The sequence below is a fragment of the Acinetobacter higginsii genome, assembly GCF_000369525.1.
GTDB lineage: Bacteria > Pseudomonadota > Gammaproteobacteria > Pseudomonadales > Moraxellaceae > Acinetobacter > Acinetobacter higginsii.
Genome location: NZ_KB850072.1, coordinates 1816625 through 2047310, shown reverse-complemented (window position 1 = coordinate 2047310; position 230686 = coordinate 1816625). Strand labels below are relative to the sequence as shown.

The following is a 230686-nucleotide window of genomic DNA, read 5'->3' as shown; positions in this document are numbered from 1 at the left end:
TCCTCAAGTTATGTGGGATAGTGACAACCAAAGCAACACGACTAAGTTTTTTACTCGCTCAGTTGTACAAGGTGGTGGCTTGTCGGTTCTAGGGGATATTGTTGCGGCTGGTGTAGACCCAACTGGAAAAGGTGTGGCTAATTTTCTGACTGGCCCAGCTGGCGGTGATGCACAAACCGCCTTAGGCTTGACTGTGGGAAATCTAAATCAGTGGTATGACGGTAAAGACACAAATGCAGCAAACGAAGCTTTCAAGGTGATTAAGAATAAAGTTCCAGCACAAAATTTATGGTACACAAAAGCCGCTGTAAACAAGTTATTCTTTGACGAAATCCAAGATAGTATCGCACCGGGTTACAGAGAGAAACTTTTAAGAAAAGCACAACGACAACAAGGGCGCACCCAATGGTGGGGAGATGATATTGACGATATCCAAGCGCCAGATTTTGAAAGGGTTGTTCAATAATAAATAACACTCAACCCACCAATACCTAAGCCTTTGCATTATTAAAAATTATGCGAGGGCTTTTTTATGCGTGATGATCAAGCGGAACGAATTAAGAAACTATCCGAAAAAATAGCGGACGACATGATTGGAACCGCAGGCGTAGCCTTAAAAATCGGCACAGAAAGTAAAGTAGAGCGTGGCGATAAAGGGTTTATGTACAAGATTGTGAAAGACCAAGCCGCTGTAATGGCAGCACTTGAGCGCATTATCGCAATCAAGGAGGGTAAGACTTTACCAATCAGCGCTACACCAGAAACCCAAGAAAAACACGAACAGAATTTAATTAGAAAGGCCGAAGAAGAAGCCGCGAAACTGGCAGCTAAATACAGTTAATGACTAAACCAAAGATAAGCTTTTTAGCATTTTTTATTCTTTGGGCAGAACTGCAAGGCTGGAAAGTACCAGGCTTTCACGTTCAAGTTTGTATCTTCCTAGAGAAATTCTATTTGAATGGGCGCACAGCATTGCTCATGATGCCGCGTGGACATTCTAAATCCACAATTCTGGATGTGTTTAATGCTTGGGTGATTTATTGCTGGCCTAGTACTCAAATCTTACATCAAGGCACAACCGATGCAGATGCATACAAAAGCAGTAAAGGAACCCGTGATGTTTTGCTTCGTCATCCATTGTGTGCAAATAACCATGCAGTTGCGATCAAACAAGGAGAGGTTGAGCGCTGGTTTGTAAATGGAACAAAGGACGTGCGTTACGGCACAATGTTGGCGAAAGGCATCTTGTCGGGTGTAACAGGCCACCGTGCACACCTTATTGAAAACGACGATGTAGAGACACCGCAAACAACATCAAATCCAGAGCAACGCGAGAAGCTTCCGAAGAAGCTTAGCGAACAAACACACATTGCAATACCGGGTGGCAGAAAGCTATGGATTGGTACACCTCATACATACGACTCCCTTTATGAAAAAATCAAAAAAGAAAGGGGTGTGGTTAAGTTTATTTTAAAAATGTTTGAGCATGAGCGCCGCATAGAGAACGGTGTAGCTGGTCAAATTGTTAATTTAGATTTTGAACCGATTCATTCATTTTGCGGAATTGGAATTGGATCCAAGTACCTTGAAAAAGGCGTCCATTATTTATGTAAAAAGATTGGTGATCAATGGCAAGTTACGTTGCTTGAAGATCACTACATCACAGACTTTTATTCAGAAGGTATTTGGTCTGAACGTTTCACAAAAGAGGAAATGGAGTTTAGGCGCGGAGAGTGTAAAACCCTAAATGAATGGGATTCACAGTATCAAATGCATGCTAAACCTGTTGGGGATGTGCGTTTAGACCCTGACAAAATTATCCCTTATGACTGTGAACCAGTGCTGAAACGAGCAAACAAAGAATATGTTTTAACTCTTGGCGACCGCCGACTTGTAGGCGCATCGTTCCGATGGGACCCATCTTCAGGCAAGCTCAAATCCGACATATCATCCACGGCGCTTATTTTCCATGATGAATATGGCAATAAGTACTGGCATAGAGCAATTCCGCTTACTGGCCCTGTAACAGTTACCAATGAAGGTGGGGAGATTGTAGGTGGTCAAGTTTGGCAGCTTTGCGACATTATCGAAGAATTTAAACTACCAAAAGTTGTTATCGAGACAAACGGGATCGGCGGCTTTGCGCCTGATTCGCTGAAAGGAGCATTGAAGAAACGCCGTATTAGATGTGTGGTAGAAGAAAAACACAGCACAGAGAATAAGAATAAGCGAATTTTAGAGGGTATCGAGTCGCCTTTGTTATCGGGCATGTTGTGGGCACATGTATCTGTTCTTTGGGTTGAGAAAGAAGGTGGGGAGACAGAGGACACGGCGCAAGTAAAACAGATGCGTGAATGGAATCCAGCTATATCGAGTCAACCAGATGACTATTTGGACTCGCTTTCTGGTGCAATTGTATCCGCACCTGAGCGCGTAGGTAAGATACACAACGGAATAGAATCTATTGAGTCACCTAATTGGAGGCCAGACAGTGGCGTTTTTGAAGCCACTTTGGATTTTAATTAGGAGTGGCCCAATGTCAGTGCCAGAACAGATACCGTTCAAGGAATATATAGCTAATGGAACTACCACTGTATTTCCATTGAATTTTTTGTGTGAAAAACAAAGTGATTTATTGGTAACTGTGAATGATGATTCGCTATACGGCTCATGGTCGCTTGTAGATAATTCAGTGGTCTTTTTGGTCGCACCATTAAATAATTACGTGGTAAGAATTTTAAGAAACACCAAGACAGAAAGAACTACTGAATATCAAACATTTAATAATAGTTTTAAGCCAGATGCAGTAAATAATGATTTTGATAATATTTGGTTAAAACTTCAAGAACTTGGGGTGACTGATTGGCTTGCTGATCTAAAAATCACAAAAGAGATTTTAGAAAGAATTGCTGCTGATTTGTATTTTGATCATTTAAGTCAAGCTAGAGATGATGCATTACGCGCATATATAGAAGCTCTTGTGCGCCGCAATAATGACGGTAAGTTCTATTTAAGTGACCAATACATCACTATTAAAGAATTTCTAAGCTCAACAGTAACAACGCTCAAAGATGCATTAATCGCCGGACTTTTAACGAATAAGATTATTGAGATTCGTGAACCTACAGCAATCAGCCTTGTTAGCAATTCAGAAGTACAAACATTTTTAGCAAAAATGGAAAATCTAATTGTTAGTGCGCCCACGACAATAAACATCCCGACATCGACATATACTTTTAATTCAGATTACATTGCTAAATACACAAAAGACCATGCTTTATTAACTGTCAAAGGTGCAGACCCGATTCAAGCGACTATCAATAGTGTTGTTAGTGCTAATGGAGGGGATGGAGTGTGGAATGTGACCTATGCATTAGCTGATGCAAGTAATGTAAGCGTTGGCGATTATCTTAAAATAGATAAAGTTATATGCGGAGCTACTTGGTTTGAAGCCCTTCCAATTCGTAAAGCACAATTGGGGGAGTTAGCAGTTGGCTTTAATAAGATGGGTAATGCTTCTGTTTCAGGCACAACTATTACATTAAGCGGTACAAGCGATAATGCACGTCCAAGTAATTGGTTGGATATTGGCGATTTAATTCACTACAAAGGTCAAACTAGAGCAGTAGTATCAGTTGACGACACACTAAGAACCATCACAATTGCTTCTGCATTTGAATCAGGGTCGGGTAGCGATGATTTCGATGCCGACGCTAATCGATACCAATGGTGGTATTTCACCAAGGCAAGCTCGGGCAGTATTAGTATTTCAAATGGTGTTGTAACAGGCATAGGTACAGTATTTTTAAGCGATGTGAATTTAGGGGATGTGTTGCTTTTTAATGGTTGTATGGCTCAAGTAACCGCAATAAACAGTGATACATCTCTAACAATCGATGTAACAACACATAATCTTTCAAATCTAAAATATACAGCTTTAAAAGTCTCAATGATTCAACATGAAGGGACTTGGAAAGTATTAGCTAAAGCAGGGAATAACGTCACAGTACGTCTTAAAAATTGGAATATGTATCAAGCAGAGGTTCGGGATTCTTTAGGGAACATCACTACTCCATATTTCAAAGGATATGCACCACCAATTAAGGGTTGGTTGGGTGCTACTGTAAAAGTAATGAAAACCGTATTGAAGCAGAACAATCCGTCAGGCAGCGGTTTGATTGGCGAGCAAGATGGAAATATCAAACTACTAGACAACCTTGTAATTGAAGGTGGTTCGGGCGGAACGGGCTTATTGCTAAAAGGTACTAATGCAGGATACGAAGCAATACAGTCTAGATTAATTTGCGGTCAGAACTTTTCAGTGACCGGTTTTAATAATTGTGCTTGGGGTTTTAATGGCTCACATCTACATGCACCTTATGCACACTTCATTGGTTCTACTTCACACGCATTAAACTTTGGCGACGGTGGTTCCGGGTATCTTCGAGGCTCAATTGTTGCTGGATCAAATGGCATTGGACTTATGCTGTCAGGTAATTATTGCAGATTATCTGAAGTACGCTTGATTGGTAATAGACTTCAGGGAATGCGTACTGATTCGGGGGCCGGGTTTTATTGTGATTCTGGTTTTGCTTATGGTAACGCAAGTCATGGTTTGATGATTGTTAACAACTCTGGTGGGCAATTCGCTGACGGCTTCACAATTTCTAATGGTGGAAATGGCATTAATACTCAAAATGGTGGTAGTGGCCGTTATTCTCGAAATTTAACAGCTTGTAATAAAAACCACCAAATGTCATTTACTGGCTCAATGGTTGAAGCAGGTCAGGCTTGGGCAACTGGAGCAAAAGCGGGGCGTTCTGGAATTGTGGTAAGTGCATCACAGGCTTATTTATTCGCAGCCTGTACTACAGGTAATTCCGTAATTGGACTTTATGCTTTAGATAATGCACACATTTCTACACGAAATTGCTATGCATCCAAGAATGGAACAAATGGTGTAAATATTCAAAACCTCTCAACTGTTGTAGCAAACGGCTCTTACACTGAAGGTAACTATGGACCGAATAACGTAGTCATTGCAACTGGCAGTTCGGGTAATGGTTTCGGATCCGGGCAATCAGCTCAAGTAAATGGCGCAATTGCAACAACATATACAACTCTTGCGAACGGTGGGGTAATCACATATCAAAAGAATGCGGCTTACGGTTATGTATTCGGTGAAATAGAGGTTTTTGGCTCTTCAGTAAATGCAATTGCAGGCAAGGCTTATTTGCGAGCGGGCTCAAGCGCGAGCACTTCTAAAATAAGTGGGCATGCAAATTTTTCAGTGACTACAGGGGTGCTAGATGGATCAAACGGAACCCCAGGTAATTTAATTGTATCAACGCATACAGATGGCAATATCTATGTTGCAAATCAAACAGGCGGCGCTGTAACTATCTCAACATTACTGAAGGGGAACATCCTGTGAAGTACGAAGATTTTACTATCCTTTCTGAATATATTCAGGATTTAGGCACAAGAAAACAGAAGATCTGTTGGATCACTGACGGCCTTGCGGAATACCAAGTGATATGCGGATTAGATGAAGACCCTATTTTGATCTATATTGAAGCCAATCAATAATACCCAATCAACCCGAACTAACCCTGATTTTTAATAGAGTCAGGGTTTTTTATTACTATTAAATTGAGGTTGTTATGCAAGAGAACGCTATCCCGTGGGTGTTAAAGATTTTTCCAGCAGTTATTGGGGCAATATTGGCGCTGGTATTAAGTGGCGATATTGATAAGAACGGTAAGATTCAGGTTTCGGCTGGGGTAATTACAAAGTTTGTGTGTAGTGTCACAGTGAGCTTGTATGGTGGATCGGCTTTTATAGAGCATCAAGGCTATTTGAGCACATCAACAATGTTTCAAGGCTTCATCATGCTGATGTTTGCAGTGTTCGGCTTGTTGTTCATTGGTATTGCTTATCAGTCTATTGCTTTATTGAAAGGGAAAACACTATCTGAAGTTATTGCAGAGGTTAAATCTGCATTTGTTGCCATTATCAGCGGAAAAGGTGGAAACCATGAATCGTAAACCATTTTTTGATGCTGCTCGCGTATTGGCTGGCGGTAAACTTACACAAGCTCAAGTTGACCAGTTAAACAAGGCCGCAGATGATCTTGTGACTAGATCAAGCATGACAACCAGCCAAATAGGTATTAACCTAATTACCAGTTTTGAAGATTTAAGATTGAATGCCTATGACGATGGGGTTGGTGTTTGGACCATTGGCAAAGGTACAACAGTTTATCCAAACGGCGTCAAAGTCAAAAAGGGCGATGTGTGCACTATGGAACAAGCTAAGACATTTTTTGCACATGATTTAAAGCGCTTTGAAAATGCCGTTAACAGTGCTTTAACTGTTGTGGTGAATCAAAACCAGTTTGATGCTCTTGTATCACTGGCCTATAACATCGGCGAGAAAGCTTTTAAAACTTCAACATTGGTTAAAAAGCTGAATGCTGGTGATTATTCGGGAGCCGCTGATCAGTTTAAAGTTTGGAATATTGGTGGAGGCAGGGTTTTAAAAGGCTTGGTTCACCGCCGTGCAGCGGAGGCTGAATTATTTCTAAAAAAGTAACATTCAATTGTAAGCGCTCATTATCTACTTTGATTCTGAGCGTTTTTATTGCTTGTGTTTTGCCCAGCTGCGCAGCCCACACCATTAAAACAAATGTCAGTATCTCGGTTTGCTTGCAGTGTGTACAGCATTAGCAAGCTCACTCCCTCACAACCTCAACGCCTTTCAGCTTTCTTCCAAGCGTCACTAAAAATCTATTGGCTTCTCTTTTTTCTAAAAACTTTTTTGCATCATCTTTGGTATCTAAAAAGACATACTGCTGAGTTACCATTGCATTGATATCTGAATAGTCTTGATAATCTTCAAAAAGTGATTGCTGTATATGCAAATATTGCTTGCCTTTCTTTATGTAGAAGTAGCGCATTTTAGAATCTCCAAAAAGTAGAAGCCCAATGAGGGCTTTTATCTACCGTGTACATAAGTGTGTACATATTTGGATTTCAGTATGTTTTAATTTTTTATAAAGCATTGATATTTAATCCATAAACATCTAAACACTAGGGGTTTTAGCATAAATATTGGCCTGAATCCATAGGTTACCGCGAATATATTGTCCAATGTTAAAGTTTTTATACAATTCATTCTTGGTTGCAATACGAATCAAGATTGCAGGTAAATCATCTTCTAATACCAGTGTCACATCATAAAGGGTATATTGTTCTTGCATAAACTGCATAGAAGTTTTGCCGACAATATTACCTTGGAACCAAGCCTCATCTTCTTGACCTAATGTTTCACCAAATAAGTAAGCTACCATTTTAGAAAAGTCGACAGTGACAGGTTCTTGATCTTCTGGTGTTTTTGGTTGCCAGTCATTAATCAATTCTTGTAAATTATCTGGGGCAATTCCATTATGCTCTGTCAAAATCGCATTTAATGCGCGGTGATGCTTAATTGAAGCAGGGTCATCAACAATGATTTTCTCATCAGCCGAAACCGTTTCTAATTCATATGCCCAAGCATTAAATTGAACTTGATAGGTTTGATTCTTGTCATATTGACAGCTATTTACACTGAATAAATTATCGAATGCATAAATAATGGTATTTTTATTTAAGTTCAAACGTAATACTGCCTGAGTTGAAGAATCGCAGGTAATAATTCGCTCGATTTGTGCATCATATTTATATGGGCTATCAAAACTTGGAAATGCTGTTTTCAATGCACGAGGTTTTTGATCTTCAACCGCAATAATTTGATTAATCGAAACAGCTTCGCCACTCGGACCCTGAATCAACCAGAATGATTGATCCATCTCATGCTCGTCCTGACAGAGGCCCATCGGCATTACTGGTGCATCAAGAGCCAATCCTAACCATTTGGGAACATCTGTTTCGGGAGTATCTGTCAGTAAGTTCCAATGCTCGACATGATTACCGAAATTTTGATCTTGAATTTTAATGATTTCTGGACTGTTTTGATTTTTCATAAAGCGTAATGCTAAAAAGATTGAACTTACTCTATTAAATCGAGGGTAACTGTCATATTTCAAGTCTGAATCTGTAATTCTCTACAATTAATTTAATTTTTAGCTCGAAATATCAATATGCTGCTTCAGTGTGTCGGCCCAGAATTAGCGATGTGAATAGTTAGATGATCTTAATTCTACTTTTCCAGTAATCTGTTACACTATATTTTTTTACTTTGATGAGCTTTTGCCAACGTGCTGCCATTCAAATTGTGGGTAGATGCTGATGCTTTGCCTAAAATTTTACGTGAAGTGATTCTACGTGCATCTGATCGTTATCAACTTGAGGTTGTTTTTGTTGCCAATCAAAATGTTGGGATTACGCCGTCACTGCGGATTAAATCCATTCAAGTGATGAGTGGCGCCGATAAGGCCGACCAAGAGATTGTAGATCGGATGCAAGAAAATGACATTGTCATTACACAGGACATACCTCTTGCAGCACAAGTGATTGAAAAGGGTGGGATTGCGATTCATCCACGTGGTGAAATCTATACCACAGCCAATGTGAAAGCGCGTCTGCATTTGCGAGATTTTATGGATACTTTACGTGGTGCAGGAGTTCAAACCGGTGGGCCACCTCCGATCTCAGAACGAGACAAGCGAGAGTTCTCAAGTTCACTGGATCAGACCATTTTAAAACAGAAACGTAAGACAGCTTCTTGAGTCGGTTATGCCATCACGTATTAACCTCATGCTTACTTATGGGCTATTAGTCTTTATTTGGGCAACTACACCTTTAGCGATTGTATGGAGCGTCTCCGACCTACATCCGATGTGGGCATTGGTGATCCGCTTTTTTATTGCCTTACCCTTGGCTGTCACCTTTGTTCTGCTTTTAAAGGTTGAGTTTCCGACGCATAAAACAGCTTGGTTGAGTTATAGTGCCGGAGCATTGAGTCTGATTGGTTCACAGATCTTTACCTATGCCGCAACGGCATATTTGAGTTCAGGTTTGATTGCCTTGATGTTTGGTTTGGCACCGATTATGGCGGGATTGATTGGGTGTTTTGGCTTTCAGCAAAAACTGGCGGGATTGCAGTGGTTGGGCATGGCAACGTCAATTGTGGGCTTAGCCATGATTTGCTTAAGTGGCAGTCAGCAACATGTGCAGCCGATTGGTATTATTTTAATGCTGATCAGTGTTTTTTCTTATTCATTGTCAATTTTTCTAGTGAAGAAGATTAATGCAGATTTGCCTGTCATGGCACAGGCAACGGGTTCAATTCTGGTTTCAACAATATTGGCAACCATGTTAATCCCGTGGATCTGGCAATATGTCCCAACACATTTCCCATCAGCCAAATCGTTATTGGCATTGGCTTATACGGTGATTATGGCATCGTTGATCGCCATGTTCTGCTACTTTAAATTGGTGCAAAATCTAAAAGCAACCACATTGTCATTAACAACGGTGATGACACCAATGTTGGCGATCTTGATCGGGGCATACCTGAATCACGAACAATTGTCTGCTCAGGTCTTTATTGGAGCGAGTATTATTCTATTTGGGCTACTCCTGTATTTCTTTAAAGATTTAAGAGCATATCGCCGTTTAAAAATCTAAAAAATGTGGGAATTAATTACTTTCCGTTTGTTGTGTTTGTTGAATACTGGCCGCTAATTTAGCGCGATCTTGTGGATTTAAAGTAATGAAATACGCGCCTATACGGAACTTGCCTTGTTCGTCTGCTGTGCTATGTGCCACTTGTGCTGTTGCCGCAATATGGAAGAAATTTTCTGGGTGGCTCAGGGTGATATGGATATATGTGCCTTCAATAATATCTTGCGAACTATAAAAACTTAAACCATTCTCCGAAAAATTTACTTGTTCAGGAACGGGCAATAAGGATTGCACGATATTGTCATAAAAAGAGCCTGTAATCAGATTCAATTTTTGGTTAAAAAGGGATAAGATGCGAGCAATTTGTTGATCTTTTTCATTTAATTGTTCTAATTCGTAGCGAAACGCATGATCAAATTGATCTAATTCTGCAAGTAGTAGAAAATAGCGTGGCAAAACGAAATGGGAATCATACGGGTCATTCAACGCAACATCATCTGGAATGATTTGATAGTTGATTCTCAACACAGCATCAATACGAGACATCACTCGACGTTCAGTGTTGTCGTCAACAAGATGATGTTGTGAATTTTCCATAATAAATCACCTCGGACTAGATGGTATGTTTAAGCCAATTTCGCTGTATATAGGGTTGAGATACACTCGTGCTCAGCGGAGTAATCATTTTATTTCTTTTGTCGCTTTAGTTTCCATGATCGGCTTGACGCTTGGTGTCGCTGTCCTCATTACAGTGCTATCTGTTATGAATGGTTTCGATCGTGAATTAAAAAATCGTGTCCTTGGAATGGTTCCACAAGCCACTGTTTCTTCTACTCAAATTCTAACAGATTGGCCTGAGCTTGTAAAAAAAGTTGAGAAGCATCCGCATGTCACTGGTGCTGCACCTTTTACTCAATTGCAAGGGATGTTAACTGGGCAAGGTCAAGTTGCAGGCATTATGGTGACGGGGATTGATCCTGAATATGAAAAGAAGGTTTCGATTATCCAGAACCACATGGTTTCAGGTGATTTAAATGCATTAAAAAAAGGCGAGTTTGGGATTGTCCTCGGCAAGGATATGACCGATGCACTCGGCCTTGGCTTAAATGACAGTGTGACTTTGGTGTTGCCTGAAGCGACACCGTCACCCGCAGGTGTGGTACCTCGTTTTAAACGTTTTAAAATCGTGGGGATTTTTAGTGTCGGTGCAGAAGTAGATTCAATGGTCGGTTATATCGCCTTGAATGATGCTTCTACTTTATTGCGTTTACCTGATGGTGCACAAGGTGTACGCCTTAAAGTGGATGATATTTTTGCTGCTCCCGAAGTAGTTAACCAGATTGTTAAACAATTACCTGATAATTTTTATGCAACAAGCTGGAAGGAAACGCATGGGAGTTTATTCAGCGCAGTAAAAATGGAAAAGAACCTAGTCGGTTTGCTGTTATTTCTGATTATTGTGGTGGCAGCATTTAATATCGTATCTTCATTGGTGATGGTGGTCACCGATAAAAAGGCGGATATCGCAATTCTGCGTACTTTAGGCGCCTCTCCAAGATTTATCACGTCTGTTTTTATTGTACAGGGCACCATCATTGGTGTTGTGGGTACTGTGATCGGGGTGATTTTAGGTAGCAGTTTTGCATTAACCATCAGCGATTTGGTGAGCTGGTTAAATCATACCTTTGGACTGAATTTATTTAGTGGTTATGTGATTGGCTATTTGCCTTCCTATTTACGCTGGCAAGATGTACTGATTGTTGTGACAGCATCTTTATCTATCAGTTTTTTAGCAACAATTTACCCCGCTATTCGTGCAGCGAAAACGCAACCAGCTGAGGCATTACGTTATGAGTAAGATCGTTCTAGAATCAAAAAATATCTTTAAGCATTTCGATGATGGCAAAAGTAAAGTTGAAGTGATCAAAGGCTTATCTCTTCAAGTCAATGCGGGCGAGTTTGTTTCAATTGTGGGTTCAAGTGGTTCAGGTAAAAGTACCTTATTGCATGTGTTAGGTGGCTTGGAGCAACCTTCACAAGGACAAGTATTTTTACAAGGCCAACGCTTTGATAATTTAGGCGAGGCGGAGCGTGGCTACAAGCGTAATCAATACCTTGGTTTCGTTTATCAGTTCCATCATTTACTCCCTGAATTTTCAGCTCTAGAAAATGTGGCTATGCCATTAATGTTGCGCAGAGAAAGCAACTTTAAGGACGTGAAAAAGCAGGCTGAATATTTACTGGATCGAGTAGGTCTATCCCATCGTATGGATCATAAACCAGGCGAATTGTCGGGTGGTGAACGCCAACGTGTGGCGTTGGCTCGTGCATTGGTGACCAAGCCCGCTGTGGTGTTGGCAGATGAACCAACAGGAAATCTGGATCGTAAAACAGCACTCAATATTTTTGAATTGCTCACCGATTTGAAAAAAGAGCTCAACATGGCGATGTTGATCGTGACCCATGATGAGCAATTGGCACAGTCAGCAGATTCAATTTTGCATATGCAAGATGGTATATGGGTGGGTGAGCATGTTTAAACCCATTTCATTTTATATTGGGCTGAAATATACACAAGCGAGAAAAAAAAGCCGTCTGGTGTCTTTTATTTCGTTGATGACCATGATTGGTCTCACTTTGGGTGTGGCGGTACTGATTACAGTTTTATCTGTGATTAATGGTTTTGACCGGGAATTAAAAAACCGTATTTTAGGCATTGTGCCACAAGCGACCATTGCCTCAACACAAATTATGACCAATTGGGATGGTCTGGCGAAAGATATCGCTAAACAGCCTCATGTTGTTGCAGTTGCGCCTTATACCCAGTTACAAGGGATGCTAACTGCACATGGTCAAGTGACTGGGATTTCGATCTCGGGGATTGAGCCAGCATATGAAAAACAAGTCTCTATTGTTCATGACTATATGAAAGCAGGCAGTCTAGATGCGCTGAAAAAAGGGAAATATGGAATCGTATTGGGACAAGATTTAGCAGATAGTTTGGGACTTAAACTTAACGATCCTGTGACCCTGGTTTTACCAGAGGCGACCAGTTCATCGGCAGGGGTTGTGCCGCGATTTAAACGTTTTGAAGTGGTTGGAATATTCAAAATCGGGACTCAAGTCGATTCGATGGTGGGATATATCGCACTCAATGATGCATCAACTTTATTACGCTTACCAGATGGTGCGCAGGGCATACGTTTAAAGCTGGATGATATTTTTGCCGCACCAGAAATTTCTGAGAGCATTATCAAAAAATTACCAAGTAATTTTTATGCTTCCAATTGGACATATACCCAAGGTAATTTATTTAGCGCCATTCAAATGGCAAAAAATATGGTGGGATTATTGCTTTTACTGATTATTATCGTGGCGACTTTTAATATCATTTCATCTTTGATGATGCTGGTCACGGATAAAAAGTCAGATATCGCAATCTTACGTACTTTAGGGGCGTCCCCCTTATTGATTACCCAAATTTTTATGGTGCAGGGTACGATTATTGGTGTGATTGGAACGGGTTTAGGGACTGTTTTAGGCATTATTTTATCTTTAAGCATTGGTAATATTGTGTCATGGATCAATACCACCTTTGGCTTGAATCTACTCGATGCGTATTTTGTGCATTATCTGCCTTCCTATTTACGCTGGCAAGATGTCTTACTTGTTGTGAGTGTCTCACTCCTGTTAAGCCTACTCGCTACAATTTATCCGGCATTACGTGCAGCTAAAGTTCAACCTGCGGAAGCATTACGTTATGAATAGTGCATAAATATTGAATTAGACCTCTTGTTAAAGCCCTGAAAACGGGCTTTAATTTTGTCTTTAGAAAAACTAAATCTAATTTTAAGAAATGTTGAAAATTGTTTTAATCAGCTGGATTGCTGGTATTGCCCTGATGGGACATGATTTTAGCTTTGCCGCACAAACTTGGTGGATTTGGCTAACATTAGCAGCCGTGATATTTGGTCTGGGTCTATATAAAAGAACGTTATATTCTGAATCTCTTGCCTATAGGTTGTTACTCTTATGTAGTGTCAGTTGGGCCTTGTTCTGTACAGGTTTTTATTATGCAGATTCAGCCTTGCAGCAACGGCTAAAACTCAAAGAAATTGAAGTGCAGCCTTTTGAAGCCATTATATATATCAAAAAGATTGACGAGTTAAGCGACGATGGGCAGAAACAAATCGCAGAAGTACTTAATCGGCACACACAGCCCGTTGATTGGGTACTTTATATAAAACAACAAAATAATCTAATTGTTCAGCAGCAAGAGTTGCAATTAGGTCATTATTATCGTCTATCTGGGAGGATAAAACCTGCACATAGCTATGCTGTCGCAGGTGCATTTGATCAGGAAAAATGGTTTTTACAACAAAATATCATGTCTGCTTATCAGGTCAGCGACATCCAGTCTTTAAGTCAGGATCAGATCTATCGTTTGGGCTACCACCAGCATCTTAAGCAACAACAGACCCTACAAGAAAAATTTTTGCTCAATGTTGAAATACTGCGCTTGTCATTCCGTGAAATGTTACAAGCGAGTACGCTACAGCACAAAGGGTTGTTATTGGCTTTGCTGACTGGTGACGAAAGCTTGTTATCAAATCGTTTAAAGCAACAATTCCAACAATTAGGTCTTTCACATTTATTGGCAATCTCTGGGCCACATGTCTTGGTTTTTGCGCTGATGCTGACTTGGGTATTAAAGTGCATGGTTCAGCGTTATGCGCCAAAATTATATTTATGGCAACCACGACAGGTGTTAGTACTGTTGCCTTTTGGATTCAGTGTACTGTTGTATGTGGCCTTTGTCGGTTTTGAAATTCCTGCATTGCGAACTTTATTAACCGTAATTATTGCCAGCATTTTTCTAAGGTTTAGACAGTCGATTCAACCATTTGCATTATTGATTTATAGCGCAAGTTTATTGCTGATCTTTGATCCATTCAGTATTTTGTCTGCTGCATTTTGGTTGTCCTATGGGGCGTGCTTTATTCTGCTGCGCATCTATCAAACGATTAGGGATGTACCTCAAGAACAAGTCATCACAACGACTCAAAAACTACTTCTAGCGGTGAAGCTTCTGATTGAGTCGCAATGGAAAATCTTCATTGCATTACTGCCTTTGGTACTTATTTTCTTTCAGCAGATTTCATGGCTTGTGCCGATCAGTAATTTGATTGCCATCCCATTGCTTAGTGGCGTAGTGGTGCCTTTAGGGATTATCGCAGCATGTATTTGGTTGTTGATTCCTACGCTTGGGCAACTACTATTTCAGTTGAGTGATGGATTACTGGCTATTTTGTTATGGCTACTCAATAGCCTACAGCGCATTTCACCTGAGTTATATGGTGTCAGTTACACTCCCTTGATGATGTTGGGTTTTATTATTGGTATCGTCATTCTATTTCTGCCAAGAGGCACAGTCCCCAAGATCTGGTCGCTGGTGTGCTTTTTACCGATTTTTCTTGGGATAAAAGTCCAATCAACGGTATTTACTATTCTTGATGTCGGACAGGGACAGGCCATATTTTTACAGCATCCAGAACTGAGTCTAATGATTGATACGGGTGGGTCATATGATGAAACTAGGTTTAGTTTGGGCGAGCGCGTCATCATTCCTTTTTTAAGGCAGCAAGGGATACGGGCATTGGATCATGTGATTTTGTCTCATCTGGATCAAGATCATAGCGGTGCATTTACAGCAATTCAAAATGCTTTTGCAATCACTCAAGTGCAGTCCAATGACCGCAATGAAAAAATGCCATTTAAAAATAATTTCTCATTGTGCCAACAAGGTCAGACTTGGTCATATTCAAATCTAAAAATAGAAATTTTATCACCCGATCAAGAGGGCTTGGCTGTTGCCACATACCAGCAAAATGAGCAGTCTTGTGTCGTTTATTTACAATTCCTGAATGCACAACCGTATCAAAATTTTCTGATTATGGGGGATGCGGGGTGGGAAACCGAATATAAGCTATTGCAGCACTATCCTGATTTAAAAGTAGATGTTCTAGTTTTAGGGCATCATGGCAGTAAGCATAGCTCTGCCTATGATTTTTTAGCGACATTAAACCCTAAATTAGCGATTGCCTCAGCTGGGTTCGATAATCGTTATGGCCATCCAAGCCAAGAATTACAAAGTCGTCTTCAATCCTTAAATATTCCTTTGCTGAATACAGCACAGTCAGGCAGTTTAAGTTTTATATTTAATAATGGTGTTACTGAATTAAAGCAACAAAGACAGCAATGGAAGTGGCTACAGCGAGAATAGTCTAAGCTTCTTTATTTTGCTGCGTTTGTTGACGAACTTCAGCCACTTTTAGCAACGCTTCAGTTTCATCAATATCGTAGATTTTTTTTAAAGCGGGATTAGCGCGAAAACGTTTGTAGCTCCAGTGATAATGTTCTGGATAACGTCGAATCAGTTGTTCTAAAGTTTGATGGATAATTAACGTGCCATCTTCGGCATTACCTTCATAGATTTGAGGATTGATCGGTTCGACATACATATCAAAGCCATCTTGATCATTTCTTTTTGTATAGATGAGGAGGGCCTTGGCCTTGGTTTTTTGAATCAGTTTGGCACTGAGGCTACTGGAGGCAAGCGGAATACCAAAATAGTTGATCATGTCCCCGCCGTGATCAGGGGTGTGGTCAGGTAAAATCGCTGTAGTTCCGCCTTGTTTCAAGGCCTTAAAAATCTGTCTGACGCCACTTTCATCGGTAGGAACTAAATGGGCTTGTTCACGACTACGTGCATCACGGACAAACTGGTCAGCATCGGGATTTTTAACTGGTTTATAGAGGATCGTCATTTGGGTGTATTGTGATAACCATGCGTTCATGACTTCCCATGTACCAAAATGAGGAACGACTAATACCAACCCTTTCTTTTCTGCAACAGCTTCATGGAAATAATGTTCACCCTGAATGCGATGGATGCTCTTGATATTTTTTTCATTTGTTGAACCCCAAATACTCAAAAACTCGAAATAAGAGGTCAGTTCGTTTTGTATTGCTTGTTTGGTGAGTTTTTGTCTTTGTTGTTGTTCCATTTCAGGAAAAGCAATTTGTATATTCAAGCTGATAATTTTTGAAAGCTTAGACAGCGGGAATGTATTGACTAAGGCTGCAACCAAGCGTGCAAAAAACCGTCCCAATTGGAGTGGCTGATGACTAACAAGCTTGATAAGACGATAACTTGAATTGTTTGATTTGGGCTGGGTCATGTATTCAAAATTAGAAAAATTACAAAGGAAAGTATAAAGCAAAAAATAATTATAAGTTAAGACAAGTTATTTAAACAGTTTTACTCAAATCCGCGTATATAATAAAGTCACTTTTTAAAATATATTGGATTGGAATCTTATGTCCGATTGGCCACCAAAACCACAAAATGAATCTACAAATAGTAATAATGTGACAGGCAAAGAATGGCAAATTTTAGAAAAAGCTGTTCTTGCTTCTGTGGAAGAACAACGTCGTAGCCGCCGTTGGAGCATCTTTTTTAAATGCTTGGGTTTTGCATATTTGCTGATTGTATTATTGGCAATGACCAAGAGCTGTACCTCGTCATCAGATAAAGCAACCACCAGTATCAGCAGCAATCACTTGGCTGTTGTTGATATTGTGGGAACCATCGATTCATCTGCTGGCCAGTCTACTGTGAATAGTGAGGATACCAACAAAGCATTAAAACGTGCATTTGAGGCGAGTGGAAGTAAGGCCATTGCTTTGAATATTAATTCACCTGGTGGTTCACCAGTACAGTCTGATGAAATTTGGCAAGAAATCCGTTACTTGAAAAAACAGCATCCAGATAAAAAAGTTTATGCGGTGATTGGTGATATGGGTGCATCAGGTGCATATTATATTGCCTCAGCAGCAGATGAAATCATTGTCAATCCATCTAGCTTAGTGGGTTCGATCGGTGTGATTATGCCGAATTATGGTTTGAGTGGATTGGCGCAGAAGTTAGGCATCGAAGACCGTACTCTGACTGCGGGTAGTAATAAAGATATTTTAAGTATGACCAAGCCACTTGATCCAGCACAGAAACAGCATGTGCAGTCGGTGCTTGATAATGTGCATACTCACTTTATCAATGCAGTGAAAGAAGGGCGTGGTAAACGTTTGAAGTCAAATGATCCAGCTATTTTCTCTGGATTGTTCTGGACAGGTGAACAGGCTGTTGCTTTAGGTGTTGCTGACCGTAGTGGTAGTTTGACGACATTGATGCGTGATCTGAAGATTGAGCAAAAAGTGGATTATACGGTACAACGTAATCCGTTAGAATCAATTCTAGGGCGTATGGGGGCACAGCTTGGTGCAGGCATTAGTAGTTCTCTTGCGGCACAGCTAGAAACTCAGCAAAACGCGAAAATACAATAATAGTTGATAGGCTTTGATCAAAGCGCTATGTTGATTTTAAGGAGGCTGTGTATACCACAGCCTTTTTTATGCTAAAAATAACTGGACAGTTATCCTTTTAATTTGCAATACATATGTAGAGCAGGATAATTGACCAATCAGTGAAAATAAAAGACAAGCTTATGAAACCTTTGATTCATTTTGCCCATGCTAATGGTGTTCCATCTAAAGTTTATCAAAAGCTGTTTGATCAATTAAAAGATCAATACGACATTATTTATGTTGCCGAGATAGGAAATGACAAGCGCTATCCAATTACCCATGGCTGGACACACTTGGTCGATCAGATTATTGATAGCATTGTACAGCAAGCGCAAGGGCGTAAAGTGATTGGCTTGGGACATTCCTTGGGTTCAGTTTTGACACTGATGGCTGCTTATCGTCGTCCAGAGTTGTTTTCACAAGTCATCATGCTTGATCCACCACTCATTATTGGTAAGGCCTCTTTTGTTTTTCATCTTGCTAAAATCTTTAAACCTAAATTAGTGGATAAAATCACCCCAGCTGGTTTGTCTGTGCGTCGTCGTGATCATTGGGAGTCGCGTGAGCAAGCAGCGGAGTTGCTAGGTTCGAGAGGTTTTTATCAGCACTTTGATCCAGATTGCTTTCAAGCTTATATCGACTATGCCCTGACCGATGATCCACAAAATGGTGGTGTCACATTGACTATTGCGAAAGAGGATGAAGTGGCAATGTTTAGGACTACGCCATCCATGTGGTGGTTACCGATGCCAAAACCTCCTGTACCTGTACATTTGGTTGTGGGGCAAGACAGTATTTTCTTAAAAGAAAAGTTTCCGCAAGTGGCGAAAAAGAAATTGGGTATTCCTTTTTCTGTTGTCGATGGTGGACATATGTTCCCATTAGAGCATCCGATGGAAACAGTAGAGAAAATTAAAAGTTTAGTGGTTTAAATCAATAAAAACGCATCCTAGGATGCGTTTTTGTTTTTTTTAGAATTGTGCAAACTGAATTGGCCGTTCTAAAGGTTTCTGATTGAAATAGGCTTGACCATTTTGCCAGGTCAGTTGACCTGTACAGAACCATTGTGCAACTTGAGGATAGATAAAATGCTCAAGTTCATGCACACGTTGCGCCAAGCTTGTTACCGAATCCTGCAAACCAACTTGAATTGCCGATTGCGCAATACTTTGTCCAGCATCTAGTTCGGCTGTGACAAAATGGACGGTACAACCATGCAAACGATCACCTGTATTTAATACACGTTGATGTGTATTCACACCTTTGTAGAAAGGCAGCAGAGAAGGATGGATATTTAACATTTTGCCTTGCCATTTGCTAACAAAACTTGGTGTTAAAATCCGCATAAAACCAGCAAGGATCACGAGGTCAACTTGCCATGCCAACAATTGCTGATGCATGGCGTCATCGAAGCTTTCGCGATTTGGATAATCTTTATGTGAAATAACAGCGGTCGCAATATTGGCATCTTTGGCACGTTGTAATGCATAAGCATCAGCTTTGTTGGATAAGACACCAATGATTTGCCCTGAAAGATTTGCATCGATCAGGGCCTGTAAGTTGCTACCGTTGCCAGAGACAAGGACAGCAATTCTCATTATGCAAAGATCACGCGAATTTTTTCGTCTGCGCCTTCAACTGATTCAGCATTTTCTTGGATATAACCAATTTTCCATGCTTTTTCGCCTTGAGCATTTAAGAGATCAATGGCTTTGTCCGCCTCGCTTGCATCAACTGCAATCACCATACCTACGCCACAGTTAAATGTGCGGTACATTTCAAAGCGTTCTACGTTGCCTTCACGTTGTAACAACTGGAATAATTCAGACCATTCCCAGCTTGATTCATCAATGACAGCTTGAGCACCATTTGGAAGTACACGTGGTAAGTTACCCGGTAAGCCACCGCCAGTGATATGTGCCATTGCATGAACATCAACTTGTTTGCAAAGTTCAAGTACTGGTTTTACATAGATGCGTGTTGGTTCCATTGCTACGTCGGCAAGTGGACGACCATCGACGATTTGAGTTAAGTCTACATTCTTAACATCTAAAATTTTACGCAATAATGAGTAACCATTTGAGTGTGCACCACTAGATGCTACACCAAGAAGTACGTCACCAGATTTCACTTTAGTTCCATCGATAATTTTGCTGTGCTCAACCACACCAACAGCAAAACCAGCAAGATCGTAATCTTCACCTTCATACATACCTGGCATTTCAGCAGTTTCACCACCGACCAATGCACAACCAGCAAGTTCGCAACCTTTACCAATACCTGTTACGACATCTGCTGCAACATCAACATTTAAATGACCAGTCGCATAGTAGTCGAGGAAGAATAATGGCTCAGCACCACAAACAAGTAAGTCGTTTACACACATTGCAACGAGATCTTGACCAATCGTGTCATGACGGTTGAGGTTTAGTGCTAAACGTAATTTAGTCCCTACACCATCTGTTCCTGATACTAAAACAGGTTCTTCATAACCTTTTGGAATTTTGCATAGGGCACCGAAACCACCAAGACCGCCCATTACTTCAGGACGAGTGGTGCGTTTAGCGACAGATTTGATACGATCGACCAATGCGTCTCCCGCTTCAATGTCGACGCCAGCATCTTTATAGCTTAAACCAGTATTTGGGGTAGAAGTTGAGTTGCTCATAGTGAAGTCTCCGCAGTGGCGGCAGATTATAACCTGAATATACGAAACTCTTATGTTATTTATGCTCGAAAATGCTATCTTTAATTAAAATTTTTTTCCATTTATAACGATTACACGAAAAAAGGCTAGATTTTATGCAAGATCAGGTACTACGTCGTATCTTTATCCTCGTTGGGCTCGCATTACTCCTTTGGGTGCTCTATCTATTAAAGCCCATTGTGATTCCTTTTGTAGGTGCTTTTTTCATTGCCTACTTGTTTAGCCCGCTTGTGGATGTTCTTGTCAAAATTAAATTGCCCCGTTGGCTCGCAATCAGCATCGTATTTATTGGTATTGGTGTGACTTTGACCATGGTTTTATGGTTCCTAGTACCATTGATTTGGAAGCAATTGATGTATGCGCGGGATAGTATTCCTGCGGGAATTCATTGGATTAATGCGACCTTCTTACCTTGGGTATCACATACTTTTAATGTGGTGCCGATGGAAATTGATACTGAGCAGATTACTAAAGCTTTTATGGATTATATCCAGACCAACTACAGTGCTGACAGTATTCAAACCATGGCATTAAGAGTTGCCCAATCTGGATTGAACTTTATTCAGTTGGGTGGTGTGGTGATTTTAATTCCCATTATCTCATTCTACTTTTTGCTTGATTGGGAAAGAATGCTGCAAAGCTTTAGACGTTTAATTCCACGTCCTTATGAAGCTTCCACGTTAACCATCGTTCGTGAATGTCATAGTGTATTAGGTGCTTTTGTCAAAGGCCAATTCCTTGTCATGCTTCTGTTAGGCATTGTTTATGCTGTTGGGCTACAACTGATTGGTCTTGAGGTTGGCTTGATTATTGGAATGATTGCTGGTTTAGCAAGCATTATTCCTTATTTAGGCTTTGGTGTCGGGATTATTGCTGCCGTAATCGCAACACTGTTTCAGTTTGGTTTGGACTGGACGCAGTTACTTCTAGTTGGTGTTGTGTTTATGATTGGACAGATGGTCGAAGGCTATATTCTTCAGCCATTCTTGTTGGGAGATAAAATTGGTTTATCTCCTGTAGCCGTTGTTTTTGCTGTATTGGCTGGTGCACAACTGGGTGGTTTTCTTGGAATGTTAATTGCCTTACCTGTGGCTGCTGTCATCGTTGTGCTGTTAAAACATGCCCGTGATAATTATGAAAAAAGCCGCTTATATGGATTACCAACAGAAGTTGTGTTGGTAGAAGGCGAAACTCAACATATAAATATTGAATCAGGTGATGTAGAGCTTGATATTCAAATTAAAAACTCTCAAGATACAGAGACTTCAAACTCGAATGACTTAAAGTAATTGAGGAACAAATTAAGTATATGCGTCAACTACAACTGGATATAGAACCTCAACTCGATGCTCGAATCAGTGATTTTTCGGGGCCGGGTTGGGGACCTGTGGTTGATGCGGTTCGACAGCTACATGCTGGGTTGGTGAACCGCTTTTATGTTTATGGCGGTGCTGGAACAGGTAAGAGCCATTTGCTTTCTGCGATCTGTGATTCATATTTAGAGTTAGGTCGACCTGCAATAAAAGTTTCATTATTAGAATTATTAGATGCACCGATTGAAGCAATCACGTCTTTAGAATTTTATGACTTAGTTGCATTAGATGATATTGATTCGATTAGTGGCGTTCCGCATTGGCAGAAAGCCGTTTTTCATTTAATGAATAATCATGAAGGGCAGTTGGTTTTTTCTTCTCGTGTTGCGCCAATTGAGCTAAAGCTTGAATTACCAGATTTACAGTCAAGGTTGACTCAGGCTGTCAGTGTAAAAGTGCCGAATGGCAGTTCCTATATTGATCGGCATGCTTTACTACAATCGGTTATGACCCGACGAGGTATTCATTTTGATCAACAGATCGTAGATTACTTGTTAAGCAATGGTCCGCATCAGGCATCAATTTTATTACAAACACTGGCTCAGCTGGAAAAAATGCTAAAGGGCGAAAAAACTAAGCTTTCAAATACAACACTTAAGCAGATTTATGCTTTGATTGATGAATATCGCCAATAGCATAAAATTTCTTGAGTAATTTCGAGAGCTATGACAAAGTACGCACAAAGGAATGTGGTTGCAAACACTAAGTTTGTAATACGAAGAAAAATGAAAAAATAGAAGGAGATTGGTATGCTCAAACGGACGCTTGCCTGCGCTTTATTTGCGATTACTGGACATGCATATTCTGCCGATATTCAAGTCACAACATTAGTTGATGAAGATAAGGATGATGGCGTTTGTTCATTACGAGAAGCCGTCGAGTTTTTAAATAAAAGAAGTCAAAAAGAATTTGAAAATGGTTACCACGGGTGTGGTAATAAAGATGCAACCAGTAATATCATTTTACAACGTGATCAGACTTATAATCTTAATTCAGCGTTAAATATCAAAGCAGCAACCACAATTCGAAGTGCAAATAGTGATGAATTTAATGACACTAAAAAAGGCTTAAATAACGCTACGATTAAAATGCTTGGCTCAGATCGTCTTTTGGTAATTGATGATGGTAGTGTTGAGAATGCTTTAATTTCTGTAAGCTTAGTAGAGTTAAATTTGCAAGGCGCTTCAGCTAAAATAAATGATGGTGGGCTAATTTTAAATCGCGAAGCTTTAACAATACAATATTCTCGTTTAGCGGGTGGATTGGCGAGTAAAGGTGGGGCAATTTATAATGCTGGTTTAATTTCTAATAATCAGCAAACAGCGAGTGCGGTGACGATTAATAATAGTATTTTGCAAAATAATAAAGCTGACCAAGGAGCTGTTATTTATACTGAGATGCCATTATACAACATTACACAATCTGTTATTCGTGATAATGAAGGCATGGCTGGTGAAACTGGTGCATTGTTTTATGTTCAAACTGGCTTCCAAGATCCAACAATTGGTTCAAATATCTTGAAAAGTGGTATTGCTGGGATTAAGAATAGTACAATTTTTCATAATAAAGGTGGCTATGTAGCAAATATTCGCGAAGGGATGTTTTTTAATAATGTAACGATGATCAAAAATGCTGCTGGATTATATTTACAATCTCCTAAATGGAAGTCAACAACGACTAGTAATGGTGAGACAACAACAACTGAGGCGGCAAGTTCTTATATTTCAAATAGTATTATTGTTGCGAATGGGAAAAATAATTGTAGTGCTGCTACAAATGATGAAACTGTCGTACAAAGTAATTTAACAGAAACTGAATGTGATCGGAATGCGAAAGATTCACTACCTAACTTCATGTTAGGAAATAATAAATTAATAGCTGGTGATGTAGATGAGAAGCAGACCTGTGATATTCCATCTGTAGAAGGCTTATTGTGTCCTTACTATACACCAAAAGATCAAATGTTAGGCTTTTTTAAACCCCGTTTATTGATGTCCTATAATAAACTATCTGATTCTTTGATTGTAAACAAAGGGCGAATTTATAGTGATGGCTCAACGTTTAGTTCAGCAAGTTGTGAGTCTGCTGATCAACGAGGAAAGAGCCGGAGTGGCTATGATGAGTTGTGTGATTTAGGGGCATTGGAGCTCATGGTAGATCGCAGTGATATTCAAATTGTAGGTCAGGATATTCTATACGGACAAGTTGCAAAGTTTAGTATTGCTAATAATTTACAGGATGGGGAGTTGTTAGATCCTGAATCTTGTAAACTTATTTTTAAAAGAGAAACAAATTCAAAAGGGCAACCATGGCAGTCAGGTTGTTTGGAAGTAGTCCAAACTCAGACACCATCAAAAGGTAAGTTAACCATTGATCAGGACGGCAATGTAACTTACGTACCAGATAGCGATTGGCATGGTGCTGACAAATTTAATCTTCGAATAATGACGACAACAACTCGCTTCAACGATGAATCTAATTATTATATTGATATTCCTGCTACCGTTGTACAAGATCCACCAAACAACTTCCAAAGCAAAACAGTTAATGTAAGTGGTGGAGCCTTTGGTGTAGGATCAATTTTTGTATTATTGGGTTTAATTAGATTGCGTCGTTTTAAATCATAATCAGGGATGATGAGATGAAAAATTATAAAAAAACATTATTGGCAACAATGGTCATGGCGACAATGCCATTACTTGCTGCAACGAGCAGTACACCGATTAAGGTTACAACGTTTGCTGATGAAGATAATGAAAATATGAATGCTTGTTCGCTACGAGAAGCTTTAGTAACTGCAGAAACCCGTAAATCTTATGGTGGATGTATTGTTACAGATACTCTATCAACAACACAAAAAGTTATTCAATTGGAGGCAGGTGTTTATAATCTGAAAAGAGAGTTAACACCTAATGTGAATGTCTCTATTTTAGGAGCAAATCCAGTAAATTGGCAGGAAAAGAATGTTTTAACAAATGATATTGTGAATCAATATCCTGCACAGACAGCATTAAAAACGACAATTAAAGCGGAAAACTCTCGTATTTTTAATACGACTTTGGGAGCAAAGAACTTATCTTTGAATAGTTTGATTTTGTCTGGCGGAAACACTGCAGAACGCGGTGGAGCAATTTATGCTGGGGCGAATTTATTATTACAGAATGCACAGATATTAGGCTCAAAAGCAAAAGAAGGTGGCGCAATTTTCTTGGCTGGACCTTCCGCATCATTGACATTAACCAATAGTTTGATTCAAGGAAACCAAGCAGAAATTGGTAGTGTACTATCAATGAGTTGTAAGAATGATTTAGGTTATTCTAAACGCGAGATAAATATTACAGCGAACAGTCTTATTGGTAACGGTTCTGATGGCTCAAGAAGTATGCTGGAGTTCTGTGGAGAGCCTGATGTTACTATGAGTGCAAATACCATTGCTAAGAATAGTGCCAATATGGCTATCGGTAATTTAATTAAGTTTTCTGGTGATACTAGAGCGGGTACTGAGTCTAATATTGATTCAAGTATTTTAAGTAATTTAAGTAGTCTGATATTAACTAGCAATACAATTGTTGAAAATCAATCATTTACCACTTTTTTGTATGATAAAATAGGCACTAAAAGATTAAATTTTAATATTCTTGCATATAATGGTGATAATAATTCTTATGCTTGTCGTTATTTGTTAGGTGATGCAGAAAAGCAGGAAAAGGTTAAGTTAACTATCCAAAATAATGCTATTTCGCGAACAGGTAGTAATAAATGTGATTTACCTGAGGAGTCATTAAAGGAAAATACTACTAATATTGATGTGGGAGGGGTTTCTTTTAGTACTTTATTAGGTCCGCTTCAGGCCCCATCAGCATATACAGTTTTTTTACCAATATATTATCCTAAAGATAATCGCACAAAGACAGATTTAGTAGATATAGACAAAACAGGGTGTACTTCTACAGATCAGCGTGGTTTGGCTAGAATTACAGATGGAACGCTCTATTACGATCCTGATGCGCGCAATAGCTGTGATATTGGCTCTATAGAGTTAATGAAATTTACAGCGGGTGACATAGAAGATTTGACTAACACTTCTCTTAGTAAATTGATTTCAGGTTATCAAGCACAATATGATTTCTTTAATGATCTAGTAAAAAATCCTAATGATCCTGATTTTTTAACTTACTATCAATCTCGTTTAGCCCAATATAAGAGGTTGTTGGATGGGACTAAAGGAAATTTAAAGTATCGTGCTATTTATGTTGATCTAAGCAACTATAAATTACCATTACCAGAAGAAATAGAGCAAGCTGATGGATCTCATATATTAAAGTTCTTTAATCAAGATGATTATATTATTAAGGTGGAGGCTTTGGGAACTGGACAAATTAGTGATTCAGTGGAGAATATTCAACAAGATGAAGGTCTAGTATGTAATTGGAATTCAGATCTGCAACAGATCCTTATTTATCGCAAAGATGATGAGATTACACAGGCGGGTGATAAAAACTTCTGTAAATACACAATTACTTCTAAAGTGAATTCTAATGTTACGTCATCGGGTTTATTGAAAGCAGCTTTTGCAAATATTGCACCAGTTGCAGCAGATACATCCTTGACTTTTAAATATAAAGAAAAGCAAAAACTCAGCCTGAATTTATTAAACTTTGCCAATGACAATGGTGATATGGGTGAAGGTGGTGCTGGACCAGAAAAGAATCCAAATAAATCTCAGTTTTGGAAAAATGAAGAAGGGGTTGAGTTACCAATTCGTTTGACGAATGTTCCGACCAAAGATTTAAGTATTACCGCTGATCGTAAAGGTGCTTGCCCTGCGCCAGATGAAAAAGAGACTTGCTACGGTGGGAATATTTACGTTCAGGAAGTCAATGCATTTAACCCATTTAACTTCTCATTTAACTATCAAGTTTATGATGCTGATGGTATATCATCAAATTCAGCGACTGTGCGAACCATTAGTACAGCTACCACGACTGATGATACTCGTTCTGCGAGCAGTGGCGGGGGGAGCATGAGTTTCTATGCAGTATTTGGTTTATTGGGGCTATTGGCCTATCGCCGCTTTAAAAATAAGTAGACTAAAGGTAAAAATAGCGCCTAAATAGGCGCTATTTTTTTATTCTTATAAATTTAAAACTCAATGTTCGGCGTATTTACTAAGGTATTCTTCTCTGATATTTACACGCTCTTCGCTACTGGCATTTAGCATGCGTTTACGAAGAATGTTACGTTCTTGCATACTCATTTTTTGCCATACATCACGCATTTTCTGTTTTTCTTCTTCAGGTAATTGCGTGAACCACTCCATTCGTTGTTGAAGCTGTGAGCTTTGATTGGTCGGAATTTCCTTCAAAGTCTGATAACGTTTAATTAAAACACGCTGCTCCTCAGGTGATAAGTCATCCCAAGCTTCCTCAGTTACTGGTTTGTTCGGTTTGGAAAACACCCAAAAACGTTCTGAACCTGCAAAACTGGTTTGTAATAAGCCGAGCGTACACACAACAAGTGCTAATTTTTTAGCTGCCATGTGGAACTTTATCCTCGCCTAAGACCAATAACATTTCCATATCTTCAACCATTTGCGGTGAAAGTTTTGGATTCACGACAACTTGGTTTTGTGGTTGATCTGCCAATTGCAACGAGCTAGGCAGAACCACAATCCCCATGAGGGCAGCAGCAAACGCAAAACCAGTCATTTTCCAAATACTGTAATAAGAGGTTGGTTTCTTTTGTACAGTATCGAGAACATGATTCATCACCATCATTTTATTGTGGTGCTGTTCTTTCGCAAGTTGGTCGAGTTTGGAAGTCACATGTTTAGTGAACTCATCTTTTTTCATCTGATGATCCTCCCGTATGCGGGTTTAAATGCTCTAAAGCAATTCGGAGTCCCTGAATTGCACGGTGGTAATGTGTTTTCACACTGCCTTCACTGCAATCCATAATTTGTGCTGTGGTCATCGTATCAAAACCTTCCCACGCTCTTAGCATAAATGCTTGTTGTTGACGGACGGGTAGTTGATTGACTGCAGCTTGAATTTCCTCCATCGTGACTTCTTGATCAAGAAATTCAAACGGATTAGGGGTCGATTCATCCACAACATCAATGATTTCTTCGTCATCATCTAAACTAATTTTTTTAAATAATGAAAATGGACTCGCACGGCGAGCTTCTTTACGTCGCCAATCCTGAAGTTTGTTATTTAATATGGTGTAGAACAGGGGATACCATTCTTCAGTACTTTTATCTGCATATGACTTGTGCAATGAAATAAATGCTTCTTGCACCAAATCCATCGCAATGCCTTGTTGTCCTTGCGTTGCACTTTCCATCATAACCAAGGCACGACCTGTAACGTCTTGCATAAAAAAACGCAGACGTTGTTCAACGGTACTACGATCAGTACTGTTTTCAGTTCGAGCCTGTTTCGGTGCTAAATCCATAGAGATGGAAAATCCTGTCATGGATACCCACCATTAATTCCAATTCATTAATCATATAACGTTGAAAATGATGGGCGCGTTGACAACTTAAGCAATTATTTTTAGTAGTGTAATTGATTTTCTCAGTAAAAAAATCGTATTTAAAATAATTTAACGTTTTTACTGACGTTGGCGAACCATTTCAAAGAAGCATACTGAACCTGCAATGGCGACATTGAGTGACTCTTGTCCACCAGGTTGAGGGATCGCCACTGCTTGAGCATGCTCAAGCGCATAGTCACTTGCACCTTGGCCTTCGTTACCTAAAATCCAGACGCAGGCTTGAGTTAAATCTTGGCTATATAAACTGGTCGAGCGATGTGAGCTAGTCACAAAAACTGGAATTTGAAATTTTGGAAGAATATCTGTGAGCTGGAAGTTTTCAAAACATTGAAGACTAAAATGTGCGCCCATACCTGCTCGAAGCACACGTGGAGACCAAAGTGCAGCTGAGCCTTGTGTACAAATCACCTGTTTGATGTTTGCAGCGGCAGCAGAGCGGAGTAGTGTCCCTACATTTCCAGGATCTTGAACATTTTCTAGAATTAAAGTATCCGCCTTAAAATCAATCGTGGCGGCAGTTTTGGGTAAATCAACAATCGCGAGACAAGGCAGGGTTGTGCCTAAGGTACTTAAATCCTTATACAGGACTTCACTAATAACAAAGATGTGAGCTTGATGGAGTTCAATCACTTCTTGTAAATCTGGATGTTCTAAGGCTTGTTCGGTGGTAAATAAAGAAAAGATTTTTTTCTGCTGTTGCAACCAAGCCAAGCACAGATGTGTACCTTCTAGAACGGTTTGCTGATGTTTTTTTCGAGCACTGTTAAGCTCGATCAGACCACGCAAATGTTTAATTTTTGCATTGTCTTTTGATTCTAGGAAAATAACCGCCATAAGATAAACATCCAAAAGGGCATCATAATTTTATAATGCCCTGATTATAAAATTAATTAGTGGTAGCTTGTTACGCGTTCCACTTCGTTTTTAGAGCCAATAATCACAGGGACACGTTGGTGTAGTTCTGTTGGTTGGATGTCCATAATACGAACACGACCTGTCGTAGACGCACCACCAGCTTGTTCGATCAACATACTCATTGGATTTGCTTCATACATCAAACGTAAGCGACCTGCTTTTTTTGGGTCTTTTAAATCGTAAGGGTAAAGGAAAATACCGCCACGACATAAGATACGGTGAATATCACCTACCATACATGCAACCCAACGCATATTAAAATCTTTTTCACGGACTGATGTTTTACCCGCTAAAAGTTCGTCAATATAACGTTTTACAGGGTTTTCCCAGTGACGTTGATTCGACGAGTTAATTGCAAACTCTTGTGTATCTGCTGTGACTTGCACTTGTTCTGTCGTTAGCAAGAAGTTTTGTGTTGTTGGGTCAAAAGTAAAGAACGCAACACCTGCACCCACTGTAAGTGCTAACATGGTTGACGGGCCATAAAGCACATAACCTGCGGCAACTTGCGCTGTACCAGCTTGCATAAAGTCTGCAGATTGAGTGACAGAATTCTTTGCAGGAAGAATAGAGAAAATTGTACCGACACACATGTTAATGTCGATATTGCTTGAACCATCGAGTGGATCAAACAAAACTAGATATTTACCATTTTCTTGGGCAGGGGTGAAGTCATCTAGCTCTTCTGAGGCCAAACCACCCACTTGTGGGTGTGCTTTTAAAGCATCAATCAGGTAATCATTAGAAATAACATCTAATTTCTTTTGTGTTTCGCCTTGAACGTTCTCGTTGCCTGCACTGCCCAAAATACCAGCTAAAGCACCTTTTTGAAGTGCCTGATCAATGGTTTGGCATGTAGCCGCAATTGTTTCGATGACTTGTGCCAACTCTGGAGTCAAATTCCCATTTTGTTGTTCTAGGTATTGGGTCAAAGTAAGGTTTGACATATTGAATAGCTCCGATTTGGCCGTGTCAAAAATTGATAAAAAAAGAATGTGGGTATTCTAGATGAGATCGTCCGAAAATAAAAATTATCTTACTTTATTTATGTTGCTTTTATGATTACAAGTGCAGCATTACATGCTATGTTGCATAGATACTAAACAGGATGTTTGGAGGCTACCGATGTCAACCAAGAATTTTGAGGCAACGCCCACGCCGAGTGAGCCGATTAGCTTAGATACGATTTCCAAAGAAAATGTGAAGGATGCATGGAAAGAGTATGAAGCTAAGCCAGAATATAAAGAGTTTAATAAGCACGATTTGATTGAATCAATGCAAAACAAGCCTGATGCTCAATCTTCGTCTTAATAAATGAAATAAAAATGCTCACATGAAGTGAGCATTTTTATTTACAGCGAAACCACAATTATTTTAATAGTGGTGGAACTGCTTCGTAGTTAATTTCTACGCGGCGGTTTTCTTTCCATGCCGCTTCATCATGACCTGCATTCACCGGTGATTCTTTACCGTAGCTAACTGCTTCAAGTTGCTGTGGGTTTACACCGTTGGTAATCAAAAAGCTTTCAACTGCTTTTGCACGGCGTTCGCCAAGTGCCATATTGTATTCACGCGTACCACGTTCATCCGTATGGCCTGTCAGAGCAACACGAGAGTTAGCGTTAGCAACTAGGAATTGAGCATGTGCTTGTAGGGTTTGATAATCTTCATTCGATAAATCACTGCTATCAAAGTTAAAGTGCACCACGCGTTTTGCCAAGAATGCTTTATTTGCAGCAGTGACACCTTTAGAAGATGCACCAGCCAAGTTTTGCGCATTTAATGCCGCATCTTCACTTAAACCATCTGTGCTGACTGTGGTTGAGCCATTTGGATTTGTGCCAGTAGTAATTTCAGCAGCAGGCTTACGGCTTGCACAGCCTGTAAATACAAGTGTTGCAGCAATCAGTGGAAGCGTTAGATATTTAATGTTCATATGATTCTCCAATCGATTAAACTTATTTTGGTGCCCAAGCTGGTTCACGAACTTCACCTTGCTCGCTTGGTAAATTCATGCGGAAACGGCCATCAGTCGACATGACGGATAACAATCCACGACTACCTTCACGTGTTGCATAAACCACCATCTGTCCATTTGGTGAGAAGCTCGGTGATTCATCTAAACTTGTCGGTGTCAGAATATTGGTGATACCAGTATTGATATCTTGGATTGCAACTTTGTAGTTACTGCCACTTGGACGATGTACTAAAGCAATCTTTTTACCATCAGTACTCAAAGTACCGCGTGCATTAAACGCACCTTTGAAGGTCAAGCGTTTTACAGAACTATCATCAAAGCTATAGCGATAAATCTGTGGTGAACCACCACGATCAGAAGTAAAGATAAATGATTTACCATCTGGAGAATAACGTGCTTCAGTATCAATCGCAGAGTCATTGGTCATGCGCTGTACTTGACGTGTGCTTAAATCCATTTGATAAACTTCTGGGTTACCATGCATTGATGCAGTGAATAACATCGATTTTCCGTCTGGAGAGAAGCTTGGAGCGCCATTTAGACCGCGGAAGCTCGCTAAAACTTCACGTTGGCCCGTGGCTAAGTCTTGTAAGTAAATTGCAGGGCGTTTGGTTTCAAATGATACATAAGCAATTTTCTTAGCATCAGGTGTCCAAGCTGGAGATAAGATAGGATCACGTGATGACAATACTGTTTTAGGTTGCTCACCATCTGTGTCGGCGATTTGTAATGTATAGCGTTGGGCAGGTGTCGCTTGATTACGCAATACATAAGCAATACGACCACTAAAGTCACCAGCAATACCTGTTAAAGCTTGATAGATGGTATCACTGATCAGGTGGCCTGCTTGGCGTACACGTGAGCTTGGTACAGTCAGTACTTCATTGAGTAAGTATTGTTGTTTCTGTACATCATATAACTGGTAATGAATCTCAAAAGTATTGGCATCAACCGCCTTAAGTTGTCCAACGACAACATACGGCACACCGGCATTCTGCCAATCACCCGCTTGAACCTGATTAAGGCTTGCAGTAGCCGGCAAATTTTGAGATGCGCTGGTAAAACGACCTGAACGATTCAAGTCGCTTTCCACAATTGGATAGATCGCATTGTCATTTGCAAATGGGATGATCGCGATTTTAGGTGCTTGTTCAGGTGCTTTAGCAATTTCGAGGTGTAATTGTGCGAAAGTTGCTGTTGGAACAACTGTACTAATCGCAGCAAATACTGCTAAAGAGAGGAGGTGTTTACGAGTCTTGTCCATAGTTACAATTACTTGCGTTCGTATTTTTGTGGCTGTTGATTATTTAACATAGTTACATGCTTTGTGCTATTAAAAGCATGTAACGTTAACTATTCATTACTATTTTGCAGTAAAACTTGAAGTAAAGCTTCTTGCTTCACGACGGGCGGTTGGATCATCTGGCATCGGGTAAGGAGCAGCAGCTCTTACCGCAGCTTCGACACTCGCCTTAACGTCTGGGTCACTCGCTGTTACAACGACAGAAAGTACCGCACCGCTATCGCTTAAAGTCACACGAGCACTCGCACGCTGACCCGATGAGCCAGATGGCATATTCCACGCACGATAGATTTTTTGTTCGAAATCACGTTTCGCAGTTGAAGCAACACGTTTTGCATCCGCTTTTTTCTGGGCAGCTTCCTGCTCAGCTTTTTTAGCGGCTGCAGCTTTGGCATCTGCTTCAGCCTCAGCTTTACGTTTCGCATCTGCGTCAGCTTTTGCCTTCGCATCGGCCTCGGCTTTACGTTTCGCATCTGCATCAGCTTTTGCCTTGGCATCTGCATTTGCTTTACGTTTCGCATCTGCATCAGCTTTTGCCTTGGCATCTGCATTTGCTTTACGTTTCGCATCTGCGTCAGCTTTTGCCTTCGCATCGGCCTCGGCTTTACGTTTCGCATCTGCGTCAGCTTTTGCTTTGGCATCAGCATTTGCTTTGCGTTTCGCGTCGGCCTCAGCTTTAGCCTTGGCATCAGCTTCGGCTTTACGCTTCGCATCTGCGTTGGCTTTTGCTCGCGCGTCGGCCTCAGCTTTACGTTTTGCATCTGCTTCAGCACGTGCCTTGGCATCAGCTTCGGCTTTACGCTTCGTATCTGCGTTGGCTTTTGCTCTCGCGTCAGCCTCAGCTTTACGTTTTGCATCTGCTTCAGCACGCGCCTTGGCATCTGCCTCAGCTTTGCGCTTGGCATCCTGTTGCGCTTGAAGTTTTGCATTTTCAGCAGCTTTTTGCTGTCTTAATTTCGCATCTTGTTCCGCTTTTTGGCGTGCTTTGGCTTCAGCCTCGGCTTTGGCATTTTGTTCAGCTCTACGCTTCGCATCTGCTTCTGCTTTGCGTTTCGCTTCAGCGTCCGCACGTTGTTTCTGTGCTTGAGCATCTGCAAGTTTACGTTGTTCTTCAACTTGCTGTGCACGAGCAGCTTCATCTGCTTTGCGTTTTTGCTCAGCAAGTTTGGCTTGCTGTGCCTGTTCAGCTTTTTGCTTTTCAGCCGCAAGTTGTTGTGCAGTTGGTGGCGGAGGTGTTACAGGAATATTTTCAGGAAGTGTTGTATCCACGATAGGGCTTTGCACTTCTTCTGCCTGATGTTCAGCAGAGACTTGTTGTTCGGGTTGTTGTAATGACTGTGGTAAATCTTCTGGCTTCACCAAAATAGTGGTCAGTTTTTTAGGTTCTTCAGGGGGTTTACTCAAGCCTAAAAACAACAAGCCAACAATTGCGATTGCATGAACACCGAGGGTAAAACCCAGCGCAATCGCATTTTGCTTAAAAGGTGGCTCTTGAAATTTTTTCATAGCTTATTTTAACGGCTCTGTCAGTAAACCAACTTGAGTAAGACCAGCTTCTTGTAGACTTGCCATCAGTGAGACGACTTCACCATAAGGGCGCGATTTATCACCATTCACCAATACAGTCAGTTGTTTATTGTCCTGCTCGGCTTGGGTCTGAGCTTCACTTAGTACAGCTTCAAGCTGTTCTAGAGAAAGAGGATCACTGCCTTTGTGTTCTTGATATTGCAAAAAGATATTACCATCTTTACCAATGGTGACCATCGCTGGCATATCTTTTGATTCAATTGGATGATTATTGGCTTGTGGCAAATCTACTTTAATGCCGCTGGTAATCATGGGTGCAGTCACCATGAAAATGACCAAGAGCACCAACATGACGTCGATATAAGGAACCACATTCATATCGCTTTTGAGCGGTTTTTTAATCCGCTCAAAACGTCCAGATCGTTGAATCGCCATTATGCATCTTCCTGTGTCGTTCCAATCGCTTGACGCTGTAAAAGGGCAACCATTTCTTCTGCAAATAAAGCACGATCTGAATAGATTGATTCACCTTTAGCGGTAAAGTGGTTAAACGCAAGTACCGCAGGAATTGCTGCAAATAAACCAATCGCAGTTGCAATGAGGGCTTCTGCAATACCAGGTGCAACTGTTGCCAAAGTCACTTGGTCAACGGCAGCAAGGCCGATAAAGGCATTCATAATCCCCCATACCGTACCAAATAAGCCGATATAAGGTGCAACTGAACCAATACTAGCAAGTGCACCCAAGCCGACTTCTAAACCACCTTGGTCACGGCTTAAACCAACACGCAGGATACGTTCAGTTCCTTCGATGGTTTGATTGGTGTCTGCTTTACGTTTTTGCAACTTAAAGAACTCACCTAGGCCTTGGTAGAAAATATCTTCTAGACCACGACGTTTAGAGTTCAATTGTGCATTATTATAAAGCGTGTTTAATTCGGCACCTGACCAGAACATTTTTTGAAAATGCTCATCCTCTTGTCCTGCTTTTTTAAAGCCCATATATAATTTGGCAATCAGATACCAGCTATAAATTGAAGAGAGTAGCAGGATCAGCATGACCAGTTGTACAACAGGACTTGCTTGTAAAATTAGGTCAGAAATATGCAGGGAAGATTCTAAGTTAGTTGCCATAAGTTGCTGTGCCGAAAGTTTATTTTAGTCCTGTGCTAATTCTTTTTGAATCAGATCACGAATTTCATCAGGAAGTCTACGTGGCATTAACTCTTTGTTTAAACATGCCAACACAACCTCACCTGAAGCCAGCAAGATTTCACCACGATAAATATTTTGTTGCAACACAAAAGATGCGGCTTTACACGAAATAACACGTGCTGTAACGGTAATTAAATCATCCATTAATATTGGGCGTACATATTTAACAGCGATTTGATGTACAACGAAGCTGTAATCTTTTTGGTGCCAGTAGTGATCAACACCAGCTGCACGTAGCCATTCGGTACGGGCACGCTCCATAAAACGGATATGATTGGCATGGTAAACGATACCGCCTGCATCTGTATCTTCGATATAAACGCGAATGTTGAACTCAAAATGATTTGCCATGATAAAAATCCATTCTTGAAACGAGGTGTTGATGAATGTCGCAGTTTAGCATATTGATTTTTGGGGCAAATGGCACAACAGATCAAGCAAGCTATTTGCTTGAGTTTTTATCTAAGATTAAAGTCCGCGTTGCGTAATCTTCTAAATGTTCGGCAAAATAACCTGCAACAATCAAGGTTTTTAGCGGATCATCTTTTACTTTGTTGTATTGAATATAATCTTTCACGCTGTCGTATAGCATGCATAAACCTAAAAAACCAACTGCAAAAATGATAAATACTAACCATTCAGGAGCTTGGTTAAATAAGTAAAAGGAAATGCCGAGCATACACCAACTGATCAATAAAATTGCCAAGTTTTTAAAGGTCAATATAGGTTTGCGAGGTGGGCGGTGTGTCTCGACAATCTACTTTAGATCATCTTGAAAGCATAAAGAAATAAAGATTGCAGCGTTCGTAAGGTCAAAGGAAAGCGTTGTGAGTGACCAGTCCAGATGTGAAGTGATGTTGAATTGTTCAAGCTGCTCACTCGAAAGGGAAACAGCCTGTTGTTTTGAATCGATAAGTTGGTAAGAGAGTGACAATGCAGAGTGAGCTTTAATAAGCGCATCTAAACAATGTCTTTGCTCTTGGCTATATTCCGAGAACTTAATATATCGAGGTAATACTTCGATAGGCGGTAAATCAGAAATAACATCATGATACGATGCTTTGATTCTTTCTATAAGTTGTAACTCATCAGCAGTTGGATTCATTATTTATCCGACTATGACTCAGGTGGCGTCATCCCAAATTGTAAATACGCCATATTGGTTGCAATACGGCCACGTGCAGTACGCATCACATAACCTTGCTGGATTAAATAGGGTTCAATCACATCTTCAAGCGTTCCACTATCTTCAGCCATGGCTGCGGCCAAAGCTTCCACACCTGTTGGTCTGCCTTCAAAACGTTCCAATAACATACTGAGATAACGACGATCGAGTGTATCTAAACCAGCTTTATCGACATTAAGCATGTCTAAAGCACGTTGTGCCATATCTTGAGTCACTTCGCCTGTACCTTTCACTTGCGCATAATCACGCACACGACGTAATAAACGGTTGGCAATACGTGGGGTGCCGCGGGCACGACGGGCAATCTCTGTTGAGCCTTCTTTGGTAATCGGGACATCCATCAAGTTAGCTGAACGCGTCACGATATGGGTCAGGTCTTCAACTGAATAGAACTCTAAACGCTGTACAATCCCAAAACGGTCACGTAACGGAGAGGTGAGTAGACCTGCACGTGTTGTGGCAGCAACTAAAGTGAAGGCGGGTAGATCGAGCTTGATTGAACGAGCAGCAGGGCCTTCACCAATCATAATATCGAGTTGATAGTCTTCCATGGCTGGATAGAGAATCTCTTCGATCACGGGTGAAAGACGATGAATCTCGTCAATAAATAGCACATCACCTTCTTCCAGATTGGTCAGCATGGCAGCTAAATCACCAGCACGTTCTAATACAGGGCCAGAAGTTGATTTTAAATTACCGCCCATTTCTCTTGCGATAATATTCGCCAACGTGGTTTTCCCTAAACCTGGAGGGCCAAAGATCAAAGTATGATCTAGGGCTTCACCACGACCACGCGCTGCACCAATGAAGATTTCCATTTGCTCACGAACCACAGGCTGACCAATATAGTCAGCCAATGAGGTCGGACGAATGGCACGATCAAAATGATCTTCAGGTTTTTCTGTTCCGCTAATAAGACGATCTTGCATATATCTATTACTTCATCATGGATTTAAGCGCAGCACGGATAATGTCAGCAGATTCAGTATATTCTGCTTTAACTGCTGCCACTGCTTTTTGTGCTTCTGCTGGTTTATAACCTAAGGATTGCAAAGCAGCTTCAGCTTCGGCAACTGGTGAATTTGCCATAAATTGAATTTGAGCAGCAGCATTTGTCGTACTGCCAGTTGAATGTGCTAAGGCTTTGAAACGATCGCGTAATTCAATCATTAATCGTTCAGCAGTTTTTTTGCCTACACCCGGAACTTTAATTAGCGTATTAATATCATCATGTTCAATTGTGTGGATGAGCAGTTCAACACTTAATGTCGATAGAATGCCCAAAGCCATTTTGGGGCCAACGCCATTCACTTTGAGTAGGGTACGGAAAATGGTTTTTTCCTGAGCATCGCTAAAGCCATACAGTTGCTGAGCATCTTCACGAACAACCAAATGCGTCCATAAAGTGACTTTCTGTCCCTTTTGTAATTGGCAAAATGTCGAAAGTGGTGTGTCAATTTCATAGCCAACGCCATTTACATTGAGTAATACGGTTGGGGCTTCTAGGGCAAACACTTCGCCAATTAAACATCCGATCATGAGTTAAATTTCACTATTTTTAAAAACAATTTAGTTTGGGTATAAAAGGCAAGGGTGCCAACTCATCTAGTGGCTAAAAGAACCCTATCTTATTGCCTTGCAGCTCTTGCGCCAAGCTATAAGCCTGATGATCCGAAAACTTACTAATAATATCGAGAACTTGCATAATATTATTATAGTGGTTGTTTTGCAGATTTACCCCTGAATGTTGCAAAATTGACATCAACCGCTGTTCTTTGAAGCTTAAGGTCTTATGCGGCATGGTCAATGGGATAAAAGCGTCCAAAATCGTTTGTAGACTTTGATGGGCAATAATTTCTAAGCCAGATTTTTGAGGATGCTCAAAAATACGGTCTCTGGCCAGATTTTTTGCCGTTTGAATGCCTGCTTCAATATCCGGTGAGCAATATTGTAATAGGCTGCCTTTGAGCTGACCGGTTAAAATCTCATAATGATGTTTGGCAAAAGCCGTGGTCACCTCATCGACTAAGCGCTTCATCACACGACCGCGTAAAGCTGCAATTTTTTGCTGCCAAGTGGTATGTGGTAAATGGAGTTCTTCTGGATAACCATAATCGGCAATCAGATTTAGAAAAATCGGTTCAACTTCGGCATAGTTGAGCATATTGAGAATGATGCCATCTTCTAAGTCGATTAGCGCATAACAAATATCATCGGCAGCTTCTAATAAATAGGTCAGTGGATGACGGCAATAGTGATAGTCACCAAGCTGAATCAGACCGAGTTGTTCTGCCAGCTGTTTTAAAATTTCTTTTTCAGATTGATAGCAACCAAACTTTGCCCGTTGATGTGAGGGCATATCACCTTGTTCTTCGATGGTTTTAGATAACCACGGATATTTTAAGTAAGCACCGAGTGTTGCACAGGTTAAGCGCATACCACCATCATCGGGATGGTAATCAATACGGCTGAGTAGGCGAAGTCCTTGTGCATTGCCTTCAAACTGGCGTACATCGGCTGCTTCTTCAGGTGTAAGTCTGGTCAAGAAGTCACGATGCGATGCATCATCAAACCATTCACGAATCGCATATTCGCCAGCATGACCAAAAGGTGGATTACCAATATCATGTGCCAGACAGGCTGCTTGGATAATCGCACCCACATCTGCTGGGGAGATCCACATCGGTAATTCATCTTTGATTTTTTCTGCGGCCAACATGCCGAGTGAACGCCCAATACAAGACACTTCTAGCGAGTGTGTGAGGCGGGTATGAATCCCATCATGTTGAGTCAGTGGGTGAACCTGTGTTTTTCTATTTAATTGACGGAAACTTTGAGAAAATATAATTCTGTCATAATCTTTGTGGAATGGGCTTCGAGCCAATTCAGTACTACTTTTTTTACTACCTAAACGAATTGCAGAAAGCAATTCTACCCAACGCATTTGTTCCATTCATCATTATTCACTACGAGTTCAGGATCATCATGCCAAAAAAAAGATTAAAGCACTAGAGTAGGGCGACATAAGTTGTCTTGGATCAGTATGTTGTCGTTTATAGTTTTGTATTCAATCATAATTTAAGGCATTTATTTGCTCACATATATGGCTTTTAAAGGTGTTGATGGTGGGGTAAAAGAGTCACTTGCAAGCAATGAGCAATTCTTTTTTTAGTTTGGTATTTCCACAAAAGAAGAATTGCAAACAAGAAATATGATTTATACAGCAGGCTAAATGAATTGTTACGAATAAAGTAAAATAGATAAAGCTACAAGAAATTAAGCCATTTGCAGTAGAAAACTCTGATTTTTAAGATGGATATAGCTAGCTGAAATGAGCCTTTCACAGTAGAATATGCGCTCTTTCATAAGTCACATTGTGGTAGGTTCGTTAGACCCACCCGTGGAGCCAAAGTCAACATGTTTATCGTGGCCGGTGCATCAGCACATTCTTCTTTCAAGAAAGCTCAACTCTTAAACCGATTAACGTCAATGAGTTCTGTTCAATCTTTTGACAGCCAGTGGGTTTATTTGTTTGATCAAGCGCTCAACGAGCAGCAACATCAATCGGCATTACAACTTTTAAACGATGGTCAATCTTTCGAACTTCGCCAAGCTGCAAGTGATGAAATCCAGATTTTAGTGACACCGCGTGTGGGGACAATCTCGCCGTGGTCATCTAAAGCAACCGATATTTTCCAAAACTGTAATACACCTATTCACCGTTTAGAGCGTGGTCTGTTATTTACACTTAAAGGTGTGAAAGAGATTTCGAACGAAGTGAAATTGGCCTTACATGACCGGATGACAGAGAGTGTTTTTGCTCAAATTGATGATGCAAAAGCTCTATTCTCAGAAACAGCGCCGAAGCCATTGAACTCAATTGATATCTTGGGTCAAGGAAAAGAAGCACTAGTCAAAGCCAACAATGAGTTTGGCTTTGCTTTATCTGAGCAAGAAATTGATTACTTAACCGAAGCATTTACCAAGCTTGGTCGTAATCCAAACGACATCGAGTTGATGATGTTTGCACAAGCAAACTCTGAACACTGTCGTCATAAAATCTTTGGTTCTGAATGGACAATTGATGGTGAAAAACAACCATTATCATTGTTCCAAATGATCAAGAATACTTATAAAGAATCACCAACTGATGTGTTATCAGCCTATAAAGATAACGCGTCTGTGATCGTGGGTTATGACACCATGCGTTTTTATCCGAAAGCGGATGAAAATGGTCACTTCGTTTATAAATATAAGAGCCAAGCTGCTCATATTTTAATGAAGGTTGAAACACACAACCATCCAACTGCAATTGCTCCATTTGCAGGTGCTGCAACAGGTTCGGGCGGTGAAATCCGTGATGAAGGTGCAACAGGTCGTGGTGGTAAACCAAAAGCAGGTTTAACTGGCTTTACGGTTTCAAACTTAAATATTCCTGGTTTTGAACAACCTTGGGAAGATAACTACGGTAAACCTTCACGTATGGCATCGCCATTACAAATCATGATCGAAGGTCCATTGGGTGGTGCTGCGTTTAACAACGAATTCGGTCGCCCAGCATTAAATGGTTATTTCCGTACTTTCGAACAGAATGTCAATGGTGAAGTGAAAGGCTTCCATAAGCCAATCATGATCGCTGGTGGTTACGGTAACATTCGTCCTGACCATGTTGAAAAAGATGCGATTCAACCGGGTGACTTGCTGATTGTATTGGGCGGCCCTGCAATGTTGATCGGTCTTGGCGGTGGCGCAGCGTCTTCTGTAGACAGCGGTACCATGGGCGAGAGCTTGGACTTTGCTTCGGTGCAACGTGAAAACCCGGAAATGGAACGCCGTTGCCAAGAAGTCATCGATACCTGCTGGCGCTTAGAAGACTTTAACCCAATCGTGTCTGTACATGATGTGGGTGCGGGTGGTGTATCTAACGCCATGCCAGAACTTGTGAATGATCATGAGCTGGGTGCTGTGCTTAACCTGCGTAAAATTCCATCATTAGAGCCAGGTATGAGCCCGATGGAAATCTGGTCAAATGAAGCGCAAGAACGTTATGTACTTGCCATTCGCCCAGAGTCTTTAGAACAGTTTGAAGAAATTTGTGCACGTGAGCGTTGTCCGTTTGCAGTACTTGGTGAAGCGACTGAAGCGCGTCACTTAACGGTTGAAGATCCTTTGTTTGAGAACAAGCCTGTCGATATCCCAATGCAGGTGATCTTAGGCGGTACACCGCGTATGCAACGTTCGTATGAAACGATTGAGCGTACAGGTAACGACTTTGATGCTGCGAAAGTTGATTTAAAAGATGCGATTTTCCGCGTATTGAAAAATCCAACAGTTGCTTCTAAATCATTCTTGATCACCATTGGCGACCGTTCGATTACCGGTATGGTTGCACGTGATCAGATGGTGGGTCGCTGGCAGGTTCCTGTTGCAGATGCAGCAGTAACCACCACTAGCTTGCAAGGCTTCACAGGTGAAGCAATGGCAATGGGTGAACGTCCACCAGTCGCATTATTGAATCCTGCTGCATCTGCACGTTTAGCGGTTGCAGAAGCAATCACCAATATTGCTTGTGCCAACATCGAACAAATCAGTGATATCAAACTTTCTGCAAACTGGATGGCAGCGGCAGGTCAAAAAGGTGAAGACCAAGCCTTGTTTGAAGGTGTAAAAGCGATTGGTATGGAAATGTGTCCTGCATTAGGTATCGCAATTCCAGTGGGTAAAGATTCACTTTCAATGCGTACGACGTGGAATGATGGTGAAGACAAGGCCGTGACTTCGCCAATGACAGGTGTGATCACAGCATTCGCACCAGTTCTAGATGTTCGTAAAACATTAACGCCTGAATTGAAAAATTTAGCTGATTCAGTATTAGTTCGTATTGATTTGTCTAAAGGTCAGTTCCGCCTAGGTGGTTCGATCCTTGCGCAAGTGTATAAAGCCATTGGTTCAGTGACACCTGATGTGGATAGTTTTGATGACTTCAAAGCATTCTTTGCCTTGATTCAAGACTGGAACAATCGTGGTGTGATTAAGGCTTACCATGATATCGGTGATGGCGGTTTATTGGCGACTGTTGCTGAAATGATGTTTGCTTCACGCTTAGGTGTTGCATTAGAAAATCAAAAGACTGAAAGTTTATTTGCTGAAGAAATTGGTGCTGTACTGCAAATCACAGCAGCTGATTGGGCACAGTTAGAAGTTGAAGTTGCAGCATCTAGCCTGAAAGATGCAATTGCAGTCGTGGGTCGTGTTAATACAACCGATCAATTGGCTGTGAATGGTTTAACTTTAGAGCGTGCTGAATTGCAACAAGCATGGGCAGAAGTATCGCATCAGATCCAACGCTTACGTGATAACGTTGAGACTGCTGATCAAGAGTTTGCATTAATCGCAGACAAAAACCACAAAGGTTTGATTGCACAAGCAACTTATGACTTGAATGAACCTGTTGAAGCGCCGTTTATCAATACACGTCGTCCTAATATGGCCATCTTGCGTGAGCAGGGTGTTAACGGTCATGTTGAAATGGCCGCTGCTTTTGACAAAGTTGGCTTCAATACCATTGACGTACACATGAGTGACTTACTAGCAGGTCGTGTCAGCTTGAGCGACTTCGAAGGTTTAGTGGCGTGTGGTGGTTTCTCATACGGTGACGTGATGGGTGCTGGTGGTGGCTGGGCGAAATCAGTCTTGTTCAATGCGAAATTACGTGACCAGTTTGAGCAGTTCTTCCATCGTCAAAATACATTCAGCTTAGGCGTATGTAATGGTTGTCAAATGATGTCGCAACTTGCACCACTGATTCCAGGTGCAGAGCATTGGGGCCGTTTCCACCGTAACACTTCAGAAGTATTTGAAGCGCGTGCCGTGAACGTTCGTGTAGAAAAATCAGTTTCTGTATTACTTGAAGATATGCAAGGTTCGATTTTACCAATCGCTGTTGCGCATGGTGAAGGTCGTCTGGTTGCAACTGAACAGCAAATTGCTGCTTTAAATGCTGAGAACCAAGTGATCTTACGCTATGTGGATAGTTTGGGTAATCCAACTCAACACTATCCATTGAACCCGAATGGTTCACCTGAGGCGATTACAGGTTTAACCTCTAAAGATGGTCGTGCAACCGTGATGATGCCGCATCCAGAACGTAACTTCCGTGCTTTACAGCATTCTTGGAAGCCTGAAGATTGGGCAGAAGATGGTGCTTGGTTACGTATGTTCCGTAACGCACGTAAATTTATTGGTTAATTAAAGTCATGAAATAAGCCACCGTCAGGTGGCTTATTTCATTCCGTATAAAATAATCATCAATGGACAAGAAAAATGAAATCAAAAATCCATTTCCGCGAATTTGCACTGCTGATGGCATTACTGATGTCCATCGTCTCATTCTCAATTGATGCTGTTTTACCCGCACTCGGTGAAATTGGTCGTGTTTTTACTTTGCAAAATAGTAATCAGGCGCAATGGGTCATTATCAGTATTTTTTCAGGCATGACCATCGGGCAACTGATTGCAGGACCATTGTCCGATGCAATTGGACGGAAACGGATTTTATTTACAGGTATTGTCATCTACTTTTTAGGAAGCTTATTGTGCTATTCCACTCAAAGCTTTGAATGGTTCTTGGTCGGACGTTTTATTCAGGGTGTAGGTGTTTCTGGACCTTATGTCGCTTCGATTTCGATTGTGCGTGATAAATATAGCGGTGCCCAAATGGCCCGCATCATGTCTCTGATCATGATGGTGTTTATGGTCGCGCCTGCAGTTGCACCGAGCTTGGGACAGTTGATCATCCATTTCTTTGGCTGGCGCGATATTTTTGTGTTGTATATGGTCTATGCCATCGCTGTTGGAGCATGGGTTGCTTTGCGCTTGGAAGAGACCTTAGTGCCTGAGAATCGTCTGCCAATGCGAGTACAAGCTTTTAAGGATGGTTTTAAGGAAGTGGTGAGCAATAAAACTACCATGAGCTATTTGTTGTGTGCAGGCTTTTGTTTTGGTGGATTTATTGGCTATCTTGGAACGTCACAACAAATTTTTATGCAACAATTTGGTAAAACAGGGCAGGAGTTTAGTGCTTATTTTGCGCTATTAGCAGGTGTGATGGGGATTGCGTCTTTTACCAATTCTAGAATTGTCATGAAGTTTGGGATGCGTCCGATTTGTATTTATGGCTTTCTCGGCCTATGTTTAATTTCATTGCTGTTCCTCATCATTCAACTTTCTGGCGTAACAATTTCTTTTTGGATGTTTATGCTGTATGCCTGCATCTTGTTCTTATTGTTTGGAACACTATTTGGCAATCTAAATGCGATTGCAATGGAACCGATGGGGCATGTGGCCGGTATGGCTTCTGCAATTATTGGTGCATCGTCTTCGGTATTATCGCTTATTCTCGCCTCTATTATTGGTCAGTTATATAACGGAACTTTAATTCCAATGACCTGTGGTTTTGTGATTTTATGTGGTTTGGCATTTGCGCTGACCATATATGAAAAACGACAGTTAACTAAATTAGCAAGTTAAATCTTATAGTTCTATTTTTGGACTGAAATATAAAAAGCCATCATGAGATGGCTTTTTATATTTAGCTTTTGATGCAACTCATTAATGCATCACGTGCCCTGAAACCACCGCTAATAGATGATGCGTAGATTGTTTTCCCTTTCAGTAGAATTTCCATTGCACCAACATCATCCAGATTAGATGCTGTTTGTACCATAGTGACTGGGACAAGTAAGATCCCTTTCGTGTGGCTAGGAATGAGTGTTGCCTCAGTTAAAGTTTCAGATTGATCCGTACGCATCACAATGTCGAGTTGTTGATTATTGGTTGTTGTTGGTATATGAGGGCCTGTAAATACCAATGCTCCAGTACTTTTTTCTGTAGGACCGAACAGGGTGAGTTGGCTTAAATCAGAATTATAAGTAACAGCGCATCCTCCTTTTCTGCCACGATGTTTAGAAAGAAACCATATTCCATGTTCACCTTGATAAATTTGTTTCATGTTTCTTGGTGTCGAAGATGAATGATGCGGATTTGACTCCATTTGTTTAAGGTGTGCTATTTCATTTGCATAGAGAAGAGTAGATTTTGTTAACGCACTAAAAGTGAAAATTAAGGTCATCAGAGGTTTATGAGGCATATAAGTACTCTTTGCTTTGGATTCTAGTTTTTTTAAATTTTATTGATTCGCTTTAAAATCTAATTGAGCGAATCATGGGATATTTGACTGAGCGTTATATATCCTGATTGATCGGTTATATATTTTTTTAACCTTGGTTAAAAGATCATAAGATGATCAATAGTTAAAATTGTCCTATGATGTTAATTATTGAACGCTGATATGTTATAGAGGATGGTTTTTGATTCATGTTGCTTTTATTTAAAATGACAAAGTTATGAAAAAAGTTGTCCCTGTGGTTTTAAGACATAAAAATCATGGTGTAGAAATACTGGCTTTTCATCATCCGCTTGCTGGGACTCAACTAATTAAGGGAACAATCGAACAAGATGAGCAATATGAACAGGCTGCAATTCGTGAGTTGTTTGAAGAATCGGGATTGATTGCTCAGCCTAATTCTAAGTTTATGGGCAATCTCATACTTAGCTTTAATCAGCAAGATTGGTATTTCTATTTATGTGAGCTAAAGAGTGAGTTGGCTGAAACGTGGCTACATCATTGTCAGGATGATGGTGGTTTAGACTTTAGGTTCTTTTGGTATTCTTTAGATCAACAACCAGATGATCATTGGCATGAAACTTTCAGAGAGGCATTGAATTTCATAAATAATCACATTGCAGGAGAAATATAATTTAGTGAAAAAATTAAAAAATGTTGTCTATGTATTGGCCGAAAAAATCACAAATCGCCACCATGATTATGATGGGTTTTGGGGTATAGGTGTTCTTTATTCGGATTGTTTACTGTACAAGACGATGAGAGTCGAATTAGATTTACTCAATCAAACGTCTAGTTTAGAAACCAAATATTCGATTCATCTTTTGAATAATTTAATAAAAATGCTGATGTTCTATTTAGATAAAAATAATTTAAATTTAGAGCAGTTAAAGTCTGTAAAAATCATAATTGAGTATGATCTTTCGCAAAGAAATGTATTGTATGGAGATTTTTACAGTGTCGAGGTGAAGATCATGACCATTTATGATCGAATCTATAAACAAGAACGTTATGGTTATTGTTTTCCTCACTTGATGTGGGATCGCGAAAAATGTGGTTTATCTGACACGATCTCACCGAGTGCCATGCATTTTTTGAAAAATTATTTCTATAAGAATAAATAAATGATGAATAATCAGCATTTTTAAGCTTCAAGATCAATTTTCAGTGGCCCAATTCTTGCTTCTTATATTTTGAAAATGAACAAAATATGAGAAATCGGATAATGAAACATGAAAATTATTTAAGAACATTGCATACAAAAGATAAGGGTTGGTTCTGGTTTGGCTTAACTGTGTTTATCCAATTGCTTTTTATCGTCGTGAGTTATCTCATCATCAATATTTCACTTTGATTGTTCAGCTTTTATAACGTTATGATTGAAGTCTGATCTACGTGTATTTGAGCTAATTAAACGATGCTAAAACTGATTTATTACGTGCCAGAATCTCATCTGGAAGCTACCAAACAAGCGGTTTTTGAAGCAGGAGCAGGCGGTATTGGTAATTACGAACATTGTGCTTGGCAAGTCAAAGGCATTGGACAATTTAAGCCCGTAAAAGGTGCAAATCCTTTCTTAGGGCAATTAGATGAATTAGAGCAGCTCGAAGAATGGCGAGTTGAAACTATTGTCTCTGAAGAAAAGGCCAGTGCTGTGGCAAAAGCTTTAAAGGCAAGTCATCCCTATGAAGAACCTGCTTTTGAGTTTATTCAGATTTTAGATATTCAATAAACTTTATTCTTTTCTAAGCATACTGCTTTGAATCAACCGAGCGATATCTGTTGTTCGTGCGCGAATCAGTTCTGCTGCATTATGACAAGCATCTTCTAGACTGATTGGGCCTGAGGTTAATGAAAATGCAGCCGTAATGCCATGTTCATATAAAGCTTGATAGTTTTGCCCAAGTGTTCCGGCAATCACAATCACAGGGATATTGGCGGCTTGTGCAATTTTAGCGACGCCAAAAGGTGTTTTGCCGTTTAAAGTCTGTTCATCAAACTTTCCTTCACCTGTAATCACCCAATCAGCTCCTTGGATTTTGGCAGCAAGTTGATTCAGTTCTGCAATGACTTCAACTCCAGATCGAAACTCAGCCTTTAAGAATGTTTTAGCAGCAAAACCAAGTCCGCCTGCGGCTCCTGCACCAGCTTCATTACGTTGATCGACGCCAAGCGATTGTGCTGTGACATCGGCAAAATGGGCGAGGGCTTGATCTAGCTCCAATACTTGATGAGGTGAAGCGCCTTTTTGTGGTCCAAAAATATGTGAAGCACCATTTGGCCCACATAAAGGATTGGTCACATCTGCAGCTAATAGGAATTGGGTTTGTTTAATCCGTGGATCAAACTGATCTAAATTGATTTCAGCTAAGTTTTGCAGGGCAAGACCACCAGCAGGTAATATCTGATGATCTGCATCTAGAAATTTGGCACCTAATGCATTGAGTAAACCTGTACCTGCATCATTGGTTGCACTGCCGCCAATCGTTAGAATGATTTCCTTAGCACCTGCATCTAATGCAGCGAGAATCAGTTGTCCAGTACCATATGTACTGCTATGACATGCATCGCGTTGTGATGGTTGAAGCAGTTGAATACCACTGGCTTGTGCCATTTCAATGATGGCGATCTTTTTAGCATCTAACCAGCCCCATTTTGCCAGTACAGGTTCACCAAGAGGGCCTTGTACCATTTGCTCACGCCATTGCCCTGAACAAACCTCTAAGACAGCCACGATAGAGCCTTCACCACCATCTGCCATTGGGCATTGAATGATTTCTGCATCAGGAAAGACTTGTTGCCAAGCTAAAGAAATTGCTTGAGCAATATCGTGTGCAGATAGGCTATCTTTAAATGAATCAGGGGCAATCACAACTTTCATAAATTCTTTGCAATCAAATTTTAATCTAACTTGAGCTTAGTCTGTCCGATGTTGAATATCTAGATAAATGACGAAAATAAAAAAGCCACTAAGTTGAGCAACAAAGTGGCTGAGTTTAATCAACGACTATTGCATTAATTAAACTGAGAAAAATCAGGTTTACGTTTTTGCATAAAGGCTTGTACTGCTTCCATCATTTCAGGTGAGCGAACACGTTGCATAAAGATTTCAGCTTCATCATCAACACACTGAATGATTTCAGCCAAGTCTTGCTTCATTAGTGCCTTACTTTGTTTGATCGACGCCAATGGCAATGCAGCTAAATGTTGAGCTGTTTGCTGTGCGGTAGCATAGACATTTTCAACCACGTCATTTACCAGATTGGCTTTCACCGCAGTTGCTGCATCAAACTTCTTCGCAGTAAATAGCAACTCAGCTGCTTTCTGGTAGCCCGCTTGTTTGACTAATAAACGACTTGCAGCACCTTCAGGAGACAGGCCAAGGCTGACAAATGGAATTTGGAACAGGGCGGTATTATCTGCGAAAACGAGGTCAGCATGTAATAGCAGCGTTACACCAATACCAATTGCTACACCTTTGACCGCAATGATCAATGGCTTAGAAAAACGTGCAGCAGCTTTTAACAATACAAATGGAGGTTGATCGCCAGCTTTACCTTCATGTGGCTTTTGGATAAAGCCCATAAAGTCTTTCATGTCATTACCCGCGGTAAAGTCTTGTTCTGCACCACGGAAGATCACCACACGAACGTCTTTATCCGCATCTGCTTCATCCAAAGCTTTTGCGATCCAAAGATAAAGTTCGCCATAGAGTGCATTTTTTGCTTCTGAACGGTTAATGGCTAAGGTGAGTACGCCATCTTCTAAATTTGCTTGCAAATGTTGATGAGGTTGTTGAATACAGCTAAGTGTCATCGTACTATCCTTGCTTTAATCCAGATTGATTTTAAGTGCCCTCATTATGTCGCATATTTATTAGAATGGCGCAACTGATGAGTTCACAAAAAAGTGAAATTAAGCCTATGTACACATTTGACTATCTTGTTTTTATTGGACGCTTCCAGCCATTTCATTTTGCACATATGCAAACCATTGAAATTGCATTACAGCAAAGTCAAAACGTGATCTTGGCTTTGGGTTCGGCTCAATCTGAACGGAATATCAAAAATCCTTTTCTGGCGATTGAGCGTGAGCAAATGATTTTGTCGAACTTTTCTGAGCAAGATCAAAAGCGAATTCATTTTGTCCATGTGGTCGATGTCTATAACGATGAAAAATGGGTTAAACAAGTTAAAGATTTGGTCAATGCGGTCATTCAACCCAATGCGAAAGTGGGGTTGATTGGTCACTTTAAGGATGAATCTTCGTATTATTTACGCTTATTTCCTGAGTGGCAGATGGTGGAACTGGATAGTTTAAAAGATTCAATTTCAGCTACGCCAATGCGTGAAGCTTATTATCGTGGCGAGATTCAAACTGAATTTTTTCCTGAAGGTACAATCCGGTTTCTGAGTGAATTTCAAAAGTCATCGATCTACGCTGAATTACAGAAAAAATATTTGACGGATGATCGCAGTAATATTGAATAATTTAATTGACGTTTTTTAACTCGTTGATCAGGAAATCAATCAAAACACGGAGATGAAAAGATTCGTGTTTTTTAGATGGATAAACCAAAGAAAAAGGGCGGGATGCACCAGAAAATTCAGTTAATACTTCAACAAGCGTATGATTTTCGATTTCCTTTTCAACAATAAAACGATAGGTCTGTAATAAACCTGCACCATGCTTGGCCAGGGTAACCGTGCCTAAGATATCATCCAAACAACGTATTTTTGCAGTCGTTACATATTCTACAATTTGGCGATTTAGATTGAATAGCCAAGGAACATTTTTGCCTGTGCTAGGTAATACAAACTGAATACATTGATGATGCTGTAAATCCTCAAGGTATTGAGGGGTACCAAATTGCTTTAGATATTCTGGTGATGCAACTACGATCAACTCAGCTTGTTCAAGTTGACGTGCAATCAGATTCGAATCAGCGAATTGCCGGCCACGAATCGCTAAATCATACCCTTCTGCTATAAAGTCCACATTTTTATTGGTGAGTTGTACATCAATTTCAATTTTTGGATATTGTTGTGAGAATTTTGCCAGTAAAGGCAATATTCGATAATGCCCATAAGGTGTGGGAACACTGAGTCTGATGAGACCTGTCGGTTGCTGATTTTGATTCTTTAATTGTTGTTCTGCCTCAAGAATTTGATTTAATGCTTGTTTACATTCATCAAAATAGATTTTTCCTTGTGGGGTTAAACGGACTTGGCGTGTCGTTCGGATAAACAATGGAAGGGTTAAATGCTTTTCAAGGCGTGCGATTGAACGACTCACAGCCGCTGGACTAACACCTGCATGTAGCGCCGCTTTAGAAAAGCTTTCGTATTCAGCAACTAAACAAAACAGTTCGACGCTGCTAAACATCATTCGTCTAAGTTGCTGTGACATTCATTACACCATGTAAAAAATGATTTGAGTTGTATGCTATTTAAGCACATAAATGTAAATAATAAGATAGCTTCATCCCTTGTGATGGAGTGATTGTATGAAACTATTTTATTCACCAAACGCTTGTTCTTTAGCCCCGCATATTGTTTTAAGAGAGCTTGGAATTCCATTTGAATTGATCAAAGTCGATTTACAGCAGCATTTGACGGTATTAGGCGACGATTTTTATCAGCTTAATTCCAAAGGGCAAGTTCCTTTACTCCAGTTGAATGATGAATCATTTTTATCTGAAGGCAGTGTGATTAGCCAGTTTTTAGTGGATCAGGCTGGGCGAAAAGATCTATTACCAGAAATCAATACACCTCAACGTTATCAGGTACTGGCGTGGATGAATTTTATTGCCTCAGAAATTCATAAGGCATATACGCCTTTTTTTCATGACAGCTATGCTGATCAGCGTAAAGCAGTATTTAGCTCAATATTAAATAAGCATTATAGATGGATAGATCAGCAATTAGCTGAGCAGCATTACTTAACTGGACCGGATTTTACGATTGCGGATATTTATCTGTTTGTGGTGACACGCTGGGCAGCATTCATTGAATTGGATCTAACAGATTGCATACATTTGACCAAATTTATGCAGCGAGTTGCCAATCGTGAGACCGTCAAAAATGCGATTGCAGTCGAAGCCGCTTAGCGTATTGATCTCAATAAAATTATTCTAGAAGAGAAAAATCATGCCTTATATTTTGATTCAAATTACCAAAGAGAATGTTTCAGTACAGCAAAAGCAGCAATTGATTAAGGAGGCGACAGAGCTTGTAGTTCGGGTACTGGATAAGGACCCTGCAACCACATTTGTGGTGATTGATGAGGTGAATACAGATAATTGGGGAGTGGCGGGAGAGACAGTATCAATGCTGCGACGAAAGCAACTCGTCCATAATGATGAGGCGACGGGGTAATTATGGTTAACGATGTAATTTCAGCGATCCATTCGCAACTGCATCAATATTTTGATGCTTTATATTTTTGTGATGTGAACCGTTTGCAACAAGTATTTCACCCTGATGCCATTTATATCAATGCAACGGATCATCCTTTGTTAAAACTGGAGATGGCAAGCTATTTTTCTATTGTGGAGAAGCGTATTTCACCCGCTTCTCAAAATGCGCTAAGACAAGATAAAGTGGTTTCCATCAACCTGATTCATGAGCGATTGGCAATTGTGCATGTTGAATGTGCAATTCAGCCAAAATACTTTTATGACGCATTAACATTGATATATGAACATCAACAATGGAAAATTATAAGCAAAGTTTTTCAATATGAAATTCTATAGCTATAAATCCTTTAAGTCTAAACGGAAAGCTGCTTGAGTTTATATTGCTTAAGCATCTTCCCAAAAGATAATTCGATTTGAAAATGGATCGGTAATACTCAGCTCCAATGTTTCCCAATCGGTTTTCTCTACTTGAGGCTTTGCAAATTTATAGTCTTTTGCATCCAATTCTGCATGAAGTAAACTGAGATTTTCCCAATAAATGCGAATCGCACTATGCGGGCTGGCATCACCGAAATGCTCAGATAAATGAATGATACAATCATCTTTGGAAATCTGTAGATAAACAGGGAAGTTATCCCCAAAAGTATGTTGCCAGTCCAATTGGAAGCCCAAATACTCAAGATAAAATGCTTGCGCAAGTTCAATATCAAAAATACGAAAAATCGGGGTAATTGATCCAGATTGCATGCTTATTCCTCTTAGCGAACACCAAACTGTTGAGTCCAATAACTCTTTTGCTTGGCTGATGCGTCGACTGTACAGGCTAGCGCATAATCTGTAAATTTTGGATGCATTAAATTATGACAATGCACTGGACTGGCAAGCCATGTAGCCATCACATCATTTAAATTTTTTTGTCCACGTGCTACGTTTTCACCACCGCCTCGACCTTTAAATTGTGTTTGTTTTAGACGGGTTCTAAAATCTTGACCTGTGCTACTGACATGTCCAAGCACACTGTACTGCGCCATATCTTCGGCATGTGCCAAGGCACTTTGATATAAGTGATTGTTCCATCTAAGTGGTGCAACTGCGGGAAAATGCTGTCCACCACATTGACGTGGATGTTGCCGAATTTCATTAATTGCATCAAGAAGCACTTGTTGATAAGCCGGGTTTTGTAGGTCTTGGCAGCGTATTTCGATCGCTGGTTTTTGAATTTGTGCGACTAAGGAGGCAGAATCTTGAGAAGTCGTCGGTGCATTGGAGTTACATGCCGCTAGAAAAAATAACAAGGATAGGGGCAAAAAAGCATTGGGGTGAGTCATTTTAAATGTCTTTAATTTAATTCTTTTAATCTATTTATCATACGTCAATCGCAAAGCTGAGGGCAATTTGCTTGAATAAAAAAAGCGAGTCTTTAACTCGCTTTTTTGTTACTTAACATGATTATGCGGTTTGTAATACTTTTAAGTCTTCAAGCACTTGTTCTGCATGTCCAGCAGCCTTGACCTTACGATAGCTTTTGACCAATTTCTGGTTATGGAAAATAAACGTTGAGCGTTCAATGCCCATCACTTGTTTGCCATACATATTTTTTTCTTTGATCACATCGAAATGCTTGCACAGGACTTCTTCTTTGTCACTGATTAGATCAATTGTCAGTGCTTGTTTTTCAGTGAAGTTCTGATGTGCTTTAACCGAATCGCGTGATACACCAATAATTTGGCAGTTTAATGCATCAAATTGATCTTTTAAGCAAGAAAAACCTACCGCCTGAGTAGTACAACCAGGGGTTGAGTCTTTAGGATAGAAATAGAGTACCAACCATTCACTGCTAGTCTCAGCCAAATTGATTTCACCTTGTGTGGTGGGGAAAGTGTGATTCGGTAATTGAATATTCTCAGACATTGTTTATCCTTCGATAAAATTAATTTTGTTCAAGCTTAAGGGGTAAAAAAGCATATTCCTCATGATAAACAATATCGCCACGACGTACAGGAATAGCTTTGTTAAAAATTGGTCCATCAATCACGGTGGTGTGGAATTCACCACCTTCACCACATGGGTCAATGCCACGACTTTCTAATTTCTGAATATAGTCTAGGGTTAAAATTTTACCTAGATCTTCCACTTTCATACCGAGTTTAAGATTGACCGTTACAATGACACTTTTAAATCCCAGATTGATAAACTCTTCTACCACTTCTTTATGTGGGCGTAACCACAGTGGCATACCCAATTTTAATCCCACTTGTTGGGTAACACGATCATGCCAACAGCCATGTTGAGGCATATCTAGATCACCGGTCACTAGTACTTCGGCACCGTGTTGTTTGGCTTGATCGAGTAGGGCAATAAATTTACTTTCATAATCAGCCCAACTGGAAGATGCCATATACACTGGCAAACCAATGGCCTCTGCTTGTGCACGGATAATTTCGAGTGGCATTGCATGTGAACGGGAGCGTTGTCCTTGTTCTTCTAACATCATAATTAACCCGATCACTGTGCCTGTTTGCATGGCGTGATATAGGGCGAGAGAACTGTCTTTGCCACCACTAAAAGAGACGATTGATTTTCGTCGTTCGGCATTGCTTTTCCATTGATCCTGCATGATCTTATTCAATTGATTCAAAATAAATGAGATTTTAACAAACTCGATAAAAAAAGCCTGCATAAATGCAGGCTTTGTTCTGAGCAAGATAAGCTTATTTTTTCGGCGCTTGTTGCTGCTGTTGCTGAGCAGCTTTCATTGCTTCTTCAGTGAGCTTTTCTAACTTGCTCACAAGCGGTGCACCTAAGCAAGCTTGTAAATCTTTATTTTGCTGTTGTACAAAACCTAAAGTACTTGGGCTTTTCTTCGCATTGATTGCGCTTTGGATTTCCCATTTTTGTGCTTCAGTTACTTTACCTTGCGCGTCAATTTGACAACCACAGAATTTAGTTACTTCTGCTGCTGTTAATTTGCCGCCTTTCGCAGTTTGGTCTTTACATACATTGACCAACGCTGCTTTTACATTGGTACTTTTATACGCAGTTTGTAATGGATTATCAGCTGCGTGAGTTGCCGTTGCAAATAATGCTGCAGCTGACATCATTGTAGAAAGAATAAGATTTGATTTAGAAAACTTCATATAATGTACCTAATTTTTACCCTATATCGGTTATTCAGCGTAACGCGTTGGATCCGCAATACCTGCTTCGATAAAACCTTGTTGACGTAAACGACAGCTGTCGCATTTGCCACATGCACGTCCTTGAGCATCTGCCTGATAGCAGGATACCGTTTGACTATAGTCTACGCCATGTTCGATGCCTAAGCGTATAATATTCGCTTTGGATAAATGTAACAAAGGTGTTTCAATTTTAAGGGGTTTTCCTTCCACGCCAGCTTTTGTCGCCAGACGAGCCAAATTGGCAAAAGCATCAATAAATTCAGGGCGACAGTCAGGATATCCTGAATAATCAACAGCATTGATCCCAATAACGATGGCAGCAGCGTCAAAAACCTCGGCTGCAGCAAGTGCATAAGATAAGAAAATAGTGTTACGTGCTGGAACATAAGTTACAGGAATGCCTTCTTGTAATTGTTCTGGGACTTCAATGTTATGATCTGTAAGCGCAGAGCCGCCTAAATTGCCCAAATCAATATTAATGACACGGTGTTCTACGCCTGCACGTTGTGCAAGTGCTTTTGCTGCATCAAGTTCAGTCGTCGAACGTTGACCATACATAAAGCTTAGGGCGATACATTCATAATTTGCCTGTGCCCAAGCAAGACACGTTGTTGAGTCTAAGCCGCCAGACAATAATACGATGGCACGAGAACGCATATTATTTTCCATGATTCAACCTAAAAATAAATTTGAGAAAAGCCGATCTATTTTGCAGAACGGATATGGTGAGTATTTTAACGACCAGATTCATCATTCCATAACAGCTTATGCAACTGTAATTGGAAACGAACAGGGAGATGGTCTTCTAAAATCCATTGGGCTAAGTCACGCGCCAAAGCAGGCAGGGCAACAGCACCTTTTTCAACTGCAAAAGCTGGCGAGAACCATACTGTACTCACTTTATCTTGCAACTGGAATTGTTCAAGTTGTTGTTTCGACCACTCATAGTCCGCACGATTACAGATCACAAATTTAATCTGATCATGTGGCGTTAAATAGTCAAGATTGCTGTATAGGTTCCGATGATCTTCTTTAGAGGTCGGTGTTTTTAAATCCAGTACTTTGGAAACACGTGGATCAACTTTAGACACATCTAAGGCACCACTGGTTTCTAGAGATACTTCAAAACCGAGGTCACATAGGCGCTGTAATAAAATCAGGCAATTCGGCTGAGCAAGTGGCTCGCCGCCTGTGACGCAAATATAGGGTGTTTTATGTTGGCTTGCAGTTTCGATAATTTGTTCAAGCGATAAACGCTCACCACCTTCAAAGGAGTAGGTCGTATCACAATAACTACAGCGTAAAGGGCAACCTGTTAAACGAATAAAAACGGTCGGTAGACCAAAGGTATTCGCTTCGCCTTGCAAAGAGTAAAAGATCTCCGTGATGCGTAAACCCGCCGCAGGATCGGAGACAGGAATTGCAGAAGAACGTAAGGAAGCCATAAACAGTTACCACAAACAGTTGCTACACAAGCAGCATGCTACATAAAAAACAAAATCTCTACGACCATGACTGATCGTAGAGATGGGGAACGATCAAGTTCCGCAATAAATATTACAAATTAGTCTTCGCGTAATAAATCGTTCAAGCTGGTTTTAGCGCGAGTTTTCGCATCTACTTTTTTCACGATGATTGCAGCGTAAAGGCTGTAAGTACCGCATTTAGATGGAAGGCTACCCGCAACAACCACAGAACCTGCTGGTACGCGGCCATAATGAACTTCACCAGTCTCACGATCGAAGATCTTGGTTGATTGACCAATGAAAACGCCCATTGAGATGACAGAACCTTCTTCAACAATCACGCCTTCAACGATTTCAGAACGTGCACCGATGAAGCAGTTGTCTTCAATAATGGTTGGGTTTGCTTGTAATGGTTCTAAAACACCACCGATACCAACGCCACCAGATAAGTGAACATTTTTACCGATTTGCGCACATGAACCTACAGTAGCCCATGTATCAACCATCGTACCTTCGTCTACATAAGCACCGATGTTGACATATGAAGGCATCAAAATCACATTTTTCGCTTGGAAACTACCACGACGAGCTACAGCAGGCGGTACAACACGTACACCCGCAGCTTTGAACTGTTCTTCAGTCCAACCTGCGTATTTAGTATCTACTTTGTCATAGAAACGAAGATCACAAGCTTCAATTGGCTTGTTGTCATTGAGTTTGAATGACAGTAAAACTGCTTTTTTTAACCATTGGTGAACAACCCACTCACCATCGATTTTTTCCGCTACACGAAGTGTACCGTTGTCTAAAGCAGTCAATGCTTCTTCTACAGCTTGACGGATTTCTGTTGGGCAGTCCGTTGCGCTATAGTTGGCACGGTCTTCAAATGCTTGCTCAATGATTGTAGAAAGCTGAGACATGATCTTCGTTCTTCCAAAAAAATTTTGAAGATTTTACACTAATTTGCAGCAAGAATCTTTGAAAAAAGTAGTTACAATATATTGTTTTAAATTTAAGCAACAAAACTGTAATAAAAATGGAGACCATTGTTTTTTATCTATAATTTAGGAATACATAATTCATTCGAATTTGTATCAAAAAATAACAAAAAGTAATCAGTTTCTGTATAAAAAGTTAGCGATCATTCTTTTATGCTTATTCCACAAGCAACAATTATACATTTATTTAAATAAAAGCGTTTTTTTGAGGAGACTTCAATGAAAGCTTTGCGTGTTATGTTAGCAGCAGGTGCATTAACAGCGATTGCAGGTACTGCATTTGCAGCAGATGAACAAGTGGTGAAGGAATCAGTTTATGCGTTCCCTTCATACTTAGATCCGGTTTCAGTTCGTGCTGAGGTAGGTACTACAGGCTACGGTGGTGCAATTTCATATCGAGTCAATCCATACGTGAGCTTAAGCCTTGGTTATAATGGTGGTGACATTTCTTGGTCTGATGATCTTAAAGTAAATGGCTCTAAATATGACCTAGATATGGACAATAAAACAGCTTATTTAAATGCTGAGATTCGTCCTTGGGGTACAAGTGCAAATATGTTTGCAAACTCATTATACGTAGCTACTGGTGTAGGTTACTTAGATAATGATTACGCACTTGATCGCCGTGTAGGTCAAGGTCGCAACTTCAGTGTAAACAACACTGATTTTAATGCAACTTCTGACGTTCATATTGCAGGTAAAATGCGTTATAAAGACGATATCGCACCATATGTAGGTGTTGGTATTGCGCCGCAAGTGTATAAAAACATTGGTGTGTTTGGTGAGGTTGGTGCTTACTATACTGGTAATCCAACAGCAACTTTACAAAACGTAAATGGTGGTACAGCTACTAATGGTAGCGGTGCTAGCTTGAATGATGAAATTGCGAAAGAAGAACGCAATATTGAAAACAAAAGTAAATATGAGTGGATGCCAGTTGCAAAAGTGGGTGTGAGCTTCAAGTTCTAATCCATGCATTCAGCATAAAAAAACGAGCTCAATGCTCGTTTTTTTATGCGCTTTAATAAGCAAAACAAAAGGCTCATATGAGCCTTTTGTTTTTTTTGATAATTTATTCTTCTGGATAAGCTACTTTTTTCAGTGCTTTAATATCTGTTTCTGGTGAGCAGAGCGAAATAAATTCATAACCATAGCCACGGAGCAGATGCCCTTTTCGTACCGCAATCCAAGTGGTATTAACACCAAATATATCTGTTTTAATTTGTTGTAAACGATAATCACGCTCCGCATCATAAGCGACATCGTTGACAATCCCGACCCCCATATTCAGTTCAACATAGGTTTTGATGACATCGGCATCGAGGGCTGACATTACAATGTCGGCATGCAATTGTGCATCTTCAAAGGCTTTGTCAATTTTAGAACGGCCTGTAAAACCGCCATGATAGGTAATCAACGGATATTCGGCTAAGACGTCCAAGCTGATTTTATCTAGTTTCGCTAGAGGGTGGTCTTTTGGGGTGATTATGCTATGGTGCCATTCATAATAAGGTACGCTGGCTAAATTATCTTCTGTTGTTAATGATTCGGTTGCAATACCAATATCTGCTTCACCTTGTAGCAGCATTTCTGCAATTTCAACTGGGCTGGCCTGTTGTAAAACCAAATGGACTTTTGGAAATAATTTTTTAAACTGATTCACAATCGGTGGCAGCACATAACGTGCCTGAGTATGCGTGGTTGCAATGGTCAGTGTGCCTTCATCCACTTTATTAAAATCATCGGCTAGACGTTTAATATTGTCAGCATCGACCAACATGCGCTCTACAATGCTTAATAAGGATTGTCCTGGTTCGGTGAGGCCTAATAAGCGTTTACCTTTACGTACAAAAAGTTGTACACCTAATTCATCTTCTAAATCTTTAATGTGTTTACTGACACCAGATTGGGAGGTATAAAGTGCCGCAGATGCTTCAGTTAAATTAAAGTTTTGGCGAACAGTTTCTCGAATAATTCTGAGTTGTTGGAAGTTCATAAAAGTTTTTCCTCATAAGAGGATGGGGCGTGTTTTACCCCATCAATATTATTTTAAGCAACTTGCGTTGTTTGATCTGCGAATAAATGAAGTTGAGCTGCACTGATCCAAACGGTTTGATTTGGTTTGAATTGATGTAAGTTCGCTTCTTCTACACTTAATAAAATTTCGATAGTACGTCCACTACGATCTTGTAATTCCGCCACAACTCGACCTGCAATCCACACTTCACGTAAGAACGTTGCCTCAAGGGTATTGGCTTGAGGTTGGGTATGAATATGTAATTCATTTGGTCGTGCAAATGCAATGACTTTCCCTTGTGGCGCATCTAATAGAGTCGGTAGCTGAATACGGTCATCGCCGATACGGATAATACCGCCAGTATGCTCACCTTCAAAACGATTTGCTTGACCAAGGAAATCAAAAACAAATGGGGTAGCAGGTTTTTCATACACTTCACGTGGTGAACCAATCTGTTCAACGTCACCTTTGTTCATCACGATGATCTGGTCAGCCACTTCTAAAGCTTCTTCTTGATCGTGAGTCACGAAGATCGAAGTAATATGCAGCTCATCATGTAAGGTACGTAACCAACGGCGTAATTCTTTACGTACTTTGGCATCAAGTGCACCAAATGGTTCATCTAAGAGCAGAACACGTGGTTCAACTGCGAGTGCACGGGCTAAAGCAATACGTTGGCGTTGACCACCGGAAAGCTGAGCAGGGTAACGATCTGCCAAGAAACCAAGTTGCACCAGATCAAGTAAGCGTGTCACACGTTTTTTGATGTCAGCTTCCGAAGGGCGTGTTGCACGTGGGCGAACACGTAAGCCAAAGGCAATATTGTCGAAAACAGTCATGTGGCGGAACAGGGCATAGTGCTGGAAAACAAAACCGACCTGACGTTCACGCACGTGGATGTCTGTTGCATCTTCACCTTCAAGTAAAACCTGACCGCCATCTGCAGATTCTAAGCCTGCAATGATGCGTAATAAGGTAGTTTTTCCGCAGCCTGAAGGACCAAGTAGGGCAACCAATTCACCTTCAGGAAAGTCTAAAGAGATATTTTTCAGCGCATGGAATGCACCAAAGTGTTTTTCAATATTTTTAACTTGAATACTCATGTGTTTATTCCTTAGTGATTCGGCTGATGTTTATTTGCTTGCTCTTGACGTATTTCTAGCCATGTTTTCAAAATCAAAGTGATGATCGCTAAAAATGCCAGTAATGAAGACACAGCAAATGCAGCACTAAAGGTATATTCGTTATAAAGAATCTCGACGTGTAACGGTAAGGTATTGGTTTGACCGCGAATATGACCTGAAACCACAGATACCGCACCGAACTCACCCATTGCACGGGCATTACACAGAATCACGCCGTAAATCAGACCCCATTTGATATTCGGTAAAGTCACTCTCCAGAAGGTTTGCCAACCTGAAGCACCGAGTACAATCGCAGCTTCTTCTTCCTCAGTCCCTTGTGCTTCCATTAACGGAATTAACTCACGAGCAACGAATGGAACAGTAATGAAAATGGTGGCGAGTACAATCGCAGGTACGGCATACAAGATTTTGATGTCATGATCCATTAACCAACTGCCCATCCAGCCTTGTGTACCAAAAATCAGAACCAACATTAAACCTGCAATGACTGGCGATACCGAGAAAGGCATATCAATAATGGTGGTTAAGATGGCTTTGCCTCGGAACTGAAACTTTGCAACCGCCCATGCTGCTGCAACACCAAACACCACATTAATGGGTACTGCAATCGCGGCAGTGAGTAAGGTCAGTTTGACGGCTGACAACGTATCTGAATCGGTTAAGGCATTGATATAAACAGTCAGACCTTGTTTAAATGCTTCAACAAAAACCAAAATCAGCGGTAGGATTAAGCAGCTCAGGAAAAAGATCAGTGCAACACCAATCAAGGTATAGCGAACCCAAGTTGGTTCTCGGGTTGCATCTCGGGCTTGTAATTTGATTGCTAAAGCGTTGCTATTGGTATTTAAGCTCATTGTGCAACTCTCCCTGTGCGACGGCTAGCCCATGCTTGCACCAAGTTAATTAAAAATAAGATGCCGAAAGAGAGGATGAGCATAACCACAGCGATGGTGGTTGCGCCTGCGTAATCATATTCTTCTAAGCGAGAGATGATCATCAACGGTGCAATTTCTGTTTTATACGGTTGGTTGCCTGCAATGAAGATAACAGAGCCATATTCGCCAACACCGCGTGCAAAAGCTAAGGCAAAACCTGTTAGCAAAGCGGGGAATAAAATCGGCAAAATGATTTTGGTAATGGTTTGCCAACGATTCGCTCCTAATGCTGAAGCGGCTTCTTCCAATTCAGTTTCAATATCGCTGAGTACAGGTTGTACGGTACGAACCACGAATGGAAGACCAATAAAGATTAAAGCAAGTGTGATCCCAATCGGGGTATAAGCCACTTCAATCCCAAGTGGAGAAAGATATTGTCCAATCCAGCCTGTTGGGGCATATAAAGAGGTTAAGGCAATACCTGCAACAGCCGTCGGTAGGGCAAAGGGTAAATCCACCAAAGCATCGACAATGCGTTTGCCTGGGAAGTTATAACGCACAAGACACCAAGCCAATAACAAACCAAAAATAACGTTAACTAAAGCGGCAATCAGTGCGGCACTAAAGCTAAGCTGTAAGGATTTTAAAATTCGTTCTGAGGTTAAGATTTCCCATAAGCCATCCCACCCAATCCCTAAAGATTTGATAAATACAGCAGATAAAGGAATAAGCACAATCAAAGACACGTAAGCGAGGGTGAAGCCTAATGAGAGACCAAACCCAGGCAGCACTCGGGAACGCTGCGACATGATATTTCCTCAAAGAGAAATGTTTGCTAAAACAAGCAAATAAATAATGCGAATACTAGAATTACGGAAAGCTGGGGTTAGGCAAATTTCAAATTAAAATTTGCCTGACTCATTCGGACGATAGGCTGCATCTTTTTTTCAGGTAGCAGGTAGTTCAGGATCTCAGGGAAAGGACCAAATCCAGAAGCAACATTGATATGACCAACTTGACCTAAATTGATTGGTGTTAATTTCCATGCTTGCGCGAGTTGCAGTGCATCGACATAACCTAACCAAGGGTCATTTTCACTAATCAATAATGTGGTTGGTACTTCGATTTTCAGCTGTTGAAAATACTGCTTATAGTCAGTCAAGCTATGACGCGCAAAACCTGCTTCACCAAATCGTGCCGGGTTCGCAGGTGCAACCAAAATCAGATTTTTAACTTTTGCTCTGAGTTCTGGGTGTTCAGCCAGCGCAGCAACACTGGTTAAACAGCCAAAGCTATGTGCAACGATTTGAACAGGCGCTGGAGCGGCTGAAACAGTTTTAACAAATTGAGCAACCCATTCACTTAATACAGGTCGATCCCAATGTTGCTGTTGAACGCGAGAGCTAGACATGAGTTGCTGTTGTAACCAAGATTGCCAATGCTGCGCTTCGCTACCACCTACACCTGGAACAATTACGGTATGAATCATGTCCGCTCTCCCTATTTACCCGTTGAGTAAATTATTTCGTTGTGCTGTTGATCTTGACGATTTGGTCAAAGATACCGCCGTTATCAAAGTGTGTTTTTTGTACCTTGGTCCAGCCACCAAATTCTTGATCAATCGTCACTAATTTAAGTGGTTTAAATACGTTGCTGTATTTCTTTAATACGGCCGCATTACGTGGACGGTAAAAGTTACGTGCAGCAATTTCTTGACCTGCTGGTGAATACAGGTAGTTCAAGTAACCACGAGCGATTTGCAAATTGCCTTTTTTCTCAGCATTCTTTTCTACAACAGCCACTGGTGGTTCAGCGAGAATCGATAGAGAAGGGGTAACGATTTCGAATTTGCCTGGTTGTTCACGTACGGCTAGGTAGGCTTCATTTTCCCAAGCTAGCAATACATCACCGATACCGCGTTCAGCAAAGGTTGTGGTTGCACCACGTGCACCTGAATCTAGCACTTTAGTTTGTTTATAAATTTGACGAACAAATTCTTGAGCTTTGGCATCATTACCGCCTTTCTGGTGTTTCGCCCAAGCCCAAGCACCTAAGTAGTTCCAACGTGCACCACCCGATGTTTTTGGGTTTGGTGTAATGATTTCTACACCTGGCTTAACCAGATCACCCCAATCTTTGATTTGTTTTGGGTTGCCTTTACGAACAAGGAATACAATTGTTGAGGTATATGGCGTAGAGTTGTTCGGTAATTTCTTTTGCCAGTCTGCTGGAAGGAGTTTTGCATTTTCAGCGATCTCATCGATATCTGCTGCAAGTGCAAGTGTGACTACATCGGCATTTAAGCCATCAATCACGGCGCGGGCTTGTTTACCTGAACCGCCGTGTGATTGTTTAAAGTCGATGTCCTGACCTGTACGTTGTTTCCAGAACGTACCGAATTGTTTATTGAAATCTGTATACAGCTCACGCGTTGGGTCATAAGAAACGTTTAAGAATTCTTGTGCCGCGAATGAAGAAACTGAGAGTAATGCGGCAATGACGCCGACTTTAACTTGAGAAAAACGCATGGAAAACCCCTTAAAATCTAAATCACTGTTTGGAATATGTACGCAGCATAACGCCAGTTTTTTTGCAAAAAAAATAATTAAAATCGAATTTGTTATGAAAAAAATAGAAATAGATAAAACAGATAAGCTTTGCTGAATTATTGATATATAAGTGATTTTTAATTTTAGGCTTTAATTGTTATACTTATTTAAAATCAATAGCTTATTGGTTTTGGTGATGCTGGCTTATAAAGTGGAAAGGTATCTAGATTATGCAGTGTTATAAAAATGGACAATTAATTGATTCCATCCCTTTATTAGACCGAGCTTTTCATTATGGCGATGGCTGCTTTACCACAGCACGTATTTTTCACGGAATTTTTGAACTAAAAGAACTACACTTTGCACGTTTAAAATTGGCATGTCAGTCATTACAGCTGGATGCAGATTTATCTTGTGTAGAAAAGTCACTTGTACAATTACAGCAGCAATATTCAAATCTCAATGGCACATTAAAAGTCGTGATTAGCCGTGGTGAAGGCGATCGTGGTTATAGTCTGCCATTACATGCGGCTGATGTGTATGTCTGGTATTACCCAAGAGTGACACAGGCTTTTCAGCCTGAGTGGATTGAAAGTGGCATGTTAAATCATGCTTTGGGTTTGAATATGCCGCATTTAGTAGGTTTAAAAACGCTGAATAGATTAGAACAGGTCTTACTCAAGCAAGAAGCTGATCAGCGTGGTTGGTTAGAAGCCCTTGTTAGTGATGTACAAGGTTATATTGTTGAAGGGGTGAGCAGTAATTGTTTTATTCGTATAAATGATCGATGGATTACGCCTGAACTTCGTTATAATGGCGTCCACGGTGTGATGAGAGCCAAAATCTTGTCGAGAATGCAGCAATATCAGATTGAATGTGAGCAGCGGTGTATCGATATGAATGAGATTGGCCATATCCAAAGTTTATTTTTTTGCAATGCGTTACATCCAATGAAAGCGGTTGTTCGATTTAATGATCAGGCCTTAGCGCAGCAACCCTATCTTGATTTATTTGAAACTTTAAAACTTAGCCAGATTGATTAATATGCCAAAGCCGCCAAATTCCAGCAAAAGTAAGAAAAAGCCCAAAGCGAAACCGAAATCTAGATTTTCTTTTTTTAAAGCCTTTTTGATCGCCATTGTTATTTTTGTATTGGCGATCTTTGGCGTTATATGGTCGAGTTTATTTAAAAATTACCCTGTAGACAGTAAAAAACAGCTTTTGGTGATTTCTTCTGGTGATACCTATTCACGCTTTATTGATCGTTTAGCCAAAGAAAATAAGGTGAATTTTCCAATAGTTTTAAAGCTGTATCAGAAGTTTATGATTCATGACACCATGAAAGCGGGCGTTTATGAAATTATAGAAGGCATGAGTATTCGTCAGGTGATGGATATGTTGTCTGATGCAGATAATGCACAGATGAACCGTATTCTAGTGATTGAAGGAACAACTTTTTCACAGTTGATTCAGAGTCTAAGAAAAGACCCAAATGTCACCAATACTTTGCTTGATCTTCCGCACAGTGAATTATTAAAACAATTAAATATCTCATATACGCATCCAGAAGGCCTATTTGCGCCTGATACTTACTTCTTTGCCAAAGGCGAGACCGATAAAAAAATCTTAACCGATTTGTATCGCCGTCAAATGAAATCTTTGGATGAGGCTTGGGCCAAGAAAGCACCGAACTTACCGTATAAAGATAAGTATGAAGCGTTGATCATGGCTTCGATTATTGAGAAAGAAACTAGCCTTGATAGCGAGTTAGAACAAGTTTCAGGTGTATTTGTCCGTCGTTTGAAAATGGGTATGCGCTTACAAACAGATCCAACTGTGATTTATGGTATGGGCGATAACTATAAAGGCAATATCACCCGTAATGACCTGCGTACGCCAACGGCTTATAACACCTATACCATTAATGGTTTGCCACCAACGCCAATTGCTTTGCCAAGTAAGAAAGCAATTGAAGCAGCGATGCATCCTGATGATGCCAAAAATATTTACTTCGTTGCCACGGGCAATGGTGGGCATAAATTTACCGCGTCTTTAGAAGACCATAATCGTGCAGTGCAAGAATATTTAACTGTGCTACGTTCAAAGAAAAAGCAGGGCGAATAATGTTTATTAGTTTTGAAGGGACGGAAGGTGTAGGAAAAACTACGCTGATTCGTAAAATTCATCAGTACTTTGAACAGCAAGGTAAAGAAGTGGTGTTGACCCGTGAACCAGGTGGAACACCATTGGCGGAACAGATTCGCTCCTTATTATTGGCGGTGAATCATGAAGAGCAAATGAGTCATGATACCGAGCTGTTATTAATTTATGCAGCGCGTGCACAGCATTTACAGCAAGTGATTTTACCCGCCTTAGAGGCTGGTAAAATTGTGCTGAGTGATCGTTTTACCGATGCTAGCTTTGCTTATCAGTGTTCTGGACGTGGTTTAAGTCAGGATAAGTTGCAACTGTTAAATCAAACTTTTGTGGCGAGAATGCCGAATATTACCTTTTGGTTAGATGCACCGATTGAATTGGGCATGACCCGTGCGCGAGAGCGTGGTGCATTGGATCGTTTTGAGCAAGAGAAATTAAGTTTCTTTGCTAAGGTGCGTGCGGGTTATGAGACCTTATGGCAAGCGGAACCTGAACGGATGAAGCGTTTGGATGCAACACAGAATGCAGATGTTGTGTTTGAAGATGCTTTGCAATATTTAAAATAAAGATTTTTATTCTAAATTTGCATTGCCTCATAGTTTTTTGGGGCAGTGCATTAGGTCATATTGTTCTTGTCTTTTTTCTAAGGTGAGAGGTAATAAGTGAATATGCGCTGCCATAAATAAGATTTAAACCTAATTGTAGTTCACAGACTTTTATATATTTAACTTGGAATTTTAATAAGAAGTTTTTTAATTTAAATGAATGTTGCGAAGTATTTGACTCTTTGTTAATTTACAGCGACAAATAGTAAAGGGTCGATATTAATGAAAAAAATATTTTTTTTAAGTTTTGCTGTTGCTTTAGTTGGTTGTTCAACGGTACCTGTAACGACTGATTCAGCTAAAAATCTTCCAATGGATCGAATTTATAATCCTGAATATTTTTCAAAACAATCACAAGATCAAGCAAAAGTAACCTTTTTAAGAGATAAGGGGTTTACTGGTGGTGGTTGTTCTCATGATATTTATGTAAATAATACTAAAGTATTCTCCATTCGTCCTAACGAAAAGGGCGTTATTTATCTGAAACCAGATTATTACATTTTTAGATTAGAAACTGGTGGTGGCATATGCCCAAATATTGCTACTTCGCAAGAGACGACATTAAAGCCAAATGCGGAAGCAGAATATCGAATCTTATTACCGTCTGATATGAACTTGAGATTAACTAGAATTAAATAATAAAAAGCTAATATTTAAAAGAGTTTGATGCCCCAATTGAATTGGGGCATGACCCGTGCGCGAAAGCGTGGTGCATTGGACCATTTTGAGCAAGAGAAATTAAGTTTCTTCGCTAAAGTACGTGCGGGTTATGAGACCTTATGGCAAGCAGAGCCTGAACGGATGAAGCGTTTAGATGCGACACAGAATGCGGATGTAGTGTTTGAAGAGGCGCTGCAATATTTGAAATAAAAGCAGCTATATACTCAATCTGCATCATCTAAAAAGTTTGTGTGATGCTTTGGTTTTATTTCTTATGCCTTACTTTTCAGGGATGAAAAGTAACAAAAATCCTTTGTTGAGCTGACGGTACATCCTTGATACCGCAGCTCAACGGGCGACATCCCTGTCGCCTACCGCGATAGTAGATATTAACTAAGAGTCTTCTTTAAAGTATCACTCATTCACTAACGGTTGTTCCACTTTAAAATTCGGTGGCGTGAGCACCGTCTTGCGAATTTCATTGGAGAGTTCTGGATAATCCAGTGTGTAATGCAAACCACGCGATTCTTTACGCTCCATCGCACAACGTACAATCATTTCCGAAACTAAAACCAGGTTACGCAATTCAATCAGATTCTTACTGACACGATAATCCTGATAATACTCAGTGATTTCACGTTTCAACATTTCAATACGGTGCAAGGCACGTTGTAAGCGTTTGGTGGTACGGACAATACCCACATAGTTCCACATGGTAGAACGAAGCTCATCCCAGTTTTGTAGGATCACGACATCTTCATCTGCATCTGTAACTTGCGTTTCATCCCATGTTGGAACATCAGGGAATTGAAACTCAGCATCAAATTTCTGTTCGATATCTTCTGCTGCACTCATGCCATAAACGAAACATTCAAGTAGTGAGTTACTCGCCATACGATTAGCGCCGTGTAGACCTGTATAAGAGGTCTCACCAATGGCATATAAACCGTCTAAATCAGTTTGGCTATGTTCATCTACCACCACACCGCCGCAGGTGTAATGTGCTGCTGGAACAACAGGAATCATATCTTTAGTGATATCAATGCCGAGTTCAAGTAAGCGCGCATATAGTGTCGGGAAGTGTTCGGTAATAAATTCGGGTGATTTATGGGTGATGTCTAACCAGACATGACGAATACCTAAACGTTTGATTTCGTGGTCGATGGTACGTGCCACAATGTCACGTGGAGCAAGTTCAGCACGTTCATCAAAACGCAGCATAAAACGTTCGCCGTCTGGTAGGCGTAAATAAGCACCTTCACCACGCATCGCTTCGGTGATCAAGAACGAACGCGCTTTCGGATGATATAAACAGGTCGGATGGAATTGGTTAAATTCCATATTGGCTACACGACAACCTGCACGATAGGCCATGGCAATACCATCACCTGTGGCAATATCAGGGTTTGAAGTATATAGATACGCTTTCATTGCACCGCCACAAGCCAGTGCAGTAAATGGCGCGAGGAAAGTATGCACCTGTTCATTAGCTTCATCTAAAGCATAAAGACCAATTGAACGATTGGTTTGATTTAGATGCCCAAGCTTGTGTAGGGTAATCAGATCAATTGCAATATAATTTTCAAAAATCGTAATGTTATTTCGTTCTTTAGCACGTTCAACCAAGGTGGTTGAAATGGCTTTGCCGGTTGCATCGGCAGAGTGAATGATACGACGTTGTGAATGGCCACCTTCACGGGTGAGGTGCAATTGTTCATCATCATCTAGCGTAAATTGCACGCCTTGCTTGAGCAGGAAATCAACGGAAGGTTTACCACCTTCGACGGTGTGTTTGACAGCATCTAATTCACAAAGATGACCGCCTGCAATCATCGTGTCATTAATATGTTGTTGAATAGAATCTGTTTCGTCTAATACTGCAGCAACACCGCCTTGCGCATAGAAGGTACTGGCTTCCGTCAGCGCCGCCTTGGCTAAAATTGCAATGTTGTAATGACTTGGTAAAGAGAGTGCAAGACTTAAACCTGCACCGCCACTGCCCACAATAATCACATCAAAATGGTGAATTGTTTTTAAATCAGGCATGTCAATCTGCTTCAGTTTTAAACGTTTGCTAATGACACCGCTTTTTTATCAAAAAGGCAAGGGCTAATCTGCCTAGAATTGAGTGAATTTTTAGCGAATGCGATTTATTGCCGATTATTTTTTGCCTGATCTATATGAATGAGAAAATGATTACGTTTCAGTACATTGTTTTAATCTATCGTTAAGCTCTCCAAGATAAAACCATTTCTATCGGGTAAATTATGGTGTGTTTCTCCATAGTTTATTCACATTTCATCATTCTAGATCGTTGTATGCATTGAAAATATAAACATATTTTTACGAAAAGAATGATGGGTGTGTGCTAGAAATATAGACCTAAATTTCATTTTAATTATCAGTATGTAGGTTCTTGCTTCATGAAAAGTCGCTATTTACAACAAGGAATGTATGCTGCGGTATTTACGATAGCAGCATCTCAAGTCAATGCTGCATCGCCAGTAGATTTTTCAAATCTCGTTGAGCAGGTCAGTCCTGCGGTCGTGAGTGTCAATGTTGTTAAGAAAATGACTCAGGAAGAGTTATTACAGCAACAAGTCCCTGAAATTCTACGTCGTTTTTTTGGTAACCAAGTGATTATCCCTCAACAGCAGGGACCTCAAGAAAAAACGGCATATGGTAGTGCCTTCTTTATCGGGAAAGATGGCTACTTACTCACGAACCGTCATGTAATTGCAGATGCTTCACGTATCAGTATTACCTTAAATGATCGTCGTGAATTGGATGCGACACTTGTAGGAAGTGATGAGCGTACCGATATTGCATTGCTTAAAGTGAATGGCAATAATTTTCCAGAATTAAGAATTGGTAATGTAGACCAACTCCGAGTAGGCGAACCTGTACTCGCAATTGGTTCGCCATTTGGTTTTGATTATTCGGCTTCGGCAGGGATCGTCAGTGCAAAATCAAGAAATATGAGTGGAGAAACTTCGGTTCCATTTATTCAAACTGATGCGGCTTTAAACCCAGGTAACTCAGGTGGTCCATTGTTTAACCAGCGTGGTGAAGTAGTGGGAGTCAACTCACGTATCTTTAGTGGTACGGGTGGTTATATGGGCTTATCATTCTCGATCCCAATTGATGTGGCGATGGATGTCGTACAACAATTGAAAACAACTGGTAAAGTCACCCGTTCTTATCTTGGTATTATGATGCAGGATATTGATCGTAACTTGGCAGAAGCCTATAAGTTACCGAAGCCAGAAGGCTCGTTGATTACTCAGGTTGCGCCAAAGTCCCCAGCTGAAAAAGCAGGTCTAAAATCTGGTGATGTGATTTTAAAAGCCAATGGTGCGCCAATTTCGCGTACTAGCGATTTGCTTTATTCACTTAACCGTATTGCGCCGAACCAAACTGTTCAACTGGAAATTCTACGTGATGATAAAACACGTACAATTTCAGCAACATTGGGCACTGCACCAGATGACACTGCTGCTGATGCTGAGAAAAATAACCCAACCAGTGGTTTAGGCATGAGTATCCGTGATCTAACGGCAGCTGAGCAAGCGCGTTTAGATGTGCGTGGTGGTATCTTGATACAAGATGTGAAGCGTGGTGGTACTGCGTCGTTATCAAATCTGGTTGCGGGTGATGTGATAGTACAGGTGAATGGTACAGCGATTACCAATAGCCAACAGTTTGCAAAAACTGTTTCTGCCTTACCAAAAAATAGTGTTGCGCGTGTAACGATTATTCGCCAAGGTCAACGTGCAATCCTTGGATTACGTTTACCTTAATGATGGCATGAAGGTTATGTTGCTAAAACCACTCTAGATTAGGGTGGTTTTTATTTTGAAATACTTTCGTGTTTAGACTAGTGTAGCTAGCGGCACATTGTTTGATGAACTATACAAAATTATGAGTACGATTTTTGATTTAAAAATACAAGTCCAGCCCAAGCATATCGATGTATTGGGTCATGTGAACAATGTGATGTACATCCAGTGGATGCAAGACGTTGCTTCAGCGCACATCGAAGCATTGGGTTTAGGTTTGGCACAATATTTAGAACTGAAACACGCTATGGTCGCGGTTGAACATCATGTTCAATACCGTAAGGCTGCACTGGAAGGTGAAGAAGTCATCTTGCGGACATGGCTAGATGATATTAATGCACTTTACTCGTTCCGTCAGTACGCCTTCTATCGTCCTAAAGATCAGAGCATCTTATTTGTTGGTAATACCAAATGGGCATGTATTGAAATTGAGACAGGTCGTCCAAAGCGAATGTCGCCGAGTTTTACCCAAGCTTATCAGCCAATTGCAACCAGTTTAAATCCAATGGACTTTAGTGTGACCTATTTTGAATAGAAAGCATTAAGTTTCGACCAGATGAGAGAGTATTTGATGCAACCATTGAAGACTTTAGCAACAGAACGTTTGATTTTAAATAGCCTACATTTAGATGATACTGCATTCGTTCTCGATATGTTTTCAAATGCTCAAGTACTCGAATTTTATGATTTAGATGCTTTCTCTGAGATTGAACAGGCGGAAGCGCTGATTCATCGAATGCATCATCGTTATTGTTCAGCATCGGGCTTTCGTTATGCGATACGTTTAAAGACCGGCGAAATGATAGGTGGTTGTGGTGTTAATCGTATTGTTGAGGAGGAGGGTGATCATCGTGCGATTATTGGTTATGACTTACATCCGAACTATTGGGGAAATGGTTATATGTTTGAGGCGATTACAGCGATGTTAAATTTGATTCGAACCGAGTTGTTGTTTGATCGAAAAATTCGCCATGTAGATGCACAAGTCATGCAGCAAAACCTTAAATCACAACGACTGTTACAGAAATTAGAATTTCATCAAATTGAACCTGTGGTCGAAATGGGGCGAACTTTCTTGCAATTCCGATTGTCGTTATTTTGATATTGAGCTATTTGAGCCTAATGCTATACCGCATAAAACGTCTAGGCATAAATTTCTTTCGTCTTCATACCGAGCTTCTGTTATAATCGCGGGCAATTTTATTAAACCATTTGGCTCACTACTTTTTGAAAGTATAGGGCGTTCTATTTTGTTAAGGTAACCCATGGCGCAAGCTAAAAAATCCGTAGATATCAAAAATATACGCAATTTCTCGATCATTGCTCATATTGACCATGGTAAGTCGACTTTGGCGGACCGTTTTATTCAAATGTGCGGCGGTTTACAAGATCGTGAGATGCAGGCTCAAGTATTAGACTCTATGGAGCTTGAGCGTGAGCGTGGGATTACCATTAAAGCTGCATCGGTAACCTTGTATTACACACATCCAAATGGTCAAGAATATCAATTGAACTTCATTGATACTCCAGGGCACGTTGACTTTTCTTATGAGGTATCGCGCTCTCTAGCTGCCTGTGAAGGTGCGCTGTTGGTGGTTGATGCTGCTCAAGGTGTAGAAGCACAGTCAGTTGCAAACTGTTATACCGCGATTGAGCAGGGCTTAGAAGTTTTACCAATCTTGAACAAGATTGATTTACCCCAAGCAGAGCCTGAGCGTGTCATTCACGAGATTGAAGAAATTATCGGGATTGAAGCGACAGATGCACCTACTTGTTCTGCCAAAACTGGTTTAGGTGTTGAAGGTGTTCTAGAGCGTCTGGTTGACGTGATTCCTGCACCAGAAGGTGATCGTGATGCACCGTTACAAGCCTTAATTATTGACTCATGGTTCGATAACTACCTTGGTGTGGTATCGCTTGTTCGTATTAAACAAGGTCGTATCCGCAAGGGCGACAAGATGTTGGTGAAATCAACCGGCCAAACACATCCTGTGACTTCAGTTGGTGTGTTCAATCCAAAGCATACAGAAACTGACATCCTCGAAGCAGGTGAAGTTGGCTTTGTAATTGCAGGGATTAAAGACATTTTTGGTGCGCCAGTCGGTGATACCATTACACTTTCGAATACACCTGATGTTGCGACTTTACCAGGATTTAAAAAGGTTAAACCACAGGTCTATGCAGGTCTGTTCCCGATTGACTCAAGTGACTTTGAACCATTCCGTGAAGCGCTGCAAAAACTACAGATCAATGACTCTGCTTTATTCTTTGAACCTGAGAGTTCAGATGCGTTAGGCTTTGGTTTTCGTTGTGGCTTCTTGGGTATGCTGCACATGGAAATCGTGCAAGAGCGTTTAGAGCGTGAGTATGATCTTGATTTGATCAGTTCTGCACCGACTGTTATTTACGAAGCATTAACCAAGAAAGGCGATATCATTTATATCGACAGCCCTTCAAAAATGCCAGATGGCTCAACAGTTGAAGATTTACGTGAACCGATTGCTGAATGTCATATCCTTGTACCGCAAGAGTATTTAGGCAATGTCATGACCTTATGTATCGAACGTCGTGGTATTCAAAAAGATATGAAATTCTTGGGTAACCAAGTATCAATCACGTTTGAAATTCCAATGGCTGAAGTGGTCATGGATTTCTTTGATAAATTAAAATCATGTTCGCGTGGTTTTGCTTCACTAGATTATAACTTCGTTCGTTTCGAGAGTTCAGCACTGGTTAAGGTTGATGTTCTAATTAATAGCGAAAAGGTTGATGCCTTGGCAATGATCTGTCACCGTCAAGATGCACGTCATCGTGGTATTGCATTGGTTGAGAAGATGAAAGATCTGATTCCTCGCCAAATGTATGATGTTGCGATTCAAGCCGCGATTGGCGCCCAAATCATTGCACGTTCTACCGTAAAAGCGATGCGTAAAAACGTATTGGCAAAATGTTATGGTGGTGACGTTTCGCGTAAGAAGAAACTTCTTTCGAAACAAAAAGAAGGTAAGAAACGTATGAAGCAAGTGGGAAGTGTTGAGATTCCACAAGAAGCGTTCTTAGCTGTATTGAAAGTTGATCGATAAAAAAGATCAGGCTGGGGAAGCATGCCGCTTTACCCAGTCGAATGACGGGCAGTGAAACTGCAAGAGAGGGTTTGTGGATTTTGATTTTAACTTGATTCTGGTACCAGCAACACTAATTTTCTTTTTAGTGTGGTTACTGGATAAGTTGGTATTGAAACAGCGTGCAACACGTGGGCGTAATCAAGAGAACTTTGTCATTACTTGGGCATATGACTTTTGGCCTGTGTTGGCTGTTGTGCTGGTGCTACGTTCTTTCTTATATGAACCATTTAATATTCCATCAGATTCTATGGTTCCGACCTTAGAAACCGGTGATTTTATTCTGGTGAATAAGTTTGATTATGGTGTTCGTTTACCGATTGTAAATTCGAAAATCATTAACGTTGGTGAACCGAAACGTGGTGAAGTGATTGTATTCCGTTATCCACCACAACCAACCATTAGCTATATTAAACGTGTCGTTGGTGTACCAGGTGACCATGTTCAATTTAGAAATGGTCAATTAATGATTAATGGCCAGCAAGTTGCAAAGGTAGAAACTCAATACTCGCGTGAGAAAGACCAGCAAGATACACCTACAGCACTTTATTTCAAGGAAACTTTGGGTGAACATCAGCACTTAATCCGTTACTTGGAAGGACGCAATCCGCTTGTTGAACAATTCCAGTTTGCGCAATTGAGAGGTGCTGAAGCTTTGGTGCCATTTGTCGCAAAAGAGAATGATGTATTTATCCAAAGTAACGGTCAAGATTGGGAAGTAACAGTGCCAAAGGGGCAATACTTCGCAATGGGTGATAACCGTGATCAAAGTGCAGATAGTCGTTTTTGGGGCTTTGTACCTGAAGCGAACCTAACAGGTCGTGCTTTTTATGTATGGATGCATAAAGAACCTGGTTTTAATCTTCCAAGTTTCAACCGAAATGGTAAGATTGACTAATAAAAATATATAGGAAATAGACAGATGCGTAAATCTCAACAAGGGACTTCGTATATTGCAATTTTATTTGGGGTGGTCTTGTTTGCAATTGCTGTGAAAGCAGCAATTGCGATCTGGCCAGCATACTGGGATGACAAACTGATTAATACTCAAATTGAGGGGCTATTAAAAGATAGTCCTGCAAATATCACACCGAGTAAGTTTGCATCTCAGATGGATCAACGTTTCGATATGAACGGGATTCGCGATCTACATTTTAAAGATATTGCGCAAGTGACTTATAAAGATGATCTTGTGGTGATGAAGAAGTATGAAATACGTAAGCCTTTCATGCTGAATATCAGTTTAGTGATGACCTTTGAGAAGACTTTTGACCAAAAATCTGCAAAACAAGCTCAATGATACACGGCTGCAAGGGCGAATAGGTCACCAGTTTAAACAGTTTGACTTGTTAAAGCTGGCTTTGACCCATCGCTCGGTTAGCCATAAACATAATTATGAACGCCTAGAATTTCTAGGCGATGCATTATTAGGGATGATCGTTGCAAATTATTTGTACAATGCCTATCCCCTAGAAAATGAAGGTCGCTTAACACGTATGCGTGCGACTTTGGTTCGACAGGAAGCGTTGGGGAAAATTGCAAATGACTTACAATTGAGTCGGTCATTAATTTTAAGCACAGGTGAGTTAAAATCGGGTGGGCATCACCGTGAATCGATTTTGGCTGATACAGTTGAAGCCATTATTGGTGCTATTTATTTAGACAGTAATGATCTCAACTTGCTCGAACGCATTGTGTTAAAATGGTATGAACCATATCTTGATCATATCGAACCGACAGATCAACTGAAAGACCCTAAATCACGTTTGCAAGAGTATTTACAAGCACGTAAAAAACCTCTCCCAGTTTACGAGGTTGTAGATATTCAGGGTGATGCCCCGAATCAACATTTCAAAGTGGAATGTGATGTAGCGGGATTGCCAAAAATTATAGGCGAGGGCTCAAGTCGTCGTTTTGCCGAACAAACGGCAGCGGCAGAGATTTTAAAATTATTGGAGCAATAACCTGATGTCTCATTCAGAAGAAAATAAGCCAGAAGCAACTGAACAGCAAGATGGCAATAATGTAGTTGATCAATTTTTTAGTTCTCAAGGAAGTACAATTCCTTCAGATTTCAAAAGCGGTTTTGTTGCAATCGTTGGCCGTCCAAATGTGGGCAAGTCAACTTTGATGAATCACATCCTCGGTCAAAAACTATCGATTACTTCACGTAAGCCACAAACCACACGTCATAAGATCGTGGGGATTGATTCACGTGAGAAATCACAGGCCGTATTCGTAGATACTCCTGGGATGCATAAAAAAGAAGTACGTGCCATCAATAAGATGATGAACCGTGCAGCACACTCAGCATTGCGCGATGTGAATCTGGTTTTATTTGTGGTTGATGCACAAAAGTGGACTCAAAACGACGAATTGGTTTTGGAAAAGCTTAAAAATGCAGATATGCCTGTGATCCTCGTGATCAATAAGCTAGATACCTTCGAAAATAAAAATGAAGCTTTACCGCTGATTCGAGAGCGTGCCAAGTTAATGAGTTTTGCTGAAATTGTTCCAGTTTCAGCGTTACGTGGTGCGAACCTAGATCATTTACGTGACACGATTGAAAAATATCTGCCGTATCAACCACCTTTGTATTCATTAGATCAGATTACCGATCGTTCTGAACGTTTCCTTGCGAGTGAAATCATTCGTGAGAAAATTATGCGTCAGTTGGGTGAAGAGCTTCCGTACGATTTAACGGTTCAGATTGAATCATTCAAAACTGAAGAAGCGGCTGTAAACGAAAAAACAGGCCGTTTAAAGCCACCTTGTACGTATATTGATGCGACCATCTTTGTGGAACGTCAAGGCCAAAAAGCCATTGTAATTGGCGACAAAGGCGCGAAGCTGAAAAGTATCGGTATGGATGCACGTGCAGACATGGAAAAGATGTTTGAACAAAAAATCATGCTGACGCTTTGGGTGAAAGTCAAAGGTGGCTGGTCTGATGATGAACGTGCACTAAAAAGCTTGGGTTATAGCGATATTTAACTGTCTTGTTGACAATGGAAACAGGTATGAAAATAACAATCCGTGTACTCGCAATCGTGACATGTGTATTCATGTTGCAGGGCTGTATTCATAAGCTTGTAACTGTACCTGTGAAAGTTGCCTATAAGACCACTAAAGGTGTTGTTAAAGGGACGGCTGCGGTTGTAGGTGCAGTCATTCCTGATGGCGATGATGAAGAAAAGGATGAGAAAAAGAAGGACTAGTATCGTTCTATGATGCGTAATGAAGTCCTGCATGGCTATTTGATTCATCATCGTAAATATCGTGAAAAAAGCCATATTGTGCATTTATTTACACAAGAATATGGTCGGGTGGATGGGATTTTAAGACAGGTCCCACCGCCACAATACCAACCTATTCGTTTGCAAGCTTCAGGTAAGTCAGAACTTAAAAATTTCACAAAATTAGAAATCCTGAATCAACCTGTGTTTTTTCATGGTGATGCATTTTTTGCCGGTTTTTATTTAAATGAAATTCTATTGCGACTGTGTCCTTTAGAAGAGATGATGCCACAAACCTTCGAACAATATCAGTTGATTCTCGCACTGTTACAGCAATTGGCTACACATGAGCAAGCGGCTTTGTTTCTTCGACAAATTTTACGTCAATTTGAGCATGTATTATTGCCTGAACTTGGTTATGCCATTGATTTTTCAGTAGATGCGAGCCAAAAAGACATTCAGGTCACTCAGCATTATCAATTTCAACTCAATGATGGCTTTTTACCAGTTTCACAAGCTTCGCGTTCAACACTTGATGGTGCATTGATTACATCCATGCAAAGTTACGAAGATGGGCAGGATTTTTCTCACGAACAATTGCAATTATTGGGTAAACTATACCGTCAAATGATTAGCTCTTTGCTGGGCGATCGGCCGCTGAAGAGTCGGCAACTTTGGATTCAAAGTACACAAAATTGATATTCCTGATGTATTGAAAATAATGATTCAGGGCTAAACCGATAGGATATTTTTATGGCTGCAATCTTGGGTGTAAACATTGATCATGTTGCGACGTTAAGACAGGCACGTGGTACAACTTACCCTGATCCAGTTCAGGCGGCTCTGGTCTGTGAACAGGCAGGTGCTGAGGGCATTACTTTGCATTTGCGTGAAGATCGCCGCCATATACAGGATGATGATGTACGTCGTATGCGTCCATTGTTAAAAACACGTATGAATCTTGAATTGGCCGTAACAGATGAAATGGTTGCATTTGCCAAAGAGATTCAGCCGCAACATGTGTGCTTTGTACCTGAGCGTCGTCAAGAAGTGACAACCGAAGGTGGCTTGGATGTGGTTGGTCATTTTGAAAAAGTCAAAGCAGCAACCCAAGCACTCAAAGCCATTGGCAGTGATGTTTCTTTATTTATCGATGCAGATTTGGCACAGATTGATGCCGCAGTGGCATGTGGTGCGCCGACCATTGAAATCCATACGGGTGCTTATGCTGATGCTGAGACAGATGAGCAGCAACAAGCTGAATTAGCTCGTATTATTAAAGGTGCTGAATATGCAGCGGCAAAAGGTTTGGTTGTGAATGCAGGGCATGGTTTGAATCTGGATAACGTTGCCGCGATTGCAGCAATTCCACAAATTCATGAATTAAACATCGGGCATTCAATTATTGCCGATAGCGTATTCGTTGGTTTGGCTCAAGCAGTAATAGATATGAAAGCAGCGATTCAGGCTGCTGCGAGATAAGTTGATGAGTAGTGTAAATTATGATGAGTTAATGCAACCTGTCATCGCATTTTTGGGTTGTACGACTCCTCAGGCGTGGTTGGATGAAGCCATTAATAATCTGGACATCTTAATGCAAGACCATGCTAACTGTGAGAAAAAAGCAGCGAGTACAGCAATGAACTTGATGTTCCGCTATAGTTTCTTTACGGACCTGCAAGTGAAATTGGCACAATTGGTGCGTGAAGAAATGCTGCATTATGAGCAGGTTTTGGAATTCATGAACAAACGTGGCCAAGAATGGAAGGGTTTGAGTGCAGGGCGTTATGCAGGCGGATTACGTAAAGAAATTCGTACTTATGAGCCTGAGGCTCTAATTGATGTGATGATTATTGGTGCATTTGTCGAAGCACGCTCGTGTGAGCGTTTCTATGCGCTAGCACCGATTGTGGACGATGAGCTGGGGCGTTACTACCGCTACTTGCTTAAGTCTGAATCTCGTCATTTTGAGGACTATCTGGCTTTAGCTTTGGATGTTGCAAAAACGGCGAAACTTAAAGATCCAGAAGAGACGATCCAGCAACGCATCGAGCATATTCGTGAAGTGGAAAAAAATCTGATTTTAAGTCCAGATGATACGTTCCGCTTTCATAGTGGCGTGCCAGCAGAAGTTGCTGCTTAGTTTAAAGTAGAAGCGAAAGGGCCTGTGTTCATCACGGGTCTTTTTTATTGGGTATTTTATTAATTACGGAATAAAAAAAGCCCTGATCATTGATCAGGGCTTTTTAGAATCTTGGCTCTCCCACCTGGGCTCGAACCAGGGACCTGCGGATTAACAGTCCGTCGCTCTACCGACTGAGCTATGGGAGATTAGTAGATTGGCTCTCCAACCTGGGCTCGAACCAGGGACCTGCGGATTAACAGTCCGTCGCTCTACCGACTGAGCTATTGGAGAATCTGATGCGCATTTTAGGCATGAAAAGCAGATGCGTCAACAACAATAGTAAATAAAATTAATCGTTTGCTTGATTAATAATCTTTTTGGCGTATAGATAAGCGAATCTGTACAAAAAAGACTTAATTTACTTAAAAATTAATCAGTTATTGTGCAACTCTTTAAACTTAGCTAGTGCTTCAATGCGATACTGAATCAGCATTTCACCAATTTCTGGACCAGTGACATGTTCAGGTAAATCTTGCGCACGAATATTTCTGACAATTTGCATCGCATCTAACATGTATTGCGCTTGTGGGTACGGGCGTTGCTCTAAGCCTAAACGACCTTTGGCATCACACTCACAGGCCTGAACAAAAGCTTCCACTTTTTCAGGTCGACGCAATACATCTAAGCGTTGTAAAAGACGCCATAAAGTGCCTGGTTTCAGATTCTTGACTTGATGGCACTTCAAATGTTCTTTACACACAATTAAAGCTAAGCTTTTTAAATGGGTGGGTACTCTTAAACGATCACACAGATCCGTTACAGGCTGAAGACCACGTTCTTCATGCATGATATGGCGTGGTAGTTCGTCCACAGGGGTGAGTGCCTTGCCAAGATCATGCACAAGCACAGCAAAACGCACATCAAGCGCATATTTTGCTAAACAGGCTTGTTTAAGCGCCATGAGGGTGTGAATACCACAATCAATCTCAGGATGGTATTCAGGACGCTGTGGTACACCAAATAACGCATCAATCTCTGGAAACAAGATTTTCAAGGCATCACACGCTTTGAGTGTTTGAAAGTAGACATCAGCATGATCTTCCAGCAATGCACGTGAAGTTTCTTTCCAGACACGTTCAGGCGTTAATGCATCAAGCTCACCAGATTTGGCAATTTCCTGCATTAATTCTAGGGTTTCGTCTGCGATTTTAAAGCCATAATTTGCATAACGAGCAGCAAAACGCGCTACACGAAGTACGCGCAGAGGATCTTCGGTAAATGCATCTGAAACATGGCGTAGAATTTTTTGATCTAAATCATCCTGCCCACCATAGGGGTCATAGATGGTACCTGCATCATCCATTGCCATTGCATTAATGGTTAAATCACGGCGGATCAGATCTTCTTCTAACTTAACCGTGGTATCGGTAAAAAATTGAAAACCGTGATAACCCACACCAGATTTACGTTCAGTACGTGCAAGTGCATATTCTTCTTTTGTTATTGGATGTAGAAATACCGGGAAATCTTTTCCCACGGGTTGATAGCCTTCGGCGAGTAATTGCTCGGGCGTTGCTCCAACCACCACATAATCTTTTTCGTGATAGGGATGGCCGAGTAAATGATCTCGAACAGCACCGCCTACTAAATAAACTTGCATGAAAAAACCTCTATTCTTCACACAATCATGCTACAGAATAGAGGTTTTCTCAAGGGTTAAGCGAAGCTTTTCAAGAAAAGCAGGGCTTAAGTGAACTTAGTTTTGACTTTGCTGAATTTCGGCAACCGTTAATGCAGTCATATTCACCAAACGACGCGTCGTTGCTGTAGGTGTCAGAATATGAACAGGTTTTGCAGCACCTAATAAAATAGGACCAATGGTCACATTATTACCTGAAGTTGCTTTTAACAAGTTGAATGAAATATTGGCTGAATCTAAGTTAGGCATAATCAACAAGTTTGCTGAACCTTTGAAGCGTGAGTTCGGGAATGCAAAATGACGAATATTTTCATCCAACGCCGCATCACCATGCATTTCCCCTTCAACTTCTAGCTCAGGTGCTTGCTCTGAAAGTAGGCGATAGACTTCACGCATTTTTTGAGCGCTTGCATCGGTTTGGTCACTACCGAAGCTTGAATGAGAAAGCAGCGCTACGCGTGGCGTAATACCAAAACGACGAACTTCTTCGGCCGCTAAAATCGTCATTTCAGCAAGTTGAGTCGCAGTTGGATTGGTATTTACATAAGTATCTGCAATAAATAAATTGCGATCTTCAAGCATCAATGCATTCAGCGTAAAGAACGTGCTGCGACCTTCTTTTAACCCAATGACGTTTTTCACGAAATCTAAATGAATGTCATAGCTTGAGTAGGTACCACATAACATACCATCGGCTTTGCCAAATTTAACCAACATTGCTGCGATGAGTGTTGAGCGGCGACGTGCTTCACGTTGCGCATATTCAACTGTTACGCCTTTGCGTTGCATGATTTGATGGTATTCTTTCCAGAAATCATCATACGAAGGATTCTTTTCCTGATCGACGATCTCAATGTTCACGCCATGCTGTAAGCGTAAACCTAATTTTCGAATATTGTCTTCAATCACAGCAGTACGACCAATTAGAATTGGTTTCGCTAAGCCTTCATCAACAACAATTTGAACAGCACGTAATACACGTTGATCTTCACCTTCAGCATACGCAATACGCTTCGGATCAGTCTTCGCTTGAGAGAAGATTGGTTTCATCAAGAATGCTGAGTTATACACAAACTCAGAAAGACGTTGACGGTATGCAGAGAAATCTTCAATTGGACGTGTCGCAACGCCAGAGTCCATTGCTGCTTTGGCAACAGCTGGTGCGATTTCCAAAATCAAGCGTTGATCGAGTGGACGAGGGATCAAATAGTCGCGGCCAAATGACGCAGATTTTTCACCATAAGTTGCAGCATCCGCTTCAACATGTGCCATGCGTGCAATTGCATGTACACAGGCAATCTTCATTTCTTCATTAATGGTGGTTGCACCAACATCGAGTGCACCACGGAAGATATAAGGGAAGCAAAGTGCGTTGTTCACTTGGTTAGGATAGTCTGAACGACCCGTTGCCATGATTGCATCTGGACGTACTTCGTGCGCATGTTCAGGTAGAATTTCAGGATCTGGGTTTGCAAGTGCAAAAATAATTGGATTTTCAGCCATTTCCTTAACCATTTCTTTGGTTAAGATACCTGCTGCTGAAAGACCCAAGAACATGTCTGCACCAGCCATTACTTCATGTAATTGTGTTGCTTGAATGTCTTGTACATAACGCTTTTTCGATTCATCTAAACCTTCACGTGATGTAGTGAGCAGACCGCGAGAATCGGCAACAACGATATTGGCTTTATTCACGCCTAAAGCGCAAAGCAAGTCTAAGCACGAAAGTGCTGCTGCACCGGCACCTGAGGCAACGATTTTAATTTCGTCAATTTTTTTATTTACCAGTTGCAAAGCATTGAGCAATGCTGAACCGACAATAATACTGGTACCATGTTGGTCATCATGGAATACAGGAATTTTCATGCGTTCGCGAAGTTTCTTCTCGATGTAGAAACATTCTGGCGCCTTGATATCTTCTAAGTTGATACCGCCAAAAGTCGGTTCTAATGCAGCAACGATATCTACGATCTTGTCTGGATCATTTTCATCAATCTCGATATCAAAGACATCAACACCAGCGAACTTTTTGAACAGAACGCCTTTACCTTCCATTACAGGTTTAGACGCGAGCGGACCAATATTTCCCAAACCAAGCACGGCTGTACCATTACTCACGACGGCAACCAGATTACCGCGCGCTGTATATTTGGCAGCGGCAGAAGGGTCACGTTCGATTTCCAAACATGGCGCAGCAACACCAGGTGAGTAGGCAAGCGCTAAATCTCGTTGGTTAACGAGCTGCTTGCTAGGTGTCACACTGATTTTTCCTGGGGTTGGAAATTCATGGTAATACAAAGCGGCTTGTTTTAAAGATTGATCGTCCATCTGAGTCTCGTTTGTTCCGATAATAATCAGACATATAGCTGTCTAATTACGATATTAAGATAAGTGCACAAGAATATAGCACTAGTTCATGCTTTCGCACAGTCAAAAAAGCTTATTTTCACTGAACTGCATACCTATTGACAGTTGCTATACCGTGAAAAATAAACAGCAAAAAAGGTTAAAATTCACGTTTAAATGGAATATCTTGCAGTTGACTGCCGCTTTTGTTTTTGCAGATATTCTGTCGCATGTGCGGCAGTAAGCGGTTGTGAAAATAAGTAACCCTGTAATATGTCGCAATTTTGTCGTTTTAAATACTCATATTGCTGTTCGGTTTCAACGCCTTCAGCCACAACTTTTAGGCCAATGGTCTTGCCCATAGCGATCATGGCATTAACGATCGCATCTTGTTTGGCATTGCCAATTTTCGAGATAAAAGCTCGATCAATTTTTAAAATGTCAATTGGATATTCGGTGAGGTAAGCAAGAGAGGAGTAGCCTGTACCGAAATCATCCAGTGCGATTGAAATCTGACGTTCTTTAATGGCGTACAACACGGTTTTGACACTGTCAGTGTTTTCAATAAAGGCCGATTCAGTAATTTCGAGTTCGAGATTTTTTCCTGAGATCTCATACGTATTTAACACAGCATCAATATCATGCAGTAGTTGGCCGCGTAAAATTTGCTGTGCCACGATATTGACTGCAATATTGATATTGTTAAAACCAAGCTTTTGCCATGTTTGCAGTTGCTTAGCCGCTTCATGTAAAACTAGCTGTCCAATATCAGAAATCAGACTGGTACTTTCCGCTAAAGGAATGAAAATGCTTGGCATGATTAGACCTTTCGTTGGATGCTTCCAACGGATTAGGGCTTCAAAACCATTAATTTGGTGATTATGTGCATTAATTTTTGGCTGATAGTACACAACCAGCTCGTTATTCTGAATGGCTTTTCTGAGATCAAGTTCTAGATCAGTGTATTTGGCTACAAAATTGGCTCTTTCATTGGAGTAGTAGCGAATGGTGTTGCCACCTAAGCGCTTGGCTTCGGTCAATGCCTGTTCTGCATGGGTATTTAAATTATCGACTTGGCGGCCATGTTCTGGATAAATGGCGACACCGATCGAGATACTGACAAAGTATTCTTGCTCTGCCAGATAAAAAGGTTTGCTAAAGGCTTCAACGATGTTGTTACACAATTGGTGAATCGGTGGATGTAGTGGTGAAATTTCATAAATAATCGCAAAGTCATCTGCACTTAAATGGGCGACTAGTAGGGCATCAATATTACTAATACGTAAGCGTTGTGCCACTTGTTTGAGGAGCTCATTACCCGCTTGATTGCTAATGATTTCATTCAAGGCACGGAAGCGGTCGATATTTAAACGGATGACAGCCAGATGCTGAATCGACGCTTCATTGATCAAATATTGATGCAACTGCTGTTGATAATAAAAGCGGTTAGGGAGATCGGTGAGCGTATCGTAATTAGTCAAATAGGATAAGCGTTGTTCTTGATGCTTACGTTCAGTCTGATCTGAAACAATACCGATATAGTTGATGACACGCTCTTGTTCATCTTTCACTGCATTGATATGAATCCACAAAAAACAAGATTTTTCAGAAATATAAGTTTCTTGAAATTCACCCTCATATTCCTGTTCTTCACGCAGTGTATCAAGAATTGATAAATGAAAATTATGATGATGCTGCTTATTTTGTTTGGTAATTTCAAATAACTGTTTACTCACGATTGCTTGTTTATCAAGGCCTGTGAGCTGTTCATATTTAGGATTGACTTCAACATAGTTAAAGTTTTCATCTAAAATGAAAATACCTTCTGAGGCCTGCTCAAATACGCTGGCAGCAAGCTTTAAACGTTCTTGATCTTTCTTTTCCTGATTAATATCACGGTGAATACCGACCATTCGTAAAGGGGTGTCATCTTTTGGATCCCTTAAAATCACCTGACCAACATCATGAATCCAGGTCCATTCACCATTGTGGCGTTTAATTCTGAAGGTTTCTTCATAACGCTTGGTTTGGCCACATAAATGATTATATAAGGTGTTTTTTACCCGCTCGATATCATCTGGATGAATGATTTTATGCAGGAGGGTGTAATGGTTTTCAGAATTGCGCGTGACTGCTTGACTATGTGCATTGGTGACTCCAACAGTATGGTTTTCAAGATTCCAGTCCCAAGGGCGAATGCCTGCGGTTTCATGGGCAAAACTTAAGTTCTGACGATGTTCTTCTAAGCTTTCATTCATTTGCGTCAAGTCGAATGTACGCTCACGCACTTTTTGTTCCAATAGGTGATTATTAAATTGCAGTTGCGCTTCAATATCTTTGGATTTATTCACTTCACGCTGTAATTGCTGACACAATTCTTCAGTCCATTGGTTGTGCTGCTCAGCGACATCAATCAGTTGTTTATTTTTATCTAAAACTAAGGCCAAGCGTTTATGAATTTTATAGGTGACTTGAGCACAGAGTACGGTTGCGAAAAATGAAGAGTAATATGCAAGGTAGAATAGGGTGTGATCATGATCTCGATGTAAAAGCTGAGATGCGATTAAAGGTGCAATACTTGGAATAAAAAATAAGAAGAAATAGCGAATATGTTGGGTTAAAAAGGTCAGTGCAATGATATGAGATGCAGTGAGTAGTAACGCAGTTAGGGTCAAAATATGTGACCCAATCAAATGAGGAATATCGACAGCCAAGTAGTGATTAATGACAATCGTATTGACTCCAATCAGTAAACCAGTAAAAAAACAGATCACTTGAAAAATGATGTTGGTCTGGTTGCTATAACGAACTGAAGAGTAGCGTTTGAGTAAAAAATGACAGATACAGGTAAAGCTAAATAAAAGGATGAGGGTAATGCTCATCCAAGTCGTGAAAATATTTGATTCAAATGAATAAAAAATACCAAATAGGGCGTAATCTAACAGACAAATGCAGAAGACACTTAATACAAATAAGCGTACATGATTTGGATAATCGATTTGATCTGTGTAGATAAACTGTGGCAAATTTTTTTCCTGAGCCCCTAACATACAAAGAATAATCCTTTTCATTTTTTATCTATATTCACAGTCTTTGTTTTTTTGTAAACACAGCAACGTTTTATTTTAAATTAACGCTAAACATAGCAGAAAGCAATGTCACGACATTACTTCTATGCAAAGTGATAATTTAAAATAGATAAAGCAACTACTGGGGCTGTTTCAGTTCTTAGAACACGGTCTCCGATACACCAATTTTTAAATTGATGTTGATTGGCAGTATTAATTTCTGCTTCACTCAGGCCACCTTCTGGACCTATCAGTAGGGCAATGTCTGGTAGGCTGTTAAGTAGGACATTCGTTTGGTCTTTGTTTGGAGCCAGCACAAAGCGTGATGACGGTAACTCCGAGTTTAGCCACTCAGTTAAGCTGATGGGTGGCAAAACTTGAGGAACTCGATTCATGCCACATTGCTCACAGGCGGCGATTGCCACAGATTGCCAATGGTCTAATTTTTTCTGGTCACGATCGTATTTTAAACGCATTTCACAGCGTTCACTGGTCAAGAGTTGAATCGTTGTAACACCAAGTTCAGTGGCTTTTTGAATCGCATAATCCATGCGATCACCTTTACTCATCACTTGACCTAAAACAACGTTGAAAGGTGCTGTACGATCGGCTGGATCAAATTGATCAACAGAAACCAAGGCATTTTTCTTATTGATTTGAGTCAGTGTTACGATATATTCGCCACCTTTTCCATTGAAAAAGATGGCTTGTTCTTGTTCTTTTGCACGTAGCACACGTACCCAGTGATGAAATACCGATTCGGTTAATTCAACGGTGTTGCCAGTATTTAATTCGGTTTCGATATAAAAACGATTCATGCTTGGGTTGTGCTCGTACAAATTAGTTTAAACCAAGATCGACAACCAGTTGTCGAGTCGGTTCAGTTTGGTTCATTGAATAAAAATGCAGCGTTGGTGCGCCACCTGCGATCAGACGTTCACAAAGTTTCACAATCACTTCGTGACCGAATGCTTTGATACTTGCACTGTCATCGCCATAAGCTGCGAGTTGTTTGCGGATCCAACGTGGAATTTCTGCACCTGTTCCGTCAGCAAAGCGGATCAGGTTGCTTGCATTGGTAATTGGCATGATACCTGGTGCAACTGGAATATTCACGCCAGCTTTGGCAATACGCTCAATAAAATAGAAATACGCATCTGGATTGAAGAAAAATTGGGTAATGCCTGCATTGGCCCCCGCATTTACTTTTTCCACAAAACGTTGAATATCACCATCAAAGGTATCAGCTTGTGGATGCATTTCAGGATAGGCGGCCACTTCAATGTGGAAATGATCGCCTGAATGTTCACGGATAAAGCGAACTAAGTCTTGGGCATAAGGGAGTTCACCTAGACCGACCTGACCTGAAGGCAAATCGCCACGTAAAGCGACAATACGATCAATCCCTTGAGATTTATATAAATCTAAGAGCTCAGCAATACGTGCTTTGTCATCACCAATACAAGAGAGGTGAGGCGCAACTGGTGTACCTTTGCCGTTAAAGTCACTAATCGCAGCTAAAGTACGTTCACGTGTAGAGCCACCCGCACCATAGGTAATCGAGAAAAACTCTGGATTTAATTGTTGTAATTCTTGATGAACAGTTTTTAATTTTTCCGCGCCTGCATCAGTTTTTGGTGGGAAAAATTCAAAAGAAATAGGAACACGTTTTGTCATTTCAAATCCTTTTTAAAATCGCTTGGAATTTTAGAAAAAAGGGCAGTCCGTAAAACGTCTGCCCTGATTTTCTTAGTATTTATAAGCGTCAGATTTGAACGGACCTTCTACAGGAACGCCAAGGTAATCTGCTTGTACTTGCGTTAATTGTGTTAACACACCACCAAAGCCAAGGACCATTGCAGCAGCAACTTCTTCATCTAATTTCTTAGGAAGAACTTCTACGCGAATCGCTGCTTGTTTTTGCTCAGCAGGTAAGTCAGCAAATTTTTCAGCAAATAAATGCATTTGACCTAACACTTGGTTAGCGAAAGAACCGTCCATCACGCGTGATGGGTGGCCTGTTGCATTACCAAGATTCACTAAACGACCTTCAGAAAGAAGGATGAGGTAGTTGTTTTCGTCTTCTGAACGATACACTTGGTGTACTTGTGGCTTAACTTCAACCCACTTGTAACCACGTAAGTATGCAGTGTCGATCTCTGTATCAAAGTGACCGATGTTACACACTACAGCACCGGCTTTTAAGCTATCTAACATTGCAGAATCACATACATGGTAGTTACCAGTTGTCGTGACAACAAGATCAGTATTGCCCAATAAGTCTTGGTTAATATCTTCTTTTTTGCCAGTTTGTACGCCATTTTTATATGGAGATACAACTTCGTATCCATCCATACATGCTTGCATTGCACAGATTGGATCAACTTCAGTGACACGAACGATCATGCCTTCTTGACGTAAAGATTGCGCAGAACCTTTACCAACATCGCCATAACCAATGACTAGTGCACGACGGCCAGAAAGTAACATGTCAGTTGCACGTTTGATGGCATCATTTAATGAATGGCGGCAACCGTATTTGTTGTCATTCTTCGATTTAGTGATCGAATCATTCACGTTGATCGCTGGTACTTTAAGCGAACCGTCTTTCCACATTTCCAACAGACGTTGTACACCTGTTGTTGTTTCTTCAGTAATACCGTGGATACGTTCTAAAAGCGCAGGGTATTTGTCATGAACAAGAGCAGTTAAGTCACCGCCATCGTCCAAGATCATGTTGGCATCCCAAGGCTGACCGTTGACATTGATTTGCTGTTCTAAGCACCACACATATTCTTCTTCAGTTTCGCCTTTCCAAGCGAACACAGGAACACCGCTTGCAGCAATTGCAGCAGCAGCATGGTCTTGAGTAGAGAAGATATTGCAAGAGGTCCAACGCACCTCTGCACCGAGTTCAACCAAAGTTTCGATTAAAACAGCGGTTTGGATTGTCATATGGATACAACCCAAGATTTTTGCGCCAGCAAGTGGTTTAGCTGCTGAATAACGTTTACGTAAACCGATCAAAGCTGGCATTTCTGCTTCAGCAAGTTTGATCTCTTTACGACCATAGTCAGCAAGGGAAATATCAGCAACTTTATAATCTGTAAATGAAGCATTCACCGCGTTCATCAGGATCTCCTAGAAAAAATAGTATGGATCATTCTGTTCGCGGATGCCGTTGTTGGTTAAAACGAGTGTCTAACCGATCGTCGAGCCTGGCAAATTGATCTTTAGTGCCGATCAATTGTCGCAGCATCCCTCGACTGGGCATAATGATACTTGGAAATTGCGTTTGTTCCAATGAAATTTTGTTTGAAATGGTTAGAAAATGAAGGATTAAATGAGTGATACGTTTTAATTATTTTTATGAGCATCAATCAAGGATTCCAAATCCCTTTGAAACCCTGATATCTAGGGAAATTTGCCATTAGGCTTTTAAATGATCTTCAAACTCTTCACCCAGTTGCATTGCTAAAGCATTGCCAGATAAATCGCCTGTGACTAAACCATATTCTTTTTTGAAGCTAAATGTGAAACCGCGGTTATCTGTCAGATTTTTAACCGAATATCCTAATTTTTCTAACCAAATACGGAAAGCCAATACGTTTTTTGCTTTAACAACTCTGTTTTTCATGACAGATCTCCTTGTGAACATGTATTTATTAATAAGGGTCAGTTAAATTTTTTTAAAGGGGGATTGCATAGATTTATTTTTCCACATGTAAGTAATGTAAATTTAGCGTAATTTTTATAGATAGAATCTTATCTGTGTTTTTGTTAGTTTGTTGAATTTACTATAAAAAATATTTTTTATAAATGTGGTGAAAATCAAGTTTTAGGGGAAATATTCTTGAAGCAAATGTAAAAAATGATTTCATTTTCTACTTTGCTGTGAAAGTAGAAAATGAATCAGTCGAAGCGATGGGATTTAATCAAAATTGATCTTTCAGACTACGAATTCGGGCAAACTCTTCTGCACTTTCAGTCCGCAGGAAGGGATTGGTTTCAAGCTCTAATTCGATCGTACTTGGAAGGGTAATTTGATCTGCTTCTCTTAGCGCTTTGACTTGTTGCATGCGCTCTTGCAGCGCGACATTATTTGGTTCAACAGTTAAAGCGAATTCAGCATTGGCAAGTGTGTATTCATGGGTGCAGTATACTTTGGTCTGAATAGGTAACGCAGCCAACCGATTCAATGAGTGATACATTTGCTCCGCTGTCCCTTCAAATAGACGACCACAGCCCATTGCAAATAAGGTGTCACCGCTAAACAGCGTCTCAATTTTTTCAATAAAATAAGTAATATGGCCAAGGGTATGACCAGGCGTCGCAATAATTTCAACTTTGAGGTCATTAAAATGAAAATGATCGTCATTTTGCAAAGGGTTAGAGATGAGTGAAATTTTACTCAATTCATCGCGTGGACCGTAGACCATTATATTCTGATCGGCGAGTAAACCTTCAACACCGCCAGTGTGATCACGGTGCCAATGCGTCAGCCAGATTTGTTTAAGTTGTAGACCATGCTGCTCACAGAAATCAGTAACTAAACCAGCTTCAGTGGGGTCAATGGCAACGACTTCTTGTGTATCTGTATCTTCCAATAACCAAATATAGTTTTTTAAGGCATTTTTTACGTCAATTGCATGAATCTTATAATGCATAGCCGAATCCTAAAGCTTTGTTTCGTGAGGTTATTACGGTTTGGGTACTCATATAAGTGCCTATTTGTAGTGTAAGTGCAAATGCAGTTCAGTGCAAAATTCCTACTGATTTATAGCGCTGAATAATGACTTTGTCGGGCAGATTTTGACAGCCACTTTCAATAGATATCTTTATCGTTGACAAGTGTTATATTTTCAATAAAGATGAGATAAAAGTTTTATAAGTTAATGATTTATCTTTAGTTGTATAAAAATATTGAAGTAAAGCTAAATAATTTCAATGATTAAATTTAAAAAGAGAAATAAAGATCTTTTACGATGGGTGAAAAGTGATAAATCTGAAGAATAAGAGGGGGCGTTATGTCTGAGCTGATCGATCATGAAGTGGTCGTTATCTTTAAAAAGTATTTATATCCGCTCTCTGCCAAACTTACAGAAATGCTGAATGAGCATTTTAGTCATCAGACTGAACGTCGGGGTTGCGGTTATACGCAGGCGACGCGTGTTATTGCAGAGTTTGTTTCTCAAGTTCGGGATCCAATCGGGTTTCAGGATTTGCGTATTTTTGAAGAATACGAGACCAAAGCTTTGCGTAATATTCTTAATCAAAGCTCATCTTATGGTTTAGAGTTAGAAACATGGCGTAATTTGGATACCAATTTAAACGTCCAACAATGCTTGCAGCGTATAAACCCACAAGAAAGTTTTGCACAGAGCTTACAGCAGGAAGTTGAGTTTCAAGCCAAACTCAGAAATATTCATCAATATGCCCAACTTGAAGAAAGCAAACTGATTTGCCAGTTACTGAGTGATATTCTTCTGCCTCAGGATGCATCAGGGCAGAGTATGATTGATTGTCAGTCCTTAGAGGAAAAGCCTAAAGTCGGTTCTTGTCCGATGGCAGAGAAATTCTTCTTACGTATCGCTCATCATCGTTTATTAAGACAGGGTGAAATCAATATTTTTGTCGATGCGCAGCAACAACCGATCATGATGGAAAAGTTAAATATGGGGGATAATCATTCCTGTATCAGTTTAGTACCTTTAATGATGAATGGCGTGCGGCTACCTGCGGGCAGTTTATTTTCAGCTAGCTATGACATTGAACAGCTGCCTAAACATAAAAATAAACAATATAAGGGCTATGTGATTCCAATCACTGAAATGAATGGTTTTTGGTTTTTACGTTTAACCACGTTGGCTGTGTCACCTGGAAATCGTGCGCGTGCCTTTGGTTATCACTTTAAACAACAGGTCGATAATGGATTATTTAGACCTGATAGCACCGAATTAAGTCAACTCATGGAGATTGCCCAAGATCAAATTTATGTAGGACATCCATGCTAAAAGCCTGTTATTCACCACGCTATTATGCGCAAACGCATACCAATAGTATGGAAAAACTCACCGCTGTCGCTGATGTGTTACGTGCCCAACGGATGGTTGAACTGATCGATCCAGGCAGTATTGATGTTGAGCTGTTAAAGAAATTGCACAATCCACAGTATGTGGAAGCTTTTTTATCGGGACAGTCAGCATTTGCCACCATACAAGGGTTTAAGCCGTGGAATGAACAACTGAGAGATGCGATTTTATCGGTTCAGGCTGGACAGTTAGTTGGAGCTGAAATTGCTTTGAATGAGGGGATTGCTGCAAATATTGCCCAAGGATTTCACCATGCCAGTTATGAATCTGGTGCAGCCTATTGTACCTTTAATGGCCTAGCGCTGGTTGCTAAGCAATATCCTGAAAAACGAATCTTTGTTTTGGATTGTGATCAACATGGTGGAGATGGCACAGCTATTTTCACTAATCGTATGACCAATCTGATTAATTTTGGAATTTTTGGCATTCGTTTTGGCTGTAAGGCTAGTGAGCGCAGTTTGACCCGTTATATTCACCCCAAACAAGGTAATTTCGATTTATATCGTGAAGCGATCTTTGAGGCATTCCAATATGCTTCGCGTTGGGATACAGATTTAATTATTTATCAAGCAGGCATGGACTGCCATCAACATGATAAATACGGCTCTAAATGGTTTAGCACTGAATTATTATTTGAACGTGACCGAATTGTCTTTGAGATGGCCAAGAAAATGAAAATTCCAATGCTGTTCGTTTTGGCAGGGGGGTATCAAGCACTGGACGATTTAGTGCCATTGCATGTCAATACCTTTAAGGCAGCGAATGAAATCTATTTTCCCTAGGTAAAATACAAGACATAAAAAAACGCTCAGCTGAGCGTTTTTTCTATTTTTTACTATCGCAGTTTTGCCAACCAATCACCGAGCATTTGTACCATTTGAACCAATAGCAACAAAACAATCACGGTTAAAATCACCACACTGGTGTCGAAACGTTGGTAACCATAAGAAATCGCCAAGTCACCAATACCACCTGCGCCTACGGCACCCGCCATCGCTGTCGCACCGATGAGCGAGATCGTACCCGTAGTTAAATTCAGAATCAGAGAGCTACGCGCTTCAGGGATAATAAATTTAAAGATAATTTGCCAAGGCGAAGCACCCATTGCCTGAGCGGATTCGACAATGCCTTCATTCACTTCAAGTAACGAAGTTTCAATTAAACGACCTAAGTATGGGCCCACATAAATAGTCAAAGGCACAATCGCTGCCCATGTTCCAATTGAAGTGCCAACCAGCATTTTAGTCAGTGGAATAACGGCAATCAGCAGAATAATGAAGGGAAGGGAACGCAGTGCATTTACAATCGGGTTCAGGAAATAATAAATCGCACGATTTTGCAAGATACCGCCTGAGCGGGTAACGACTAGCGTAATACCTTGAATCAATCCCCAAATGCAACCAAACAGCAGAGAAAAGAACACCATTTGAAAGGTTTCTTGCAGTGCTGTCACAAACTGGTCGATCGAAAGGGAACTGTGCCAAAATGGAGCAGTGACTTGTGTCAGCCATTGTACAATTAAATCTCTCATTGGGTTACCAGTCCAGATTGTTCGACTTTCACGCCTTGAAGCTCAAGGAATTTTACGGTTTCCTGTATGATCGACGGATCACCCAAAAGCTGGATAAACATTTGTCCGATCACGGTACCATTAATCTCGGTCATGTTAGCAAACAGAATATTTAAGCTGACATCAAACTGTTTAATCGCAGCCTGAATCACGGTTTCCTGTGCTGAAGTGCCGAGAAACTGCAAGCTATAGATACTATTATGATGTTGATGTTCAAGATTACTTAAAATATTTACAGGTAACTGCTGTTGCAATACCGTTTGAATAAAAGTCTTGGTGGTTGGATGCTGTGGCTGACTGAAAATATCCAGCGTCGGGCCAGTTTCAATCACATGACCTGACTCCATGACCGCTACATAATCACATACTGATTCGATGACATCCATTTCATGGGTGACCATCACAATAGTAATGTTCTGTTCTTTATTAATCTTTTTTAATAGTGCTAAAACAGATTTTGTGGTCTGTGGATCAAGGGCAGAAGTTGCTTCATCGCAGAGTAAAATCTTGGGATGATTCGCCAGCGCACGTGCGATACCAACACGTTGTTTTTGCCCCCCTGAAAGCTCATCAGGGTAGGCATCTTTTTTATGTTTAAGATCGATAAACTCAAGTAGTTCAGCCAGACGTTTTTCACGTTCAGCTTTGCTATGCCCAAGTAATTTAAGTGGCATTTCAATATTTTCAGACACGGTTTTGGTCTGAAGTAAATTGAAGTGCTGAAAGATCATGCCAATATTTGCACGTTCTTGACGAAGTGTTCGCGCATCCATAGCAGTAAAGTCTTTTTGATTGATAATGACTTGCCCCTGCGTCGGGCGCTCAAGCAAATTAATCAAACGGATAAGTGTACTTTTACCTGCACCACTATAGCCGATAATGCCAAAGATACTACCGTCAGGGATCTCTAAATTGATCTGATCCAACGCATTGATCGTTTGACCTTTCAACTGATAGTGTTTCGAAATGTTTTTAAATTGGATCATGTTCGTCAGTACTATGGCAGAAAAGAAAAAACAGGCAAAATCACTTTGCCTGTTTTATTTGGGGGTATTATATTACGAATTCGCTTCTGTGAGGTAGCTTGTTGGTTTATTTACGTCAACTTTAGTACCAGCAAAGTGTTCTTGAACATATTTCTTCACTGCTTCCGTATGATAAAGCGCGCCAACTTTTTGCAATACTGCATCATCTTTACGAGATTCAGCAGTTGCCAATACATTGACATTTAATTTGGTGCTTTGATCAACTGGTTCATAGTAGATTGCATCTTTAAGAACGTTTAAACCGCCTTCCATTGCAAGTGTATTACCCAATAGAATCGCATCAACTTCGTCTTTAACACGTACAGCTGTCGCCATTTGGATAGGTTTAATCACGATTTTCTTGCTGTTTTCGATAATGTCAGCAGGCGTGCCTTTTACAGGGTCGAAGTCAGCTTTTAATTTGATTAAGCCAGCACTTTGTAAAAGTAATAAAGCACGTGATTCATTGGCACCGTCATTTGGAATCGCAATGGTTGCGCCTTCAGCAAACTCTTCAACTTTCTTTACTTTGCTTGAGTAGATACCCATTGGTTCTAAGTAAGTGGTTGAAACAGGAGCAATCTTGTCTTTATTTGCAGCATTGAATGCGACAAGGTAAGCGTAAGATTGGAATGCATTCAAATCAACTTCTTTATTTGCGGCTGCAGTGTTCATTGCAACGTAGTCTGTGAAGTTCTTGATTTCGAGTTTAAGTCCAGCGGCTTTAGTTTCTGGTAATGTTGCGATATAACGCCAAATATCAGCGTCTGAACCTGTAGAAGCGATTACAACGGTTTGTAATGCAGCAGCATCACCTTTTTGTTCGGTAGATGCGGTATCTGGTTGTTTACTGCATGCCGCAAGTAATAACACAGATACACTTAAAAAAAGACTAATCAGCTTTTTCATGTATAAATCCTAATCGGAAAAATGTCGAGAAAATCATCATTTCTCTAGCATTAATGATTGCAATAGGTTTGTATGTTGTAAATTGACATCGCACTTAAAACAATCCCTGAATTATTCTTAAAGTTTGAACAAGTGTGATAGATCTACAACATCCGAAAAGTAGATGAATATTCATGTTCCGATTCAGTATATACAGATAGGAACCAACTGTTCATCTCATTTTCAAATCAAATTTGGATTTAGCTGCAATTTGTTTTGTTAGGTTCAATATTCTAGACATTTAAAAATAATGAAAAAGAATATACAGTTAACATAAAAACAACATCTAAAATTTCGGCAATCATAGCAACAATTTATGGGCGGTTATAGTGGAACAGCTTGTACTTTGAAGCTTAATAACCTACTTGCTAGAAGATAATTATGGTCTAAGTAAATATAAATAAATGATAGTTTTATGAATTTTTCCAAAAATATAGAGAGAGGAATCAATTGAATAATAAATATATATTTTTCTGAATTTTATATTTAAATAATGAATATAGAATTCATATTTATGCGGTTTATGGAATAAAAAAGCCTTCCGAAGAAGGCTTTTTTGCTCAACAAAGCTTATTCAGCTTTTTCTCGTGCAATGGCACGGTAACCGATGTCACTACGGTATTGCATCCCCGTAAATGTGACTTGACCACAAACTTCTAAGGCATTGATTTGCGCTTCTAGCACAGTATCACCCAGTGCAGTCACACAAAGTACGCGACCACCAGCAGTAATGACATGACCATCTGTGCTCATTGCCGTACCTGCATGGAAAATCTTGGTGTCTTCTGGAGATTGACCAAGACCTGAAATCACATCGCCTTTGCGAACCGTTTCAGGATAACCGCCAGCGGCCAGCACGATACCAATCGATTTACGTTCATCCCATTCAGCTTCGCTTGGTAAATTACCTGCAATACCTGCTTCCACTAAATCAACCAAAGATGATTTTAAACGCATCATAATTGGTTGAGTTTCAGGATCGCCGAAGCGGCAGTTGAACTCGATCACACGCGGTTGACCTTGTTCATCAATCATCAAGCCAGCATATAAGAAGCCAGTATAAACATGACCATCTGCAGCCATACCGTCAACAGTAGGGCGCATTACTTCGTTCATGACACGTTCAAACACTTCTGCCGTTACCACAGGAGCGGGAGAGTAAGCACCCATACCACCCGTATTTGGGCCTTCATCACCTTCAAAAATACGTTTGTGATCTTGTGAAGTGGCCATTGGCAAAATGTTGTTGCCATCGATCATACAAATGAAGCTTGCTTCTTCACCAGCAAGGAACTGTTCGATAACAACACGTGAACCTGCATCACCAAACTTGTTACCCGCAAGCATATCGTCAATCGCAGCAAAAGCTTCTTCGTTGGTCATTGCCACGATTACGCCTTTACCTGCAGCTAGACCGTCCGCTTTAATTACAATAGGTGCGCCATTTTTTTCAACGTATGCTTTTGCCGCATCCACTTCAGTGAAAACGTCATAAAAAGCGGTAGGAATGTTGTGGCGTTTTAAGAAATGTTTGGCAAATGCTTTAGAGCCTTCAAGCTGTGCAGCGTACTGGGTTGGGCCCCAGATTTTTAAACCTGCTTCACGTGCTGCATCTACCACACCATTGACTAATGGTGCTTCAGGACCAACAATCACCAATGCAATATCATTTGCTTTTGCAAATGCGATGATTGCTGGATTGTCTAGAATATTAAGCTCTACGTTTGTACATTTGTCTTCTGTTGCCGTGCCTGCATTACCCGGTGCAACGAAAACTTGAGTGACTTTTGCATCTTGTGCGATTTTCCATGCAAGTGCATGTTCACGGCCACCGCTACCCAAAACTAAAATATTCATTATTAAGTTATTTCCCTTTTTCAGTATCTAAGAATATACCTGTTCAGAATAAAAAAGTCCCTCTGAATCTCCCCCAGACCTCTCTTTGATAAAGAGGGGAGCATACTTTTTAATTTTAGTAAAAAAGTAAGTCCCCCTTTTTATAAAGGGGGATTTAGGGGGATTGCGTTTGAGACTCAAATCATTTAGTGACGGAAGTGACGCATGCCTGTGAACACCATGGCAATACCAGCTTCATCCGCTGCTGCAATGGTTTCTTCGTCGCGCATTGAACCACCTGGTTGGATAATACATTTAATACCAGCCTTAGCTGCATTATCAATACCATCACGGAAAGGGAAGAATGCATCAGATGCCATTACCGCACCTTCAACCACTAGACCAGCATGCTCCGCTTTAATCGCTGCAATACGTGCTGAGTTGACGCGGCTCATTTGACCAGCACCTACACCAATCGTTTGACGGTTTTTGGCATAAACGATTGCATTTGATTTCACATATTTCGCAACTTTCCAAGCAAAGATCAAATCATCAATTTCTTGCTCAGTTGGTGCACGTTTGGTCACAACTTTAAGATCATCTTTGGTGATCATGCCTAGGTCTTGGTCTTGAACCAATAAGCCGCCATTCACACGCTTATAGTCAAGTTGTGCTGCACGAGCGTCAATTGCTGGGAGCTCACCACACACCAACACACGTACATTCTTTTTCGCACCGGTGATTTCAAGTACGCCATCCGCAATGCTTGGTGCAATAATCACTTCAACGAATTGACGATCTACAATCGCTTGTGCAGTCGCAGTGTCCAATTCACGGTTGAATGCAATGATGCCACCAAATGCTGATTCAGGATCAGTTGCATAAGCAAGATCATAAGCTGCTTTGATACCATCCAATGAAACTGCAACGCCACAAGGGTTGGCATGTTTAACGATGACACAAGCAGGCTTCGCAAATGATTTCACACATTCAAGCGCTGCATCGGTATCTGCAATATTGTTATAAGAAAGTTCTTTGCCTTGTAATTGCTTCGCAGTAGAAACAGATGCTTCTTGAGCTGTTGCTTCAACATAAAAAGCCGCATTTTGATGAGGGTTTTCACCATAACGTAAATCTTGTGCTTTATTCAGTTGGGTATTGAAGGTACGCGGGAACAGATCCGCTTCGCCTTCAGTTTTGCCAACGCGCGCGCCTAAATAAGAGGCGATCATGCCATCGTATTGTGCAGTGTGCTCAAATGCTTTTACCGCTAAGTCGAAACGAGTTTCGTAAGAAAGCGCACCATTTGCTTTTAATTCAGCAACGACTGTGTCGTAGTCAGCTGCATTCACGATAATGCCTACTGAAGCATGGTTCTTCGCAGCGGCACGAACCATCGTTGGACCACCGATGTCGATATTCTCGATTGCATCTGCAAGTGAACAGTTTGGTTTTGCTACTGTGGCTGCAAATGGATACAGGTTTACAATCACTAGATCAATCGGATCGATGTTGTGTTCTTGCATCACTGCTTCGTCCAGACCACGACGCGCTAAGATGCCTCCATGAATTTTAGGATGTAATGTTTTTACACGACCATCCATCATTTCAGGAAAACCTGTATGTTCAGAAACCTCTACTACGGCGATATTGTTGTCTTTAAGCAACTTATATGTACCGCCCGTAGATAAAATTTCTACCCCTAGAGCTACAAGATTTTGAGCGAATTCAACGATTCCGGTTTTATCAGATACAGAGATTAAAGCACGTTTGATAGTCATGATTTTAGTCAACAGTTTGAAGTCTACAGATTAAAAATAAAAGGCAAAAAAAATGCCCACGAGAACGTGAGCATTTTATCAATTATTCACTCATTAAACCGTGAGCTTTTAACTTTTTGCGTAAAGTTCCGCGGTTAAGGCCTAAAATCTCAGCGGCACGTGTTTGATTACCGCGAGTATATTCTAAGACCACAGATAAAAGAGGTTTCTCCATTTCTGCTAAAACCATGTCATAAACTTGAGATGGTTGCTCACCTTGCAATTGTGCAAAATAATGACGAACTGCGCGATCTACATGGATGCGAAGAGCGACATCAGATTGAGCCGTAAAAATAGGAGATTTGCTATTCATGCGTGTTAATCCGAAATATCAAAATATCACTTGGGTAAAGTGATATAAATGTGGTCTAAATTACTGAGCCCCGTTTTAGATCCTAAAACAGTGACTCTAAAACAAAAGGACTATTAGCTTGCCACAAATCCTCGAGCTGTGTAAAAAATAAGCGTAACAATAGTTAAATATTTGTTACCGCCTACTTTTAAAAACAAAAAAACCAACAATGCGCTTATTGGGTAAAAGCACAGTTCGTTTAACGATTTTATTGTCTATAAATTACGAGGAGTAAGTAGGTCAAGCATTCGTGGCGCGTATCATACCACTGTCAGCGAAAAAGTGAGCAAATTAACTGCACTTTTTTTTGTTTTTTTGTCACTTTTTTGAGCTTTTAGGGCTGTACAAATTCTAAACTATAGTCATTGAAGCTATTTTTACTTTTTGGAAGGGTAAATTCGAAGCGAAAAGGGCTGTTGGTTGGAATGCGTTGAATCGTTTTTAAACTGTCAACTAAATAATCTTGTGGTTTGAGCATTACGTTAAAAACGGCTTCGTCGTTTTGTTTGAGCACGACTTTAATAGGAGGCAGTGCCACGCTGTTCTCATTATGATTTAGAAGCACACCTGAAAAAACAGTAGCATCTTTTTCTCCACGCTTAATTTTTACTTTTTCAAAACTAAGATATTTATATTGTTCATCACTGGTTTTGCACGAAAAAATGCCGCAAGCATAATTAAACATCTGATTCAAGGCTGGGCTTTCATGCATCAGTTTTGGGTTGAACCATAAAATCTGAAAAGCAAATACTAAAATTAAAGCAATATTACCGAGCCCCCAAAGCGTGTAATACAGCCAACCATGTTGTTTATCATTATTCTCATGGTCAATTTGTAAAGTATCTTCAGACAGATTTAAATTAGGTAAGGCAGTAACAGGCTCGGTATTGAAATAATTGAGGTTGTTGAGATAGGTCAATAAATCAATATTTGAGTTTTCAATTTTCTGATCAAAGATGCTCAAAATCTGCATTTGTTTTTCTGCAAACGAGCTGTCAGGTTGAATTGAAGAAAAAAGTGAGCGATTGACAGGTGTCGGAATCGCTTCACTATCTGTTTCTAATAAGTTGGTTAATGCATTAAAGTTAATGACACATTTCGGACAACAAACCATACCCTGTGCAACACTGAGTTGTGAAAGGGTCACTTTGTACACAGTTGAACATTTAGGGCAGCGGGTTTGTTTTTCACTCATAAGTAACAATGTTCTCAAATTGTTGTTTTACGTTTTCCTGAAATGCGACACCAGTTTTCTTCACGCTTTTCGATCTCTAATATATCAAAAAACTGTGAGTAAACACTAGAAACATCAGCAACTTGCTCTTCGATTACACCTGCAAGTGCGAACTCGCCCTCATTTTTTATTAAAGTTGAGAATTCAGGCGCAAGTGCCATTAATGGTGCCGCTAAAATATTGGCGACAAGGACATCTGCTTGTTGTGGTTTAAATTCTTGATCAAACTCTTCGGGTAATCCTACAGAAAGACGATCCAGTACACCATTTAATTCTGCATTTTGTTTGGTCGCAAGTACCGCTTGTGGATCAATATCAGTCGCATAAACTTTTTTAGCGCCGAGTAATAAAGCCGCAACACCTAAGATGCCTGAGCCACAACCATAGTCGATCACAACTTTGTCTTTAACATCAGTTTTACCTAGCCATTGTAAGCATAAGAAGGTACTTGCATGGTTTCCAGTACCGAAAGCAAGACCTGGATCTAGCTTAATATTGGTTGCATCAGCTTCAGGTGGTTCTAACCATTCTGGTACGATCCAGTATTTTTCACCAATTTGAATCGGTTCATAATAATCCATCCATGCACGTTCCCACACTTGGTTTTCCAAGTATTCATGGCGCATTGGTACATCTGGAAGTTGTGCTTTTAAGAAGGCTTCTAAAGTATCGACATCAATTGGGTCATCTTCTTCTTGTTGATAAATCCCTGTGACGATGACTTTATTCCAAAGTGGTGTTTCACCTGGCAATGGTTCAAGTAAGGCTTGGTCTTCAGCATCATCTAAAGTTACGCTCACCGCGCCTAATGACAGGAGTAATGTTTCGGTCAGTTCGACTTGGTTTTGATCAACAGTAATATGAATTTGTAGCCAGTTCACAGGAAAACCTAAATAAATGTATTTGTGCTTATTGTAATGGATTCGTGCTTGTTAAAGGGATTATAAAGTAGACAGATTACAATTTTAAGATGAAATATTTTGTCCTCATGCAATCTATTATATTGTTTTTATATAAAAGAAGGCCAAATTAGGCCTTCTTTTATGTCATTTATGCATTAAGGTGCAGTCTGTTCGACATCAGGTGCTACTGGTGGTGCAGGAGCGATAGCGGGTGATTCCATAGGTGCAGTGCTATTGTCTGCTGGTGCACTACTGACTGGGCGAGGTGCCGATTGCGTTTCTGAGAGACGACTTTGAGTCTCAACGGCAGCATTAGATGCAGGTGTTGGTGGTTGGAATGCTAACTTACCAGCTTCATTAGGCTCACATGAACCATTGAAAACAACGCCTTTAAATGCAAATGAAACTGGATCACCTTGTTTTTTGCCTTTACAGACCTGTTGATATTTCTTGGCCTGTTGGTCTTGGCTTGCTTTGGTATCTGCATGCGCAGCTACGCTAAAACATAGACTACAAATTAGAGATGAAAATAAAAGCTTTGAGTTCATATCATTGTCCTAAAGTATTTTTTATACACTTTTTAGGATAAGAAACTGGGCAGATAAAACAGTGGTGTTCAAGTTAATAGTGATGAATCGCTGTGTGCAGTCTAAGAGGAAAATGCAACATAAGGTTTCTTTTTGTATGTTCTGTAGTCAGAACAGGGGCTTGCAAGCCTCAACAATCTTGACTGTTTTTGGCAATTTAATGCAAAACTCCTGTATAATGCTCTGTCATTTTTTGAATACACATTTACCACTATGCACTATCCTAAAGTTTACGACGTTATCGTAATTGGCGGCGGTCACGCTGGTACGGAAGCAGCACTTGCTGCGGCACGTATGGGAAGACAAACATTATTGTTAACGCATAACATTGAAACTTTGGGGCAGATGAGCTGTAACCCAGCGATTGGTGGTATTGGTAAATCACATCTTGTCCGCGAGATCGATGCACTCGGTGGTGCAATGGCACTCGCAGCGGATAAAGGTGGTATTCAATTCCGTATTCTAAATTCTCGTAAAGGTGCAGCTGTGCGTGCAACACGTGCGCAAGCGGACCGTGTACGTTATAAAGCAGCGATTCGCGATACTTTAGAAAATCAAGCGAACTTGGATATTTTCCAGCAAGCTGCAGACGACTTAATTGTTGAAGGCGATACTGTTAAAGGTGTTGTGACCCAAATGGGTATCCGTTTTGATACCAAGACGGTAGTATTGACGACAGGAACTTTCTTGGGTGGGGTGATTCATGTCGGCTTACAAAATTCAAGTGGTGGTCGTGCAGGTGATCCACCATCAATTGCTTTAGCGCATCGGTTACGTGAACTTAAATTACCCGTTGGGCGTTTAAAGACAGGTACTCCGCCTCGTATTGATGCACGCACAGTTGATTTTTCTGTCATGACACCACAACCGGGTGATTTCCCATCGCCAGTGATGTCGTTTATGGGTGATGCATCTATGCACCCTGAACAAGTGAATTGCTATATCACGCATACCAGTGAAAAAACCCATGAAATTATTCGTGGCGGTTTAGATCGTTCACCAATGTATACCGGTGTGATCGAAGGTGTTGGCCCACGGTATTGCCCATCAATTGAAGATAAGATCCATCGTTTTGCCGATAAAGATTCACATCAAGTGTTCTTGGAGCCAGAAGGCTTAGATACCCATGAGCTTTATCCAAACGGCATTTCGACTTCATTGCCATTTGACGTGCAGTTCAATTTGGTTCGTTCAATTCGTGGTATGGAAAATGCGCATATCTTGCGTCCAGGCTATGCGATTGAATATGACTATTTCAATCCACAAGCATTGAAATTTACACTTGAAACCAAAGCGATTCAAAATCTGTACTTTGCGGGTCAAATCAACGGTACTACAGGTTATGAAGAAGCGGGTGCGCAAGGTTTACTCGCAGGACTCAATGCTGCACGTCGTGCTTGGGAACAAGAAGAGTGGACACCAAAACGTGATCAAGCTTATATGGGTGTTTTGGTTGATGACTTGATTACACTCGGTACCAAAGAACCGTATCGTATGTTTACTTCACGTGCGGAATACCGTTTGATGTTACGTGAAGACAATGCCGATCAGCGTTTAACATCAATTGGTCGTGAACTTGGCCTAGTTGACGATGAGCGTTGGGCTGCATATAGCGAAAAAATGGAAGCGGTTGAGCGTGAAACGTCTCGTTTACAACATTTGTGGGCGGCACCGAATAACCCAATGGGTAAAAAATTCGTTGAAATGACGGGTGCAGATCTCAGTAAAGAATGTAGTGCGATCGATTTGCTGAAACGTCCAAATATCAATTTTAGCCAAATTGCTGAATTAACAGGTTCAGAGGTGTCTGAGCATGTGGGTGAGCAGATTGAAATCGCCGTGAAATACGAAGGCTATATTAATCGTCAGCATGAAGATGTTGCTCAATTAAAACGTCTTGAAGAAACCCGCATTCCTACTGATTTTGAATATGATGGTATTTCAGGTTTGTCGCGTGAAATTACTTTGAAATTAAAAACAGTTCGCCCTGAAACCTTAGCGCAAGCAAGTCGTATTCCTGGTGTTACACCAGCAGCAGTTCAGTTGCTGATGATCACGATCCGTAAAAACAATATGGCGAAAAAGTCGGCATAATTGCCTCCTTCGTCTATTGTCGTTAATGTTAAAAACACCCTTTGTAGAAGGGTGTTTTTTTCTGCTAAGCAAATTCTGTTTAATTGAAGGCGATGAGTAAATGAACAATTGGATAATTTTATTCATTGCGATTACTGCAGAAGTGATCGCGACCTCTGCCTTAAAAAGTAGTGAAGGTTTTACCAAACCAGTTGCTTCCATCGTGGTTGTAGTGGGTTATGTGATTGCATTCTATTGCTTGTCTCTAACCTTAAAAACGATTCCTGTAGGCGTTGCTTATGCGATTTGGTCTGGTGTTGGGATCGTTTTGATTACGACCGTGGCTTGGTTTGTATTTGACCAAAAACTAGATATTTGGGGAATTATTGGGATTGTCTTGATTATGAGTGGTGTGTTGATTCTCAATTTACTGTCTAAAACCAGCTCGCATTAACTTTGTCACAATAAAACCGAGTCATGCATAACTCGGTTTGAATTAATCTTCTACTTCAACGTATTTATAACGCGACCTCAATCCCTTGGCGTAAATTCTGCTGATCAAATTGTGTATTGGCATCAATTTGGGCATAGGCTTTTGGTAAGAGGCGGCGTGCTACGAGATTCACTCTTTTTTCCAGCCATTTCGGCATGTTGATCGCCAATGGATTAGTTTCTGTGACCGATACATCAGTCATCACTCGCGTTCCCATAATGTAATCAAACCATGGTTTAGTCACACACCAATTGGCATTTTGATTGCTGGTCATGTGATGATCATAATGCCAAGGAATTCGTTTTTTAGCGAACTCTGGATCAAGGTGTGATTTGGCATGCACTTTCCAATAATTCCAAATGCTATAGTACAAACCTGCGGTAAAGAACGGTGCAACGGGTAGAAAAATGGTGGATGCAGCTGCTAGGCCGATGAGTGCCGATTTTTCATTGTACATCTCAGAATTTTTAAACATCGACTCCGCATAGCCTGCATCATGAAAGCCATTTAAGCGAGCACGTTTGTGATGTGCAATATGGGTAAAGAACGGACTGTTTCTATTTTTGCTTGGAAATTCGTGTAACCAGACTTTGTGGAAATACCACTCCATACCATTTGCGACAAAAACGCCTACTGGAAAACCGATCATGCTTGGATTACCTCGTTTAACATAGATCGGATTTTAAAAAGAGAAGAGCAAAAAGTTTTGACTGATCTGACAGTTTTAAGCTGCCTATCCAATCAATTTAAGTCTGTTTACGTTGTCGATATGCAGTAGGTGTTTCTCCAGTCCAGCGTTTAAATGCTCTGGAAAATGCTGAAGGTTCAGAAAAACCCGTCAGATAAACAATTTGGTCGATGCTTTCTTTGGTTTGAGAAAGTAAGCGACGCGCAAGGCGCTCACGATAATGGGCAATGACTTTTTCATAGCCGGTATTTAATAGTTGTAAATCCGCTCTTAAGCTCCGAGTACTACGTCCTAAATGCCTAGATATGATGTTCTGATCAAATTCACCAGACTCTAATAAACCACTGGCCAAAATTTTTTCGATTTCGTTTATAAGTTGATGTTTGTTTAATAGCTCAAGTTGTGATGCAGCATGATGTTCATGTACTTTTAACAGTTCAGGTTCATGAGCAGCAGAGGGCGTCGTTAATTGTGCTGAATCAAAGCAAATGTAGCCATTATCTTGACCGAATTTGACAGGACATCCCCATATTTCCTGATATTCCTCTTGATCTGCTCCGTTTAGATACGGCAAACCGATTTCAAGTGGTGTAAATGTTTCGTCACTAATATATTTAAAGAAGTTAAGTAAAATGCCGATGGCACATTCCAAATAGTGTCGAACAGGATGATTGAGCCCTGAAATCATCACTCTATGTTCATTTATCATTTCTAAGTTAAATGACATGGCATCGGTGAGTAAGGCCTGATATCGAATGGTTCGTTTGAGGCCTTCACCAAATGTTGCGCTACTCAAAAAAAGATATTCAATCACTTGCCCGCGAAAGGGTGGAACATTGTGTCCAACATGTAAACCAATATCGGGATCATGACTAATTTGTTCTGCTGCTTGCCAAAAGCGTTGCTGTGTGGCGTTGTCACGACGGACAAACTTATCAGGTGGCTGATCGGGTAAATGAACACGCGCAAATATGGCAGCGGCATCTAGATTCATCTTTTGCATAGTTTGATAAACCATCCATAAAAAGATGCCTGCATCACTGGTTTTTTTTGAAGTCATAAAACAGGGCAAATACGAGTTTTAAAACAATATACGCTGTTATTTTTAAGATAGAAATGGATTGCAACTAAATCAAAAGGGGAAAGGTACTTATACGCTGATAAGTACCTTAGTCAAAAGGTTTATTCAGTCACTTCAACGGTCACGCTGTAAGTATAAGATTGAGTGATGGGTGGTTTGGTGTTGTCAGTATTCGCTTCAGGATAAGCGGTGGTAATGAGGTAAATACCAGCTTCACTAAACTTCACTTCAACCTCACCTTTGGTGTTGGTTTTAACATGCGGTTGTTCACGTTTTGCATTGGGTTGATAGCTGCTGGCGCCTTTAAACACATCTACTTCTAGATTTGGAACAGGCTTACCATCCATTAAAACTTGCGCTTTAAAGGATTCACCTGCAAATAACTCATTTGGATGAGTGAGGAACTTCAATTCGAAACCTTTGTTGCTCGCAGCAGGCACAGCACTTGGTTTGCCTTTAGTGATAAAGCTTTCAGCAATATAGGTGTTGATGGTTTGAGCCGTTTTTGCATTTGCAGGAATTTGGTCTTCAGCAATAAAACGAGGTGGCTGATTTGCTGGTGTTTGAGGCGCTTTTTGCTCTGCATTATTACCTTGTGGTGGCATCGGGTTTGCATTAGCAGGGCGTTGAGGGCGAACACGTAACCAACGACCATCAATCAATGCATATTTGGTTGGGTTGCCTGTCGCATTTTGCGTACGAAGACGATAGGTGCCATCCGTGGTTAAATTGACTTCAGCGATATTGAATTTTTTTAATTCTGCGGCTGCTTTAATAGTTTCAGTTTTTCCTTCTGGCGTTGTGACCTGATAATCTGTTTTAAAGTTACGGCTTGGAACAAAGAATTTTTCTACAGTAATTCCACTTTGAAAGCTGACGTTATCTGCTTTGCTGTCAAATACTTCTGGCAATAAAAAAGGGCTTGCCGTGTGAGCAAAACTGAATGTTGGTAATGCAGAGAATAAGGCAACAGTAAGTAGATGACGCATGAAGAATTCCTTAAAAGAGAAATAAACAAAAATGCAAAAGAATTGCTACAATCTACTTGATAACGAGTATCAGTTGCAATATTATTTCGATAAATTTTTAATCGTTTTTATGCCATTGGGCAGACAAAGATTAAGAAGCTTTTTATCTCCCAAATGCGTGTCGCAAATGAATCAAATGTTTTTGATTTTATTCAGAATAAAATCATTTCATTTTCATGTTCTTTTGGCTGTAATTCATGTGAGAGGCCGAGCGATTGACTGTGCATAAAGTCAGTAGGTTGGCCGAGTTAAATCTTAGAAAATGGAAGCTTAACGATGTCATCAACGCAACAAATTTTTCGCCCCGTTCAACTCATATTTCGTTTATCTCCGTTGATGGCAGCCATTGCTGTATTTATGTCTCCAGTCACGATAGTTCAGGCCAATGAAACTACTGTAAAAGATGCTCAGACATTACAAGCACCTATTCAAACACCAAGTTATAGCTTTCATCAAGATCATATTTTAGGAACGTCTTTGGATGTGGTTGTGACCACTGCACATCAAAAAGATGCAGAAAAGGCATTACAGGCCATTCAGAATGAAGTGGCACGTTTGGATAAGATTTTATCGGTATGGCGTGATGACAGTGAAATCAGTCAACTCAATCGTGAACAACAGATCGAAGCTTCCTCTGAACTGTATGAGGTAATCGCTGCGTGTGAACAATGGCGCAGTGCGAGCTGTGGTGGTTTTGATGCACGTTTAGGCCAATTGATGCAGTTATGGGAACAAAGTCATCAGGTACATAATCTGGATGATCAAACGCAAGAAGCTTTATTAAGCCAATTAAAAACTCAAAGTATTGAGCTAAATCCAAAAACCAAACAGATTAAACTCGATTCAGCCATTAAAATCGCACCCGATGCCTATGCCAAAGGCTATGTCATTGATCGTGCCTTAATTGCAGCTAAACAAGCTGTACCACATTTACAGGGGATTTTGATCGATATTGGTGGTGATATGCGGGTGTGGGGCCAATCACCGCAACAAGCGGGCTGGAAAATTGGCATTCAGAATCCAAATGAACGCTTTGATAATACAGCACCAACACAAGTGTTAAATATTAAAGACCAAGCTGTTGCTTTTAGTGGACAAGGTTATCGTTCATTGGCCGGCCAGTCGCATTTGCTTAATCCACAGACAGGCATGCCAATTCAAACCGTAGAGCAATGTGTCGTCGTAGGACAGTGCGCTGCAGATGCGGATGCTTTGGCAACGGCTTTAACCGCAATGTCGCCTCAGGAAGGCATGCAGCTGATTGAGGAATTGGTTGGTTTTGAAGCGCAATTGGTGGCGACTGATGGCAGTCGTTATCAAAGCTCAGGTTGGTCTACACTTTTAGATGCCAATCAACCTGCGATCATGCGACATGTGGCAGCTAATGGTGCTGCAACGGCTTGGCCTAAAGGTTATCAGGCACAAGTTGAAGTGAATATTCCTAAGCTCGCTGTTGATAATTATCGCGCGCCTTATGTTTCAGTATGGGTGACGGATAGCGATAAAAAATTAGTGCGTACCCTTGCGGTTTGGGGTAAAGATGAGAAATGGATCAATTCAAACTATGTCTGGTGGCGCCGTTATGGTCGTCAAATGCCAAACTTGGATGCGGTGGCTAAGCCATCACGCCAACCAGGACAGTACCGTTTAGCTTGGGATGGTAAAGATGAAGCTGGTAAAGCTGTCGATGCAGGTAAATATTTAATCCATATTGAAACCTCTCGTGAGCATGGTGATCATTCATACCAAAGTTTTGAATTAGAAGTCGGGCCAAAAGCGGTAACAAAAACACTTCCTGCACAGGCAGAAATTGGTACGCTGAAACTAAACTTCCAACGTGGTGCTTAATTAAAAGCCCCTACTTATTGACGAGGCTTATCTCTTGTATCAACGCCGTGATTTTTACCGCCATGCACGTTATGTGCATGGTTGGTTATCTGCTTTTGCTTTCATCGTACTGATTTTTTTTGCTGCAACAGGACTATTACTGAATAATCCCGATTGGTTTAAATCATCCAACGATGAACAAATTGTAAAACTCACTTTACCCGCTGCTTTTGTCAGTGCCATCCAAAAACAAGAGAATCCAACTCCGGCGATTCTAGATTTTGTTCGAGACAAGCAGCCGTTGATTGGGCGTTATAAAAGCAGTGAGGTCATGGATGGGGAGGTGATGATTCGTTTAGAGAGTCCTGCGGGTTCAACAGATCTCTGGGTGTTGATGGATGAAGGTCAAGTCGAAATTACCCAAAAACCAGCAACGACCGTTTCATTGCTCAATGATTTACATCGCGGTAAAAATGTCGGTGCAACATGGCATTGGCTCATTGATATTAGTGCGATCATCATCATTTTATTGTCCTTGGCGGGCTATATTTTATTTTTAACCATTAAAACCCGTTTAATTACGCATTTGCTGCTCACAGCAGGCAGTTTGGCGGCAATTATTTTACTCATTTGGTTTGCCATTTAAGGTGACATCATGACTCAGGCTGTGCTGATCGTTATTGCTATATTGGCAATATTATTGAGTCTGCATCTTTTTGTGATTGTGTGGCTATATTGGCAGCAAAGAAATTCAAAATCACTGCTGCAATCGCATCCTGCTTATTTGGTGGTCTATGCCAGTCAGTCTGGACATGCCGAAATCTGGGCGAGACACACCGCTGAGCAATTACGTTTAGTTGATGATCAGATTGCGGTCAGAAATATTCAAGATCTAAGTCTCCATGATTTAAGCGAGCAACAACGGATTCTATGGGTGGTCAGTACCTATGGTGAAGGGGATGCGCCGGATAGTGCACAATCCTTTATCAATAAAGCTTTTACTCAAGGCCTAGATTTATCCCATCTATCTTTTGCAATCTTGGCATTGGGAGATCGGCGCTATGCTCACTTCTGTCAGTTTGGGCAGCGACTGGAACAATGGTTAGTTCAACAACAGGCGCAGGCTTTATTTAATACGGTTTTAGTAGATCAAATGAATAGCCTTGATTTAGAACAATGGTTGAATGGGTTAGAGCAGCTAACTTCAACGCAGTTCAGTGATTTAACCCATTCTGAACAGAGGCTGCAATTAAAATTTGCGCATCGACAGTGCTTAAATAAAGGTAGTATCGGTGAACCCATTTATAAAGTTCAATTGATTGGTGATGAGGACTTGGTTTGGTCATCAGGTGATATTTTAGAGATTCAATGCGAAAACAATTTGGATGATGTTGAGGCATTTTTGCAATCACAGCAACAGCCCATCAATGCTAAGTTGATCGCTCAATTAAGCACGCTGAATTTAAGAAAATTACCGAGCAAAGCAGAGCAGTCTTTTCAGCAATGGTTAACACAATTTGAGCGCTTACCTAAGCGTGAGTATTCGATTGCCAGCTTGGCTGAAAACGGCTTTATTGAATTGGTGGTCAGACAGCAACGTACGGCAACAGGTTTAGGCTTGGGTTCGGGCTGGTTGACACAAGGCTTGCAGCAAGACCAAATCTTACAAGCTCATATTCGTCATAATCCAAGTTTTCATTTGCCGCATGATGCACGACCTTTGATCTTGATTGGTAATGGTACGGGGATTGCGGGTTTGCTGGCACATCTACGTCAGAGAGAGCATTGGGGTTATAAACAAAACTGGCTGATTTTTGGTGAACGACAGCAGCAATTTGATCATCTTTATCAGACGGAAATTCATTATTGGCAACAGCATGGTTTTCTTGATCAAGTTGACTATGCATTTTCCCGTGATCAAGCCGAAAAAATCTATGTACAAGATTGTTTAAAAGCACAATCCACTCGATTACAGACTTGGGTTGCACAGGGCGCAGCAATTTATGTCTGTGGTAGCCTTAAGGGTATGGCGGGTGGCGTTGATCATGCCTTAAAAGAGATTTTAGGTCTTGATTTGCTGGAGCAGCTTAAACAACAACAGCGTTATCAACGCGATGTGTATTAATCGGATTCAGCTAGAACCAGTGCTTTAATCTTGCTGGCTTTTTCAAAATGATCCAGTCGATGCTCCATGATCCACCAATGTGCAGCTTCCATTTTATTGGCAAAGAATGCATAAAATGAAAGTCCGACATTGTTGCCTTTCTTGGCCATTTTTTCATCGCAGATATGAACGATCTCCGCTTTTAATTCGGTTTTCATCTTGTTTTTAAGTGGTTAATCAGAGTTAGCTGCAGATCATAGCATCCTCTACCTAAGTGATTGTCATCATTTAGTTTTAATATTTGTTTTGAAATTAAAAAAGTCAGCTTGAGCTAAGCTGACTTTCGGTACTTCAATCATTTTAAAGCGCAAGAAAATTAGAATTTTTTCTCAAGACTGAACTGTAATGATGGAATGCTTTCATTGGTTCTCGCCTGATATAAGCTGCCATCTGTTTGGTTGGTGAGGCGTTCCTTATAATGGGTACTCAAGACGTTATTCAGGTTAAGACTCGCTGCCCAGCCATGACTAAAGCGTTTGGTTGCGCTCAAATCTAAACTAAAACGTTCATTGGTGGTGCGATCATAGGGTTGACCATCTAAGGCGCGGGTAAATTCAGGCGTGTAACTGACGTTCACGCTGGTTGAGAGTTGCCATGGTTTATAGCTATAGGATAAGCCCGCACTAGTATTATAAGGTGCAACATCACTGGCTAAGCGTTCACGGTGTTGCCCATCTTCGATTTTGGCACGAACTGTTGACACTTGCCCATTGAGCATAAACGCATGTCCAGCTTCGGTTTGTTTGAGTGCATAGCGTCCAGACAACTCAACACCATAAGTGGTCGCTTGATCTTGGTTTTGTGGGCGTTCCACATAACGTGTGCCTTCAAGTGCGATGACTTTCTCGATGTAATCTTTAATTTCACGATGATAGGCCGTGACACTCACACCACCACTCGCTGAATCATAGGCGAGGGTGGATTCAGCTGCACGGATTTTTTCTGGTTTTAGGTTTGGATTGCCGCCACGATCAGGATTATTTAAGCTACCTGCATCACTATCTGTAGAGACAGTCACATTCGGAATCAGCCGATCGGTATTAGGACTCTTAAAAGCTTGGCTCAAGTTAGTTTGAATTGACCATTGCTCAGTGAGATCAAAACGATAAGCCAAAACTGGACTTAAATGTTGATCTTGATAATCAACCAAGCCTGAACGATTCAGCCATTCCTGACGCGCACCTAAAGTCACTGTTTGGCGGTCTGTAAAACGCCAGCTACCCTCACCATAAACAGCATAACGTTGCTCATCCAGACTTTTGCTGACATTGCTATCGAGTTCATTACTGCGAGTATCAAAACCAAATTTAATTTGACGGTCTTTATCTAATTTACGAACGCCATCATAGGCAAGCCCATATTCATTTACTGTTTCATCGGTATAAATTGTATTTTGTGGCGAGCGGGTGAGCTGTGTTTCTGTCTGACGTTCGACAGACAAGCGGATTTTATCACTTAGATCTTTGTCTTTACGTTCATAACGGGTGTTTAAGCGAATACTATCGTTCTTGTCATCTTGAGTTTGATTAGATGAATAACCATCCATTTTGATATTTCGGTAGAACAATTCTGCAATCAACTTTTGCTGATCATCCAGATCGTATTGCAAACGTGGGGAGAACATCTGCATGGTACGGTTGGTAGTACGAAGTTGTTCGCGTGTTCCCGTTGCTGTTTCAGTTTTAGTGATTGACGTGTTGTCCATCCACATCTGATTGGCTGAAACGCTATATGACCACTGGTTTTCACGACCGTCTGCTTGAATATTGATTTGCTTGCGTTCAGATTGTTGTTCACCGCTATCGCGTAAGCCATAGCCGAGCTTCACTGAGCCATTTAAGCGGGTATCCAGAGGTTCTTTTAAAATAATATTAATAACCGCTGAGGATGCAACAGAAGCTTGGGCAACGCTGGGTTGTTTGACCACTTCAATACGTTCAATCATTTCAGGTGTAATGGTATCAATAACTGACATACCACCACGTGGGCCACCTTGCACGGGCTCGCCATTGACCAAAAATGTGGGTGCGCCGCCACCACGGAAACGCATGCCCGAAGCGCCACCACCACCGCGTGGCCCTTGACCAAAAGCAGGGATCTGAAAACCAGCAGCGCGTCGTAAAGCATCCATAACCGACTGGTCGCCATATTGCAGCATTTCTTCTTGAGTAATGATGGTTTTAGGTACAGCACTAATATCATCATCTTTGGCTTTTTGAGGTTCTGCTGAAGCTTTGAATGAAAGGGTAGGTAGAACCTGAGTACTTGATTCAGATACCGTGGAAGCGGGAGTCTCACTTTGGGGTTCGGCAGCATAAATTGATGCACTTATACTGAGTAAAGCTGAGCTAAGCACACTGAGTTTTCCACAATAAACAGCATATTTCATTCTAGACCCCAAAAACGATCAAATTATTTTCTGTGTAGCCTAATGTAAAATTGTGTAGAAAAATGGAATTTATTCCTAAGAACTCAAAGATTTAAAAATTATTTTCAGAATTGTCTTTGAAGGTGAAAATGAAGCATAAATTTTAAATGAATAATAAATGGCCTGTTTAGTTAAAAATTAATGCAAAAAATGATGAAAATGAGAATGATTTTTATTAAAATTGTAGCGTTTTTTTTGTTTTTAATATTTTTTTAATTTTTGTCTGAGTTTTTTTGAGAAATTTTATGCGTTCTTTACCCTTAAATATGCATCACAAGCCTATTTTCAAATTTAGCTTGTTAAGCATGATGCTGTTGCAAGCACAGTATGCTTTTGCCAATGAGGCTCCAACACCAACAGCAGTGATGCCGACCATTAAGATCGAAGCAATGAGCGAGCTTGATCCGATCAAAAGTTATATCGATTATGATCAGGCAAGTGTGACCCGAAATGGTCTTAAGAAAAAAGATATTCCACAGACTATCGATACGATAGATGTGCAAAAATACAAAATCTATGGTGCAAATGACCTAAGCGTCATGCTACAGGGAACACCAGGCGTATCTACAAATTACGATACGCGTGGCGATGGTATCAGCTTGCGTGGTTTTAAAGTTGATGAAGGTGATATCTATCGTGATGGTGTTCGTGAGAGTGGGCAATTACGTCGTAGTACTGCCAATGTAGAACGTATCGAGATTTTAAAAGGACCCGCTTCTGTACTTTATGGGCGTGGTGCTGGTGGTGGTGTGATTAATATGGTGACCAAGTTTGCCAATTTTGATTCTAAAAGTTCAGTTGGAGTCTATGCTGGTTCATATGAAAATATCGGCGGCACCTTAGATTTTAATCAGGTTCTTACAGATAATTGGGCTATTCGTCTAACTGGCGAAAAAGCTGATACCAATAGCTTTCGTTCAGGTATTGGTTCACAAATTGAAATGATTTCTCCAAGTGTGACCTATCGTAGTGATGATGAGAAGTTACTTTGGACAACTCAATATACTTATGACAAATTAGATCGCACACCTGATCGTGGTCCGTCATATGAAAACTTACCAAAGGGTGTTTCTATTAAAAATGCCTTTGCGCGTAGTTCAGATTTTATTGAGGATGAATTACAAACAATTCGTACTGATGTGAAATATGAATTTGCACCAGATTGGAAGTTCCATTGGGCTGCGAGTTATCGTCAAGCGTATCAAAACTTTGATAATTTCTTTGGTGGAACCTATTGCGATAATAATTTGACTTTAGAAAGTAAGCCTGCGAAATGTGATTGGAATGGCTACCTTCGTCAAAGCTATGCTTGGCAAGAAACTATGAATAAAACTGTAATGAATACTTTTGATATTACTGGTAAATTCAAAACGGGGTCATTTGAACATAACATCATGGTGGGGAGTGATTGGACGCATGAAGACCGTGATCCAAAACTAGGCAACTATTCTAGTGGAGAATATGCAGGTAAATATTACGGATATATTAACCCATATAATCCTAATGATAATTATGCATCTCCGTTATTTAGTCAGACGACAGGCCGGACACCTATGACGTCTTATAGTCAACATAATGCAGAAAATAGAGCTATTTTTATTCAAGACTTAGTGAGTTTAACTCCAACAATTAAAATGATGCTTGGAGCTCGCTATGATCAATTTGAGTTTAAAACGCACAACATGATGACTGATAAGAAACAGTCATATGATGGTGAAACATTTAGTCCAAATATGGGATTTGTGTGGCAACCTGTAGAGAGTCAAAGTTTTTACGCTTCTTATAGTAAGAGTTTTGCACCGTATGGTGGTCGCGGAATGATCAGTATTGATCCAACTCTAAATCCAAGTGTTTACGATGCTGAACCTCAATACAATGAACAGTATGAAATTGGGGTCAAAAGTGATTGGTTAAATGACCGATTAAATACTCAATTCTCTATTTATGACATTACAAAAAACAATATTCGTTATCGACCAGACGCGACTAATTTTCCTGAAAATTGGGAAGTCGGTCAGCAGCAACGCTCAAAAGGGTTAGAACTTAGTTTTATTGGTCGTGTAATGGATAATCTATTTGTTCGTGGTGGCTATGGTTATACGGATGCTAAATGGACAAAGGATGTTCGTAGTAATGTTCCAGAAGCATCTCGTTTGAAAGACAACCAGTTGGCGAGGGTATCTGAGAATACTGGTAATTTATTTGTTCGCTATTTACCAACTGAAAAAGTTTATGGAGAGCTTGGTGCAACATATGTTGGATCTTTCTATACAAATGATGCGAACACAGCAAAAATTGAAGGTTGGACTCGTTTAGATGCCGCTATTGGTTATAAAGATGAGCGTTGGGGAGCAACTGTTGCTGTGAACAATATTACGGATAAGGAATACTGGAGAGATCCGTCTATGCCAGGTACACCACGCAACTTCTTGGTGCGTTTGAACTACCAGTTCTAATCTAAACACGTTAATGTGACTTTAAGCACTTTTGTCTAGACAAAAGTGCTTTCTTGTTTTTAGCTGCTGAAAATGAACAGTTTTTTCTGTTATAAAGATATAGTTTATATCTATCTTATTGAATTATATAAAATGTCATTGCTAAAAAAACTGGAATATTCTAATATTTGATTGAGTGAAAATTAAGCAAAAAACTTATTAGAATAACTGTATAATTGTGACGTGGTTATCATTTGTGATTTTAATATGCGTTTTTGTTCTCCTTTTCAGTCTTTTTTGTTAGCATTAAAGAAAACTTTATAATAGAGATAATAATAATGAAGATTAAGATTGCGATCGCTTTGGCTTTTTCTGTATTTATTTTGGGTTATGTCACCTATGTTGATGCCCAAACCAAGAAACGCCAAGAGCTAATGAAAATTGTTCAAGATGCCGAAAACAGCTTGAATACGATACAGCATAACCAACATACGCATTTGTCCTCTTATCAGCGTAATCAGTAGTTTTATGTGCCAATAAAGAGCATTGCTGATTCAATCGTCTGAGTTTGAGCGTGAAATACGCTTTTTTTGTATTGTGATACTCAAGTTTTGAGTAGAATCTGTTAAAATATTTACCATTAAATAAAAAGCTGCATGTTGATATGCGGCTTTTTACGTTTTGATATCGGAATCGAATTTATACATATCTTCTGTGTAACAAGCGCAAAGCTGGCATATAGATTGCTTTTAGCCTTGTATACCTTTTTGTGTACATTCAAAAAAGATTGCAAACACAAACGTATAGATTTCATATTCTACGATCTTAGATTTCAACAGGTGCTATGTTATGACAACGCCTAATGCTTCGGCTGGTTTGTTAGAACGCTTATTTAAGCTGAGCGAAAACAAAACCAACTTTAGAACGGAAGTTCTAGCAGGTGTAACTACATTCTTGACGATGTGTTACATCATCATTGTAAACCCACTCATTCTTTCTGAAACTGGCATGGATCATGGTGCTGTGTTTGTTGCAACCTGTTTGGCTGCGGCAATTGGGTGTTTGGTCATGGGGATTATTGCGAACTATCCAATCGCACTTGCACCTGGAATGGGCTTAAATGCTTATTTTACCTATTCTGTTTGTTTAGGCATGGGCGTGCCTTGGCAAACTGCTTTAGCTGCAGTTTTTGTGTCAGGGTTGGTTTTCCTTGCAATTAGCTTCTTTAAAATTCGTGAAGCAATTGTCAATGCAATTCCAATGTCTCTGAAATTTGCAATTGGTGGTGGTATTGGTTTATTCCTTGCTTTAATTGCACTGAAAAATGCAGGCATTATTGTTGATAATCCAGCGACCTTGGTTGGTCTAGGCGATATCAAACAGCCAACAGTCTTATTGGCCTTATTTGGTTTTTTAATGATTGTAGTTTTGCATCAGTTTAAAGTACGTGGTGCGATCATTCTTAGTATTCTGGTTGTGACTGCGATTGCAACTGCAATGGGCTTGAATGAGTTCAAGGGTGTTGTCGGTCAAGTTCCTTCTCTAGCACCTACCTTTATGCAAATGGACTTCGAAGGTCTATTTACCGCCAGTATGGTTGGGGTGATTTTCGTCTTCTTTATTGTCGATTTATTTGACAGTACAGGTACCTTAGTTGGTGTGTCACATCGCGCAGGCCTGCTTCAAGATGGTAAATTACCACGTTTGAAGAAGGCATTATTTGCAGATTCAACTGCAATCGTAGCGGGTGCTGCTTTAGGTACATCGTCAACTACACCTTATATTGAATCAGCTTCAGGTGTTGCGGCAGGTGGACGTACGGGTTTAACCGCAGTCGTTGTTGCATTCCTATTTATTGGTTGCTTGTTCTTGGCACCATTGGCTCAATCAGTTCCAGGTTTTGCAACAGCACCCGCATTGTTATTTATTGGTGTGTTGATGATCCAAGGGATCACACATATCGATTGGGATGATATTACTGAAGCTGTTCCTGCCTTTTTAACCATCGTATTTATGCCATTTACCTATTCAATTGCAGATGGTATCGCGATGGGCTTTATCAGCTATGCATTGGTGAAACTACTGACAGGAAAAGCAAAGACAGTTCCTTATATGGTTTGGATTATTGCGGCACTGTGGGTGTTTAAATTTGTTGCATTTGGCGGCTAAGCAAATCGTTATTATTATTTTATCATTCTCTTTGTGAGCTGTTTGAATAACAGCTCTTTCTGTGAAGAGAGCCTAAAAGGGCGTTATTTCGATAACACCCTTTTTTCTTTAGACGTGGAGTTAATATGAATCAAATCGAGCTGATTCGTGCTTTACCCAAAGCCGAATTGCATGTGCATATTGAAGGGACTTTTGAACCAGAACTGATGTTTGCAATTGCACAGCGTAATCAGATTCAGATTCCCTATCAGTCGGTTGAAGAAGTGAAGCAAGCGTATAACTTCCATAATCTTCAATCTTTCTTAGATATTTATTATGCGGGCGCAAATGTGCTGGTGCTTGAACAAGATTTTTATGATCTTGCTTGGGCATATTTCGAGAAATGTGCTGAAGATCGTGTGGTACATACCGAAATGTTCTTCGACCCACAAACGCATACTGAACGTGGGGTTGAATTTGCAACTGTGTTGGCTGGCTTAAAACGTGCCTGTACAGATGCACAAGCAAAGCTAGGAATTAGTTCTCAGTTGATCATGTGTTTCTTGCGTCATTTAAGTGAAGAAAAAGCATTTGAAACGCTTGAGCAAGCATTGCCATTCAAAGATGACATTATTGCGATCGGTTTAGACTCAAGCGAAGTTGGACATCCTCCAGCAAAATTTGAGCGTGTATTTGCTAAAGCCCGTGAAGCTGGTTTCTTGATCGTGGCACATGCGGGTGAAGAAGGCCCACCAGAATATATTTGGGAAGCTTTAGACTTGTTAAAAGTAAACCGTATTGATCATGGTGTGCGTTCTGAAGAAGATGAGCGCTTAATGGCGCGTTTAATCGCTGAGAAAATGCCTTTAACAGTTTGTCCTTTAAGTAACTTAAAGCTTTGTGTTGTAAAAGACATGGGTGAGCACAACATCCGCCGTTTATTGCAGCAGGGCGTACATGTTACTGTGAACTCAGATGATCCTTCATATTTCGGTGGTTATATGAATGATAACTTTGTGGCGATTCAGCAAGCTTTGGATTTAAGCAATGATGAATTAAAGCAACTGGCAATCAACTCTTTTGAAGCTTCATTCATTTCGGATGAAGAAAAGCAAAAGTGGATTGCAGAAGTGAAAAAGATCTAAATTAACAGGATAGGTGAACTATTACTTAAGGAAAGGTGAACTATTGCTTTTCTTCTTGAGAATAGTTCATTCATACCTAAAGATTTATTCATATTGAAGTACTCAGATCATTATTCGCTATTATAAGAGTAATCTGTAAATCCTTAACATAAGTTGGGATTAATAGTTTGTATCCAATCATATTGTTCTTTGCTATTGGAATGAGTGGATAAGTTCTACTGATGCCGAACTCGAATACCTATTAATTTTAGTGTAAATTTTTACTCTATTTTTAGACTAGATTTGATATGCTTGTATCAATTTAGTGAATCTTATCAAAGTTGATGAACAGAAAAAATGATGGTCAAATCTTACCAGAACTTGATGAGCTAACAGCATTAGAATATTTGGTTGATGATAAGATTACTAAACGTGAATTGTTTCATGATGAATATACATTCTACCAATTGTTGAAAAGTAATCCTATGCTAGAACATGACATAGATGAACGTGTATTGATTTCTATGGCAGTAGAACTAACAGACAAGCTAAAAAAATCTATAATTCCTGATTGGCAAAATAATCAGACATATAAGGCAAGAATCATTTTAATGGTACAAATTATTTTAAAAAACTATCATTACCCTGTCAGTGAAAATAATTTTATTATTGATCAAATTATAAACTTAGCGGATGTGTTTACCAATAGTTGGCAATCAAGGCTTTTTTAAAATGTCTTTATTGAATTATAAAATATTAGAAGTTTTTGAACCTAATCCATCAAGTACGACTGATTCCAGACAAGGTTCATTATCAGTATTGATCAAAAGTGATCATGAGATCGCTCAGGCACAAGTATATTCCGAAATTGTAGCAAATAGATTAGCAAATATTTTAGGGATACCTGTTGCTTTAGGCGTTCCTGCAAAACATAATTCAACCCAAGATACCATCAATTTTGTTGCTTTGATGGCTTATGAAGAGGATCGAAAGATTTATGATTTTACTTCACTAGATAATAGGAGTTATGAACAACCCAATAAATTAAAAAAAGGTATAATGGCAGATATTGATCACCTTCCAGAATTACTTAAATTAATAAAATTTTATCCAAAGCAAATTTCTTACATAGCAGTTTTTGATTATTGGATTGGGAATCAGGATAGACCATTAAACTTTAAAGCTGAATTGCAGAAAGATGGACGAGGTTTGATTTTTGCTTTAGATCAAGGTTCATCGCTACTTGCTTGTAAAAGCACCATAGATGCATCATTTGAAGCATTAAAAAATACTGAATATCCTAGTATTCATCCCTTTCAAAAGTTACTTAGTCCTCTTTTTGTTGGAGAAATGATTGAACGTATTAATGGAATCCCAGATTGGGCATTAGAGTCAGCCACAATCTTTGATGAAAACATTGGAAATGTAACAATAGCTGATCAGTATGCATTGTTTGAAAGTTTAAGGTATCGAAGAAAATTTTTGCGAGAAAAAATAAAAAATTTTATTTAAAAATATTTATTTACACCCTAAATATATAAATATTTTCAATGGTTATCCATTTTATAAGCCTATTGGAAGTGCTAACCACATTTATTTCCATGCAAAAATAGCTTGCAGCCCACTAACATGGACTGTCACACCGCCACTAGTGGCTTGACCACAGTGCTACATTTTGTTGACTCAGTTCGAGTGAAAATGTGATTTCAATAAAGAGATTATGTGTATTAGAATTTAATTCTATTGTTAAGAAACTCTGTGAGATGCAGCATGGTTAAACGTCTTAAAGACTTTATGACTGAAAATCGCAAGCCTCGTCCTCCTTCGATGAGTCAGGTTATGCCAATGCAATCTGGAGATGATGAAGCTTCAATGCGTGTAATGATGCATGCCGCTAATCGTGTAATAAGTAAGCATCTAGTTGAACTTAAAAAGCTTGCCTACAAATGACATCAACTTTTGTCGTTACTGCCCATGATGTAATCTTATACATGGCTCAGGCGGTAAAATGTACAGTCTAAAGCCTAGATAATATGTGTATTTAATAATTCTTCTTTTTCACATACTGTTCTTATTTTTATTAGTAAAAAAATTCAAAAACCTTATATTTCCTAATGCCTTTTTTATAAATATGTTAAATTTCACATCAATATATTTTTTAAATTTTAGTGTAAAAAACACTTAAAATTTTTGGAGCTTATTCAGAATGTCAGCTTTAACTAATTTACTTCAATCTATCGAAAAAATTACACTTACAAATAGAGATAAAGGCACTTCATTTGAAAATTTGATGGTTCAATATTTTTTGAATGAGCCTAAATATGCTGAACTTTACACAGAAGTTTTGTCTTATGCAGATTGGGTGGAAAAGTACGGTGAAAAATTAAATATTACGGATAAACGAGACTATGGTATTGACCTAGTTGCGGTAACGATGGATGGCGAATTTCATCCAATCCAGTGTAAAAATTACAACACTACAAAAATTCAGAAGAAAGATATTGATAGCTTTTTAGGTGGCTCTGGTAAATCCTATTTTTCATATCGTTATATCGTGGCTTCAACGGATGATTGGACTGATAACGCAAAATCATCTTTATTAGATGCACATCCCCCTGTTGCGACTATTTCCTTATTAGATTTGGAAGGCAGCTTAATTGACTGGACACAGTTTGATTTTGATCCAAATGTGAAGCCTATTTTTCGTGACAAAAAACAATTACGCAAACATCAACGTCCTGCACTTCAAGCTGTTAAACACGGCTTAGCGGCGGCTGATCGTGGCAAGCTCATTATGGCATGTGGTACGGGTAAGACTTTTACTTCTTTGCGTATTGCAGAAGAATTAGCGGGCCGTGGTAAAAATGTCTTATTCCTTGTGCCAAGCCTTGCGTTGTTGAGCCAAACACTTGATGAATGGACACAGGATACCATGATTGGTATTCGTAGCTTTGCAGTGTGTTCTGATAGTGATGTTGGTAAGAAAAAAGATGATGACAATATTGTAGTTGGGATTAGTGACTTAAAATTCCCTGCTACAACCAACCCCCAAAGTTTAGTTAAGGCATTTAAGGCAAGAGATTTATTTAAACCGAATGAAGCCAATGAGGACATGAATGTTGTGTTCTCAACCTATCATTCCATTGATGTCATTGCAGAAGCTCAAAAAGCAGGATTCCCTGAATTTGATTTAATTATTTGTGATGAAGCACACCGTACCACAGGTGCAACTTTTGAGGGAGATGATGAATCCAAGTTTGTGCGGATTCACGATAATAGCTATGTACAAGGTAAGAAGCGTCTATACATGACCGCTACACCTCGTATTTATGGAGATACCGCTAAAGAAACAGAGGGTGTGACCCTTTGCTCTATGGATGATAAATCACTGTATGGTGATGATTTATATGTCATCACATTCTCACAAGCAGTAAAAATGGACATTTTATGTGACTACAAGGTAATTGTACTTGCTGTTGAAGAAAGTCATATTAATCGTCAATTACAGAGCTTATTAAAAGCTGAAAATAACTCTCTAAAAGTTGATGATGCTGCAAAAATTGTTGGCTGTTGGAAAGCACTAGCTAAACAAGGTTTATATAATCCAGATGGTACAGTTGCAAAGCCAATGGAACGTGCAGTTGCTTTCTGTCAGGTCATTGAAAAAGAATACAAAGGTAAAAAACATAAGGTAAGTTCAAAACAAATTACTGAAATGTTTAGTGCTGTTGTTGAAGCCTACCAACAAGCAGAAATGGATCATTTGTACAGAACAGAAGAAGACCCATACATTGACCTATCATTGAAATTGAACTGCCAAGTAAAACATGTTGATGGTGGAATGAATGCAACAGAAAAGAAAGAAAAAATCACTTGGTTAAAAGAACAAGCACCTGAAAACACATGCCGTATTTTATCAAATGTACGCTGTTTATCAGAAGGTGTTGATGTTCCATCACTTGATGCAGTGCTTTTCCTTACACCTCGTAACTCTCAGGTAGATGTCGTTCAGTCTGTGGGTCGTGTCATGCGTAAAGCTCCAAACAAAGAGTTGGGCTATGTAATTTTACCTGTCGTTATCCCTGCGGGTGTAGAGCCTGAACAAGCATTAAATAATAACGAAGCCTATCGTGTAGTGTGGCAAGTATTAAATGCCCTACGAGCGCATGATGACCGCTTTGATGCCATGATTAACAAACTTGAGTTTAATGGCAAAGATGTATCTCGTATGGAAGTCATTGCGGTTGCTGATAAGGTTGTTAAAAAGGCTAAAAAAGCCAAACCCAAAGGTGATGAAGGTGAAACAAACACAACAGGTTTAAGTGAAGGTAAAAAACGAAGGGGTACAGCACAAGCCAGAGGCGGTTCGTCTATTGGAACAGCCGCAACTCCAATACCAGTTCAAGAGGAAATGGTATTTGAAGTCGGCGAGATTGAACGTGCTTTATATGCCAAGATCGTAAAAAAATGCGGTAATCGCCATCATTGGGAAGATTGGGCAAGTGATGTCGCAAAAATTGCCAAAACACATATTGACCGTATTCAAGCCATTCTTGAGAATCCTGCTAATACAAATGAAATTGCAGCATTTAATGAATTTGCTCATGAATTACGAGATGATTTGAATAACAGCGTATCTGATGCTGAAATCATTGAAATGTTGGCACAGCATTTAATTACTAAACCTGTATTTGATGCACTCTTTAAAGACCATAGCTTTGCTGAACACAACCCAATGAGCTTTGCAATGCAAAAGGTACTTGATGCCCTTAATGAGCATCACTTAGAGAAAGAAGCGGATACTCTTAATTCCTTCTATGAATCAGTCCGTATGCGAGCAGAAGGCATTAATACTGCCGAAGGTAAGCAAAGCATTATTTTAACGCTATACGATTCATTCTTTAAAAATGCTTTCCCACGCATGACTGAAAAACTAGGGATTGTTTATACCCCTGTTGAAGTCGTAGATTTTATTATTCATAGTGTGAATGACGTACTCAAAAGTGAGTTTGGTAAAACCTTTGCTGATGACAATGTACATGTACTTGATCCATTTACGGGTACAGGTACGTTTATCAACCGTTTGCTTCAATCAGGTTTAATCCCTGCTGATCGTTTAACGTATAAGTATAAGAATGAAATTCATGCCAATGAGATTGTTTTATTGGCGTATTACATTGCTTCAATCAACATTGAAACCGTATATCACGATCAGATGAAAACAGTTAATCCCGATCTTGAATATGCACCATTCGAAGGGATTTGCTTAACCGACACCTTTGAAATGTACGAAAAAGAGGATTTAGTCAGTAAGGTTTTGGTAGATAACAGTGCAAGACGTAAACGCCAAAAAGAATTGGATATTCGGGTGATAATTGGAAATCCACCATATTCAATTGGGCAATCCAGCGCAAATGATGATAATGCCAATGTAAAATATCCTTTCCTAGATAATCGTATCGAAGAAACTTACGCAAAATATTCAAAAGCAACTTTATCCAAAGGTTTATATGATTCGTATATTCGAGCATTCAGATGGGCAAGTGATCGTATTAAAGACCGTGGTGTAATCGGATTTGTAACCAATGGTGGATTTATTGAAAAATCAGCTATGGATGGTTTTAGAAAAAGTCTAATGAATGAGTTTTCTTCTCTACATATATTTAATTTGAAGGGTGATATTAGAAAAAATATGCTCAGTAAAGGGCTTGCTCAGGAAGGGCAAAATGTTTTTGGTAGTGGAAGTATGGCTGGTATAGCTATTTCAATTCTTGTAAAGAATCCAAATTCTAAGCTGCAAGGTCAAATCTATTATCACAGCATAGGTAATGATCTCACACGGAATGAAAAATTAGAAAAAATTTCCGACCTAGTTAGTATCAATGGTATCTCAACGATTGATGGTTGGGTGACCATTACACCTGATACACATAATGATTGGGTAAACCAACGTGATGATAGTTTTAATGAATTTATTGAAATTGGAAATAAGAAAGTTAAAACAGCAATTAGTTTGTTTAATAATTTTTCACTGGGTGTAGCAACCAATCGTGATGCTTGGGTTTATCAATATTCACAACAAAAATTAGAAGCTAATGTTCATAAATTAATTGAATTTTATAATGCTGAAAACAATCGTATCCAACCACTACTAAAAGCTAATCCTAATAAGGATGTAGGTGAGTTAATCAATATTGATTCAACAAAAATTAGTTGGACTAGAGCTTTAAAAAATGACCTTAAAAAAGATAAAAGATTATCTTTTGAAAGAAAGTCGATTTATAGTGCTACATATAGACCATTTATCAAATCATGGATGTATTTTAATCGTAGATTAAATGAAATGGTTTTACAGATGCCTCAAATTTTTCCAACAGCAGATGCGAATAATTTAATAATTCAACTTTCAGGAATTGGAGCTAGATCAGGATTTTCAACGATAATCAGCAATAATATCTTAAGCTTAGATACAATCGAAAAAGGTCAATGCTTCCCACTCTACCTTTATGAAGAAAACACCGTAAAAGCTAATGATTCTGACTTGTTTAGCCAAGCCGATGCTCAAAACTCAGATGGTCAATATAATCGTAAAGATGCAATTAGTGATGCAGGCTTAAAGCATTTCACAGATGCTTACCCGACTGAAACGATTAGCAAGGAAGATATTTTCTACTATGTGTATGGTTTATTGCACAGTGAAGATTATCGTAGTCGTTATGCTGACAATCTTACTAAAGAATTACCTCGTATCCCTTGTGTGAACAAAGCCGAAGATTTTTGGGCGTTTTCTAAAGCGGGGCGTGACTTAGCACATTGGCATTTAAACTACGAAACTGTTGAGCCGTACAAAGCCAAATTGGACTTGGGTAATAAATCATTGAAGCATTTAGAAGATAAAGACTTCTATGTGACTAAAATGAAATTCCCGAAAAAAGACCAAAAAGATACAGTGGTTTATAACAATGCGATCACTATTCGTGGAATCCCTGTAGAGGCGTATGACTATGTGGTTAATGGTAAGTCAGCACTCGAATGGGTTATGGAGCGTCAAGGTGTTTCTACACACAAAGACAGTGGTATTGTAAACGATGCAAATGATTGGGCAATTGAAACTATGGGTGATGCTAGATACCCATTGGATTTGTTCTTGCGTGTGATTACAGTCAGCTTGGAAACAATGAAAATTGTGAGAAGTTTACCGAAGTTGGATATTTAGAAATATAAAGCCATTTAGATTTATCTAAATGGCTTTTTTACTATTTATTACAGTTGATTGTTTATTGTATGTTGCTGATATACAAATACTCTTATATATTTCAAATATCTAAATGGTCGGTTAAAACCCTACTATTGCTCACACTGTTGTAAACCATTGGTTCGCTCGACAACACAGAAATGTGCATCAGAACAGAACCATGAGGATGGACTGGCTAGTCTTATCACCGATGAGAAGAGCTATTACCATTTGAATGGATGTAACAGTCCCCTTGCTATCATTACTTGGGGGGTACTTGGCTTTTTCAAGATGGTGGGCGTGGGGCTACGGGCGGTTTGGAGAACCGATATTCTCTATATTGTCAAGTGGTTGTTTCAGTTGGTTTTGATATTTTTGTCAAAAAATTATCAGGAAAATCAGGTGGTTATGTTGGTAATTGTGGAGTTTTTCGTGTTGATTCTTGATGTTGTTTTATGTTATACTGATAGTAGCATTTCAAGAAAAAAGATGGCAATAAATTGCTCACACTGTTGTAAACCATTGGTTCGCTCGACAACACAGAAATGTGCATCAGAACAGAACCATGAGGATGGACTGGCTAGTCTTATCACCGATGAGAAGAGCTATTACCATTTGAATGGATGTGTCCCTTTTTAACCGTTGCGAGATAGCTTTACAAGGACGCAATGGAGAAGAAAGAGTTATACAATCATGTTTTTTAAAGACTTTATTAAAGAAAATTTTGATGAAAAATTTAAAATTTTCAAACAAAAAAATATTAAAAATTATGATAAAAAATATCATACCAACTATGTTTCAATTAAAGAATTTGAGAATAATTTAAATGTTCAATTAGAGTCTTTAATAAAATTAATTGAAACTCAAAGCTACAGATTTCAAAAACTGTATCCTGTAATTATAGAGAATAAAAAGAATCCTAGTAAAAAGCCACGTTTAATTTGCATACCAACCGTTAGAGATCGTCTAGTGCAGATGATTTTAATTGATTACATTGCCCAGAACTTAAAACATGAGTTAGCTGTACTTAAATCTAACGATTTTTCTGTTTCAGGTGTAGGTATATTTCGAGCAAGACAAAAGGCAAAAGATTTAAGAAATACAAAGCCCTTTGTTTTAAAAACAGATATTGCATCGTTTTTTGATAATTTAGTTCGGGCAACTTTGCTAAAGGAAATACGAGAAAATATACCAACTGACATACTCTATTTGTTTGAATCCATAATTTGCTGCGATCCAAGTATTCCTCATGAATATGCAAAGACGCATAAAAAGCTAATTGAGTCTAAGATTGGGAAAGGTGTCAGACAAGGGATGCCTCTATCACCTTTACTGGCATCATTTTACTTAAATGATTTTGATAATTGGCTTATTAAGCAAAAATATAAACATGTCCGTTATGCGGATGATCTGATATTTTTTCTTGATTCCGAACAGCAGTGTAAAGAGGTATTTGAATTAGTTTTCCAAGAATTGAGTAACTTAGGTTTAACACTTCCTGAAATTGATGAAAAGTCAAAAACACAGATTATTTCTGAAAATGAAACAGTAAATTTTTTAGGATTAGACTTACGATATGAGAATTCAAAATATGATTGGTATATTCCACCTCATGTTATTGAAAATGTTAGAGATAATCTAAGTCATCTAACGAATATCAATAGTAATATTAAAATGAAGCTAAACTTTAGTAAAACTATAACTAGGATGGAGCAGATAGTTTCAGGCTATCAGCATTGTTATAGTGATGCTGATTCCAAAAATTTAAAAGATTTTAATAATAGACTGCAAAAAGAAAAGGAAGATGCAATTAGTTTACTATTCCAAGGGTTAGGAATAGATATTAAGAAAATACATCCCCAATATATGAAATTCTTGTTAGATAGCAACTAAGAACAATTCTAAGATTTATTCAGTGAGTTATTCAGCGTGACTCGGCTTACTCCAAAATGTTTTGCTACCTCTGTTTTAGTAATTTGAGGATCTCGTAACATAGCTTGGGCCTTTTTAATATCTTTTTCAGACATGGATGGTTTGCGCCCACCTTTACGTCCTCTTGCTCTCGCTGCATCTAAACCTGCTATGGTACGTTCACGAATTAAACTATGCTCAAACTCAGCTAATGCTCCAAAAATATGGAACACTAGCCTGCCAGTAGCAGAGGTGGTATCAATAGCCTCTGTAAGCGATTTAAAGCCTATCTCACGCTGATTTAAGTCAGTAATAATCTCGACTAAATCTTTTAATGAACGGGCAAGGCGATCAAGTTTCCAAACAATCAGAACATCACCTTTTCTTAGGGCTTTCAAGCAACTTATCAGTTCAGGACGATCCTTAGTTTTTCCTGTTATCTTTTCCTGAAAAATTTGTTCACAGTCTGCCTTTTGGAGTGCATCTAATTGTGAATCTAGATTTTGGTCATGTGTACTGACCCGAGCATATCCAATAATCATAATAAAACGTACCTAAACTTTACATAGATTTATTATCTCAATTTCTTTACATTTCATGAAAGGAAAAATGTAATTTTTAGGATGGTTTTATGAGTGTAAAGAAAATGGTCATTTAATTTACATCTACGAAATTTGATGAATTTTTATTCCATTCTTTTACAAGTAGTAGTTTTCCAATTTTAGGCATTTTTTTAACTCGTTGCTCCATGCTTAAAGCATCACTTTTTGATGAAAACGCCTTATAGGCCAATAAAGCTTTTGGTTTATTCAATTTGGTCATTAATGCACCTTTACCCTCATAGTGAAGAAATATTCTATTATTTATATCAGGTGTTACACCTGTATAAATTTTATTATTCTCACATTCTAATAAATATACATACCATATAACCTTTCCAGAAGTAATATCTATGTTTTTCTTATCGACTTCTTTAATTAAAGGCTTAGATTCATTGAATTCACCCTGAATCACTTTATTTCGATCTTTAATAATATGAGGTTGTATTGTCGAATGAAGGTCAACAGAGAATATATTTTCATACTTAGTGATAGAGGGCATAGAAACGCCAATAGATTGATGTAAAGTCACTCGATCAAGAAAGCCACTTTTCATTAAATTTATAATAGCAGTAGTTCGTAGTTCTCTGGCTTTCCCTTTTAATAGAACCTTACTTGCTCTACTAGCATCAGTAAATAGAGAATGAAAAGGTTTCAAAAAAATTAATTTTTCTTGATCATAGCTTCTCCAATCTGGAAAAGTTTGATCAAATATCTCATAAAAAAGGTCGCCTATATTCTTAGGTAATTTTAACCATACTTGATAAGGCTTAAAAATATATTTATTTTCTTTATTTAAAACAATTTGTGACATATTTAAGTTGTAAGAAAATTCCACGGTAAGCCCTAACTTGCAGACTAACCATGCAATCAAATATTCAGCATGACTATGTTTTGCATATATTTCTTCCAAAAAACTATCAATAGTTGACTCTGTATAAGTTTTTACTTTTACAGATGATTTTAAGGCAGAGCCAGATCTTTTTTTATCTAACCTAGTTTTTTTAAATGGTTTTCGATCATTATTGGCATAATTAATAAATCTTTTTAATTCTATATGAAGATTTTTTCTTGTACTTTCTAGATAACTCACAATATGTTTATCTTTTACTTGATACCAGTCTGTCATTCCAATTGAACTAAGATAACGAATTAATGATATAGATTTTGTTAGATTTCTCCTCATATATTGCGGAGTTCTATAATGATTTTTACTCATCAAAACATTATATCTTCGTATAAAAAAATGCTTATAACTTTCTAGTAATAAAATAAAGTCATCTGGTAAATCTTCAGGAATTTTTAAATCAATTAAATCTTGCTTAATAACCAAATTATACTTGTTAAATATTTCAGCCATAAGAAGTTTAATTTCACCATTTGCATATTGCATTAAAAAATGGCGTTCATTATCAGAAAGATCAATTACAAATTTTTCTAAGGAAGCTTCACCTTTCTCGGATTTTTCAACCAATGATTTAAGGAGTTCTCCAAGTTTAATAAATTTTGGAGGATGTAATCTAGAATTTTTTTTCAGCAGATCAGAGCATGACTTTTTTAGTCCATGACTATCGGCCCAACATATCTCATCGCTTTTAATTTTTCTCTTCGAAATTTTAGCTTTAGAACAATGTGTCCCTATCAAACCACTTTTTGCTTTACAAAGGATTTGATTGCACAGAACACATGATCCCATTGCTTTGTCAACCATTGTCAATCTTACCTTTATGTAGATGGCTTACATTTGGGCCAAGAACATCTTCTAAAACGGTAGTATCAACTTTATGCTTTCTTTTTTGTTGTGGTGATACCACTATTTTATTCTCATGCCCAACCTCTTTGCTAGGTAGTTTTTTCACTTGACCATAACGAAACGGTAATACTCTATTTTGTAGGTCACTTATATCTTCTTCACTAGCATCTGAAATCTCTATCTCAAATAGATCATTAGGTAGACACTGTAATTCATTACAGATGGCTGCAATAATTTCAAGTGTCAAAGGGGGGTTAGGATTTCTAAACTTTCGACTCAGAGCTGAACGAGTAATTTCCCAATTTTGGTTATTAGTCATACGTTCTGCCATTTCTTCAAATGTAGAAACACCATTATCTTTCATCAAGACTTCTAAACGGTTTCTCAACTTAACTTTCATACAATGTTCCTTTAATCATCCTCACTAGGATTCATCGCCAAATAAATCAATAGGAAGATTAGGCTGTGTAGCTGCATCTAAAACAGTAGGATGATAATACCCTAAAGTGGTAAATAGATTTTTATGTCGCATGTATTTTTGTGCTATATCTGGCGAATATAATGGTAGCATCAATGTACAGCCTGTATGACGTAACGTATGAGGTGTGGGTTTAAATCCAACATTTCCAGAAAGAAGAGCAACTTGCTCTAATCTCTTTCTAAAAGTATTTGGAGTAATCACACCACCACGTTCACTTGGAAAAACCAAATTAGAGATTAAATATTCTGTTCCCTCAAAAAGACATACCCCATCTTTTTGGTCTTTTCGTCTCATCAAAATTTTGGGACGAATATTTTCCAAATACCAAATGAGTAAATTATAAATTTCAGGTTCTCTCATTGGAACTGTACCAGTCACACTGTTTTTACCTGTGATAGTAAGTAATGCATGATTATGAAAATGTTTCATACGTTGATCATGGTGAGCTGAAAATTGTTGCTTTTGCAAGCTAACTAACTCCGATATACGCAATGCAAAATGTATTGCTATATGAAACATCACACGGTCTCTTTGCAAAGGGAGTAATGATTTACTCCTTGATTTATAAGCTTCCAAAATAAGTGCTTTAAATGTTTCATCCATTGATGAAATTTCTTCAGGAGTTAATGCCTGAGCTTTAGGACAATTGTTAGCTTTAGATCTTTTTACTGCAATACTATTCTCATCGTTAACAAACTTCGATGGACGTATATTGAACACTCTCTGAATTTCATTTGCACGTTCAGGATCACACATGTAACCCTGAAATGAACGCCATGATGAACAATAAGCTGCATATGTGCTTGGTGAAATTGATGAGCCTGTTTTTTCATCAAATTTAGATTCAAAAAAAGCGACTACATGATGAGGCTTCAACTTCCAAGGAGCAACTTGGCTAAAGTTAAATAATCGGATCAAATTATCTCTATGATTATTTATTGTATTCTGTTTCAAACCTTGAATATGTTTTACTTGAGCAATCCAATCTTTGAACAAATTAATAGCATAAGTCTGTTCATCTCCTCTTAAGTAAGAAAAGTTATAGACCTTCACTTTGGTAGAATCTACCGAATGTGAACTATTGGTCGTTCTCTGAATGCTCAATACGTTCTTCATATGCACGATTTTACTATTTAATATGTAAACGTGCAATATAGGAACGTTAAAATATTTATTAGTTCACTTGTACTATGATAGCAAGGCATCAAACTTGCTAAACGTGCAAAATTGGAACGATAATAGTTATAATAGTTCACATAAAAAAAAACCGCGTAAAGCGGTTTTTTTATATCTGAAGAATTATTTGGGCTGGCGTAGCATACTGAGCAAGACATTATCTTTATCAATCAGATGATGTTTGATGGCGGCCAAAGCATGTCCGGCAACGAGTAGGCCAGCGAACCATGAAAGATAAATATGTAGCGGTTTAACAATTGCTAGTAATTCTGGATTGTCTTGTACTAAACGTGGAATTTCGAATAAATATAAAACTGGAGCAGGGTGGCCAGCACTCCAACTAAATAAACAGCCAGTAATTGGCAACGCTAATAACATTAAATAAAGGAATAAATGTCCAACATGCGCCAACATTTTCATCAGCGGCGACATGGTGTTTGGTAGTTCAGGTACAGGGTGGGTATAGCGCCAAAAAATACGGATAACGACTAAGAAGATAATGGTGGTTGCTATATTTTTATGTAGGGTAATGACGGTTCCTTTGAAACTCCCATCGGCATCGTAGCTAAGAAAATTACCACTATAAAAACCGATAAGCCACGCAATGATAAAAATAGCAGCCATGAGCCAATGTAAAACTTGCGCAGTGCGTGTGTAATATTGTGCTGAGGTTGGCATCGCAACATCCTAGCTGTGATATGAGTTCTTTGATTTTAAATAGCGCTTTTTCCTACTCATACAGTGTAAATGTAACGGAGCGTTTTATGAGTGGAACGTTGTAGTACTTATAAATCATTTATCATTGTTATATTATGTAAAGATAGCACAGGGTCATATCATAAAACGTGTCATTTAGGCACAATACGCCTGCCAAAATTTAGATACGGAATAGAAATCATGAAAAAGTTGGTACTTATTGTAGCTCCTGCTGTTTTAGCTTTAACAGGCTGTGTTACTCCAGATGGAAATAACTCAGTGGGTACAACTTCACAACAGTTAGGCATGGCTGCATTGAAAGTTGCTGTAAATGCGAAATGTATTAATGAAATTAATACGCTGCCAGCGTGGAAAACAGCGACACGTGTAATGACCGCAGAACAACGTGAAAATATTCAAACTGAAGTTTGTGGCTGTGTTAGTGAAAAAGCACCAAATAGCGTAACAGCAGTAGAATTGGCTACCGCAGCTATTGATCCAACAGCACGCGCGACGATTGTGACTCAAGTGGTTTCTCAAACTGTAAATGCATGTGTGGCTGAAACTTTCAAGAAAGCGGGTTAATAAGATAAGGCTGAGTCATCGGCCTTTAGAGATTTTATATGAGAGTTGCTGGTGTAGATGAGGCTGGGCGAGGACCATTAGTGGGTTCTGTTGTTGCTGCCGCAGTCATTTTAGATCCGAATAATCCGATTGAGGGTTTAAATGATTCTAAAAAGTTAACCGAAAAAAAACGGGAAAAGCTGTTCTTGGAGATTCAAGAAAAAGCTTTAGCTTGGTCAATTGCTGAAGCAAGCCATGCAGAAATTGATGAATTGAATATTTTGCAAGCCACTTTTCTTGCAATGCGTCGTGCAGTAGAGGGATTAGCGGCTTCTCCTGCAAAAGTAATTGTAGATGGTAACCAGATTCCAAAAGGAATTACCATTCCGTGTGAGGCGATTGTGGGGGGGGATGCTAGCCATGCAGAAATTAGTGCGGCCAGTATTCTAGCGAAAGTGACCCGTGACCGTCAGATGCATGAGTTAGATCAGCAATATCCTGACTATGGCTTTGCTAAACACAAAGGTTATCCAACTAAAGCACATTTTGAAGCGATTGCGGCTCATGGTGTCATTGATCAACACCGCCGTAGTTATGCGCCTGTCAAGAAAGTTTTAGGGCTGTAAAAACAATTAAAGCGACTAATTTTAGTCGCTTTAATCATTCGAGAAGAATGCGGCATATTAACGATTGAAGTTATTATGTTGAGAAAAATCATTATTCTCTTCTTCATAAGAATGTTGATAATCTTGATCAAGATGTTGCAGATGCTCATGCATGGCACGTTCATGTTGGATACGTTGGTAAATTTCCTCACGATGCACAGAAACTTCTTTTGGAGCATTTACACCAATACGCACCTGATTGCCTTTTACGCCAAGCACAGTAACACTGACTTGATCCCCAATCATTAATGTTTCTCCGACACGACGGGTCAGAATCAGCATGTTTATCTCCTTGCTAAACGCTTAAACTTGCGACAGGGAATTCATTGTTTGAAAGCACAGCCTAATATACAGAAAACTCTAACAGAAATATGTAAAAAACATTTTTTTTCGTAAGTTCTGTGAGAGTCTTTTTAAAAACCTCAAGGCTAATATAACAGAGCCACTATAAGAAAAACTATAGTGGCTCTGTTTTTTTTCTTATTTACTTGCGAGTAAATATGTTTAAGCAGCTATTAATTAAGCACGTGCACTGCTTTCGCCGTGTTCACGATCTAGGCCAAAAGCTGTATGTAAACAACGAACTGCCAATTCTAAATAGTTTTCTTCGATGATCACAGAAACTTTGATTTCTGATGTAGAAATCATGAGAATATTAATGCTTTCTTCAGCTAATGCAGTAAACATTTTGCTCGCTACACCTGCGTGAGAACGCATACCAACACCTACGATTGACACTTTTACGATGTCATCACGCGTCACAACTTCACAACCTTCGATGCTGTTTGCAGTTTGTTCTAAAATTGCTTTTGCTTTCGCCAAGTCGTTACGATTCACGGTAAAAGTAAAATCTGTTGTACCGTCTTCTTCAACATTCTGGATAATCATATCCACTTCGATGTTGGCATTGCTGATCGGTGATAAGATTTTAGATGCGATACCTGGTTCGTCAGGAACACCTAAAATAGTGAGTTTTGCTTCGTCACGGTTAAATGCAATACCTGCGATGATTGGTTGTTCCATATCGTCTTCCGCCTCAGTCGTAATTAGTGTACCTACGTTTTGTTTGAAATCTTCATCAAATGCGCCATCATTGTCGTTATCAAAGCTTGATAATACACGTAATGGCACCTGATATTTGCCTGCGAATTCAACAGAGCGAATTTGTAAAACTTTCGAACCTAAAGATGCCATTTCTAGCATTTCTTCAAAAGAAATACGGTCAACTTTCTTCGCTTTAGGCGCTACACGAGGGTCAGTGGTATAAACACCATCTACATCGGTATAAATCTGACATTCATCTGCTTTTAGTGCTGCTGCAAGTGCAACGCCTGAAGTATCTGAACCACCACGACCTAAAGTTGTGATATTGCCATTGGCATCATAACCTTGGAAACCGGCAACGACGATGACACGACCAGCATCTAGATCAGCGGTCATTACATCAGTATCAATGGATTCAATACGTGCTTTGGTAAACGCGCTGTCAGTTTTGATACCAACTTGACGACCTGTATATGATTTAGCTTCTACACCAATTGAATTAAGTGCCATAGCTAACATGGAAATCGTTACTTGTTCACCCGTTGACACCATTTGATCTAATTCGCGTGGGTCAGGGGTGCTAGTAATGGCTTTGGCAAGCGCAAGTAAGCGGTTAGTTTCACCACTCATTGCTGATACAACCACGACCACCTTGTGACCATGATCATGCCAACGCTTGACACGATGAGCAACATTTAAAATGCGCTCAGGAGTACCCATAGAGGTACCGCCATATTTTTGAACGATTAAAGCCATAGTTGTTCCATATAAGCCATGACCCTGAGAGGCATCAGGGTCAGTTACACAAAAGTGAAGTCTTTATTATTGCGCAAGCCAAGCAGGTAATGCTGCGATGACTTGATCAAACTTCTCGTTAAGTGGCGCGCCACCTTGTGCTAAGTCAGGTTTACCACCACCTTTACCACCCAGCTCTTGAGCCAAGTGTTTGATGATGTCACCTGCTTTTAGAGTTGCAGCGTATTGTTTAGCGACGGAAGCGATTAAACTCACTTTATCACCTTCAACACCAGCTAAAATAATGACTGCATCTTCTAATTTTGATTTTACGCTGTCATGAAGATTGCGTAATGATTTGGCATCTAAACCTTTTACCGATGTGATAAGCGTTTGACGACCCGCAATTTCTTTCACTTGATCTAAAAGCTCAGCCGCTTGGAAGCTGGCTAATTTTTGATTCAATTGTTCGATTTGCTTTTGTAGGCTAGAAGCAGTTTCAACAATTGCTTCAACTTTCTCTACAGTTTGGTCTTTTTGCGCTTTCAACAAACCGTTAATGATTTGGATATCTGTTTCTGCTTTTTGAACCACTTCAAGCGCTTTAGTGCCAGTCACGGCTTCAATACGACGAACACCCGCAGCTACACCACCTTCAGAAGTGATTTTAAATAAACCAATATCACCTGTGCGCTTAACGTGAATACCACCACAAAGTTCGATAGAGAAGTTTTTCTCTTCAATAATAGAACCCATAGACAGTACGCGAACTTCCTCGCCATACTTCTCACCAAATAGCATCATTGCGCCTTTGGCTTTTGCTGATTCAATATCAAGTAATTCAGTCGTTACAGGACTGTTCGCAATGACTTCGGCATTGACTAAACGTTCAATCTGTTGCAATTGCTCAAACGAAACAGGTTGGTCATTGGCAAAGTCAAAACGTAAAATGTCGCTTGCAACCAAAGAACCTTTTTGCTGTACATGCTCACCAAGAATTTGACGTAAAGCAGCATGGAGAAGGTGAGTCGCTGAGTGATTACGCGCTGTTGCTGCACGAATGTCCGCTTTAACGGTAGCTTCAACATTTTGAGTGGCTTTGAGGCTACCCATGGTCACGATACCTTGATGGACAAAAGCACCACCAGACTTTTTAGTATCTTGAACTTCGAAAATACCTGTATCGTTTTTGAAGATACCTGTGTCACCGATTTGACCACCGCTTTCTGCATAGAAAGGGGTTTGGTTCAATACGATAAGCGCTTCGTCACCCTCGTTGATTTCATCAACCTGAACGCCATCTTTATAGATCGCAACGATTTGACCTTGGCCTTGAGTCGCTTCATAACCATCAAATTGAGTTTCGCCTTCAACTTTGACAATGCTGTTGTAGTCAACTGCAAACTTACCTGCATCACGTGCGCGTTGGCGTTGTGCAGCCATTTCCACTTCGAAGCCAGCTTCGTCAATGGTCAGGTCACGTTCACGTGCGATATCAGCTGTTAAATCTGTTGGGAAGCCGTAAGTATCGTATAGTTTAAATACGGTTTCACCAGCAATCACATTGCCTTTCAGTTGTGCTAATTCACCTTCTAACAACTTCAAGCCTTGCTCAAGTGTTTTCGCGAATTGCTCTTCTTCTTTAAGCAGTTGCGCTTCGATGCGTGCTTGCTGTGCTGCAAGTTCTGGATAGGCATCACCCATCACCTCAATCAGAGGTTGCAACATCTTATAGAAGAATGAACCCGTCGCACCTAACTTGTTACCATGACGAACTGCACGACGAATGATACGACGCAATACATAACCACGACCTTCATTTGAAGGGTTAACACCGTCAGCAATTAAGAATGAACATGAACGTGCATGGTCAGCAATCACTTTTAATGATGCTGGATATTCAACGGGTTTATTTTGTGCTTTTGCTTCAGCCTCAATTGCAGTGGTATCTAAACCAATGATTTCAGCAGCAGCTTTTAATAAGTGTTGGAACAGGTCAATTTCATAGTTTGAATTGACATGTTGCAGTACAGCCGAAATACGCTCCAAGCCCATACCTGTATCAACAGAAGGTGCTGGAAGAGGGTGCATGACACCATCCGCAGTACGATTGAACTGCATGAAAACGTTGTTCCAGATTTCGATGAAACGATCACCATCTTCTTCTGGAGTACCTGGTAAGCCACCCCAGATATGGTCACCATGGTCATAGAAAATTTCAGAACATGGACCACAAGGACCTGTGTCACCCATTGCCCAGAAGTTATCTGATGCGTATTGGCCACCTTTGTTATCGCCAATACGGATAATACGTTCAGCATCGATCCCGATTTCTTTATTCCAGATATCAAATGCTTCATCATCGGTATGATAAACCGTGACATATAAACGATCTTTCGGTAAGCCTAACCACTGTTCGCTGGTCAAAAATTCCCAAGCAAATTTCAGTGCATTTTGTTTGAAATAATCACCGAAAGAGAAGTTGCCTAACATTTCAAAGAATGTGTGGTGACGCGCTGTATAACCGACGTTGTCGAGGTCATTGTGTTTACCGCCGGCACGGACACATTTTTGAGATGAAACAGCACGAACATAGTCGCGCTTTTCTAAACCTAAGAAACAATCTTTAAACTGGTTCATACCAGCATTGGTAAACAGCAAAGTTGGGTCGTTGGCGGGAACGAGAGAACTCGAAGCGACACGTGTATGCCCTTGCGATTCGAAATAACGCAAAAATGCTTCACGGATTTCAGCTGATGTCATAAAGCGAGTACTCACAACCAAGACACTCCATAATTTTGAATTTGGCTATATGCAACAAGGTACGTTGTGTCTAACGTTCTACAATCGAACCCAGTGCGTGGCATAGATTTTAAAAGTGCTAAATTATAACGGAAAATACCTGCCTCACCAACGATTTTACAAGCAATATCATATAAAACTGTGTTTAAGCTAAAAATCTATATTCAACAATGCGCTTGATGTTTTACCATATAGCATAGAAAAGATGATGTTTTGATGAATAAGGACCCTACATGCAACGTATCGCTATCAATGGATTTGGTCGAATTGGTCGGAATGTATTACGTGCGTGGTTTGAGAGTCCTAAGCAATTTCAGTTTGATATTGTTGCCATTAATGACATCGCAGATGTGCAGACCTTGGTGCATTTGTTCAAATACGATACCACCCATGGTCGTTTTGCAGGTCAAGTTGAAATTCAAATTGAAAATCAACATATTTTTTTGAATATTCAGTCCAATCAACGTCAGTTAAAACTACAAGTTTTTAAGCAGGCTCAGCCAGAATTATTGCCTTGGGCCGACTTAGATATTGATGTGGTGCTTGAGTGTACAGGCTTATTTCGTTCACGTGCTGATGCCACACGTCATGTTGAGGCAGGTGCAAAGCGTGTGATTATTGGTGCTGCGCCTTTTGATTCTGTCGATGCAGCGATTGTCTATGGTGTCAATCACAATGACGTAAAGGCCACAGATCAAATCATTTCTAGTGTCTCATGTACCACACAGGCCTTAGTGCCATTGGTCAAAATTATTGATGATGCCTTTGGTATTGATACCGCATTAATGACAGAAATTCATGCGGTCACAGCAGATCAATCGGTTTTGGACCATGCCCATCGGGATTTACGTCGCGCACGAGCGTCTGGGCAAAATATTATTCCAACCACATCAAGTGCCTTGGGTGCATTGAAGCAGGTGATGCCGAAAATGGAAGATCGGATTAATGGCTATTCCATTCGTGTACCGACCATTAATGTGGCTGCCATTGATCTTAGTTTTGTTTCGCACTCACCGATTACCGTGCATAAAATCAATGAAGTTTTGAGCAAAGCGGCGCAATATGATTATGCACAGATTATGCAAGTGACAGATGAAGACCTGGTTTCAAGTGATTTTAATCATTCGCCATATTCACTGATTGTGGATTTAACCCAAACCATGGTGGTGGGGCATCAAGCAAAAGTTTTTGCGTGGTATGATAATGAATGGGGATATGCAAATCGCTTGCTGGATTTGTGTGAAACTTTTTGTGATTAATGATTTAAATAATATAAAAATTAATTCGGAGTAGTGAATGACATTGATGTTGATTTGGGGATTTATTGCTGTTTTATTGGCGGCGGTTGTGTTTTTATTCTGGCTGCAGTTTAAAAATGTAGATGTACCAAACCAAGATGTTCAAGTTATGCAACTTGAAGAAAAAGTTGTGCATTTAGAGTTGCATCTGAAAAAGAGTTTGGAAATCATGCAAGATCTGGCCAAGAAGATGCATGTGCAACAAGAGGTTCTAGATCGAACTGTGGCAAATATTGCTGCCTTAGAAAAACAAAATGTTGAAATGGTGAATTTGCTAGAAATCGTAGTAAAAGGCGGGAAAGGAACTGAATAAATAGAAGCTAATTTTTGAGAATCTTTTATAAAAATTCGGATTCGCGATAAGTTCGAGGTATTGAATGAGTCCAGACTTGGATGAATTGGTGGTTCGTCTCACCACCGAGGAGGATTGGAAAATCCTTAAAACCGTTCGTTTAGAGTCTCTACTGGATAGTCCTGATGTTTTCGCTGCTAATTATGTGACTACAGAGAAATATAGTGAGTCAGAATGGCGTGACCGTGCCTCACAACAGACTAAATTTCAATATGTTTTAGCAATTAAAGGGGGGCTGGCAATTGGGATTATTGGTGGAACTCAAAATGCTGTACGTGAATTTAATGTGATCGCGATGTGGGTTAATCCTATGTTTCGTGGCAGTGGTATAGCTGATCTGCTGATTTCCGCGATTAAGAATTTAGCCGTTTCTAAAGGCCATTCTAGGATTGTATTGAGTGTATCTCCAAAAAATGAGCGAGCAGTCTGTTTATATTCTAGGCACAATTTTGTGTTTATACCTGAATGGGAATCTTTAGCCCTGAGTTCAGGTGAAAGAAATCAAAAAATGGAATGTGTTTTTTAATATAAACTAAGAACAAGACCTTAAGGTGTTTCATTTATTTGGGGTAATCGCTGCTTAAGAGGCTCGGAATTTCGGACAGGCAGTCTTGCATGTGACTCCCAAGCAATCAATGTTGTAAAAATCAAACTTGATCAATTGCAAGCATGGCAATAGTTCAGATGTTAGGCAGTTCTTAGGGACAAGAACATGGACTTATACTCTCAGTGATTAGTTTCAATCTATTGAATCTACTCGTTAATTTTTCTTACTTAGTGAAGTTGTTTGATCAATAAACCCGAAAGATTTATTCAAATTCGAAGGTGCATCACATAAATCTTCGTGCTACACTACGCTGAATCGGGCATTCACCCGATTTTTTTATGTGGTTGCTTTTTGTGTGGATGCTTCCACATTGAACAGATTTTAGGTTTGGAACATGGCCATTTCAGAGACATGGTTGCTCCCTGACGGGGTAGCAGATGTATTGCCAGAACAAGCGCAAGTGGTTGAAACCTTGCGTCGAGAAGCGTTAGATTTCCTCGCAGTTCGAGGTTATCAATTGGTGTATACGCCATTTATTGAATACATCGAATCGCTCTCGCTACTTTCAGAATCTAATCAAGATTTAGATTTAGTTACCTTCAAAGTTATTGATCAACTGTCTGGCCGTTTACTCGGTGTGCGTGCGGATATGACGCCGCAAGTTGCGCGTATAGATGCGCATGTTCGACCAATTGAAGGTGTAGCACGTTATTGCTATGCAGGTTCAGTATTGCATACCAAACCACAGAATTTCAATGCAACCCGTGCACCTTTGCAGTTAGGTGCAGAGTTGTATGGTCATGACAGCATCGAAGCAGATGTTGAAATGATCAACGTTATGTTGGCGTTAATTGAGCATACTCATACTTTAGAGGGCGCTCATTTAGATTTAGGTCATGTTGGTTTATTCCGTAGTCTGGTTAAACGCGCTGGCTTAAATAAAAATACCGAAAGTGAACTTTCTGACTTATATCAGCGTAAAGCTTTCCCAGAGTTAGAAGAATTCACGCAAGATTTAGCGATGGGTGCGGACTTTTATGCTTTAGGGCGTTATGCAAGCGACCTTGATGCACTAGAAACGCATTTAAGCCAAGATATTTTAAATGATGCGGATTTCAAAAATGCATTAGCTGCATTGAAATCTACATTAGCGCAAATCCAGTCACGTTGGTCGAATCTGAACATTGGGATAGATGTGGTTGAGTTACGCAGCTATCACTATCATACAGGTTTGATGTATGCCATTTATGCACCGAATCGTGCCGCACCACTGGCTCAAGGTGGTCGTTATGATGGTATTGGTGAGCATTTTGGGCGTGCGCGTCCAGCAACTGGATTTAGTTGTGACTTATATGCTTTAGGCGCGACTCAGTTTGTAGAAATTGAAACTGTGGTTGCACCGAAAGGCCATGATCAAGATTTATTAAATGCAATTGCAGATGTACGTGGCAAAGGTTCACGTGTGGTGCAGTTGTTGGGTAATGATGATTTAAGCTCAGTGCCTTATGCGACCCATCAGTTGGTGTCTCAAAACGGGCAGTGGGTGATTGAAAAAATTTAATTGCCAAGTTTTAAGACTTGGTTTCCAATTTTAACAGCATGATGTAATGAGGCTATTATGGGCAAAAATGTTGTGGTACTTGGTACCCAATGGGGCGACGAAGGAAAAGGTAAAATCGTCGACCTGCTCACAGATCAAGCGGCTGCGGTAGTTCGCTACCAAGGCGGACACAACGCAGGTCATACGCTTGTGGTAGGTGGTAAGAAGACTGTATTACACCTCATTCCATCAGGTATTTTACGTGAAAACGTATTGTGCTTAATCGGGAATGGTGTTGTTCTTTCTCCTGAAGCCTTGATTAAAGAAATGGCGATTTTGGAACAAGAAGGCGTACCTGTTAAAGAGCGGTTACGTATTTCTCCAAACTGTCCACTTATTTTGCCAAACCACATCGCACTTGACCAAGCACGTGAGAAAAAACGTGGTAACGCGAAAATTGGTACAACTGGCCGCGGTATTGGCCCAGCTTACGAAGACAAAGTTGCACGTCGTGCTGTACGCGTAGCAGATTTGATTCGTGGCGGTGCTTTACTTGAAGAAAAACTCAAGGAAATGCTCGAGCTTCATAACTTTCAACTTACTCAATTCTATGGCGTTGAAGAAGTTAAGTTTGAAGATGTACTTGCACTTTGTGATGCATGGCGCGAAGTTCTTGCTCCATTAGTGATTGATGTAACGACTGTGTTACATAATTACCGCAAAGAAGGTAAGGCAATCATGTTCGAAGGTGCGCAAGGTTCATTGCTTGACATCGATCATGGTACCTATCCATTTGTAACAAGTTCGAATACAACTGCTGGTGGCGTAAGCTCTGGTTCAGGTATGGGTCCATTGCATTTAGACTATGTATTGGGTATTACCAAAGCATATACAACACGTGTAGGTGCAGGTCCGTTCCCAACTGAGTTGCATTATGATGCAGCAACAGATACAGGTGATGCGATTGGTCGTCACTTAGGTACAGTTGGTCATGAGTTTGGTGCCTCTACTGGCCGTCAACGTCGTTGTGGTTGGTTCGATGCTGAGATTTTACGTCGTTCGGTTGACGTAAACTCATTATCGGGTATCTGCCTAACTAAACTTGATGTATTAGATGGTTTAGAAGAAGTAAAAATCTGTGTGGGTTATGAAGATGTAGATTCTGGCTGTGCAGGTTCTTCTGATGCGATTTCATTCGAAAGCTTGAAACCAATCTATGAAACGATGCCGGGTTGGAGCGAGTCTACTGTCGGTTTGACTCAAATTGATCAACTTCCTGCAAATGCATTGGCCTATGTACGTCGTATTGAAACTTTAATTGGTTGCCCAATTGATATCGTTTCAACAGGTCCTGACCGTGCAGAAACAATCGTATTACGTCATCCATTTTCAGCATAAGCTGAATCGATGACAAAAAAGCTCTCATGAATTTGAGAGCTTTTTTTATGGGAAATATTTAGGGAGAGCGAGGTAAATGACCTTAAAACTGATTGCTGAAGACTATATTCAGCCAGACAAAATTGATGAGGTATTACCACTTTATCAAGCGCTGGTAGAGAAAACTAAAGCTGAGGCAGGATGCATTGCCTATGATCTTTATCATGACCATAAACAGAAAGGACATTTTGTTTTTATCGAAGAATGGGTTGATCGTGAAGCACTGGATTTACATGTACAGTCGGAGCATTTCCAGCAATTAGTGCCTCAGATTGATCAATATCAAATACAGGCTGGGCGTTTTGCGCATCTGCATCGCTTCGAAGTTTTATTATCTGATAAAAAAGAAGATGGATAAATTGATCTTGACGCACAGATCAGCGATAGCAAAAAATTAGATTTTGATTCCAATCTTTGTTATTTCACAGTCTAAAAAATCCTCGTTATAGTGATTCTACGTTCAAACAAAGAGGGTTTAACCATGACCAAAAAGAGAATCCGCTACAATGGCTATGAATTAGCGTGCCGATGTTAATTTAAATCTAAGCGCTTAAAAAGGTACAAACCAATTTTGATCAAGGCGGGGAGAGAGGTTGGTTTGAACATTTAAACAATAAAAATAATACTGAGTGTTTGATAATAAAATTTATAAAAAATCGAAGAGAACCGAAAGGTTCTCTTTTTTATTGGGCTTGTTCTTCAATCTCTTTCACTGCGTTATAAACGGCAGCGGGCTCAATATTCAGCATTTTCTTACCAAAACTTCTCAGCCACCACACCAGTTGTGAGGTAAATGGGACAGTTGCAGAGACTTCAACAATATTTTCTTCCAGATGTTGGATGATTTGATCCTTACTCAGCTGGCTTTCATAGAAACTCTTGGCCGTACTCTCGGTCATGGTCAGTTTTAAATGAATTTGTTCGGTTGGCTTGCTGTAGTCAACACGGAAACCCAATGCGCCTGATTCAATATAATTATCAATTTCAAAGTTCACAGGATGTAAGGCACGACTTTCCAATACGGTTGCTGCTTTAAAGCGGTGCAAAGCGAAGGTTTGTACTTCGGTTTTATCATTTCGGGTACAGATTAAATAAATCACTGCACCTTTTTGAACCAAAGCCAGCGGATTAAGGATGTAGGTCTTATCTTCGCCTTGATGGGTACGAGCGCGATAAATACATTCGATCTGTTTGTCTTGTAATAAACCTTCATAAATCGCTTGTTGTGCATGTTTGTCGACAACAGGCGGAATCAAGGGTTGTGTCGCCGGTACAATACGAACACGGTTGATCCATTGTCGAACATTATTTTGTGTCGATAGGCTACGTTTGGCCAAATCAAACCAAGGTGTCATTTCTTCTAATAAGCTTGGTGGAAGCAAGTGACGTAAATGCTCTTCGACCATCATAAATGTAACCGCTTGCGAGCTGGTCATGTGGGGCAAGCTTTGAATTGGTGCATCTGAACGCCAACGCCAGCCTTGTGGTACGGTTTTATTACTCTCGATTGGGAAACGCTGAGCAATTTGATTTAAATCACGCTGAATGGTACGCAGACTGATATCAATGCCTTCGCGTTCTAATATTTCTTGTAATTCGCGGGTGCCCATCCATTTCCCAGTAGAAAGGCGGGATAAGATTTGCCATTGGCGATAAAGGCTATTGGATGTTTCTTTTTCTTGTATGGATGACATAAGCGAAATACGTAATTCAATGGTCTAAAGCAGACACAATAAAAAAACTATACTTAATTATCAAGTCCATCCTATCTAGATTACGTATTTACGACTGAAATGACCCTAGTTTTGCTTAAATATTCTAAGTCTGGTTGAAAATTGATCATTTTATATAAGTGGCATTGAAATTGCTTCCTTTAGATATAAATAAATGATGAGACGAGGTTTCTATGTCAGAACAAGAACACAACCTACATATCAGCACAGATTATTACGCACCAGAACCCAATCCAGCGGCGTCCGTTGATACCTCTACATTTATTTCACAGCTCAATGTGACCACCAATTTATTTGAGCAACTTAAATCACAATTTTTTAATGAAATGTTAGATGACAAAAGTTTTAACGGTGAAGCGTCCAAAAAAATTGAGCAATGGTTGAGTATTCGTAGTCTTGATGATTTAAAAACACTAGAAGCACAAGCAAAACAGCATTTCTTATATCAAGGCATTACTTTTAATGTTTATGGTGATCAGGAGGGTGCTGAGCGTACCATTCCTTATGATTTGATACCGCGTGTGATTGAAAAGAAGCAATGGGAAAAGATCGCGACGGGCTGCGCACAACGAGTCAAAGCATTAAATTTATTTCTAGATGATATTTATCATGGACAGCATATTTTAAAAGAAGGTTTGATTCCTGCAGAACAGGTGATTGCGCACGAAGCGTTCCAGCCGCATATGCTAAAGCACCAGTTGAAAGGCAAGGTTTATTCACAAATTAGTGGTATCGATATCATCCGTGACGGGCAAGGTGATTTCTTTGTGTTGGAAGATAACCTACGCACACCATCAGGTGTGTCTTATATGTTGGAAAGTCGCAAAATTAGCCAGAAATTGATGCCAGATCTGTGTAGTAGTAATAATTTACAGGGGATTGAGCAATATCCAAGCCTGTTAAGAGCAATTCTCGAAGAAAATGCTTATGTCGATCAACCATTAATTGTGGTGCTAACACCTGGGCGTTTTAACAGTGCTTATTATGAACATTCATTTCTAGCGCGTGAAATGGATGTACCGTTGGTGACCAGCCGAGATCTGTATGTAGAAGATGATAAGGTTTTCGTCAAAACTATTCGTGGTCGGCAGCAGGTAGACGTCATCTATCGCCGTGTTGATGATGAATTCTTAGATCCTCTTAGTTTCAGACCTGACAGCACTTTGGGTGTGCCTGGACTGATGTCTGCCTATCTACAGCATAATGTTGTGATTGCCAATGCACCGGGAACAGGGGTGGCGGATGACAAGTCGATTTATCCTTATGTCGATCAGATGATTCAGTTTTATTTAGGTGAAGTACCTATTTTGAATAATGTGCCCACTTATCAATGTCGAGAAGCGGAGCAACTGGATTACGTACTTAGTAATTTAGAAAAATTAGTGGTGAAAAAAGCACAAGGCTCAGGTGGTTATGGCATGTTGATTGGTCCTCAAGCCGATCAGCAACAGATTGATTGTTTCAGACAGAAACTGATTGAGACGCCACACCTATATATTGCACAACCGACTTTGGCACTTTCCGTTGCTCCAACCATGACAGCAGAAGGCGTTGCTGAGCGACATATTGATTTAAGACCTTTTGTACTCAGCTCACCTTATCGCACTGAAATTGTGCCGGGTGGCTTAACACGTGTTGCCATGCAAGCAGGCTCTCTCGTGGTGAACTCTTCTCAAGGTGGTGGAATTAAAGATACATGGGTGGTTGAAACATTACGTTCCTGAACCATATCCACAGCCTGAAGATGATAACAACGCGGGCTGTGTGACTGAATATTAAGAAAAGGGAGGAGATTTATGCTTTTACTTAGCTCAAGCGCTCAACATATTTATTGGTTAGGACGTTATTTATTCCGTATTGGTCATGTGGCAGGACATTTACCTTTTGTTGATAATGTTCAGGCATCAGAATTTGCACAGGCACTTTGTTTGCATATTGATGATGCAGAAAACTTGAATCAATTTATGTTAGATCGTCAGCAGCCTTATTCTTTATTGAGTCAGCTTGAGATTGCGCGGGATAATATTCAGGAGTTGAGGGGATTATTAACCGCACAGGCGTATGCCGAACTCAATTATCTGATCAAAAATGTGGCAGCAGATGGATTGGCCATTCAAGATGTGGTGCAAAGCTGTTGCGACATTCTGAAAGCTGAACAAGAAGATATTTTTCTATTTTTTCATATTGGGCAATGTATTGAGCAAATTGATACCTATTTCAGATTTCAACACAATACACATGCTGTTTTTGATGCGATTGATCCAACCATTGAGCGGTTATATCATTTGGGATGGCAAGACTTACAACCGTGTTGGGAGACATTAAAAGAACAGCCATATTTAAATCAGTTTTATGCATTTACCTATAAATTGGAAAATCAATTTGAGGTATCCTCATGAAACTCATGGTGAATCACCAAACGCATTATCAATATACTGAGATTGCGCGGAACAGTGTCCAATCCATCAAAATGATGCCACAAAGTTCACGGCATCAGAGTGTAGAGAATTGGCATATTAGTGTGCCGGGACAGTATTCGTGTCAACGTGATGCGTTTAATAACCTATGGATTACCGCAACGCAACGCCATGATTATCGTTATTTGACCATCATGGCGCAGGGAGTGGTGGATTTGCATGCGACTGAGTTGGGTTATTTTGAGACAGATGTTTCAGCATTACTGTTTTTACAACGCACGGCAATGACCTGCTGTGACCTGACCATGACGGATTTTGCGCATTCGATTGTTACTGTAAAAGACCGCCACCATTTGATTGTTTTATCAGAAAAAATCTTACAACAAGTTCCATATCAACCTGAAAGCACCTCGGTTACGACCTCAGCTATTGATGCCTTTTATGCGGGTCAAGGAGTGTGCCAAGACCACGCACATATATTAATTGCCATGTGTCGTGCGTTACAATTACCTGCACGTTACGTTTCGGGCTATATCTACGATGAAAATCAGCCACACCTCGCCAGTCATGCATGGGCAGAAGTTTTTGTGGATAATGAGTGGTATTGTTTCGATGTAAGTAACCAGATATTTACACCCCAAAACCATATATACGTTGCAGTTGGACGTGATTATTTAGATGTGGCGCCTGTTCGTGGTATTCGTGAGCAAGGCGGGGTAGAAAGTATGATGTCTGTGGTGCAGGTTTTAGCGTGTTGAATGTAAAGAGAGAAAGATGACCTATTGTTGCGCATTAAGATTAGAGCAGGGTTTGGTATTGATTAGTGATACCCGAACCAATGCAGGGGTCGATCATATTTCTGTATTTCGTAAGTTGCATACCTTTGGTGTTGAAGGTGAACGTTTTATTGCTTTGCAAACAGCAGGTAATTTGGCGACGACACAAGCCGTGATCGGGCATTTGCAGAATGCTTTGGCTTTGCATCAAGAGCCGAATTTGTATAGTGCCAATACCATGTTTGAAGTGGCTGAATTGGTTGGAAAAACTCTACGCAAAGTGCTTGAAGATATTACCAGTGACACCCAAGAACAGATGAATTATTCATGTAGCATATTGGTCGGTGGGCAAATTCAAGGCGAGGAGATACAGCTTTATAATGTGTATCCACAAGGGAACTTTATTTGTGCAACGACCGATACGCCGTATTTCCAAATTGGTGAAAGCAAGTACGGAAAACCGATTCTAGATCGTGCTTTACACTATGATATGCCTTTGGATGATGCACTGCGCTGTTCGCTCATTTCTTTTGATTCGACTTTGCGCTCGAATGTTTCAGTGGGTTTGCCTTTAGATGCACTGGTTTACCATAAAGATAGTTTTAAAATTCCAGAAGGTAAGCGGATTGGTGAGGATGATCCTTATTTTACTCAGATTAGTCGACAGTGGTCTGAGACCTTGCGCCGTGGTTTACAAGAGTTACCAAAGCCAACAGCGGACTATGGTTTATAACTTCCTTAAACTCCCTCAAAAGCATAGATCTTTTTGAGGGAGAATCATCCTAAGATGTTGTTATATTTTTGCTTAGAATACGATCTAGCGACAGTATGCTTGGCCGAGATGTAATCAATATCGCCAGAATGAACATATACAATAGGTCATGGATGTAGAAGAACCAACTGAGCCAGCTTATCGGATCTAAGCCACTTGGAATCGTATGAATCCCAACCGTGTATAGTGCTGTCAGGCAGATCATAAACAAGAAAATACTACTGATCTGAGTAAATAAGCCCAAAATCAGAAATAAACCTGCAAGCATTTCAGTCGCTGAAACAAAAGTACTCATGATTGCTGGAAATGGAATACCTGCATCGATGATTGTTTCCAGCATAATCAGTTTATTTTTTTCAACGAAAAGTTTATTGAAGCCTGTGGTGAAGAAAAAAATGCCGATCGAAATTCGGATCAAAAAGAGCACGAATTGCTGGATCGGCATTTTATACAGCGGATTATCATAAATCAGTTTGAGCATTCTGGATCTGAATGGTTAAAACCTTATTAGAGATAAAACACAAAAATTGATCAAGTAATGTTTAGTTATCTAATTGACGTATTGGGCGTTGGGTGAGGCGGCAAAGTAGCTCGTAGCCGATAGTTCCGTTTGCTGCTGCAACATCATCAACCAAGCGAGATTGGCCCCAAAGCTCAACTTTTGTGCCAATTTCTGCTTTAACATTGCTGATATCAATGGCGATCATATCCATGCTGACACGGCCGACTACAGGAACAAGTTGCTGATCGATGGCAACAAAGTTTTGCTCGATATACGCGCGTGGATAGCCGTCACCATAGCCAATCGAAACAATGGCAATTTGTGACGTACATGACGCTGAGTAGGTCGAGCCATAACCGACAAACTCACCTTGTTGAATCTGATTGAGGGCAATAATTTCGGCACTAAAAGTCATTACTGGCTTTAGATCGAGTTCATGTACATTGCGATCCGCGAAGGGTGATGCGCCGTAAAGCATGATGCCCGGACGAACAAAATCAAAATGAAGTTCAGGGTATTTATAAATCGCAGCAGAATTACAGCATGATACCAAGATCGGTTCACAGGCTTGTTTTACCTGTAAGAATTGTTGCTTTTGTTGCTCATTTAAGGGGTGGTCTACGTCAGCATTGGCAAAATGCATGGCGAGTACACAGGTGAAACCTTCGGCTTTTAAACGTTGAATCACGTCTATGATTTCATGGATTTTAAAACCAAGGCGGTTCATGCCGCTATTTAGTTTGACCCAAACTTTCAAGCCTAATGCGTTGTAAGCAGTTTTATGTTGAATTAACCATTCTACTTGTTGATTGTGATGTACGATGCATTCAAGTTTCTGTTCAATGACGTGTGTCATTTCATCTTCAGCAAATACACCTTCGATCAGGGTAATGGGTTGAGTATATCCCAGTTGCCTGATCTCCAAAGCTTCTTCTAAACAGGCGACACCAAAAGCGTCCGTGGCCTCTAGGGCGGCTAAACAGTGCTTAACTCCATGTCCATAGGCATTGGCTTTGACCATACTGACGATTTTTGAATGTGGAGCAAGTTGTTTAACACGGTTTAAATTATATTGCAGTGCTGCACTGTCAATATAAACTGTTGCTTGGCGCACCCTGATTTCTCCTTTGGGTCGGCTAGGAAACGAGATAATGCAATTTGGATTGCGAAGGGCTTATTCCTCATCCTCATATTGAGCATAGAACTCAGGCGAGAGGTTACTAAAACGGGTATATTGGCCTTCGAAGGCAAGACGAACGCTACCAATTGGACCGTTACGCTGTTTACCGATGATAATCTCGGCAGTACCTGCTTCTTTAGATTCTTTGTTATAGACTTCATCACGGTAAATGAACATGATTAAGTCGGCATCCTGCTCGATCGCACCCGATTCACGCAAGTCTGACATAACCGGGCGTTTGTTTGGTCGGTTCTCCAAACTACGGTTCAGCTGCGACAGTGCAATCACAGGACATTGCATTTCTTTGGCTAAGGCTTTTAAGCTTCGTGAAATTTCCGAGATCTCACCAACACGGTTATCGCCCATACCCGGTACTTTCATCAGCTGTAAGTAGTCGACCATGATACAGCCGATTTTACCATCATGCATTTTAGCAACGCGACGCGCACGGGCACGAAGTTCGGTGGGTGGCAGGGCAGATGAGTCATCGATATAGAGATGCATTTCTTGTAATTGCAGAATGGTGCCTGTGACTTTGGTCCATTCATCTGCATCGAGATTCCCTGAACGTAAATGTCCTTGATGGACTTTACCCATTGCTGAAATCAAACGCATGGCAATCGAGTCTGCGGGCATCTCCATTGAGAATACCAAAGCAGGTAGGCGGTTATATTGCAGTACACTTTCAACTAAGTTCATGGCGAACGTGGTTTTACCCATCGATGGACGTGCTGCAACAATAATCAAATCTCCGGCTTGCATCCCCGAGGTTTTGTTATCGAGTTCCAAGAAGCCCGTGGTTAAACCGGTAATGTTGCCATCTAGTTTAGACAGTTCATCTAATTTGGTGATAACGTCAGCAGTCACAGAGCTGATTGATTTTGGCCCAGAATCTTTTTTATTGTTGTTGTGCTGTTCTGCCAAAGAGAAAATACTGGTTTCTGCTAAATCAAGAATTTCGCTGACTGGACGACCTTTGGTGTCATAGGCATTTTGTAAAATATCGCTGCTGATCTTGATCATGTTACGCAGTGTTGAAAATTCCTTGATTTTATTTGCATAAATTTCAAGGTTATAGAAACTTGATGGTGAATCTGCCATCAGTTGCATTAAATATTCTTCACCACCAATGGCATCTAACAGGTTTTGTTTGAGCAACCAATCATTGACCAAAACGGCATCATAAGGCGAGTTTTCTTGTGCCAGTTTCTCAATGGCACGATAAATATATTTGTGACGTGTTGCATAAAAATCATTTTCTTTGAGTAAGTCACTGACTTGCTCAAAAGATTCTGCAACCGTCATTAAGGCTGCCAAAACGGCTTGCTCGATGGCAAGATTGTGCGGTGGGGTACGGAATTCTTTTAGCTGACCTGAGTCACTCACTTTACTCTCTGTGTTTGGAGAATTTTTTGTAAAATTGGCATTCGCCTGTGACATAACAAGACCTAATAAAAAGATGAAACGGTACCGAATGACTATCTTAATCCAAATGGAGCTCATCGGCACAATTTAATTCAGTGAAAATTGTGTAAGTGGCGAAAAAGTGTGGTTTAGCGCTTAGAGCCGATTAGATGCGCCCCATTGGCACATCATGTCTAATAATGGAATTAAGGAAAGTCCGCGTTCAGATAAGCTGTATTCGACTTTGGGGGGAATTTGTGGATATTCCTTACGAATAATTAATTGGTCTCGTTCCATTTCTTTCAAGGTCAGACTCAAGGTTTTAAAAGAAATATTAGCAATGGAGCGTTTTAACTCATTGAATCGCATGATGGATTTATGCTGATAAAGCCAATACATGATAATCATTTTGTATTTGCCATTGATCAGGGAAAGTGTATATCCAAAATCGGTTTGCTCTAAGTCAATTTGGGGCGGGGCACAGGTTTCCATAATTTTTCCGACACTCACTTTTGGTCTAGTATATAACCATAATGACCGTACTTATATTATCTCCAGCATACTTTTATAATCATTTTATATTGATTGCGGAAAGACTCAGATGTCTGACGGGATGCTTTGAAATGAAGAAAACACTCGTGATTGTTGCTCACCCAGATATTGATAACGCTGTTATTAATAAACGTTGGATTGAGGAGTTGAGCCAATATCCTGATGAATTCACGATCCATCAACTTTATCAACACTACCCAGATGGTGTTATTGATGTCACAAGAGAACAAGCTTTGGTAGAAGCACATCAAAATCTGGTCTTTCAATTCCCGATCTATTGGTTTAACTGCCCACCGTTATTAAAGCAATGGTTAGATGATGTGCTGACTTATGGTTGGGCCTATGGTTCAGCAGGAAATCAATTAAGAGACAAGAAAATTACGCTTGCGGTCTCGGCGGGGATCAAAGAGAAAGACTATTCAACTGATGGACGATATCAATTTAGTTTAAAAGAATTGTGTTTACCATTTGAATTGACAGCCCGTTATGTAAAGGCAGATTACCAACCAATGTATGCTTTTTATGGAATGGATACCAATCCAGAACAAGGAGAGGCTCAACCTACGGGGAATGAAATCAATCAGAGTGCAGTGAATTATGTGAAATATTTATTAGAGATGCGCTAACTGCATTTTCAATGAATAGGAGTATTTAAGAAAACAAAAACAATAGACATAAAAAAAGAGCATGTAAAACATGCTCTTTTTCTTTGCAGAAATTACTCAGATACGATAGTAACGAGAACTTCAGCAACAACATCATGGTGCAATTGGATTGCGATGTTGAATTCACCAGTGTGACGAAGCGCACCGTTTGGTAAACGAACTTCTGCACGGTCTACAACAAGACCAGCATTAGTTAAAGCATCAGCGATGTCACGAGTACCGATAGAACCGAATAGTTTACCTTCGTCACCAGCTTTCGCAGTGATTACGATGTTAACTTCGTTCAATTGTTCAGCACGTGCATTCGCAGCAGCTAATACTTCAGCTTCTTGCTTCTCAAGTTCAGCACGACGAGCTTCAAAAGCAGCAGTGTTTGCTTCTGTTGCAGCTACAGCTTTACCTTGAGGGATCAAGAAGTTACGACCGTAACCAGCTTTAACTGATACTTTGTCGCCTAATTTACCAAGGTTTTTAATGCGTTGTAATAAGATAACGTCCACAGCTCACCTCACTTACTTATGGTTGTCAGTGTACGGAATCAAAGACAAATAGCGAGCTTGTTTAATAGCTAACGCTAATTGACGTTGATAACGAGCTTTAGTACCTGTAATACGGCTAGGAACAATCTTGCCGTTTTCAGTGATGTACTGTTTTAATGTGTCGATATCTTTGTAGTCGATGTACGCAACATTCTCAGCTGTAAAGCGGCAGAACTTGCGACGACGGTAAAAACGTGCCATTGATGTTCTCCTTATTCAGCTTCTGGAACTGCTTGTTGTGCTTCTTCACGTTGAGCTTTACGCGCACGTTTTTCTTCAGCACTTTTAGCAAGCAAAGATTCTTCAGTAATTGCGTTTTCACGACGGATAATGATGTTACGAATAATTGCATCGTTATAACGGAACAATTCTTCTAACTCATCAAGAGTCGTTTGACCACATTCAACATTCATAAGAATGTAGTGTGCTTTGTGAATTTTGTTAATCGGGTAAGCCAATTGGCGGCGGCCCCAATCTTCTAAACGGTGAATTTGACCTTCAGCTTCTTTGATCTGAGAGATATAGCGTTCAACCATACCTACAACTTGATCGCTTTGGTCTGGATGTACCAATAGTACGATTTCGTAGTGACGCATTGTCAGCTCCTTACGGTTTAAGCAGCCCCTAATTAAAAAATTAGAAGCAAGGAGTCATAACTAAAAAGTTATGTCGCAAATTGCGAAGCGGGGATTATATGCAAATTGACGCTATAAAGCAAATTTGCCATAGTCTTTGTGATATATTTTTTAAATAAAAATAGGCAATAAAAATGGAACCACAATTTATAAAGACAGTCGCCCTACTTGAGTCGATTTTGCAGTTGAATACTGAGGAGGCATATTTAGATGCTTTTGAGCAATACCAAGGTAACATTTACCAAATCTTGATGATTGTCGATTGGCGTGAAGAGGACGAGGCGATTATTGAGTATTGCGAAAATATTTTACAAACGGGGAGTTTGCGGGCTGAGATACAAAATGCGGATAACCTGCAAGGATTTACCATTACTGTTTATTATCAGAATCAAACTTTGATTATTCCTTATCAAGGTGAGGGTGCAGATCGAGATACCACCTTAAAAGCACTCAATCAAATTTTGCAGCCTGATTATGAAATCCGTTTTTGTGTGGCTTCCGATGGGTCCGATACCTTGGAGTTCATTCCGTTACCTCAAGAGGTATGGCAAAAATTAGATCAAAAATATCCCCATAATATTAATCAATTTTTTAGACGTTTTGAGCCAGACAGTGAGTTTTTTGGCTAGAGTCGTGTTGCAGGTTAATCTTTAAAGGTTGTATGTAACGACTGGTTTGGAATTTAGTCTAGGCTTGTTTCATTTAGGCAATAAAGAACGAAATGTTTTTATTGCACGAAATGATAAAAATTGGGAGAGCATAAAAAGATAGAGCATTCTCTATCTTTTTAAAAAATAGGAAAGAATGGTGCAGGGCTTTTAAAGGTGAAGCTGAAGCTTAAACTGATAACAGTAATGAGGATTACTGAGAAAAGGAAAAAGCGTTTGGCCCAAAGCTGATCATCTTCGGCCTTGAATCCTAAAATAGCAATGTAGAACCAGTAAATGCAAAGTATATTACAGATGACCAAGAACACGATATTGGTGTATCCATATACATATAATGCATTCATCGCTAGAGTAAATAAAACCACATAAATCAGTGATTCGATTTTTGTTCTAAGGATTGAACGGGCTACAGGTAAAATAGGAACGCCTGCATTTTTATAGTCGTCAAAACGATAAATTGCGATCGCCCATGAATGCGGCATTTGCCATAAAGCATATGCAACAAAGATCAATAGGGCCGCTATATCGAACTGATGACTTACAGCCACATAACCAATAACAGGTGGACTCGCTCCAGAAATACTACCGATCACGGTTTGATGGATTGTGGTGCGTTTGCTCCACAAACTATAAAAACCGACATAGACGACAAAACCAATGACAGCGAATAAAAAAGCATAAGCATTAACATAAAACCAGAGCATGCTAAAGCCAATCACACCTAAAACCAGCGCATAGCACATGGCAACAGTAGGGGAAATGGTTTTGGTCACAAGTGCACGGTTCATGGTGCGTTGCATTTTCTGATCGATGTCTTGATCAATTACGTTATTAACTACACAACCAGAAGCAACCACTAATGTTGTTCCGAGAAGAGTAAGTAATAATAAGAGGCAGTCTATAGAGCCTTGGGCGGCTAAGAAGAAGCCGCCCAAGGTGGTAATAAAATTACCGAAGAGAATTCCTGGTTTAGTCAGGAATAAGTACTTTTTCCACATGACGATCAGTTTAGATCATCATGTTGTAGTGTAGGTAATTCATAATCCACACAGAGCCGACTAAAAGTACAGCGATACATAAGATTGTGTAGATAAATGCAATAAGGTTCCAACGTTGGTCAGATGATGTATTCATGTGCAAGAAATACACAAGTTGTACAAGTACCTGAGCAACAGCAGTGATTGCAATTACTGTAACTAAAATGCCACGACTAAAACCGCCAGCCATCACCATCCCGAAAGGGATGATGGTAAGGATGACAGAAAGGATAAATCCAATCGTGTATTGTTTAAAGTTACCGTGTGACGCACCTGCCGCATTATGGTCATGACTACTCATTAGAGAACTCCCAGTAAGTAAACGACGCTGAATACACAGATCCAAACGATGTCAAGGAAGTGCCAGAACAAGCTTAAGCAAGCAAGACGACGTGTATTCGGTAAAGTCAAACCATTCTTTTTAATTTGGTAGATTAATACCAGCATCCACACTAAACCAGAAGTTACGTGGATACCGTGTGTACCAACCAAAGTAAAGAATGCAGATAAGAATGCACTGTGAGTTGGACCATGGCCTTCGTGTACAAGGTGATGGAACTCATAGATTTCCATACCAATGAACGATGCACCAAAAAGGAATGTAACAAACAACCAAGTGATCACTTGATTTACATTCTTTTTATAAGATGCAAGTACAGCAAAACCAAATGTTACCGATGAAATCAATAAGGCAAATGTTTCAGTTAACACGAAGCCTAATGAATCATGGAATAGGTCATATGCACTTGGGGTTCCTGGCGGGATATGACTGCTTAATACAGCGAACGCAATGAAGAGTGATCCGAAAAGAATCAAGTCACTCATCAAGTATGTCCAGAAACCAAAGACCGTTAAGTCAGTATCATCATGTTCATGATGACCATCGTGGCCGTGGTTGTCGTGATGAAGTACTTCAGCCATTTCCTTAGTCCTTCTTCAAGTGTTTTTCAAGTAAAGCATAGCGTTCGTTTTCAATACGCTCAACTTCAGCAGCAGGAACGTAGTAATCAACATTCTTCGTGAATGAGCTTACGATCAAGCTAACAATAGCTGAAACGAATGAAACAACAGCGAGCCACCAAATATGCCAGATGAGTGCAAAGCCAAGAATTGTAATGAACATTGCAATGACAAAACCAGCAGCACGATCAGTCGGCATGTGGATGTCTTCATATTTAGTGTTACGTGCGTATGCTACACCATTTTCTTTGTCAGTCCAGAAACGGTCTACACCGCTAGCATCTGGTTCATGCGCAAAGTTATAGAACGGAGCAGGAGATGACGTTGCCCATTCAAGGGTACGGCTATCCCATGGATCGCCTGTATGGTCCATGTTGTCCTTACGTTGTAAGAAACCAACGATGATTTGCATTAAGAAACATGCAATACCGATCGCGATAAGAACAGCACCAAACAATGCAATTGCTAAGTATGGATCCCACTCAGGGTTGTCATATGTATTCAAACGACGCGTCATACCCATGAAACCAAGGATATAAAGTGGCATGAATGCAAAATAGAAACCAATGAACCAGAACCAGAACGCAGCTTTACCCCATGCTTCGTTGAGCTTCCAACCAAACATTTTCGGCCAGTAGAAGATGATGCCGGCAAACATACCAAACACCACACCACCGATAATTACGTTATGGAAGTGAGCGATCAAGAATAATGAGTTGTGTACAAGGAAGTCCGCAGGTGGAACAGCCATAAGTACACCAGTTAAACCACCGATACCGAATGTTACAAGGAAGCCAAGCGTCCATAACATAGGAGTAGTATAGGTGATGCGACCTTTATACATTGTGAATAACCAAGAGAAGATTTTCACACCTGTAGGAATCGCAATAACCATGGTCATGATACCGAAGAACGCGTTAACGTTCGCACCAGCACCCATGGTGAAGAAGTGGTGAAGCCATACAACGAACGCAAGTACAGTAATCGCAATCGTCGCATACACCATAGACTTATAACCGAACAACGCTTTACGAGAGAAGGTTGCAACGATTTCTGAGTATAAACCAAATGCTGGTAATACTAAGATATATACTTCAGGGTGACCCCATGTCCAAATCAAGTTCACATAAAGCATTGGGCTACCGCCAAGCTCATTTGTGAAGAAATGGAAGCCGAAGTAACGGTCAAGCGTCAGCATTGCAAGCGTACCTGTTAATACAGGGAATGATGCAATGATTAATACAGCCGTACAAAGTGAAGTCCACGTGAAAATAGGCATGTCCATTAATTTCATGCCAGGTGCACGCATTTTGATGATGGTAACAAAGAAGTTAACACCAGATAAAAGCGTACCTAGACCAGAAACTTGAAGTGCCCAGATATAGTAGTCAACACCAACACCAGGAGAATATTGAATGCCAGATAGAGGAGGGTAAGCCATCCAACCAGTCGCAGCAAATTCACCTAATACAAGTGAAAGCATCATTAAACCAGCAGCACCAGCGAATAACCAGAAGCTTAAAGAGTTCAATAATGGGAAGGCAACGTCACGAGCACCAATCTGTAAAGGTACAGAGATGTTCATCATACCAACAACGAGACCCATTGCTACGAAGAAGATCATGATTACACCGTGTGCGGTGAAGATCTGGTCGTAGTGGTCAGGATGTAAGTAACCTTCGCCGCCGCCTTTCGCGAGGAAAAGTTGTAGACGCATCATGATTGCATCGGCGAAGCCACGCAACAGCATGACTACAGATACGATGATATACATGATACCAATCTTTTTATGGTCTACAGTGATAAACCATTCGTTCCACAAATATCCCCATTTCTTGAAATAGGTAATACCACCTAATACAGCAATTGCACCAAGTGCCATAAAGACCATGGTGACAAGTACAAGGGGTTCAGTCGGGATAGAATCCCACCCCAATTTACCAAAAATCATATCCATGTCTTATTCCCCTTGAGCAGCGTGTTCTGCTGCAGCATGAGTTTCTGCTGTTGCATCATGTCCAGCAGAATGGTCAGCACCGTGATAGTTACTCATGTAGTGGTTGATGATTGTTTCAAACAATTTTGGCTCAACTGATGAGTAATAAGTCACTGGGTGTGGCTTAGTCGGGAACGGTTTCATCGCTTCAGCTTTTGCAAGTGCTTCTTCATCACCAGCAGCTTTAGCACGATTCACTAAATGCTCGATCTGATGCTTAGAACGATCGCCATCTTTAAGCGTTGCTAACTCAGCTTGGTCAAGTGTGCCTTTTTGAATTGCTTCAGGGTTAATACTTGTACCATTACCAGCTTTAACTGCTTCTACCCATTGTGCAAATTCTGGCTCAGTCACGCTATGTGCTTTAAAGCGCATTTGTGAGAAACCGTAACCTGAATAATTTGCTGAGAAACCACGGAAGATACCTGGTTCGTCGGCTAATAGGTGAAGGTGAGTTTGCATACCAGCCATTGCGTAAATCTGACCGCCTAACTGTGGGATGAAGAACGAGTTCATCGTGAAGTTAGAAGTGATCTTAAAGCTTACTGGTGTTTGTTCTGGGAAGCGTACTTCGTTTACCGTTGCAATGTTTTGCTCAGGATAGATAAAAATCCACTTGAACTGTTCAGCGACAGCTTGAATAGTCAATGGTGCTTTATCTGATTCTAACGGACGGTAAGGGTCGTACTTGTGGGAACCCCACCAAGTTAACCAAGCTAAAATACCAATAATAATGACAGGTACACCCCATACAACGATCTCAATTGTCGTTGAGTGTGCCCAAGTAGGTTTATAGTCTGCATCTTTATTCGATGCGCGATATTTCCAACCAAACCATAATGCCATAATGATTGATGGAATCACCACCAATAGCATTAAATAGATCGCAGTCATCATCAGGTTACTTTGACCTTGACCAACTGGACCTTTATTGTTTAGAAGTACCATATCACCGCCGCACCCAGTCAAGAGCGCAGCCATCGTTGATAAAGACAATACAGCTAAAATCGTTTGTCTCATTTTACAACCTCGGTGAAGAGTCCCATTCCCTAATTAAAATTATGGGATAGCGATTAAAGTGTCGCGTGATTGATAAGGATTGGTTAAAAAATGCTTAGCAATCACGCGACACCGCAACGTTGTTGGGCATTATGCCTTATATTGAAAAACTAAGCTACTCATAAAGTCGTGTGAAATACTTGTTTTAAAACCCGATTTATTTTGTAGGGATTGTTATTTGCATCTGTGTTTTTTATATAGATATCAGCTTAATACATAAAAAAAGAGGAATAAATCCTCTTTTGTTTATCGATTTGTGATTACTGCTTAATGACCTTAGTTTTTGCCATTTTATCGTGCAAAGTTTGACGATTTTTGGTAAATGCGAATAAAGCATAATCAATCACGGTAATGATTGGCACAAGGATCAAATTGAGAATAATAAAGAACACGCTTCTCAACCAAAAGGCCCGAATTGTGCTGACTTTTTCTGATGTTTCGATATCCACAATTTTAATCTTGGCGATTTTTTTACCAATACTCTGGCCTGATTTTGCAATAAAGAATGCCTGAATCATGAGCATGACAATGAGGTAAGCAAAGATCATTATCCATGCTTCATTTGGAATTAGCTGCATCAATTGATGCTGTAATTCTACTGCTTTATCAGATGCAATTTGGGTGGCTTGCATCTGTTTTTGAATTTCAAACAACTCTTGGTATTGGCTTTCATTAAAAAAGAAAGATGGGATAGAAGCCATCGGTAGCCAAAGGATGAGATCAAAAACTTTCGCTAGCGCACGTGAATGAAAAGGTGCGAGTTCAGGTACTTTTTGTTCGACTTTGATTTTGTAAGTTGGTTCGTTCGTTTCAGTTTTAATTTGAGCACTAAAAGGAGAGTAACCTACAGGTTCGTAGACAAGCTTACCTTGTGTCAGTTCACCAAGTGTTTTCCATTCAGCCATACCTTCATGCCAAGCTAAATCGGTCAATAAAACTTGTTGACTGGCAAGCATTTGGTTCACTTGTTCTAAACTGTAAGGTCCTGCTTGTTGATTGTTACGAGCCAAGTAAATTTGCATAATTTTAAAATCTCAATTACGAAAGATGAAAAAAGACCCTACGAAAGAGGGCCTTTTTCTAAAAAAGACTAGGCTTTCTTGATTTGTTCTTCAGCAAGGAAGAACCAAGTATCAAGTACTGAGTCAGGGTTAAGTGACACAGATTCAATACCTTGTTCCATGAGCCACTTCGCAAGGTCAGGGTGATCCGAAGGACCTTGACCACAAATACCAACGTATTTTCCTGCTTTGCGGCAAGCATGAATTGCCATAGAAAGGAGCGCTTTAACTGCTGGATCACGCTCATCGAATAAGTGAGATACGATACCAGAATCACGGTCAAGACCGAGTGTTAATTGTGTTAAGTCGTTTGAACCGATAGAGAAACCATCGAAGTGTTCAAGGAATTGCTCAGCCAATAGGGCATTGGTTGGTAATTCACACATCATGATGACTTTGAGGCCATTCTCACCACGTTTCAAACCGTTTTGAGCAAGTAGTTCAATCACACGTTTTGCTTCAGAAACAGTACGAACGAATGGAATCATGATTTGGATATTGGTTAAACCCATTTCATCACGTGCTTTTTTCAAGGCACGACATTCAAGTTCAAAACAATCACGGAAGTTATCAGATACATAACGACTCGCACCACGGAAGCCCAGCATTGGGTTTTCTTCTTCCGGCTCGTAGAGCTTACCGCCGATCAAGTTTGCATATTCATTCGATTTAAAATCAGACATACGTACGATGACTGGTTTTTCTGCAAATGCAGCAGCAAGTGTCGAAATACCTTCAACTAACTTCTCGACATAAAATTCGATTGGAGAAGAGTAGCCTGAAGTACGTGCCATAACAGCCGCACGAGTTTCACGTGGCAAACTATCAATGTTTAATAATGCTTTTGGATGCACACCGATCATACGGTTAATGATGAACTCAAGACGTGCAAGGCCAATCCCTTCATTCGGGATTTGAGCGAAGTCAAATGCACGGTCAGGGTTACCAACGTTCATCATGATTTTGAATGGTAATGAAGGCATTGAATTAATCGAATTACGTTGTACTTCGAAATCTAATGCACCTTCGTAGATGAAGCCAGTATCACCTTCAGCACATGAAACTGTTACTTCTTGACCATCAGTCAGTACTTCTGTTGCATTACCACAACCCACGATTGCTGGAACACCTAATTCACGTGCAATAATTGCTGCGTGACAAGTACGACCACCACGGTTGGTAACGATTGCAGCAGCACGCTTCATCACTGGTTCCCAATCTGGGTCAGTCATGTCAGATACAAGTACGTCACCGTCCTGAACCTTATCCATTTCTTTAATAGATGTTACAACACGCACTTTACCTGAACCAATGCGTTGACCGATTGAACGACCTTCACAGATGACAGTACCGCGTTGTTTTAACAAATAACGTTCCATGGTACCGACATTTTGACGGCTTTTTACTGTTTCAGGACGTGCTTGAACGATATAGATTTGACCATCATCGCCATCTTTTGCCCATTCGATATCCATCGGCGAGCCGTAGTGTTGTTCGATGATTAAAGCTTGCTTTGCTAATTCGTGTAATTCGTGATCATTTAATGCGAATTGTTGGCGTTCTGGTTTTTCAACGTCAACCACAACCACTGATTTACCCGCAGAACCTTCTTCACCATAAATCATTTTCTGGTGTTTAGAACCGAGGTTACGACGTAAAACAGAGTGTTTACCTGCATTTAAAAGCGGTTTAGATAAATAGAATTCATCTGGGTTTACAGCACCTTGAACGACCATTTCGCCTAAACCGTAAGATGCAGTAATAAAGACCACATCACGGAAACCTGATTCTGTATCAAGCGTAAACATAACGCCCGCAGCACCAGTTTCAGAGCGAACCATACGTTGTACACCAGCAGAAAGGGCAACAACACTATGTTCAAAGCCTTGGTGTACACGGTAAGCAATCGCACGGTCATTATAAAGTGATGCAAAAACTTCTTTAATCGCGATAAGAATATTATCAATACCGCGAATGTTGAGGAATGTTTCTTGTTGACCTGCGAAAGACGCATCAGGTAAGTCTTCAGCCGTTGCAGAAGAACGTACCGCAACAGCAATGTCTGGGTTGCCGTTTGAAAGTGCAGCAAAAGCTTCACGAATTTCTTGTTCTAATGTCGCAGTAAGCGGAGTTTCAACAATCCAGTTACGGATTTTTGCACCAGTTTCAGCAAGTGCATTTACATCTTCTACATTTAGCTGAACAAGTTCAGCCTGAATACGAGCGTTTAAGCCGCTTTGATCCAAGAACTCACGATAGGCAGCAGCAGTAGTTGCAAAGCCACCAGGTACCGATACACCAGCATTGGATAAATGGCTGATCATTTCACCCAAAGATGAGTTTTTCCCACCTACGAGTTCGACATCGTGTTTTCCTAATTTTTCCAGACCGATTACGCGCGCTTCCAAAGTATTTACTCCACTTTTTTTGCAGTATGAATGACCATCATTGGTATGAAATTATACAAAAGTGCTTAGATTTAGTGTTTTACTAAGCGACAGTCATGTTAGATGAGTTTACTATAAAGATTATAGAGCACTAAGACAAATGTTTAAGGAGAATTTTGATGCCCGTAAGTAAAGAAATTAAACGGAGCGTTTTTTTTATTTCAGATGGTACCGCAATTACCGCAGAAACCCTTGGACATTCACTACTTGCGCAATTTCCAAACGTTGATTTTGACATCCATATTATACCGTATATTACGACTGAAGAGGCGGCTATGAATGTCGCTGTAGAGATCAATGCATGTCAAAGTCGTGATGGTTCTTTGCCGCTAGTTTTTGATACTTTAGTTGACCCGCATGTCCGTGAAATTATCAATACTGCTAAGGCAGTCAACTTAGACGTTTTTGAAGGCTTGATTAGTAAATTAGAACAAGAACTAGGTACGCCACCGACCACTTTGGTTGGACAAACTCATGCGGTGACTGATTCTGAATATTATAAAGCACGTATCGATGCGGTACATTTCGCACTGGACAATGATGATGGGGCGAGAACACGCCATTATGACAAAGCCGACATTATTTTAATTGGCGTATCACGTTCAGGAAAAACCCCGACCTCAATTTATTTGTCATTACAATTTGGTATTCGTGTAGCGAATTATCCATTGACTGAAGAAGATTTGGATGACAATCGTTTGCCAAAAGTACTGCGCGAACATAAAAACAAGCTATTTGGTTTGATGATTGATGCCGAACGTTTGGTGGCAATCCGTAACGAACGTAAAGCGAATAGCCGCTATTCAAGTTTCAGCCAGTGTCAGATGGAATTACGTGCGATTGAAGGGATTTATATTTCTGAAGGGATTAAATATTTAAATGTCACGGAAATGTCGATTGAGGAAATCTCAACACGTGTCTTACAAATGACGGGTTTAAAACGTCGTATTGGCTAATCATGCCTGACTACCTCAGTCCTCAAGATGAGGTAGTCTGTAATTTTTTAGATCATTTTCTTAAAGAAAGTTTGACAAATATCGTGAATTTAAAATAAATAATTGATATTAAATAATAAAGTAAATCTAACTGATCGGTCTGCAATTGGTGATAATTTTATTGCATTTCTGCTACAATACTGTGATTTAAATCTCACTTTTTATTGTTGGTGGTCTATGGCTTTTATTGCAACTGAATATCTTGATAGAGAGAGTTCTGTTTGGAACAGAAGTCTGTGAACTTGGCTATTCCTTTTCACTCTAACCATCAACTGAGTGAGGCCCAACAAAATATTTTTAACCGTATTCCGAGTCTGGTCTGGCTACTCTCTGAGTCCGGAGATGCGTATTTTTTTAATAGTTTAGGTCAAGAGTATATTGGTTTTAATGACCTAGAACATTTTGCAAAAGACTGGGTCGATTTAATCCATTCTGAGGATAGAGCAATCTTCCAAAATGAGTGGCAGCAGGCATTTACCGATAAATCCTCATTTCAAATTGAATGCCGATTAAAACATCAGTCTGGTGCATATCGCTGGTTTTTATTGTCAGCAAAATTTATAGCGGCGAATTCAGAAGAAAAAGCACATTGGTTTATCAATAGCGTTGATATCCATGAAACCAAGCAGTATCAACAAAACTTAGTTCAGTGTATTAATGCCCAAACCAACATGCTGGATAATAGTATTGATTGCATAAAATTATTAGAAGCAGATGGCTCTTTACTGCATGTCAATAAAACGGGATGTATCGCACTTAATCTTCCTCAAAGCCAAAATAGCTTTGGCATGAAGTGGGCCGAGCTGTTACCTGTGGAAATAAGAACCAAGGCAAGTTATGCCTTAAAAACGGCACTTAAAGGGAAGGCTGCGCGTTTCCGTGGGATGAGTGGAGAAGGGACTGAAAGACAATATTGGGATAATTTACTCACGCCGATATTAAATGATAAGGGCCAGATCGTGCAGGTTTTGTGTCTGTCTCGCGATGTGACCACACAACGACAAACTGAAATCCAATTACAGCTTTCAAGTGAGTTAGACGATTTAACAGGATTATATAACCGTCGTTTCTTCAAATTACAACTTAAGCGTGCATTACATCGACATAAAAAAGGCAAGAAGTTACTCGGCTTGATGTTGCTGGATTTAGATTACTTTAAACATGTCAATGATACGCTTGGCCATGCAGCTGGAGATCATCTACTCCGTGTTCTGTCTAAGCGAATAGAAAACATTTTGCCTGAAAACACTTTTGTCGCTCGTTTAGGCGGTGATGAGTTTGCTATTGTCGTCAATGGAATTGAGACACAAGTAGAGCTTGAAAAAATAGCTGTGGATGTGAGTCGACAGTTAGAAGCCCCGATTACTTATGCTGGCAATTTGATTAATGGCAGTATGAGTATCGGTTGTGCGATTTATCCACGAGATGCAAAAGACTCAGCTAATTTAATGAAATGCGCAGATACTGCGCTCAATGATTTGAAAGCGACGGGACGTGGTGGTTTTCGTATGTTTAACCAGCAGATGCAAGTTGCGGCTCAAAACATTGCAATTCAATTAAATGATGCGCGCCATATTATTCGTGATGATCTTATCGTCCCATTTTACCAGCCGAAAGTGCGTTTAGCAGATGCGAAGGTGGTTGGTTTCGAGGCGTTATTGCGTTGGCAGACGGAAGATCAGCATATACATTCACCTTGTAATATTGAACAAGCATTTCAAGACTATATTCTGGCGACAAAAATTAGCGATGCAATGCAGAATAAAGTTTTTAAAAATATTGCAGCGTGGATAGCGCAAGGGTTGGATGTTGTTCCTGTTTCAATCAATGCAGCACCAGTCGAGTTTCTAAAAGACAATTATGCTGAGCGTTTACTTCACCGTTTAAACGCTTACAACATTCCACATCATTTAGTAGAAATAGAAATTACTGAACATATCTTGGATGATCGTGGTTCTGACTATGTGATTCGAGCATTAAATTTATTGAAACAACAAGGCGTTAAAATATCATTGGATGACTTCGGTACAGGACATTCCTCTTTAACCCGTTTACGGGATTATCCAGTAGATTGTTTAAAAATTGACTGTGATTTTATTCGTCAAATGAATGATGATGAGGCGATTTTAGCCATTGTACAGGCGATCATCGCTTTGGGACCAAAACTATCATTGGATATTGTTGCAGAAGGTATTGAGAACACCGAACAATTAGAACTCTTAAAATCTTCTGGATGCTCAATCGGACAGGGCTATTTATTTAGCCGAGCTGTGAATGTAGAACAAGCAACAGAGATGCTCCAAGCTGGAATTTAAATGGATGGTGAATCTACAAGGCTGATTGGGAAATGAACCTTGTAGACTTAAGCCAAAGATTTAGCTGTTTTTAATATCCATCAATAAACTAAAATTATCTAAGCGTTTTTGCGTATCGTAGATATCACAAGTAAAGATGAATTCATCGACATCATATTGCGCTGCAATTTTATTTAATCCAGCTTTAACAGTTTCTTGAGAACCAATTTGTGCCATGGCATAAAAATTCTGAATTGCCACTTGTTCAGCGCTAGATGCAAGACCTTCAGTTGAATCAATCGGTGGTTTAAGCTTTAAGCTATGACCGCGGATCAGATTCAAAATACGTTGATATGAACTGGTCGCCAGATATTGAGCTTCCTCATCTGTTGCAGCAACGACTGTTGGGACACCCATTGAAACATAAGGTTTATCGAGGTATTCCGAAGCTTGGAAGTTATCACGATAGATCTCAATAGCTTGACCTAACATTCTTGGTGCAAAATGAGACGCAAAAGAATAAGGCAGTCCAAGTTTTGCGGCCAATTGTGCGCTAAATAAACTTGAGCCGAGTAACCAAACAGGCACATGGGTATTTTGACCTGGTGTGGCGATAATTCTCTGATTCGGTTGCGGTGCTTTAAAGTATTGCAGAATCTCCATCACATCTTGAGGGAATTGGTCTTCAGTTTCCTGACGGCCACGACGTAAGGCGCGCATGGTCATTTGATCTGTGCCTGGTGCACGACCCAAGCCGAGTTCAAAACGGTCTGGATAGAGTGTGGCTAGTGTTCCAAACTGCTCTGCAACCACCAATGGTGCATGGTTTGGCAGCATGATACCGCCAGAGCCCAAACGGATGTGCTGCGTATTTGCGGCAATAAATCCTAATAAAACTGCTGTTGCTGAACTGGCAATCCCGTCCATATTATGATGTTCAGCCAACCAAAAACGCTCATAACCTAATTTTTCCGCATGTTGCGCGAGTTCTAATGCATGACGGAGAGAAAACTCGATACTCTTGTCATCTCGAACAGGAGCGAGTTCTAGGATAGAGAATTTTATATCTTGTAGTGATTTCATCATGGTGTCTCAAAACTATATATCGAAATAATACGATATAAGTTTGGTTTTGTATATCGTTTTAGATCGATATATAGTTTTGATCAAACAAAAAAAGCGCCCGAGGGCGCTAAAGGGGTAAAACGTTTTGATCTGATTAACGGTGTTTGTACCAGCCACGATGGCGGCCATTGTCATGACGGTAGCTTTCACGAGAATTGTAATAGCGACGGTCATCGTAAGAACGACGGTTATCATAACGGCGGTCATAGCGACGATCATCATAACGTCGATCAGCATCGCGGTCCTGACCCACTTTTTGACCTAAAGCTGCACCACCAGCTGCACCGAGTGCCGCACCAATATAACCACCATTGCTTCCGCCCATATTACGGCCAACGGTATAACCACCCACACCACCTAAACCACCACCAATAGCAGCTTCAGTACGGTCACGTCGATTACTCGATGCAGCTGCACCGCCAGCACCACCGATTGCAGAGCCAATCATTGCACCAGTATCACCACCAAGTTGTTTTCCTAAGGCGGTACCAACTACACTTCCTAGGGCAGAGGTTGCGGCAACACGAGTGGTATTATCTGCATGTGCAACGGTCATCATTGAAGATGCTGCTAAGATAACGCTACATAACCACATATTCGATTTCATGGTGAAACTCCTTATCCATTCTTTTGGACAATATTCTTTTTGCTTGTGACAAATGTAACAAAACTTGTGGCTGAAAATATGGAGCGCAATATCTAGATTGAGAGTGTTTGACGAGGGTTTTGTATGGGTTGTATTACAAGTGAAGAGATTGTGAATAAATTATAAAAATAAAGAATGAATAGGCAACGAGCAACAGCTAGCGTTGTAATCGAGTACAATGGCCGTAGTTTAGCTTAGGATTTATTTATGCTGCTGGAAAAAATTTTGCAATCACAAGGCTTTGGTTCACGTAAGTATTGTCAGCAGTTAATTAAAAATGGTTCTGTTCAGATTGATAATCAGGTCTGTGATAACCCGAAACAGAATTTCAATACCGATCAACTGGTCTTTCAGGTATTTGGTGAAGAATACCAATATCGAGAGCATGTCTATATTGTTTTAAATAAACCGCAAGGCTATGAATGTTCGCATCAGGCGACACATCACAAAAGTGTATTTAGTCTTTTTCCTGAAATTTTGCTGCATCGTGGGATTCAATGCGTGGGCCGTCTAGACCAAGATACTACAGGCCTATTATTGCTGACCGATGATGGGCAATATCTACAGGCATTAACACATCCCCGTAAACATGTACCCAAAGTTTATCATGTGACCACAGCAGATCCAGTTACAGCTGAACAGCAATACGGCTTAGAGCAAGGTGTCGAACTGCGTAATGAAAAAGGCATCTATGCCGCCACCGATGTGCGATTATTCTCAGAACATCAAATTGCAATGACCATTCACCAAGGTGTTTACCATCAAGTCAAACGTATGCTGGCAGCTGTTGGAAATAAAGTTGAGGTCTTACATCGACATCAAGTGGGTTTACTCGAACTTCCTGAGCTGGAGGAAGGTGAATGGGTCTATTTAACTCCTTCGCAAAAACAGTTAAGTCAGAACGTCGCCTTAGAGGAATAATTACTTTAAAAAACAATGGAAGGTTTTGAACTCGCTGTCTTGGATAAAGCCCATTTGTTCGTAAAGACGGTGAGATTGATAATTATTTTTTTGCGTTTCTAGGCTGATACGTTGTGCATTTTCATGCCGTGCGAATAAGATCGCTGTATCAATCAGTTGTTTAGCGGAACCTTGTTTTCGATAAGAGGGAGTGACATAGACATCATCGAGAATATAGTAGGTTTCGCAAGCCACCGAAGAAAAAGCAAGGTAGAGTAGTACAAAGCCTGTAAATACGTCATCTTTAACATGAATGAAAATGACACTGTCTTTGTTGTCAAAGCGATGTTTTAAAAATTGATAAGATTGATCAATATTTGATGATGCACCGTAGAACTGACGGTATTCGTCAAACAAGACAGCAAGTTGATGAAGATCTTCCTTTGTTGCTCGCTTAACTATCATTCCTGCCCATCCTTACACTTATAATTTTATTAGGACTGTCAGAATAGCGAAAAAAATTCAGCTTAAAAAATAAAAACTTGTTTATAAATGCAACATTGTTAAGTTTTGTCACTTTCACCAAGAAGGGCGTTCAACTCTTCAAATAAGTCTTCATGATCATCTTCAATTTCGACAGAAGATGGGTTTTCAGTATTGGCTGCTGCTTTTGATTTACGCAGTTTTAATAACTGTTCCATGTTGATGTTCTGGTTTTCAATTGCAAATGGAATCGACTTGGTGAGTACCACTTGTTTAAAGAAAAGGCGAACGGCTTGAGCAGGGGAGATACCCAACTGTTTAAACACGGCAAAAGCTTGCTTCTTTTCCTGTGAATCGAGGCGAACCTGATAAACTTCTGTTTTTCGCATGAAGAATGAGACCAAATATTTTTAGTTATCGTCATGTATTTTAAACCATTGCAATGTAATTTCAATATTTTTGAAGTGAAAAAATAGAATTTTTGTCATTACGGTGTATTTACAATGTGAGTTCAAGCTTAGAGCTAAACTGCATTTCTTGATTTAGAATCGGATCAATAAACCAAATTTCTTTGGCAAGTAGCTGCAATGGCTGACTAAAATCATCCTCTGCTTTATGCTCAATATGAGGGTAAAAAGAATCGTTAAGTATCGGAATATTCAGATAATTTAAATGCACGCGTAATTGGTGCTGTTTTCCTGTTTTAGGACTGAGTTTATATTTGGCATGCTGCTGATCATGCATTAACAGTTCAATTAAAGTCTCAGTATTATTCGGTTTTTCAGGATTAATTTGCATCGTATAAAAAGGCTGACCTTTTTCTAAATGTAGTTGCAAAATTTGCGGAAAATCCAGTTCAGGTCGATATTTTGCAATGGCATGATAGGTTTTTTGCACTTTTCGTTCGGCAAAAAGCTGCTGATACGCACCTCTTGAGGTGGCTTTTTTACAGAATAAAACCACACCGGCTGTTTCTCGATCAAGTCGATGGATGGGGGTGAGATCTTCGTAGCCTGTTTGTTTTTTCAGTCTGACCAAGAGGGTTTCTTGTACATATTGCCCCGTTGGTGTCATGGTCAAAAAGTGTGGTTTATCGACGACAAGCAGATCATCATTTTCAAATAAAATTTCATGCTGAAACGGAACATGCACTTCATGCGCAAGGAAACGATAATAAAAAATATGGGTATTGGGTGTATAGGGGCTATCCAATGTGAGTTTGCTGCCATCTGCTGCATAAATCAGCTCATCGGCAAAACGCTGTTGCCATTCGCTGATCTGAATATGTGGGAAGTGTTGGCAGAGATAATCAAAAATAGTAAGTGCAGAAACATCGTGAGGTAAAAAGACTTTACTGGCACTGACACCATTTATGAGTGGAGGAGTAAAATCTTTATTTGAGAATTGATTCATAGAGATAAATGATGCCACTAAAATTAAGGTCCGGCATTTTAAGAACAAATGAGATTAAGTATCTCGTTGATGTTTTTGCTTAGATTAACATAATCCGAGTTGATGAATTGCCTGTGCCCATCAATTCCTCTATGAATGATTGCATGCGTGGTCGGATGAAGCTCTTTATCACTTGCAACTTCAATGAGATGTTCTACAAAATCTTGTGCTTGTTGAGGTGCATATTTAAATTCTGCAGTAAAAATAAAAATTGCAAGTTTATGAATCTCTAAAGCAGGGAGTTGGTTTAAAAAACATTGGGCATGAATTGTACCAAAACTAAAACTTGCAAGAATTTGCCGTTCTAGCTCAGTTGTTGTCTCAAAAGGTTTTTCGATGGATAAAAAAAGCTGATGCGTAAATTTCGAAATGAGTTTCCGATGTTCGTCCACAACAGTTTCCTCAGAAAATAATTTAGGAGTTGTTTTAAAAAGAATCAACTTCTTTCTATGGATTAGGCTTTAAAGCAGGGCAATGTTATCATAGCCACCATCCCAATTTTGTTTTATTTGCCATGTCATCTTCAGTGAAATTTACTTTAAATCATGAACAAGACACTCAGCGTTTTGCACATATCCTTTCTGAACAGGTGCGCTCTGGCATTATTTATTTAATTGGTGATTTGGGTGCAGGAAAAACCACGTTTACCCGTTACTTTCTACAAAAGTTAGGGCATCAAGGTTCGGTCAAAAGTCCGACTTATACCTTGGTTGAACCTTATACTATTCAAGGTAAAGAGATCTTCCATTTTGACCTGTATCGTTTGAATGATCCCTATGAACTTGAGTTAATGGGCATCCGTGATTATTTAGAAACGCCTGATGCTTTATTTTTGTTTGAATGGCCATCGAAAGGTGGTGATGAAATTCCGAAACCTGATGTGGTGATTGATATTCAAAAATCGGATGATGAGTTGACACGGTTTGTCACCTTGACCACTGAATCCGAATCTTTATCTCAAATTTTGCAGGAACAATTGAATGGCGCATGATTCAACTCGTCGTATTCATACCCTTGATGCTGCCTTAGCTAACCAGATTGCGGCGGGTGAAGTAATTGAACGCCCATCATCTGTGGTCAAAGAACTATTAGAAAACTCAATTGATGCGGGTGCAACGGAGCTAATTATCCGTGTTGCGCAAGGTGGTTCAACGCTGATTGAAATCATTGATAACGGTAATGGTATTCATTCAGAAGATTTACCTTTAGCGGTGATGCGTCATGCCACCAGCAAAATCCAAACTGCTGATGACTTACATGCGATTGTGAGTCTGGGATTCCGAGGAGAGGCTTTAGCGTCAATTGCAGCCGTATCGCGCTTAACTCTGACCAGTAGTCAAGATGAGCAAGGTGTGGGCTATCAAGTTGAAGTGAATGGTACGGCTTTTGATCATCAACAAATTCAAGCGGTCGCTGCACAAAAAGGCACACACATTCGTGTACAGGATTTATTTTTTAATGTACCTGCACGTCGTAAATTCTTAAAAAAACCAACCACTGAATTTAATCATATTGAAGAAATTGTTCGCCGTCTGGCTTTAACCCATTTCGATATTCGTTTTGTACTAGAACATAACGATAATATTCGTTTAAACCTACCTGTCGCTGACAGTGGTGAATTACGCTATCAGCGCGTGCAACAGTTATTGGGTCAGCAATTTATCCAAAATGCGTACTGGATTGATTCAGACAGTATCAATATGCGCTTATCTGGCTGGTTGGGACATCCTTCGGATGCACGTGCACAAGCTGACATGCAATATGTGTATGTGAATGGTCGTATTGTTAAAGATAAAACCATTTCACACGCGTTGCGTATGGCCTATGACGGAATTTTGCATGGTCATCAACATTCATCCTATTTGTTATTTTTAGAAGTTGATCCTGAAAATATTGATGTGAATGTGCATCCGACCAAGCATGAAATCCGCTTTTTAAACCAGCGTGAAGTGCATGAATTTGTACGTCACTATGCCAAAGCAACCTTGTCTCAATTTCAGACTGCAAGTGCAGATTTAGCACAGGCAATGAAAACAGATGCGGCGGATGATCATTTTAATTATCAACCACAGCCAAAATACCAAGAACAATTCAATTTACATCGTGCGACGGTAGAAGCAGAACCTCAAGTCAATCAGCAAGTGGCTGTGTCGACTGATTTATTGACTGAGTTTAATCAAAGTCGTCCACAAGCAGTGCACTACAATTCAACACCACAAGAACCACGTTATAACGGTTCTGCACAGTTGAATAATGCACTTAAAAGTTATTTGGCGCCTTTACGTGAAGATGCAGAAGATGGAAATGATCAAGCTCCATCACGTGTAGATGAGTTTCCTTTAGGGATTGCAATCGCACAACTGCATGGGATTTATATTCTGGCGCAAAATACTGAAGGCCTGATTATTGTCGATATGCATGCGGCACATGAGCGTATCTTGCTGCAGCAAATGAAGTCAGCATGGGATAAACCTGAGTTTTGGACGTCTCAGCAGTTATTGATCCCAAAAATTGTATCTATCACACGCATGCAAGCGACACGTATCGAAGATTTACAATCACAATTGCAACGGCTCGGCTTAGAAGTCGATCAATATGGTGATGATCAAGTGATTGTGCGTGGTGTCCCTGCGATTTTGCATAAGGCTGATTTTGGCAATCTTATTCCAGAACTACTGAATGATCTTGATCCAAATGATGAAGCGAGAGGTTTATTGCAAAAACGTGATGAATTGCTCGCTGGGATGGCTTGCCACGGTGCTGTGCGTGCGCATCGTCAGTTAAGTTTATCGGAAATGAATGCTTTATTGCGTCAAATGGAACAAACCGAGTTTGCCAGCCAATGTAATCATGGGCGTCCAACTTGGCGTGCGTTTCCACTCCATCAATTAGATAAATTATTTGCTCGAGGAGAGTAGTTTTACATGTCAAATCAATTGCCCGTCATCAATTTAATGGGGCCTACCGCAAGCGGTAAAACAGCATTGGCATGTGAACTTTATGAGCGTGGAAATTGCGAACTGATTTCAGTCGATTCAGCTTTAGTTTATAAAGATATGGATATCGGCACAGCGAAACCAACCAAAGCAGAACAAGAGCAATATCCACATCATTTGATTGATATTATTACACCTTTAGAGGTGTATTCGGCAGCACAATTTGTTGAAGATGTTTGCCCATTGATTGATGATATGCATGCCCGTGGCAAAACCCCAATCTTGGTGGGCGGAACCATGTTGTACTTTAAAGCCTTGCTTGAAGGTCTGGCAAGTAATTTACCCAATGCGGATCAAACGATACGTGATGCCATTCTCCAGAAAGCTGAACAACAGGGGTGGCAATCTGTCTACGAAGAGTTGGTTGAGGTAGATCCTGTTGCAGGAGAAAAGTTTAAAGTATCGGATAAGCAGCGCATCATTCGTGCGCTTGAAGTGTTTCGAATCACGGGTGAACCGATAACAAAACTACAAGCTGAACAACCTAAAAATCAACCATATCGTTACATATTTCATAACTACGCATTAATGCCAGATCGTTTAGAATTACATCAACGCATTGAGCAAAGATTGAGCAAAATGTGGAATATTGGTTTTTTGAATGAAGTAGAGGACTTGATTAAAAAATACGATTTAAATGATGATTTACCGTCTATGCGGTCTGTTGGTTATCGTCAAGCTTTAGATTTTTTACTAAAAAGTGACTTAAGTCTCAAAAATAAAGTAGAAATGGAGAACAAAGCCCTTTTTGCGACGAGGCAATTAGCTAAACGTCAATACACATGGTTACGTTCTTTGCAAGAAATACACGATTTTAAAACTTACGTGACGATAAAGCAGGCGAAAGAAGACTTGCGAAACTTCTTTGGATAAAGCAAAATTCGCAGGCTGTCTTTTTATAATTTTTAGTTGAAAAATAAAGATAGTTTTTTTGCGCTGATTTAAAAATTTTTTGGAGTTAAAAATGTCTAAAGGTCAAACTTTACAAGATCCGTTCTTAAATTCTCTCCGTAAAGAACGTATTCCAGTTTCTATTTTCCTTGTAAACGGTATCAAATTGCAGGGTCATATTGAGTCATTTGACCAATATGTTGTTTTGTTGAAAAACACTGTAAGTCAAATGGTTTATAAACACGCGATTTCTACAGTTGTTCCTGCGCGTAACCCACGTCCTGCTGGTGCTCAAGGTACTGCTGGTGGCTTCCCTGCACAAGGCGCTACTGGTGGCTTCGGTGGTCAAGGCGCTGCTGGTGGCTTCGGTGGTCAAGGTGGCGGCTTCGGCGGTCAAGGCGGCTTCGGTGGTCAAGGTGGTGGCTTCGGCGGTCAAGGCGGCTTCGGCGGTCAAGGCGGCGGCTTCGGTGGTCAAGGTGGCTTCGGTGGTCAAGGTGGCTTCGGTGGTCAAGGTGGCTTTGGTCATCAAGGTGGCTTCGATGGCGAAACTAAATTCGAAGATGGTCAAGAAGACGAAAACAATCGTTAATTGATTGAAGATCTTTAAGAAAATGCCAGTCTCACGCTAGACTGGCATTTTTTTGTCTATTAAAAAGCTAGAATAAATACTATGGAAATGATTGTTGCTGCGGCATGTTGTAGTGTATTGGTCTCAATTTTGCTGAAATACTTAAAGGCAAAGGGATTTGATGTTTTTCAAATGATTGCGTGGAATTATTTGAGCGCAAGCCTTTTATGTTTTTATTGGTTTAAAACCGATATTACGCATATCTCTTTGAATCATACCCCTTGGTGGTTAATTCTTATTTTAGCTGTGTTATTACCCAGCATATTTTTATGTTTGGCGAAGTCTTTGCAATTTGCAGGTATCCTGAAAACGGAAATTGCTCAGCGGCTTGCAGTCATACTGTCGTTATTAGCTGCCTATTTTATTTTTGGGGAGCAGTTTAGCCAATTAAAATTAATTGGTGTCGTACTGGGCATCATTGCGATTTTAGCGATTATTATCGGACAGGCCACAGAGCAGGCTAGTAAAGGCATGAATTTAAAATCAGCCTTGTTTTTGTTTAGTGTTTGGGCGGGTTATGCTGCTGTCGATATATTACTTAAATATAGTAGTAGTTTAGGTTTACAGTTTGCAGTCACACTGAATTTAACGTTTATTGCAGCCTTTATTTTATCCATCGCTTATATCGCAATTACTCAACCCAATTGGCAGCCTAAAAATATTTTTACAGGTTTATTTTTAGGTGTACTCAATTTTGCCAATATTGCCTTATATGTCAAAGCACATATGATTTTCAAAGAAACCCCTGCCATTGTTTTTGCTGGGATGAATATTCTTGTCGTGGTACTTGGTGTTCTTAGTGGCGTCGTATTATTTAAAGAACGGTTAAAAGCTTATACCTGGATTGGATTGATCTGTGGTGTGGTTGCAGTTCTGTGTTTAGCCAAAGCAATGATGTAAAGCGATTTGGTTAAATTTGATGGAAGTAAAATTATGACTGGTAAGAGACTAAGTAAGGAAGAGCGCAGACAACAATTGTTGCAGGTGGCCCGTTCAATTATTCGAACTCAGGGTGTAGAAGCCCTAACTCTGGGATATTTAGCAGAGCAAGCTGGTATTACTAAACCAATTGCTTATCGACATTTTATTGACCGCGAAGGGTTACTGATTTCGATTTATCAGGAGTTTGATGATAAACAGACTGCAGAGCTTAATCGGTCTTTAGCTGCTGAAGCAAAAACCTTACAGCAAACCATCCATATTTTTTGCGACGCTTATTTAAGTTGTTTTATCTCAACGGGTCCAGAGGTTGGATTGGTGATTGCTGCTTTGTCTGGTAGTGATATCTTGCAAAACTATTTTCAGCAATGTCAGCAAAAATTCACAGAAATTTTTAAACAAAGCATCCATCCATTTATTCAATTGGATGGAAAAGAGGGTGAGGCGATCGCGATCGCGATCATGGGCTTGATTGAAACGGTATCGACAGCAGCAAGTAAAAATCAAATTGATGCACTGACTGCACAGCAGGTGATGGAAAATTCACTTTTAGTTATTTTACAAGATTATTCAGCGACCTAATTACAGGCATCATAAACCGAGTTGACAGCATAAGTTACTATTGGTAACTTGTGTAGATCATCTATTCGGAATGGATCTATGTCTAATTCAAATAAATTCCAGCATGCTTTGATTGTTATAACGCATCCAGATACCCAATCACTTTCTCATCAGATTGCACAGCATATTTCTCATGATTTAACTGGAAAGGGTGTTTCAGTAGAAATTGCCGATTTATATAAGGAAGGTTTTCAAGCTGTGATGACGCTTTCTGATATTGAAGCTTATCGTGGTCGTCAAGCTTTGGATGCAGAGGTCCAATTTGAACAAGCGCGCTTTGATCGTGCGGATATTGTTTATTTTATTTTTCCTGTGTATTGGTGGTCGGTTCCAGCTTTCTTAAAGGGCTGGTTTGAACGTGTATTTAGTCAGGACTGGGCCTACAAATACGATGAACAGGGGAATCTATTGGGTACTCTAAAAAATATTCCAGTCAAACTGATTGGGACTGCAACAGGGACGCAATCTGGGTATGATCGGCACGGTTATACACAAGCGATTCACAAACAAATCGTGGAAGGTATTTTTGCCTATTGTGGGATTGATGATGTCCAAACCTCAATGCTATTTAAAGCAGATTTTATTCAGGCTGATGATCTGAAGGTCTTCTTTGAAGAATTAGACCAGACGGTTTTAAGTCAATCTCAAATCAATACGAATGCGTAATGCTAAGCCCTAATAATAAGGTTTAACTAGTTATTATTAGGGCGTTCATTCAATAAGTGCTGTTATAGGCGAGTAAAAACCACTTCATCTGGTAGTCGTGATTTTGGCAGTTTGGCATTGAAATCACTGTCGCTGCGATAACCGAGTGCAACAATTACAGAGGCTTTGAAGCCTTTTTCAGCCAAACCAAATTCTTTATTTATGAGTTCTCTATCAAACCCTTCCATAGGTGTTGCGTCGATTCCTTCTAGACCCGCAGCAAAAAGCAGTTGCCCAAGTGCAAGGTAGGTCTGGTTTTCCATCCATGCCGGAAGATTTTTCAGTTCATTACGATAGAATTCAACATAACCAGAACGGGTGGCACGTTGTCCTTGTTTGGCAGTTTCGTCTTTAAAGCGACCACTGACATCATCTTGCTGTAATAATTGTTCTAAGTATTCAGCAGAAATATCGGTACGCGTGCAAAATACTAAGGTATGTGAAGAATTGAGAACTTTGGCCGCGTTATACACATAATTGCCAGTCAATGCCGATGCAATACGCTGCTTTGCTTGATCAGATTCAGCAACCAAAAAGTGCCAAGGTTGAATATTTACCGAAGAAGGGCTGAAACGTAAAATTTCGAGTAGTTTTTCAAATTGTGCTTGAGGAATTTTTTTCTCTGCATCATAAGCTTTTGTGGCGTAACGTGTTTTTGCTGTAGCTAAAGTATCCATCCGTCATTCACTCGATTTTAAAATTTAATTTATTTTACTTGATCTAAATTTCACGAAAAGTAGCTAAATGTGATTTCTATATAGATTTAAGTCGTATATGAGTGGGTTAGAGCGATTAAAGTTCTGATCAAGCGTAAGGAGATGACCGATTGAAGGTTTAGCAAAGTGCAAGATGCTTAAAGTGACTAAAGTTCTTATCCAAGTGTAAGGCAATAATTTATTAATGAATGGCTGAGATAAAAATATGAAGAGATAAAAGAAGTCGTTAAGATCAGTTAAAGAGTGATTAACTAATAGAACCACTGTTTAAAATCTAATTGATAATTTTCTTGCTCATTGAGCTCTAAAATCCAAGCTGAATCTGCTCGCCAATCTCCTAACACAATACGTTGTTTGTTAAGGACATGGTGAATCTCTGGACGATGGGTATGGCCGTGAATTAAATAATCAACGTGTTCAATCACGGATTCTACTGCTTGAGCATTAACATCCATAATGTCATAACTTTTCAGTTGTTTGGTTTCGCTACTTTTTTTACGGAAACCATTGGCAAGCTTTTGTCTAAAGCTAAGTGGCAAGCTTTTCAGAAAGCCCAGTAATAAAGGGTTTCGAATCACTTTACGAAAACGTTGGTAAGCAACATCATCAGTACAGAGCGCATCGCCGTGTTCTAAACGGAAGGTATGCTGCTGAATATTTAAGGTATATATGTCAGGGAGCAAAATCCCATTAAATTGTTTTAAGAACTTTTGACCTAAAGCAAAATCACGATTACCGACTTGGAAATAAATTTGGTTGTTCGCTGCGGTGAATTTTTGCAGAGCACTGACAATTTCATCTAACCATGGGGCAGTGTAATCATCACCAATCCAAGCATTAAACCAATCACCCAAAATATAGAGTTGCGTGTTTTTATCCTGATATTGTTTCAATAAAGCTAAAAACCCTCGAACGAGTCGAGGGTGATCAGGTGACAAATGTAGATCTGAGATAAACAGGTAGGTCACACTTTTATCCTATTTTATAATCCCTCCCAGCCTCCCTTTGTAAAGGGAGGAGTTTCCCCTCTTTTAAAAGAGGGGTTAGGGGAGATTCTTATTCAGAAATAATTTTAGCAGATTCAATTACAACGTTCTCTAAAGGAACGTCTGCGTGATAACCACGGTTACCTGTACGTACGCCTTTGATCGCTTCTACGATATCAAGACCTTCAACGACTTTACCAAATACTGCATAACCCCAGCCTTGTGCTGTTTTACCAGTGTGGTTTAAGAAAGAGTTGTTTTTAACATTGATAAAGAATTGAGCAGATGCAGAGTGCGGAGCTTGAGTACGCGCCATTGCAATTGTGCCTTCATCGTTGCTTAAGCCGTTGTCAGCTTCGTTTTCGATTGAGTCACGTGTTGCTTTTTCTTTGAAGTTTTCATCCATGCCACCGCCTTGGATCATAAAACCATCAATCACGCGGTGGAAAATTACGCCGTCATAGAAACCGTCACGTACATATTCTAAGAAATTTGCAACCGTTTTTGGTGCTTTTTCAGCGTTAAGCTCAAGAACAATACGACCTTTGTTGGTGTTTAATTCGACTTGAGGAAAACTCATTACATTAATCTCCTAAACATGGGCAAATTGACCATGGGTTTTTGGTTGAGAGAAGCATAAGCAAACTGTAAACTACAAGGCAAGTAAAAAACGTTAAAATCTTTCATAAATAGCAAAGATTGCGTTTTTATTTCCCATTTTTAACTGTAAGAAGTGATTTACACCCTATGAAGCCAAATGATGTTGTTTCTGAACTGCCAAAGACCCCGACGCCGAATACCCATGCCTCTGTCGATGCCGCGCAGCAAGAACAACAGGCAGGCTTAGACTTTGTACGTCAAGTCATTACCGATGATTTAAAAGAAGGTCGTACCCAAAAAGTTGTAACTCGTTTCCCGCCTGAGCCAAATGGTTACCTACACATTGGTCATGTCAAAGCAATTTGTTTGAATTTTGGTATTGCCGAAGAATTTGAAGGTTTATGTAATTTACGTTTTGACGATACTAACCCAGATGCCGAAGAACAAGAATATGTTGATGGTATTGCCAATGATGTGAAATGGTTAGGTTTTAACTGGAATGGCGAGCCTCGCTATGCTTCTGGTTATTTTGACCAACTTTATGCATGGGCTGTTCAGTTGATTGAACAAGGTGATGCTTATGTTGATCTACAAACCCCAGAAGAAATTAAGTTGAACCGTGGTAATTTCGTTGAGCCAGGTAAAAACTCACCTTATCGTGATGCGACTGTTGCAGAAAATCTTGCGCGTTTTGAACAAATGCGTAATGGTGAAATTCAAGAGGGCGGTGCTGTACTTCGTGCCAAAATCGACATGGCAAGCCCGAATGTGCATATGCGTGATCCGATTCTTTATCGTGTACTGCATTCAGAACATCATCAAACTGGTGATAAATGGAAAATGTACCCAATGTATGACTACGCTCATCCATTGTCTGATGCGATTGAAGGTATTACCCATTCACTCTGTACTTTAGAATTCCAAGATCATCGTCCATTCTATGACTGGATTGTAGAAAAAGTTCACTCGCAAGCTGTACCACGTCAGTACGAGTCTTCACGCTTAAATATCGATTACACCATTACCTCTAAACGTAAATTACGTAAATTGGTTGAAGGTCAGCATGTACAGGGCTGGGACGATCCACGTATGCCAACAGTCGTTGGGATGCGTCGCCGTGGTTTTACCGCAGAAGGTTTACGCGATTTCTGTAAGCGTGTTGGTGTATCGAAAACGGACGGTATTGTTGATGTGGCAATGCTTGAGTTCTGTATTCGCCAGTCTTTGGAAAATACCGCAGCACGCGGTATGGCAGTACTCAATCCATTGAAAGTGACATTGACCAATTTACCTGAAGAATTGGATCTCACTCATGCACGTCATCCAAACGTGGATATGGGCGAACGTATTATTCCGTTAACACGTGAACTTTATATTGATCGTAAAGATTTTGAAGAAGTACCACCGAAAGGCTTTAAACGTCTGATTCCTGATGGTGAAGTGCGTTTACGTCATGCTTATGTGATTAAGTGTGATGAAGTAATTAAAGATGCCAATGGTGAAGTGATCGAACTTAAATGTTCAATTGACCCTGAAACTTTAGGTAAAAACCCTGAAGGCCGCAAGGTGAAAGGGGTTGTTCATTGGGTCTCTGCGACCAAAGGTGTACCTGCGGAAGTGCGTATTTACGATCGTTTGTTTAACGAAGCAGCACCAGATGCAGATGATGATTTCCTTGCACATTTAAACCCAGAATCATTGCAAGTGGTTCAAGCGGTGATTGAGCCAGCTTTAGCACAAGCAAAACCTGAAGATCGTTTCCAGTTTGAACGTGAAGGTTATTTTGTTGCGGATCAACATGATCATCAAGCTGAAAAGCCAGTGTTTAACCGTATTCTGGATCTGAAAGATAGCTTTAAAGCTGACAAGAAATAAGTTTTGAATTTATTGTCTTGATCTTAAAAAGCCGATTTGTTTTCAAATCGGCTTTTTATTTCTGCTGCTAATGGGTTTTTTAAGCATTTTATTTTAAATCGGTGTATCGCATTGTGCGATTGTTGGTCGGTCGGTTTGTTACTGATCTTGGTGATGCCTTGCTTGTTGGATGTGGGCAGCAATCGCATCGATGATGAATTGATAGAGATCTGTTGGCAAATCATGTCCCATACCCTCAATTTTTAATAGCTTTGCACCAGAAATAGACTTTGCGCTATCTTGGCCGCATGCAATCGGGATTAATAAATCCTCTGTGCCATGAATCACCAGTGCCGGGGCAACGATGCGGGCGAGGTATGAGCGAATATCACCGGTTGCAGCAATTGCAGCAATTTGCCTTTTTAGCCCATCTGGATCGTAATTGCGGTCATATTCCTGTGAAATAAGTTTTAAATACGCATTTTCGTCAAAACTAAATCGAGGGCTCGAAATATATTTTGCAAAATGCAGTTTATGCAGAAAAAAATCAGTTTTATTCAAATGTGGATCTGGACTGGGGCGGGTGAGCAGCGCCATAACATCAGCTTGGGCACTTGGAAGCGCTGGGTTTCCTGTACTCGACATAATGGATATCAAGCTCTTGACTCTTTTAGGGTAAGTACTTGCCATCAGTTGGGCAATCATCCCACCCATAGAGCGTCCAATAATGTGGACTTGATCAATTGCTAAAGCATCAAGTAATCCCACTGTATCTTCAACCATATCGTGAAGCGTATAAGCAATCTTGATGTTCTCGCCATTTTGGCTAGCATGGATCAGATCATTCAATTCTGGAGCGGGTTGATCATGCAAATGTGTTGACAAACCAACATCTCGATTATCAAACCGAATGACTCGAAAGCCTCTTTGAGCAAGCATTTGACAGAATAAATCACGCCAATGAATCATCTGAGTACCTAATCCTGAAATTAATAGAATGGTATTTTCATGCTCAGCGCCAAAGATATCGTAGTGGAGATAGAGATTGTTTGTAGAGACCTCATTCATGCTTCATCTCAAAAAAGTAAGATACAATGCTTGCAATATACTTGAGTTATCAATTATATTGCAAGCATTGTATCTGCATTGAAATTGGTTATGAATAAGCTTGAATTATTACTGGATCAACACCTTGTTGGTTCTTTATTGAGTAAAAAACTTGATCTGGCGCTTAGCGTACACGGAATTAATCTGACGGAATTCATACTAATGTATCACCTTGGTCTGGTGCCTGAGGTGGGATTAAATCGAATCTCATTGGCCCATAAAGTTGCACTAACGGCTTCTGGTGTCACCAGAGTGTTGCAACCTATGGAAAAAACTGGACTGATCGTAAAGACGGTCCATCCACGTGATGCGAGACAAAGCTTTGTTGTACTGAGTGCAAGTGGTCAAGAACTTCTTAGCAATGCGATCACGACGGTCGAGCATACGGTTGATTCTATCTTTGCATTATTCAATCAAGAGGAAATCAAGACGTTACAGCTTTTGTTAAATAAATTAAAAGTTTAAAGGGGAGGAAAAATGAAAGACGCGTATATTTTCCCAACACAAGAGGATGGAATTCGTTTATTTAAGCGACATCTTCAAGGGGAGGTCGTCATGTTGAACTTACTTCGATTGAAGCAAGTGGCGGATTATTCAGATTATCCAGATTTAGCACCAGCAACCCCAATTACAGGACGAGAGGCTTTTCAGCGCTATATCGACCATACACGTCCATTTCTACAGCAAACGGGTGGCGATATCTTACTGCTTGCCAATGCGGGTGAATTTTTTATCGGCCCCTCTGATGAGTATTGGGACATAGTGATGTTGGTAAAACAAACATCCATTGACAGCTTTATGTCGTTTGCACAGAATCCAGAATGCATGAAGGGAAATGGACATCGTATTGCAGCAATTCAAGATTCTCGATTACTGCCAATGCAGGCAACAACACAGCTTTAACATTGGTGCAACAGAGCTTATGGATGAACCATCGAAAAAGCCCAGCGATTTAATGTTGGGCTTTTTTTACAGTTCTAAAATAGCAAGCTTTAAACATTCAGATGGTCTAAGAACGTTTGAATGACCAGTCGGCACTGTTGTTCCAACTGTGCTGCATAAGCCTGATTATCTTGGCGTAATTGAGGAATGGATAAACCCGCATGACGTATTTCACAGGTATGGCCAATGAGCCATTTTTCAAAGTTTTCTTCAGCGATTTCAAGATGGAACTGCAAGGCCAAGATGTTATTGCCGACAGAAAAAGCTTGATTTGGATAGATCGCCGAACTTGCCAATAAGCTACTATGTTCAGGTAAATCAAAAGTGTCGCCGTGCCAGTGCAGCACTTCGACATTTTCTAATGCGGCTAAGGGATTCGTCTCAAGAACTTTAATGTCTAATTTGCTCCAACCAATCTCTTTTTGATGTCCAGCATAGACTTTTGCCCCCAGTGCATGTGCAATCAGCTGTGCGCCCAAACAAATGCCAATGGTGGGTTTATTGGCTTTTAAGCGTTGTTTTAAACCCTCAATTTCATCCACTAAAAACGGATAGTCCTCGGTTTCATAGACGCCGATTGGGCCACCGAGAATTATCGTTAAGCCCTCATAATTAAGTGCGGGACTCAGATTATCCACACCCGCTTCAAAATAACGGACGCGAAAACCCAATTGATAAAAAATATCTTCTAATGAACCAAGGTCTTCAAAAGCAAGATGCTGAATGGCGTAAACGGTTTTTAGGTGAGAAGCGAGGGGCATGACCGAGTACCAATGAATAAAAATTATGTTGTATCTTAAATCATTTTTAAGACCGATGTGTTGACCTTATGCGTGTTGGACAGCGCTGGAAAATAGGGCTGTCCAATTGCGCAGTTAAAAAAGCAATCTGCGTTGATGATGTTCTTCAACAGTTGGAACCACATGTTCATCCTTTAAATCGACACCAGATAAGCCCAGTCGTTTGGAGTTATGCATTAAAGCCAATAAGCGTTGTGTGGCAATCGGCGTACTTAATCCTGCAGGACGAATATTGGAAATACAGTTACGTTGTGAATCTAGGCAACCACTTTGCGCTTTCCATGTGTAGTAGAGTCCCATACTGTCAGGTGAACTGAGTCCGGGACGTTCACCGATCAGCATAATCAACATACGAGCCTGAAAAATTTCAGCAATTTCGTCGCCCAAAGCAACCCGGCTGCCTGTGGCAATCACTACAGGAGCTAAGGACCACTGTTGTTCTGCAAAAGGCTGGATCAGTGCCTGTATAAAAGGCAGTGCATTTTCTTCAATGGCACGAGCTGATAAACCATCACCAATCACAATACAGACATCACAACCCTGCGAATCTTTTTGCATCTGCTGAAGCAGTTGCGTCGAATCGGTTGAAAGTAAACGCCCTAAATCAGGTCGCTTCAAATACAGCTCTTTATGTTCAGCCTGACTTTGTACATGGATCGGGTTTAGACCTAGTTTCTGTAGCTGTTCTTGCAGATGCGTGACATTCAGTGATTGAAAAACCGCATCTTTGGCTTGGGCATGGCTGAGTTGGAAATCAAGTAATGCATGGGTTGGAATGCTGCACCCTGCACGTCCAATGGCAATACGGGCATCGGTAAACTGTTTTAGTGTTTCCCACTGGTCTTGATGCGCCTGTGCAGGAAATTGAATGTCCTTGGAAAGCTTCATGAGATTCTCCTTAATGCATCAATAATCTGGAGAATTGAGCGGGCATTTGTTCTGCCCAATGAATCTGTTGCTGCTGTTGTTTTAAAATGCCTTGTTGTTCCAACCAGAGTGAAAACTCAGGGGCAGGTTGTAACCCAAGTAGTTGTCTGAGATACAGTGCATCATGAAAAGAGGTGGTTTGATAATTCAACATCACATCATCCGAACCTGGAATGCCCATAATAAAATTAATGCCTGCTGTACCAAATAAGGTCAGAAGTACATCCATATCGTTCTGATCGGCATCTGCATGATTGGTATAGCAAATATCACAGCCCATTGGCAGACCAAGCAATTTGCCACAGAAATGATCTTCTAAACCTGCGCGAATAATTTGTTTTCCGTCGTAGAGATATTCAGGGCCAATAAAGCCGACCACGGTATTGACCAATAAAGGCTTGTATTTGCGCGCCACAGCATAGGCACGTGCTTCGATGGTTTGCTGATCAACGCCGTGATGTGCATTGCTGGACAGGGCACTACCTTGACCCGTTTCAAAGTACATTACATTGTTTCCAAGCGTACCTCGATTTAACGCCAGTGTCGCTTCATAACCTTCCTGCAACATGGCAAGTGAAATACCAAAACCTTCATTGGCTTTTTGTGTACCTGCGATAGATTGAAACATCAGGTCAATCGGAACATTTTTTTCTGCCAGTTGAATGCCTGAACTAATATGGGTCAGAACACAAGACTGGGTCGGGATTTGATATTCTTGAATGACATGGTCGATCAGCTTTAACAGCTCAGAGAGATTATGCAGATTGTCTGTTGCTGGATTAATCCCAATCACTGCATCGCCATTGCCATACATCAGACCATCTAAAATACTGGCGGAAATACCGAGTACATCATCGGTCGGATGATTGGGTTGTAAACGCGTGGATAAATGTCCTTTTAAGCCGATGGTATTGCGAAATTGGGTAATGACCTCACATTTGCTTGCGACATAAATCAGATCTTGATTACGCATGATTTTACTCACAGCGGCAACCATTTCTGGGGTTAAACCCGCTGTAAGCTGTTGTAGCTTCTCTGTTGTGGCATCTTCGCTGAGTAACCAGTTACGAAAATCGCCCACAGTAAAATGCGCAATCGGTGCAAACAGATCAGCGCGATGTTCATCAATAATCAGACGGGTAATTTCATCGGTCTCGTAATCCACTACGGTTTCATTTAAAAAGTTTTTTAAAGGCACATCTGCAAGCGTAATTTGTGCAGCAACACGTTCAGTAGCATCCTGCGCAGCAACACCCGCCAGTTGATCGCCAGAACGTAAAGGGGTGGCTTTTGCCATCAATGTTTTAAGATCGGCAAATTGATAGTGTTGTTGTGCCACGATTTGACGGTAACGCATGCGGTTCTCCTTAATCTTTCTGATTATTGCTTTTCATCTGCCGTGATCTGTGCAAATTCTTCTTCTGGCGTCCCTTGTATGAGTTGGTGACGACTATAAAAGATAAAATAGGCAATAAAGACCATATAAATACCTGCTGCAATACACCACACTTTAGGGTTGACCAGAAAGCCTGCAACAACTGCGATGGCAGCCAAAATTAAGGCAATGCTAGAGGTGAAGATACCACCTGGTGTTTTATAGGGGCGGTACATCAAGGGACGAGATACTCGCAGCTTAATATGTGAAAGCATCATCAAGACATAAGAAATGGTTGCCCCGAAGACTGCAATTAAAATAAGCAAATCGCCTTCTTTGCTTAAGGACAAGAAGAAGCCAATGATGCCAGGAATAATAATGGCTAAATAAGGGGCGTGATTTTTATTGGTCAATGACAGCGATGTAGGTAAATAGCCCGCACGAGAGAGTGCAAAAATCTGGCGTGAATAGGCATAGATAATTGAAAAGAAACTGGCGATGAGCCCCGCAAGACCGACAAAATTGACAAAGTTCGCCAGCCATGTACCTTGACCATAGACTTTGACGAGCGCATCGACCAAGGGCGCACTGGAGTTTTGTAAGGTACTGGCACCGGCTGCACCTGCGCCTAAAAATAGAATCAGTAGGGCAAAGGCGGTTAAAATTAACATCGCACCAATCAATCCGCGTGGCAGTGATTTGGCAGGGTCTTTGGCTTCTTCAGCAGCTAAGGGCACACCTTCAACCGCCAAGAAAAACCAAATTGCATAGGGAACCGCTGCCCAAATGCCTAAATAGCCATAGGGTAAAAAGCTGCTTGCGCCAAATTGTTGCCCTGCAGGAATATCAAACAGGTTCTGTGAATTAAAATGAGGCAACATCGCAACGATAAAAACAGCCAGTGCAATCGCCGCAACCAATGTGATGGCAAACATAATTTTAAGGGCTTCGCCAGCACCTTTTAGGTGAATCCCCATAAAAATGAGATAACAAGCTAAATAAACTTGCCAGCCGCCAATACCAAATAACGATTCACAATAGGCCCCAATAAAGACCGCAATGGCGGCAGGGGCAATCGCGTATTCAATCAGAATCGCGGTACCTGTTAAATAACCACCGAGTGGACCAAATGCGATACGCGCAAAACTATAGCCACCACCTGCTGTTGGTAGCATGGTCGCCATTTCAGACATGGCAAGACATAGGCAGAGATACATCACGGCAACGACTGCGGTGGCAACAAACATACCGCCCCAACCCCCTTGAGCGATACCAAAATTCCAGCCAGCGAAATCACCTGAAATGACATAGGCGACCCCTAAGCCGATCAGTAATAACCAGCCCACGGCACCTTGCTTGAGTTTTCTTTGGGCAAAATAATCTTCAGAAGAGGTTGCAGATGCTGAAAGTGCAGAAATAGGTTCTTGATTGTTCATACAAAGCTCCGTGTATGGGTCTCATCAGCAAGATGCAAAAGCAATGCCGATGTTGCACACCTTGTGCCAAAATTAATTTTTTATTTGATTGCTTGATCCAGTTTGATTGAGAAAATACGGTGTTTATTGAGTCATCAACACATTAGGGTTTAAGGCTGTATAAGCCTATGTCGCAAGGCTTATACATTATTTGATTCTTCTATAGACTTAGAAAAAGCCCATGGCTTTGGTTGAATAGCTCACCAACAAGTTTTTGGTTTGTTGATAATGATCGAGCATCATTTTATGGTTTTCACGACCGACACCTGACTTTTTATAGCCTCCAAATGCAGCATGAGCAGGGTAGATGTGGTAACAATTGGTCCAAACACGACCCGCTTCAATGGCACGACCTGCACGATAGGCGGTATGGGTTGAACGTGACCAGACCCCAGCACCTAAGCCATACATGGTGTCATTGGCAATCTGAATGGCTTCATCAAAGTCCTTGAATGTGGTTACCGACAGCACAGGGCCAAAGATTTCTTCCTGAAACACTTGCATGTTGTTATGACCTTTAAAGATGGTCGGTTCGATGTAGTATCCATTGCCGACCTCTTGGCGACCATGCCCACCCAATAGCACTTCAGCACCTTCTTGTCGGCCTGTATCAATACAACGCAGGATTTTCTCTTGTTGTTCTAAAGATGCTTGCGCACCGACCATGGTGTCAGTATCGAGGGGATGTCCGAGTTTAATTCGCTTGACCCGTTCAATGGCTTTTTCCATAAACTGATCAGCAATACTTTCCTGAATCAAGGCACGCGATGGGCAGGTGCAGACTTCACCTTGATTCAGCGCAAACATGGCAAAACCTTCAAGGGTTTTATCCAGAAAATCATCGTCATGATCCATCACATCGGCAAAGAACACATTTGGTGATTTCCCGCCGAGCTCCAAAGTCACTGGAATGATGTTTTCGGTGGCATATTGCATGATCAATTGCCCAACTTGGGTTGAACCGGTAAACGCAATTTTGGCAATACGTGGACTGGTTGCCAGTGGGCGGCCAACTTCGGCACCGTAACCATTGACGATATTGAGTACACCCGCAGGTAATAGGTCCTGTATCAGTTCAGCCACCAATAAGATCCCAACAGGTGTTTGCTCCGCAGGTTTGATCACGACGCAGTTGCCCGCTGCCAATACCGGTGCCAGTTTCCATGCCGCCATCAAAATCGGGAAGTTCCAAGGGATGATTTGTCCAACCACGCCGAGTGGTTCATGAAAATGATAGGCAATGGTATCTTCGTCTATCTCAGAAATACCACCTTCCTGTGCGCGAATACAGCCTGCAAAATAACGGAAATGATCTATGGCCAAAGGGATATCCGCCGCTAGCGTTTCACGGACCGGTTTACCATTATCCCAAGTTTCAGCAACCGCCAACATTTCCAAATTGGCTTCCATACGGTCAGCAATTTTAAGTAATAAATTAGATCGTGTGGTTGGAGACGATTTATTCCATTCTTTCTTGGCTTTGTGGGCGGCATCTAGCGCCAATTCAATATCTTCTGCACTCGAGCGTGGAATACGAGTAAAACTTTTGCCATCGACAGGAGAAATATTGTCGAAGTAGACTCCTTTAACAGGGGCAACCCACTGTCCACCAATAAAGTTTTCATATTGGTCTTTAAAATGGATTTTTGAACCAGATTGATTCGGATCAACATAGCGCATATACATACTCCTTTATGTGTTGTGATATTTTTAAATAAAGTACTGGGTACGTTATTGAGAATGACGTTATCGCGTTGAAGGTTGGAAAAAGGTTGGAATTGCATGTAAGGGAATAGGGAAATTACAAATGCATACAAAAAGGGAATTACAGCAACAGCGGGCATTGGTTGAGCAACTCAGATCACAAAGTAGCCTCAATCCACAGCATGCCGAAAAAATGGAACAGAGTATCGCCAGTTCATGGGAGCGTTCTACACTCGCTGATATTCCTAAAGAACGTTTAGCTGCACCGTTGCTCGATCAAGTTTCGACTCAGACAGGTTCTTTGGCCTTGGCATTACAGGCTTGCCAACAAGACCTCAAGCATGTTGCAGAGCAGTCAGCGATGGTGCTTGCGGTTGGCGATGTCGGCAGTACTATTATTTGGACAGCATCCTGTACCCAAATGCGTAATGCTGCTGAACGTGTCCATTTTGTTGCAGGTGGGCAATGGCAGGAAGAACTGGTCGGCACCAATGCACTGGCACTTTCGCTGAAGACGCAGAAATCAAGTTGTGTATTTTCCAATGAACACTATATGGCGTCGGTGCATGATTGGGTTTGCTATGCTGCTCCGATCCTAGACCCATACTCCAAACAAGTCTTAGGCGTAGTGGATTTATCCACCACATGGGAAAACCACAATAGTTTAGGTTTATTGGCGGTCGAACGATGCGCCGCAATTATTCAAATGGCGGTGCAACAATTACAGCAACAACATGTGTATCTCCGTACTTTTAATACAGCGCAGGTCTTGATCAATGGCAAGCACTTAAGCTTAAGCCCGAGACAAGTTGAAATTCTGGTGATTTTGGCTTTATGCCCACAAGGGCTGAATTTAGAGAATTTACATCAGGCCTTGTATGGGGAACGCAAAGTTAGTCTTGGAACCCTAAAAGCAGAGATGTCGCATTTAAGAGAGCACTTGGGCGATTTACTTGGTTCTCGTCCTTATCGCCTGAATGTGCCTGTTGAGGCGGATTTCCTGCAACTGGAACAAGCATTGGATGCGGGTTATATCAACACCGCACTACAAGCTTATACTGGGATTTTTTTAGCGAAAACTGAAAGCCCATTTTTATGTGCTTGGCGAGATTGCTTGGAATCCCGTTTGAGTCACGCCATTTTTCAATCAGAGGGCAGCGACGCTTTATTGAAGCATTTGGCTTATTGTCCGGAAGCAGTGGATGCGGCTGAACGCTTATTGGAGTTATTACCAGCCTCGCATCCCGCTAAAAATATGCTCAGTAAGTACCAAGACCACTGAGCATCAAGATATTTAAAACGGTCGTCGGTATTACTGGATTTTTTCAGCCAACCAAGCAAACAGATCTTTATAGACCTGTGCACGAACAGGCGGTGCAGATAAAACCAAATCATGCAAACCATTTTGAATAGACAGGGTTTGCACATCACCTTTCATTTTCTTGGCATTTTGAGTCATATCATTAACATCCAAAATCACATCACTTTGCTGTGCATCAATACCCCATTTTTTAGGGAATTTGGATTGATGTGAATGCATGATCAAGGTCGGCACATTTAAACTCACACCTCGATGGATTTCTTTTTGTGCTTCATGAATTGCCGTGACAAAAGAGAGGTGCACAAAAGGCATGGTTTTTGGTTTCCAATCCAAATTGAAATCCCATTCGCCGTAAAAATCTTTATGCAAGCTTGGTGTGTACCATGGATTTAAGCCACTTGGAAATTTTGCGTTGGGTAAGCGTTTACCCACTTCACTGAGCAAGGGAATCCCGACTTTTTTCTCAATAACACTTTTATAGAAGTCATAAAAGGGGCTGTTGTTCCACACCGCTTTAATTAAACGATGATCTGGATAATGTGCAGCATACAAAGTAGCAATTAGACCACCAGTAGAATGTCCTGCCAGTACAACTTGATTGTGGTTTTCTTGACTGATCACTTCGAGTGCTTTACTGATTTCGGCATCGTATTCGCGCAAATCTAAAACGTAGTAGAGTTTTTGATGAGGAAGTTTTGAGCGGCCATATTTTCTGAGGTCGAGTGCGTAAAAATCGTAACCATGCTGATTGAATTGTTCAGCCATTTCTTTTTGAAAAAAATAGTCTGCAAAACCATGGATATATAAAACTGCTTTTTTGGTTGCTTCAGCGGCCTTCTTGCGGACTAAGGTCGCAACAACTTTTCCATCATAATCATCAGCGAAATTTAAAGTCAGTTGCTGATAATCTTCGCCGAGCATATCTGTTTGATATTCATAAAGATTTGAAGTAGTCATTTTTATAGATCAAGTCTGAATTCATTAACAAACACATTAAATGAAAACCCTTGGATGTCAATGTAATTATACGACACCTAGCGTTCGCGAATTGGATTTGCGTTTTTATTTTTGCTAAAAAATCGTTAAGCTATGCACTGTTGTTTTTGACTGAAGAAATTATGAAACAAGAGACTGCACTCAAGTTACTTAAAGCTGGGGAAAATGTTTTTTTAACGGGCTCAGCAGGTGCAGGAAAAACCTATACGCTTAATCAGTACATTCATTATCTCAAAGCACGTAAAGTGCCTGTGGCGATCACTGCATCCACAGGGATTGCGGCGACGCATATGAATGGCATGACCATCCATACTTGGGCAGGGATCGGGATTAAAGACCGTCTAAGTGATGATGATCTGAAACGGATGAAAGAGCGTAAATATTTAAAAGAGCATTTAGAAAATGCCCAAGTGTTGATTATTGATGAGATTTCAATGCTGCATGCCAAGCAATTGAATTTGGTTAATCAGGTATTAAAATACTTTAAAGAAAGTGACGAAGCCTTTGGTGGGATTCAAGTCATTGTTGCAGGGGATTTCTTCCAGTTACCGCCAGTCGGTAAAAAGGATGAAAGCAATCGCGATAAATTCTGCTTTATGTCAGAGGCTTGGGTCGAAGCCAAATTCCGTGTCTGTTATTTAACGGAACAGCATCGTCAGGATGATGAAATCCTCAATCAGATTCTCAATGCAATTCGGGCACAGAATATTCAAGGCAACCATATTAGTGCTTTGCAACAATCGCGTCAGCACGATATTGGCGAGACCTTTACCCGTTTATATACGCATAATATGGATGTCGATAATATTAATTATCAGCACCTGAATGAAATTGACAATGAAAGCCATCAATTCAATGCGGTTGTCGATGGCAACGAAAAGTTGATGGAAACTTTAAAATCATCAGTGCGTGCGCCTGAAGAACTCACCCTAAAGAAAAATGCCAAAGTCATGTTTGTTAAAAACAACTTTGATATGGGCTATATCAACGGCAGTTTGGGTGAAGTGATTGGTTTTGAAGAAGACGATAAGCAGGGCATTTTGCCTAAAGTAAAGTTGACTGATGGCACAACCTTCTTGGTTGAACCTGAAACATGGTCGATTGAAAATGAAGCGGGTAAGGCAATTGCCAGTTTCCAACAGATTCCGTTGCGTTTGGCATGGGCAATCACTATTCATAAAAGCCAAGGGATGACTTTGGAAGCCGCAGAGATCAATCTCAGTAATACCTTTGAAAAAGGCCAGGGCTATGTGGCTTTATCACGTTTAAAATCTCTGACAGGGCTGAAATTGCTCGGCTTTAATGAGCAGGCACTTGAGCTGGATAGTCTCGCAATCAAAGCAGATCGCCGTTTTCAGGAATTATCGAGTGAAGCGGAAGCCAACTTTGAAAATATTGATTTAAGCACACAGCATAATGCCTTTATTCGGCATTGTGGTGGCACACTGAATGCGACTGAAATTGCCCGTAATGAAAAGAAAATCGCCAAAGGTGCAAAACAGAATTATGCTGCAGCGACCTTGGATGAAACCCGTACTTTATTTGAAGAAGGCTATGAAATTGAAGACATTGCACATGAGCGTGGTTTAACCCCCGCAACGATCATCAATCATCTGGCACGTTTGCATAAAGAGCAGGGTTTGGATATTTCAGTTGCCAGTCCAGGTGATGAAGTGATTGAAGAAGTGCGTAAGATTTATAAGCGTTTGCATAAACGTAAAAATCCTGAACATTTTACTGATGATGGTTCGATTAAATTGCGTCCCATTGTTGAAGCCACTAGTCCGCGAATGGCTTATGACCAAGTCCGTTTAGCTTTATTATTTGTAGAATAGGAATCATAAAAATGCCGCATTTAATTGCAAACTATTCGGCTAATTTAACAGAGTTAAATCCGCATCAATTATTAAAAGATGTGAATATTGCATTAATTGAAACGGATTTATTTGTCGCACATGATATTAAATCTCGTGCATTTAAAGACGAGATATTTTTAATTGGTTTGAATGAAACAGAAGAAGCCTATATTCATTTAAAACTGTATTTATTGAGTGGCCGAACGCAGGCTCAAAAACAAGCCGTTGGTGCGGCATTGTTGCAGCGACTGCAGCAAAAAAGCTATATCCAGTCTGAGCTCAGCTATCCAATTCAGTTGTGTGTTGAAGTGATTGATATGCCGAAAGAAGATTATTTTAAGGCCACGGTCTAAGGCTGAATGATTGCTGTTTTATCAAATAGGGAGAATTGGCCTTATTTGATAAAACATTTTGGTTTATATGTATTTTTATTTAATCCTGTAAAAAAAATTATTAATCATTATTTTAAGTGCTTAGACTAAAATCTGCAGTTTATTGCAGGCTTTGTTGCAAGAACGTAACATTAAAAATATAGACAGATTTGTATGCTGTTTATAAAATAGCGTAAATTTTAGTTAATATTTTATAAAATAATGTTGAGTAATATATTTCAGGCCTTGGACAGTTTGGGCCTTACTGCACAAAAACGTGCAATCCATATTCAATTTTCTAATCAAAACTTAAATACTCAAGTCTTCCTACAGCGTATTGATGGTCAGCATCAACTGAATGATGGATTTAAGGCAGAACTGATTTGCCTGTCGACCAATGCGACCATTCCACTCAAACAATTTATTGGTAGCCAAGCGGCAATTGATACGGTGACCGATCAAGGTCAACTCACCCGCGTCACAGGCATTATTACTCAAGCCTTACAAGGACAATCAGACGGTAGCCTCACTGTCTATAAGCTGACTTTAGAAGATCCAACTGCACTGTGGAAACAACGCCGTAACAGCCGCGTATTTATGAACAAGAGCGTGCGTGATGTGGTGGAAATTATCTTCAAAGAGTGGCAACAAAAAAGCCCCTTATTTGCATCAAGCTTAACGCTTGATTTAAGCGGACTGAGCCAAGATTACGATGTTCGTCCCTTTATCATGCAACATTCGGAAGTTGATTACGACTTCCTGACGCGTTTGCTACGGAGCGAATCGATTAACTGGCTAATTGATGAAGCTGAACGAACCGTCGCGCAAAGCAGTGCCGCGATTCAGCCGCAAAAACTCCGTCTGATTGATGACAATAGCCAATACCAAGCACTCGATCGTCGTCAGATTCGTTACCACCGTAGTAGTGCCACCGAACAATACGACAGCATGACCAGTCTGGTCGGACAACGCTCTCTACAGCCGAGCAGCGTACATGTACAACGCTGGCAAGCGGATGCACTGGAACAAGAAGATGGTGCAGGCAGTGTACAGAGCACACATCAACACAGCGAACAATATGACAATGCCAGCCTAGGACTAGAGCAGGCATGGCACTTTTCACCTGCATGGATGCAAGACCTGAATGGGGAAGATGGCGCAACCCCATCGGGCAATACTCAAATTGAAAAACTGAATCGGAACTTGGGTCAATACTACGACTTACAATCCAAACAATTTACCGCCCATAGCACCGTCCGCGATACCCATGTCGGTTACTGGTTTGAATTGGCCGAACACCCTGAAATTGATCAGCATAATGGCAGCGATAAAGAATTCCTGATTACAGGCAAAAACTTCTATAACCAAAATAATTTGCCTAAAGATCTGCATCAACAGATCAACCAACTATTGGCTCAAAGCAACTGGCAATCGACTCAATCTAATAATGAAGAACGCCAAGCCAACCAGCTGATTCTGCAACGTCGCAATATCAAAACCGTTCCTGAATTTAACCCATTACAACACCGTCCAACTGCCTCACCACAACGTGCCAAAGTGGTTGGGCCAAGCGGCGAAGAAATCTATGTAGATGAATGGGGACGGATTAAAGTTCGTTTCCTGTTTACTCGCAATGATGACCATAGCCATGATGGTGGAGCAGGTGCCAATGACAACGACACTGATTCTGCTTGGGTGGATGTACTGACCCCTTGGGCAGGTGAAGGCTATGGTGCACGCTTCTTGCCACGTATTGATGAAATCGTAGTGATCGACTTCTTTGATGGCAATATCGACCGTCCATTTGTAGTGGGACGTATCCATGAAGGCCATCGTAGCCCAACCAAGTTTGATAATGCGGGCAAACTGCCTGACACTAAGAAATTGGCAGGGATCAAGTCCAAAGAATACCAAGGCGAAGGTTTTAACCAACTGCGCTTTGATGACACCACAGGTCAGATCAGTACTCAGTTGCAAAGCAGTCATGCAGCCAGTCAACTCAATCTCGGCAAACTGAGTCACCCTAAATCAACAGCAGAAAGTGAAGACCGCGGTGAAGGTTTTGAACTGCGCACTGATCAATGGGGTGCAGTCCGTGCAGGCGAGGGTTTACTGCTTTCCACGCATAAACAGGATCAAGCGCAAGGTGAACATCTGGATGCCCAAGTTGCTAAACAACAGCTAGAGGGCAATCAAAACAATGCCAAAGCTCTAAGTGAAGTGGCCAAGAATCAGCAGACGGATGAAATAGAATCGCTGGATCAACTCAAAGAATTTGCTGAGCAGATTCAAGAGAAGATCGCTCAGTTTAAAAAATCATTGCTATTGCTGAACTCACCAGCAGGGATTGGCCTAAGTACCAATGAAGATATTCATTTATCCGCGGATGGGCAGATCAATCAGTTTGCGGGCGACAGTATTAATCTAAGCACACAGAAAAATCTGGTTACGCATGCGCAAAACAGAATTAGTGTGTTTGCAGCGCAGAATGGGATTAAACAAGTTGCTGCCAAAGGTAAGTTTGAAGTCCAAGCGCAGTCGGATGGTATGGATTTACTTGCCAAGCAAGGGATTCAGATTATTTCGACTGAAGATCGTATTGAGATCAGTAGTCCGAAAGAGATTGTGATTACTGCGGGTGGTTCTCAGATTAAGCTGAATGGTTCGGGTATTTTTCCTGTGACCAGTGGTAAGTTTGAAGCAAAAGCAGGTCAGCATTTACTCGCCTCAGGCGCGAGTGCAAGTAGCAATGCACCCCAGTTACCACAAGCAAAATCACTGAAAGGCGCACTACAGTTATTAAGAAGTTATGGGGGAGATAATTTCTTTAAGCAGAACAGCTATAAAGTGATTGATTCTCTGGGTAAGCAACTGACTGGCAAACTGGATGGAAATGGTTTTGCGCAAGTGACAGGCATTGCACCAGGCGCAGCCAAGGTCATTTTTGAAAAAGATGAGACCAGTGCATGGGCATCAAGTAGTGACTTTAAACGTGATTATACTTGGGCAGAGCCAGTAGAAAAAGTTGCCGCCTCATTAAGCAGTGCATTGGGACAGAACATGAAGCAACAGCTGAGCAGCAGTTTAGTTTCGATGGATAAAAATAGCCTTAAAAATATAGGTAAAAATACCTTAAATGGTTTGGTTGAGCAGACGGTTGGGCAAATCAAGGATCAAGTCAGCAATACCGCTTTAAGTGCTGTTTCAAAGCAACTGAACCTTAATATTTCTCCAGATCAAATGAAAAGCTTGGCGCAACTCGCCATGAATCCGAGCCAGTCGGTTGACATGATCAAAGCACAGGGTGTGGGTTTTGTAAAAGATCAGGCAGCTACAAAATTGGCGGAGGCCACCCAAATGGATTCGATTCTTCAACAAGGCATCGTTGATCGTTTTCATGGTCAGAACAATGGTTAGGACAGATTTTAATTCACGCGCAGCAATTTAAAAAAATAGATGTATTGAAATAAATTAAGGGTTTGAGATTGATGGCTACGGAAAAAACACAACAGGTAACAGATCAAAAAGCGTCGAAGGTTGAACTTGCTGTTTTTAATTTGGACAGCGTACACACGGTAACTGACCTGCAAATGATTGCCAAGCAAATCCAGCTCTATTTACAGGTATGTGGGAATACCAGTTTAGAACAATTACAAGGGAGTGCGAATACTGGAACGGTAGCCAATATTTTTGCTTTAACAGGCAGTGTGCTGGATTTAATTTTATATGCGACCGACAGTAAGACAGAGGATGCTGCGGTACAACAGGGTGCATTGCTCGCTGCAAATTTAATTGGTTTATTTGCAGAACCAAGCAATGAAGCACATGCGCGTATGGCATTACGTCCGATGTTTGGTCTAATGTCGCAATGTTTATATCCAGAAAATGGAAAGATTAAAGAAGCGGATATTAAACGCTTGGGCCTGCATCTGAATGCGATGGTCGCAGGTGATTTAGAAAAGTTTTTACAAGAAACACAAGCCAAATTAGCGACCTTACTCTCACAGGCAACGATCTTAGGCAGCAGTATTCTGACGAGCTTGTCTGTGCCTGCGACAGCAATAAGTGCGAGCATGGCTGCAACGTCGGTAGGTGCAACAGCAGAGAAAAGAGACCCCAAACTCAAATTTAGCAATTGGGCTGCACCTCTCATTGATTTAATCGGTAAACCGAGTCAGGCAGATTTAACCCCTAAACTACAACCAAATATTCAAACACGCCTGCAACAAGAAGCAACACAAGCAATTGCAACTTTAAGCCAGACTTTACAGCAGCAAGCCAATGCAGGGCAGAAATACAGCTTGGCTTGGTTATTACAACAAACTTTAACTGCGATTCAGGCCAGCGAAAATAAAGGCAATGCCAGTGTGCCGATTAATCAGACGGGAGAATATGAGCGCCATACCAAAGGTGATACCTTGGAGTTTGTGAGCTTACAGGCGGATGCATTGAATGCACCACCTTGTGAAGGTAATGGTTCAGAGACGGGTAAGAGTATCAGTTATTCAATTGGCGCAGAGCGGGTTCAGCATGCTGATTTCTATTTACCGAAAGTTGGTTTTGTATTTAGTCGCCAATATAACTCGCAAATGGATGAGTTTGATCAGGGGATGATTGGCGCCCGTTGGATGATGCCTTTTTCCAATGTGATTTTGCCAAAAGAACAAGGTTACGTCTTTATTGATGCGAAAGGGCGTAAACATGCCTTACCATCCACGATTTTGCAGCAGGCTTATACCGTTCCTTATGAAGGAATGACAGTTCATCCAATTGGAAATGGTGATTTGCTATTAGATTTTGGCGGTGACTGGAGTTTCCATTTTCATCAATTTGGTCTTGGTCAGCCCTATCATTTAATTCAACAATTCAATGAAAATTCCAATGAAAAAATTAGCCTAAGTTATCTTTTGGCAGATGGTGTTGCTTATCTTCAAGCTATTGATTTTCAGTTTGAACAGGCTCAGCACCAACTAAAATTTGCCTTTAATGAGCAAGTTAAGATTATTGCGGTATTTGTGGATGATCAAATTGAGCCTTGGGCACGCTATCACTATGATGCACAAGGTAATCTGATTACAGCTTTTGATCAAAATGGGTATGCACGTCAATACGAATATAATCAGGCTCACCAATTAACGCGCTATACCGATCGTACAGGACGTGGACAAAATATTCGTTATGAATCGACGTTGTCAAATGCCAAAGCCATTGAAGAATGGGCGGATGACGGCAGTTTCCATACCAAACTGAAATGGCATCCGCGTTTACGTCAAGTTGCAGTTTACGATGCCTATGATGTACCAACCTATTATTATTTCGATTTGGATGGTTTTACCTATCGGACTCGTTTAGCCGATGGTCGAGAGTCTTGGTATTCTCGTGACGGTGAAAAACGCATTACTCGACAAATTGACTTTGAAGGTCGGGAAACTCAGCAAGAATATAATGATCAAGGGCAACTGGCGAAAATTGTACAGCCGAATGGTGGTGTGATTCGCTTTGCTTATGATGAACAAGGCAATTTAACCGAGACCAAAGATCCAGAAGGTAATATCTGGAAACGTGAATATGATACACAGGGCAATGTCAGCAAAGAGATTAATCCTTTAGGTCATGTCACTCAATATAAATACAACAGCAATAATCAGGTGGTGGAAGTGGTTGATGCCAAAGGAGGTATCAAGAAAATCCAGTACAATGATCAAGGGCAAATGCTGTCTTATACCGATTGTTCAGGCAAAAGCAGTACATGGGAATATGATGAAGAAGGTGATTTAAGTGCCCAACAAGCGGCGAATGAACAGAAAGTTCAATATCTGTATAGTATGCAAGGCAAAGATAAAGGTCAGCTTCAAGCCATCGTGTATCCAGATGGCTTGAAAGAGCTATTTGAGCATGATCAAGAAGGTCGCCTGCTTAATCACACCGACACCAACGGCTTAATCACTCAATATCAATACAATACAGTCGGCCTGTTAGAACAACGCATTGATGCCAATCAGCATCGTGTGGGTTATCAATGGGATAAGCAGGGTCGTATCCAAAAGCTTATTAACCAGAATCAGGCGGAATACCAGTTTGGCTATAACAAGTTTGGTCAGTTGGTCAGTGAACAAGCCTTTGATGGTGAAGAAAAGCACTATAGCTATAGTGAAAATGGGCTATTGTTCCAGATTCGCCAACCCAATATTCTGACCGAATTTAGCTATTATGATGATGGACAGATTGCTTCTAAAACATATACCAATCTGCATACTCACCAAAGCCAGACAGAGCAATTTGAATATAATTTAAATCAACAATTAAGCTCAGCCAGTAATGCTGAGAGCCAAGTTCAACTGTATCGTAATCAGCTTGGACAATTGGTGCGTGAACACCAGCATTATAAGATGTTGAATCTAACGGCTGTACTGCGTTATGAATATGATGAACTGGGAAATCTGGTTAAAACCATTCGTCCAGACGGACAGCAACAGACCAATCTGAGTTATGGTTCAGGACATATCTACGGAATTGCGTTTAACCAGCAGGATGTTGTTTCTTTCCAACGTGATGATTTGCATCGTGAAACGGTACGTTTCTTGGCAAATGGTTTGGTGCAAACCAAGTATTATAATGATGTCGGGTTACTGATTTCTCAACAGATTGAGCCTGAGCAAGAAACATCAGATCGACTCCGTTACCAAGCGCATAGACATTATCAATACGATAAAAATTATTTGCTCACCCAAGTTGAAGACAGTCGTTTAGGACAGCTTAATTATCAATATGATCCGATTGGACGTTTGATTTCAACGCAGAGTCAGCATAAAAACGAGAGTTTTAAGTTCGATCCAGCGGGGAATCTGATTGACCCAATCAACCAGACAACACATGCCAAAAACAATTTAATCAAGCAGTATCAAGGCAAGCATTATCAATATGATGTACAAGGCAATGTGATTGAAACCACGCAAAATGGTAAGGTCTTAAAGCTGACTTGGGACAATCATAACCGTTTGATTCAAAGTAACTTGAATGGGAAAGTGACTCAGTATGGTTATGATGTCTTTGGACGTCGTTTATATAAGAAATCATCAAATCAAGACTTCACCTTATTTGGTTGGGATGGAGATTTGATGATTTGGGAATCAAGCCAAAATTCGAACCATCCTGAGCATAGCTATACCAAACATTATGTTTATGAGCCTGATAGCTTTGTACCGTTAATGCAGGCGGGTTATCAGGGTTTTATTCAACTGATAGAAACACCTGATTATAGTGAATATCTCAACAAGCCTTATTCGGTTTATAAAGATCCGATTTGGAGCAGCGATACACGTAAAAACCGTGTGGCTTTAGAGCAAACCGCTTTTTATCATTGTGATCAAGTTGGAACACCGCAAACACTGAGCAATGCCGCAGGTGAATGTGTTTGGGAAATTACTCAGGATACGTGGGGGACTGCACTCGAGATCCAAATGCTTAATAAGGACAATCCATTTGAGCAGAGTAATCTCAGATTCCAAGGCCAGTATTACGATAATGAAACAGGACTGCATTATAACCGTTATCGTTATTATGAGCCGTATAGTGCAAGGTATATGAGTAAAGATCCGATAGGGTTATTCGGTGGATATAACACTTCTGCCTATGTAAATGATCCCACTCAATGGGTCGATCCAATGGGCTTGATGGCAGAGAAAAATAAGAATTCTAATCAGTCAAACTATGAACGTTATTCTCAAGACTTTAACCGTAGGAATGCTCCGATTTTAGAGCGTCAACGTAAAGCAACTGAGCAGGCTAAACTTGCAAATGAGCAAGCAAAACAAAAAGCAGCGGAAAAAGAAAGACAGAAGAAGTTAGCAGATGAGGCGAGGGCAAAAAGTGCAGAAGAGTTCTATAGGAACACAGTCTGTGAAATTACCCCTAAATCTAGACAACCAGGTGGATTACGCTCAAGAGCCGTATTGGGAAAAAATGCTTACACTCCTTATGTTTGCCCACCAAGTGTTGATTATGCGATTTGTTCAGGTGGTGTTGGTCCATTGGCCGGTGGCGTTGTAATTAATCTTCATGATGGAAGTGTTTATAAAGCCAAAGGAGTAAGCCTTTCAACTGTTGCCACAGGAATTACTGGAATAATAGACAATCAAAATAAAAAACCATTTGAATTTGGAAAATCGATATTAAAGAGTTTTACAGCAAAAGGTGGTGGTTGTAGTTTTGGCTATATCACTAACAAGCCTAAAACTCAAAGAACATCAGATTTTGTAAATGAATGGTTACCTGGTAGAGGTTATACTATTACAGGTGGATTATTAGGCTTAACTGGAGGAGTAACGGTTCCTAATGGGCAAAAGCTATTTTCTACGAAGAGTCAAGTTGGTTTGGAAAGAGGATTTGGTACAACAATCTTTGATTACTCAGAGACTGAAACGATAGATTTAAAATTTAAACTACAATTACCTAAGGTTGTTAATAAATGAATAAATTGATTTTAAAGATTTTTTTAATATCATCCTTTTTATTTACATCTTCTTGTCGGGATTCTGAAACAACAGAAAAAGGTATATATTTTAATAAAGTAATTGATAACTACTTTGGAGAGTACGGCCCAAGAGAGAAAGTTTGGGTTAATAAGCCTGTGAATAAATATGCAACAGCAGAGGTGGAAAAATCAAAAATGTCATTTGGTGATTTTGAAATTATACAAAAAAAATTGCAAGATGATGGTTGGGTACTAATATCAAGTCATGATAGTTTTTTTGAATATTGTTTTGATAAAAAAATATATATGGGAGTGTTGTATCCAATAAATGCAAAACACTATGGTTATGATGGTGAGGAAATAAAATATGAAAATATAAATGAATGGTCAGTTGGATTGTCATATAGTGAAGCAGGGGTTAAGCATTGTATTAAGGATGAAATTCCAGTAATTAAGTTGGATTAAATGTTTTTTATATGATAATTGCTTGGATGAGAAAATTTTTTAAAATAAATCTTTTGTTTGTTTTTGTTTTGTCTATTTTATCTTGTACAGGCGAACGCGGAAAATCTGAAATGATGAGTTTTGAAGATATCATATCTAAGTATTTTGAATCTTATGATCCTATTTTTGAGTCATCTATTAAACGCCCTGGAAATCATGCTGGAACAATTTTAATTGATAAGAAAAAATTATCAAATGTAGAAATGGATGAGATAAAAAATAAAATAAAATCAGATGGGTGGGTTGAAATGGAAAGTTCGGAAAACTATACCTTGTATTGTCTTGGCAATTATCAGCTTATTGGGATTTTGTATCCTAATGATTTGATTGAGAGAAACAAGAAAGGTGAGGAAATTACTTATGAGGATATAAACTCTTGGAATATAGGGTTGTACTATAACAAAAATGGTGTGAATAGTTGTGAGAGATAATTTTTCTAGTTTATTTTGCCACCCACAGAAAACCAGATGATATGAATGTAGTAAAATAAATTTTTTATTAAATAGGGAGTTGAGCTTTTATCTCATATATAATTTTATTTTTTAATTGGATGTGATGTTATTCCTTTAAAGGAAGTTTGTGAAGTGTTTATATGTTTTGTAGGAGGTACAATTCTTTGCTATACGTTTATTAAATTAATTAATACTGGGGCAAAAAATAATGAATGGAAATGTTAATGAGAGACTAAGAGGTGTAGCCAAAAAAGTTGTTGCTTACCAGTTTTTTTCTATAATAATACTTACATTTTTTACAGTGGTTGGTAGTGAGTTTGATCTCAATTTTTTAGTGTTCCTAGGTTTTTTTATTGTGGCTATATATAGTATGTATATATTAAAAATATTGATTTTTGATGAAAATATTTGCCCAAATTGTAATAAAAGTTTTTTTAAAAAAGAAGGTAGTTTATCTAATCTTGGGTTTAGTATTTATACTAAAAAGTGTACGAGTTGTGGGTGTAAGCTTAAAAAGTAATTTTAGCTTATTTTTTTAATTTCTGTAGTAATGTTTTTGTTGATGGTTTTTTAAAATATTTCAAGTGGTGAAAAAAGTTCAATTGGGTTAGCATTGGTGATAATTGTTGTAGGTAGAGTAATAATAAGCATTGGTATTTTAATGGTTGAAGTTTTTTTAATTATATAGATAGAAAGTGATGGGTTTTTAGAAGGTGGTGCAGCTTGTGTAGGAGCAACATGTTCGTAATGTTCGGCTAGACATTATCATACTATCAAGTGAATGATTTAATTTAAAATTACCCAAAGCTGTATAAATTGGTTTAAGTAGAGACAAAGCTGATGCTTCGATTAGTATTTCACTTCTACAAACAGCGATTAAATATTAGGAAAAAGTTATGAAATTTATTTTAATATTTCCTCTAATTCTTCTTATGATGGCTTGTTCACGTGCTGATAAATCAGAGATCAAAAGTCTTAATAATAAGACAATAATTAAAAAATTTGAAAGTGATGCTAACTATGTTTTTGGTGATCGCATCTTAGATAGACATTCATTCTCATCTTATAATGCGGGTAGATTAATATTTCAAATTCAGAGTGATGGTGGTATTGGCGAAAGGGAATTTTTAAACAATATTGAACTTAGTCTTAAAGAAAAAGGATGGTTGTATAAAGAAAAATATAAAGAAGCTTATATTTACTGTGATAAAAACACTAATCAACTAGAACTAGTACCTCCAGTTAAATTAGATACTTATAGTTCTACTGGTGAAGGACAGTCATTAAACCAGTTGGTTGGGTATTGGAATGTGGGTTTTATTCACTCCAGACAGAAACGCTATGTGTGTAATATTGATAGTTAATATTGTTTAAATTCGGTTTTAAGTTGATGATAAGATTTATAAAACTGATGTCTATCTTTACTTTTAGTATTGGTTTATTTGGATGTGATGATAGTGAAGTACTGGATTTGAAGAGGTTCTCCAATGAGTTGTTTGGTAAATATGAGTACGAATATGATACTGATAGGGAAAAGAGCTCAACTCAACTTTTAGTAGTGAAAATAAAAAAACAAGATTTTTCTAGCAAAGATTATGAGGGTGTAAAAAATGATCTACTAAAGAGGAAATGGGATTTGGTAGACTCTTATAATAGTTATTATAATTTTTGTAAAACCAACCATTATTCGATAGACATATTAAATCCGATTTATGATAAGCATTATACACGAGACGGTGAAGAAGTTAATTTTAAAAGCAAAGATTATTGGTACTTTGCAATTTATTACAATAAGCTAGGCGTTAATAATTGTATGGAGTATTATAGTAAGTAATTATTTTTAATTTTTTACTTTGATTTGGCTTGTATGAAAAAAATTATTTTAATCCTCTCATTTCTGTTAGTCGGATGTGATAAGGAGGTAGAACGAAAACCCTATATAGATAAAGTAAATCAGGACTTTGTAAATGAGGCTAATGTCCTTTTTGATGTTAAAGCTGGCGATCTAAAAGGTTACTCATCTTATAGTGCTAATAGGGTTTCATATAAAATTAAAGCAGATGAATTTGATATCAATAATTTCTTAAATAAGAAAGATAAAAAATTAAAAGAAATGGGGTGGGAATATTATAAAAAATATAATCAAAGTTATATATTTTGTAGAGATAAAAGACAACTTGAAATTATTGCACCGCGAGTTATTGTGGGTAATAAAGAATTAGTTGAAGGCTCTGTTGCAATGCAATTAAATGATGATTGGCATGTAATATTTTATAAAGCTAATAATACAACTTCATATATATGTCATAATTATAAATAGAGATAGGTGTGTCAATTATTTTGATTTTACGTTCTTTTGTAAATAAAGAAATATTAAAGAAAACTAAATTTTTAGTTTTTATAGTATATCTTTGTTCTTGTACTAGTATTGAAGAAAATCAACAAGGTAGGTATTTTACACATATCATTAATCAATACTTTGGGGAATATCAACCAAATGAAAAAAATTGGGTTGATAAGCCAGAAAGTAAATATTCAATTACTAAAATAAAAAAAATCAAATCTTTCTTTAAATGATTTTTCTCATATTCGTAAGAAATTGGAAGTTGATGGTTGGAAACTTATTTCTGATCAAGATAGCTACTATGAGTATTGTTTGGGTGAGAAAATACATATAGGTATACTTTATCCAATACGACCACATCATTACAACCCTGAAGGGCGTGAAATTAAATATACAGATATTAATGACTGGCTAGTAGGGTTGTCTTATGGAGAAAGTGGAGTGAATCAATGTAGAAAAGATGAGATACCCGTAATTAAATTAGATTAATTTAAAAAGATAATTTGAACAAGTTTTGAAATACTGTCTTTAGACGTATTCTTAATATTTTTTGGAGATAATATCAGCATCTATAAAACAATAGAAATAGATTTTGGCTAAGAAATAGATGCTGGTGCTTCGATTAGTATTTCATTTTTAACTGTAGGTTAAATATTAAGAGTAAATTTATGAAATTTATTTCAATATTATTTTTATCTTTTTTGCTGACTGCATGTTCAAATGCTGATGAAAAACACCAAGATCAATATTTTAATAAAGTAATTGATAACTACTTTGGAAACTATGGCCCAAAAGAGAAAGTTTGGATTAATAAGCCTGTGAATAAGTATGCAACAGCAGAGGTGAAAAAATCAAAAATGTCATTTGGTGATTTTGAAAGTATACAAAAAAAATTGCAAGATGATGGTTGGGTGCTAATATCAAGCCATGATAGTTTTTTTGAATATTGTTTGGGTAAAAAGATATATATGGGAGTGTTGTATCCAATAAATTCAAAACACTATGGTTATGATGGTGAGGAAATAAAATATGAAAATATAGATGAATGGTCAGTTGGATTGTCATACAGCGAAGCAGGGGTTAAGCATTGTGTTAAAGACGAAATTTCAGTTGTTCAATTGAATTAAATATATGTTAATTAAAGATTTATTGGTGATTTATTTATTATTGTCGGTTGTGTTGTGGGCTATTTTTCACCAATTAGCTGCAAGGTATGTGAATCGTAATGAGTCTTTAAAAAGTATATTTTACGGTAACTTGTATAAGAACAAATCAATGGACGTTGCTAATATTGAAGCAGTAATTTTAAGTGTTATTTTTGTTAATATAATTTCCTTATTTTCTGAGAAGAGCTTAAAAAATTTTTTTGAAAAAAGAAAGCTATTCTATGGCTTGGATTTCAACTCGGCTATAAGTGTGGTACAGCAGCATAAAAAGTTATGGTTTTATATTAAGTTATCTATTTTTTTTGGTTCTACGATAGTTATAAGCTCAGTTATGCTCTTTTGGCTGTAATCAATTATTGATGATTTTATCTATCTACAAAGGATATTCCATACTTGTCTGAGCTTAATCCTGTCTCATTAAACACACTCCGTAAAGACCAACTTTATAGTTTAAGCGTTGTTTGTCAGCGTGAATTTCTTCATTTTCATATGAGGTTAAACAAGGACGTACAACAATGAAAAAAGCACTGCTTCTCTTGAGTTCAATGGGTATCTTGGCAAATACGCCAGTCTTGGCCGCCGATTTCAGTATCGGTGATCCGAAAACCCAAGCGGGTGAACTGAAATTGACGGGCGCAATCCGTACCCGCTATATCCATAAAGACTATATTGTCGAAGCCAATGAAGGCTCCAAAAATGATGACTGGCGATTGGCCGATATCAAGGCGGTCTTGAGTTATGAAAACCCGAACTGGATTGCATCGATGGATGTACGTTGCTACCAGTATGACCGCTTATGTGATGCATTATTTTTAAAAGATGCTTGGGCAGGCTACAAATTCTCGGATCAGCAACGACTGACAGTCGGTTTTCAATCGGTTGATTTCGGCTTTGGACGACTCTGGGGCAATAGTTATTATGAAACTTTGTTGAATACTGTTGGGCTGGAAGACATTCAAAACCTTGGGGTGAAATACCAGTTTAAGGACAATCTGTATAACTTCATTCTCGGTTTTTACCCCACTGATGGTGGCAACTACAAAGGTACCTCCAAGGATTCCAGTCGCTATAGCGGTAACTTTGTGCGGGCAGATGATTTGACCCAAGGCACCGATATTGATGAAAAGAATATGTGGGTGACACGCTTATCCCGAAAGTTTGATATCGATCAATCGCAGAATTTCTCCACGGAAATTGGTGGCTCTTACTGGTATTCGGAACTGGAAAATAACCGTACCAATAAAGATGGGCATCGTAGTACATGGAGCATTTTTAGCACCACCAATTATCAGGCATGGCAATGGTTGTTCTTGACAGGAGAGCAGGACATTAAAAATGCAGACGATCTTTTACCAAAAAGTTCGACCATTGGCGCATTTGACTATCCTTACCAAGTGGCCAACAAAGGTAAATATATGGCCAATGAAATTAACTACACCTTTGCCAAACCTTTCCATCAGTTAGAAAATATTAAACCTTATGTGTCGTATAGTCGTTTTTATAAAGATGAATCAGGCTATCAAGATTCGGATCGCTTAATCGCAGGTCTATATTTTAACTATAAAAAAGTCGGCATACAGGGGGAATATATCTGGAGTCGCAATGACCCAATGACGGGCAGTGGTGCAGATGGCCTTGCACAAGGTGAGAGCAATCAATGGAATAAATTGTTCTATTTATCGCTAGGTTATTATTTCTAAATTCGGCGTTGAAAATGAGCCAGTCTGTTTGCGATAGACTGGCTTTTTTGCTTTAGGCAGTTCTTAAGATCAAAGCACCAATTAAAATGATGCATGAGGAGATAATCCGTACCGCATTGATACGTTCTTTTAGAATAAAGATTGAAATCAGCGTGGCAAATAAAATCGAGGTTTCCCTTAGTGCGGCAACAATCGCAACAGGTGCAAGTGTCATTGCCCACAGTGCCAAACCATAAGAGAAAAATGAACCGATCCCACCGATTAAACCTAAATGCCAATTATGTCGAAAATACTCACCCATCTGACGATACTGCATTTTCAGGGCAAAGATAAAAAAGATCAGTCCTGAGAGTACGAAACTCCATAGGATATAGGCAATGGCTGATCCTGCAAGGCGAATGCCATGACCATCTAGCAAGGTATAGCCCGCAATCAGGACAGCGTTGAGTAAAGCCAGACCGATACCTTTGCGTCCCGTTTTGGGCGCAGCCAGAATCATCGATAAAATACCAACGGAAATGGTGATGATGCCTAGCCATGCATTAAATTGCAGTTGTTCATGCAATAACAAAGTGCCTAAAACAGCCACAATCAGTGGTGCTGTGCCACGCATTAAGGGATAAGTCAGGCCCATATCGGCAACGCGATAGATTTTAGCCACCATGCCAAAATACAGAATTTGTATTGCCGTTGAGGCCAGAATATAAGGCCAGCTCTCGCGTTGCGGTATTGGAAAAAAGGGCAGCAGTAGTGCGGCTAAAACTGCTGCGGATGCAGTGACCAATACGGTAGTTAAAAATTTATTTGTACCCGCTTTTACAATGGCATTCCATGTGGCGTGACATGTCGCTGCAAGTAAAATAAGGCCAAATATTGCCGTGCTCATACGCTGCCTGCTGATTTATGATCTTGCTAATGTGCATGAAAGGGTTGAAAAAAGAAAGCCGGCAGCTTATCGCAATTATAGAAATACTTTCTCCATATTGGGATTGATCGGTTCAATCGGTTGGATCAACTGACCACGGCTTAGATTCTGGATATGCTGTAAACGGTTGATCAGTTCATTTTGAATAAACAGGATACAGGTCTGTAATTTAGACGAGCTTTTTAAACGTGAAGGATAGACTGCCCAGACATCGGCATCTTGCCAGTATTCAGGCAAGATATGCTGTAACTGACCACTGATCAATTCATCTGCCACATCCCAAATCGAACGTAAGATAATGCCACGCCCTTCAATCGCCAATTGATGAATAATCTCGCCATTATTGGAAATGAAGCGTGGCGTGACATGTACCGACCGATCTTCCGAGAGATGACGCAATTTCCATAAGACTGAGGATTGGTCACGCTCACTGATGGTGAGGCAATCGTGGTTGCGTAAATCTTCCAGACTTTCAGGCATGCCTTGCTGCAGTAAATAGCTGGGTGCAGCGCAGAAAATTCGGAAATTCGACATCAGTTTTTTGGCAATCATATTCGGGGCAATGTCATTGCCGATGCGAATATCCAGATCAATGCTGTGTTGAATCAGGTCTTTAGTGTTGTCGATGGTATCAAACTGAATTTCCAGTTTGGGATACATGGTCATTAATTTAGACAGAATTGGCGCAACATGTTTACGGCCAAAACCGAAGCTGCTGACAATGTCGAGATGACCTGTGGGCGTGCTTAGGGGGTTATTCACCAGCTCACTGATTTCATCAAATTCATCCAGAATATTGGAGACCCGATCCAGAATCAGTTTGCCATCTTCAGTCAAACTGACATGACGGGTACTGCGATGGAACAGTTTGCAGTTCAGGTTGGTTTCTAAAATATTGACGCGTTTACTGATAAATGCAGGTGAAGCACCCAGCTCCTCAGCTGAATCGACAAAACTCTTGCGTTTGGCGACTGTGCAAAAAACCTTTAAATCCGATAGGTTAGGTAGATTATTCACGATCCGTGTCCATTGGGGTGATAGTTTTCTTATTGATCATTGCAGCCGAAAACAGCATGTTTACAGCTAAGGATATTAACCAAAGGTGTAAGGGAGCGTTATGGCAAAAAAGTATAAAGTTGCCACGATTGCGGGTGATGGGATTGGTTTAGAAGTTCTACCAGAAGGCATCAAGGTTGTAAAGGCAGCAGCAGACAAATATGGCATTCAAGTTCAAATGGATAGCTTCGATTGGGCCAGCTGCGATTACTACCTTGAACACGGCAAAATGATGCCGGATAACTGGTTTGAGATACTGCAGCAGTATGATGCAATTTTCTTTGGTGCGGTGGGTTGGCCTGAAAAGGTGCCTGATCACATTTCACTATGGGGATCATTGCTGCAGTTCCGTCGTCGTTTTGATCAGTATGTGAATTTACGTCCGGTTCGGTTAATGCCTGGAGTGAAATGTCCACTGGCAGGCAAACAACCAGGCGATATCGATTTTTATGTGGTGCGTGAAAACAGTGAAGGTGAGTATTCAGCGATTGGTGGTAAAGCCTTTGAAGGCACTGATCGTGAGTTTGTCTTGCAGGAAGCGGTGTTTACCCGTCATGGCGTCGATCGCATTTTGAAATATGCCTTTGAATTTGCGGATCAGCGTGAGGCTAAGAAAATCACGGCTGCAACCAAATCGAATGGCATTGCAGTCAGCATGCCGTACTGGGATGAACGTGTCGATGAAATGGCAAAACACTATCCGCAAATCAAGGCAGATAAACAGCATGTCGATATTTTAGCGGCACGTTTTGTTCTACAGCCTGAGCGTTTTGATGTGGTGGTGGCATCGAATTTATTTGGTGATATCTTGTCGGATTTAGGCCCTGCATGTACGGGTACCATTGGTTTGGCTGCTTCGGCAAACCTCAACCCTGAACGCAAGTTTCCATCCTTGTTTGAACCTGTGCATGGTTCAGCACCCGATATTTACGGTCAGCAAATTGCCAATCCGATTGCGGCGATCTGGTCGGGTGCGATGATGCTAGATTTCTTGGCAGATGGTGATGAACAAGTCATTCAGGCAGGGCAGGAAATCATGCAGGCGATTGAGCATGTGTTGGTGCATGGCCCGAAAACACCTGATGTCGGTGGAACGGCAAAAACCTATGAAGTGGGTGATGCGATTGCATCCTGTGTGACTCAGCAAAAAATGGATTTATTCGCGATGGAGTAAGTACCTCTGAGGGAATAGTCACTATCCGAGATGGATTGAATAGATATGGATAATCAAATTACAAAGCCTTATACAGATAAGACGCTTGCAATCACCAGTCTTGCCGTTGTATTTACTTCGGTGGCTGGTCTGGCAATCTACTCATCTGAATCAATACAACTGGCTGCAAAATGGATGCAGTGGACTACGTCGGTGTTTACCACGCCAGTCCTGTTATTTGCTTTTTTATCAATTATTTTTACCTTCGGTTTGGCCTTTAGTAAATATGGCAAAATCAAGCTCGGCGAAGGTAAGCCCCAATACAGCACCATGTCATGGATTTTCATGTTCATATTGTCGGGGATTGGGTCATCTACCTTGTACTGGGGCTTTCTAGACTGGGCCTATTATTATCAAACGCCGGGTTTGAATTTAGCTCCTGAATCAGCTGAAGCTCTTAAATACAGCGTGGCTTATTCCTTCTTTCACTCTGGTTTGAGTGCATGGTCGATCTATGCTTTGGCATCGATTTCACTGTGCTATAGCTACCATGTCAGAAAGAATAAAGGGCTGAGCCTAGCGTCAATGGTGGAAGCGGTCACTGGCTTTAAAGCGACAGGACCCGTTGGACGTGTGGTCGACCTGATGTTCTTACTGTGTATGTTTGGTGCTTTAACCATTTCACTGGTTTTGACTGCGGTCACCTTTACTAACATTCTGTCGCAGCTGACGGGTATTCCCAATACCTTTATGACCAAGGTGATTATTATCTTGGCGGTATCCATTCTATTCGCACTGAGCTCTTATGTCGGTATGGATAAAGGCATGCAACGTTTGAGTCATATGGTGTGTTTGGGCGTGGTGCTGTTTGCGATCTATGTGCTGTGCTTTGGACCAACCCAATTCATTATGAATAATTCATTGATGAGTTTTGGTCTGATGGCGACTAACTTTGTCGATATGAGTCTGTTTACCGACCCGATGGGCGATGGAAAATTTACCCGTGAATGGACGGTGTTCTATTGGTTATGGTGGATTTCTTATGCACCGGGTGTAGCGTTGTTTGTGACCCGTGTATCTAAAGGACGCACCATTAAAGAAGTGATTCTTGCCATGGTCATCGGCGGTAGCGTTGGTTTATGGTTCATCTTTGGGGTATTTGAAAATTACAGCGTTCATAGCTTTATTCACGGCATGGTCAATGTGCCGCAAATCTTGAGTCAACAGGGCGGTGAAGTGGCGATTGGTCAACTGCTCGGTTTATTGCCGGCAGGCAAGCTGATGATGTGGTTGTTCCTTGGCATTATGGTGATTTTCCTCGCAGCACATATGGATGCGGTGGGCTATGCGGTTTCTGCAACCTGTACCCGTGGTTTAAGTGAAGGGCAAGATCCATCTCCGAATGCGCGTTTGTTTTGGTGTCTGATGTTAACCCTGGTACCGATTGCGATGATTTTCTCTAAGGCGCCGTTAGACACCATGAAAACGGCCACCATTGTGACTGCCTTGCCGTTTATTGTGATTATTCTGGTACAGACCTATGGCTTGGTGAAATGGTTGATTGAGGATTATTCCAAAGTGCCATCGCATTTGATTGAACAGAGCAGCTTTAGTGACTTGGACGCGCTTGAGCATACTGACCCAAATCAACAGATGCAGATTGATATTGCGGCAACCGCACTGGCACATAAAAGCAGTCAAAAGGAATTGTCATGACAGCACAACCGAACATGCACTATGGGTTAAGCGAAGAAATGCAAAGTCTGGTGTACTGGAGCAGCATTTATTCAGCAGCGGATAACGATATTGATTCAATTCGTGCAGCCTATGATGCGATGTGCCTGCACTACACCTTGCCACGTGATGGTACGGTCAATATTGAAGATAAAACCGTTGCGCATGCCACTCATCGCGTCAATGTTCGGTTGTATTCACCCTTGGGCCAAGCACCTGCGCAAGGTTGGCCTTGCGTGTTGTTTATCCATGGTGGTGGCTGGATGCTGGGCAATCTGGATTCACATGAATTTATTACCCGTTATTTATGTCGTGATCTGAATGTTGCGGTACTGAGTGTGGATTATCGTTTGGCGCCAGAACATCATTTTCCAGCCGCTTATGAGGATTGTGAAATGGTCTATCACTGGCTACGTGCGCATGGCGCAGACTGGAACATTGATCCAACGCAGATTGCCTTAGCAGGCGACAGTGCAGGCGGCAATTTAGCCGCGGCACTGGCGGTTCAATTACAACATACAGGCAATCAGGCATGTGGTTTGGCTTTGATCTATCCATGTTTGGGCATTAGTTTTGATACCGCGTCTTGTCAGCAGCACGCACAGGCGCCGTTATTGACGCTCGAGGAAATGCATTATTACCTGAAGGAATATGCGCCGAATGCAAATGACTGGGAAGATACACGTTTAGCGCCACTAAATGCACAGGATTTTTCTGACATGCCACGTAGCTTTGTTGCGGTGGCTGAATACGATCCACTGAGTGATGACGGGCGTATTTTCGTGGACAAGTTAAAACAAGCCAATATTACCGCCGAGTTTTATCTCGGCAAAGGATTACTACATGGCAGTTTACGTTTAGTACGGGATTGTCCTGTGGTGCAGGATTTATATCAGCACATGCTGAGTTCGTTAAAGCAAATGTTCAAGTGATTTGAACATCAGCCAATTTTGATAAAACGGTCGTTAGGACAAAACAGTTTAATGGAGTAAAACCATGAATGCAGTTGAAAAATTACCAGAAGATTTCTGTTCAAACCCAGATGTGGCATGGACATTTCCAAAAGTGTTCTATACCTCATCTCAGGTGTTTGAGCGCGAAAAAGAAGAAATTTTTGCGAAAAGCTGGATTTGCGTAGCACATGGCAGTGAAGTTGCCCAAGCCAATGACTATATTACCCGTAAGGTGATTGGTGAAAACATCATCGTGATTCGCGGCAAAGACAGCGTATTACGTGCCTTTTATAATGTCTGCCCGCATCGTGGTCATGAGCTGTTAAGCGGCAGCGGTAAAGCCAAAAACGTGATTACCTGTCCCTATCATGCATGGACATTCAAGCTGGATGGTAGTTTGGCACTGGCACGTAACTGTGATCATGTTGAGTCTTTTGACAAGCAAAATTCCAGCATGGTGCCGTTAAAAGTTGAAGAATATGGCGGTTTTGTGTTTATCAATATGGATGAAAATGCCACCTGTGTTGAAGATCAGTTGCCTGAATTTGCACAAAAACTGAATGAGGCCTGTGCGGTAATCAAAGACTTGAAACTGGCGGCACGTTTCGTCACGGAAACACCTGCCAACTGGAAAGTAATCGTGGATAACTATTTAGAATGCTATCACTGTGGTCCAGCACATCCTGGTTTTGCTGACTCGGTACAGGTGGATAAATACTGGCACACCACCCATCAAAACTGGACGCTGCAATATGGTTATGCACGTTCTTCAGAAAAATCATTCAAGCTTGACCCATCGGTGAAGGATCCAACTTTTAGTGGTTTCTGGACTTGGCCTTGTACCATGTTTAACGTACCACCAGGTGCAAACTTCATGACCGTGATTTATGAGTTCCCGATGGATGCGGAAACCACCTTGCAGCACTATGACATTTTCTTCACCAATGAAGAATTGACCCAAGATCAGAAAGACCTGATTGAATGGTATCGCAATGTCTTCCGCCCTGAAGACCTCGAACTGGTTGAAAGCGTGCAACGTGGTTTAAAATCACGGGGTTATCGTGGTCAAGGGCGTATCATGACCGACAAGCAACGTTCAGGAATCAGTGAACATGGGATCGCTTATTTCCAGAATCTTGTTGCGCAACACCATCAATAATTTTGTCTCAGGTATTAGATCAGCGAGGTGTGGCAAACGATAAAGCCACACCTCGCTTCAATCGATAGGAACATGACATGTCAAGTTTGCAAGCAAGTTCGTTATTTCAACAACACGGACTGATCAATGGTCAATGGGTGAGTGCACAATCTAATGCCACCATTCCTGTCACTAATCCTGCGACAGGTGAGGAAATTGGCGTCATTCCCAATATGGGTGCAGTAGAAGCCACCGAAGCAGTCGAAGTGGCGTATCAGGCTTTAGCTGCATGGAAAGGATTAACCGCACAAAAACGTGCAGACCTACTATTAGCGTGGTATCAACTGGTTTTGAGTCATGCTGATGAGCTGGCACGGATCATGACCATTGAGCAGGGTAAACCCTTAGCCGAAGCTTTGGGTGAAGTGAAATATGCAGCTTCATTTATTCAATGGTTTGCGGAAGAAGGCAAACGCGTTTATGGCGATGTGATTCCAACCACCAATAGCCAGCAGCGTTTTATTGTGACCAAAGAACCTGTGGGTGTGGTTGCAGCAATTACGCCGTGGAATTTCCCGATTGCGATGATTACCCGTAAAGCGGCACCTGCTTTGGCGGCAGGCTGTAGCATCGTAATCAAGCCTGCCAATGAAACCCCGTATTGCGCACTTGCGCTTGCAAAACTGGCAGAAATGGCGGGCATTCCAGCGAGTGTCATTAATGTGGTGACAGGCAAATCGCAAGAGATTGGTTCGGTATTTACCAGCCATGAAAAAGTCAAAAAACTGACCTTTACTGGTTCTACACCTGTCGGTCGTTTATTGATGCAGCAATGTTCAGGCACGATTAAAAAGTTGGCACTGGAACTGGGTGGCAATGCACCATTGATCGTGTTTGATGATGCTGATCTAGATAAAGCGGTTCAAGGCGCAATCTTTGCCAAGTTCCGTAATGCAGGTCAAACCTGTGTTTGTGCCAATCGAATCTATGTACATGACAAGATTTATCAGGCATTTAGCGATAAATTTGTGCAAGAAGTACAGAAATTCAAAATCGGCAATGGTTTGGAACCGAATGTACAGATCGGGCCGTTAATCAATGACAAGGCAGTACTGAAAGCAAAACAGTTGATTGATGATGCTTGTGGCAAAGGTGCCCAAGTGGCGTGTGGTGGTCAACAACATGCACTTGGACAAACCTTCTTTGAACCGACCGTGTTAACCGATGTTTCGCGTGATATGGAAATTGTTCAGGAAGAAATTTTTGGCCCAGTAGCACCTTTAATTCGTTTTACTGAGGAAGAGGATGTGGTGGCGCAAGCCAACGATACCATTTTTGGTTTGGCAGCCTATGTGTATAGCGAAAACATTTCACGGATTTGGCGTGTGGCTGAACAACTGGAATATGGCATGGTCGGGATGAACTCAACTGCTATTTCAAATGAAGTGGTGCCATTTGGCGGTGTTAAACAATCGGGTGTAGGTCGTGAAGGTTCTAAATATGGTTTGGAAGAATTTATGACTATTAAATATATGTGTTTAGGATTATAGCAACAATGCCTGTTGGGACTCTCTTCATCGAGGGTCAACAGGCAATATGCAGTTAAAATTAGAAAATGCTTAGATGAGCAGCATGCGGTAAAGAGGATTTAGACATGGCTAGTCATTATGAAATGTTTGCATCGGTGGTCACACGCGTAGAGCAACTGACTCCACTGATCAAACGGTTTACATTTAAACGTCAGGACGGACAAAATTTCCCTCAATTCAATGGTGGCAGTCATATCATTGTGAAAATGAATGATCAACTGTCCAATGCCTATTCATTGATGAGCTGTGCTCATGATCTATCGACTTACCAAGTCTGTGTCCGTAAAGATATTGAAGGTAAAGGTGGTTCAGTCTTTATGCATGATCAGTGCAATGAAGGCTGTGAAATTCTGATTTCTGAACCGAAGAATTTGTTTCCATTGGCGGCAGATGGTGAGAAACATATTTTAATTGCAGGCGGGATTGGGATTACACCGTTTGTACCACAAATGGATGAGTTGGCTGCACGTGGTGCCGACTTTGAATTGCATTATGCCTACCGTTCCCCAGAGCATGCAGCACTGTTGGAAGAACTCAAACAGAAACATGGCGAACATATATTTAGCTATGTTGACTCAGATGGAAAATGTTTGGATCTGGATCAGTTGATTGGCGCTCAACCCAAAGGTACGCATGTGTATGTGTGTGGCCCAAAGCCAATGATTGATGCAGTGATCGATTGTTGTAATTACCATCGTTACCGTGATGAATATATTCACTGGGAACAGTTTGCATCTACGGTACCTGAAGAGGGTGAAGCATTTACGGTTGTATTGGCGAAATCCAATCAAGAAGTGGAAGTGCAAGGCAATCAAACCATTTTGCAAGCGATTGAATTGCTCAATATTGATGTGGAATGTTTATGTCGTGAAGGTGTGTGTGGCACGTGTGAAACCATGATTCTAGAAGGTGAGGCAGAGCATTTCGATCAATATCTGAGTGATGATGAAAAAGCTTCACAGCAGTCGATGATGATTTGTGTGTCGCGTGCCAAAGGCAAAAAACTGGTACTTGATCTTTAATTTAAAGTTTTGAGTTTAAAAATATAAAAAAGCAGCCTAAGCTGCTTTTTTATTGATCAGGAACATTAATTCAGATTTATTTTTTGCCTTTCTTGGTTTTTAGATATTCTTGATAAGATTCTTCGGCAAAGCGTCTTAAGGAATCCCCAATAGCAGCATATTGGTATTCATTCAGGTTGGCCAATGATGCACGGGCAGAAGGATGCTGTACTCCAAAGCCTGAACCTGGTAAAAGCACCACACCCGTTTCATCAGCAACGCGGAATAATAATTCGGTTGGGTTCTTATTCTTCATGACCCAATCTGCAAACTCATTCCCATACAGTGTTCGAGAGGTATTTTCCAAGTTTACTAAAGTGTAGTAATCGACTGAGTTTGGATCAGCAGGAACTTCAACCCCTAATTGGCGATACAGCGCAGCATCACGCTCACGTACCACAGATTTAACCGCCTTCTTATAGTTCTGTTGCGAATCCATCATATTGAATAGGGCAAACAGTACCATTTGCACTTGTTGTGGTGTAGAAAGACCAGCCGTGTGATTGAGTGCCACATTGCGACTATCCGCGACCAGACGATCTATAAATTTAATCTTGGCTGGATCGGTGGTTAAAGAAGAATATCTTTCCTCCAATTCTTTTTTGTCTTTTTTCGACAGCGCAGCCAGTTTTTGATCCAGAATATTATTGTTGGAGAGAGCGATTACCCCGAGTCTCCATCCAGTTGCTCCAAAATATTTCGAGAATGAATACACCAAGATGGTATTGTCTGGGCAGATCGCAAACAGTGATTTGAAATTGTCTGCAAATGTACCGTACACATCATCGGTTAAAATAATCAGGTCAGGTCGTTTTTTCACGATATCAGCCAATATCGCCAAACCTTCATCGCTGAGTTTTACTGAGGGCGGGTTACTTGGATTCACCAGAAAGAAGGCTTTAATCGATGGGTCTTCCAGTTTCCGCAATTCAGATTCAGGGTATTGCCATCCGAGTTTTGGATCGGCCTCGATCAGGACTTCTTCAAGTTGATAGTCATTCAGTTTTGGAATTTCCAAATATGGTGTGAAAATAGGTGCACCAATCGCGATACGATCGCCATTGGCAATAATTTTATTCTCTTTTAAGGAGTTAAAAATATAGGCCATTGCTGCGGTTCCACCTTCGACCGCAAACAAGTCTAAGCCTTCTTTCGGCATGCCTTGGACGCCCATTTCACGTAGGATATATTCTTTGATAATCGATTCACTGATACGTAGCATGCGGTCAGGGACAGGGTAGTTACAACCTAAAATTCCCTCAACCATTTCCAGTAAAAAAGCATCTGGATCTAAACCGAGCTGATCTCGGACATAGGAAATGGCTTTGCCTAAAAATACTACACCGGGTTTATCCCGATTGTGCATAATGAAGTTATCGAAGCGAGATTGCAGACCAACTGGGCGAGGGAAGCCGCCTAAGCCTTCTGGCATATAAGAGAACGAAAACTCTGATTCCGTTGTTGAAAATAGCCCCAATTGGAAGAATGCCCGACGCGGAATCGTGGCTAAAAAGTTCGGATTTCCGCGGCCTGCATTCAGCATCATCCTGTCTGTTTTGCTTTGGGCAAGCTCAATTAAATTGTCTTTTAGTTCGAATGGGCTAAGTTTTGAGTATTTTGAATAATCAACGTTCCCCATGGGAAGTCTCCTTAATTATAGTGACGGCAATAAAATTTTGAATATGGATTTAAGCAAGGCCAACAATCAGTGGGCCAAGCAGAGTTAAGAATACGTTTGCCAAGGCATAGGTAATTGCGAAAGGTACGGTCGGAATCGAGTTTCCAGCTTTATCTAAAATTGCACCAAAGGCAGGGTTGGCACTACGCGAGCCAGACAAGGCGCCTGCCATAACGGCAACGTTGTCATAACGCAGCACATAACGTGCAAAAAGCATGGACAGAATTAGTGGTACCAATGTGACCACAACACCAATCATAAAGAGTGAAAGACCACTGTCTTTAATGGTTTGAATCGCCTGTAAACCAGATTGCAAGCCAACCGCAGCAACGAATCCTGCAAGACCTAGATCTTTCAGGAGTTGCGATGCAGCTAAAGGCATATTGCCATGGACTTGATTGCGGCTGCGCAACCAACCAAACAGAAGACCTGACAGTAACGCACCACCACCTGCACCAAGTGTTAGAGGGACATCACCAATACGGACTACAAACAGACCAATCAATAAACCAACGACCAAGCCTGCGCCGTGGAAAATCCAATCGGTTTTTAAGCTTTCTGGCAGTGCTGTGCCTGCTTCTTTGACTAAACGATCAAGATCACTTTTAGTCCCATACACGGTGATGACATCCCCTTGATGTAAAACGGTGTCATCACTCAAGCTCTGCGTTTCATCGTTACGTTTAATCGCCAGCACGTAAATCCCATGCTTTAAATAGGCAGGCGTATTGCCTTTGATATCGCCGAGACTGCGATTGATATACTTGGAATTTCTTAGGATGACATCGGTCGTATCCATAATCATTTCCATACCTTGTGAAGACTGTAGTTCAGTACCAATTTGGTCTGAAATAGCAACAACACTGGCACGACGGCCGACCAGCAATATCACATCATCTGTTTGTAAAGTTAGTTCTGGTGCCACATCAATCAATTGATCTTTACGCTTTAAGCGCTCGATGGTAATGCTACTTTGTTTGGATTCAAGTTCTGCAACAGTTTGTCCATTGGCTTGTTTGACTTTATAAATACGTCCGACAATTTCAGGCATTGCAAGCTCTTGACCTGGTGCTAATTCAAAAGCACCTTTCAGACGTTCGGATTGTGCTTTCAAAGCATCATCGTGAATTTCTTTGCCCATAAATTTAGGCAGAATATTCACACAGACAATGATGGCACCCAATGAACCAAAAATATAAGTCACCGCATATCCGATGGCGACATTGGCCTGTAGCTTTTGAATCTCAGCCAAGGGCAGGTCGAGTCGAGAAATTGCATCACCTGCAGTCCCAATAATTGCAGATTGGGTCATTCCACCAGCAGCAAGTCCTGCGGCTAAACCTTTGTCTAAATGGAATAACTTTGCCATGACCAAGACTGTGATTAAGCCGCTGACCGCCATGAAGACTGCTAATAGGATTTCTTTTATCGATTGTGGACCCAATGATTTGAAGAACTGTGGGCCACTTTCAAAACCAACTGCATAAATAAATAATGCAAATAGAATGGCTTTGACCCCATTATCGACGGGAACACCGATGAGACTGAGTACGACTGCAACAAGTAGGGAACCTGCTACACCACCGAACTGAAATTTTCCGAATTGAAACTGACCGATCCAGAAACCTATTGCTAAGGATAAGAACAATAGTATTTCTGGGCTATGTTTTAATTCGCCTTGTAACCATTCAATCATTTTTCGATCTCACTTTTCTTATTCGATCTATCTTTAGGTTTGAAATTTATTTATTTTTCATGTTTTTTTAAAATACGCCTCAGAGCGATTCTGTGCAAATCTATTGATTTTATTGTATTTTTATATTTTCAAAGTCTAAGTTGTTATAAAAGCTAAATTTTTTTTCAAAGTGTTGTTATATAAAAATATATTTTAACTAAAGATAAAAATAAAGTTACACAAATAAACAAATTGGAATCTAAGTATTTACTAGTGTTTTATATTTTTTTAATAAATTTTAAATAATAATTAATTTTTTATAATAAATATTTAATATTATGATTTTTAATGAAAAGTGTGATTTTAAAATGTAACTATTAATCAGATTTAAAATAATATTAAAGTAAGTTGTATTTTTGTAAATTACATTTAAAAAACAAAGTATAAATAAAGAGTTACTCTAAGTTACCAAGGCTTGAATAAGTTTCCGTTTATATTTTATTCAAAATAAACACTTTAAAAACATACATAAACGATAAGGTGAAATAATCATGAATAAAGTCTATAAGCTGGTGTGGAATGCTTCAACTGGTGTTTGGGTAGCGGTATCTGAGCTGGCTAAATCCAGAGTAAAATCAAAGACAATTAAGGTTTCAGCTGCTGTCATACTGGTTAATTTTAGTGTAGGGATTGGCGCAAGTTATGCAGATGAGGTAATTCAGGGAAATAATATACAAGTCGTTACAGATAATAGTGATCCGTTGAATATAAAGCACACAATTTCTACATCGGATAATGTTGCTTTTAAGAATGTCACCGTGGGGACGGTGGTGGTTGATAGTACAAGCAATAAAATCTCTGGATTGAGTGATGGGGTGAATAATGATGATGCTGCAACCTTTGGGCAATTAAAAACTGTTGATAATAAAGTCAGTCAAAATAGCTCAGATATTTCATCATTAAATTCTAGTGTTTCGAAAAATACAGGTGATATTTCGTCAATAAACTCGAGTGTATCTAAAAACACAGGTGATATTTCCTCACTAGCTAATCGAGTCACGGTGAATGAAGGAGATATTGCAAATTTACAGTCATCAGTTGGAGGAATATCGAATCAAACCTGGAAAATTCAAGCAAATGGTGATGCTGCAACATCAGTAAAATCTTCTGATACAGTTCAGTTTTCAGATGGTGCAAATATTGCGATTACCCGATCAGGAAATAATCTGACTGTTGCGACAAAGCCAGAGGTTAGTTTTGACAAAGTTACAGTCGATGGGGTTGTGATCGATAATGGCCAAATTACAGTGACTAAAAATGCCACTGTCGGTTCTGGATCTAAGGAAGTTGTGACTGGTGATCAACTGTATAAAGTTGAACAAGACTTATTAAATGCAGGGATTGAACGCGCTAAATATTTCCATGCAACTTCAGTTTTAGATGATTCTGTTGCTGATGGTACCGACTCAGTGGCGGTAGGGCCAAAGGCTGTGACCAATATAGCGGCTAAAGATGCGGTGGCGATTGGTAATAATGCCGTTGTCGGAACAGCAACCGTTGCGGGTACACCTGCTATCGATGGCATAGAGTCAATTGCGATTGGTAAAGACACTAAAGCACTAGGCAATAAAAATACCGTGATTGGGCAGGCAGCGACGACGGATACGATGGAAATTACCAGTTCGATTGCGATTGGTGATGCTGCAAAAATTAGTGGTACCAGCACCAAAAATGCCGTTTCTATAGGTTCTAACTCAATTTCAAGTGCCGAGAATGCGACTGCATTAGGGGCTGGTGCAGAAGCTTCTGCATCGAATGCCACCGCTATTGGTCAAGGAGCTAAAGCAGCTTCAGGTTCAGCAATAGCCTTGGGAGATAGTGCAATTGCGAGTGGAGCAAATTCTACTGCACTGGGTTCAGGCGCTCAGGCGAATAGTACCAGCGCCATTTCTTTAGGTGCAAATGCAGGTGTGGGTACGGTCAATAATGCAGGAAATAGCAATCAAAACCATATTGCAATTGGTACCAATGCAGGACAAAACATCAAAGGCAATGAAAATATCGCCATTGGTTTAGAAGCATCCAATGGTACATCGGGAAATTATAATATTGCGATTGGTTCGAAATCGGGTCAGGCTTCCGCGGGCGAGGAAAATGTCAGTATTGGTTATTTATCCAATCAAAATGCCAAAGAAACGGACCATACCACAGCGATTGGTGGACGTTCCATTTCAGGTCAAGCGGCTGTTGCTGTTGGTTATTTAGCAAGTGCAGACAATCAAGGTGCGGTTGCAATTGGGGCTGCTTCAAAAGTAGAAGGGATTGATGACGGCTCAGGTACAGGAACCAAGAAAAATGCAGATAATGGTGTTGCTGTCGGGATTAATGCGTGGTCTAAAGACAATAGTATCGCATTAGGTTCTAACTCAGTCGCTTCAAAAGAGTTAGCCGAAACACAAACAGGTTATTTGACCTCATCTAAAACCAGTAATCAGGGTGTCATCTCAGTGGGTTCGGATGGTTCAGGCGGCGTAGCTGCATTTAACCGTCGAATCGCCCATGTGGATGATGGTGCAGATGGTTATGATGCAGTTAACGTGAGACAGTTGAAAATTGCTCAAGAGAAAGTAGGTAATTTAATTGGTGGCGATGTTAGCGTAGATAACAACGGTAATTATTCGCAAATTACCTTAAAAGATAATAATGGCAAGGAATATAAATACAATACAGTGGTCGATGCTTTAGGTGCAATCTCAAGTGGCGCTGTACTGCCAAGTATTGATAATGCTGTGACTTATACAGATGCAACCTCTAAGCAAATTAATCTAAGACCCAATACGGTAATTAGTGGTTTGGCACCAGGTAAAGTGGGTACAGATGCGGTGAATCTGGCTCAAATGCAAGAAGCCGTTGAGGCAAGCCGAGTCAAATATATCAGTGTTAAATCTGAGGCGATTGGTAACAAAAATAATGAAGGTGCTTCTGGGGTAGATGCGGTTGCAATTGGGCCTGAAGCCATTGCCCAGAATAAAAATAGTACGGCAATAGGTTCGCAGGTCTATGCTCTTGGTGATAATGCGACCACGATTGGTTCAACAGGAACGATTGCATATGATGCAGCAGGTGTTGCGATTGGTCAGCATGCGATCAGCCGTGGTGAAAATAGTATTGTCATTGGTAAAGATGCGAAATCAGAGCCACAAACCAGCAATGATAAAGTCAATGATGCGGTTGCAATAGGGACAAATGCACTGGTGACTAACAGTAAAGGGATTGCGATTGGTAAAGAAACCATTGCACGAGGAGAGGAAAGTATTGCGCAAGGCTATGATGCTCGAGCCAGTGCCGATCGGGCGCTTGCCGTTGGGGTCAGCAGTCGTTCCTCAAGCACAGATGCACTGGCTTTAGGTACGCAAGCATCGGCATCTGGAACCAATGCGCTGGCGACTGGTAAACAAGCCAATGCTAATGCTCGTGACTCAATTGCAACAGGAACACAAGCCACAAGTTATGCAACCAATGCAATTGCACTAGGAAATAACTCTATTTCAGGGAAAGCCAATCCGACCAAAGATGAAATTGACAACAATCTCAATTCAAATACGATTGCCATTGGTACAGATAGTTTTGCTCAAATTCAAAGTGCAATTGCTCTAGGGAATACGGCTCGAGCGACTGAGGAAAATACCATTGCCGTGGGTAAAAACAGCAAAGTTGAGGCGAAAGATGCAATTGCGATTGGTCTAGATGCACAGACGACTGGAGCAAATGGAATTGCTTTAGGTAAACAAGCCAAAGCAGACGGGGAAAATGCGTTGGCTCAAGGTGTTTCAGCTAAGGCATTAAACCTTAACTCCATTGCACAAGGGAACAATGCACAAGCTATTGCAGATAATGCAACTGCAATTGGTGCAAATGCTTTGGCGACAGGCAGCGCAGCAATTTCACAAGGTACCAATGCACAGGCAACAGCCGAAGGTGCGACTGCCATAGGTTCAAATACAGTTGTTAATCATAACAATGCTGTTGCCCTTGGTAATGGTTCGCAATCTGCCGATTATGTACAAACAACCAGTACGGTAATTAATGGCAAGACCTATAATTTTGCGGGTACGCCTACCAATTCTTCAAGTGTAAGTGTGGGTAGTGCAGGGAATGAACGTACCATCGTCAATGTCGCAGCAGGTCGAATCAGCTCAACCAGTACGGATGCGATTAATGGTAGTCAATTGCATCAAACCAATACTGCAATTGAAGATTTAGCCAATACAGCACTGACCTTTCAAGCAGATAGCGGTGCCAATGTACAGCGTAAACTTGGAGAAACGCTAAATGTCGTTGGTGGTGTAACAGATGCGAGCAAATTGACAGATAACAATATTGGTGTTGTGGCTGATGGAAATAACAAGCTCACGGTTAAATTAGCCAAAGATGTGAAAGTCGATAGCGTCAATGCAGCAGGCACATTGATCAATAGCAATGGTCTTAGCTTTGTAGATGGTAGTGGCAATGCGATCGCGAATAGTCCAAGTATTAGCAAGAACGGAATTAGTGCAGGCAATCAAAAGATCACCAATGTCGCCAAAGGTGATGTGAATGCCACTTCGACTGATGCGGTGAATGGCAGTCAATTGAATGAAGTTCAGCAAATTGCCAATAAGGGTTGGAATCTCACCACCAATAATAATGCGGCCAGCAAGAGCAATGTTGCACCTGACGGTACTGTAGATATTTCCAATGCAGACAGTAACCTTGTGATCAGCAACCAAGGCAATAATGTGGATATCCG

At 40.3% G+C, this 230686-nt stretch carries 219 protein-coding genes, 2 tRNA genes and 1 pseudogene (1 of these 222 only partly in view); 114 read left to right on the top strand and 108 right to left on the bottom strand.

Features of this window, described 5'->3' with window-relative positions:
- From F902_RS15800 to F902_RS15775, 7 genes are all read left to right on the top strand, one after another.
- Positions 1-466, top strand: the 3' end of a protein-coding gene (locus F902_RS15800; protein ID WP_005204946.1) for a hypothetical protein. 2060 nt of this gene lie to the left of the window's left edge; 466 of the gene's 2526 nt are visible here — the last part of the coding sequence; its start codon lies off the left edge, out of view; its stop codon occupies positions 464-466.
- Positions 467-532: 66 nt separating this feature from the next.
- Positions 533-841 (top strand): hypothetical protein, encoded by a 309-nt coding sequence (locus tag F902_RS15795; protein WP_005204945.1) that lies wholly within the window; start codon positions 533-535, stop codon positions 839-841.
- Positions 841-2526, top strand: a complete 1686-nt coding sequence (terL, locus tag F902_RS15790) for a phage terminase large subunit (protein ID WP_005204944.1) — start codon at positions 841-843, stop codon at positions 2524-2526. Before F902_RS15795 ends, terL begins: the two co-directional genes overlap by 1 nt.
- Positions 2527-2536: 10 nt before the next feature.
- A complete protein-coding gene (locus F902_RS15785; RefSeq protein ID WP_005204942.1) occupies positions 2537-5434 on the top strand; it encodes an autotransporter outer membrane beta-barrel domain-containing protein in 2898 nt (965 codons plus the stop codon).
- On the top strand, positions 5431-5589 hold the full coding sequence (locus F902_RS22710) for a hypothetical protein (RefSeq protein WP_171067757.1): 159 nt from the start codon (positions 5431-5433) through the stop codon (positions 5587-5589). Before F902_RS15785 ends, F902_RS22710 begins: the two co-directional genes overlap by 4 nt.
- Positions 5590-5663: 74 nt before the next feature.
- Positions 5664-6047 carry a hypothetical protein gene (locus F902_RS15780; RefSeq protein ID WP_005204940.1) on the top strand — a complete coding sequence of 128 codons (384 nt, stop codon included), beginning with the start codon at positions 5664-5666 and terminating at the stop codon, positions 6045-6047.
- Positions 6037-6594: a lysozyme gene (locus F902_RS15775; RefSeq protein WP_017402108.1), complete on the top strand. Its 558-nt coding sequence runs from the start codon at positions 6037-6039 to the stop codon at positions 6592-6594. The genes F902_RS15780 and F902_RS15775 overlap by 11 nt, the downstream gene beginning before the upstream one ends.
- A 139-nt stretch (positions 6595-6733) precedes the next feature.
- Here the strand turns inward: F902_RS15775 and F902_RS15770 are convergent, their stop codons facing one another.
- A complete protein-coding gene (locus tag F902_RS15770; protein WP_005204934.1) occupies positions 6734-6958 on the bottom strand; it encodes a hypothetical protein in 225 nt (74 codons plus the stop codon).
- Between the two features lie 126 nt (positions 6959-7084).
- Positions 7085-8023 (bottom strand): hypothetical protein, encoded by a 939-nt coding sequence (locus tag F902_RS15765; protein ID WP_005204932.1) that lies wholly within the window; start codon positions 8021-8023, stop codon positions 7085-7087.
- A 234-nt stretch (positions 8024-8257) separates the two neighbouring features.
- Between F902_RS15765 and F902_RS15760 the strand changes: the two genes are divergently transcribed.
- Positions 8258-8728 carry a YaiI/YqxD family protein gene (locus tag F902_RS15760; protein WP_005204929.1) on the top strand — a complete coding sequence of 157 codons (471 nt, stop codon included), beginning with the start codon at positions 8258-8260 and terminating at the stop codon, positions 8726-8728.
- 7 nt (positions 8729-8735) lie between these two features.
- A complete protein-coding gene (locus F902_RS15755; RefSeq protein ID WP_005204927.1) occupies positions 8736-9629 on the top strand; it encodes a DMT family transporter in 894 nt (297 codons plus the stop codon).
- A gap of 12 nt (positions 9630-9641) precedes the next feature.
- Here F902_RS15755 and F902_RS15750 read toward each other — a convergent pair whose 3' ends face one another.
- Positions 9642-10223 carry a PilZ domain-containing protein gene (locus F902_RS15750; protein WP_005204919.1) on the bottom strand — a complete coding sequence of 194 codons (582 nt, stop codon included), beginning with the start codon at positions 10221-10223 and terminating at the stop codon, positions 9642-9644.
- A gap of 25 nt (positions 10224-10248) precedes the next feature.
- On the opposite strand from F902_RS15750, the gene F902_RS15745 reads away from it, so the two are divergent.
- From F902_RS15745 to F902_RS15730, 4 genes are all read left to right on the top strand, one after another.
- Entirely contained in the window at positions 10249-11484 is a 1236-nt protein-coding gene (locus F902_RS15745; protein WP_004805624.1) for a lipoprotein-releasing ABC transporter permease subunit, read from the top strand.
- Positions 11477-12166, top strand: a complete 690-nt coding sequence (gene lolD / locus F902_RS15740; RefSeq protein ID WP_004654642.1) for a lipoprotein-releasing ABC transporter ATP-binding protein LolD — start codon at positions 11477-11479, stop codon at positions 12164-12166. Before F902_RS15745 ends, lolD begins: the two co-directional genes overlap by 8 nt.
- Positions 12159-13394 (top strand): lipoprotein-releasing ABC transporter permease subunit, encoded by a 1236-nt coding sequence (locus F902_RS15735; protein ID WP_005204917.1) that lies wholly within the window; start codon positions 12159-12161, stop codon positions 13392-13394. The genes lolD and F902_RS15735 overlap by 8 nt, the downstream gene beginning before the upstream one ends.
- An 88-nt stretch (positions 13395-13482) precedes the next feature.
- Complete coding sequence (locus F902_RS15730; protein ID WP_005204915.1) at positions 13483-15909, top strand: DNA internalization-related competence protein ComEC/Rec2; 2427 nt, start codon at positions 13483-13485, stop codon at positions 15907-15909.
- A 1-nt stretch (position 15910) separates the two neighbouring features.
- Here F902_RS15730 and F902_RS15725 read toward each other — a convergent pair whose 3' ends face one another.
- The gene (locus F902_RS15725; protein WP_005204913.1) at positions 15911-16867 is read right to left on the bottom strand and encodes a lysophospholipid acyltransferase family protein; all 957 of its coding nucleotides are present in this window, start codon (positions 16865-16867) and stop codon (positions 15911-15913) included.
- Positions 16868-17006: 139 nt separating this feature from the next.
- On the opposite strand from F902_RS15725, the gene sppA reads away from it, so the two are divergent.
- Together sppA and F902_RS15715 are read left to right on the top strand one after the other, a co-directional pair.
- Positions 17007-18029 carry a signal peptide peptidase SppA gene (gene sppA, locus F902_RS15720; RefSeq protein ID WP_005204911.1) on the top strand — a complete coding sequence of 341 codons (1023 nt, stop codon included), beginning with the start codon at positions 17007-17009 and terminating at the stop codon, positions 18027-18029.
- A gap of 161 nt (positions 18030-18190) precedes the next feature.
- The gene (locus F902_RS15715; RefSeq protein ID WP_005204909.1) at positions 18191-18982 is read left to right on the top strand and encodes an alpha/beta fold hydrolase; all 792 of its coding nucleotides are present in this window, start codon (positions 18191-18193) and stop codon (positions 18980-18982) included.
- Positions 18983-19021: 39 nt separating this feature from the next.
- Here the strand turns inward: F902_RS15715 and purN are convergent, their stop codons facing one another.
- A complete protein-coding gene (gene purN, locus F902_RS15710; RefSeq protein WP_171061089.1) occupies positions 19022-19651 on the bottom strand; it encodes a phosphoribosylglycinamide formyltransferase in 630 nt (209 codons plus the stop codon).
- A complete protein-coding gene (gene purM / locus F902_RS15705; RefSeq protein ID WP_004805639.1) occupies positions 19648-20718 on the bottom strand; it encodes a phosphoribosylformylglycinamidine cyclo-ligase in 1071 nt (356 codons plus the stop codon). Before purM ends, purN begins: the two co-directional genes overlap by 4 nt.
- Before the next feature lie 134 nt (positions 20719-20852).
- Here purM and cxpE point away from each other — a divergent pair, with 134 nt between their 5' ends.
- The 4 genes from cxpE (at position 20853) to F902_RS15685 (ending at position 27219) form a co-directional block, all read left to right on the top strand.
- A complete protein-coding gene (cxpE, locus tag F902_RS15700) occupies positions 20853-22046 on the top strand; it encodes a chloramphenicol efflux transporter CxpE (RefSeq protein ID WP_005204905.1) in 1194 nt (397 codons plus the stop codon).
- A 20-nt stretch (positions 22047-22066) separates the two neighbouring features.
- Positions 22067-22765 (top strand): DnaA ATPase domain-containing protein, encoded by a 699-nt coding sequence (locus tag F902_RS15695; RefSeq protein WP_005204903.1) that lies wholly within the window; start codon positions 22067-22069, stop codon positions 22763-22765.
- A gap of 114 nt (positions 22766-22879) precedes the next feature.
- Positions 22880-24757: a rhombotarget A gene (gene rbtA / locus F902_RS15690; RefSeq protein WP_005204901.1), complete on the top strand. Its 1878-nt coding sequence runs from the start codon at positions 22880-22882 to the stop codon at positions 24755-24757.
- A 14-nt stretch (positions 24758-24771) separates the two neighbouring features.
- The gene (locus F902_RS15685) at positions 24772-27219 is read left to right on the top strand and encodes a CSLREA domain-containing protein (RefSeq protein ID WP_005204899.1); all 2448 of its coding nucleotides are present in this window, start codon (positions 24772-24774) and stop codon (positions 27217-27219) included.
- A 60-nt stretch (positions 27220-27279) separates the two neighbouring features.
- Here the strand turns inward: F902_RS15685 and F902_RS15680 are convergent, their stop codons facing one another.
- The 5 genes from F902_RS15680 to F902_RS15660 form a co-directional block, all read right to left on the bottom strand.
- A complete protein-coding gene (locus F902_RS15680; RefSeq protein WP_005204897.1) occupies positions 27280-27669 on the bottom strand; it encodes a DUF3106 domain-containing protein in 390 nt (129 codons plus the stop codon).
- Positions 27659-27982, bottom strand: coding sequence for a hypothetical protein (locus tag F902_RS15675; RefSeq protein ID WP_005204896.1), 324 nt, complete (start codon positions 27980-27982; stop codon positions 27659-27661). The genes F902_RS15680 and F902_RS15675 overlap by 11 nt, the downstream gene beginning before the upstream one ends.
- Positions 27969-28586, bottom strand: coding sequence for an RNA polymerase sigma factor (locus F902_RS15670; protein ID WP_004805654.1), 618 nt, complete (start codon positions 28584-28586; stop codon positions 27969-27971). Before F902_RS15670 ends, F902_RS15675 begins: the two co-directional genes overlap by 14 nt.
- 159 nt (positions 28587-28745) lie before the next feature.
- Positions 28746-29522: a TrmH family RNA methyltransferase gene (locus F902_RS15665; protein WP_004805656.1), complete on the bottom strand. Its 777-nt coding sequence runs from the start codon at positions 29520-29522 to the stop codon at positions 28746-28748.
- A 56-nt stretch (positions 29523-29578) separates the two neighbouring features.
- Positions 29579-30550 carry a class 1 fructose-bisphosphatase gene (locus tag F902_RS15660; RefSeq protein ID WP_004805658.1) on the bottom strand — a complete coding sequence of 324 codons (972 nt, stop codon included), beginning with the start codon at positions 30548-30550 and terminating at the stop codon, positions 29579-29581.
- Positions 30551-30728: 178 nt separating this feature from the next.
- On the opposite strand from F902_RS15660, the gene F902_RS15655 reads away from it, so the two are divergent.
- The gene (locus F902_RS15655; RefSeq protein WP_004805661.1) at positions 30729-30914 is read left to right on the top strand and encodes an NF038105 family protein; all 186 of its coding nucleotides are present in this window, start codon (positions 30729-30731) and stop codon (positions 30912-30914) included.
- Between the two features lie 58 nt (positions 30915-30972).
- On the opposite strand, the gene pal is transcribed toward F902_RS15655, so the two are convergent.
- From pal to F902_RS15600, 11 genes are all read right to left on the bottom strand, one after another.
- Positions 30973-31539 (bottom strand): peptidoglycan-associated lipoprotein Pal, encoded by a 567-nt coding sequence (gene pal, locus F902_RS15650; protein ID WP_004805662.1) that lies wholly within the window; start codon positions 31537-31539, stop codon positions 30973-30975.
- Positions 31540-31561: 22 nt separating this feature from the next.
- A complete protein-coding gene (gene tolB / locus F902_RS15645) occupies positions 31562-32845 on the bottom strand; it encodes a Tol-Pal system beta propeller repeat protein TolB (protein ID WP_005204893.1) in 1284 nt (427 codons plus the stop codon).
- 99 nt (positions 32846-32944) lie between these two features.
- Positions 32945-34390, bottom strand: a complete 1446-nt coding sequence (gene tolA / locus F902_RS15640; RefSeq protein WP_005204892.1) for a cell envelope integrity protein TolA — start codon at positions 34388-34390, stop codon at positions 32945-32947.
- A gap of 3 nt (positions 34391-34393) precedes the next feature.
- Positions 34394-34846: a protein TolR gene (gene tolR / locus F902_RS15635; protein ID WP_005204891.1), complete on the bottom strand. Its 453-nt coding sequence runs from the start codon at positions 34844-34846 to the stop codon at positions 34394-34396.
- The gene (gene tolQ, locus F902_RS15630; RefSeq protein WP_004805668.1) at positions 34846-35544 is read right to left on the bottom strand and encodes a protein TolQ; all 699 of its coding nucleotides are present in this window, start codon (positions 35542-35544) and stop codon (positions 34846-34848) included. The genes tolR and tolQ overlap by 1 nt, the downstream gene beginning before the upstream one ends.
- A gap of 24 nt (positions 35545-35568) precedes the next feature.
- Positions 35569-35976: a tol-pal system-associated acyl-CoA thioesterase gene (ybgC, locus tag F902_RS15625; protein ID WP_004805671.1), complete on the bottom strand. Its 408-nt coding sequence runs from the start codon at positions 35974-35976 to the stop codon at positions 35569-35571.
- A gap of 91 nt (positions 35977-36067) precedes the next feature.
- Entirely contained in the window at positions 36068-36346 is a 279-nt protein-coding gene (locus F902_RS15620) for a hypothetical protein (RefSeq protein ID WP_157188073.1), read from the bottom strand.
- 36 nt (positions 36347-36382) lie between these two features.
- The gene (locus F902_RS15615; protein WP_005204888.1) at positions 36383-36730 is read right to left on the bottom strand and encodes a hypothetical protein; all 348 of its coding nucleotides are present in this window, start codon (positions 36728-36730) and stop codon (positions 36383-36385) included.
- A gap of 11 nt (positions 36731-36741) precedes the next feature.
- Positions 36742-37740 (bottom strand): Holliday junction branch migration DNA helicase RuvB, encoded by a 999-nt coding sequence (gene ruvB / locus F902_RS15610; RefSeq protein WP_005204887.1) that lies wholly within the window; start codon positions 37738-37740, stop codon positions 36742-36744.
- Positions 37741-37747: 7 nt separating this feature from the next.
- Entirely contained in the window at positions 37748-38350 is a 603-nt protein-coding gene (gene ruvA, locus F902_RS15605; protein WP_005204886.1) for a Holliday junction branch migration protein RuvA, read from the bottom strand.
- Positions 38351-38423: 73 nt separating this feature from the next.
- Positions 38424-39764 carry a deoxyguanosinetriphosphate triphosphohydrolase gene (locus F902_RS15600; RefSeq protein ID WP_005204885.1) on the bottom strand — a complete coding sequence of 447 codons (1341 nt, stop codon included), beginning with the start codon at positions 39762-39764 and terminating at the stop codon, positions 38424-38426.
- 464 nt (positions 39765-40228) lie between these two features.
- Between F902_RS15600 and purL the strand changes: the two genes are divergently transcribed.
- Together purL and F902_RS15590 are read left to right on the top strand one after the other, a co-directional pair.
- The gene (gene purL / locus F902_RS15595; RefSeq protein ID WP_005204884.1) at positions 40229-44059 is read left to right on the top strand and encodes a phosphoribosylformylglycinamidine synthase; all 3831 of its coding nucleotides are present in this window, start codon (positions 40229-40231) and stop codon (positions 44057-44059) included.
- 75 nt (positions 44060-44134) lie between these two features.
- On the top strand, positions 44135-45340 hold the full coding sequence (locus F902_RS15590; protein WP_005204883.1) for a multidrug effflux MFS transporter: 1206 nt from the start codon (positions 44135-44137) through the stop codon (positions 45338-45340).
- A gap of 61 nt (positions 45341-45401) precedes the next feature.
- On the opposite strand, the gene F902_RS15585 is transcribed toward F902_RS15590, so the two are convergent.
- On the bottom strand, positions 45402-45959 hold the full coding sequence (locus tag F902_RS15585) for a hypothetical protein (RefSeq protein ID WP_005204882.1): 558 nt from the start codon (positions 45957-45959) through the stop codon (positions 45402-45404).
- A gap of 256 nt (positions 45960-46215) precedes the next feature.
- Between F902_RS15585 and F902_RS15580 the strand changes: the two genes are divergently transcribed.
- The 4 genes from F902_RS15580 to F902_RS15570 all read left to right on the top strand — a co-directional run bounded on the left by F902_RS15580 (position 46216) and on the right by F902_RS15570 (position 47727).
- A complete protein-coding gene (locus tag F902_RS15580; RefSeq protein WP_005204881.1) occupies positions 46216-46629 on the top strand; it encodes an NUDIX hydrolase in 414 nt (137 codons plus the stop codon).
- Positions 46630-46633: 4 nt separating this feature from the next.
- On the top strand, positions 46634-47119 hold the full coding sequence (locus F902_RS15575) for a hypothetical protein (protein ID WP_005204880.1): 486 nt from the start codon (positions 46634-46636) through the stop codon (positions 47117-47119).
- 98 nt (positions 47120-47217) lie between these two features.
- A complete protein-coding gene (locus tag F902_RS23000; protein ID WP_252316439.1) occupies positions 47218-47349 on the top strand; it encodes a KGW motif small protein in 132 nt (43 codons plus the stop codon).
- A 63-nt stretch (positions 47350-47412) separates the two neighbouring features.
- On the top strand, positions 47413-47727 hold the full coding sequence (locus tag F902_RS15570; RefSeq protein ID WP_005204878.1) for a YqfO family protein: 315 nt from the start codon (positions 47413-47415) through the stop codon (positions 47725-47727).
- 3 nt (positions 47728-47730) lie between these two features.
- On the opposite strand, the gene F902_RS15565 is transcribed toward F902_RS15570, so the two are convergent.
- Positions 47731-48876: a glycerate kinase gene (locus F902_RS15565; protein ID WP_005204877.1), complete on the bottom strand. Its 1146-nt coding sequence runs from the start codon at positions 48874-48876 to the stop codon at positions 47731-47733.
- 134 nt (positions 48877-49010) lie between these two features.
- Positions 49011-49811, bottom strand: a complete 801-nt coding sequence (locus F902_RS15560; protein WP_005204876.1) for an enoyl-CoA hydratase-related protein — start codon at positions 49809-49811, stop codon at positions 49011-49013.
- Positions 49812-49918: 107 nt separating this feature from the next.
- Here F902_RS15560 and F902_RS15555 point away from each other — a divergent pair, with 107 nt between their 5' ends.
- Positions 49919-50485 (top strand): nicotinate-nicotinamide nucleotide adenylyltransferase, encoded by a 567-nt coding sequence (locus F902_RS15555; RefSeq protein ID WP_171061086.1) that lies wholly within the window; start codon positions 49919-49921, stop codon positions 50483-50485.
- Between the two features lies 1 nt (position 50486).
- Here F902_RS15555 and F902_RS15550 read toward each other — a convergent pair whose 3' ends face one another.
- On the bottom strand, positions 50487-51404 hold the full coding sequence (locus F902_RS15550; protein WP_005204872.1) for a LysR family transcriptional regulator: 918 nt from the start codon (positions 51402-51404) through the stop codon (positions 50487-50489).
- A 97-nt stretch (positions 51405-51501) separates the two neighbouring features.
- Here F902_RS15550 and gstA point away from each other — a divergent pair, with 97 nt between their 5' ends.
- From gstA to F902_RS15535, 3 genes are read left to right on the top strand one after another with little or no spacing between them, the layout of a single operon-like run.
- Entirely contained in the window at positions 51502-52104 is a 603-nt protein-coding gene (gene gstA, locus F902_RS15545; RefSeq protein WP_005204870.1) for a glutathione transferase GstA, read from the top strand.
- 40 nt (positions 52105-52144) lie between these two features.
- Positions 52145-52372 (top strand): tautomerase family protein, encoded by a 228-nt coding sequence (locus F902_RS15540; protein ID WP_005204869.1) that lies wholly within the window; start codon positions 52145-52147, stop codon positions 52370-52372.
- A 2-nt stretch (positions 52373-52374) separates the two neighbouring features.
- Positions 52375-52749 carry a nuclear transport factor 2 family protein gene (locus F902_RS15535; protein ID WP_005204867.1) on the top strand — a complete coding sequence of 125 codons (375 nt, stop codon included), beginning with the start codon at positions 52375-52377 and terminating at the stop codon, positions 52747-52749.
- A 48-nt stretch (positions 52750-52797) separates the two neighbouring features.
- Here the strand turns inward: F902_RS15535 and F902_RS15530 are convergent, their stop codons facing one another.
- The 8 genes from F902_RS15530 to dapD form a co-directional block, all read right to left on the bottom strand.
- Positions 52798-53160, bottom strand: coding sequence for a glyoxalase superfamily protein (locus F902_RS15530; protein ID WP_005204865.1), 363 nt, complete (start codon positions 53158-53160; stop codon positions 52798-52800).
- 11 nt (positions 53161-53171) lie between these two features.
- Positions 53172-53741: a CAP domain-containing protein gene (locus tag F902_RS15525; protein WP_005204863.1), complete on the bottom strand. Its 570-nt coding sequence runs from the start codon at positions 53739-53741 to the stop codon at positions 53172-53174.
- 121 nt (positions 53742-53862) lie between these two features.
- Positions 53863-54324 carry a peroxiredoxin gene (locus F902_RS15520; RefSeq protein WP_005204862.1) on the bottom strand — a complete coding sequence of 154 codons (462 nt, stop codon included), beginning with the start codon at positions 54322-54324 and terminating at the stop codon, positions 53863-53865.
- A 19-nt stretch (positions 54325-54343) separates the two neighbouring features.
- Positions 54344-55030, bottom strand: coding sequence for a Dph6-related ATP pyrophosphatase (locus F902_RS15515; RefSeq protein ID WP_026057506.1), 687 nt, complete (start codon positions 55028-55030; stop codon positions 54344-54346).
- Positions 55031-55124: 94 nt separating this feature from the next.
- Positions 55125-55550, bottom strand: a complete 426-nt coding sequence (locus tag F902_RS15510; RefSeq protein ID WP_004805717.1) for a hypothetical protein — start codon at positions 55548-55550, stop codon at positions 55125-55127.
- A gap of 30 nt (positions 55551-55580) precedes the next feature.
- Positions 55581-56249 (bottom strand): 7-cyano-7-deazaguanine synthase QueC, encoded by a 669-nt coding sequence (queC, locus tag F902_RS15505; protein ID WP_201772399.1) that lies wholly within the window; start codon positions 56247-56249, stop codon positions 55581-55583.
- 77 nt (positions 56250-56326) lie between these two features.
- Positions 56327-57037, bottom strand: a complete 711-nt coding sequence (gene queE / locus F902_RS15500) for a 7-carboxy-7-deazaguanine synthase QueE (RefSeq protein WP_005204859.1) — start codon at positions 57035-57037, stop codon at positions 56327-56329.
- A gap of 119 nt (positions 57038-57156) precedes the next feature.
- Positions 57157-57978 (bottom strand): 2,3,4,5-tetrahydropyridine-2,6-dicarboxylate N-succinyltransferase, encoded by an 822-nt coding sequence (gene dapD / locus F902_RS15495; protein WP_005204857.1) that lies wholly within the window; start codon positions 57976-57978, stop codon positions 57157-57159.
- Between the two features lie 297 nt (positions 57979-58275).
- Between dapD and carO the strand changes: the two genes are divergently transcribed.
- Positions 58276-59025 (top strand): ornithine uptake porin CarO, encoded by a 750-nt coding sequence (gene carO, locus F902_RS15490; protein WP_005204856.1) that lies wholly within the window; start codon positions 58276-58278, stop codon positions 59023-59025.
- A 103-nt stretch (positions 59026-59128) separates the two neighbouring features.
- On the opposite strand, the gene F902_RS15485 is transcribed toward carO, so the two are convergent.
- The 6 genes from F902_RS15485 to F902_RS15460 all read right to left on the bottom strand — a co-directional run bounded on the left by F902_RS15485 (position 59129) and on the right by F902_RS15460 (position 64621).
- Positions 59129-60052 carry a CysB family HTH-type transcriptional regulator gene (locus tag F902_RS15485; RefSeq protein WP_005189937.1) on the bottom strand — a complete coding sequence of 308 codons (924 nt, stop codon included), beginning with the start codon at positions 60050-60052 and terminating at the stop codon, positions 59129-59131.
- Between the two features lie 53 nt (positions 60053-60105).
- Positions 60106-61176, bottom strand: a complete 1071-nt coding sequence (locus F902_RS15480; RefSeq protein ID WP_005204853.1) for a sulfate/molybdate ABC transporter ATP-binding protein — start codon at positions 61174-61176, stop codon at positions 60106-60108.
- Between the two features lie 11 nt (positions 61177-61187).
- Positions 61188-62072, bottom strand: coding sequence for a sulfate ABC transporter permease subunit CysW (gene cysW, locus F902_RS15475; RefSeq protein ID WP_005189931.1), 885 nt, complete (start codon positions 62070-62072; stop codon positions 61188-61190).
- A complete protein-coding gene (gene cysT, locus F902_RS15470; protein WP_005189928.1) occupies positions 62069-62902 on the bottom strand; it encodes a sulfate ABC transporter permease subunit CysT in 834 nt (277 codons plus the stop codon). Before cysT ends, cysW begins: the two co-directional genes overlap by 4 nt.
- A gap of 77 nt (positions 62903-62979) precedes the next feature.
- Complete coding sequence (locus F902_RS15465; protein ID WP_005204852.1) at positions 62980-63582, bottom strand: RBBP9/YdeN family alpha/beta hydrolase; 603 nt, start codon at positions 63580-63582, stop codon at positions 62980-62982.
- A gap of 31 nt (positions 63583-63613) precedes the next feature.
- Positions 63614-64621 (bottom strand): sulfate ABC transporter substrate-binding protein, encoded by a 1008-nt coding sequence (locus F902_RS15460; protein ID WP_004805737.1) that lies wholly within the window; start codon positions 64619-64621, stop codon positions 63614-63616.
- A gap of 251 nt (positions 64622-64872) precedes the next feature.
- On the opposite strand from F902_RS15460, the gene pabC reads away from it, so the two are divergent.
- From pabC to F902_RS15435, 5 genes and pseudogenes are all read left to right on the top strand, one after another.
- Positions 64873-65685, top strand: a complete 813-nt coding sequence (pabC, locus tag F902_RS15455; protein ID WP_005204850.1) for an aminodeoxychorismate lyase — start codon at positions 64873-64875, stop codon at positions 65683-65685.
- Between the two features lies 1 nt (position 65686).
- On the top strand, positions 65687-66766 hold the full coding sequence (mltG, locus tag F902_RS15450; protein WP_005204849.1) for an endolytic transglycosylase MltG: 1080 nt from the start codon (positions 65687-65689) through the stop codon (positions 66764-66766).
- Positions 66766-67365 (top strand): dTMP kinase, encoded by a 600-nt coding sequence (tmk, locus tag F902_RS15445; RefSeq protein ID WP_005204839.1) that lies wholly within the window; start codon positions 66766-66768, stop codon positions 67363-67365. The genes mltG and tmk overlap by 1 nt, the downstream gene beginning before the upstream one ends.
- A gap of 261 nt (positions 67366-67626) precedes the next feature.
- A complete protein-coding gene (locus tag F902_RS15440) occupies positions 67627-68043 on the top strand; it encodes a hypothetical protein (RefSeq protein ID WP_005204837.1) in 417 nt (138 codons plus the stop codon).
- A 26-nt stretch (positions 68044-68069) separates the two neighbouring features.
- A pseudogene (locus F902_RS15435) lies at positions 68070-68274 on the top strand (dTMP kinase); the annotation flags it as partial.
- A gap of 204 nt (positions 68275-68478) precedes the next feature.
- Here the strand turns inward: F902_RS15435 and nadB are convergent.
- A complete protein-coding gene (gene nadB, locus F902_RS15430; RefSeq protein WP_171067759.1) occupies positions 68479-70116 on the bottom strand; it encodes an L-aspartate oxidase in 1638 nt (545 codons plus the stop codon).
- A 371-nt stretch (positions 70117-70487) separates the two neighbouring features.
- Here nadB and F902_RS15425 point away from each other — a divergent pair, with 371 nt between their 5' ends.
- From F902_RS15425 to F902_RS15370, 12 genes are all read left to right on the top strand, one after another.
- Positions 70488-71864 carry a Do family serine endopeptidase gene (locus F902_RS15425; RefSeq protein WP_004805748.1) on the top strand — a complete coding sequence of 459 codons (1377 nt, stop codon included), beginning with the start codon at positions 70488-70490 and terminating at the stop codon, positions 71862-71864.
- A gap of 121 nt (positions 71865-71985) precedes the next feature.
- Positions 71986-72438, top strand: coding sequence for an acyl-CoA thioesterase (locus F902_RS15420; protein WP_005204830.1), 453 nt, complete (start codon positions 71986-71988; stop codon positions 72436-72438).
- Positions 72439-72474: 36 nt separating this feature from the next.
- Positions 72475-73005, top strand: a complete 531-nt coding sequence (locus F902_RS15415; protein WP_005204828.1) for a GNAT family N-acetyltransferase — start codon at positions 72475-72477, stop codon at positions 73003-73005.
- 163 nt (positions 73006-73168) lie between these two features.
- On the top strand, positions 73169-74986 hold the full coding sequence (gene lepA, locus F902_RS15410; RefSeq protein ID WP_005189899.1) for a translation elongation factor 4: 1818 nt from the start codon (positions 73169-73171) through the stop codon (positions 74984-74986).
- A 73-nt stretch (positions 74987-75059) separates the two neighbouring features.
- On the top strand, positions 75060-75923 hold the full coding sequence (gene lepB, locus F902_RS15405; protein WP_005204826.1) for a signal peptidase I: 864 nt from the start codon (positions 75060-75062) through the stop codon (positions 75921-75923).
- A 24-nt stretch (positions 75924-75947) separates the two neighbouring features.
- Positions 75948-76325, top strand: coding sequence for a DUF4845 domain-containing protein (locus tag F902_RS15400; RefSeq protein ID WP_005204824.1), 378 nt, complete (start codon positions 75948-75950; stop codon positions 76323-76325).
- Positions 76294-76989 carry a ribonuclease III gene (gene rnc, locus F902_RS15395; protein ID WP_004805889.1) on the top strand — a complete coding sequence of 232 codons (696 nt, stop codon included), beginning with the start codon at positions 76294-76296 and terminating at the stop codon, positions 76987-76989. Before F902_RS15400 ends, rnc begins: the two co-directional genes overlap by 32 nt.
- Positions 76990-76993: 4 nt before the next feature.
- Complete coding sequence (era, locus tag F902_RS15390; RefSeq protein ID WP_005204822.1) at positions 76994-78019, top strand: GTPase Era; 1026 nt, start codon at positions 76994-76996, stop codon at positions 78017-78019.
- Between the two features lie 26 nt (positions 78020-78045).
- Positions 78046-78243, top strand: coding sequence for an NF038104 family lipoprotein (locus tag F902_RS15385; RefSeq protein ID WP_005204820.1), 198 nt, complete (start codon positions 78046-78048; stop codon positions 78241-78243).
- A 9-nt stretch (positions 78244-78252) separates the two neighbouring features.
- A complete protein-coding gene (gene recO / locus F902_RS15380) occupies positions 78253-78960 on the top strand; it encodes a DNA repair protein RecO (protein ID WP_005204819.1) in 708 nt (235 codons plus the stop codon).
- Between the two features lie 54 nt (positions 78961-79014).
- Complete coding sequence (pdxJ, locus tag F902_RS15375) at positions 79015-79743, top strand: pyridoxine 5'-phosphate synthase (protein ID WP_005204818.1); 729 nt, start codon at positions 79015-79017, stop codon at positions 79741-79743.
- A 4-nt stretch (positions 79744-79747) separates the two neighbouring features.
- A complete protein-coding gene (locus tag F902_RS15370) occupies positions 79748-80404 on the top strand; it encodes a MiaE family protein (protein WP_005204817.1) in 657 nt (218 codons plus the stop codon).
- A gap of 112 nt (positions 80405-80516) precedes the next feature.
- Here F902_RS15370 and F902_RS15365 read toward each other — a convergent pair.
- The 10 genes from F902_RS15365 to gloB all read right to left on the bottom strand — a co-directional run bounded on the left by F902_RS15365 (position 80517) and on the right by gloB (position 92166).
- Positions 80517-80592, bottom strand: a tRNA-Asn gene (locus F902_RS15365).
- 9 nt (positions 80593-80601) lie between these two features.
- Positions 80602-80677: transfer RNA gene (locus F902_RS15360), tRNA-Asn, on the bottom strand.
- Between the two features lie 142 nt (positions 80678-80819).
- Positions 80820-82046 (bottom strand): multifunctional CCA addition/repair protein, encoded by a 1227-nt coding sequence (locus F902_RS15355; RefSeq protein ID WP_005204813.1) that lies wholly within the window; start codon positions 82044-82046, stop codon positions 80820-80822.
- A 96-nt stretch (positions 82047-82142) separates the two neighbouring features.
- Positions 82143-84413, bottom strand: a complete 2271-nt coding sequence (locus tag F902_RS15350) for an NADP-dependent malic enzyme (protein ID WP_005204811.1) — start codon at positions 84411-84413, stop codon at positions 82143-82145.
- Positions 84414-84604: 191 nt separating this feature from the next.
- Positions 84605-87481, bottom strand: coding sequence for a bifunctional diguanylate cyclase/phosphodiesterase (locus tag F902_RS15345; RefSeq protein WP_005204809.1), 2877 nt, complete (start codon positions 87479-87481; stop codon positions 84605-84607).
- A gap of 122 nt (positions 87482-87603) precedes the next feature.
- Entirely contained in the window at positions 87604-88317 is a 714-nt protein-coding gene (locus tag F902_RS15340) for a 16S rRNA (uracil(1498)-N(3))-methyltransferase (protein WP_004805905.1), read from the bottom strand.
- A 22-nt stretch (positions 88318-88339) separates the two neighbouring features.
- Complete coding sequence (gene metF / locus F902_RS15335; RefSeq protein ID WP_005204806.1) at positions 88340-89176, bottom strand: methylenetetrahydrofolate reductase [NAD(P)H]; 837 nt, start codon at positions 89174-89176, stop codon at positions 88340-88342.
- A 72-nt stretch (positions 89177-89248) separates the two neighbouring features.
- Entirely contained in the window at positions 89249-90631 is a 1383-nt protein-coding gene (gene ahcY / locus F902_RS15330; protein WP_005189859.1) for an adenosylhomocysteinase, read from the bottom strand.
- A gap of 298 nt (positions 90632-90929) precedes the next feature.
- Complete coding sequence (locus F902_RS15325; protein ID WP_004771531.1) at positions 90930-91136, bottom strand: hypothetical protein; 207 nt, start codon at positions 91134-91136, stop codon at positions 90930-90932.
- Positions 91137-91434: 298 nt separating this feature from the next.
- Positions 91435-92166, bottom strand: coding sequence for a hydroxyacylglutathione hydrolase (gene gloB / locus F902_RS15320; RefSeq protein WP_005204804.1), 732 nt, complete (start codon positions 92164-92166; stop codon positions 91435-91437).
- Between the two features lie 360 nt (positions 92167-92526).
- On the opposite strand from gloB, the gene F902_RS15315 reads away from it, so the two are divergent.
- A complete protein-coding gene (locus tag F902_RS15315; RefSeq protein ID WP_005204801.1) occupies positions 92527-93513 on the top strand; it encodes a hypothetical protein in 987 nt (328 codons plus the stop codon).
- Positions 93507-94373 carry an arginase family protein gene (locus tag F902_RS15310; protein WP_005204799.1) on the top strand — a complete coding sequence of 289 codons (867 nt, stop codon included), beginning with the start codon at positions 93507-93509 and terminating at the stop codon, positions 94371-94373. The genes F902_RS15315 and F902_RS15310 overlap by 7 nt, the downstream gene beginning before the upstream one ends.
- Before the next feature lie 53 nt (positions 94374-94426).
- Here F902_RS15310 and F902_RS15305 read toward each other — a convergent pair whose 3' ends face one another.
- The 9 genes from F902_RS15305 to F902_RS15265 all read right to left on the bottom strand — a co-directional run bounded on the left by F902_RS15305 (position 94427) and on the right by F902_RS15265 (position 103826).
- Positions 94427-95122: a methionine ABC transporter permease gene (locus tag F902_RS15305; RefSeq protein ID WP_005204797.1), complete on the bottom strand. Its 696-nt coding sequence runs from the start codon at positions 95120-95122 to the stop codon at positions 94427-94429.
- Complete coding sequence (locus tag F902_RS15300) at positions 95119-96147, bottom strand: methionine ABC transporter ATP-binding protein (RefSeq protein WP_005204796.1); 1029 nt, start codon at positions 96145-96147, stop codon at positions 95119-95121. The genes F902_RS15305 and F902_RS15300 overlap by 4 nt, the downstream gene beginning before the upstream one ends.
- 72 nt (positions 96148-96219) lie before the next feature.
- Positions 96220-97095 (bottom strand): MetQ/NlpA family ABC transporter substrate-binding protein, encoded by an 876-nt coding sequence (locus F902_RS15295; protein ID WP_005151915.1) that lies wholly within the window; start codon positions 97093-97095, stop codon positions 96220-96222.
- 609 nt (positions 97096-97704) lie between these two features.
- On the bottom strand, positions 97705-98991 hold the full coding sequence (purD, locus tag F902_RS15290) for a phosphoribosylamine--glycine ligase (RefSeq protein WP_005204793.1): 1287 nt from the start codon (positions 98989-98991) through the stop codon (positions 97705-97707).
- 185 nt (positions 98992-99176) lie between these two features.
- On the bottom strand, positions 99177-100751 hold the full coding sequence (gene purH / locus F902_RS15285; protein ID WP_005204791.1) for a bifunctional phosphoribosylaminoimidazolecarboxamide formyltransferase/IMP cyclohydrolase: 1575 nt from the start codon (positions 100749-100751) through the stop codon (positions 99177-99179).
- Positions 100752-100833: 82 nt separating this feature from the next.
- A complete protein-coding gene (gene fis / locus F902_RS15280) occupies positions 100834-101103 on the bottom strand; it encodes a DNA-binding transcriptional regulator Fis (RefSeq protein WP_001086304.1) in 270 nt (89 codons plus the stop codon).
- Between the two features lie 373 nt (positions 101104-101476).
- Positions 101477-102337, bottom strand: coding sequence for a DUF3426 domain-containing protein (locus F902_RS15275; protein ID WP_005204788.1), 861 nt, complete (start codon positions 102335-102337; stop codon positions 101477-101479).
- Positions 102338-102351: 14 nt separating this feature from the next.
- Complete coding sequence (gene prmA / locus F902_RS15270) at positions 102352-103257, bottom strand: 50S ribosomal protein L11 methyltransferase (protein ID WP_005204784.1); 906 nt, start codon at positions 103255-103257, stop codon at positions 102352-102354.
- A gap of 176 nt (positions 103258-103433) precedes the next feature.
- The gene (locus F902_RS15265; RefSeq protein ID WP_005204781.1) at positions 103434-103826 is read right to left on the bottom strand and encodes a hypothetical protein; all 393 of its coding nucleotides are present in this window, start codon (positions 103824-103826) and stop codon (positions 103434-103436) included.
- A gap of 252 nt (positions 103827-104078) precedes the next feature.
- Between F902_RS15265 and mnmG the strand changes: the two genes are divergently transcribed.
- Together mnmG and F902_RS15255 are read left to right on the top strand one after the other, a co-directional pair.
- Complete coding sequence (mnmG, locus tag F902_RS15260; protein WP_005204779.1) at positions 104079-105959, top strand: tRNA uridine-5-carboxymethylaminomethyl(34) synthesis enzyme MnmG; 1881 nt, start codon at positions 104079-104081, stop codon at positions 105957-105959.
- Positions 105960-106059: 100 nt separating this feature from the next.
- Positions 106060-106392, top strand: coding sequence for a DMT family transporter (locus F902_RS15255; protein WP_005204777.1), 333 nt, complete (start codon positions 106060-106062; stop codon positions 106390-106392).
- A 64-nt stretch (positions 106393-106456) separates the two neighbouring features.
- Here F902_RS15255 and F902_RS15250 read toward each other — a convergent pair whose 3' ends face one another.
- The 3 genes from F902_RS15250 to F902_RS15240 all read right to left on the bottom strand — a co-directional run bounded on the left by F902_RS15250 (position 106457) and on the right by F902_RS15240 (position 109189).
- On the bottom strand, positions 106457-107080 hold the full coding sequence (locus tag F902_RS15250; RefSeq protein WP_005204776.1) for a sterol desaturase family protein: 624 nt from the start codon (positions 107078-107080) through the stop codon (positions 106457-106459).
- Positions 107081-107177: 97 nt separating this feature from the next.
- On the bottom strand, positions 107178-108179 hold the full coding sequence (locus F902_RS15245; protein WP_005204774.1) for an AraC family transcriptional regulator: 1002 nt from the start codon (positions 108177-108179) through the stop codon (positions 107178-107180).
- Positions 108180-108301: 122 nt separating this feature from the next.
- Positions 108302-109189: a DUF4198 domain-containing protein gene (locus F902_RS15240; protein WP_005204771.1), complete on the bottom strand. Its 888-nt coding sequence runs from the start codon at positions 109187-109189 to the stop codon at positions 108302-108304.
- Between the two features lie 315 nt (positions 109190-109504).
- On the opposite strand from F902_RS15240, the gene F902_RS15235 reads away from it, so the two are divergent.
- Genes F902_RS15235 through F902_RS15225 form a run of 3 tightly spaced genes read left to right on the top strand, consistent with a single transcriptional unit; the run spans position 109505 to position 113180 of the window.
- On the top strand, positions 109505-111076 hold the full coding sequence (locus F902_RS15235; RefSeq protein ID WP_005204768.1) for a DUF2271 domain-containing protein: 1572 nt from the start codon (positions 109505-109507) through the stop codon (positions 111074-111076).
- A 34-nt stretch (positions 111077-111110) separates the two neighbouring features.
- Entirely contained in the window at positions 111111-111701 is a 591-nt protein-coding gene (locus F902_RS15230; protein ID WP_005204765.1) for a PepSY-associated TM helix domain-containing protein, read from the top strand.
- 9 nt (positions 111702-111710) lie between these two features.
- Entirely contained in the window at positions 111711-113180 is a 1470-nt protein-coding gene (locus tag F902_RS15225) for a sulfite reductase subunit alpha (protein ID WP_005204763.1), read from the top strand.
- Here F902_RS15225 and F902_RS15220 read toward each other — a convergent pair.
- Both F902_RS15220 and F902_RS15215 read right to left on the bottom strand, forming a co-directional pair.
- Positions 113177-113377, bottom strand: coding sequence for a DUF6500 family protein (locus F902_RS15220; RefSeq protein WP_005204761.1), 201 nt, complete (start codon positions 113375-113377; stop codon positions 113177-113179). The two genes, F902_RS15225 and F902_RS15220, sit on opposite strands and share 4 nt — an antisense overlap.
- 158 nt (positions 113378-113535) lie before the next feature.
- Positions 113536-115608 (bottom strand): TonB-dependent receptor plug domain-containing protein, encoded by a 2073-nt coding sequence (locus F902_RS15215; RefSeq protein ID WP_005204759.1) that lies wholly within the window; start codon positions 115606-115608, stop codon positions 113536-113538.
- A 284-nt stretch (positions 115609-115892) separates the two neighbouring features.
- Here F902_RS15215 and F902_RS15210 point away from each other — a divergent pair, with 284 nt between their 5' ends.
- The 9 genes from F902_RS15210 (at position 115893) to F902_RS15165 (ending at position 130481) form a co-directional block, all read left to right on the top strand.
- Positions 115893-118103, top strand: coding sequence for a TonB-dependent receptor (locus tag F902_RS15210; RefSeq protein WP_005204757.1), 2211 nt, complete (start codon positions 115893-115895; stop codon positions 118101-118103).
- 317 nt (positions 118104-118420) lie between these two features.
- Entirely contained in the window at positions 118421-118606 is a 186-nt protein-coding gene (locus tag F902_RS15205; protein ID WP_004805957.1) for a hypothetical protein, read from the top strand.
- A gap of 325 nt (positions 118607-118931) precedes the next feature.
- Positions 118932-120251, top strand: coding sequence for an NCS2 family permease (locus tag F902_RS15200; protein ID WP_004805960.1), 1320 nt, complete (start codon positions 118932-118934; stop codon positions 120249-120251).
- Between the two features lie 125 nt (positions 120252-120376).
- Positions 120377-121375 carry an adenosine deaminase gene (locus F902_RS15195; RefSeq protein ID WP_005204754.1) on the top strand — a complete coding sequence of 333 codons (999 nt, stop codon included), beginning with the start codon at positions 120377-120379 and terminating at the stop codon, positions 121373-121375.
- A gap of 323 nt (positions 121376-121698) precedes the next feature.
- Complete coding sequence (locus tag F902_RS15190) at positions 121699-122085, top strand: type I restriction enzyme endonuclease domain-containing protein (protein WP_005204752.1); 387 nt, start codon at positions 121699-121701, stop codon at positions 122083-122085.
- Between the two features lies 1 nt (position 122086).
- Positions 122087-122866 (top strand): hypothetical protein, encoded by a 780-nt coding sequence (locus F902_RS15185; protein WP_005204751.1) that lies wholly within the window; start codon positions 122087-122089, stop codon positions 122864-122866.
- Positions 122867-123124: 258 nt separating this feature from the next.
- The gene (locus tag F902_RS15180; RefSeq protein ID WP_005204749.1) at positions 123125-123304 is read left to right on the top strand and encodes a hypothetical protein; all 180 of its coding nucleotides are present in this window, start codon (positions 123125-123127) and stop codon (positions 123302-123304) included.
- 256 nt (positions 123305-123560) lie between these two features.
- Entirely contained in the window at positions 123561-128570 is a 5010-nt protein-coding gene (locus F902_RS15175) for a DEAD/DEAH box helicase (RefSeq protein WP_005204747.1), read from the top strand.
- Between the two features lie 711 nt (positions 128571-129281).
- A complete protein-coding gene (locus F902_RS15165; protein WP_005204745.1) occupies positions 129282-130481 on the top strand; it encodes a reverse transcriptase domain-containing protein in 1200 nt (399 codons plus the stop codon).
- Between the two features lie 8 nt (positions 130482-130489).
- On the opposite strand, the gene F902_RS15160 is transcribed toward F902_RS15165, so the two are convergent.
- The 5 genes from F902_RS15160 to F902_RS15140 form a co-directional block, all read right to left on the bottom strand.
- Positions 130490-131041, bottom strand: a complete 552-nt coding sequence (locus F902_RS15160; RefSeq protein WP_005204743.1) for a recombinase family protein — start codon at positions 131039-131041, stop codon at positions 130490-130492.
- Positions 131042-131153: 112 nt separating this feature from the next.
- Positions 131154-132809, bottom strand: a complete 1656-nt coding sequence (locus F902_RS21885) for a GIY-YIG nuclease family protein (protein WP_005204740.1) — start codon at positions 132807-132809, stop codon at positions 131154-131156.
- A complete protein-coding gene (locus tag F902_RS15150) occupies positions 132802-133251 on the bottom strand; it encodes a helix-turn-helix domain-containing protein (RefSeq protein WP_005204738.1) in 450 nt (149 codons plus the stop codon). Before F902_RS15150 ends, F902_RS21885 begins: the two co-directional genes overlap by 8 nt.
- A gap of 24 nt (positions 133252-133275) precedes the next feature.
- Positions 133276-134385: a tyrosine-type recombinase/integrase gene (locus F902_RS15145; protein ID WP_228129741.1), complete on the bottom strand. Its 1110-nt coding sequence runs from the start codon at positions 134383-134385 to the stop codon at positions 133276-133278.
- A 246-nt stretch (positions 134386-134631) separates the two neighbouring features.
- Complete coding sequence (locus F902_RS15140; protein ID WP_005204736.1) at positions 134632-135186, bottom strand: cytochrome b; 555 nt, start codon at positions 135184-135186, stop codon at positions 134632-134634.
- A gap of 219 nt (positions 135187-135405) precedes the next feature.
- Between F902_RS15140 and F902_RS15135 the strand changes: the two genes are divergently transcribed.
- On the top strand, positions 135406-135789 hold the full coding sequence (locus tag F902_RS15135; RefSeq protein WP_004805966.1) for a hypothetical protein: 384 nt from the start codon (positions 135406-135408) through the stop codon (positions 135787-135789).
- Positions 135790-135827: 38 nt separating this feature from the next.
- Positions 135828-136394, top strand: a complete 567-nt coding sequence (rnhB, locus tag F902_RS15130; protein ID WP_005204735.1) for a ribonuclease HII — start codon at positions 135828-135830, stop codon at positions 136392-136394.
- A 57-nt stretch (positions 136395-136451) separates the two neighbouring features.
- On the opposite strand, the gene csrA is transcribed toward rnhB, so the two are convergent.
- From csrA to alaS, 3 genes are all read right to left on the bottom strand, one after another.
- On the bottom strand, positions 136452-136715 hold the full coding sequence (csrA, locus tag F902_RS15125; RefSeq protein WP_004805969.1) for a carbon storage regulator CsrA: 264 nt from the start codon (positions 136713-136715) through the stop codon (positions 136452-136454).
- 237 nt (positions 136716-136952) lie between these two features.
- Complete coding sequence (locus F902_RS15120; protein WP_004805971.1) at positions 136953-138233, bottom strand: aspartate kinase; 1281 nt, start codon at positions 138231-138233, stop codon at positions 136953-136955.
- Between the two features lie 66 nt (positions 138234-138299).
- A complete protein-coding gene (gene alaS, locus F902_RS15115) occupies positions 138300-140990 on the bottom strand; it encodes an alanine--tRNA ligase (protein WP_171061083.1) in 2691 nt (896 codons plus the stop codon).
- A gap of 257 nt (positions 140991-141247) precedes the next feature.
- On the opposite strand from alaS, the gene F902_RS15110 reads away from it, so the two are divergent.
- The 6 genes from F902_RS15110 (at position 141248) to F902_RS15085 (ending at position 146546) form a co-directional block, all read left to right on the top strand.
- Positions 141248-142273 (top strand): type I glyceraldehyde-3-phosphate dehydrogenase, encoded by a 1026-nt coding sequence (locus tag F902_RS15110; RefSeq protein ID WP_005204733.1) that lies wholly within the window; start codon positions 141248-141250, stop codon positions 142271-142273.
- 37 nt (positions 142274-142310) lie between these two features.
- Positions 142311-142625: a hypothetical protein gene (locus tag F902_RS15105; protein ID WP_005204732.1), complete on the top strand. Its 315-nt coding sequence runs from the start codon at positions 142311-142313 to the stop codon at positions 142623-142625.
- A 64-nt stretch (positions 142626-142689) separates the two neighbouring features.
- On the top strand, positions 142690-143190 hold the full coding sequence (locus F902_RS15100) for a GNAT family N-acetyltransferase (protein WP_005204731.1): 501 nt from the start codon (positions 142690-142692) through the stop codon (positions 143188-143190).
- A gap of 415 nt (positions 143191-143605) precedes the next feature.
- A complete protein-coding gene (locus F902_RS15095; protein WP_005204730.1) occupies positions 143606-144772 on the top strand; it encodes an ATP phosphoribosyltransferase regulatory subunit in 1167 nt (388 codons plus the stop codon).
- A gap of 57 nt (positions 144773-144829) precedes the next feature.
- Positions 144830-146149, top strand: a complete 1320-nt coding sequence (locus F902_RS15090) for an adenylosuccinate synthase (protein WP_005204729.1) — start codon at positions 144830-144832, stop codon at positions 146147-146149.
- A gap of 76 nt (positions 146150-146225) precedes the next feature.
- Positions 146226-146546: a putative quinol monooxygenase gene (locus F902_RS15085; RefSeq protein WP_005204728.1), complete on the top strand. Its 321-nt coding sequence runs from the start codon at positions 146226-146228 to the stop codon at positions 146544-146546.
- 325 nt (positions 146547-146871) lie between these two features.
- Here the strand turns inward: F902_RS15085 and F902_RS22810 are convergent, their stop codons facing one another.
- Positions 146872-147882 carry a helix-turn-helix transcriptional regulator gene (locus tag F902_RS22810; RefSeq protein ID WP_026057503.1) on the bottom strand — a complete coding sequence of 337 codons (1011 nt, stop codon included), beginning with the start codon at positions 147880-147882 and terminating at the stop codon, positions 146872-146874.
- 212 nt (positions 147883-148094) lie between these two features.
- Here F902_RS22810 and F902_RS15075 point away from each other — a divergent pair, with 212 nt between their 5' ends.
- From F902_RS15075 to F902_RS15060, 4 genes are all read left to right on the top strand, one after another.
- Positions 148095-149645: a circularly permuted type 2 ATP-grasp protein gene (locus F902_RS15075; protein WP_005204726.1), complete on the top strand. Its 1551-nt coding sequence runs from the start codon at positions 148095-148097 to the stop codon at positions 149643-149645.
- A gap of 72 nt (positions 149646-149717) precedes the next feature.
- A complete protein-coding gene (locus tag F902_RS15070; protein WP_005204724.1) occupies positions 149718-150320 on the top strand; it encodes an alpha-E domain-containing protein in 603 nt (200 codons plus the stop codon).
- On the top strand, positions 150317-151096 hold the full coding sequence (locus tag F902_RS15065) for a transglutaminase family protein (RefSeq protein ID WP_005204722.1): 780 nt from the start codon (positions 150317-150319) through the stop codon (positions 151094-151096). Before F902_RS15070 ends, F902_RS15065 begins: the two co-directional genes overlap by 4 nt.
- A gap of 16 nt (positions 151097-151112) precedes the next feature.
- Positions 151113-151847, top strand: coding sequence for a proteasome-type protease (locus tag F902_RS15060; protein ID WP_004805995.1), 735 nt, complete (start codon positions 151113-151115; stop codon positions 151845-151847).
- A 49-nt stretch (positions 151848-151896) separates the two neighbouring features.
- On the opposite strand, the gene F902_RS15055 is transcribed toward F902_RS15060, so the two are convergent.
- From F902_RS15055 to F902_RS15040, 4 genes are all read right to left on the bottom strand, one after another.
- On the bottom strand, positions 151897-152367 hold the full coding sequence (locus F902_RS15055) for a DoxX family protein (RefSeq protein WP_004805998.1): 471 nt from the start codon (positions 152365-152367) through the stop codon (positions 151897-151899).
- A 61-nt stretch (positions 152368-152428) separates the two neighbouring features.
- Positions 152429-153502: an alanine racemase gene (gene alr, locus F902_RS15050; protein ID WP_005204719.1), complete on the bottom strand. Its 1074-nt coding sequence runs from the start codon at positions 153500-153502 to the stop codon at positions 152429-152431.
- A gap of 60 nt (positions 153503-153562) precedes the next feature.
- A complete protein-coding gene (gene dnaB / locus F902_RS15045; protein WP_005204716.1) occupies positions 153563-155008 on the bottom strand; it encodes a replicative DNA helicase in 1446 nt (481 codons plus the stop codon).
- Positions 155009-155128: 120 nt separating this feature from the next.
- Positions 155129-155464 carry a winged helix-turn-helix transcriptional regulator gene (locus F902_RS15040; RefSeq protein ID WP_005204715.1) on the bottom strand — a complete coding sequence of 112 codons (336 nt, stop codon included), beginning with the start codon at positions 155462-155464 and terminating at the stop codon, positions 155129-155131.
- Positions 155465-155595: 131 nt separating this feature from the next.
- On the opposite strand from F902_RS15040, the gene F902_RS15035 reads away from it, so the two are divergent.
- Positions 155596-156150 carry an NAD(P)H-dependent oxidoreductase gene (locus F902_RS15035; protein WP_005204713.1) on the top strand — a complete coding sequence of 185 codons (555 nt, stop codon included), beginning with the start codon at positions 155596-155598 and terminating at the stop codon, positions 156148-156150.
- Between the two features lie 92 nt (positions 156151-156242).
- On the opposite strand, the gene rplI is transcribed toward F902_RS15035, so the two are convergent.
- From rplI to rpsF, 3 genes are read right to left on the bottom strand one after another with little or no spacing between them, the layout of a single operon-like run.
- Positions 156243-156689: a 50S ribosomal protein L9 gene (gene rplI / locus F902_RS15030; protein WP_004654410.1), complete on the bottom strand. Its 447-nt coding sequence runs from the start codon at positions 156687-156689 to the stop codon at positions 156243-156245.
- A gap of 12 nt (positions 156690-156701) precedes the next feature.
- On the bottom strand, positions 156702-156929 hold the full coding sequence (gene rpsR / locus F902_RS15025) for a 30S ribosomal protein S18 (protein ID WP_000090661.1): 228 nt from the start codon (positions 156927-156929) through the stop codon (positions 156702-156704).
- 11 nt (positions 156930-156940) lie between these two features.
- The gene (gene rpsF, locus F902_RS15020) at positions 156941-157324 is read right to left on the bottom strand and encodes a 30S ribosomal protein S6 (protein WP_004806006.1); all 384 of its coding nucleotides are present in this window, start codon (positions 157322-157324) and stop codon (positions 156941-156943) included.
- A gap of 173 nt (positions 157325-157497) precedes the next feature.
- Here rpsF and F902_RS15015 point away from each other — a divergent pair, with 173 nt between their 5' ends.
- Entirely contained in the window at positions 157498-157992 is a 495-nt protein-coding gene (locus F902_RS15015; RefSeq protein WP_005204710.1) for a hypothetical protein, read from the top strand.
- A gap of 158 nt (positions 157993-158150) precedes the next feature.
- Here F902_RS15015 and cyoE read toward each other — a convergent pair whose 3' ends face one another.
- From cyoE to ppsA, 7 genes are all read right to left on the bottom strand, one after another.
- Positions 158151-159029, bottom strand: a complete 879-nt coding sequence (gene cyoE / locus F902_RS15010) for a heme o synthase (RefSeq protein ID WP_005204706.1) — start codon at positions 159027-159029, stop codon at positions 158151-158153.
- Positions 159030-159039: 10 nt separating this feature from the next.
- Positions 159040-159369 carry a cytochrome o ubiquinol oxidase subunit IV gene (locus tag F902_RS15005; protein WP_004806013.1) on the bottom strand — a complete coding sequence of 110 codons (330 nt, stop codon included), beginning with the start codon at positions 159367-159369 and terminating at the stop codon, positions 159040-159042.
- Entirely contained in the window at positions 159369-159989 is a 621-nt protein-coding gene (gene cyoC, locus F902_RS15000) for a cytochrome o ubiquinol oxidase subunit III (protein ID WP_004806016.1), read from the bottom strand. Before cyoC ends, F902_RS15005 begins: the two co-directional genes overlap by 1 nt.
- 4 nt (positions 159990-159993) lie before the next feature.
- Positions 159994-161985, bottom strand: a complete 1992-nt coding sequence (gene cyoB / locus F902_RS14995; RefSeq protein WP_004806017.1) for a cytochrome o ubiquinol oxidase subunit I — start codon at positions 161983-161985, stop codon at positions 159994-159996.
- Between the two features lie 3 nt (positions 161986-161988).
- Entirely contained in the window at positions 161989-163044 is a 1056-nt protein-coding gene (cyoA, locus tag F902_RS14990) for a ubiquinol oxidase subunit II (protein WP_004654397.1), read from the bottom strand.
- 299 nt (positions 163045-163343) lie between these two features.
- Positions 163344-164105, bottom strand: a complete 762-nt coding sequence (locus F902_RS14985; RefSeq protein WP_005204703.1) for an RDD family protein — start codon at positions 164103-164105, stop codon at positions 163344-163346.
- A gap of 68 nt (positions 164106-164173) precedes the next feature.
- Positions 164174-166552 (bottom strand): phosphoenolpyruvate synthase, encoded by a 2379-nt coding sequence (ppsA, locus tag F902_RS14980; protein WP_004806022.1) that lies wholly within the window; start codon positions 166550-166552, stop codon positions 164174-164176.
- Positions 166553-166710: 158 nt separating this feature from the next.
- On the opposite strand from ppsA, the gene ppsR reads away from it, so the two are divergent.
- Positions 166711-167547: a posphoenolpyruvate synthetase regulatory kinase/phosphorylase PpsR gene (ppsR, locus tag F902_RS14975; protein ID WP_004806023.1), complete on the top strand. Its 837-nt coding sequence runs from the start codon at positions 166711-166713 to the stop codon at positions 167545-167547.
- Positions 167548-167822: 275 nt separating this feature from the next.
- Positions 167823-169901, top strand: coding sequence for a sensor domain-containing protein (locus tag F902_RS14970; protein ID WP_005204700.1), 2079 nt, complete (start codon positions 167823-167825; stop codon positions 169899-169901).
- 60 nt (positions 169902-169961) lie between these two features.
- Here F902_RS14970 and F902_RS14965 read toward each other — a convergent pair whose 3' ends face one another.
- Entirely contained in the window at positions 169962-170963 is a 1002-nt protein-coding gene (locus F902_RS14965) for an LLM class flavin-dependent oxidoreductase (RefSeq protein WP_017402164.1), read from the bottom strand.
- A gap of 136 nt (positions 170964-171099) precedes the next feature.
- On the bottom strand, positions 171100-171612 hold the full coding sequence (locus F902_RS14960) for a glycine zipper 2TM domain-containing protein (protein WP_005204696.1): 513 nt from the start codon (positions 171610-171612) through the stop codon (positions 171100-171102).
- 246 nt (positions 171613-171858) lie between these two features.
- Between F902_RS14960 and F902_RS14955 the strand changes: the two genes are divergently transcribed.
- Complete coding sequence (locus tag F902_RS14955; protein ID WP_005204694.1) at positions 171859-172572, top strand: pseudouridine synthase; 714 nt, start codon at positions 171859-171861, stop codon at positions 172570-172572.
- Here the strand turns inward: F902_RS14955 and F902_RS14950 are convergent, their stop codons facing one another.
- The 4 genes from F902_RS14950 to imm48 form a co-directional block, all read right to left on the bottom strand.
- Positions 172573-173016, bottom strand: coding sequence for a GNAT family N-acetyltransferase (locus F902_RS14950; RefSeq protein WP_005204693.1), 444 nt, complete (start codon positions 173014-173016; stop codon positions 172573-172575).
- A 98-nt stretch (positions 173017-173114) separates the two neighbouring features.
- Entirely contained in the window at positions 173115-173423 is a 309-nt protein-coding gene (locus tag F902_RS14945) for a type II toxin-antitoxin system RelB/DinJ family antitoxin (RefSeq protein WP_004806039.1), read from the bottom strand.
- A gap of 109 nt (positions 173424-173532) precedes the next feature.
- Positions 173533-174447 (bottom strand): pseudouridine synthase, encoded by a 915-nt coding sequence (locus F902_RS14940; protein ID WP_017402163.1) that lies wholly within the window; start codon positions 174445-174447, stop codon positions 173533-173535.
- A gap of 38 nt (positions 174448-174485) precedes the next feature.
- Positions 174486-174878 (bottom strand): Imm48 family immunity protein, encoded by a 393-nt coding sequence (imm48, locus tag F902_RS14935; RefSeq protein ID WP_005204691.1) that lies wholly within the window; start codon positions 174876-174878, stop codon positions 174486-174488.
- Positions 174879-175000: 122 nt separating this feature from the next.
- On the opposite strand from imm48, the gene tsaE reads away from it, so the two are divergent.
- The 7 genes from tsaE to F902_RS14900 all read left to right on the top strand — a co-directional run bounded on the left by tsaE (position 175001) and on the right by F902_RS14900 (position 181227).
- Positions 175001-175477, top strand: a complete 477-nt coding sequence (tsaE, locus tag F902_RS14930) for a tRNA (adenosine(37)-N6)-threonylcarbamoyltransferase complex ATPase subunit type 1 TsaE (RefSeq protein ID WP_005204690.1) — start codon at positions 175001-175003, stop codon at positions 175475-175477.
- Complete coding sequence (gene mutL / locus F902_RS14925; protein ID WP_005204689.1) at positions 175467-177404, top strand: DNA mismatch repair endonuclease MutL; 1938 nt, start codon at positions 175467-175469, stop codon at positions 177402-177404. The genes tsaE and mutL overlap by 11 nt, the downstream gene beginning before the upstream one ends.
- Before the next feature lie 6 nt (positions 177405-177410).
- Positions 177411-178355, top strand: a complete 945-nt coding sequence (gene miaA / locus F902_RS14920; protein WP_005204687.1) for a tRNA (adenosine(37)-N6)-dimethylallyltransferase MiaA — start codon at positions 177411-177413, stop codon at positions 178353-178355.
- A 91-nt stretch (positions 178356-178446) separates the two neighbouring features.
- A complete protein-coding gene (gene hfq, locus F902_RS14915; RefSeq protein WP_004806048.1) occupies positions 178447-178962 on the top strand; it encodes an RNA chaperone Hfq in 516 nt (171 codons plus the stop codon).
- An 81-nt stretch (positions 178963-179043) separates the two neighbouring features.
- Positions 179044-179901 carry an EamA family transporter gene (locus F902_RS14910; protein WP_004806050.1) on the top strand — a complete coding sequence of 286 codons (858 nt, stop codon included), beginning with the start codon at positions 179044-179046 and terminating at the stop codon, positions 179899-179901.
- Between the two features lie 33 nt (positions 179902-179934).
- Complete coding sequence (locus F902_RS14905; protein ID WP_005204684.1) at positions 179935-180522, top strand: TetR/AcrR family transcriptional regulator; 588 nt, start codon at positions 179935-179937, stop codon at positions 180520-180522.
- A gap of 78 nt (positions 180523-180600) precedes the next feature.
- On the top strand, positions 180601-181227 hold the full coding sequence (locus F902_RS14900; protein WP_005204683.1) for an NAD(P)H-dependent oxidoreductase: 627 nt from the start codon (positions 180601-180603) through the stop codon (positions 181225-181227).
- A 62-nt stretch (positions 181228-181289) separates the two neighbouring features.
- Here the strand turns inward: F902_RS14900 and nfsB are convergent, their stop codons facing one another.
- The 3 genes from nfsB to F902_RS14885 all read right to left on the bottom strand — a co-directional run bounded on the left by nfsB (position 181290) and on the right by F902_RS14885 (position 183548).
- Positions 181290-181943: an oxygen-insensitive NAD(P)H nitroreductase gene (nfsB, locus tag F902_RS14895; protein WP_005204680.1), complete on the bottom strand. Its 654-nt coding sequence runs from the start codon at positions 181941-181943 to the stop codon at positions 181290-181292.
- Between the two features lie 290 nt (positions 181944-182233).
- A complete protein-coding gene (locus tag F902_RS14890) occupies positions 182234-182950 on the bottom strand; it encodes a UDP-2,3-diacylglucosamine diphosphatase (protein ID WP_005204678.1) in 717 nt (238 codons plus the stop codon).
- An 88-nt stretch (positions 182951-183038) separates the two neighbouring features.
- Complete coding sequence (locus F902_RS14885; protein WP_004661403.1) at positions 183039-183548, bottom strand: peptidylprolyl isomerase; 510 nt, start codon at positions 183546-183548, stop codon at positions 183039-183041.
- Positions 183549-183715: 167 nt separating this feature from the next.
- Between F902_RS14885 and F902_RS14880 the strand changes: the two genes are divergently transcribed.
- Positions 183716-185443 carry a glutamine--tRNA ligase/YqeY domain fusion protein gene (locus tag F902_RS14880; protein ID WP_005204676.1) on the top strand — a complete coding sequence of 576 codons (1728 nt, stop codon included), beginning with the start codon at positions 183716-183718 and terminating at the stop codon, positions 185441-185443.
- 138 nt (positions 185444-185581) lie between these two features.
- Here the strand turns inward: F902_RS14880 and F902_RS14875 are convergent, their stop codons facing one another.
- Positions 185582-186490, bottom strand: a complete 909-nt coding sequence (locus F902_RS14875; protein ID WP_005204674.1) for an alpha/beta fold hydrolase — start codon at positions 186488-186490, stop codon at positions 185582-185584.
- A gap of 90 nt (positions 186491-186580) precedes the next feature.
- On the opposite strand from F902_RS14875, the gene F902_RS14870 reads away from it, so the two are divergent.
- Both F902_RS14870 and F902_RS14865 read left to right on the top strand, forming a co-directional pair.
- Positions 186581-186994 (top strand): MarR family winged helix-turn-helix transcriptional regulator, encoded by a 414-nt coding sequence (locus F902_RS14870; protein WP_004806068.1) that lies wholly within the window; start codon positions 186581-186583, stop codon positions 186992-186994.
- A 12-nt stretch (positions 186995-187006) separates the two neighbouring features.
- The gene (locus F902_RS14865; RefSeq protein WP_005204672.1) at positions 187007-187432 is read left to right on the top strand and encodes a hypothetical protein; all 426 of its coding nucleotides are present in this window, start codon (positions 187007-187009) and stop codon (positions 187430-187432) included.
- A gap of 89 nt (positions 187433-187521) precedes the next feature.
- On the opposite strand, the gene F902_RS14860 is transcribed toward F902_RS14865, so the two are convergent.
- The 5 genes from F902_RS14860 to exaC form a co-directional block, all read right to left on the bottom strand.
- The gene (locus F902_RS14860) at positions 187522-188232 is read right to left on the bottom strand and encodes a glutamine amidotransferase (RefSeq protein WP_005204671.1); all 711 of its coding nucleotides are present in this window, start codon (positions 188230-188232) and stop codon (positions 187522-187524) included.
- 114 nt (positions 188233-188346) lie between these two features.
- Complete coding sequence (gene eutC, locus F902_RS14855; protein ID WP_005204669.1) at positions 188347-189159, bottom strand: ethanolamine ammonia-lyase subunit EutC; 813 nt, start codon at positions 189157-189159, stop codon at positions 188347-188349.
- 10 nt (positions 189160-189169) lie between these two features.
- On the bottom strand, positions 189170-190555 hold the full coding sequence (locus F902_RS14850) for an ethanolamine ammonia-lyase subunit EutB (RefSeq protein ID WP_005204668.1): 1386 nt from the start codon (positions 190553-190555) through the stop codon (positions 189170-189172).
- 23 nt (positions 190556-190578) lie between these two features.
- Positions 190579-192009: an ethanolamine permease gene (gene eat, locus F902_RS14845; RefSeq protein ID WP_005204661.1), complete on the bottom strand. Its 1431-nt coding sequence runs from the start codon at positions 192007-192009 to the stop codon at positions 190579-190581.
- Positions 192010-192216: 207 nt separating this feature from the next.
- A complete protein-coding gene (gene exaC / locus F902_RS14840; RefSeq protein WP_005204659.1) occupies positions 192217-193728 on the bottom strand; it encodes an acetaldehyde dehydrogenase ExaC in 1512 nt (503 codons plus the stop codon).
- A 127-nt stretch (positions 193729-193855) separates the two neighbouring features.
- On the opposite strand from exaC, the gene F902_RS14835 reads away from it, so the two are divergent.
- Positions 193856-195034, top strand: coding sequence for a hypothetical protein (locus tag F902_RS14835; RefSeq protein ID WP_005204657.1), 1179 nt, complete (start codon positions 193856-193858; stop codon positions 195032-195034).
- Between the two features lie 30 nt (positions 195035-195064).
- Here the strand turns inward: F902_RS14835 and F902_RS14830 are convergent, their stop codons facing one another.
- Positions 195065-196030, bottom strand: a complete 966-nt coding sequence (locus F902_RS14830) for an alpha/beta hydrolase (protein WP_005204656.1) — start codon at positions 196028-196030, stop codon at positions 195065-195067.
- 161 nt (positions 196031-196191) lie between these two features.
- Here F902_RS14830 and F902_RS14825 point away from each other — a divergent pair, with 161 nt between their 5' ends.
- The 15 genes from F902_RS14825 (at position 196192) to F902_RS14755 (ending at position 212935) form a co-directional block, all read left to right on the top strand.
- Entirely contained in the window at positions 196192-197904 is a 1713-nt protein-coding gene (locus F902_RS14825; RefSeq protein WP_005204655.1) for an AAA family ATPase, read from the top strand.
- Positions 197905-197915: 11 nt separating this feature from the next.
- Positions 197916-198278: a 5-carboxymethyl-2-hydroxymuconate Delta-isomerase gene (locus F902_RS14820; protein ID WP_005204654.1), complete on the top strand. Its 363-nt coding sequence runs from the start codon at positions 197916-197918 to the stop codon at positions 198276-198278.
- Between the two features lie 240 nt (positions 198279-198518).
- Positions 198519-201713: a type VI secretion system Vgr family protein gene (locus F902_RS14815; protein WP_005204653.1), complete on the top strand. Its 3195-nt coding sequence runs from the start codon at positions 198519-198521 to the stop codon at positions 201711-201713.
- Positions 201714-201784: 71 nt separating this feature from the next.
- The gene (locus F902_RS14810) at positions 201785-206767 is read left to right on the top strand and encodes an RHS repeat-associated core domain-containing protein (RefSeq protein WP_005204652.1); all 4983 of its coding nucleotides are present in this window, start codon (positions 201785-201787) and stop codon (positions 206765-206767) included.
- Entirely contained in the window at positions 206764-207234 is a 471-nt protein-coding gene (locus tag F902_RS14805; protein WP_005204651.1) for a hypothetical protein, read from the top strand. The genes F902_RS14810 and F902_RS14805 overlap by 4 nt, the downstream gene beginning before the upstream one ends.
- Before the next feature lie 11 nt (positions 207235-207245).
- Positions 207246-207704 (top strand): hypothetical protein, encoded by a 459-nt coding sequence (locus F902_RS14800; RefSeq protein WP_017402084.1) that lies wholly within the window; start codon positions 207246-207248, stop codon positions 207702-207704.
- Positions 207705-207933: 229 nt separating this feature from the next.
- The gene (locus F902_RS14795) at positions 207934-208245 is read left to right on the top strand and encodes a hypothetical protein (protein WP_005204649.1); all 312 of its coding nucleotides are present in this window, start codon (positions 207934-207936) and stop codon (positions 208243-208245) included.
- Between the two features lie 376 nt (positions 208246-208621).
- Entirely contained in the window at positions 208622-209089 is a 468-nt protein-coding gene (locus tag F902_RS14790) for a hypothetical protein (protein WP_005204648.1), read from the top strand.
- A 47-nt stretch (positions 209090-209136) separates the two neighbouring features.
- On the top strand, positions 209137-209559 hold the full coding sequence (locus F902_RS14785) for a hypothetical protein (protein WP_005204647.1): 423 nt from the start codon (positions 209137-209139) through the stop codon (positions 209557-209559).
- A gap of 33 nt (positions 209560-209592) precedes the next feature.
- On the top strand, positions 209593-210045 hold the full coding sequence (locus F902_RS14780; RefSeq protein ID WP_005204646.1) for a hypothetical protein: 453 nt from the start codon (positions 209593-209595) through the stop codon (positions 210043-210045).
- A gap of 8 nt (positions 210046-210053) precedes the next feature.
- A complete protein-coding gene (locus F902_RS23070; protein ID WP_005204645.1) occupies positions 210054-210302 on the top strand; it encodes a hypothetical protein in 249 nt (82 codons plus the stop codon).
- A 22-nt stretch (positions 210303-210324) separates the two neighbouring features.
- A complete protein-coding gene (locus F902_RS23065) occupies positions 210325-210558 on the top strand; it encodes a hypothetical protein (RefSeq protein WP_043540955.1) in 234 nt (77 codons plus the stop codon).
- Between the two features lie 179 nt (positions 210559-210737).
- Positions 210738-211196 carry a hypothetical protein gene (locus F902_RS14765; protein ID WP_005204644.1) on the top strand — a complete coding sequence of 153 codons (459 nt, stop codon included), beginning with the start codon at positions 210738-210740 and terminating at the stop codon, positions 211194-211196.
- A gap of 4 nt (positions 211197-211200) precedes the next feature.
- Positions 211201-211584, top strand: coding sequence for a hypothetical protein (locus F902_RS14760; protein ID WP_005204643.1), 384 nt, complete (start codon positions 211201-211203; stop codon positions 211582-211584).
- A 166-nt stretch (positions 211585-211750) separates the two neighbouring features.
- Positions 211751-212935, top strand: coding sequence for a porin (locus F902_RS14755; RefSeq protein ID WP_005204641.1), 1185 nt, complete (start codon positions 211751-211753; stop codon positions 212933-212935).
- Between the two features lie 52 nt (positions 212936-212987).
- On the opposite strand, the gene F902_RS14750 is transcribed toward F902_RS14755, so the two are convergent.
- Entirely contained in the window at positions 212988-213821 is an 834-nt protein-coding gene (locus F902_RS14750) for a DMT family transporter (RefSeq protein WP_005204640.1), read from the bottom strand.
- A 75-nt stretch (positions 213822-213896) separates the two neighbouring features.
- Positions 213897-214877, bottom strand: coding sequence for a LysR family transcriptional regulator (locus F902_RS14745; protein WP_005204625.1), 981 nt, complete (start codon positions 214875-214877; stop codon positions 213897-213899).
- Positions 214878-214977: 100 nt separating this feature from the next.
- Here F902_RS14745 and F902_RS14740 point away from each other — a divergent pair, with 100 nt between their 5' ends.
- From F902_RS14740 to cntB, 6 genes are all read left to right on the top strand, one after another.
- Entirely contained in the window at positions 214978-216090 is a 1113-nt protein-coding gene (locus tag F902_RS14740; protein ID WP_005204623.1) for a tartrate dehydrogenase, read from the top strand.
- A 39-nt stretch (positions 216091-216129) separates the two neighbouring features.
- Positions 216130-217785, top strand: coding sequence for a BCCT family transporter (locus F902_RS14735; protein WP_171061082.1), 1656 nt, complete (start codon positions 216130-216132; stop codon positions 217783-217785).
- Positions 217782-218735 carry an alpha/beta hydrolase gene (locus F902_RS14730; RefSeq protein ID WP_005204620.1) on the top strand — a complete coding sequence of 318 codons (954 nt, stop codon included), beginning with the start codon at positions 217782-217784 and terminating at the stop codon, positions 218733-218735. The genes F902_RS14735 and F902_RS14730 overlap by 4 nt, the downstream gene beginning before the upstream one ends.
- A gap of 64 nt (positions 218736-218799) precedes the next feature.
- Entirely contained in the window at positions 218800-219915 is a 1116-nt protein-coding gene (cntA, locus tag F902_RS14725) for a carnitine monooxygenase subunit alpha (RefSeq protein ID WP_005204619.1), read from the top strand.
- Positions 219916-219992: 77 nt separating this feature from the next.
- Entirely contained in the window at positions 219993-221444 is a 1452-nt protein-coding gene (locus F902_RS14720; protein ID WP_005204617.1) for an NAD-dependent succinate-semialdehyde dehydrogenase, read from the top strand.
- 104 nt (positions 221445-221548) lie between these two features.
- Positions 221549-222505: a carnitine monooxygenase, reductase subunit CntB gene (cntB, locus tag F902_RS14715; RefSeq protein ID WP_005204616.1), complete on the top strand. Its 957-nt coding sequence runs from the start codon at positions 221549-221551 to the stop codon at positions 222503-222505.
- A gap of 76 nt (positions 222506-222581) precedes the next feature.
- Here the strand turns inward: cntB and F902_RS14710 are convergent, their stop codons facing one another.
- Entirely contained in the window at positions 222582-224183 is a 1602-nt protein-coding gene (locus F902_RS14710; protein ID WP_005204615.1) for a bifunctional aspartate transaminase/aspartate 4-decarboxylase, read from the bottom strand.
- 49 nt (positions 224184-224232) lie between these two features.
- Entirely contained in the window at positions 224233-225918 is a 1686-nt protein-coding gene (gene aspT / locus F902_RS14705; protein WP_004806114.1) for an aspartate-alanine antiporter, read from the bottom strand.
- Between the two features lie 530 nt (positions 225919-226448).
- Between aspT and F902_RS22695 the strand changes: the two genes are divergently transcribed.
- Positions 226449-230686, top strand: a 4238-nt coding sequence (locus F902_RS22695; RefSeq protein ID WP_005204614.1) for an ESPR-type extended signal peptide-containing protein, incomplete at its 3' end; no start/stop codon positions are given.

What these genes read in the sequence shown, in the direction of transcription:
- F902_RS15795 (WP_005204945.1), top strand. Translation starts at nt 533, where the DNA reads ATGCGTGATGATCAAGCGGAACGAATTAAGAAACTATCCGAAAAAATA.
- terL (WP_005204944.1), top strand. Translation starts at nt 841, where the DNA reads ATGACTAAACCAAAGATAAGCTTTTTAGCATTTTTTATTCTTTGGGCA.
- F902_RS15785 (WP_005204942.1), top strand. Translation starts at nt 2,537, where the DNA reads ATGTCAGTGCCAGAACAGATACCGTTCAAGGAATATATAGCTAATGGA.
- F902_RS15780 (WP_005204940.1), top strand. Translation starts at nt 5,664, where the DNA reads ATGCAAGAGAACGCTATCCCGTGGGTGTTAAAGATTTTTCCAGCAGTT.
- F902_RS15775 (WP_017402108.1), top strand. Translation starts at nt 6,037, where the DNA reads ATGAATCGTAAACCATTTTTTGATGCTGCTCGCGTATTGGCTGGCGGT.
- F902_RS15770 (WP_005204934.1), bottom strand. Translation starts at nt 6,958, where the DNA reads ATGCGCTACTTCTACATAAAGAAAGGCAAGCAATATTTGCATATACAG.
- F902_RS15765 (WP_005204932.1), bottom strand. Translation starts at nt 8,023, where the DNA reads ATGAAAAATCAAAACAGTCCAGAAATCATTAAAATTCAAGATCAAAAT.
- F902_RS15755 (WP_005204927.1), top strand. Translation starts at nt 8,736, where the DNA reads ATGCCATCACGTATTAACCTCATGCTTACTTATGGGCTATTAGTCTTT.
- F902_RS15750 (WP_005204919.1), bottom strand. Translation starts at nt 10,223, where the DNA reads ATGGAAAATTCACAACATCATCTTGTTGACGACAACACTGAACGTCGA.
- F902_RS15745 (WP_004805624.1), top strand. Translation starts at nt 10,249, where the DNA reads ATGTTTAAGCCAATTTCGCTGTATATAGGGTTGAGATACACTCGTGCT.
- lolD (WP_004654642.1), top strand. Translation starts at nt 11,477, where the DNA reads ATGAGTAAGATCGTTCTAGAATCAAAAAATATCTTTAAGCATTTCGAT.
- F902_RS15735 (WP_005204917.1), top strand. Translation starts at nt 12,159, where the DNA reads ATGTTTAAACCCATTTCATTTTATATTGGGCTGAAATATACACAAGCG.
- F902_RS15730 (WP_005204915.1), top strand. Translation starts at nt 13,483, where the DNA reads ATGTTGAAAATTGTTTTAATCAGCTGGATTGCTGGTATTGCCCTGATG.
- F902_RS15725 (WP_005204913.1), bottom strand. Translation starts at nt 16,867, where the DNA reads ATGACCCAGCCCAAATCAAACAATTCAAGTTATCGTCTTATCAAGCTT.
- sppA (WP_005204911.1), top strand. Translation starts at nt 17,007, where the DNA reads ATGTCCGATTGGCCACCAAAACCACAAAATGAATCTACAAATAGTAAT.
- F902_RS15715 (WP_005204909.1), top strand. Translation starts at nt 18,191, where the DNA reads ATGAAACCTTTGATTCATTTTGCCCATGCTAATGGTGTTCCATCTAAA.
- purM (WP_004805639.1), bottom strand. Translation starts at nt 20,718, where the DNA reads ATGAGCAACTCAACTTCTACCCCAAATACTGGTTTAAGCTATAAAGAT.
- cxpE (WP_005204905.1), top strand. Translation starts at nt 20,853, where the DNA reads ATGCAAGATCAGGTACTACGTCGTATCTTTATCCTCGTTGGGCTCGCA.
- F902_RS15695 (WP_005204903.1), top strand. Translation starts at nt 22,067, where the DNA reads ATGCGTCAACTACAACTGGATATAGAACCTCAACTCGATGCTCGAATC.
- rbtA (WP_005204901.1), top strand. Translation starts at nt 22,880, where the DNA reads ATGCTCAAACGGACGCTTGCCTGCGCTTTATTTGCGATTACTGGACAT.
- F902_RS15685 (WP_005204899.1), top strand. Translation starts at nt 24,772, where the DNA reads ATGAAAAATTATAAAAAAACATTATTGGCAACAATGGTCATGGCGACA.
- F902_RS15680 (WP_005204897.1), bottom strand. Translation starts at nt 27,669, where the DNA reads ATGGCAGCTAAAAAATTAGCACTTGTTGTGTGTACGCTCGGCTTATTA.
- F902_RS15675 (WP_005204896.1), bottom strand. Translation starts at nt 27,982, where the DNA reads ATGAAAAAAGATGAGTTCACTAAACATGTGACTTCCAAACTCGACCAA.
- F902_RS15670 (WP_004805654.1), bottom strand. Translation starts at nt 28,586, where the DNA reads ATGGATTTAGCACCGAAACAGGCTCGAACTGAAAACAGTACTGATCGT.
- F902_RS15665 (WP_004805656.1), bottom strand. Translation starts at nt 29,522, where the DNA reads ATGGCGGTTATTTTCCTAGAATCAAAAGACAATGCAAAAATTAAACAT.
- F902_RS15660 (WP_004805658.1), bottom strand. Translation starts at nt 30,550, where the DNA reads ATGTCAAACCTTACTTTGACCCAATACCTAGAACAACAAAATGGGAAT.
- F902_RS15655 (WP_004805661.1), top strand. Translation starts at nt 30,729, where the DNA reads ATGTCAACCAAGAATTTTGAGGCAACGCCCACGCCGAGTGAGCCGATT.
- pal (WP_004805662.1), bottom strand. Translation starts at nt 31,539, where the DNA reads ATGAACATTAAATATCTAACGCTTCCACTGATTGCTGCAACACTTGTA.
- tolB (WP_005204893.1), bottom strand. Translation starts at nt 32,845, where the DNA reads ATGGACAAGACTCGTAAACACCTCCTCTCTTTAGCAGTATTTGCTGCG.
- tolA (WP_005204892.1), bottom strand. Translation starts at nt 34,390, where the DNA reads ATGAAAAAATTTCAAGAGCCACCTTTTAAGCAAAATGCGATTGCGCTG.
- tolR (WP_005204891.1), bottom strand. Translation starts at nt 34,846, where the DNA reads ATGGCGATTCAACGATCTGGACGTTTTGAGCGGATTAAAAAACCGCTC.
- tolQ (WP_004805668.1), bottom strand. Translation starts at nt 35,544, where the DNA reads ATGGCAACTAACTTAGAATCTTCCCTGCATATTTCTGACCTAATTTTA.
- ybgC (WP_004805671.1), bottom strand. Translation starts at nt 35,976, where the DNA reads ATGGCAAATCATTTTGAGTTCAACATTCGCGTTTATATCGAAGATACA.
- F902_RS15615 (WP_005204888.1), bottom strand. Translation starts at nt 36,730, where the DNA reads ATGAATCCAACTGCTGATGAGTTACAACTTATAGAAAGAATCAAAGCA.
- ruvB (WP_005204887.1), bottom strand. Translation starts at nt 37,740, where the DNA reads ATGCAAGATCGTCTTATTAGCGGAACAGAAAAACCTGAAGATCATTTT.
- ruvA (WP_005204886.1), bottom strand. Translation starts at nt 38,350, where the DNA reads ATGATCGGATGTTTAATTGGCGAAGTGTTTGCCCTAGAAGCCCCAACC.
- F902_RS15600 (WP_005204885.1), bottom strand. Translation starts at nt 39,764, where the DNA reads ATGGAACAAATGCGTTGGGTAGAATTGCTTTCTGCAATTCGTTTAGGT.
- purL (WP_005204884.1), top strand. Translation starts at nt 40,229, where the DNA reads ATGTTTATCGTGGCCGGTGCATCAGCACATTCTTCTTTCAAGAAAGCT.
- F902_RS15590 (WP_005204883.1), top strand. Translation starts at nt 44,135, where the DNA reads ATGAAATCAAAAATCCATTTCCGCGAATTTGCACTGCTGATGGCATTA.
- F902_RS15585 (WP_005204882.1), bottom strand. Translation starts at nt 45,959, where the DNA reads ATGCCTCATAAACCTCTGATGACCTTAATTTTCACTTTTAGTGCGTTA.
- F902_RS15580 (WP_005204881.1), top strand. Translation starts at nt 46,216, where the DNA reads ATGAAAAAAGTTGTCCCTGTGGTTTTAAGACATAAAAATCATGGTGTA.
- F902_RS15570 (WP_005204878.1), top strand. Translation starts at nt 47,413, where the DNA reads ATGCTAAAACTGATTTATTACGTGCCAGAATCTCATCTGGAAGCTACC.
- F902_RS15565 (WP_005204877.1), bottom strand. Translation starts at nt 48,876, where the DNA reads ATGAAAGTTGTGATTGCCCCTGATTCATTTAAAGATAGCCTATCTGCA.
- F902_RS15560 (WP_005204876.1), bottom strand. Translation starts at nt 49,811, where the DNA reads ATGACACTTAGCTGTATTCAACAACCTCATCAACATTTGCAAGCAAAT.
- F902_RS15555 (WP_171061086.1), top strand. Translation starts at nt 49,919, where the DNA reads ATGTACACATTTGACTATCTTGTTTTTATTGGACGCTTCCAGCCATTT.
- F902_RS15550 (WP_005204872.1), bottom strand. Translation starts at nt 51,404, where the DNA reads ATGTCACAGCAACTTAGACGAATGATGTTTAGCAGCGTCGAACTGTTT.
- gstA (WP_005204870.1), top strand. Translation starts at nt 51,502, where the DNA reads ATGAAACTATTTTATTCACCAAACGCTTGTTCTTTAGCCCCGCATATT.
- F902_RS15540 (WP_005204869.1), top strand. Translation starts at nt 52,145, where the DNA reads ATGCCTTATATTTTGATTCAAATTACCAAAGAGAATGTTTCAGTACAG.
- F902_RS15535 (WP_005204867.1), top strand. Translation starts at nt 52,375, where the DNA reads ATGGTTAACGATGTAATTTCAGCGATCCATTCGCAACTGCATCAATAT.
- F902_RS15530 (WP_005204865.1), bottom strand. Translation starts at nt 53,160, where the DNA reads ATGCAATCTGGATCAATTACCCCGATTTTTCGTATTTTTGATATTGAA.
- F902_RS15525 (WP_005204863.1), bottom strand. Translation starts at nt 53,741, where the DNA reads ATGACTCACCCCAATGCTTTTTTGCCCCTATCCTTGTTATTTTTTCTA.
- F902_RS15520 (WP_005204862.1), bottom strand. Translation starts at nt 54,324, where the DNA reads ATGTCTGAGAATATTCAATTACCGAATCACACTTTCCCCACCACACAA.
- F902_RS15515 (WP_026057506.1), bottom strand. Translation starts at nt 55,030, where the DNA reads ATGCAGGATCAATGGAAAAGCAATGCCGAACGACGAAAATCAATCGTC.
- F902_RS15510 (WP_004805717.1), bottom strand. Translation starts at nt 55,550, where the DNA reads ATGAAGTTTTCTAAATCAAATCTTATTCTTTCTACAATGATGTCAGCT.
- queC (WP_201772399.1), bottom strand. Translation starts at nt 56,249, where the DNA reads ATGCGTTCTCGTGCCATCGTATTATTGTCTGGCGGCTTAGACTCAACA.
- queE (WP_005204859.1), bottom strand. Translation starts at nt 57,037, where the DNA reads ATGGCTTCCTTACGTTCTTCTGCAATTCCTGTCTCCGATCCTGCGGCG.
- dapD (WP_005204857.1), bottom strand. Translation starts at nt 57,978, where the DNA reads ATGTCTCAGCTTTCTACAATCATTGAGCAAGCATTTGAAGACCGTGCC.
- carO (WP_005204856.1), top strand. Translation starts at nt 58,276, where the DNA reads ATGAAAGCTTTGCGTGTTATGTTAGCAGCAGGTGCATTAACAGCGATT.
- F902_RS15485 (WP_005189937.1), bottom strand. Translation starts at nt 60,052, where the DNA reads ATGAACTTCCAACAACTCAGAATTATTCGAGAAACTGTTCGCCAAAAC.
- F902_RS15480 (WP_005204853.1), bottom strand. Translation starts at nt 61,176, where the DNA reads ATGAGTATTCAAGTTAAAAATATTGAAAAACACTTTGGTGCATTCCAT.
- cysW (WP_005189931.1), bottom strand. Translation starts at nt 62,072, where the DNA reads ATGAGCTTAAATACCAATAGCAACGCTTTAGCAATCAAATTACAAGCC.
- cysT (WP_005189928.1), bottom strand. Translation starts at nt 62,902, where the DNA reads ATGTCGCAGCGTTCCCGAGTGCTGCCTGGGTTTGGTCTCTCATTAGGC.
- F902_RS15465 (WP_005204852.1), bottom strand. Translation starts at nt 63,582, where the DNA reads ATGATTCATACCGTAATTGTTCCAGGTGTAGGTGGTAGCGAAGCGCAG.
- F902_RS15460 (WP_004805737.1), bottom strand. Translation starts at nt 64,621, where the DNA reads ATGCGTTTTTCTCAAGTTAAAGTCGGCGTCATTGCCGCATTACTCTCA.
- pabC (WP_005204850.1), top strand. Translation starts at nt 64,873, where the DNA reads ATGCAGTGTTATAAAAATGGACAATTAATTGATTCCATCCCTTTATTA.
- mltG (WP_005204849.1), top strand. Translation starts at nt 65,687, where the DNA reads ATGCCAAAGCCGCCAAATTCCAGCAAAAGTAAGAAAAAGCCCAAAGCG.
- tmk (WP_005204839.1), top strand. Translation starts at nt 66,766, where the DNA reads ATGTTTATTAGTTTTGAAGGGACGGAAGGTGTAGGAAAAACTACGCTG.
- F902_RS15440 (WP_005204837.1), top strand. Translation starts at nt 67,627, where the DNA reads ATGAAAAAAATATTTTTTTTAAGTTTTGCTGTTGCTTTAGTTGGTTGT.
- F902_RS15425 (WP_004805748.1), top strand. Translation starts at nt 70,488, where the DNA reads ATGAAAAGTCGCTATTTACAACAAGGAATGTATGCTGCGGTATTTACG.
- F902_RS15420 (WP_005204830.1), top strand. Translation starts at nt 71,986, where the DNA reads ATGAGTACGATTTTTGATTTAAAAATACAAGTCCAGCCCAAGCATATC.
- F902_RS15415 (WP_005204828.1), top strand. Translation starts at nt 72,475, where the DNA reads ATGCAACCATTGAAGACTTTAGCAACAGAACGTTTGATTTTAAATAGC.
- lepA (WP_005189899.1), top strand. Translation starts at nt 73,169, where the DNA reads ATGGCGCAAGCTAAAAAATCCGTAGATATCAAAAATATACGCAATTTC.
- F902_RS15400 (WP_005204824.1), top strand. Translation starts at nt 75,948, where the DNA reads ATGCGTAAATCTCAACAAGGGACTTCGTATATTGCAATTTTATTTGGG.
- era (WP_005204822.1), top strand. Translation starts at nt 76,994, where the DNA reads ATGTCTCATTCAGAAGAAAATAAGCCAGAAGCAACTGAACAGCAAGAT.
- F902_RS15385 (WP_005204820.1), top strand. Translation starts at nt 78,046, where the DNA reads ATGAAAATAACAATCCGTGTACTCGCAATCGTGACATGTGTATTCATG.
- recO (WP_005204819.1), top strand. Translation starts at nt 78,253, where the DNA reads ATGATGCGTAATGAAGTCCTGCATGGCTATTTGATTCATCATCGTAAA.
- pdxJ (WP_005204818.1), top strand. Translation starts at nt 79,015, where the DNA reads ATGGCTGCAATCTTGGGTGTAAACATTGATCATGTTGCGACGTTAAGA.
- F902_RS15370 (WP_005204817.1), top strand. Translation starts at nt 79,748, where the DNA reads ATGAGTAGTGTAAATTATGATGAGTTAATGCAACCTGTCATCGCATTT.
- F902_RS15355 (WP_005204813.1), bottom strand. Translation starts at nt 82,046, where the DNA reads ATGCAAGTTTATTTAGTAGGCGGTGCTGTTCGAGATCATTTACTCGGC.
- F902_RS15350 (WP_005204811.1), bottom strand. Translation starts at nt 84,413, where the DNA reads ATGGACGATCAATCTTTAAAACAAGCCGCTTTGTATTACCATGAATTT.
- F902_RS15345 (WP_005204809.1), bottom strand. Translation starts at nt 87,481, where the DNA reads ATGTTAGGGGCTCAGGAAAAAAATTTGCCACAGTTTATCTACACAGAT.
- F902_RS15340 (WP_004805905.1), bottom strand. Translation starts at nt 88,317, where the DNA reads ATGAATCGTTTTTATATCGAAACCGAATTAAATACTGGCAACACCGTT.
- metF (WP_005204806.1), bottom strand. Translation starts at nt 89,176, where the DNA reads ATGACAAAACGTGTTCCTATTTCTTTTGAATTTTTCCCACCAAAAACT.
- ahcY (WP_005189859.1), bottom strand. Translation starts at nt 90,631, where the DNA reads ATGAACGCGGTGAATGCTTCATTTACAGATTATAAAGTTGCTGATATT.
- F902_RS15325 (WP_004771531.1), bottom strand. Translation starts at nt 91,136, where the DNA reads ATGAAAAACAGAGTTGTTAAAGCAAAAAACGTATTGGCTTTCCGTATT.
- gloB (WP_005204804.1), bottom strand. Translation starts at nt 92,166, where the DNA reads ATGCATTATAAGATTCATGCAATTGACGTAAAAAATGCCTTAAAAAAC.
- F902_RS15315 (WP_005204801.1), top strand. Translation starts at nt 92,527, where the DNA reads ATGTCTGAGCTGATCGATCATGAAGTGGTCGTTATCTTTAAAAAGTAT.
- F902_RS15310 (WP_005204799.1), top strand. Translation starts at nt 93,507, where the DNA reads ATGCTAAAAGCCTGTTATTCACCACGCTATTATGCGCAAACGCATACC.
- F902_RS15305 (WP_005204797.1), bottom strand. Translation starts at nt 95,122, where the DNA reads ATGAGAGATTTAATTGTACAATGGCTGACACAAGTCACTGCTCCATTT.
- F902_RS15300 (WP_005204796.1), bottom strand. Translation starts at nt 96,147, where the DNA reads ATGATCCAATTTAAAAACATTTCGAAACACTATCAGTTGAAAGGTCAA.
- F902_RS15295 (WP_005151915.1), bottom strand. Translation starts at nt 97,095, where the DNA reads ATGAAAAAGCTGATTAGTCTTTTTTTAAGTGTATCTGTGTTATTACTT.
- purD (WP_005204793.1), bottom strand. Translation starts at nt 98,991, where the DNA reads ATGAATATTTTAGTTTTGGGTAGCGGTGGCCGTGAACATGCACTTGCA.
- purH (WP_005204791.1), bottom strand. Translation starts at nt 100,751, where the DNA reads ATGACTATCAAACGTGCTTTAATCTCTGTATCTGATAAAACCGGAATC.
- fis (WP_001086304.1), bottom strand. Translation starts at nt 101,103, where the DNA reads ATGAATAGCAAATCTCCTATTTTTACGGCTCAATCTGATGTCGCTCTT.
- F902_RS15275 (WP_005204788.1), bottom strand. Translation starts at nt 102,337, where the DNA reads ATGAGTGAAAAACAAACCCGCTGCCCTAAATGTTCAACTGTGTACAAA.
- F902_RS15265 (WP_005204781.1), bottom strand. Translation starts at nt 103,826, where the DNA reads ATGAACTCAAAGCTTTTATTTTCATCTCTAATTTGTAGTCTATGTTTT.
- mnmG (WP_005204779.1), top strand. Translation starts at nt 104,079, where the DNA reads ATGCACTATCCTAAAGTTTACGACGTTATCGTAATTGGCGGCGGTCAC.
- F902_RS15255 (WP_005204777.1), top strand. Translation starts at nt 106,060, where the DNA reads ATGAACAATTGGATAATTTTATTCATTGCGATTACTGCAGAAGTGATC.
- F902_RS15250 (WP_005204776.1), bottom strand. Translation starts at nt 107,080, where the DNA reads ATGATCGGTTTTCCAGTAGGCGTTTTTGTCGCAAATGGTATGGAGTGG.
- F902_RS15245 (WP_005204774.1), bottom strand. Translation starts at nt 108,179, where the DNA reads ATGACTTCAAAAAAAACCAGTGATGCAGGCATCTTTTTATGGATGGTT.
- F902_RS15240 (WP_005204771.1), bottom strand. Translation starts at nt 109,189, where the DNA reads ATGCGTCATCTACTTACTGTTGCCTTATTCTCTGCATTACCAACATTC.
- F902_RS15235 (WP_005204768.1), top strand. Translation starts at nt 109,505, where the DNA reads ATGTCATCAACGCAACAAATTTTTCGCCCCGTTCAACTCATATTTCGT.
- F902_RS15225 (WP_005204763.1), top strand. Translation starts at nt 111,711, where the DNA reads ATGACTCAGGCTGTGCTGATCGTTATTGCTATATTGGCAATATTATTG.
- F902_RS15220 (WP_005204761.1), bottom strand. Translation starts at nt 113,377, where the DNA reads ATGAAAACCGAATTAAAAGCGGAGATCGTTCATATCTGCGATGAAAAA.
- F902_RS15215 (WP_005204759.1), bottom strand. Translation starts at nt 115,608, where the DNA reads ATGAAATATGCTGTTTATTGTGGAAAACTCAGTGTGCTTAGCTCAGCT.
- F902_RS15210 (WP_005204757.1), top strand. Translation starts at nt 115,893, where the DNA reads ATGCGTTCTTTACCCTTAAATATGCATCACAAGCCTATTTTCAAATTT.
- F902_RS15205 (WP_004805957.1), top strand. Translation starts at nt 118,421, where the DNA reads ATGAAGATTAAGATTGCGATCGCTTTGGCTTTTTCTGTATTTATTTTG.
- F902_RS15200 (WP_004805960.1), top strand. Translation starts at nt 118,932, where the DNA reads ATGACAACGCCTAATGCTTCGGCTGGTTTGTTAGAACGCTTATTTAAG.
- F902_RS15195 (WP_005204754.1), top strand. Translation starts at nt 120,377, where the DNA reads ATGAATCAAATCGAGCTGATTCGTGCTTTACCCAAAGCCGAATTGCAT.
- F902_RS15190 (WP_005204752.1), top strand. Translation starts at nt 121,699, where the DNA reads ATGAACAGAAAAAATGATGGTCAAATCTTACCAGAACTTGATGAGCTA.
- F902_RS15185 (WP_005204751.1), top strand. Translation starts at nt 122,087, where the DNA reads ATGTCTTTATTGAATTATAAAATATTAGAAGTTTTTGAACCTAATCCA.
- F902_RS15180 (WP_005204749.1), top strand. Translation starts at nt 123,125, where the DNA reads ATGGTTAAACGTCTTAAAGACTTTATGACTGAAAATCGCAAGCCTCGT.
- F902_RS15175 (WP_005204747.1), top strand. Translation starts at nt 123,561, where the DNA reads ATGTCAGCTTTAACTAATTTACTTCAATCTATCGAAAAAATTACACTT.
- F902_RS15165 (WP_005204745.1), top strand. Translation starts at nt 129,282, where the DNA reads ATGTTTTTTAAAGACTTTATTAAAGAAAATTTTGATGAAAAATTTAAA.
- F902_RS15160 (WP_005204743.1), bottom strand. Translation starts at nt 131,041, where the DNA reads ATGATTATTGGATATGCTCGGGTCAGTACACATGACCAAAATCTAGAT.
- F902_RS21885 (WP_005204740.1), bottom strand. Translation starts at nt 132,809, where the DNA reads ATGGTTGACAAAGCAATGGGATCATGTGTTCTGTGCAATCAAATCCTT.
- F902_RS15150 (WP_005204738.1), bottom strand. Translation starts at nt 133,251, where the DNA reads ATGAAAGTTAAGTTGAGAAACCGTTTAGAAGTCTTGATGAAAGATAAT.
- F902_RS15140 (WP_005204736.1), bottom strand. Translation starts at nt 135,186, where the DNA reads ATGCCAACCTCAGCACAATATTACACACGCACTGCGCAAGTTTTACAT.
- F902_RS15135 (WP_004805966.1), top strand. Translation starts at nt 135,406, where the DNA reads ATGAAAAAGTTGGTACTTATTGTAGCTCCTGCTGTTTTAGCTTTAACA.
- rnhB (WP_005204735.1), top strand. Translation starts at nt 135,828, where the DNA reads ATGAGAGTTGCTGGTGTAGATGAGGCTGGGCGAGGACCATTAGTGGGT.
- csrA (WP_004805969.1), bottom strand. Translation starts at nt 136,715, where the DNA reads ATGCTGATTCTGACCCGTCGTGTCGGAGAAACATTAATGATTGGGGAT.
- F902_RS15120 (WP_004805971.1), bottom strand. Translation starts at nt 138,233, where the DNA reads ATGGCTTTAATCGTTCAAAAATATGGCGGTACCTCTATGGGTACTCCT.
- F902_RS15110 (WP_005204733.1), top strand. Translation starts at nt 141,248, where the DNA reads ATGCAACGTATCGCTATCAATGGATTTGGTCGAATTGGTCGGAATGTA.
- F902_RS15105 (WP_005204732.1), top strand. Translation starts at nt 142,311, where the DNA reads ATGACATTGATGTTGATTTGGGGATTTATTGCTGTTTTATTGGCGGCG.
- F902_RS15100 (WP_005204731.1), top strand. Translation starts at nt 142,690, where the DNA reads ATGAGTCCAGACTTGGATGAATTGGTGGTTCGTCTCACCACCGAGGAG.
- F902_RS15095 (WP_005204730.1), top strand. Translation starts at nt 143,606, where the DNA reads ATGGCCATTTCAGAGACATGGTTGCTCCCTGACGGGGTAGCAGATGTA.
- F902_RS15090 (WP_005204729.1), top strand. Translation starts at nt 144,830, where the DNA reads ATGGGCAAAAATGTTGTGGTACTTGGTACCCAATGGGGCGACGAAGGA.
- F902_RS15085 (WP_005204728.1), top strand. Translation starts at nt 146,226, where the DNA reads ATGACCTTAAAACTGATTGCTGAAGACTATATTCAGCCAGACAAAATT.
- F902_RS22810 (WP_026057503.1), bottom strand. Translation starts at nt 147,882, where the DNA reads ATGTCATCCATACAAGAAAAAGAAACATCCAATAGCCTTTATCGCCAA.
- F902_RS15075 (WP_005204726.1), top strand. Translation starts at nt 148,095, where the DNA reads ATGTCAGAACAAGAACACAACCTACATATCAGCACAGATTATTACGCA.
- F902_RS15070 (WP_005204724.1), top strand. Translation starts at nt 149,718, where the DNA reads ATGCTTTTACTTAGCTCAAGCGCTCAACATATTTATTGGTTAGGACGT.
- F902_RS15065 (WP_005204722.1), top strand. Translation starts at nt 150,317, where the DNA reads ATGAAACTCATGGTGAATCACCAAACGCATTATCAATATACTGAGATT.
- F902_RS15060 (WP_004805995.1), top strand. Translation starts at nt 151,113, where the DNA reads ATGACCTATTGTTGCGCATTAAGATTAGAGCAGGGTTTGGTATTGATT.
- F902_RS15055 (WP_004805998.1), bottom strand. Translation starts at nt 152,367, where the DNA reads ATGCTCAAACTGATTTATGATAATCCGCTGTATAAAATGCCGATCCAG.
- dnaB (WP_005204716.1), bottom strand. Translation starts at nt 155,008, where the DNA reads ATGTCACAGGCGAATGCCAATTTTACAAAAAATTCTCCAAACACAGAG.
- F902_RS15040 (WP_005204715.1), bottom strand. Translation starts at nt 155,464, where the DNA reads ATGGAAACCTGTGCCCCGCCCCAAATTGACTTAGAGCAAACCGATTTT.
- F902_RS15035 (WP_005204713.1), top strand. Translation starts at nt 155,596, where the DNA reads ATGAAGAAAACACTCGTGATTGTTGCTCACCCAGATATTGATAACGCT.
- rpsR (WP_000090661.1), bottom strand. Translation starts at nt 156,929, where the DNA reads ATGGCACGTTTTTACCGTCGTCGCAAGTTCTGCCGCTTTACAGCTGAG.
- rpsF (WP_004806006.1), bottom strand. Translation starts at nt 157,324, where the DNA reads ATGCGTCACTACGAAATCGTACTATTGGTACATCCAGACCAAAGCGAT.
- F902_RS15015 (WP_005204710.1), top strand. Translation starts at nt 157,498, where the DNA reads ATGGAACCACAATTTATAAAGACAGTCGCCCTACTTGAGTCGATTTTG.
- cyoE (WP_005204706.1), bottom strand. Translation starts at nt 159,029, where the DNA reads ATGTGGAAAAAGTACTTATTCCTGACTAAACCAGGAATTCTCTTCGGT.
- F902_RS15005 (WP_004806013.1), bottom strand. Translation starts at nt 159,369, where the DNA reads ATGAGTAGTCATGACCATAATGCGGCAGGTGCGTCACACGGTAACTTT.
- cyoC (WP_004806016.1), bottom strand. Translation starts at nt 159,989, where the DNA reads ATGGCTGAAGTACTTCATCACGACAACCACGGCCACGATGGTCATCAT.
- cyoB (WP_004806017.1), bottom strand. Translation starts at nt 161,985, where the DNA reads ATGGATATGATTTTTGGTAAATTGGGGTGGGATTCTATCCCGACTGAA.
- cyoA (WP_004654397.1), bottom strand. Translation starts at nt 163,044, where the DNA reads ATGAGACAAACGATTTTAGCTGTATTGTCTTTATCAACGATGGCTGCG.
- F902_RS14985 (WP_005204703.1), bottom strand. Translation starts at nt 164,105, where the DNA reads ATGCAAATTTACTTGGCTCGTAACAATCAACAAGCAGGACCTTACAGT.
- ppsR (WP_004806023.1), top strand. Translation starts at nt 166,711, where the DNA reads ATGCCCGTAAGTAAAGAAATTAAACGGAGCGTTTTTTTTATTTCAGAT.
- F902_RS14965 (WP_017402164.1), bottom strand. Translation starts at nt 170,963, where the DNA reads ATGAAATCACTACAAGATATAAAATTCTCTATCCTAGAACTCGCTCCT.
- F902_RS14960 (WP_005204696.1), bottom strand. Translation starts at nt 171,612, where the DNA reads ATGAAATCGAATATGTGGTTATGTAGCGTTATCTTAGCAGCATCTTCA.
- F902_RS14955 (WP_005204694.1), top strand. Translation starts at nt 171,859, where the DNA reads ATGCTGCTGGAAAAAATTTTGCAATCACAAGGCTTTGGTTCACGTAAG.
- F902_RS14950 (WP_005204693.1), bottom strand. Translation starts at nt 173,016, where the DNA reads ATGATAGTTAAGCGAGCAACAAAGGAAGATCTTCATCAACTTGCTGTC.
- F902_RS14945 (WP_004806039.1), bottom strand. Translation starts at nt 173,423, where the DNA reads ATGCGAAAAACAGAAGTTTATCAGGTTCGCCTCGATTCACAGGAAAAG.
- F902_RS14940 (WP_017402163.1), bottom strand. Translation starts at nt 174,447, where the DNA reads ATGAATCAATTCTCAAATAAAGATTTTACTCCTCCACTCATAAATGGT.
- tsaE (WP_005204690.1), top strand. Translation starts at nt 175,001, where the DNA reads ATGTCATCTTCAGTGAAATTTACTTTAAATCATGAACAAGACACTCAG.
- mutL (WP_005204689.1), top strand. Translation starts at nt 175,467, where the DNA reads ATGGCGCATGATTCAACTCGTCGTATTCATACCCTTGATGCTGCCTTA.
- miaA (WP_005204687.1), top strand. Translation starts at nt 177,411, where the DNA reads ATGTCAAATCAATTGCCCGTCATCAATTTAATGGGGCCTACCGCAAGC.
- hfq (WP_004806048.1), top strand. Translation starts at nt 178,447, where the DNA reads ATGTCTAAAGGTCAAACTTTACAAGATCCGTTCTTAAATTCTCTCCGT.
- F902_RS14910 (WP_004806050.1), top strand. Translation starts at nt 179,044, where the DNA reads ATGGAAATGATTGTTGCTGCGGCATGTTGTAGTGTATTGGTCTCAATT.
- F902_RS14905 (WP_005204684.1), top strand. Translation starts at nt 179,935, where the DNA reads ATGACTGGTAAGAGACTAAGTAAGGAAGAGCGCAGACAACAATTGTTG.
- F902_RS14900 (WP_005204683.1), top strand. Translation starts at nt 180,601, where the DNA reads ATGTCTAATTCAAATAAATTCCAGCATGCTTTGATTGTTATAACGCAT.
- nfsB (WP_005204680.1), bottom strand. Translation starts at nt 181,943, where the DNA reads ATGGATACTTTAGCTACAGCAAAAACACGTTACGCCACAAAAGCTTAT.
- F902_RS14885 (WP_004661403.1), bottom strand. Translation starts at nt 183,548, where the DNA reads ATGAGTTTTCCTCAAGTCGAATTAAACACCAACAAAGGTCGTATTGTT.
- F902_RS14880 (WP_005204676.1), top strand. Translation starts at nt 183,716, where the DNA reads ATGAAGCCAAATGATGTTGTTTCTGAACTGCCAAAGACCCCGACGCCG.
- F902_RS14875 (WP_005204674.1), bottom strand. Translation starts at nt 186,490, where the DNA reads ATGAATGAGGTCTCTACAAACAATCTCTATCTCCACTACGATATCTTT.
- F902_RS14870 (WP_004806068.1), top strand. Translation starts at nt 186,581, where the DNA reads ATGAATAAGCTTGAATTATTACTGGATCAACACCTTGTTGGTTCTTTA.
- F902_RS14865 (WP_005204672.1), top strand. Translation starts at nt 187,007, where the DNA reads ATGAAAGACGCGTATATTTTCCCAACACAAGAGGATGGAATTCGTTTA.
- F902_RS14860 (WP_005204671.1), bottom strand. Translation starts at nt 188,232, where the DNA reads ATGCCCCTCGCTTCTCACCTAAAAACCGTTTACGCCATTCAGCATCTT.
- eutC (WP_005204669.1), bottom strand. Translation starts at nt 189,159, where the DNA reads ATGAAGCTTTCCAAGGACATTCAATTTCCTGCACAGGCGCATCAAGAC.
- F902_RS14850 (WP_005204668.1), bottom strand. Translation starts at nt 190,555, where the DNA reads ATGCGTTACCGTCAAATCGTGGCACAACAACACTATCAATTTGCCGAT.
- eat (WP_005204661.1), bottom strand. Translation starts at nt 192,009, where the DNA reads ATGAACAATCAAGAACCTATTTCTGCACTTTCAGCATCTGCAACCTCT.
- exaC (WP_005204659.1), bottom strand. Translation starts at nt 193,728, where the DNA reads ATGCGCTATGTTGATCCGAATCAATCTGGTTCAAAAATCCATTTTAAA.
- F902_RS14835 (WP_005204657.1), top strand. Translation starts at nt 193,856, where the DNA reads ATGCATACAAAAAGGGAATTACAGCAACAGCGGGCATTGGTTGAGCAA.
- F902_RS14830 (WP_005204656.1), bottom strand. Translation starts at nt 196,030, where the DNA reads ATGACTACTTCAAATCTTTATGAATATCAAACAGATATGCTCGGCGAA.
- F902_RS14825 (WP_005204655.1), top strand. Translation starts at nt 196,192, where the DNA reads ATGAAACAAGAGACTGCACTCAAGTTACTTAAAGCTGGGGAAAATGTT.
- F902_RS14820 (WP_005204654.1), top strand. Translation starts at nt 197,916, where the DNA reads ATGCCGCATTTAATTGCAAACTATTCGGCTAATTTAACAGAGTTAAAT.
- F902_RS14815 (WP_005204653.1), top strand. Translation starts at nt 198,519, where the DNA reads ATGTTGAGTAATATATTTCAGGCCTTGGACAGTTTGGGCCTTACTGCA.
- F902_RS14810 (WP_005204652.1), top strand. Translation starts at nt 201,785, where the DNA reads ATGGCTACGGAAAAAACACAACAGGTAACAGATCAAAAAGCGTCGAAG.
- F902_RS14805 (WP_005204651.1), top strand. Translation starts at nt 206,764, where the DNA reads ATGAATAAATTGATTTTAAAGATTTTTTTAATATCATCCTTTTTATTT.
- F902_RS14800 (WP_017402084.1), top strand. Translation starts at nt 207,246, where the DNA reads ATGATAATTGCTTGGATGAGAAAATTTTTTAAAATAAATCTTTTGTTT.
- F902_RS14795 (WP_005204649.1), top strand. Translation starts at nt 207,934, where the DNA reads ATGAATGGAAATGTTAATGAGAGACTAAGAGGTGTAGCCAAAAAAGTT.
- F902_RS14790 (WP_005204648.1), top strand. Translation starts at nt 208,622, where the DNA reads ATGAAATTTATTTTAATATTTCCTCTAATTCTTCTTATGATGGCTTGT.
- F902_RS14785 (WP_005204647.1), top strand. Translation starts at nt 209,137, where the DNA reads ATGTCTATCTTTACTTTTAGTATTGGTTTATTTGGATGTGATGATAGT.
- F902_RS14780 (WP_005204646.1), top strand. Translation starts at nt 209,593, where the DNA reads ATGAAAAAAATTATTTTAATCCTCTCATTTCTGTTAGTCGGATGTGAT.
- F902_RS14765 (WP_005204644.1), top strand. Translation starts at nt 210,738, where the DNA reads ATGAAATTTATTTCAATATTATTTTTATCTTTTTTGCTGACTGCATGT.
- F902_RS14760 (WP_005204643.1), top strand. Translation starts at nt 211,201, where the DNA reads ATGTTAATTAAAGATTTATTGGTGATTTATTTATTATTGTCGGTTGTG.
- F902_RS14755 (WP_005204641.1), top strand. Translation starts at nt 211,751, where the DNA reads ATGAAAAAAGCACTGCTTCTCTTGAGTTCAATGGGTATCTTGGCAAAT.
- F902_RS14750 (WP_005204640.1), bottom strand. Translation starts at nt 213,821, where the DNA reads ATGAGCACGGCAATATTTGGCCTTATTTTACTTGCAGCGACATGTCAC.
- F902_RS14740 (WP_005204623.1), top strand. Translation starts at nt 214,978, where the DNA reads ATGGCAAAAAAGTATAAAGTTGCCACGATTGCGGGTGATGGGATTGGT.
- F902_RS14730 (WP_005204620.1), top strand. Translation starts at nt 217,782, where the DNA reads ATGACAGCACAACCGAACATGCACTATGGGTTAAGCGAAGAAATGCAA.
- cntA (WP_005204619.1), top strand. Translation starts at nt 218,800, where the DNA reads ATGAATGCAGTTGAAAAATTACCAGAAGATTTCTGTTCAAACCCAGAT.
- F902_RS14720 (WP_005204617.1), top strand. Translation starts at nt 219,993, where the DNA reads ATGTCAAGTTTGCAAGCAAGTTCGTTATTTCAACAACACGGACTGATC.
- cntB (WP_005204616.1), top strand. Translation starts at nt 221,549, where the DNA reads ATGGCTAGTCATTATGAAATGTTTGCATCGGTGGTCACACGCGTAGAG.
- F902_RS14710 (WP_005204615.1), bottom strand. Translation starts at nt 224,183, where the DNA reads ATGGGGAACGTTGATTATTCAAAATACTCAAAACTTAGCCCATTCGAA.
- aspT (WP_004806114.1), bottom strand. Translation starts at nt 225,918, where the DNA reads ATGATTGAATGGTTACAAGGCGAATTAAAACATAGCCCAGAAATACTA.